General features: G+C 54.5%; 132 protein-coding genes and 6 pseudogenes (1 of these 138 running past the window's edge). 13 read left to right on the top strand and 125 right to left on the bottom strand.

Features of this window, described 5'->3' with window-relative positions; translation table 11 throughout:
- Positions 1 to 370: pseudogene (locus VQ071_RS12675) on the top strand (hypothetical protein); the annotation flags it as partial.
- A 353-nt stretch (positions 371 to 723) separates the two neighbouring features.
- Here the strand turns inward: VQ071_RS12675 and VQ071_RS12670 are convergent.
- The 5 genes from VQ071_RS12670 to VQ071_RS12650 form a co-directional block, all read right to left on the bottom strand.
- Positions 724 to 3756: an alpha-mannosidase gene (locus VQ071_RS12670; protein WP_340514355.1), complete on the bottom strand. Its 3033-nt coding sequence runs from the start codon at positions 3754 to 3756 to the stop codon at positions 724 to 726.
- A 71-nt stretch (positions 3757 to 3827) separates the two neighbouring features.
- Entirely contained in the window at positions 3828 to 6221 is a 2394-nt protein-coding gene (locus VQ071_RS12665; protein WP_340514354.1) for a GxGYxYP domain-containing protein, read from the bottom strand.
- Positions 6222 to 6279: 58 nt separating this feature from the next.
- Positions 6280 to 7161 (bottom strand): carbohydrate ABC transporter permease, encoded by an 882-nt coding sequence (locus tag VQ071_RS12660; RefSeq protein ID WP_340514353.1) that lies wholly within the window; start codon positions 7159 to 7161, stop codon positions 6280 to 6282.
- Positions 7158 to 8060, bottom strand: a complete 903-nt coding sequence (locus VQ071_RS12655) for a carbohydrate ABC transporter permease (protein WP_340514352.1) — start codon at positions 8058 to 8060, stop codon at positions 7158 to 7160. Before VQ071_RS12655 ends, VQ071_RS12660 begins: the two co-directional genes overlap by 4 nt.
- Before the next feature lie 85 nt (positions 8061 to 8145).
- Entirely contained in the window at positions 8146 to 9297 is a 1152-nt protein-coding gene (locus VQ071_RS12650; RefSeq protein WP_340514351.1) for an ABC transporter substrate-binding protein, read from the bottom strand.
- Between the two features lie 76 nt (positions 9298 to 9373).
- Here VQ071_RS12650 and VQ071_RS12645 point away from each other — a divergent pair, with 76 nt between their 5' ends.
- Entirely contained in the window at positions 9374 to 9517 is a 144-nt protein-coding gene (locus VQ071_RS12645) for a hypothetical protein (RefSeq protein WP_340514350.1), read from the top strand.
- 89 nt (positions 9518 to 9606) lie between these two features.
- Here the strand turns inward: VQ071_RS12645 and VQ071_RS12640 are convergent, their stop codons facing one another.
- From VQ071_RS12640 to VQ071_RS12565, 16 genes are all read right to left on the bottom strand, one after another.
- Positions 9607 to 10791 carry a GntR family transcriptional regulator gene (locus VQ071_RS12640; RefSeq protein WP_340514349.1) on the bottom strand — a complete coding sequence of 395 codons (1185 nt, stop codon included), beginning with the start codon at positions 10789 to 10791 and terminating at the stop codon, positions 9607 to 9609.
- A 224-nt stretch (positions 10792 to 11015) separates the two neighbouring features.
- Positions 11016 to 12773, bottom strand: coding sequence for a Rieske (2Fe-2S) protein (locus tag VQ071_RS12635; RefSeq protein ID WP_340514348.1), 1758 nt, complete (start codon positions 12771 to 12773; stop codon positions 11016 to 11018).
- Between the two features lie 194 nt (positions 12774 to 12967).
- The gene (locus VQ071_RS12630) at positions 12968 to 15013 is read right to left on the bottom strand and encodes a catalase (RefSeq protein WP_340514347.1); all 2046 of its coding nucleotides are present in this window, start codon (positions 15011 to 15013) and stop codon (positions 12968 to 12970) included.
- A 136-nt stretch (positions 15014 to 15149) separates the two neighbouring features.
- Positions 15150 to 16262, bottom strand: a complete 1113-nt coding sequence (locus VQ071_RS12625) for an efflux RND transporter periplasmic adaptor subunit (RefSeq protein ID WP_340514371.1) — start codon at positions 16260 to 16262, stop codon at positions 15150 to 15152.
- A 27-nt stretch (positions 16263 to 16289) separates the two neighbouring features.
- Entirely contained in the window at positions 16290 to 17159 is an 870-nt protein-coding gene (locus VQ071_RS12620; RefSeq protein ID WP_340514370.1) for a carbohydrate ABC transporter permease, read from the bottom strand.
- 18 nt (positions 17160 to 17177) lie between these two features.
- Positions 17178 to 18044, bottom strand: coding sequence for a carbohydrate ABC transporter permease (locus VQ071_RS12615; protein ID WP_340514346.1), 867 nt, complete (start codon positions 18042 to 18044; stop codon positions 17178 to 17180).
- Positions 18037 to 19464 (bottom strand): ABC transporter substrate-binding protein, encoded by a 1428-nt coding sequence (locus tag VQ071_RS12610; protein WP_340514345.1) that lies wholly within the window; start codon positions 19462 to 19464, stop codon positions 18037 to 18039. Before VQ071_RS12610 ends, VQ071_RS12615 begins: the two co-directional genes overlap by 8 nt.
- A 187-nt stretch (positions 19465 to 19651) precedes the next feature.
- Positions 19652 to 20398 (bottom strand): hypothetical protein, encoded by a 747-nt coding sequence (locus VQ071_RS12605; RefSeq protein WP_340514344.1) that lies wholly within the window; start codon positions 20396 to 20398, stop codon positions 19652 to 19654.
- Positions 20395 to 21837 carry a sensor histidine kinase gene (locus VQ071_RS12600; RefSeq protein WP_340514343.1) on the bottom strand — a complete coding sequence of 481 codons (1443 nt, stop codon included), beginning with the start codon at positions 21835 to 21837 and terminating at the stop codon, positions 20395 to 20397. Before VQ071_RS12600 ends, VQ071_RS12605 begins: the two co-directional genes overlap by 4 nt.
- A 3-nt stretch (positions 21838 to 21840) precedes the next feature.
- Positions 21841 to 22497: a response regulator transcription factor gene (locus VQ071_RS12595; protein ID WP_340514342.1), complete on the bottom strand. Its 657-nt coding sequence runs from the start codon at positions 22495 to 22497 to the stop codon at positions 21841 to 21843.
- Between the two features lie 89 nt (positions 22498 to 22586).
- Positions 22587 to 23756, bottom strand: a complete 1170-nt coding sequence (locus tag VQ071_RS12590; protein WP_340514341.1) for a response regulator — start codon at positions 23754 to 23756, stop codon at positions 22587 to 22589.
- Entirely contained in the window at positions 23734 to 26835 is a 3102-nt protein-coding gene (locus VQ071_RS12585; protein ID WP_340514340.1) for a hybrid sensor histidine kinase/response regulator, read from the bottom strand. The genes VQ071_RS12590 and VQ071_RS12585 overlap by 23 nt, the downstream gene beginning before the upstream one ends.
- A 257-nt stretch (positions 26836 to 27092) precedes the next feature.
- Positions 27093 to 27599 (bottom strand): hypothetical protein, encoded by a 507-nt coding sequence (locus VQ071_RS12580; RefSeq protein ID WP_340514339.1) that lies wholly within the window; start codon positions 27597 to 27599, stop codon positions 27093 to 27095.
- 224 nt (positions 27600 to 27823) lie between these two features.
- Entirely contained in the window at positions 27824 to 28327 is a 504-nt protein-coding gene (locus VQ071_RS12575; RefSeq protein WP_340514338.1) for a hypothetical protein, read from the bottom strand.
- Positions 28327 to 30486, bottom strand: coding sequence for an ABC transporter transmembrane domain-containing protein (locus tag VQ071_RS12570; protein ID WP_340514337.1), 2160 nt, complete (start codon positions 30484 to 30486; stop codon positions 28327 to 28329). Before VQ071_RS12570 ends, VQ071_RS12575 begins: the two co-directional genes overlap by 1 nt.
- A gap of 1154 nt (positions 30487 to 31640) precedes the next feature.
- Positions 31641 to 32201, bottom strand: coding sequence for a dihydrofolate reductase family protein (locus VQ071_RS12565; RefSeq protein ID WP_340514336.1), 561 nt, complete (start codon positions 32199 to 32201; stop codon positions 31641 to 31643).
- Positions 32202 to 32556: 355 nt separating this feature from the next.
- On the opposite strand from VQ071_RS12565, the gene VQ071_RS12560 reads away from it, so the two are divergent.
- Complete coding sequence (locus tag VQ071_RS12560; protein WP_340514335.1) at positions 32557 to 32862, top strand: hypothetical protein; 306 nt, start codon at positions 32557 to 32559, stop codon at positions 32860 to 32862.
- An 82-nt stretch (positions 32863 to 32944) separates the two neighbouring features.
- Here VQ071_RS12560 and VQ071_RS12555 read toward each other — a convergent pair whose 3' ends face one another.
- The 13 genes from VQ071_RS12555 to VQ071_RS12495 form a co-directional block, all read right to left on the bottom strand.
- On the bottom strand, positions 32945 to 33808 hold the full coding sequence (locus VQ071_RS12555; protein ID WP_340514369.1) for an HD-GYP domain-containing protein: 864 nt from the start codon (positions 33806 to 33808) through the stop codon (positions 32945 to 32947).
- A 164-nt stretch (positions 33809 to 33972) separates the two neighbouring features.
- A complete protein-coding gene (gene opp4C, locus VQ071_RS12550) occupies positions 33973 to 34821 on the bottom strand; it encodes an oligopeptide ABC transporter permease (RefSeq protein WP_340514334.1) in 849 nt (282 codons plus the stop codon).
- Positions 34822 to 34838: 17 nt separating this feature from the next.
- Positions 34839 to 35804, bottom strand: a complete 966-nt coding sequence (opp4B, locus tag VQ071_RS12545; RefSeq protein ID WP_340514333.1) for an oligopeptide ABC transporter permease — start codon at positions 35802 to 35804, stop codon at positions 34839 to 34841.
- A gap of 12 nt (positions 35805 to 35816) precedes the next feature.
- Positions 35817 to 37550, bottom strand: coding sequence for an oligopeptide ABC transporter substrate-binding protein (opp4A, locus tag VQ071_RS12540; protein ID WP_340514332.1), 1734 nt, complete (start codon positions 37548 to 37550; stop codon positions 35817 to 35819).
- A gap of 25 nt (positions 37551 to 37575) precedes the next feature.
- Positions 37576 to 38550 carry an ABC transporter ATP-binding protein gene (locus tag VQ071_RS12535; RefSeq protein ID WP_445293286.1) on the bottom strand — a complete coding sequence of 325 codons (975 nt, stop codon included), beginning with the start codon at positions 38548 to 38550 and terminating at the stop codon, positions 37576 to 37578.
- A complete protein-coding gene (locus tag VQ071_RS12530; protein ID WP_340514330.1) occupies positions 38543 to 39571 on the bottom strand; it encodes an ABC transporter ATP-binding protein in 1029 nt (342 codons plus the stop codon). Before VQ071_RS12530 ends, VQ071_RS12535 begins: the two co-directional genes overlap by 8 nt.
- A gap of 190 nt (positions 39572 to 39761) precedes the next feature.
- The gene (locus VQ071_RS12525) at positions 39762 to 40697 is read right to left on the bottom strand and encodes a nucleoside hydrolase (RefSeq protein WP_340514329.1); all 936 of its coding nucleotides are present in this window, start codon (positions 40695 to 40697) and stop codon (positions 39762 to 39764) included.
- Positions 40698 to 40729: 32 nt separating this feature from the next.
- Positions 40730 to 41608, bottom strand: a complete 879-nt coding sequence (locus tag VQ071_RS12520) for a carbohydrate ABC transporter permease (protein WP_340514328.1) — start codon at positions 41606 to 41608, stop codon at positions 40730 to 40732.
- A 21-nt stretch (positions 41609 to 41629) separates the two neighbouring features.
- A complete protein-coding gene (locus tag VQ071_RS12515) occupies positions 41630 to 42565 on the bottom strand; it encodes an ABC transporter permease (RefSeq protein ID WP_340514327.1) in 936 nt (311 codons plus the stop codon).
- 77 nt (positions 42566 to 42642) lie between these two features.
- On the bottom strand, positions 42643 to 44331 hold the full coding sequence (locus VQ071_RS12510; protein WP_340514326.1) for an extracellular solute-binding protein: 1689 nt from the start codon (positions 44329 to 44331) through the stop codon (positions 42643 to 42645).
- A gap of 204 nt (positions 44332 to 44535) precedes the next feature.
- Complete coding sequence (gene rbsD, locus VQ071_RS12505; RefSeq protein WP_340514325.1) at positions 44536 to 44931, bottom strand: D-ribose pyranase; 396 nt, start codon at positions 44929 to 44931, stop codon at positions 44536 to 44538.
- Positions 44928 to 45839 (bottom strand): ribokinase, encoded by a 912-nt coding sequence (rbsK, locus tag VQ071_RS12500; RefSeq protein WP_340514324.1) that lies wholly within the window; start codon positions 45837 to 45839, stop codon positions 44928 to 44930. Before rbsK ends, rbsD begins: the two co-directional genes overlap by 4 nt.
- Positions 45840 to 45849: 10 nt before the next feature.
- Entirely contained in the window at positions 45850 to 46842 is a 993-nt protein-coding gene (locus tag VQ071_RS12495; RefSeq protein ID WP_340514323.1) for a LacI family DNA-binding transcriptional regulator, read from the bottom strand.
- Positions 46843 to 47051: 209 nt separating this feature from the next.
- On the opposite strand from VQ071_RS12495, the gene VQ071_RS12490 reads away from it, so the two are divergent.
- Positions 47052 to 47909: a helix-turn-helix domain-containing protein gene (locus VQ071_RS12490; RefSeq protein ID WP_340514322.1), complete on the top strand. Its 858-nt coding sequence runs from the start codon at positions 47052 to 47054 to the stop codon at positions 47907 to 47909.
- A gap of 27 nt (positions 47910 to 47936) precedes the next feature.
- Here the strand turns inward: VQ071_RS12490 and VQ071_RS12485 are convergent, their stop codons facing one another.
- From VQ071_RS12485 to VQ071_RS12375, 24 genes and pseudogenes are all read right to left on the bottom strand, one after another.
- A complete protein-coding gene (locus tag VQ071_RS12485) occupies positions 47937 to 48446 on the bottom strand; it encodes a hypothetical protein (RefSeq protein ID WP_340514321.1) in 510 nt (169 codons plus the stop codon).
- Positions 48443 to 48850, bottom strand: a complete 408-nt coding sequence (locus VQ071_RS12480) for a hypothetical protein (RefSeq protein WP_340514320.1) — start codon at positions 48848 to 48850, stop codon at positions 48443 to 48445. The genes VQ071_RS12485 and VQ071_RS12480 overlap by 4 nt, the downstream gene beginning before the upstream one ends.
- A gap of 82 nt (positions 48851 to 48932) precedes the next feature.
- Positions 48933 to 49214, bottom strand: a complete 282-nt coding sequence (locus VQ071_RS12475) for a rhodanese-like domain-containing protein (RefSeq protein WP_340514319.1) — start codon at positions 49212 to 49214, stop codon at positions 48933 to 48935.
- Positions 49215 to 49270: 56 nt separating this feature from the next.
- Complete coding sequence (locus VQ071_RS12470) at positions 49271 to 49603, bottom strand: ArsR/SmtB family transcription factor (protein ID WP_340514318.1); 333 nt, start codon at positions 49601 to 49603, stop codon at positions 49271 to 49273.
- A 65-nt stretch (positions 49604 to 49668) separates the two neighbouring features.
- A pseudogene (gene ytxJ, locus VQ071_RS12465) lies at positions 49669 to 50008 on the bottom strand (bacillithiol system redox-active protein YtxJ).
- 307 nt (positions 50009 to 50315) lie between these two features.
- Positions 50316 to 51443: a peptidylprolyl isomerase gene (locus tag VQ071_RS12460; protein ID WP_340514317.1), complete on the bottom strand. Its 1128-nt coding sequence runs from the start codon at positions 51441 to 51443 to the stop codon at positions 50316 to 50318.
- Between the two features lie 72 nt (positions 51444 to 51515).
- Positions 51516 to 54047 carry a choice-of-anchor Q domain-containing protein gene (locus VQ071_RS12455; RefSeq protein WP_340514316.1) on the bottom strand — a complete coding sequence of 844 codons (2532 nt, stop codon included), beginning with the start codon at positions 54045 to 54047 and terminating at the stop codon, positions 51516 to 51518.
- A gap of 158 nt (positions 54048 to 54205) precedes the next feature.
- Positions 54206 to 57205, bottom strand: a complete 3000-nt coding sequence (locus VQ071_RS12450) for a DUF5107 domain-containing protein (protein ID WP_340514315.1) — start codon at positions 57203 to 57205, stop codon at positions 54206 to 54208.
- Between the two features lie 27 nt (positions 57206 to 57232).
- Positions 57233 to 58567, bottom strand: a complete 1335-nt coding sequence (locus tag VQ071_RS12445) for a carbohydrate ABC transporter permease (protein WP_340514314.1) — start codon at positions 58565 to 58567, stop codon at positions 57233 to 57235.
- Between the two features lie 16 nt (positions 58568 to 58583).
- A complete protein-coding gene (locus VQ071_RS12440; RefSeq protein ID WP_340514313.1) occupies positions 58584 to 59447 on the bottom strand; it encodes a carbohydrate ABC transporter permease in 864 nt (287 codons plus the stop codon).
- Between the two features lie 94 nt (positions 59448 to 59541).
- Positions 59542 to 60921 (bottom strand): extracellular solute-binding protein, encoded by a 1380-nt coding sequence (locus VQ071_RS12435; RefSeq protein ID WP_340514312.1) that lies wholly within the window; start codon positions 60919 to 60921, stop codon positions 59542 to 59544.
- Positions 60922 to 61168: 247 nt separating this feature from the next.
- Positions 61169 to 62698, bottom strand: a complete 1530-nt coding sequence (locus tag VQ071_RS12430; protein WP_340514311.1) for a response regulator — start codon at positions 62696 to 62698, stop codon at positions 61169 to 61171.
- The gene (locus tag VQ071_RS12425; RefSeq protein WP_340514310.1) at positions 62691 to 64487 is read right to left on the bottom strand and encodes a sensor histidine kinase; all 1797 of its coding nucleotides are present in this window, start codon (positions 64485 to 64487) and stop codon (positions 62691 to 62693) included. Before VQ071_RS12425 ends, VQ071_RS12430 begins: the two co-directional genes overlap by 8 nt.
- A gap of 138 nt (positions 64488 to 64625) precedes the next feature.
- The gene (locus VQ071_RS12420) at positions 64626 to 69608 is read right to left on the bottom strand and encodes a glycoside hydrolase domain-containing protein (RefSeq protein WP_340514309.1); all 4983 of its coding nucleotides are present in this window, start codon (positions 69606 to 69608) and stop codon (positions 64626 to 64628) included.
- 243 nt (positions 69609 to 69851) lie between these two features.
- Positions 69852 to 70103, bottom strand: a pseudogene (locus VQ071_RS12415) (diguanylate cyclase); the annotation flags it as partial.
- A gap of 24 nt (positions 70104 to 70127) precedes the next feature.
- Positions 70128 to 70574 (bottom strand): annotated as a pseudogene (locus tag VQ071_RS29310) (S-layer homology domain-containing protein); the annotation flags it as partial.
- 4 nt (positions 70575 to 70578) lie between these two features.
- Entirely contained in the window at positions 70579 to 71883 is a 1305-nt protein-coding gene (locus tag VQ071_RS12410; RefSeq protein ID WP_340514308.1) for an ABC transporter substrate-binding protein, read from the bottom strand.
- A gap of 149 nt (positions 71884 to 72032) precedes the next feature.
- Positions 72033 to 72896 carry a carbohydrate ABC transporter permease gene (locus tag VQ071_RS12405; RefSeq protein ID WP_340514307.1) on the bottom strand — a complete coding sequence of 288 codons (864 nt, stop codon included), beginning with the start codon at positions 72894 to 72896 and terminating at the stop codon, positions 72033 to 72035.
- A 22-nt stretch (positions 72897 to 72918) separates the two neighbouring features.
- Positions 72919 to 73788 carry a carbohydrate ABC transporter permease gene (locus VQ071_RS12400; RefSeq protein WP_445293290.1) on the bottom strand — a complete coding sequence of 290 codons (870 nt, stop codon included), beginning with the start codon at positions 73786 to 73788 and terminating at the stop codon, positions 72919 to 72921.
- A gap of 117 nt (positions 73789 to 73905) precedes the next feature.
- The gene (locus tag VQ071_RS12395) at positions 73906 to 75339 is read right to left on the bottom strand and encodes a HAMP domain-containing sensor histidine kinase (RefSeq protein ID WP_340514305.1); all 1434 of its coding nucleotides are present in this window, start codon (positions 75337 to 75339) and stop codon (positions 73906 to 73908) included.
- Entirely contained in the window at positions 75329 to 76006 is a 678-nt protein-coding gene (locus VQ071_RS12390) for a response regulator transcription factor (RefSeq protein WP_340514304.1), read from the bottom strand. Before VQ071_RS12390 ends, VQ071_RS12395 begins: the two co-directional genes overlap by 11 nt.
- A gap of 209 nt (positions 76007 to 76215) precedes the next feature.
- On the bottom strand, positions 76216 to 77019 hold the full coding sequence (locus VQ071_RS12385) for a carbohydrate ABC transporter permease (protein WP_340514303.1): 804 nt from the start codon (positions 77017 to 77019) through the stop codon (positions 76216 to 76218).
- The gene (locus tag VQ071_RS12380; protein WP_340514302.1) at positions 77019 to 77894 is read right to left on the bottom strand and encodes a carbohydrate ABC transporter permease; all 876 of its coding nucleotides are present in this window, start codon (positions 77892 to 77894) and stop codon (positions 77019 to 77021) included. Before VQ071_RS12380 ends, VQ071_RS12385 begins: the two co-directional genes overlap by 1 nt.
- Positions 77895 to 77948: 54 nt before the next feature.
- A complete protein-coding gene (locus VQ071_RS12375) occupies positions 77949 to 79298 on the bottom strand; it encodes an ABC transporter substrate-binding protein (protein ID WP_340514301.1) in 1350 nt (449 codons plus the stop codon).
- Positions 79299 to 79486: 188 nt separating this feature from the next.
- On the opposite strand from VQ071_RS12375, the gene VQ071_RS12370 reads away from it, so the two are divergent.
- From VQ071_RS12370 to VQ071_RS12360, 3 genes are read left to right on the top strand one after another with little or no spacing between them, the layout of a single operon-like run.
- Positions 79487 to 81352, top strand: coding sequence for a cache domain-containing sensor histidine kinase (locus VQ071_RS12370; protein WP_340514300.1), 1866 nt, complete (start codon positions 79487 to 79489; stop codon positions 81350 to 81352).
- Positions 81349 to 82938 (top strand): response regulator, encoded by a 1590-nt coding sequence (locus VQ071_RS12365; protein WP_340514299.1) that lies wholly within the window; start codon positions 81349 to 81351, stop codon positions 82936 to 82938. The genes VQ071_RS12370 and VQ071_RS12365 overlap by 4 nt, the downstream gene beginning before the upstream one ends.
- Before the next feature lie 35 nt (positions 82939 to 82973).
- Positions 82974 to 83261: a VOC family protein gene (locus VQ071_RS12360; RefSeq protein WP_340514298.1), complete on the top strand. Its 288-nt coding sequence runs from the start codon at positions 82974 to 82976 to the stop codon at positions 83259 to 83261.
- Positions 83262 to 83541: 280 nt separating this feature from the next.
- On the opposite strand, the gene VQ071_RS12355 is transcribed toward VQ071_RS12360, so the two are convergent.
- Both VQ071_RS12355 and VQ071_RS12350 read right to left on the bottom strand, forming a co-directional pair.
- A complete protein-coding gene (locus VQ071_RS12355) occupies positions 83542 to 84885 on the bottom strand; it encodes a M56 family metallopeptidase (protein WP_340514297.1) in 1344 nt (447 codons plus the stop codon).
- Positions 84886 to 84894: 9 nt separating this feature from the next.
- Entirely contained in the window at positions 84895 to 85269 is a 375-nt protein-coding gene (locus VQ071_RS12350) for a BlaI/MecI/CopY family transcriptional regulator (RefSeq protein ID WP_340514296.1), read from the bottom strand.
- A 181-nt stretch (positions 85270 to 85450) separates the two neighbouring features.
- On the opposite strand from VQ071_RS12350, the gene VQ071_RS12345 reads away from it, so the two are divergent.
- Both VQ071_RS12345 and VQ071_RS12340 read left to right on the top strand, forming a co-directional pair.
- Complete coding sequence (locus VQ071_RS12345; RefSeq protein ID WP_340514295.1) at positions 85451 to 86815, top strand: SEC-C metal-binding domain-containing protein; 1365 nt, start codon at positions 85451 to 85453, stop codon at positions 86813 to 86815.
- A 275-nt stretch (positions 86816 to 87090) separates the two neighbouring features.
- Positions 87091 to 87510 (top strand): helix-turn-helix transcriptional regulator, encoded by a 420-nt coding sequence (locus VQ071_RS12340; protein ID WP_340514294.1) that lies wholly within the window; start codon positions 87091 to 87093, stop codon positions 87508 to 87510.
- A gap of 122 nt (positions 87511 to 87632) precedes the next feature.
- On the opposite strand, the gene VQ071_RS12335 is transcribed toward VQ071_RS12340, so the two are convergent.
- The 42 genes from VQ071_RS12335 to VQ071_RS12130 all read right to left on the bottom strand — a co-directional run bounded on the left by VQ071_RS12335 (position 87633) and on the right by VQ071_RS12130 (position 160673).
- Complete coding sequence (locus tag VQ071_RS12335; RefSeq protein ID WP_340514293.1) at positions 87633 to 89210, bottom strand: alpha-L-rhamnosidase-related protein; 1578 nt, start codon at positions 89208 to 89210, stop codon at positions 87633 to 87635.
- A gap of 111 nt (positions 89211 to 89321) precedes the next feature.
- Positions 89322 to 90686, bottom strand: a complete 1365-nt coding sequence (locus VQ071_RS12330; RefSeq protein WP_340514368.1) for an ABC transporter substrate-binding protein — start codon at positions 90684 to 90686, stop codon at positions 89322 to 89324.
- Between the two features lie 5 nt (positions 90687 to 90691).
- Positions 90692 to 92170: a response regulator transcription factor gene (locus tag VQ071_RS12325; protein ID WP_340514292.1), complete on the bottom strand. Its 1479-nt coding sequence runs from the start codon at positions 92168 to 92170 to the stop codon at positions 90692 to 90694.
- Positions 92171 to 92172: 2 nt separating this feature from the next.
- Positions 92173 to 93945 (bottom strand): sensor histidine kinase, encoded by a 1773-nt coding sequence (locus tag VQ071_RS12320; RefSeq protein WP_340514291.1) that lies wholly within the window; start codon positions 93943 to 93945, stop codon positions 92173 to 92175.
- Positions 93946 to 94295: 350 nt separating this feature from the next.
- On the bottom strand, positions 94296 to 94709 hold the full coding sequence (locus tag VQ071_RS12315; RefSeq protein WP_340514290.1) for a hypothetical protein: 414 nt from the start codon (positions 94707 to 94709) through the stop codon (positions 94296 to 94298).
- Positions 94710 to 94787: 78 nt separating this feature from the next.
- On the bottom strand, positions 94788 to 95732 hold the full coding sequence (locus VQ071_RS12310) for an S-layer homology domain-containing protein (RefSeq protein WP_340514289.1): 945 nt from the start codon (positions 95730 to 95732) through the stop codon (positions 94788 to 94790).
- A gap of 209 nt (positions 95733 to 95941) precedes the next feature.
- The gene (locus VQ071_RS12305; RefSeq protein WP_340514288.1) at positions 95942 to 100327 is read right to left on the bottom strand and encodes a glycoside hydrolase family 3 C-terminal domain-containing protein; all 4386 of its coding nucleotides are present in this window, start codon (positions 100325 to 100327) and stop codon (positions 95942 to 95944) included.
- Positions 100328 to 100816: 489 nt separating this feature from the next.
- A complete protein-coding gene (locus tag VQ071_RS12300) occupies positions 100817 to 102139 on the bottom strand; it encodes an ABC transporter substrate-binding protein (protein WP_340514287.1) in 1323 nt (440 codons plus the stop codon).
- A 142-nt stretch (positions 102140 to 102281) separates the two neighbouring features.
- A complete protein-coding gene (locus VQ071_RS12295; RefSeq protein ID WP_340514286.1) occupies positions 102282 to 103118 on the bottom strand; it encodes a carbohydrate ABC transporter permease in 837 nt (278 codons plus the stop codon).
- Positions 103115 to 103996, bottom strand: a complete 882-nt coding sequence (locus tag VQ071_RS12290; RefSeq protein WP_340514285.1) for a carbohydrate ABC transporter permease — start codon at positions 103994 to 103996, stop codon at positions 103115 to 103117. Before VQ071_RS12290 ends, VQ071_RS12295 begins: the two co-directional genes overlap by 4 nt.
- A gap of 69 nt (positions 103997 to 104065) precedes the next feature.
- Complete coding sequence (locus VQ071_RS12285; RefSeq protein WP_340514284.1) at positions 104066 to 105448, bottom strand: ABC transporter substrate-binding protein; 1383 nt, start codon at positions 105446 to 105448, stop codon at positions 104066 to 104068.
- Between the two features lie 552 nt (positions 105449 to 106000).
- The gene (locus VQ071_RS12280; protein ID WP_340514283.1) at positions 106001 to 106348 is read right to left on the bottom strand and encodes a hypothetical protein; all 348 of its coding nucleotides are present in this window, start codon (positions 106346 to 106348) and stop codon (positions 106001 to 106003) included.
- Positions 106345 to 106626, bottom strand: a complete 282-nt coding sequence (locus VQ071_RS29305; RefSeq protein ID WP_445293285.1) for a hypothetical protein — start codon at positions 106624 to 106626, stop codon at positions 106345 to 106347. The genes VQ071_RS12280 and VQ071_RS29305 overlap by 4 nt, the downstream gene beginning before the upstream one ends.
- 203 nt (positions 106627 to 106829) lie before the next feature.
- Positions 106830 to 107876 (bottom strand): LacI family DNA-binding transcriptional regulator, encoded by a 1047-nt coding sequence (locus VQ071_RS12275; protein WP_340514282.1) that lies wholly within the window; start codon positions 107874 to 107876, stop codon positions 106830 to 106832.
- A gap of 93 nt (positions 107877 to 107969) precedes the next feature.
- Positions 107970 to 108950, bottom strand: a complete 981-nt coding sequence (locus tag VQ071_RS12270; RefSeq protein WP_340514281.1) for an aldose 1-epimerase — start codon at positions 108948 to 108950, stop codon at positions 107970 to 107972.
- An 18-nt stretch (positions 108951 to 108968) separates the two neighbouring features.
- Positions 108969 to 109844, bottom strand: coding sequence for an SMP-30/gluconolactonase/LRE family protein (locus VQ071_RS12265; RefSeq protein WP_340514280.1), 876 nt, complete (start codon positions 109842 to 109844; stop codon positions 108969 to 108971).
- Positions 109845 to 109884: 40 nt separating this feature from the next.
- A complete protein-coding gene (locus tag VQ071_RS12260) occupies positions 109885 to 110808 on the bottom strand; it encodes a sugar phosphate isomerase/epimerase family protein (RefSeq protein ID WP_340514279.1) in 924 nt (307 codons plus the stop codon).
- A gap of 28 nt (positions 110809 to 110836) precedes the next feature.
- Complete coding sequence (locus VQ071_RS12255) at positions 110837 to 111988, bottom strand: Gfo/Idh/MocA family protein (protein ID WP_340514278.1); 1152 nt, start codon at positions 111986 to 111988, stop codon at positions 110837 to 110839.
- A 55-nt stretch (positions 111989 to 112043) separates the two neighbouring features.
- Positions 112044 to 112793 carry a sugar phosphate isomerase/epimerase family protein gene (locus VQ071_RS12250; RefSeq protein ID WP_340514277.1) on the bottom strand — a complete coding sequence of 250 codons (750 nt, stop codon included), beginning with the start codon at positions 112791 to 112793 and terminating at the stop codon, positions 112044 to 112046.
- 23 nt (positions 112794 to 112816) lie between these two features.
- The gene (locus VQ071_RS12245; protein ID WP_340514276.1) at positions 112817 to 113587 is read right to left on the bottom strand and encodes an SDR family NAD(P)-dependent oxidoreductase; all 771 of its coding nucleotides are present in this window, start codon (positions 113585 to 113587) and stop codon (positions 112817 to 112819) included.
- 37 nt (positions 113588 to 113624) lie between these two features.
- On the bottom strand, positions 113625 to 114377 hold the full coding sequence (locus VQ071_RS12240; RefSeq protein WP_340514275.1) for an SDR family NAD(P)-dependent oxidoreductase: 753 nt from the start codon (positions 114375 to 114377) through the stop codon (positions 113625 to 113627).
- Between the two features lie 34 nt (positions 114378 to 114411).
- Positions 114412 to 115863, bottom strand: coding sequence for a CoA-acylating methylmalonate-semialdehyde dehydrogenase (locus VQ071_RS12235; RefSeq protein ID WP_340514274.1), 1452 nt, complete (start codon positions 115861 to 115863; stop codon positions 114412 to 114414).
- A gap of 1 nt (position 115864) precedes the next feature.
- Entirely contained in the window at positions 115865 to 116101 is a 237-nt protein-coding gene (locus VQ071_RS12230) for a class II fructose-bisphosphate aldolase (RefSeq protein ID WP_340514367.1), read from the bottom strand.
- Positions 116102 to 116134: 33 nt separating this feature from the next.
- Positions 116135 to 117136 carry a 5-dehydro-2-deoxygluconokinase gene (gene iolC / locus VQ071_RS12225; RefSeq protein ID WP_340514273.1) on the bottom strand — a complete coding sequence of 334 codons (1002 nt, stop codon included), beginning with the start codon at positions 117134 to 117136 and terminating at the stop codon, positions 116135 to 116137.
- Between the two features lie 848 nt (positions 117137 to 117984).
- Positions 117985 to 118725 (bottom strand): ThuA domain-containing protein, encoded by a 741-nt coding sequence (locus tag VQ071_RS12220; RefSeq protein WP_340514272.1) that lies wholly within the window; start codon positions 118723 to 118725, stop codon positions 117985 to 117987.
- Positions 118722 to 119771, bottom strand: coding sequence for a Gfo/Idh/MocA family protein (locus VQ071_RS12215; protein WP_340514271.1), 1050 nt, complete (start codon positions 119769 to 119771; stop codon positions 118722 to 118724). Before VQ071_RS12215 ends, VQ071_RS12220 begins: the two co-directional genes overlap by 4 nt.
- A gap of 18 nt (positions 119772 to 119789) precedes the next feature.
- Positions 119790 to 121259 carry an aldehyde dehydrogenase gene (locus VQ071_RS12210; protein WP_340514270.1) on the bottom strand — a complete coding sequence of 490 codons (1470 nt, stop codon included), beginning with the start codon at positions 121257 to 121259 and terminating at the stop codon, positions 119790 to 119792.
- 109 nt (positions 121260 to 121368) lie between these two features.
- Entirely contained in the window at positions 121369 to 122538 is a 1170-nt protein-coding gene (locus VQ071_RS12205) for a dihydrodipicolinate synthase family protein (protein WP_340514269.1), read from the bottom strand.
- Positions 122539 to 122552: 14 nt separating this feature from the next.
- Positions 122553 to 123704 (bottom strand): Gfo/Idh/MocA family protein, encoded by a 1152-nt coding sequence (locus VQ071_RS12200; RefSeq protein WP_340514268.1) that lies wholly within the window; start codon positions 123702 to 123704, stop codon positions 122553 to 122555.
- Between the two features lie 21 nt (positions 123705 to 123725).
- The gene (locus VQ071_RS12195; protein WP_340514267.1) at positions 123726 to 126983 is read right to left on the bottom strand and encodes a CBM35 domain-containing protein; all 3258 of its coding nucleotides are present in this window, start codon (positions 126981 to 126983) and stop codon (positions 123726 to 123728) included.
- A gap of 53 nt (positions 126984 to 127036) precedes the next feature.
- Positions 127037 to 127885 carry a sugar phosphate isomerase/epimerase family protein gene (locus VQ071_RS12190; protein WP_340514266.1) on the bottom strand — a complete coding sequence of 283 codons (849 nt, stop codon included), beginning with the start codon at positions 127883 to 127885 and terminating at the stop codon, positions 127037 to 127039.
- A 572-nt stretch (positions 127886 to 128457) separates the two neighbouring features.
- Complete coding sequence (locus tag VQ071_RS12185; RefSeq protein WP_340514372.1) at positions 128458 to 128871, bottom strand: hypothetical protein; 414 nt, start codon at positions 128869 to 128871, stop codon at positions 128458 to 128460.
- Positions 128872 to 129690: 819 nt separating this feature from the next.
- Complete coding sequence (locus VQ071_RS12175; protein ID WP_340514265.1) at positions 129691 to 132720, bottom strand: glycoside hydrolase family 2 TIM barrel-domain containing protein; 3030 nt, start codon at positions 132718 to 132720, stop codon at positions 129691 to 129693.
- A gap of 88 nt (positions 132721 to 132808) precedes the next feature.
- Complete coding sequence (locus VQ071_RS12170) at positions 132809 to 133558, bottom strand: hydroxypyruvate isomerase family protein (protein ID WP_340514264.1); 750 nt, start codon at positions 133556 to 133558, stop codon at positions 132809 to 132811.
- Positions 133555 to 134628 (bottom strand): zinc-dependent alcohol dehydrogenase, encoded by a 1074-nt coding sequence (locus VQ071_RS12165; protein ID WP_340514263.1) that lies wholly within the window; start codon positions 134626 to 134628, stop codon positions 133555 to 133557. Before VQ071_RS12165 ends, VQ071_RS12170 begins: the two co-directional genes overlap by 4 nt.
- A 35-nt stretch (positions 134629 to 134663) precedes the next feature.
- Entirely contained in the window at positions 134664 to 135977 is a 1314-nt protein-coding gene (locus VQ071_RS12160; RefSeq protein ID WP_340514262.1) for a carbohydrate ABC transporter permease, read from the bottom strand.
- 5 nt (positions 135978 to 135982) lie between these two features.
- Positions 135983 to 136900: a carbohydrate ABC transporter permease gene (locus VQ071_RS12155; RefSeq protein ID WP_340514261.1), complete on the bottom strand. Its 918-nt coding sequence runs from the start codon at positions 136898 to 136900 to the stop codon at positions 135983 to 135985.
- Positions 136901 to 136971: 71 nt separating this feature from the next.
- Positions 136972 to 138405: an extracellular solute-binding protein gene (locus VQ071_RS12150; RefSeq protein WP_340514260.1), complete on the bottom strand. Its 1434-nt coding sequence runs from the start codon at positions 138403 to 138405 to the stop codon at positions 136972 to 136974.
- A gap of 241 nt (positions 138406 to 138646) precedes the next feature.
- A complete protein-coding gene (locus tag VQ071_RS12145; protein ID WP_340514259.1) occupies positions 138647 to 140290 on the bottom strand; it encodes a response regulator in 1644 nt (547 codons plus the stop codon).
- The gene (locus tag VQ071_RS12140) at positions 140268 to 142127 is read right to left on the bottom strand and encodes a sensor histidine kinase (RefSeq protein ID WP_340514258.1); all 1860 of its coding nucleotides are present in this window, start codon (positions 142125 to 142127) and stop codon (positions 140268 to 140270) included. The genes VQ071_RS12145 and VQ071_RS12140 overlap by 23 nt, the downstream gene beginning before the upstream one ends.
- A gap of 264 nt (positions 142128 to 142391) precedes the next feature.
- On the bottom strand, positions 142392 to 151328 hold the full coding sequence (locus VQ071_RS12135) for a chitobiase/beta-hexosaminidase C-terminal domain-containing protein (RefSeq protein WP_340514257.1): 8937 nt from the start codon (positions 151326 to 151328) through the stop codon (positions 142392 to 142394).
- Positions 151329 to 152054: 726 nt separating this feature from the next.
- Positions 152055 to 160673 carry a chitobiase/beta-hexosaminidase C-terminal domain-containing protein gene (locus VQ071_RS12130; RefSeq protein WP_340514256.1) on the bottom strand — a complete coding sequence of 2873 codons (8619 nt, stop codon included), beginning with the start codon at positions 160671 to 160673 and terminating at the stop codon, positions 152055 to 152057.
- Between the two features lie 1858 nt (positions 160674 to 162531).
- Here VQ071_RS12130 and istA point away from each other — a divergent pair.
- Positions 162532 to 164076, top strand: coding sequence for an IS21 family transposase (gene istA / locus VQ071_RS12125; protein ID WP_340514255.1), 1545 nt, complete (start codon positions 162532 to 162534; stop codon positions 164074 to 164076).
- A 3-nt stretch (positions 164077 to 164079) separates the two neighbouring features.
- Positions 164080 to 164823 carry an IS21-like element helper ATPase IstB gene (gene istB, locus VQ071_RS12120; RefSeq protein ID WP_340514254.1) on the top strand — a complete coding sequence of 248 codons (744 nt, stop codon included), beginning with the start codon at positions 164080 to 164082 and terminating at the stop codon, positions 164821 to 164823.
- Positions 164824 to 165164: 341 nt separating this feature from the next.
- Here istB and VQ071_RS12115 read toward each other — a convergent pair whose 3' ends face one another.
- The 5 genes from VQ071_RS12115 to VQ071_RS12095 all read right to left on the bottom strand — a co-directional run bounded on the left by VQ071_RS12115 (position 165165) and on the right by VQ071_RS12095 (position 177324).
- Positions 165165 to 167093 (bottom strand): Druantia anti-phage system protein DruA, encoded by a 1929-nt coding sequence (locus VQ071_RS12115; RefSeq protein WP_340514253.1) that lies wholly within the window; start codon positions 167091 to 167093, stop codon positions 165165 to 165167.
- A gap of 62 nt (positions 167094 to 167155) precedes the next feature.
- Positions 167156 to 172702 (bottom strand): DEAD/DEAH box helicase, encoded by a 5547-nt coding sequence (locus VQ071_RS12110; protein WP_340514252.1) that lies wholly within the window; start codon positions 172700 to 172702, stop codon positions 167156 to 167158.
- A gap of 7 nt (positions 172703 to 172709) precedes the next feature.
- A complete protein-coding gene (locus VQ071_RS12105) occupies positions 172710 to 173780 on the bottom strand; it encodes a hypothetical protein (protein ID WP_340514251.1) in 1071 nt (356 codons plus the stop codon).
- Positions 173780 to 175621, bottom strand: a complete 1842-nt coding sequence (locus VQ071_RS12100) for a hypothetical protein (RefSeq protein WP_340514250.1) — start codon at positions 175619 to 175621, stop codon at positions 173780 to 173782. Before VQ071_RS12100 ends, VQ071_RS12105 begins: the two co-directional genes overlap by 1 nt.
- 5 nt (positions 175622 to 175626) lie before the next feature.
- The gene (locus tag VQ071_RS12095; protein ID WP_340514366.1) at positions 175627 to 177324 is read right to left on the bottom strand and encodes a competence protein CoiA family protein; all 1698 of its coding nucleotides are present in this window, start codon (positions 177322 to 177324) and stop codon (positions 175627 to 175629) included.
- Between the two features lie 572 nt (positions 177325 to 177896).
- Between VQ071_RS12095 and VQ071_RS29300 the strand changes: the two genes are divergently transcribed.
- Complete coding sequence (locus tag VQ071_RS29300; RefSeq protein ID WP_445293289.1) at positions 177897 to 178292, top strand: DUF6431 domain-containing protein; 396 nt, start codon at positions 177897 to 177899, stop codon at positions 178290 to 178292.
- A gap of 1077 nt (positions 178293 to 179369) precedes the next feature.
- Here the strand turns inward: VQ071_RS29300 and VQ071_RS12090 are convergent.
- The 5 genes and pseudogenes from VQ071_RS12090 to VQ071_RS12070 all read right to left on the bottom strand — a co-directional run bounded on the left by VQ071_RS12090 (position 179370) and on the right by VQ071_RS12070 (position 183755).
- On the bottom strand, positions 179370 to 180851 hold the full coding sequence (locus tag VQ071_RS12090) for a hypothetical protein (RefSeq protein ID WP_340514249.1): 1482 nt from the start codon (positions 180849 to 180851) through the stop codon (positions 179370 to 179372).
- Positions 180852 to 180870: 19 nt separating this feature from the next.
- The gene (locus VQ071_RS12085) at positions 180871 to 181926 is read right to left on the bottom strand and encodes a nucleoid-associated protein (protein ID WP_340514248.1); all 1056 of its coding nucleotides are present in this window, start codon (positions 181924 to 181926) and stop codon (positions 180871 to 180873) included.
- A 96-nt stretch (positions 181927 to 182022) separates the two neighbouring features.
- A complete protein-coding gene (locus VQ071_RS12080; protein ID WP_340514247.1) occupies positions 182023 to 182235 on the bottom strand; it encodes a transposase in 213 nt (70 codons plus the stop codon).
- Positions 182236 to 182942: 707 nt separating this feature from the next.
- A pseudogene (locus tag VQ071_RS12075) lies at positions 182943 to 183397 on the bottom strand (transposase zinc-binding domain-containing protein); the annotation flags it as partial.
- A gap of 100 nt (positions 183398 to 183497) precedes the next feature.
- Positions 183498 to 183755, bottom strand: a complete 258-nt coding sequence (locus VQ071_RS12070; RefSeq protein WP_340514245.1) for a hypothetical protein — start codon at positions 183753 to 183755, stop codon at positions 183498 to 183500.
- A gap of 654 nt (positions 183756 to 184409) precedes the next feature.
- Here VQ071_RS12070 and VQ071_RS29295 point away from each other — a divergent pair.
- A pseudogene (locus VQ071_RS29295) lies at positions 184410 to 184502 on the top strand (winged helix-turn-helix domain-containing protein); the annotation flags it as partial.
- 32 nt (positions 184503 to 184534) lie between these two features.
- Here VQ071_RS29295 and VQ071_RS12065 read toward each other — a convergent pair.
- From VQ071_RS12065 to VQ071_RS12005, 13 genes are all read right to left on the bottom strand, one after another.
- On the bottom strand, positions 184535 to 186484 hold the full coding sequence (locus VQ071_RS12065) for a C40 family peptidase (protein WP_340514244.1): 1950 nt from the start codon (positions 186482 to 186484) through the stop codon (positions 184535 to 184537).
- Between the two features lie 32 nt (positions 186485 to 186516).
- Entirely contained in the window at positions 186517 to 186924 is a 408-nt protein-coding gene (locus VQ071_RS12060; protein ID WP_340514243.1) for a DUF6075 family protein, read from the bottom strand.
- A gap of 72 nt (positions 186925 to 186996) precedes the next feature.
- Entirely contained in the window at positions 186997 to 187461 is a 465-nt protein-coding gene (locus VQ071_RS12055) for an RNA polymerase sigma factor (protein ID WP_340514242.1), read from the bottom strand.
- Between the two features lie 838 nt (positions 187462 to 188299).
- Positions 188300 to 188761, bottom strand: coding sequence for a hypothetical protein (locus tag VQ071_RS12050; protein ID WP_340514241.1), 462 nt, complete (start codon positions 188759 to 188761; stop codon positions 188300 to 188302).
- Positions 188762 to 188861: 100 nt separating this feature from the next.
- The gene (locus VQ071_RS12045) at positions 188862 to 189722 is read right to left on the bottom strand and encodes an IS3 family transposase (RefSeq protein WP_340514365.1); all 861 of its coding nucleotides are present in this window, start codon (positions 189720 to 189722) and stop codon (positions 188862 to 188864) included.
- Positions 189723 to 189745: 23 nt separating this feature from the next.
- Positions 189746 to 190030, bottom strand: coding sequence for a transposase (locus VQ071_RS12040; RefSeq protein ID WP_340514240.1), 285 nt, complete (start codon positions 190028 to 190030; stop codon positions 189746 to 189748).
- Between the two features lie 454 nt (positions 190031 to 190484).
- Positions 190485 to 191177: a response regulator transcription factor gene (locus tag VQ071_RS12035; protein WP_340514239.1), complete on the bottom strand. Its 693-nt coding sequence runs from the start codon at positions 191175 to 191177 to the stop codon at positions 190485 to 190487.
- Positions 191178 to 191351: 174 nt separating this feature from the next.
- Entirely contained in the window at positions 191352 to 192752 is a 1401-nt protein-coding gene (locus tag VQ071_RS12030; protein ID WP_340514238.1) for a glycosyl hydrolase, read from the bottom strand.
- An 81-nt stretch (positions 192753 to 192833) separates the two neighbouring features.
- Positions 192834 to 197945: a glycosyl hydrolase gene (locus tag VQ071_RS12025; RefSeq protein ID WP_340514237.1), complete on the bottom strand. Its 5112-nt coding sequence runs from the start codon at positions 197943 to 197945 to the stop codon at positions 192834 to 192836.
- A gap of 30 nt (positions 197946 to 197975) precedes the next feature.
- Complete coding sequence (locus VQ071_RS12020) at positions 197976 to 200654, bottom strand: glycoside hydrolase family 2 protein (RefSeq protein ID WP_340514236.1); 2679 nt, start codon at positions 200652 to 200654, stop codon at positions 197976 to 197978.
- A 68-nt stretch (positions 200655 to 200722) separates the two neighbouring features.
- Entirely contained in the window at positions 200723 to 201553 is an 831-nt protein-coding gene (locus VQ071_RS12015) for a carbohydrate ABC transporter permease (protein ID WP_340514235.1), read from the bottom strand.
- Complete coding sequence (locus tag VQ071_RS12010) at positions 201550 to 202425, bottom strand: carbohydrate ABC transporter permease (RefSeq protein ID WP_445293288.1); 876 nt, start codon at positions 202423 to 202425, stop codon at positions 201550 to 201552. The genes VQ071_RS12015 and VQ071_RS12010 overlap by 4 nt, the downstream gene beginning before the upstream one ends.
- Before the next feature lie 95 nt (positions 202426 to 202520).
- Positions 202521 to 203507 carry the 3' portion of an ABC transporter substrate-binding protein gene (locus VQ071_RS12005; protein WP_340514233.1) on the bottom strand. 318 nt of this gene lie beyond the right edge of the window, so the window shows 987 of its 1305 coding nt (coding positions 319–1305); its start codon lies beyond the right edge, outside the window; the stop codon is at positions 202521 to 202523.

Genomic DNA, 203507 nt, shown 5'->3' with positions numbered 1-203507 from the left:
GGCGGCGATATTTTCGCAACCATCCGTAGTTTCATTTCTACTCTTCTCAAGCAGAACCTTCCGCTTCACGCCTCTCTCGCAGCTGCCATGCGCGGCCATTTCTCTTTTTGAACACCTAAGTAGTAACCAGCATCTAACATTAATTATTGCAGTAAGAACGGAGCAAGTCATGGCAAATATCGAGCACTTGCAAACTGTACATGTCCCGGCGTCGAAAGTGTACGAAACTTTAACAACCGCTGAAGGACTGGCGGAAATATGGACCAATGAACTCATCGTTAATAATGAGCTTGGTTTTATTAATGAATTTGGCCGCGGTGACACGACCAAAATGAGAATAGAGGAACTGATCCCGAATCCAAAAGTCTGAACTGGAAGGAAGTAACGCCATTTTATCGTTCCTGCAGCTACAATTGGGCGATTTTCCTATATAGTCTCAAATGCTACTGCGAAGACGGCGCCGGCATGCCCTATCATAAACGTAAGTTTTAATAGAGCACGGCGCAGCGATTAAGTGTTGAATCAATCCGGCAGTCGATACTCCTCGGCCCTGACCGGCGCCCAGCGAATCTGTCCGGCGGGAGTCGAGTTGAGTACAAAATCCCTCCGCGCCCGAAGCCAGGACGCGACAGATGTACGCTGTACTAAACGTGTCTCGGAGCGGCTTTTACAAATGGCTCAGTGAGAAGCGCAATTGTCGCGTCAGGGCGGTACTCGTTACGGTCAGTTCAGCTTCAAGGCGATCGTCTTTATCTCGAACGGTCTAAAAAAAAGCGGCACGCTTCCGTCTTCAAACGATAATGAGGCGAGCTTATTTTCCATCAAATCCGATTCCGCGACAGCAACGCACGGCAGCCCGATCCGAAGACGGGTTTGCGCGGGGGACCCTGCGCTTTCATAGAGCCGCAACACGACCATTCGCCCGTCGTCCTCGGCTTTCTTCACCGTCTCGATTATGACTTGCGGGTGCTCCATACTCAACCACGAGATTCCTCCCACGCACGCCTCGTGTTCCCGATTCCATGCGGCCGACGGGCTGGCATCAGACCCGCTCTCGACGAGCGCCAGCGGCACATTGAACTCATAGCCTTTTCTTGCGACACCTGCAAAGACGTGATCGCCGCGATGCGGCAGCAGCGCATATCGGAACAGATGCTCCGCCCTGTCCGCATTCGGATCGGGATAAGACGGGCTTCGCAGCAGGTTCAGGTCCAGTGTCCCTCCGGATGCGCGGTGACCGTATTTGCTATCGTTCAACAACGCGACGCCATAGGTCGTTTCCGACAGATCGATATAGCGATGTGCGCAAATTTCGTCGCGCGCCAGTTCCTGCATCGTATTGCGCGTCGTAGGCCGTCTGAGGTAACCAAATTGTATTTCGCAGCTTGCCGTATCCGTAAGAACCGAGGTGTTGAAGGAGGTCCGGAGCATTTTGCCCGATTCCCGCCAATCCGCCAACGTCTCAAATTCGACCGTGTCTCCATTCGCCAATAGCGACACCGTCTGTTGAAGCGTCGATTCGCCGAAGCGGTACACGAGCTCCGCGACCGCCCGATGCGCCTCCACACGGTATGCTGCGCGTTCGAGCGACAGTCCGGCGACCGGCATGTCTCGGTAGTCGCGCGGGAAATCCCAGGCATCTCCGTCATCGAAATAGACGGCCAGCGCGTTGCCGCGGCCTCCCGCAGCCAAAACTTCACGACCTGCATCCTTGTCGTAGACTGACGACAAGCTGCCGTCCGCGGCGAACACGACGCGAAGCAGGCCGTTCTCCAAAACGCCGTCCGCAGCGATCAGCGTCTCCGCCGGCAGCTCAAGCGTCGCGGCGGACAACTTTTCTGCCCCCATGGCCGGTACTAAGACATGACGTCGCTGCCCCTGCCACTCGATCCAGCTCTTGCGCGGCCATGGCAGCGAGTTAAAGACGATCGGTTCTTCGCCCGTCCCCAGACGAGCGGCCGCGCGAGCGTACGCGGTGCGCTGCATCTCAAGCACCTCTTCGTAAAGCGCCGCGTATCGTTCCAGCGATTCGTCGTATACACGGCCAATCGAGGAGCCGGGCAGAATATCATGAAATTGGTAGAGCAGCACTTCCTTCCAGATCGTCTCAAGCCGTTCTGAAGGATAGCCCTCGTCGCCCAGCGCCAATCCGAGCGAAGCCGCGAACTCGGTCTCGCGCAGCGCCAGTTCCATCCGCCGGTTGTACCACTTGCTGCGCCCCTGCGACGTGAGCGTACCTTGATGCTTTTCCAGATACAGCTCTCCGCGGTACCGCTCAAATGATCCGGACTCCATCTCCAGCCGCTGGAAAAATGACAGCGAAGTCTCCTGCGCAACCGGCGGCAAACCTGACAGATTGCCGACTCGCGCCAGACGCTCCAGATGTTCCTCGCCGGGACCGCCGCCGCCGTCGCCGATACCGAATAGCATGAGCGCATGATCGGATACGCCCTTATCCAGATAATCGCGTTCGATCTTCGCGAGCGAACGTGGCGCCGCCGGACCGTTGTACGTATCCTCAGGCGGCAGGTGGGTTAAGACTCCCGTCCCGTCGATGCCTTCCCAGATGAAGCTGTGGTGCGGATGCTGATTGTATACGTTCCAAGACAGCTTCTGCGTCATCATGTAGCGGACGCCCCCGGCGAAGAGCAACTGCGGCAGGCTGCCTGCGTAGCCGAACACGTCGGGGAGCCAGAGCGTCTCTACGTCCACGCCGAACTCCGTGCGAAAAAAACGCTTGCCGTACAAAATCTGCCGCGCAAGCGCCTCGCCCCCGGACACGTTCGTGTCGGGCTCGACCCACATCGCACCCTGGATCTCCCAACGACCTTCGGCGACCCGCTCCTTGATCTGCGCGTATAGTGCCGGATAATATTCCTTCATCCATTGATAAAGCTGCGGCTGGCTCGCTCCGAACACATAATCCGGGTATTTCTCCATGTTGCGCAGCACGGTCGAGAACGTACGCGCACCCTTGCGGATCGTCTCGCGAATCGGCCACAACCAGGCAAGGTCGATATGGGCGTGCCCGATGGCGCTCACGCGCAGCTCGGCGTCGCCGCCGCGACGGGCGAGCTCGGGCTGAAGCAGCGCCGAGGCGCGCTCCAGCGTCCGCGGCGTCAGCTCCGCCAGCGCGAGCGACGCTTCGTACAGCTTGCGCAGCAGCCGCGCCCGGCGGGAGCTCTGCTCCGGGACCTGATCCGCGAGTTCAAACAGCACCTCGAAGTCATAGTACAGCCGGCGCGCAGCCTCGTCGCAGACTGCAATGTCCGCCTCCTTCAAAGTGCCGCTGCGATAATGGCCGAACAGGTCGTTGCAGCCGGCATCCGCCCATATCGAGATTCGTTCGCCACCTGCAGCCGAGACTGCCACATCCACGACCCTCTTTCCCGGTTTGCCGAGCGAGGCCTCAAATTCCGAGCTGATGTTGGTCAGTCCCTGCCGCGGATTGCCTGCTTCGTCGACCAGACACAGCTCGCCGTTCACGTCGATCAGCACTACCACCTTGGCCCCGACCGCCTCGGCAGGCACCACCCCTTCGAAGCGGAACCAGGCGCAGTCCCACAGCTCCCCCCACCGGTCGCCGGGCGAGAGCCGCATATACCTGCCGGATTGGCGTTCATCGTAGGGCACGGGCTCCTTGGTCGCCCAGGCTTCGACTGCCAGCACACCTACGACCCGGTAGACCGACGCTTCTAGCCGTTCCTTCGTTCGTTTGATTTTTTCCATCATGACCTTTTCCGTTTCGAAAGGCATTGTGAATCACTCCCGCTGCTGACAACCGATACCGCCAACCTGTCAACGATTATTTATGCTTTCCCCGCTTGTCATGAGGCCGTAATATTGAGGTTCCACCAGCTCGGGCCATTGCCGTTGCCCGTCGTTCGATCGCTAAATTTGACATAAATGATCTTGTTCGGATTGTTCGCAAGCTCCCCGGCGATGTTGCAGGTCTCTATATGTCTGGAGGAGACACCGTTGGCGTAGGCATAATTGCTCCAGGTCGTACCGTCCTTCGAAATATCCACACTGAATTCGCCCGCAATATCGAGCACCATCGAGCCTGCCGTCACATTGTCGTTCAGATCGAACTTGTAAATGACGGTGTCGTTGCCGTCGGCGAAGCGATGGTCGTTGTCGATATTGCCGGTGTTCTGAACGATATATTGATTGTCCGCATAGCTTGGCGTAACGAGGTTCACTCCCGCTCCCTCGGTCGAGACCGACAGGCGGTACAGACTCGGTCCATAACCGTTCTGGGGACTTCCGTCCTTGAACCGCACATAGATCGTTTTCGACGGATTGCCCGTCAGCCAGCCGCTGATGTTGCAGTTTTCCGTCGTCCTGTTCAACCCGCCGCTCGCATGCGCGGCATTGGTCCAGCTCGTGCCGTCCCGCGACAGATCGACCACATAATCGCCGCCGATATCGAGCGTCAGCGTCGCCTTGCTAACCTCCGAGTCCAGATTGAATTTATAAATCCAGTTGGCGTTGCCGTCCGCGTAGCGATGGCCGTTATCCATCGCAGAACCGTTGTTTTCATACAGGTACACGGTCTCGGCATCCGTGTTGTCGGCGTTGAAGGCAACCCCTTTGAGTCCCGCATTAAGCTTGGCGATCGTGGCGATCTCGTCGCTCGGCTTCAAGAACACGTACTTGCCGGGAAAATCGGCGTTCAGACGGTCGACCTCGGCCTTGACACGGTCGAAAAACAGCGCATTATCGCTCGCATCCTGCCCGTATCCGGCCAGTATCGGATAGATGTTATGGAAGACGGGACGAGTCGCGTTGCCGCTGACATTTTTTAATACGTTGTATATATCCCCGGCATTTTGGACCATATCGCCTTGCGTCACGGTGTATATGCCGTGATAGGCATCGATCGGCTGCGCATCGTCGCCCCTGAACAAGCCGGCCACACCCGTGCCGATCAGGCTGTCGGCCATTTGGCGGTGACTTGGGCTGTTGATTGAGCTGTGCCATATTTGCGAGGTACGGATGCCCGCGTCGGCCAACCACTGCTTGTTATAATTGAGCCAGGTCGCGTAGCCTGCAGTATAGTCTTCCGGGTAGATGAATTGATAGCCCGTAGGTCCGGCGACAAGCTCGACATTGCTCGTCTTGTTCGCATAAAAATAGTCGAGCATCGGCGAATTGAGCTCCTGTGCGGACGGTGCGATCGTGATGCCCACAGGCACCGCGCCCTTCGCGCTGCTCTGGAATTGCTTGTATAGCGATCCCTGATCGAATTGCAGGTTGTCTCCGTCGCTCGCCAGGATCGATACATACACCTTGCCCGGCCGCGCTTCTACGGCCGTACCGGCCGCCTGCGAATACGTATGATTAGGAAAGCTGGACCAGACGCTGCCGTTCGAATAATAGTCCGATACCACGTAGCCGATGCCGTACGGATTCACCGTCGCATTGAGCTCGTCGCCGTTCGGCGCGTAGCCGAACACGCCTGTACCCGGCGCGTATCCGCCCCGTTGCACAATCTTGACGATCTCGTCCCGCTCGCTCTGCACACGGGGATCCAGATAGAACACGAACGATTTGGACGCTACCGCATAATCGAAAATAAGCCAAGGGTTGCCGGTCCAGTTGTCTTTGGGATTCGGCTCGGTCGTTCGCAGACCGGCGGTGAACAACGCTTTTTTGTTCAAGGAAGGCATCAAGTTATCCAGCGCCCAGTCATAGGCTGCGGTCCGGCCGCTCCAGTTCGATCGGATATCCTCGACCGGCTTCGATCCGAATTCCGAGACGAGGCTATTTTTGATGCCGTCCGTGACAGGCAGCCCGGCCTCCAGGCTTCCTTTCATCAAGGCGATATTAAACGTCCAATCCTTCGCCCCGTCCCATTCGATCAGCTTGGACACCGAGGTTCGATAGTCGCGGTACAACGTCCGCAGACCCGGGTTGCTGCCGCCGAGGAGCGTTACGTTCACATAGCTTTTGCCCGAAGCGTTCAGCCAGTCCGTGTCGGTACTGCCTCTTGTCAGCACATATATTTTTGCTGTGCCCTGATTGACCAGACCTTGCAGCGCCAGCGCCGAGAGCTTCGCCTCGGGCGTATCGCCGCGCAGATCGTAGACGTACAGCGTGGCTGCCGACGTCATCTTCGGATACAAGCCGCCTGCGGCCGCAGCTTGGCGAACGGAAATGCCGGATATGGAAAGCGAAAATACCAATACAAGCAGCATGATTCGTACACCGTTTTTCATTTTTATTCTCCTCTCGAATAAAAACATGCAGTGCTTGCCGTTCCGTTCGCCAGGCGCGTTAACCCTTGATACCCGCGTTGGCGAAGCCCTGGACGATATATTTTTGCATAAACAAAAAGATGATCAGCGGAGGCAGCGTAGCTACCGTCGATGCCGCGAAAATAAGCGGATAGTTGCGATCCCCGAACTTGGAAAGCGCACTGACGAGCAGTCCGACATAGCCGGTAAGCGTCGTGTATTCCAGCTTGTTGACGTACATGAAGGGATTAAGCCAATCGTTCCAAGTACCGATTGCCGTATTAAGCGCGATCGTGGCGATAATCGGCAACTGGATCGGCAGAATGACCGTGAACAGCGTCCGGTAAAAGCCGCTGCCGTCAATCGATGCCGCCTCCTCGAAGTCTCTCGGCAAGGCGCTGATCGACTGGCGGAACAAATAAATCCAGACGATATTGGCCGGGCCGATGAGCACATACAGCACGAGCGGATTGTTAATAAGACCGTGTCCGCCGGTCCCGAGCCAGTCGTTGCCGCCGAGAAACGGAATCTTCGCCATCAAGATGTAAGTCGGAATGAGGGTCAGAACGCCGGGCACCATCTGAATGACAATAATGAAAAAGAAGAAAAAGGATCTGCCGGGGAAACGGAGCCGCTCGAGCACATAGCCGACGAGAAAAGCCATTCCCGTCACGGCCAGCGTATACCACGCCGTTCTGAAAAACGTATTGAAGAAGGGCCGAAGCATCGCCGGCTCGAACAGCCCGACGTACCAATCCGTCACAACCCGCTTCGGAATAGGCAGCATAGAGCCGATGTTGGTGAAATCGTCTTTGGGAAACAAGCCCGCAATAAAGGCAAACACGAAAGGATAAATCATAATCAGTGCGATCGCGATCAACAGCAGCAGCCACAACGTTTTTAAAAACAGGGTCATTTTCATGCGTTTTCCTGCCGCCTTACGAAAAATTGAATATATACGAACGTCAACAGCAGCGTAACCGCGCCCAGAACCATCGAAGACGCGCCGGACATGCCCATATTGAAGCTCTCGAGGCCGTCTCTGTATATCCGGTACATCAGCACGTCGGTATGTCCTACAGGCCCCCCGCGCGACAGGAACATGACAGAATCCCACATCTGCATGGAGCCGATCAGCCCGGTGATCACGATGTAGCTGGCAATCGGCCTAAGACCAGGCAGCGTCACATAGCGGATGAGTTGTAACCGGTTAGCCCCATCGATGCGAGCCGCTTCATAGAGCGTCGGGTCGATGGATTGCAAGCCGGCGAGCCAGACGATAGCGGTCGGACCGACGCTCCTCCACAAATTGTAGGCCGTAATCCAGAACACCATCCAGAACGTCGAATAGCTCCATACGACAGGTTCCATGCCGAGCGACTGAAGCGCGCGGTTGAGCGGTCCGGATTGAGGATTCAGCAAGGCGATGACGACAGCCGTCGTCGTCGCTACGGACGATATGCTCGGCACGAAAAAGGTAGAGCGAAACAAGCCGCGCAGCTTCATTGGAACATTCAGCATGAGCGCCAATACGAGTGCGATGACCGTATTCGCGACGAAGCCCAGTCCTCCGATCCAAATCTGGCGCCAGAGAGAGAGCAAATAATCGGGGCTTGAAAAGAAGGTAGAATAGTTGTGAAGACCGACCCATGTCGGATGGCTCGCCAAACCGTTCCATTCGGTGAAGGAAATAAATATACCGATACCGATCGGCACGATAATGAGCACCAGAAACCATAAGTAGATCGGACCGATAATCGAGTAAGCGAGCAGCGCTTCTTTTTTTCTGACCGCACTCGCTGCGGGTTTGACGCGCGCCATGTTTCTCTGCCTCCTTGATGCCTGATTACCGAGATGAGCGAGGGTAGCTGTACTTAGGCGCCCCCGCTCATTTAATGCCGAGCCTTTATTTCAGCAACTGCTCGGCTTCCGCCTGTCCTTCCTTCAGAATCTTGTCGATCGCATCGCCCGTCATCGTCGCTCTTGCGATCACCTTCGTATCGATGACATCCCAGATTTGCGCATTGTTTTTGTTGAAGACCGGCAGTCCCTTCAGCTCGCCTTTTGTGATCGTCTCGATGCCCGCTTTGAGGATCGGACTGACGGCCAGAAGATCGGCATCGCTTTGAAGTTCGGTCGTCGCAGGAGGCGTGATGTCGTGTTTGGAGGCCGCGCCGAGAATATCCTTCTTCAGCATCGTGCGAATAATGTCGAACGCTTGCTCCTTGTTCTTGGAGCCGTTCGTTACGCCGTAGTAGTCGAAGCCGACCAGCGTATTGGCAACGACGCCGCCTGGAGCGACGGGCAGAGATACGACGCCATAGTTCAGATTGTTCTTGATAGCGTCCCCTGCCTGCCAGGTGCCGTTAACGACAAAACCTAAAGTCTTGTCTTCGTTGAACATCTTGTAGAGCGGACCTTCGTCGGTGCCGTTGCCGATGCCCTTCGGGTAGTTGTGGTCCATATCCCGGACGAACTGGAGCGCTTTGGCCATTTCCGGCGTATCGATCGTCACCTGGTCGCCGCCGCCCCAATCTGCGCCGACGCTTCTGATGAAGGCTGTCAGACGCAGCGCACCGCCGGCATGCGGATGGGACGGAATGCCGCCGCCGAACGATTTGCCGCCGCCGGATGCAGTGACTTTGTCGGACGCGGACTTCCAGTCATCCCAGGTTGCCAGTTGAACCGTCTCCGGATCGATACCGCTTTGCTGCAGGAGATCTTTGTTGTAGAACAGCAGGAATACGTTGCCTTTCGGCGATACGGCGACCGGTTGGCCGCTCTTGTTTTGGATCAGGAAGTTCGGATTAACCGCACTGACGATATCGTCCGGCAGCGGCGTCAGAATATCCTCAGAGGCATAGATCGGCATGAATGTCTCGCCGTGCACGATATCCGGTACGCTGCCGCTCAGAATCGCTGCGCGTTGCTTGCGGTCGAGATCCTCTGCCCATCCCCAGTTTTGAAAATCGACCTTGTAATTGGGATGATCCTTTTCAATCGCACTTCTCGTCAAGTAGCCGAGAGAATCCGGGTTTTCCGTCTTGAGCTTGGACATGCTTGCGTCGTCCCAATCGGAACCGACCACCTGGAGTTTAACGCTTTCATTTTGATTGGCGCCGGAGGCGCTTGCCGTGCTTGCTGCCGTGCCGCTTGGCGAAGCCGAGCTTGACGCATTGCTGTCGTTCGATCCGCACGCCGCCATCGTCAATACGATGCTTGAAGCCAGGACGCTTGCCGAGATTTTTCTGATCATGGATGTTCCCCCAGAGAAATGAATTTGATATTCACCGCAAGGCAATTATATATCAAATAACATTTATAGATCAATATAGATATATTTATATTACTGATATTTTTTGATATATCAGACCTGGTTGTCCATCTCTTTTTTTAGCCTTAGCACCGATTTGTTCTCTACAATCTCGGTTTCCAGCTTTATCGTTTTCAGCGGCGAATCCGGGTTGCTGACACGTTCCATCAACAAACCGATCGCCGCTTCTCCGAACAAGTCCGCCGGCTGCCTCACTGTGGTGAGCGGCAACGGATAAAAGTCAATCACCTTGTTGTCGGTAAACCCCGTAACGGATAGCTGTTGCGGGACCCGGATACCCAGCTTTTCGGCGGCATATACAAGCTTAACGGCCAAAAAGTCTTCCGTGCAGCATACGGCTGTCATATCTCCGCTCGTCTTCAAATATTCCATTAGCACATCGACGATCGGATCCTCCGAGATGTTGGTTCTGTTCATCGGGCCGCCTTTCTCTTCGACGGAATAAATAAGATTGGTGTAAATGCTGACATGCGAATCGACAAGCGCCTGAATATATCCCTGATAGCGTTCTTCGCGGCTCTTCGCGATGTCAATCTGATTGGTTAAAAGACCAATCTTGCGATGGCCGTGTTCGATTAAGTAATTCGTGATCCGGTAGGCTGCCAAATAGTGATCGTGGAGGACGCAGTCAAAATCGATTTCTTTGAACGAGCGGTCCAGGATTACGATCGGGTATTTGGCCAGACGCAGCTTCATCAGTTGCTCCCCGCACACTTTCCGTCCTCTCGGAAACAGCAATATGCCGAGCACGCTGGATGTCTCGGACATTTCCCGCAAAATTTCCGCCTCGTCCTCCAGATCTTCGCTCAGCTTGACGATCAGATGAAACCCGTGAAGCGCGCAGGACTTTTCCATGGACAATAAAATATTGCCTGTAAAATCATCAATCTCCGGCAAAATCAAAGCAATCAGCCTTTTGCCGGCGCCGCCCGGCATGTCCCTGCCCATGCGCTGAGAAGCGGACTGCATCGTGTCCTCGCTCAATTCCCCTACGAAAGTACCCTTCCGTGCCAGCCGATACAGGATTCCTTCGTCTACCAGCGCCTGGATCGCCATTTTGCTGGTCATTTTGCTCACATTAAACAGCTCCGCCAATTGCCCCTCGGAGGGAATCGGGTCATGCTGCGCCAAACTTTTCTCGGCGATGATCTCCAAGATCCCTTCTTTGACCTGTTCGTATAGCTTCTTTCTTTTGCGCGCAAATTGTTCTTCGTTCATATGTGGTATCCCCTTGTTTTTTTGATATAAATATACCACATAAATATTTTTATTTCACCCATCCTCGTCTGATTCGATGCGTGGATGCGCGGGTCACGACCAACAACAGCTTCACCGTCATATCGGCCTTTAATATAGAAAAACACTCGTCATCGACACGATGACGAGTGTACGCTTTAATGTGACAAATATACAGAAAAGGCTGGGTTGGCGTGCGCCTGGCTTCATTCAGCCTCGAACAGCTTCTCTCCGCGCTGCAGCCGCCAGGCGATGCGTGCCGTATGCGGCATCTCGCGCGCCGTCGGGGCATGAGCGGCCAGATAACGAACGCATGCGATCAGCATCGTATCGGCGGCGCGCTCGGCCAGCGCGTCTGTTCCCCGCAGGGCGCGCCAATGGTCGTACTCGGCGATCGCGGCTTCGTACATCTGGAACGAGTGGAACTCCGCGTCTTCGCGCAGCAGGCTGTGGCCCAGCGTATTGAGCAAGGGCGCGTGGTCGCGGCCGGCGTCCAGATAGGCGGCTACCCAGCCTGCCGCTTCCTCTACTTGCTGCCGCCGGTCGAGCATGGACAGCAAGTCGTCTGTCGACGCTTCGGCTGCGCCCGGATATTCGTCCGCCTTCGGCTTCGGAGCGCGCGGCACGTTCAGGAACCGATCGTGATAGATCGCGATTGCCCCGTAGAACAACGCGCGATGCAGCAGCGGCTCCTGCGATCGCAGCAGCCGCTCATGTACGGCATGGGCATATGTGAACGTATGCAGAACGGCGAGCCAATCTCCAAAGTCATTCTGAGTATGAAAACGCAGGATGCGCTCCGCGGCGGCCAAGGCGATCAGTCGGGCCAATCGTGCGGGATCGATGCCGCCCAGCAGCGCCTCGGTCAGCCCCTGGATCGTGGCAAGCGGCTGATCGCCGAGCAGCTGCGCCACGAATGCTTCTTCATCGAACGCGGCAGCCTCGTCATGGACGCGCATCTGCCGCTCGTCGCGCTGCAGCCGCTCGAACGCCTGCTTGAGCGGCGTCACCAGATCGACCGGCGATTGCCAGTGGTGCTGCTCCTCGCTGCGCGACGGGTTACTCAGCAGCGGCGTGAGCGCAGCCACAACATGTTCGGCTGCATCCGGCCCGATCGCTTCGAGCGTCTCGAACGCTTTGTTATGAAAATCGAACGTATGCCCGCCGTCCAGATAGAAATGATCCGTGACTGCGACGAGCATCATGTCTGCGAGCCGATCCGGGGACATGCCGGCGGCGATCGCTGTCAGCAGCACTTTCTCCGCGCCTTGCGAGTCGCGCACTTCCGCGCAGTTGCGATACCACTCCGCCAGCCGCCGGGCCGATGCGTCCGCGGAAGGCAGCGGACCGAGCAGTCGCCGGGGCGCGCGGCCGGCTCCTGCGCGGGCAACATGCACCAGCCCGTGGTACAGCGCCAGTATCCGTCCCGACTTGTCCAGCTTCGGCAGCACATTGCGCATCGCCGCCAGAATGGTCAGACCGCTGCCCCAGCCGCCGCTCTGCGATGTCCCGTAGACGATGCCGGTGCGCACGATCTCGTCCTCGGACACGCCCGCTTCGATCAGGCCGACGACAGCTTTGGCGATGACGATGCCGATGTTCTGCTCCAAGCCTTCCTGCAACCGCCGTTGCAGCTTCTCGATCGTCATCGTCCGCCGCGGTACGGCATTGACCCACACTTCCCCGTCTTCGACCCGGACATCGTGTGCCAACGCATCGTCCGCCCACGGATCGAGCGTGCCGCCGCTGCATACGTCGAAGCGCGCATGATGCCAGTGGCAGGTCAGTATGCCGTTGCACAGACTTCCCAGATGAAGCGGGAATCCCAGATGCGGGCAGCGATTGTCCACCGCCGCCGCCCCGTCCTCATGGGCAAATACGGCGATTCCTCCTTTGATGACTTTAGCCCCGTCCGCTCTCAGTTGCTCCAGCATGCCGGCAGAAACCCATTGTTCTGTACGCATCGTTTCTCCTCCTTCATGATTGCAGCCTTGTCACCAACATAACATAGGAGATGGTTGCCAACATACTTGTTTTAAAAATACCGATAGAGGCGGCAAACGAAAAATCGACACAAAGCAAAACGGCAGCCGTCGGGCTGCCGTTCTGCAATGGGTGGAATACCGGGACATGGCCGCAGCAAATGGCCGCAACCGTATTAAACCAAAGCAGGATAAAGAAAGCTTGGACGGTTCCAAAATCGCTGCTTGGCCATTGCATCGATAAATCTGCCGGCAAAATCCGCATCCGAATCCGTAACGATCCCCTCATCAGGCATGAGGCCCAACGGCTCCAGCACGGCCTCGCCATTTTGCACGATGCCGATCGGCTTGAAGTGATTGTATATATCCGTTGTGAATTTCTGCGCTGTATTCGTAAAATAGGGGGTAATGCTGCCGCTGCCCACGATAACAATACCGTCGTATACAAGCGGGGACCCCGTCAAAAAGCTGTCATGCACTTCATAGGTTACGCCCTTTGTCCCATTGACCATCCCTAATGTATCGTGTACAAACACAACTTTTAATTTTGCCGCCGTTAATTGCTCCACAAGTTTGCTGACACTCGGACCTTCAAAGCCTTGGGCTAAGAACATACCGACACGCAATGTATCCGGCACAAAAATCGTATTTTGAAGACTAAGCGCCGGAGAGGACTTCGTAACCGGAGACTCCTCGACGTCCGGCACGGTCGTGCCTAGTTGATTGGAAACGCTGACTGCCAATTCACGGCTAATATGAGCAATTACATTCACCCATTCTTGCCGCACATACGGCCCGCATTTCCCGAGTTCAAAGCAGTAAGCGCCTATAATTTGCCGCTTCTCCACTTCGCTCATGCTGTTCCAGAACATTCTGGCCTGGGAGTAATGATCCTTGAACGACGGCGCTGTCGATCTTACCTTATGTCCATCTACGGTCGATGGATAAGTGACAAACCCGCCTTGCGTACCCGGTACCGTATACGGCGTATTATTCGCCAGTCCGTTGCGATGATAGGCAACCTTGCCGCGGTCGATCACCATCCTCGAAGCGCCGTCGCGCTGATTGTTGGCAAACGGGCATACCGGGCGGTTGATCGGCAGTTGTTGATGATTCGGGCCAAGTCGGGCCTGCTGCGTGTCCGTATACGAGAACAATCTGCCCTGAAGCAGCGGATCGTTGGAGAAGTCGATGCCTCTGACGATATTGCCGGGGTGGAATGCGCTCTGCTCCGTCTCGGCAAAAGCATTGTCCACATTGCGGTTCAGGACCAGCTTGCCGACTTTGCGCAAAGGAAAGTCTTCTTCCGGCCATAACTTGGTCGGATCGAGCAGATCGAAATCAAAGGCAAACTCGTCTTCCTCTTTGATGACCTGGATCGCCAGCTCGTATTCCGGATAGTTGCCGACCTCTATATTTTCCCACAAGTCCCTGCGGTGAAAATCGGCATCGGAACCGAGCCGCTGCGCTTCGTCCCATATTAACGAATGTACGCCGAGCAACGGCTTGACGTGGAACTTAACAAAGTGGGATACGCCATCCTTGTTCACCAGGCGGAATGTATGTACCCCGAAGCCCTCCATCGTCCTGAAGCTTTTGGGAAATGCGCGATTGGAGGCGATCCATAAAGACATGTGGGCCGTCTCTTTATTGTTCGCCATAAAGTCCCAGAACGTATTGTGGTCGGTCTGACCTTGCGGATATTCATTGTCCGGCTCTGGCTTCACCGCATGAATCAAGTCGGGGAACTTGATCGCATCTTGAATAAAAAACACCGGCATGTTAATGGCAATCAAATCGAAATTGCCGTCGTCGGTATAAAACTTGATGGAGAAGCCCCGCACGTCCCGATTGGTCTCATTGCAGCCTTTGGAGCCGACGACCTGCGAGAACCGGACAAACAACGGCGTTTTTTTGTTGGCGTCCTGCAAAAAATCGGCCATCGTCAAATCCGATAACGATTCGTAGGGCTGGAACTCCCCGTGCGCCCCGTACCCTCTTGCATGCACGACACGTTCAGGGATACGCTCGCGGTCGAAGTGAGCCAGTTTTTCGCGCGACAAAAAATCTTCGATCAGCGTCGGCCCACGCTCGCCGGCCGTCAACGTATTTTCATCGTCGGCAATGGTAACGCCTTCGTTGGAAGTCATTTTCTGTCCTTCCGACTCGTGAACAAACGATTCCAATTGCTCGCGCTTCTTGTTGACATCGTTCTCGTTCAAACGTATCACCTCAAGTATTTTTTAAACAGTCATTGCGGCTCCATTTTAAAACGGCTCCTTTTCTGACAAATATTGTGCCCGATGAGACAAGCAAATATGTAGTTGAATGGTGCGACGCCCCTATCAGCTCACTCGTCTACATACGAATCTTGTCACCCTCCTGCAAGGGTTCACTGCTCTCTATGATGATAGATTCCTGCTCGAACAGCCCGCCGGTGACGGCAGATTGCGAATCATTGGCATCGTCGACCGTAATATAAACTTTACGAGCATAAAAGGCATTGCCGAGCGGCCCGTCCTTTTGCTCGATGCCAAATACATATTGCTTGCCGCCCTCATCATGAATGGCCGCATTAGGTACAAGCACCACATCCTCCAGCGTCTGGGTCAGATCAACCTGGGCCGTATCGCCTGCCTTGGCCGCAGGGTCTTGAATAGAGAGGATAAGCTTCTTCATCGGAACCGCGGAATCACCGGCCGCACTTGCTCCGATATCCGAATTCACAGACTCGCCATCCTGAATGCTCTCGATCTGCCCCTTTATTTGTGCGGCCTCCTCGCCATTCACTTGCACATCCAGCTCAGCGCCCACCTTGAGCAGGGCAACTGCCGGAGCCGGCAATGACAGCTCTAACATCAAGCCCGAATTCTGATTGGAAATGATCACATCCGGTCCGCTGGAAGGAACGCCTGCCATTGCGTTGACTTTGGTTATGATTCCCGCAAAGGGGGCAACCAGCTTCGAATTGTCATTTAGACTGAGCTGCAGCTTCTGAATGCGCCGCTGCTCGGTCTCGATGTCAATCTCATGACTTTTATAGGCGATTGTCGCGTCATGGATCGCTTTTTCATCCTCGCCTTTCAGAGCTTCCTTTAAGTCATATTGCAAGCCGTCCGTGGACAGCTTTAATTTGGCGAGACTTCCCTGTTCATCCTGAATCTGTTGCTCGATGTCCTTGCTGTCATATGTGATCAGCGTCTGCCCTGTCTGCACCGCTTCGCCTTCCTTGACCGCCACCGCCTTCACTTTCCAGCCGGAGGTACTGCTTAGTTCCGTCTCCGCCTTCCATTTCAGAACGCCGGTGCTCGCATATTCGTGACTCAGCGCGCCCCGGCTCACCGTGAGCAGCGCTACCTTGGGCAAGGTCAACGACATCAGTGTATTGCTGAACAAGGTGAGTAAGATCAGCAGTCCGAGAGACACGCCTGCGATTACAGCGATTGTTTTTTTGCGCCCTGCATGCTGCACTTCCAATATGATCACCCCGTGAACGAACTACCCTTTAATGCCCGACAATTGAATGCCTTCAATAAAATACGACTCCGCATATAAAAACAGCAGTACCATCGGAGCCATATACAATGCCGATGCGGCGAACGCCACGCCGCGGGCTTCCTCATTAATTCGTGACAAGTACAGCGACAACGGCTGCCTAAAGGCGTCCTCCAAAAAGACCAGCGGCTGCTCCACCATATTCCAGTTATCCACGAACAGCAGTACCGTCAAGGCCGCCATGCCCGGCTTGATAAGCGGGAGCATGATCGAACAGAAAATCCTCAACTGTCCGGCCCCGTCCATTTTGGCTGCCTCAAGGTAGGAATACGGAATATACAGCATGAACTGCCTCAGCATAAACACACCGAACGCGCTGAATATTCCCGGCAAAATAATCGCCGAGGTGCTATTCATCAGCCCAAGCTTGTTCGCGATAATGTAATTGGGCACAAGCGTCACCTGAAACGGCATCAGCATCGTCATCAAGTATACGAGGAACAGCTTCTCCCTTCCCCGGAAACGGAGCTTGGCGAAGGCATAGGCAGCCAGCGAAGCTGCAACGACCTGTCCGACGATGATCGGCACCACCATAAACACGGAATTCCAGAACATGTGCAGGAAAAGCGGTTTACGCACCAGCACTTCCCCATATTGGCTTAAAGACACCCAGTCGGGAATCAGCTTCAGGTTAATAAAACCGTTCTTCTCCCCTGCCGCAACGTTGACCATTCGACCGATCAGACGATAATTATGGTCAATCTCGCGCTCCGTCATGAAGGAGTTCGCGAATGTGAACAGAATTGGCAACAGCATCGCCAACGCGATCATACTCATCACTGCCGTCCACGCTGCTTTGCGCAACAAAACCATTGTGCCCACGGTCCTTCCTTATTCCATAAAGCTCCGGAAGCGGCGTTCCGTCATCAGCATGACACTTACGAAAAGGAGGATACCGGCTACCATGAGCGCAGCCGCCGCCGTCAGCTTCTGCACATCGAGCGACATGAACATGTTGTTCATATAGTGCTGAAGCATATAAATGCGATCATGCGGATAATCGCCGGCGATCAGGTATGTCTCCCGGAACACTTTGAAGGAGTTGATGATCGACATCAGGACTACAAAAAACATCGTCGGCGTCAAGTAGACCGATGTGATATGCAGCCACTTGTGCAGCCCGCTTGCGCCTTCTATATCCGCCGTCTCATAGTAATCCTTCGGAATGCTTTGCAAGCCGGCGAGAAATAAAATAATGTTGTAGCCGATGTTTTTCCATATATACACCACCGTCAATACCGCCATGGACCCCCCCGACTTCATCCAGTCGATCCGTCCCATATGCCAATGCTGCAGCCACATATTCAGAGTTCCATTCCAGTCGAACAGAACTTGCCACATCATCACGATCGAGGCGACCGGGACGACCAGCGGCAGTACAAATGCCGTCTGAAGCCAGTTGCGAATAAACAAGCGCCGATTGAGCAGATGCGCGAAGCATAGGGACAGCGCAATAATGAGCGGAACGCTTACTCCCGTAAAAAGCAGCGTGTTGGCGGCCGCCTTGCGGAACGAACCGCTGGACAACACCGCCTCATAGTTATCGAAGCCGACAAACGCACCTCCGATGGTACTGTTCCGGAAGGAGTAGAGCAGCCCTGCGGCAAACGGAATGAGATAAAATACGGAAAAGCCGATCAAGCTGGGCGCCAGGAAAAGTACCGCAGCCGTCCAATCTTTGCGTTGCAGCCTACTCATTGAGATAGGTGGTTACTCTGTTCTGAATGAGCTTGGCTACTTCATCGGCCGACTTCTGTCCGGCGAAAAAAGCCTGTGCCTCTGCGGCGATGATCTCGTCAATCTTGGAGGGTTTGAACTGCAGCGGGTACGTCGCCCCGTCCAGGAATTTGTCCAAATCATCAATATCCTGCTGCGTGATTTTGAAGCTTTTGCCTTTCATCGGCCCGATCGGCTGATCGGACTCGATGGACCCTTTTTGAACGAGCGCTTGCGCTTTTTTCGCATAAGAGGTTTTATTCAGCGGAAATCCGGCACCGTCGGGTTTGCCCTGCATCTCATCCGAAAGCAGAAACTTCATAAAGTCCCAAGCCTCGGCTTTTACGGATGAACGCTCATTCAGCCCGATCGTCTGATAGGTTCGGAAGGAACCGCCCGGATGCTGCGGATCGGCATTCGGACTCAAATAAAGCTTCGAGGTATGGGCATTGCCTCCGGACAGGAATTCACTCATCCGCAGCTCCCGGATATAATCCACGGGTGAGTTAACCTGGACGGTTTTGAACAACGGGAAGCGTGCTTCTGTGCTGACTACCTTTTTATCGAACAACGTTTTTACCTGCTGCAGCAGGTCGGTAAAGTCGCCGGATACAAAATTGGCGTTCTTCTGCTCCTGATTGACGAAGGTGGCATATCGTTCATTTACGAATTGCACGGTCATATATTCCGGCATACTTCCGCCCAAAGCGTATTGGTGGTCCTTGTCGGCTCCTTGGGTCATCGCCTGGGCTGTCGCGATGAACTGCTCCCAGCTCCAATGGCTATCATCGAAGGTCACACCGCTCTTTTGAATCGCATCCTCATTGCCCATCAGACCATAAATAAAGAACCCGATCGGCAAGCCATACATGCCGCCGTTAACCTTTATCCCTTCCAAAATGTTGGTGAAATACTGTTCTTTTTTAAAATCAGGGTCCTGATCGATGATTTCGCCAAGATTGGCCAGCAGCTTTTGCTTCACATAGTCGCCGGACGGCAGTTGATCCATTTCAATTAGATCGGGCCCTTGTCCCGAGAGCATCGCCGTGCCCGTTGTTTTTGCGAATTTCTCCAGGTTTTCTTCCAGATGCGCATTGTCCGTCTCAACCGATCTCAGATCGATGGTAATGTTAGGGTGCTTGGCTTCATATTTTTTCTTGGCTTCTTTGAAGTAATCACTCGGGAAAAAGGTAGAGAACACCACGGTTTTCTGCTTCGTCGTGGAGGGTGCGCCCAAGCCTTTCGGCTGATCCGGTTCGGATGCCGAATGCTCCGTCGGCTGCTGACCCGTGTTCACTCCCCCAGTGTCAGCAACATGATTCAGATTTCCATTGCCCGCCTTGCAAGCGGATATCGTGAATACGAACACCGTGGCCAATATCGTCAGCATGATTTTTTTCATAACGAATACTTCCTTTCGATTGTTTTATCATGTTTAACAGTATAAAGAGCGGATATATCATAAGTGAGATAGAGTTATATAGAAGTTGTAAAGTTTGAAGCGCGGGTGGCAGCACGCAAAAAAGGCCGATTCCAAGCCATATTCATGACCTTGAATCAACCTTCTTTATAAATGAAGTCGAATCCCTCTACCGTTTGGAATTATAGCTTAGCAGCGCCATGACATCCTTGCTGAAGCCTACGACTGCATTGCTGCCGCTATTAACCACGACACAGTACTTCAGGGTCTTGTTATCCTTGCTTGTAAAATACAGCTCCACATTGGCCCCCCGACGGATCAAATCAAGCTGCGGGGTTAACTCAGCCAGAGGATCGCTTCCATGCTGTTCGATAAACCGATTGGCAAGATCGAATATCTGTTGTTCCGAGCTGCTCGGCATAGCTCTGCTCTCCCGATAGGAACGCAGAACCTTCAACACGTCGCCATCCTTGGCATTTAATACAATGTCATAAGACTCCCCGGGAACGTCCGATGACGTCAATGTCACATAATACAGCCCGCCGGTAATCGCCTGGATGTCGGAGGTGAACGACCTGCTTTGCCGGGACATGCCTTCCGCGGCCGCCCGCCTGTCAACCTGGACGGTTTCCTTCAGCAGCTCCTTGAGCTTGTTCTGATCGACAGCCATGATCTCGAACTGCACATGATCAGGAGCCAGCTTGATGTTCAGAAATTTGTATACCGCCTGTACGCTTAATGTCTTCACCGCATTCTGAGACAGGACACCTTCGTACTCGATCTCGCTGCTCTGATGCTCCTGCACGATTTTTTTGACCATCACGGTATCCTTGGGAATACTGTTGAACCAGCTTTGGCATCCTGTGACCGGCAGCAGCAGCGCCGAGTACAGCAAAAGCATCATATATTTTCTCATGGATGCAGCTCGCTTTCCGCGGCAGGACTCGGCGCAAACACAACTTCCACCGTTGTCCCCTGCCGCACCACACTGTTGACCCGTATGACCGCACCGTGAATATCGGCAACATTTTGACAGATCGCCAGACCGAGACCTGCGCCGTTGCTGCTTCTTGTTCGTGATTTATCGGCCATAAAGAAAGGCTCGAATATTTTATCCTGATCCGCCTCGCCAATTCCGATCCCCTGATCGATGACGGCAACCATGTAATTCCCGCCCCGCCAATACGAATGCACGGCAATCGTCTGTGCCGGCGCAGAGGCTTTGAGCGCATTATCCACGAGATTAAACATCAGCACTTTGATCAGATCGCGCTCCAGGGGCAGTTCCCCTTGTTCACAATCCAGCACAATCGCCACATTCTTCTCCTTCGCCATAAGCTCCAGCGACGGCTTTATCTCCGCCATGATCTCGCCGAAGTGCTGCAGCTCCATCTGAAACTGTTCCTTCTGCAGCAAAATCAAATCCATCAGCTTCAGCGACAGCGACTCCAGCCGCTTCGCTTCGGAGTAAATGACATTGAGACCGTCCACGAACAGCTCTTCGTTGTATTTGGTCGTCCGCAAAAAATTGGCATACCCGATAATCGAGGTCAGCGGCGTTTTTAGCTCATGCGTAAAATTATTGATAAACCGCTGCTTTTCCTCGTTGTTGCGCTCCAGCTCGTTGATTTTATCTTCGACAACCTCCGCCATCTCATTAAAATTGGACCCCAGAATACCGATCTCATCCCTTGATTGCAACGTGACGCGCTCCGAGAAATTCCCTTGGGCAATGACCTTCGCCGTGCGGTTCAGGCGGTCGATCGATCTGGTCAGCCCTCTGCTCACGAAAAACATAATTACCATAAACAAAAGACAGGCCGCCAGATCGACTTTGGCAAAAAAGCTGATCTGGTCCAGCCGGTCCTGATAAACCGCAGTGACATCCTTCATATAGGTGAATACATATTTTTTGTGATTAATATCGGTAATGTTCGTGGTGAACAGAATCGTCCTGGCATCCATATCCCGCAAAATATAATGAATGCTGCCCTCATCCAGATCAGCCAGCTCGCTCCGTGCCGCGGGCATCGGGAAATCGGCGTTATTAAACACCGTGCGCTGCGAATCGTCCGTAATGTCCATATAAATGCCCTGATCGCTGTTCTTGTCCACAAATTCATGGGCAATACGCGTCAGGACCGTCTGCTCGTAATCGATTGAATCATAGATTCTCAGAATCGGCACGATGGCATTCACGCTGGAATGAATGCTGATGTTCTGGCTCAAAGCCGTGTTAATGGCCTGTCTCAGCATCTTGTTGTGGCTGCGTTCAATGACCATGATGGAAGCGATGTTAAAAATAATGACAAAAACAAGAATCGAAAACAAATATATTTTCTGCCAAAACTTCATCCATCAATCCTCCAGCCGGTAGCCGATTTTGTAGATCGTCTTGATCTGCTCCTGCAAACCCAGCTTCTTGCGCAGCGACTTGATGTGCATGTCTACCGTCCGCGTCTCGCCGTAATAATCGCCGCCCCATACTTTATCCAGGAATTGCTCCCGCGTCAGGGCGATATTTTTGTTCTTGAGCAGCACCACCAGCAGATCGTACTCCTTGGGCGTCAGCTCTACCGGCGTGCCTTCGATTACGACTTCTCTTTTATCAAGATCCACTTGAATATGCTGAAATTCCACCACTCTGTCTTCATGACCGTATCTGCGCAGCACAGTCTCTACGCGGGCCAGCAGCTCGATCGCTTCAAAGGGCTTGACCATATAATCGTCAGCGCCCAGCTTCAGACCGTTCACCTTATCGTAGACCGAGTTTTTTGCCGTCAAAAAGATGACCGGGATGCCGTAAGGCTTGATCTTCTCCATCAGCTCAAACCCGTCCAGATGAGGAATCATCACATCCAGCAAAATAAGATCGAACTTCTCCCGCTTGAGCATCTCGAATGCCGTCAGACCGTCGTACACCTCGGTGGTGGCATAATTCATGAGGTTCAGATTCATCTTGATGATCTTGGATATGTGAATATCGTCTTCAACGATCAGTATCTTCTTGTTCATCCGCTTCATTCTCCCGAACAATCATATGGCCGTACTTCTACATGATTATATAGAACCGCGCATAGTGCAGCCAGCCTCTGTGCTTTCCTCTAGCTGAAGCAGCGCAGCGGATCGGCGGCGATCGCCGCGTAGTCGAGGCGCTCCGCGACGCCGGAGTCGGCGAGCAATTCGCGCGCAAGAGCGCTGTACTCGCGCGCATCTTCCTCCCGGCCCATCAGCAGCAATAGCGCCGTCATCATCGTGTGCAATCGGCCGCTGAGCGGGCTCAGCTCCGCCAGCTTGCGGAGCGAATTGAGCGCCATATCGTACTTGTGCTGCTTGACGTACAGCCCCGCCACCGCTTCGAGCAGCTCCGCATAACCGAGCTCCAGCTCGGCCTGCCGCGGCGCCGCCCATACGTATCCGCTTCCCGGCAAATAACCTTCGCCGTACAGCCGAATTGCCTTGAGCGCATGCGACAGCGAGCCGGTCCGCTTGAACTGCCGTTGCTCCTCCTCGTAAGCCTCGACGTCGCTGTACGAGACCGGCAGCAGCGCGGCGTAGCTTCCTCCGTCCGTCTTCGACTGGACGAGCGGATCGGCCAAGCCGGCGGCTTCAAGATCCTTGCGCAGCTGATACACCGTCGTGTGCAGCGTAACCTGTGCCCGCTCGGGATTTCGGCCGTACCAGATATCTTCCAGCAGCCGGGATTTGCCGACCGGCTTGCCGCGGAATTGGTGCAAATACGCCAGCAGCTCCCTGGACTTGGAATTGCGGAACCGGACCGGCTCCCGGCCGGGAGTCAGCACCGTAAACGGACCGAAGCTGTGAACCGCGACACCGCGGCCGCCTGGGCCTTCGCTTGCATCATCGCGGCCGCCATCGTCCTCTTGCTTGCCGCCGGCGGAACGTCCGCTGCGCTTGCTCCACCGCTCGAGAATCCGGGCCAGATCGCCGACGGCGAACGGCTTGAGCAAATAATCCAGCGCCTCGACTTCGAACGCGTCCTTGGCGAACTGCTCATGGGCAGTCAGGAAGGCGATCTGGATCTCCGGGCGGCATTCGCGGAGTCGGCGGCCGAGCTCCAGACCGTGTATTTTCGGCATTTCCATATCCAGCAGCGCGAGGTCGATCCGCCCTTCCTCGGCAAGCGCGAAATCCAGGCACGCCGACGCGCGATCGAACAACCCGGCAACCTCCACGTTCCCGAACGATTCCAGCAGCTTGCCGAGCCGGTGTAGGGCAGGCTGCTCGTCGTCAACGGCGATCACTCGAATCATCGTCTTCCCTCCGTTCCCCGACTTTGGCCGCGTCCGGTATTCGCAGCGTGATTTTGGTCCCGCCGGCGCTGCCCGTCCCGATCTCCGGCTCGGTTCCGAACAGGCGCAGCATCCGCTCGCGAATGTTGCGCAGCCCGACGCCCGCCCCGCCTTCCGACGGTCCGGCCAGCCGCGCCGCAACCGAATCGGGCATCCCCGGCCCGTCATCCTCGACGCTGACGATCGTCATCCCGGCAGCCGCGGCCACCGACAGCACAACCGTGCCCCCGTCTTCGCTGCCGGTGATCCCGTGCCGCACCGCATTCTCGACAAGCGGCTGCAGCGTCAGCGGAGGAAGCAAGCATTCCGTCCCCTCTTCCACCTCGTACCGGACGCGCAGGCGATCGCCGAACCGGGCCTGCTCCAACTGCAAATAAGCCTCGGCCAGCTCCAGCTCCTTGCGCAGCGGCACCAGTCTGTCCTTGTTGCGGAAGTCGAAGCTGCCCCGCAAATAGCGGCTCAAGTGCAGCAGCAAGTCATGTGTCGTCTGCGGCCGCTCAAGCGAAAAGGACAAAATGGTGTTCAGCGCATTGTACAAAAAATGCGGCTTGATCTGCGCCTGCAAGAACGCGAGCTCGGAGCGCACCGCCTCCTCGGCGGACCGTCTCATCTCCAGCAGCGTGCGCGTCCGGGCCCGCAATTCGTAGGCTTCGAACGGCTTGGTCAAATAATCGTTCGCTCCGGCCTCGAAGCCGAGCATGACGTCCGCCTGATCGCCGCGCACCGTCGTGAGCAGAACAGGCAGCTCGCTGAGCGGGTATGCGCGGCGTATTTGGCGGCATGTCTCGTATCCCGACCGGCCGGGCATCATCACATCCAGAATGACAAGCCCGATCGCGCGGCCTTCTCTCTCCAGCGTCTGCAGCGCCTCGTCCCCGCTGGCGGCGGTCACGATGCCGTACGGCTCGTCCGCGAGCACCGCCTCCAGCACGCGCAGGTTCACCGGATCGTCGTCGACGGCCAGAATGAGCGGCTGACGCGGCTCGCGATGCGAACCGCTCCGTCCGGGTCCGGTCGCCGTGCCCGGGCGGTCTGCGGCAGCTTCCGCGCGATAGGCGGCCAGCGACGCCGCGGCGCGGGCGTCGCCCTCTTCGTCGTAGAGCTGCGGCTTGCCGGCGGCAATCGGCAGGCTGACGGTGAAGGCGGAGCCTTGACCGGGAGCCGACGCGACCGCGATCCGTCCGCCGTGCAGCTCGGCCAGCTTCCTGGCGATGCCGAGGCCAAGCCCCGCTCCGCCGTATTCGCGCGCGACGGACGTCCCGACCTGCTCGAACGATTGGAAGATCGTCTCCAGCTTATTTTCCTCGATGCCGATGCCGGTGTCGGCCACCGTCAGATGAACCATGCCGCCGTCCGCCCGCGCGGATACCGTCACTTCGCCCTGCTGCGTGAACTTGATCGCGTTGCCGATCAGGTTGTAGGCGATCTGGAGCAGCCGGCTTTCGTCGGCATATACCGGCGGCAGCCGCTCGGGCCATTGCAGGCGCAAGGCGACCGGCTTGGTCCCGATATAGTGGCGGAACACTTCCTCCTGCGCCGCGATAACAGAACGAAGATCGACGGACGAGCGCTCGAGCTGGATGGCGTTGTTCTTCAAGCGCGACCAGTCGAGAATATCGTTGATGAGGTTGGACATGCGCCGCGCCACGGAGACGACCAGCTCGAGCCGTTCCCGCTGACGGTCGCTGACCGGTTCTTCCTTGCCTTCCGCCAGCGATTGCACCAGATTCAGCATGCCGTGCAGCGGCGTCTTGAGCTCGTGCGAGGTGTTCGCGAGAAATTCGTCCTTCATCCGATTCGAGGCGATCAGCTGCTCCGACATCGTGCCGATGACGCGGTAAGCGCTCGTGAATCTGCGGGCCAGCTCCATCGCTTCGATGAAGACGAGCAGGATGAGGCCGTACGGCACCAGTTGAATGTCGCCCCCCGCCGTCCACCCGTTGCTGTATAAAATATCATGCAGCGCCGCGCCCCCGAACAGCAGCCATCCCGTCAGTTGCGGCAGCGCCCCGTCCCTTCCGCGAACGAGCGCTTTGCAGAAGCCGAAGACGATGTACGCGAGGCTCGCCAGCGAGACGAGCTTGTACGAGTCGATCAGCCGCGTGTATGTATCCGCCGGCAGCAGCAGCACGCTGGCCATATAGGCGCCGCCGATCAAGGCCAGCGGCAGGATGACGGCGGAGCGATATTCCCGCGGATACAGCTCCCGCACGAACAGCAGCGCCGCCGTAATGCCCCCGTAATAAGTCAAATATTCCAGCATGATCAGCAGCCGGATATCCGCATGCGGAAATAGCTGCACGATATACATGTCGCCGACCGCGCCGAAGCGGACCGCCCCGAGCATGCAGCATACGCCAAAATAGAGGTTGGACCGCTCGGAGCGCCGCATGACGTATAATGCCAGTTGGTACAGGCCGAGCAGCGCGCAGCCGCCGAACACGGCCAGCTCCGCAATCTCCGTCCGCAGCCGGCTCGCCGCCATATCGCGCTCCGTGCCGAGCGTCATGCTGTACCAGATGCCGCCGTGCGGGTACAGCTCGTTCGCGATCTGGACGACGATCTCGAACGAGGCGCCGGACGGCTCGAACGTCGCCGTCTGCGGCTTGTAAGCGGCCCGGACGGCGGTGCGGTCGGCGGCGACGAAGCCGGTCTCGGCGATAACCCGGCCGTCAACGAGAATGCGATAAGCCGGGGCGATCGCCGGTATGCGCAGCGCCAGCGTTCCCGGATTGCCCTGCATCTCGACGGTGAGGCGGTAGGCGGCATACCCTTTGCCGGGCAATCCCGCCTCCCGCCACTCGCCGGGCACTTTGACGTCAAGCGGGCGCAGCTTCGCCCGTTCCGCGTCCGCGCCGGTTGCCGGCAGCCCGTTCCAGTAGAGCGTCCATCGGCCGTTCAGGGGAACGGAGCCGTCTTGCGCGAGGCTCCACTGCCGCAGGTCGAGCACGCCGTCCACGGCGCGGGGCTTGCCGTCCAAATGGAAAGCCCAGACAGCCGCCTCGCCAAGCAGAATAACCAGCGTCGCCACAGCGGCCATAAGCGGCAGCCGCCGGCGCAGGCGCTTCGAGAGTGGGGTCATGAATGCTTCAGCACGCCTTCCGGTAAGATGGTGACTCTCATTCTAGCATATTTCGCCCCAGCACAGTCCGCCGCCCGTCGGACCGCAATCAGCCAGGCCATGTTATGCTATTTCGCCGCGACGAACAGCCGGACGGGCGCAAACAGCACGCACAGCGATTGAAATGCAATCGGCAGCCACCGCGTTTTTTCGCCGGCTCATCCGTCGCTCTCCAGTCATGAATATCGGCGGCAAAAAGCGGCAAAGTCGGCATAGGGCAGCGAATAGACGTTCACCGTGCCATAGTCGGTCTCCCGAGATCCGGAGAGCTTCGCCAGCTTGCCGTACAGCCGGTTCGTATAAGCGTTGTCCGCCGCCGTCGGAATCCGTACTTCCGCCGCATCCGGATTCGCCTCCGCAATCTGCACGGAGAGCGCCTGCAGGCCGCGGAAGAACGTCCGGCTCCCCCGGTAACGCTCCGTGAAGAAGCTGTTGCCGAGCACCGCGATCTCCTTGCGTCCGAACCCTTCCTCCGCAAGTCCGAGCACGAAGCTGCCGATGCCGATCGCCTCGTCCGCTTCGTTCGTCAGCAGACCGCCGCGCCCTTGCCTCATCGTATCGCGGACATCCTTCAAGGCGAGCGCGACCGGGTAACCGGGTACGATGCTCGTTCGATGCCCGATATAGAACTCGGTGTACCGGCTCCACTGGCTTGTCGTCGCGCACACCTCGATCCGCACCATTTGTTCATCCTCCCTCTATTTTTATTTTAGAAATATTTTCATTTTATTCTTGTAATTAACAGTAATTTCGTTTATATTTATCGTAAATTCGACAAAGGAGATGAATCCACATGGGACAATCCGGTGTCAACGCGCCTCCGCTGACCTCCCCGCGCGAGTCGGGCGGCAACGACAATGACAAGCAATAAGCCTGGATCGGGGACCGGCAGCGATGCCGGTCTTCGTCATTTCGCGCGGCCGACGAAGGCTCTCAAGCGGGCCGGGGTCGTCCAGTAAAAGTCCAGCGGGCCGCAGCGATGCTCTCTCGTATGGTCGAGGTCGGCGAGTTTGCCGAACAGCTTCCTCAGACGTTCCTCGGGCGCGGCGTAAAAGCCGATCGCCTCCAGCGGCCGGGGCCATTCGAGCTCGCGCTCGACGAGCGCCGCGATCGCCCCGACCGGCTCCCTGCCGCTTCGCGCGCGCTCGTCGAGATAGAGCAGATGAACCTCCATCCGCCCGCGGTCGGCATAATTATCCTCGCCCGTGCCGAGCGCGCAGGCGATCGCTCCGCGCATGTTCCCATCTCCGTCCATCGCCAGCAGCAAGCCGTCATCGCGTATCGCCGCATAAAGCGAGTGGACGATCGTACTCCAGTTGTACGGGACGCCGAGCTTGTCGGCATGCCGGCACAGAAATCGTACGCCTTCCTCCTGCAGCGGCTGCGTATCGGCGACTCTCCAGCTCAGCATCACGATTCCCTCCCCCGCATTCTGGATTCAAGCGAGCTTTCCAGCGTTTTCCGAATAGCCGGATACTGCTCGAGCAGCGGATGAAAATGATCGTACGACAGCGACAAAAGCAGACAAGGGGTCGCTGTCACGACGGTTGCCGTTCTCGGGATATGCGCCATCAGCGCGATCTCCCCGAAATGATCGCCATCCTCAAGCGCGGCGACCTTGCGCCGGGAATCGCCGGCAGCGGCGACGAAGACGTCCACCTTGCCTCTGGCGATCAAATAAAACTTGTCCCCGCTGTCCCCCTGCTCGACCACGGTTGCGCCCGGAGCGAACGGCTCGGCGACGAACAGCGTAGCCAATCGCTCCAGCGCAGTCCGCTCGATGCCGCGGAAAAAAGGCAGCCTGCCGAGCCGCGCCGGCTCCACTTGCGCGCCGGCGCCTCCCGGCGTCAGCACGAAGCCTTGCTGCTTATCCCACATCCGGCGATACAAGCCGTCCTGCGCGAGCAGCTGCTCGTGCGTTCCTTGCTCGGCCAGCGTCCCCCGATCGAGCACAAGGATATAATCGGACTGCGCCGCATAAGCAAGCCGATGCGTCACCGAGACGATCGGCCGCGACCTGCCGAGCGCCAGGATGGTCTCGCTCACGGCGCGTTCCGTATCCGGATCGAGCGCCGACGTCGCTTCGTCGAGGAACAGCACGCCCGGCTCGCGCACGAGCGCCCGGGCCAGCGCGATCCGCTGTCGCTGCCCGCCGGAGAGGTTGTCCCCGTAGTTGCGAACGACCGTAGCGTAGCCGTCGCGGAAGCCAGCGATCGTCTCGTGTACGCCCGCCGCCCGCGCCGCCACTTCGATCTCCGCGTCCGTTGCGTCCGGCTTGCCGACGGCGATATTGTCGCGGATCGTGCCGTGCAGCAGCACCGAATCCTGAAAGACGACCGCCGTCTGCCGCAGCAGCGAATCGTAGCGCACTTCACGAATATTTTGCCCGTCGTAGGCCACGCAGCCGTCTTGCGGATCGGCGAAGCGCAGCAGCAACTGCAGCACCGTGCTCTTGCCCGATCCGCTCGGTCCGACGATGGACGTGCAGCCCCGCAGCGGAATATCGACGGTGATCGACTTCAGCGCCGGCGCGCCCGGCTCGTAGGCGAACGTCACGGCGCGCAAGGACAGCAGCGAACGGATCGGCGGCAGCTCGCGCTCCCCCCGTTCATCGACTTCGGGCTGCCAGTCGAGCGCCTGCCCCAGCCGCTCCAGACTTGTGCGCGCCGTCAAATAATAGGGCAGTGCCGCGGTGATCCCGAAGATCGATTGACCCGCCGTCGCGAATACCGAGTTGAACGCGATGAACTCGCCGATCGTCAGTCGTCCGTCGAACGTCAGCCAGCCGCCGTAAGCGAGAATAACCGCCGTCAGGATCGACATCGCCAAATACGGCAGACGCGTCATATTCGCGGCGACGAAATTCCGGCTCGCGCCGATGCGCGCCATCGTGCCGAGCACCTCCTCCACCCTCGCGAGCATACGGCCGCGCAAATTAAAGGCACGGATTACCGGGAACGCTTTGATATTTTCGTCCAGCATGCCGTTGAATCGTTCGAGCTCCTGCAAATAGGAACTGTTTAAGGCGATCGAGCGACTTTTGAGCAGCCGGTAAGGCAGAAACAGGACAAGCGCCCCGACCAGTGCCGCGAGCGTCAGTCTCCATTCCATCGTCAGCAGAATCGCCAGACCGATCAGCGCGCCGACCGTCGATAAAAACAAGCCTCTGAACGTTTGCAGGACGGCGGCCTGAACCGCGGGAATATCGTCGGAATAGCGGGCAAGCAGATCGCCGATGCCGAATCGGTCATAGAAGCGCTTCGATTGGAGCTGCATATGCTTGAACAAGCGCAGCCGATGCTCGACCAGCAGGCTCGTGCCGAGCCGGGCGCCCGCGTAGTCGCCGGTCAGGCCGGCCGCGACGTTGAGCACCCCGAGCAGGATGAGCGCGCCGACGATCATGGCGAGCGCTTCGCCGCTTCGCGGCAGCAGCGCCCGGTCGAGCAAATATTGAAAGCTGAGAGAGGTCAGGTAGCGGAACAGGAGATCGCACAAGCCGGCGGCCATCATAAGCGAGACGAACAGCGGAGACGAGCGCGCCGCGGCGGCGATGATTTTCCATAGCCCCATACTCCGGACTCCTCTTCTTCTGCGATTTTGTGACGCCGCATTTGGGCGGTTTGACACTCATTGTACCGCTTCGAGCTATGTAGAAAACTGAAAAGAAAGCGCTTCATGTCAGGTTTGAGCGGGCAATTGCGGAAAAATGTAGGTATTCGGGGGATGATCCTTGATGACGGGGACGATGTTGGCGTTGCAGTTCTTACTATATCAACGACTATAGTGCCAAAAAGCTCCTGAACCGTCACAAGGACCGATTCAAGAGCTTATTCATTGTTAGGGTGTGCGGTCGAGAGGACTCGAACCTCCACGGGGGGTTAGCCCACTGGAACCTGAAACTAGCGTGCTAAAGGGAACCAAGCGGAAACGATGTCCCTTTAGGGGAACCAAAAAACCGCCAAAAACCTACAAAATCAAGGGGTTTCGGCGTTTTATGCCCCACTTTCTTAGTGCCACAAGGCGTCTCGGGAAATCATCAAAGGTAATTTTTATCTATTTACTTCCAACCATTTACATATGGGAAAATATACTTTCCGTAAGATACGAGAGCTTTATTTTGAGTACTATTTGGGTTATTTCGTACCTACGTGGAGGAGGCTCAAATTATATGGGGGGCATGAGTGACTATCGCAGAAGAATGTACTCAAAATACTTTTGCTCAGGTTCAAGCACAAATTAAAAACCCACCCTAACATCGAGGCTTGGCTTTATACTACATCCCGCAAGCAAGTCAACAGTTCGTACCGAAGGTTATACAGAAAACGCAAACACGAAATTATTCTAAATGAAACATTGTCGAACAAGCTTGTAGCAAGTAATCATGAGTTGGACCAGGTATTATTGTCCGCAAGCAACGTCAATACAATCGTAAATGAAATCCTTACTCCACCCTTTATCTAGTTGAATTTGATTTGATTAACTGCCTGAAAATCGGACGTTTCATTGCATGATTAAAATAAATCTATGATTGTACAGAAAAACTTCTGCTCTCTCTGAGCAGAAGTTTTTTCTGTACAATACAACTGCATCGTATCAAACTAATGAGGATGGTGCCGTCACGTTAGTTCAAAAATGGAAGCCGCTCATAACTTCCAGCTTCGTAATTTGACTTGATTACAGTAAGTCCGAAAGCATATCTCCTGAATTTCACTCTATCGTCGCGGTCAGACGATCACGCGGTAGTGAAGATGAACCACGCCGCCTTGGAAGCGGTGCTCATCGAGCAGCTCAAGCCGCATGCCGAGGTTGTTCGGCAATGCTCGCTTTCCTCCACCCAAGACAATCGGATTCAGAAGCAGATGACACTCGTCGATCAGTCCCGCGCTCATCGCCTGCCCGGCAAGCTCGGGTCCGCCAATTGAAATGTCGGCTACAGAAGACTCCTTAAGCCTTCGGATCGCCTCAGCATCGAATTCGCGCTCTATCCTGGTGCTAGCGCTTGACACTGCCTGAAGCGTCCGGGAATATACAATCTTCTCTGCCGCTCTCCAGGTTCGCGCGAATTCCTGCTTGATCTCCGGTTGATCACTGCCTGCGTCAGCCGTCTCCCAGTATACCATGTTCTCGTAGAGTCGACGCCCGTATAGGAAGGTGCCGATCGGCCGCTGGAAGCCAGTCCAGAACGCATACGTCTCGTCATTGGATATCCCCCAATCGAAATTGCCGCGCTCGTCCTCAATGTATCCGTCCAAAGATATGTTATTAGCGTAGATCAGTTTTGCCATTTTAATAACGCCCTCCTATAATTAAATTGTTCCATTCGACTTTCTCCAAATCAGCTTAGCATATTTCAGCTTGGGTTGTTTCTTATGGATTGCGAATTTAAACTGCCCGTTAGCCATGTATGGCGCTCACGCAACACCTTACACTTCCCAATCAAACAAAAAGCTCCTGAATCGTTAGCATTTCCTCTCTCGTTATCTATTGACTCGCCCAGGTGCGCATGGTAGAATTATCCCATATTTTTCATGCAAAAAAGCTCGAAACTAGGCACCAAGCACCAGGATGGCACCATGAATAGCTATCCTGCCATGAACTTCGTCCTTCACCCTTCCAATAATATCAATGCAGGAGGCTATCATGAAAAAGAAATTAACGGCGCTGGTCGCCGCAGGCCTTTTGGGCCAAACGCTGTGGGTCGGAGGCGCCTTTGCCGCTTACAATCCGAGCAACAATCTTGTCGTCGGACTCAACTTGCTCCCGAAAGTCATCCAGCCGTCCAGCGCTTTGGGCGACGCTACATTCAACCTGCAAGAGTCTGTTCACCAGACGGTAACCGATCTGACGGGACTGTCGATCGATCATTCCTATGCCATGGTTGAACTGAATGGCGTCTCCTTGCTCGCGATCGATCCGCCTGTGGCGCTGATCAACAAAAAGAAATAAAGACTGCATACAAAAAAACCTGTTTGTCTTCCCGCCGCTTCTTCTAACAGGAGCGCCGGCAGACAAACAGGTTTTTCTTTTTTTATAGCTGCTCGGCCAGTTTAAAAAAAGCGGCCATCACGTCGGGGTGATATTTGTCCCGGGATCGCTCCAGTTCGGCAAGCGCATCCTCCTTGGGCACGGCTTCCTTGTAGACGCGCTTGGCCGTGATCGCATCATAGGAATCGACGACCGCTACAATCGACGAGCAAATATGAGTGTCGCCGCCCTTCAGGCGGAAAGGATAACCGCTGCCGTCAAAGCGTTCATGGTGCTGCTCGACAATAATGCCCGCCGTCTCCAAATTGGACAACCCCGTAGCGCGAAGAATCTCCCGGCCTTCGGTCGTGTGCATTTTCATAATCTCGTATTCTTCGTTCGTCAGCTTGCCCGGCTTGCCCAAGATGCTCTCCGGCACCTTGGTCTTGCCGATATCGTGGAAAAACGAGCCGTAATTCAAATCCATGAGCTGCGTGGGAGACAATCCCATGCTCTCTCCGACCATCATCGACAGCTTCATAATGTTGTAGCAGTGATCGGCGGTATAGCCGTCTTTCTGTTCGATATCGACTGCGAGCCGCATCAGCTCTTTGGCATTCTCGCTGTAATGGTAAAATACAGGCTGGGATGCGACATACAGAAATTCGCACTCGGTTTGCGCCACGAAAATCGCTTCGCGCTTGACCGGCTGCGCCGATATCGAATCTCCGCGCTGCAGAACGCGGTTGCCGAGGGGGGACTGCCACATGAGCGAACCGGATAGAACGTAAACAAACTCCAGCGCTTCCCAGCCGTCCGCAGGAGACAGCGCCCAGCGGCTGCCGGCCGTCAGGCGATGATGAATCACTTCGGTGCCGTCCCCGGAAGAGATCAGCATCAGCTCGAGACCGCTGTTGGTCAACGTCACCTTCTCCAAAGGTTGGTTGTGGCGTCGAATCACTAACCCGGATGCCCGGTCTTCCATGCGCTTCCCTCCAGAAGGCAACCGCCGCAATGCCGCGTTAAAGCGTATCGCCTTGATTGTATGCTATTCTATCGTATCCGCCATTCGATAGCAACGAGATCGCGCCTTCATTTGCGAGGCTCGAATGCCCCCTTGACACCCTCTCCGATAAAGTTGAGCGCCAAAATCGTCAGCGTGATGAGCAAGCCGGCCGGCAGCCAAATCCACCATTGATGCGCGAGCACTTCGGGCCGAATGGCATCCGACACCATACTCCCCCAACTCGGGACGTTGGCAGGGACGCCGAAGCCCAAAAAGCTGAGCGAGGTCTCGACGGTAATCATGGAGGCCGCCACCACAATCGCCTGGACCACAATCGTCGACACGATATTCGGCAGCAGGTGTTTCCAAATGACCTTATACGGAGGGCAGCCGATCGACACGGCCGCCACAATGTACTCGTGCTCCTTCTCCGCCAGCACTTTGCCTCGCACAAGCCTCGCGCATACGCCCCAGCCGAGCAAGCCGATCGTCAGGATCAATACCGTGACGCTCGCTTCCTTCACCAGCGTCTTCAGCACAATGACGCCAATCAACAGCGGAAAAACGAGCATAAAATCGGTAAAGCGCATGAGCGCGCCACCCAGCCATCCGCCATAATACCCGGCCGCCATGCCGATGCAAGTACCGATCAGCGTGATGATCAGCGTGATGGAAAATGAGATCTTCAGCGTCACGGCGCCGCCGTACAGCAGACGCGCGGCAATATCCCTCCCGCCCTTGTCCGTGCCGAGCCAATGGTGGACGGAGGGCGGCCGGTTGATCGCATCCAGGTTGATCCGGATCGGATCGAACGGCGTCAGATAAGGCGCGCACCAGCAGCAAGCCGCCACCGCCACGAGAAAAATTAAAGAGACGATAGCCGGCTTGCGGGCGGCAAAATCGCGAACAAGCTGCTGCATACCCGTCACTTTCACCTGCATCTGCCCTCCGTTTATTGAATTCGAATACGCGGGTCGACGAGGCTGTAGATCAGATCCGCTGCCAGATTGCCGACAAGCGTCATACACGACAGCAGCATCGTGAGCGCCATCAGCACCGAATAATCGCGGCTGTTCACAGATTGCACGACCAACTGGCCAATGCCCGGATAGGTAAAAATCGTCTCGATGACGACCGCTCCGCCGAGCAGCGCGCCGATGTCGAAGCCGAGGAAGGTAATCAGCGGAAGGAGCGAGTTCCGGAAAATATGAACGCGATCGATACGCGACGGCTTCGTTCCTTTCGCCCTGGCCGTGCGGACATAATCCTTGCGGCCGTTATCGATCATTTCATTGCGCAAAAACTGCGTATAGGCGGCCGTGCTGAACAGGCCGAGCACCAACGCGGGCAAAATCGCATATTTGATTTTGCTGACATAATAAGACAGCGAGCCGTCGTCCAGCCCGATGCCGACGGAGCCGCTGGCCGGCACCCAGCCCAGCTTGAACGAAAACAAATAGATGGCCGCGATCGACGCTACAAAGCCGGGGACGGCATAGCCGATATAGTTTAACACTGTAATGGCGTAATCTGCCGGCGACCCCGGACGTTTGCCCGCATAGACGCCCATCACGATGGCCGCCGCATATGTAATGAATAGCGAGAGCCCCATCAACAGCAGCGTGTTGGGAAGGCGCTCGGCGATGATCTCGCCTACGGGCTTCTTATGAACGACGGACTGCCCCAAATCGCCTCGCGCGACCCCTTTGATCCAGTGCCCGTATTGCCAGACAAGCGGTTTGTTGTAGCCGAGCTTCTCCCGCATCTCCGCAATGTATTGCGGGGATGCGTTTTTCGGATCGATTCTGCCCGTCAGCGCATCGCCCGGCATCAGCTTCGCCAGCGCGAAGACGACGATGGAGATCAGCATCAGCAGAGGAATCATGCCGAGCATACGCCGGATCGTGTAAACAAGCATGAACGCAGCTCCTTAAGAAGGAATCACCCACCATTTGTCCATATCGACCTGATTGGTGAAGGCATTCGTATGAACGCCTTGCAGGCGTTTGCTCTTCGCCGTCACGTCGACGGGCGTGTACAGGAAAATCATCGGCAGTTCGTCGTTGACCAGCTTCTGCCAATCGTAGTAAATCTGCTTGCGGTACTGCTCGTCCATCGCCTTGGCGCTTGTACCTTCTGCGATCAAGCGGTCCGATTCGGGGTTGACCCAGCGCGGATAGTTCCATTCGTCGTTCGAGCGCCACAGGCCGGTCGGGTCCGGATCGCTGCCGAGCCCCCACGCAGCCGAGAACAATTCGACGGAAGGATCGTCCGCTTCGACCGCCGTGTAGAAGGCGTCGAATTCCTTCAGCGCGCCGCCGTTCAGCTTGACGTTTAATCCGATGTCCTGCCAAAATTGCAGCATCGCCTGCGCCATCGGCTCGTCGATCTCGCTGCCGGACATGGCGTCGTAGCCGATCGTCAGCTTCCGGCCGCTCGCATCTTCGCGGAAGCCGTCTCCGTCGACATCCTTGTAGCCCGCCTCGTCGAGCAGCTGCCTGGCCTTGTCCGGATTGTAGCCGTACATGTCGATCTGCTCGTCCGGTATTTTGGCCCAACTGACCTCCGGCATCGGCACGGCGATCGGCGTCCCCAGCCCGTTGTAGAAGGCATCGATCAGCTTGACGCGGTCGATGGCGTACGCCATCGCCTGGCGAAGCCGCTTGTCCGCGAACTTCGGGTTGTTCATGACGTTCTGTTCGCCGGCCGCATCCCACTTGCCCATTTTGAAGCCGATATAATTGTAGGACAAGCTGTTCTGCTCGATCAGCTCGACGTTGCCCAGCTTCTGCGCATCCTTGTACTGGCTGTTCGGCAGCGTCATCACGTCCACTTCGCCGTTGCCCAGCAGGCTTGTCGCCAGACTGCCGTCAATCGTCTTGAACACGACGCCGTCCAGATAAGGCTTGCCCTTCCAGTAATCGTCGTTCCTCGTCAGCTCTACATATTCGCCCGTCTGCACCTTCTTCACCTTGAAGGGGCCGAGCCCGATCGGGCTCGTGCGGACTTGAGCGGCGGCCGCCAGTTGTCCCGGCTCGATGCCCGCATAATACTTTTGCGGCATCGGGTAGGCCCACAGCGTGCCGAGTATGTTGGGCGCGGCTTCGGTCACCGTGATGGCGATCGTATGCGGATCGATAATCCGGATGCCCGAGATGTCGGCCGCCTCTTTGTTGCGATACGATTCGGCGCCGGCGATCATGCTGACATTGTCCCAGCGCGGGCTGTCCGAATCCTTGTTCGCGATCGTCTCCAGCGCGAACTTCCAGTCCTCGGCCGTCAATTCGTCGCCGTTGTGCCACTTCACGCCCTCCTTGATCTTGAAGGTGAAGGTGAGATGGTCGTCCGACTCCGTCCAGGTGGCCAGATCGGGGTATGTCTTGAGATCGTCTCCCGTGGCGAACATCGGCTCCGAGATCATATTCAGAATGAGATTGTCTCCGTTATCCGAAAAAAGCGCAGGCTCGAGCACGCCCTGGAACGGTTGATCGTACGCGTAGGTGACGGTTCCCCCGTAGACGGGCTCGCCCGCCGCAGCCGCAGGCGAGGCGGCGGCAGCCGACGCGGTTCCGGACGCGGCCGGCGTCTTCTCTTCCTGGCACCCTGTCAGCACCCAGGTCATTGCAAGTACAATAGTCAGCAATCCGATTCGCAATTTGTTCAACCGATATCTCCCTCTCAGACACTTGTTAATCGTATAAATGGCACGCTACCTGGTGGTCCGCCGCAGCGGGCTTCAGCGAAGGCACGATCTCGGCGCAAGCCGGCTTGGCGAACCCGCAGCGTGCCCGGAAGGCGCAGCCGGACATGCGCGGCGCCGGACCGGGCGGCTCGTCCTGCGGCACGATCCGGTTCGCTCGCAGACGCGGGTCGGGCACCGGTATCGCCGCGATCAATTGCTGCGTATACGGATGAAGCGGCGTCCGATACAGGCTCCGCTTGTCCGCCCACTCGATCAGCCGGCCGGCGTACATGACCCCGATCCGGTCGCTGATCGCGTGCACAATGCTCAGATCGTGGCTAATAAACAGGTAGGACAAACCGCTCTCCTGCTGAAGATCCCGCATCAGGTTCAGCACCTGGGCCTGCACGGACATGTCCAGCGCAGACACCGGCTCGTCCGCCACAATAAGCTTGGGGTTCAGCGCCAGCGCCCGGGCAATGCCGATCCGCTGCTTCTGGCCGCCCGAAAATTCATGCGGGTATTTGGCGCATGCATCGGCGGACAAGCCGACCCGAAGCAGCAGCTCCGCCGCCAGCGTCTGCGCCTGCCGCCCGGACAGCCTCGTGTAGTTGCGGACAGGCTCCGACACGATATCGCCGACCCTCAGCTTCGGGTTCAGCGACGTATCGGGGTCCTGGAAGATCATCTGCAAGTCCCGGCGCCAGCCCCGCAGCTTCGCGCCCGTTGCATTCGTAATGTCCCGATTCTGAAATACGATCGACCCGGAAGTCGCCTCGACGAGCCGTGCGATGACGCGACCGGCCGTCGACTTGCCGCTGCCCGATTCGCCCACCAATCCGACCGTCTCACCCTGGCGGACCGCCAGCGAGAAGTCGTCAAGCGCGCGGATCGTTCCCATTCGCTTGCGGAACGCGCCGATCAGCGGGTATTCCTTGGTCAGCGACCGGACTTCCAGCAGCGGCGGCTCGCGCTCAGTCATCGTCATCCCCTCCGTCTGTCCCGCCGGACGCACCGCCGCCCGAATACAGCAGACAGCGAACGAGGTGGTTCGCGCCCGTATCCGTCATCTGCGGCTTCTCCGCGAAGCATCGCTCCATCGCCTCCGGACAGCGCGGGGCGAACCGGCAGCCGCCCTGCGGCATATGCAGCAGCGACGGGACGTTCCCGCCGATGGATGCGAAGCGCTCGTATTCGCGGTCGAGGCGCGGTATCAATTGCAGCAACTGCTGCAAGTAAGGATGCTTCGGTTCGTGGAAAATACGGTCCACGTCGCCCTGCTCCACAATCTCCCCGGCGTACATCACGATTACCTCGTCCGCCATCTCGGCCACGACGCCTAAGTTGTGCGTGATGAGGAGCAGCGCCATGCCGCGCTGCTGCTGCAAAGACTTGAACAGCGCCAGAATCTGCGCCTGAACGGATACGTCCAGCGCCGTCGTCGGTTCATCCGCGATCAGCAGCTGCGGCTCGCAGGCGATCGCCATGGCGATCATGACACGCTGCCGCATGCCGCCCGACAGCTGATGCGGGTATTCATGGAACACCGCCTCCGGCCGCAAGATGCCGACTTGACGCAGCAGATCGATCGTCAGTGCGCGCGACTCCCGTCTGGAGAGTGGCTTATGATTGCGCAGCGCCTCCTGAATCTGCGAACCTACGGTCACAATCGGATTCAGCGCCGTCAACGGCTCCTGGAACACGAACCCGACTTCCCTGCCCCGCACGCGGTTCATTTCCGCCTCCGACCATTCCATCAGATTGCGGCCGTTTAGCCGAATCTCGCCTTGGGTTCGTCTGCCGTTGTCCTTGGGCAGCAGATCCATGATGGAGAGCGCCAGGACGCTTTTGCCGCTGCCGGATTCGCCGACGATACAAGTTACCTTCCCCGGCTCGACCTGCAGCGATATATGATCGATAGCCGGATAATAACGTCCGCCAATCGCAAAGCCCGCTTGCAGATCGATGACCTCAAGCAAATGCCGGTTACCCGCAGCCGTCATCGTTATCGCACACCTCGAGATTCCCTATATATCTTTCTATTTCGACAAATATTGCGCCGGTCGTAATAGTAAAAGCAATAAAAGACGAACCTGCCGTTCGCCTTTTGTCTCGGCACGCCAAAAAGGCAGACCTCCTGTGTCTGCCTCCCTGGCCACTGGCGCGGCAATAGCTGCACGTACCAAGCGATACTTATGCTTCGTTGTTCCGATTATAGGCGGCCAATTTGCCGAAGAAGTCCCGGAAGACCGCATTGCGGTCCGCGAACTGCGCGACCTTGACGAAGTGCCGGTACGGGTCGGCCGACCAGCGGAAGTCCTCGCTGATCCAGGGACTCGGCGCAAGCGTGCTGGGCAGCCAATTCTCGTTCACGAGCCATGCGATCGCCGCGATGTCCCAGACGACTCTGGAGTAACCGAAGTGGTCGGCCGAGCAGTTGCGGAACGTCTCGTACAGGTACTCGCCGATCTCCCCGCACGGCTTCACATAATCCCGAAGCTCCGACAGCGTCGTGACGAGATGAGACGACACGCCGGCGACCGGGAGCAGGACGAGCGGCACGCCGCTGTCCATCATAATGCGGGAGGCGTGCAGATCCTGGAACAGATTGAACTCCTTCGTGTCCGGCCAATGAAGCGCATGGCCGCCCAGCCAGACGACAACGATCTTGCGGGCGATGGACGGCTCCAGCAGCAGCGCGGACGCCACGTTCGTGATCGCGCCGATCGCGACCACATACAGCGGATCGTCGTCCGGCGACGCCAGCGCCCGCTTGACCAGGTCCTCGGCCGCTTCGCTGACGACCGGCGTGCCCGCGTCCGGCAGATAAGTCGTCGACCCCCGGTACACCGGGATTCGCTCCTCCGTCCCCATCAGCCGCGATATTTTGCGCAGCTCCTGATAGCTTTTCTCCATGCCGTCGGCCGGCCCGTCGGACAGCTCGTTGTGGAATGGCGCCGCGTAGAACGCCTCGACGTCCACCGCCTCGGGCGACAACAGCGCGTAGACGATGGCGAACTGGTCGTCGATCTCGTTGAACGTATCCGTATCCATCGCGATACGCACGCGGCGCTTCGGATGCTGCAGGCGGCTCAATCTTAGCTCCTGGCTCAATTCATAATATGTCATCTGGTTCTCTCCCTCTCCCTTTCCCTCTCTAATTAACCCTTCAAGGAACCGACCATAATGCCGGTTACGAAGTAGCGCTGCATGAACGGATAGACGAACAGAATCGGTATCGTGCTGATGATGATCGCGGCCATCCGCACCGTCGTCACGCTGAATGCCCGCCGGGCTTGCGGCGGGATGAACTGGCTGTTCGCCGAGATCATATCCGATTCTTTGATGAGCTTCATCATATAGAGCTGAAGCGTCATCAGCTTGTCGTTGTTGGTGAAGAGCATGGCATCGTAAAATTCGTTCCAGTGCCAGACGCCGTTCCACATCGCGACGGTCGCCAGGACGGGCATGGACAGCGGGAGCGCGAGTCTCGCGAACATGCCGAAGTCGCCGGCCCCGTCGAGCGACGCCGATTCGAGCATCTCCTCCGGCAGCTCGCGGAAGAAGCTCTGCATAATAATCATGTTGAACACGGAGAACATCGTCGGAATGACGAATACCCAGAACGTGTTCAGCAGATGCAGAAACTTCAGGACGAGAAAATACGGGATGAGCCCCCCGCCGAAAAACATCGTAAACAGAAAAATCCACGAGTAGACGCTCCGGCCGACCAGCTTCTGCCTGGACATCGCATAGGCGACCATCGCCGTGAACAGCACGGAGGCGATCGTGCCGAGCACGGTCCGCAGCAGGGTGATCGTAAAGCCCGTATACAGCCGTTCGTCTCCGAACACGATCTTGTAGCTGGCCAGACTGAACTGACGAGGAAAGAAATAGACGCCGCCGCGCATATAGTCGTTGCCGTCGTTCAGCGATCCGGCGAGCACGTAGATCATCGGATAGATGGCAAGCAGACAAAACAAACTCAAAAATACGTAATTGACAATGGAAAACGCATCCCACTTTTTTATGCCGACCACGCGCGATAACCTCCTTTGCCATTAGAAAATGCCGCGTCCCGCTACTCGCTTGCTGATGAGGTGGCTGGTGACGAGCAGCGCGAGCGCGATGACGGATTTGAACACCCCAACGGCGGTCGTATACGAGTAGCGCATCTGCGTGAGTCCCATCTTGAACACATACGTATCGATCACCTCGCTGCCGTCCAGGTTCATATTGTTCTGGAACACCCAGATCTGATCGAAGGACGAATTCAGCAGCCCGCTGATCGTGAGCAGCAAAAAGACGATTATCGTGCCCGAGATGGACGGGATGGTGATGTGGCGGATTTTATGGAAACGGCCGGCGCCGTCGATCGTCGCGGCTTCGTACAGCGAGGTGTCGATGCTCGTGATCGCCGCCAAATAAATGATCGATCCCCAGCCCAGACCTTTCAGTAGTGACGAGACGACGATGATCGCCCAGAACTTGTGCGGATCGCCCAGGTAGTCGACGTTGTCGTGAATGAGCCCGAGCGTCTTCAGCGCCGGGTTCAAGACGCCGCTGTCCTGCGAGAGCAGGTTGAGCACGATGCCGCCGAACACGATCCACGACAGGAAATGCGGAAAATAGCTGAGCGACTGCACGATCTTTTTGAAGCGCGTATGGAACACTTCGTTGATCAGTATCGCAAATACGATCGGTGCGGGAAAATTGATCAGTAGCTGGATCAAATTCAGAAACAGCGTGTTCCACAAGATGTCCTTGAACTGATAATCGTTGAAAAAATTCATGAAATTATCGAAGCCTGCCCACGGCGCGGTAAAAATATCTTTTGTCAGATTGTACGAGTAATCCATCTTTTTGAAAGCCATCGTAATGCCTGCCATCGGCAAGTAGGCAAAAATCACGATGAACACGACGCCGCCGAGCGCCATCAATTGCAGTTGCCACTGCGATAGCATCCTCCGCGCTATGCCGGGTTTCGAGGCGTTCATCTGCCATCATCCTTTCGGAGCGGGCATGGGGCGAGGCAAGCCGCCGCTTGGTCGGCGGCTTGCCCTGCTTGCCGTCCTTATTCGTTCGTGCCGCCTGTCGGATAGCCGTTTTTCATGCCGAGAATTTCTTTCGTTTTTTGATAGCCTTCGTTTTGGAAGTCGTACCACTTCTCCCAGCCCATCTTCTTCAACTGGGCCAGCGATTCGTCGTAATTTTTTTTCAGATCCGCCTCGGACTTGGCCGTAATCATGCGGACCAACTGCTTGTTCCAGTAGTTCGAGAACTCCATTTCCTTTTGCCTCATCTCGTTCCAGCGCGGATCGCCCGAATCGATGCGGTTGGTATTCGCCATCAGATTGTAGCTGTACTGCTCAAGCGGCTTTTTCAACTCCTGGAGATACTTTTCCTCCGGGTCCGTCTGCGGCGGGATCAGATCCTTGACCGTCAGCCAGTTGGCCAGCAGGTTAAAGCCCATGCCCCATTTCGGAGCTGCCTTGCCGGTTTTGTTGAGATCCAGATATTCCTGCGTTGGCGCATAGAGGCCGTCGGACGTCTTCGTATACGTCTCGCCTTCCCAGCCGAACTGAATCATATATTGGCCTTCGTCGCTGTTCAGGAACTGCAGCAGCTTCGTGATCCGGTCCGCGTACTTCGTATTTTTGCCGACCATCGTGAGCAGCCAGCCCATGCCGCGAATGTCCTGGAGCACCGGATCTTCGCCTTCGTAGTTTTTCAGGACAAACGTCTCGTACTGCGCTTTATTATCCGCCTGGAACAGCGTTCTCATCGGTCCGTTCGCGTTCGAGAAGTCCTGCGGCGCCGTCATCATGGAAAATACGCGGCCGCTCGCCACCTTCTCGTTGATGGCGTCGCGGGTGTCCGTGAAGTTGTCCTTCGAGATCAGCCCGCGGTTGTTGGCCTCGTTCAGGAACTTCAGCGCCTCATAATAATGCGGCTGGAAGCGGACATCGACCCAGTTCCCGTCCTTGTCCTCGTACGACGTGTTGAAGTATTGGATCAGCCAGTTGACCGACGAGCCGATGCCGTCGTACAGCTGCAGCGGGATCAGCGGCTTGCCGTCGTACGTTTTCACTTCGTTTTTGACGCGCTCGAGCACGGACAGGAACTGATCCGGCGAAGAGACGTCCGGACGGCCCAACTGGTCGTAAATATCTTTGCGAAGCGTGAACCCGCCGTTCGGCTCAAGCTTCTGTCCCGGCTTCAACTGCTCGCTGGAGTAGGCGTAGTTCGGGAGTCCGTAGTTTTTGCCGTCCGGGGCTTTGTACCAGTTCCAGACGTCGTTGTAGATCTCGTCCCGGAACGTCGGCGCGTACTTCGGGATCAGATCGTCGAGCGGCTGCACGAGACCGGCCTGAATGAGCGGCTTCTGCGAGTTGTTCCAGGCTTCGACCGTAATCAGGTCGGGCACGTCCGCCGAAGCGATCATCGAAGCGAGCTTCTGGCCGTCGTCCGCAGCCGGCGTCTGGAATTCGATATTGAGGCCGAACTTGTCGCGGACGAACTGCGAGAACTTGTCCGTGCCCCACTCGCCCGGATACTTCCACCACGAGAGGTTGACGTACCACTTGATCGTCACCGGGTCCAGCTTGACGTCTGCGCCCGAGCTTGCGGGCGCGCTTGCGGACGGAGCGGCGGACCCGCTCGCCGATGCGTTCGTATTATTGGCATTGCCGGAGCATGCGGACAGGGACACCGTGGCCAGTGCGGCGCTTAAGGTGAGGCTCAGCCATTTTTTCGTTTTCATTTGTTTGACCTCCCGGATGAGATGCGATAGGCTGCTGCTTGTTGCTTGAACCCCGATGTTGGTGTACGATGAAAAAGATCTGGATTTCAAAGGCGACTGACTTGTGCGGGCGCTCCTTCGATTCGCTACAATCGGGGGGCGTCATCTACGCATACAGTGAGTTGCTTTTTTTGTCGTACATCACTCCTCTCGCTGCGCATCGTCTCAGAACGCGACGCCGGCATGCAAAATGACGTTGGCGTACGGAATACATTCGCCGGTCCGCACGATCGCGACAGCGCGCGCAGCCAGCGCCTTGAATGCGTCATGGCCGATTCCTTCGTGCCCGGCGCCGGGGAACAGCGCCTGGACCTCGCGGATCAACCCGGCACAGTGCTGCCCGGATTCCAGCGCGAAGGTGATCTTCTCCACCTCAAGCTCGCGCGCCATCTCCGCGACCGTCTCGACGATGCCGGGGCTTCCTCTGCGCAGCGCCAGATCGATGCGAAGCGTCCCCTTCGGAATCGGGTATCCGCTGTCGCAGACGACGATGAGATCCGTATGCCCCACGGCGGCAATGACGCTGGACAGTTCGCTGTTCAAGATTCCCGTCTTCTTCACAGGCTCGTCACCTCGTCCCCGTACGGCATCGCCTGCTGCGCCCCGAAGCGGGTGACGGACAGGGACGCGGCCTTGACCGCGAACCGCGCGCTGTCCGCGATCGACCATCCGCTCGCGATGCCATAGCCTAACGCGGCGTTCAGCGCATCCCCCGCCCCAGTCGTATCGACGACCTTGACGCTCGGAGCCGCGATCGTCTGCGCCCCGTCACCGTCCACGACCGCCATCCCCTTCTCGCCCCGGGTCACGATCAACGTATGACCATACCGGCGCTGCCAATCGCTCATCGCCTGCAGGAGCCGCTCCTCAGATCCGCTATCCGCGCCGCTGAGCGCTTCGAACTCCGTCTCGTTCGGCGTCACATAGTCCGCCAACCGGAGCACATGCTCCGGGAGCGTGCGCGCGGGCGCCGGATTGAGCACGACCTTCACCCCGGCCGCACGCGCGATCTCCATCGCCCGGACGACCGACTCCAGCGGTATTTCCAGCTGCACGAGCAGCAGGTCCGCCTGCCGGATGCGCTCGGCATGCTCGTCGATCCGCTCCGGCGTACAGCGCTCGTTCGCCCCCGGCACGACGACGATGCAGTTGTCCTCCTGCGTGCGCAATATCGTGGCGATCCCGGTCGGCACACCCTCCACGCAGGCGACGCCGCCCATATCGATATTTTCCTGCTTGAGCGATGCCGCGATCTCCGTCCCGAACCGATCGTCGCCGAGCGCGCCGATCATGACCGTATTCGCTCCGAGCCGCGCACAGCCGACCGCTTGATTCGCCCCTTTGCCGCCGGGCAAGTACCGGATTTGTTCACCCGCTACCGTCTCTCCGAGCCGGGGCAGCCGGTCCAGCGACACGACCAGATCCATATTGAAGCTTCCTGCGACAGCGATGACCGGTTGCTTGCTCATATGCTTGCTCCTATCTTAGCTTTCTTGTCGTTTCTCTAATCAATAACTTGGCGTCCAGCTCGTACACTTTGCGCTCGGCCGACTCTCCGCGAATAAGCCGCAGCAGCAGCTCCATCGCCAGCGCCCCGATCGAATAGATCGGCTGCGCAACCGTCGTCAGCGCCGGCACGCTCATGTTCAACGCGACGCCGTCGAATCCGATCACCTTCACCTGCTCCGGCACTTGTATGCCGAGCTTGTAGAGCGCCTGCAGGGCGCCGATCGCCATCAGATCGTTGCCGGCGAACACGCCGTCCAGGTCGGGATGACGCTCGATCAATTCGAGCATTGCCCGCTGACCGTCCTCGATGTGGAAGTTCCCCTGCGCGATCAGGCTCGGCACGAACCACGGGGCGCTCCCGCACGCCTCCTCGTAGCCCAGGCTGCGCTCATGCGCCGCAGTCACCTGCAGCGGCCCCCGGATATGCCCGATTTTGACGCAGCCCTCCTCGAGCAGATGTCTGACCGCCAGAGCCGCGCCGTCCCGATTGTTGCAGGCAATCGAGATCAACGGATAATCCGGAAGAGGATTGTCGATCAGCACGACCGGAATGTCGTCCATGAAGTCGAGCAGCCGCTCCGGCTGGATCGTGTACGAGGCGATGATGATTCCGTCTACCCGCTTGCTCGCGAGCATATCCAGGTAGCGCCGTTCCTTGTCCATGCTGCCCACCGTATTGCACAGCATGACGTTGAACCCGCTGGCGCTGGCGACATCCTCGATCGCTCTGGCGACCTCCGGGAAGAACGGATTCAGGATGTCCGGGATCATGAGTCCTACAGTCGACGAGCCCTTGCCCGCCAGGCTTCTGGCCGTATGATCCGGCCGGAACTTCAGAGCCTTCATCGCCGCCAGGACGTTCTGCTCCGTTTTTTCGCCCACGTATCCCTTACGGTTAAGCACACGCGATACGGTGGCAACCGATACGCCCGCCAGCTTGCTTACGTCTCTGATCGTTGCCAATGCCATTCAACCTTCTCGTCTTTAATGTGCATTCTCATACCGGTTACACATTTCGTTTTCCCTTCAGTTGGAAACGGATTCTCTTGCACTCGGATTGGGATATTGCTTGCGAGCTGTTTTTAGCATATCATCTGATATGAAACCGCTTTTATAACGATTTGGCCGACCTATTATACGAAATGGCTAACATATGAGGAGGAGCGCCGCGGATGAAATTCGAATTCCTGTACAGATCGGTGAGGGCCAAGCAGTTTTATGTGGCGCACCATTCTCATAATTGCTACGAATTGGTCTACTATGTCAACGGAGAAGGTCAGACGGAGATCGGCGAAAATACGTATCTGTTCGGCTCAGGCGCATACAGCCTTATCCGCCCGGGCACGATGCACGACGAGCGAAGGACGGAGGATACCGATGTTTTGTTCATCGGATTCACTTGCGACGACGACAGGCTGATGCTGCCGGAAGGCATGTTCCAGGATAAGGATGCCAGAATATGGTCGATTCTATCGTCCCTGGATGACGAATTCACGGCCAAGCGCACGCATTACTCCATCATGCTCGATCAGATGATCGGCCAGCTTGCCGTCGAGCTGTCCCGCCAGATGCACGAGACGCTATCGCTGCAGACGAATGGCAAAAAGCTGCTCTCCTTCCGCCGGTTTCTGGACGAACACTTCGGTCAGAAGCTGAACCTTAACGCGCTGGCCGTCGAGTCCGGCTACAGCTATGACCGGTTCCGCCATTTGTTCAAGGAAGAGACCGGCGTATCCCCTCAGCAATATTTGCTGTCCAAGCGGGTGGAGCGCGCTTCCGATCTGCTCGGCAACACCGACTTGTCCGTATCGGAGGTCGCGATCCGCTCCGGTTTTTCCACGGACGCGCAGTTTTGCAAGCTGTTCAAACGAGAGACCGGCCTCACGCCGGGGAGGTTCCGGGAGGGTCAACGCATCGGCATCGACGAGCGGCATCAGACGGAACGGCTCGCGCCGCCCCATCGGGTCCCGCGAAGCCCGAACGGCCGTCACGATGCGATGCGCGCGACCTTCGGCGAGGCGCTGCTATGAACAGCGCTTTCGTTTTTTTGTGCCGCATCAGATAGCACTGCTCGGCTCGACCAGCTCCCCGACAATGCCGCATATCCGAAAAGACCAAATATAGCTCTGTTCGCCCGACGACAAGGACATCTCGAGCCGATCCGGGTGGCGGATACGACCGTAAGGATCGCGAACGACGGCCGGATTGTGGTTGCCGTAGCGGCCGGTGACTCCGCTGTCCAGCACGGCAAGTGTCGTCCACTCGGCCTCCCCGCGCTCGAGAGCATCCGCGCTTGCGACCGCGACGACAGTCTCCCGGCAGCAGCGGACGACGCCGTCCCATTCCTTCTCCGCCATCAAGTAATAAACCTTCCTGACCGGATCGTAGGCGACAGGGGATGCGCACAGATCGCCGGGCGGCATGCCGTCCAGCGTCAGGTCGACGGGCTCTCCTACCCGATATTCGCCCATATCGGAGAAATCGCAGGCGGCAATCCGGAACCGATCGCCCGTCTCATCGCTGTCCCGATAAATCAGCCTGAACTTTCCTTTGCCGTCGATTGTCACTTCCGAACATTGTCCCGTTCCCCAATACAGCTCCGCTCCCGGCACGACCGTATTGCCGTCGCCGCTCCGGCGTATCGTCCGCCGAACACATTCGCTTCGCCGGGCGGATAGTTGTAGCAGACGATCGCCAGCTTCCTGGCTCCGGCAGCGTCCCGCAGCCGCCGTATTTTATGTACCACATGATACAGATGCTGCTGGCTGCCCGCATACGCCTCGCCGACGCAATCCCAGCCTTCGCCGCTAGGAGCCAGCGCATGTTTTTCTTCGCTCCACTGCCAGCCTGTGTCCGTCAGCGTCCCCTTCCTCCAGCCGATGCGGGCAAGTGGGTGTTCGATCGTCTCGAGGAGGTATACGTGCGGAACGAGGATCGCCTTCGGTCCGGCGGAAGGGCAATACGGGACCACGGTCGGCCAGCGGTGCAGTCAAGCATTCTTTTTAGAAAAAGAGAGGAACGGGTTCAGGCGATCCGCTCCCATTGTCGTTCACTCAATGCTTGAGCTGAAAATGCTCCTGCCATTCATTAATGCCTTCGTCCATGCGATAAGCCGTGATGCCGTTGGCCTGCAATTTCTCTGCGGCTATCGCCGAGTACAGACATAGGGGACCTCTGGAATAGGCGATGACCTCGGCATGATTGGACAGGTCGCGCATAAACGAGTCCCGCTCCGACATGGGAACGGAGATCGCTTCGGCGATGTGCCCGGCCTCGTATTCTTCCTTGGATCGCAAATCCAACAGAAGGATCGATTCGTCATCGATTTTTTTCATAACCTCGTCCATCGTGAGCGTCTGGATACCGTCCAGGTCATGAAGGGAATCGTCCTTCAGCTTGCGATATCGGGCAATTGCTTCTCACTGAGCCGCCAGAGCGACGACATAAAGTCGATAATGGCCGGGTCCGCGAGCGAGTAGATGACATAGGTTTGGTTTTTGACGAACTTGACAAGCTTCGCCTCCAACAAAACTTGAAGATGCCTGGACACATTCGCCACCGTCATATGCGTGGACAAAGCCAGCCTCTCGACGGTTTTGGACCCTTGAGAGAGCAAATTCAATATTTCCAAGCGCTTATCGCTGGACAGGCTTTTTCCGATCCCTGCCAGTTGCCTATATAATTCATAATTTAATTGTCTGGCCAAACTAAGCTTATCTTCCATCGCATATCCCTCATTTCCGTTCCACAATAAAAACGGCAATAGCCTCAGCTATCACCGAATTCAGGTCAGTCCAACACGGCCGTCATATGCGCTTTTGTAACAGCCCACTGCGTAGCGCTCCAATATTTAGCCTTATCCTTTATATAAATAATTTGCGGCGATTCATGCTTGACCTTCAAATCCTCCGCAATCTGATTCGATACGACGCGAGATTCGATGACCTTGACCAGCGTATAATCCACATCGGGATTCGGCGAGCCGCCTTAAGTATTGCTCATATTCTTGAAGCGCATTGGAGATGACGGGACAGGTCGTACTGTGCTTTAAAATAACCTGTCCGCGTTCAGCGGATTTAACTACAAGCGAATTCCACTCATCGGCAGTTGTGATCTCTCTCCAGGTCATAAGTCGTACCTTCTTTCTTTGATTGAAAATCAAGTAATTGCTTGAATTGAATCCTAATATTTTCGTTAGTAAACAATCGTACGTTCTCGCACGCATTGCCTCTATTGACGCAGAAGGGCGTTACCGATACGCGGCGCCCATTCGCAGACTATCATAGCTGGAGCAACGTCCTTTATTTTGCCGGCACCGAGACGGCCCGCGTCCAGGGCGGCCATCTGGAAGGGGCGCTGCAATCGGCCGCTACGATAGCCGCTCAAGTCATCACAGAGCTTCGCGTTAAATGAACTGAACCAAGCTGTGCCGACTATCAGTCGATCCGCTCCCACTGTTGCTCGTCGATCTGCACCTGTGCGCGGGCGGCTTCGGCATCCAGCCACGCGGCGAATTTGGCTTCGAGCAGCCGGCTTCGCGCGTCCGCCTTTACTTCCTCGTAGGCGTTCACGCCGCCTGCGGTCCTATCGAGGCATTGCAGCAAATAGAAGGCGTTGTTGAACGCCAGCACGCCGCTGGTTTGGCCGGGCTGCAGCTTCTGGGCTGCGTCCCATAGCTCGGCGCGATATCGCTGGTCGGTCCGCGCCGACTCGCTGTCGAAAAGCTGCACGGCGCCTTCGGCAGCCTCGGGGCCGGCGGAATACTGCCCGGCCAGCTCGGCGATATCCTCACCCTGCGCCAGTCGCCCGGCCGCTTCCTCGATTTGCCGCGCCGCCGCTTCCTTCAGTTCGTCGCTGACCCGGCCGTCCGCATCGACATAGGAAATGACGATTTTTCCGAGCCTGATCCGATCCTCCTGCCGGTACAGCTCGGCCTTCCGCGCCTCGTAGTAGGCGCGCACCTCCCGCTCCGAAACCGCCAGGCTGCCGCTCGCCAGCTTCTCCTTCAGCCGCTCATCGGCATTGGTGAGCACATAGTCGAAGTACGTATCCTCGGTAAAGGACGTCGGCCCGTACACGACCTTGCCATGAGCGAACGCTGCCGCTCGCTCGCGATTTTCCGCCGCGAGCCGGTCCAAAAAAACGGAATAGCCGGCAGCGTCCAGCACGCCCTCCCGAACGGCAGCCAGTTGCTCGACCTTGGCCCGGACCAGCGCCTTCAGCGCCGCCTGCTTCCACACCTCCAGCGGTTGCTCGCCGCCGACTTCGCGCCGGCTGAACACATCGCCGTCGGCGCCCGCTTGCTCCTGAAAACGGGCAGCCAATGCGCTGCGCGTGCGGCTCATCATCAGCCGCAGCTCGCCGACCTGAAGCGGCTCCCCGTTCACGGTGGCGAACACCGCCTCGCGCTCGCGAGCCTGACCGGTCCGCTCCGCCGTCGCCGCGCAGCCCGTCAGCGCCAGCAAAATCAACAGCGCCCCAATCGAAGCGGCGATGGCGGTCACGGTCGCGGCAGCAGCGGCAGTCGTTCGCGATCCGCCTGCAATTGTTGCTTTATCGTTCATCCCGCAGCCTCCCGGCAGGAAGCGCGCGGGCCGGCCCGCGCGCTTCCCCTCTGTTGTATGCGATACGATTCATTATTGATAGGCGATGACCGGGTCCCAATTCGTATTGTCGTAATAATCGCTGGCCGTATTTTGATAGACATAAAATCCGATCGTATCGCCCGCCGCGACCGTGGTTGTGACATCGTGGCTGTAGCCGATAAAATCGTTGTAGGCGATCGTGTGAATATCCCAGATTACCGTGCCGTTTTTCCAGATGGAAGCGACCACGCCGTCGCCGCCCCCGGTATTATCCTTGCGGACCTGGCCGGTAATTTTGACCGTGCCCGCCTTGGGAGCGGTCCACACCCGCACGGCGTCCTTGCCCGTCTCCGGATGCTGGGTCAAGCCGGTGATCACCGCATAGGACTGGGTGCCCTGCCATACGCCCCGGGCATTGTCCCAGCTCATATTGGACAGCGCCGAGCCGTTCCACTGCTTGTACGACCACTGATCCTGCCCCTGCTTGGAGCCGAAGCCCTCCGACGCCCGCCATGTCGTCCGGTCGCCCCAGGTGATGATCGGGTCCCAATAGACGAGATCGTACCAATCGTTGGCCGCGCCGCGATTGACCTGGAAGTAGATCGTATCCCCCGCGGCCACCGTCGTCGTCAAATAGGTGGAATAGCCGTTCGCGTTGTCGTAGGCGATCGCCTGGCCGCCCCACAGCAGCGTGCCGTTGCGGCGGATCGAGGCGATCACGCCGTCGCCGCCCCCCACGCTCTGCTTGGCGACCAGCCCGCCGATCGTGATCGTGCCCGCCGCAGGCGCGACCCACGCCCGCACCGTGTCATGGCCGGCATCCGGATGCTGCGCGATCGGCGTGACGATCGCATAGGGCTGACTGCCGACCCATACTTTGCCGGCCGCATCCCAGGTCATATTCGTGTAGGCGCTGCCGTCCCACTGCTTGTAATACCAGCCGTCCTGCCCCTGCGTGCCGCTGAAGCCGAGCGAAGCGCGCCATTGCGTGCCCGCGGCCGGCGCCGCCGCAGGACTCGGAGCGCCCTGATACTCGAAGGCTCCGCGATCCGCCGTGCCGCCGCTATAGGGCACCGTCTGTCCGCCGTAATCGCGGCCGCCGTTGCCTGCGATCGTTTTGCCCGAATTGATCGCGGGCGAGGAGGCTTGCAGCTTGTAGCCGTTCACGGTGTTCACGCCGATGCCGCCGGTGCCGGGCGCGACCAGCTTCGGGTCGGACGTCAGCTTGTGCGGATCGCTCGGCTCGGACGGATCGTGATTTCCGTAAAACAGATTGTAATCGAAGCCGATACTCGTGATCGGAGACGAGTAGGTCAGGCTCGAGCCGCGATTGTAGACGATATTGTTGTAAAATTGTGCGCTGCTGTCGCCGGTGCTGGTGTCGCCCCAGTCCTTGACGAACGCCGTGTCCAGCCCGCTTCCGACGTACAGCGTATTATTGTAGATTTGGAAATTGCGGTTGCGCCCCACGAGCTGGAACAGAACCGTGCGGTCGTTCTGGCTGATATTGTAGCGGATAATGCCGTCGTCGTTAAACGAATCCGCTCCCGTATAGTTGCAGATCAGCATAAACCCGCCCTCATTGTCGTGGCTGTAGTTGTACTGATAGACCGTGCGCTTGGACAGCCCGTCCGCATCGAAGCCCTGCCCGTCGTTCTGCGTGCGGGTCTGATACGATTCATTGAACTGGAACACCGCGTCGTCCGTATTGATATTCCAGTTGGCGGCATGGGCGCCCTCGGCGCGCCGGTTGGCATTGGAGACGACATTGGACTCGATCAGCGGCCCTGCGCTGTCGCAGACGACGATCCCGTCGGCGCCGATGCCCTGCAGGCTGTTGCCGCGAATGACGATGTTCGTCATGCCGTACCAGGGGCCGGTGCCGTCCGTGCGCACGCCGCGATTATGCCAGTCGCTCTGGATGAAGATGCCGGTGTGATCGACGGCGCGGAAGCTGTTGCCCTGAAGGAGCACATCGTCGAACTTCGTCTGCACGGCACCCCCGGTCACCCGCACAATGATGCCTCCGCCCACATAATCCCATTTGCCGAGCGTGCTGTTGACGTCGTGGATGTCCAGATTAAGCAGGTGGATATGGTGAATGACGCCCGCATCGTGCGCCTCCAGCCATACCGCCCGGCGCAGCTCGCGGCTGGCACCCAGGTTCGTAATATCGAGATTGCTGATCTCCCAATATTCCTGGTTGTACAGGCGGATCGTCTCCTGCACGAGCCCCTGCCCGTTGATCTGCGGCTTGGCGCCGGTGCCGTAGCGATCGACTGCGATCGGACTGCCGGCCGTGCCCGACCCCTTCGGCCACAGTTGACCGTTCCAGACGGAGCCCGACTTGAACAGGATGCGGTCGCCCGGATTGAAGACGGTGCCGTTAACCTTGGTCAGCGTCCGCCACGGCTGGCTCGTGCTGGTGCCCGAATTCGCATCGTTGCCTGCGGCGGAGTCGACATAATAGGTCGTCCCGCTGGCGTATGCCCGCGGCGCGGGCCCCCAGCTCCCTACAAGCGCGCACAGCATCATTACCGCCGCCACCCATACCGCGATATATCGTTGCTTGCTTTTTCCCAAATTCCTGCACCTCCATCAGATGATCGCTAAAAAACACCCTCATTTGTAAGCGATTACAAAAATGCGGTCAAGCTAACGGGCCGCCTCTCGGTCAGCCCGCTGTCAATCGTACCTGACTCAATGTCTGCTAAAATCTGCCGATCCGCTCGTACTGCGCATTAGAGAAATCGTGCCGCGAGCTGCGCCAGACAAGCGCGGGCGGCCTGCCGATCCGCCTCGCTCATCACGAGGGTGCCCGTCTCCAGCTCTGCAGCCCCCAGCCTAAATTGCTCGACCGCCGCCGTTTCCTCCCCGATCGCCGCATAGATCACCCCCCGCCGGTACCGCACCGCTGCGAACGAGAAACGTACGGAATCACCGTAGTTGAGCTTGGCCGGGTATTGTTCCACCCGATCCGCCCATTGCTTGGCCATCGCCCGGTCTCCGGCGTCCAGCGCCTGACGGGCCAGGCCGAGCGTCGCCTCCCGCCAGCAGGGGCCGCTGAATTCGGTGCCCTCGCCGTTCTCGAATTCCTCGGCAGACAGAATTTCATAGGCAACCTCGTACCGCCCGAGCGCCAGATAAATTTCCGTGAGCTGCACCAGCACCTTGGCGCGGTTGTCCGCCGCCTCCAGCAACGGGATCAGCGCCTCCCGCTTGTCCAGCTCCCCCGTTTCCTTATAAATCTGGTCGAGCAGCAGCAGCGTATCCGTGTTGCCGCCTCCGTTCGTGCGCACATCCTCTTCCAAATACGTGACGGCGACGGCCGGCTCCCGGCGATTTTTAAAGTACATATAGCCGAGATTGCGCAGCAGCACCGTATAACGCAAGCCTTTGCCGTAGGCCGACAGCGAGCGGGCCAGCGCATCCTCCTGGCGCTCGATGGCGTAATAGTAGACGCCCAGCACATAGTCCAGGCGCCCGCTCGCATCCAGCTCACGAATCCGCTCCACAAACGCAGCGACTGGCGCCTCGTTCAGAAACGCATAGTCGAGCGAATGCCGCAGCGCCTCCGCGATCCGCTGCGCGGCATCTGCGGGCGGCTGGCCGCCGGAGCCGGACGGCCACGTCAGCATCAGCCGCGCGAGCGCGCTTCGCAGGCCGGCGTCGCGGGCCTGCTCCAGCACGCGCAATGCGTCGTCCCGCAGGCCCAGCTCCGCGTAGAACAGCGCGACCGGGAGCAGCACCCGCTCGTCGCCGCCGGTGTAGTCCGCGAGCCTGGCCCGGTCCGCCTCCAGGCCGGAGGCCAGCCAGCGCTCCGCATAGCCGTACTCGCTCAGCAGCGTCCAGGCCGGGGTGCTGTCCGTCGCCGCTTGATCCGCCGCAGCCGCGGCCGAACCCGGAGCCGCGGTCGCAGTCGCTGCCGCGGCCAAGTCCGCCGCCGGCGCGGGCACGCCCAGCCGCCGCTCGCAAACTCGCCGCAGCAGGTCCAGATAAGGGCCGGCGAAGCCCGCGCCATCGATATGCACAAGCGCCTCATGCCAATGGCCGAGCGCCATGTCCGTCTTGATCCATTCGATCAGCGAGCAAGCGTAATAATCGGCGTCCGCCGCGATGTCCTCGAACAGCTTCCTGGCGAGGGGCGCCCGGCCCGCCATCTGTTCGGCGACGCCGAGCAGGAAGCGGGCCTTGGCGTCGCGATTGTCGCAGCGCAGCGCCTCCTGCAGCAGGCGGATCGCCGCGGCGGGCTGCTGCTGCTTCAGCCGAATCTGGCCCAGCCGGACGAGCGACACCGTGCAGCGCGGATCATCCCGCAGATGCGCCTCGTAGAGGTCCGCCGCCTCGGCCAAGAGACCGAACGACTCCTGGTACTGCGCGCGGTCCAGCGCCGAGCTGCCCTCGCTCTCGGGCCGGCGCACGACGCGCGCGTCCTCGAACAGATGAATATCCGGCGGCTCGGACATCCGCTCATCCCGCCCGCCCATCGCGAGCAGCGTCCGCCCGCGCTGCCGAATCTCCAGGCGGAACCGGAACCGCTCCGCCTGATCCGCCAGCTCCTGCGGCTCCGGCAGCGCGAAGCTCGCCGCCGCCGTGCGCTCCGGCGCCAGGTCCAGCCGCTGCCGGTACGTCTGCCCGCCGACGGTGAGCGTCAACTCGCAGTCGTCCAGCCGCCGGACCGCGGAGCAGTGGAATACAAGCGCGCGCTCCGCGGACTCGCAGCGGACCGCAATCTCCCGCTCGGCATAGTGCAGGTCGCCAAGCCCCGGAATCGCATACCAATATTCGCTCCAGGCGACGGTCTGATGCGGCTTCAGAAACTTGTAGACCATCTGGCTCTCGAACGGGCCGCTCTGAATCTCGATATAGGCGGAGCCGTCCTCCGTAAGCGAGCGGTTCCAGGCTTCGGCGTAATCATCGGTGCCCCAGGTGAAAAACTTGGCGCCCTTCAGCTTTTTGCGATCGGCATAATGCACGACGCCGTAGCTCGCCGACTCGTCATAGACGCCGAAAAAATTATGCATAGGCAGCTTGCCGAACGTTTCGAACGCATACGGCATCTGCCCCGCGACCGAGCAGTCGTGCCCGTCGAACTGCGGCCAATTTTCATAGCTCGCCGAGATGTTGTTGATGCCCCACTCGAACGGATAGACGAGGCGCAGACGCGGGTGATAATCGACCGCCGCATTTGTCCAGAAGTAATAGCGCTGCTCCAGCCGGGTCGGATTGTACAGCTTCACATTTTGCTCGATGCTCGCCACGCCGGGATACAGCCGCAGCTCGACCTTCCAGTTCATCGTCGAGAGCTGCTCGATGCCGCCAAAGATGACGGACGCGCTGCCGTCCTCGTATTGCCTCGTATCGACATTAACCCGATCCGACGTATGCGGAGCGTGCGAGATCGGAAAGTTGAACTCGATGCCGCCGGAAATCCAGGCGCCGCGCGTCCCGACCATCCGCGGCCGCACGACGTCATTGCGGTAGAACATCTCGCGCTGCGCCCGCTTGTCATAGGCGCTGTAGAGCCTGCCGCCGAACGCCGGAAGCACCGTCAGCTTGAAATATTCATTTTCCACCACAACGGCGTCATACGTCCGATCGACTTTTTCCTGCGAAAAATGATTTTGCTGCGTATACGGGTAAGGGTCCAAATATTTGTCGAAAAACGGATTGATATCCTCCTTCAACATCTCATACGCAGGAAGCGTGAGCCGCTCCCGATAAACCTGAACCTGTGTCAACCGCCGTCACCTCTCGCCAAGTTGTCGTTATCCTTTAATACCGGAGAATACCATGCCTTTGCGCAGATTGTCGCTGAACACCGTAACCACGATCAGCAGCGGGATAAGCGAGAGCGCCGCCATGCCCATCAGGAAATTTTGCTTGATGTTCGCATTGAGCGACAGATTGTACAGCGCAACATTAAGCGGCCACAGCTCGGCCTTTTTGACGATCAGGAACGGCCAGAAAAAATCGTTCCAGACGCCGAGCATCGTCGTGATCGCCACGACCGCGGTTACCGGCTGCGACAGCCGCATCAGAATGCTGAAGTAGACGCGCATCTCCGAGGCGCCGTCGACGCGCGCGGCCTCGAACAATTCGCCGGGCAGCTTGTCGAAAAAGCCCTTGTACAAGTAAACGAAAAATCCGGCCGCGGTCAGATGCGGCACCAGCATGCCCCAATAGGAATCGCTCAGCCCCCAGCGCTGGAACATCACGTACATCGGGATCATATAAGCGACAAACGGAATCATCGTCGCAGCCAGAATGTAGAGCAGCAGCAGCTTCGCCATCCGCCTGCCGAACAGCCTGGACAGCGCGAACGCCGCCAGCGAATCGATCGTCACCTGGGCCGCGATCGCAAAGGCGATCACGAGCAGGGTGTTCGCCCCGAACCACAGGAAGCTGAAACGGGCGATCATCTCATCCTTGGCGAACAGCACCTTGGGCAGCTTCCAGTAGCCCGCAAAGTTTTTCAACGCGAACCAGTAGCTCTCGCGAACGATACTGCCCTTGTAGACGCCCTCGACCTTGTATTTATCAGTGAGATAGTCGCCGATCTGGCCGCTGAGCTCGTTGTCACCGAGGCGCGAGCGATCGAAGGACGCGGACAGCCCTTGCGGGTCGAACCGATACCCGACCTGGTCCACCGACTGCTTGTATTTCTCCAGCAGGTTCGCCCGGTTCACCTGGGCCTTGTCGTAGATCAGGTACGTCATGTTCATCTGCAGGTCGCTTTTGCCGGAGGACGATTTGTAAATAACGCGATCTCCGACCGTGCCGTAAAAATCGACCTGGAACACGCCGCTTTTGTTGATCTCGTACACCGTGGAGTAAAGCGCCAGCGTAGAGTCCTGCCACAGCGCCTCCTTCAGCGCCGCCTCGCCCTGCGCTGCGACCTGCGTATAATCGAGCACGATGCCGATCGACTTGGGCGGCGAAGGCAGGAACTTCGGCGGAGCCTCGTAAATTTGCAGATCGTCCTTCATCGACGAGGAAAATAAAAACAGCAGCGGCACGAGGAGCAGCGCGCACCAGACGGCGGTCAGCACATAGGCGACGGCCGTAAACATTTTGTTGCCGGACACGATACGTTTGAACACAGCTCTCATCCTCTCCTCAATTGGTGTCCTCTTTGCTCAGCAGGAGTTGCACGACTGTGATGAGCAAGATGACGAACATGAGCATAAAGGATGACGCCGTCGCCGCTCCGTAATCCATGTTTTTTTCCGCATATTCATAAATTCCCAGCGCCACCGACGAGGTCGAATTGACCGGCCCGCCGTGCGTCATCTGGAACGGAAGATCGAGAATTTGCAGGACGCCGATCACTGTGAAGATCAGTTGAATGGCGATCACAAACGAAATATTCGGCAGCGTAATGCGCAGCAATTGCCGCCATTTGCCCGCCCCGTCCAGCGTAGCCGCCTCGAAAATTTCCTCCGGTATGCCCTGAATGGCGGCCAAATAAATGAAGACGGCGATCCCTCCGCCGAGGAAGCCGGGGAAGATCAGCGCGAACTTCGCCAGATGCAGATCGTTCAGCCAGCTATGCGTGCCCAGTCCCACATAGCGGGTAATCATGTTCGCCAGGCCGTAGTCCGGGTGCCAGATCCATTTCCACAAAATAACGGTTACCGACAGCGGGATCACGACCGGCAAAATATAAATCGAGCGGAACAGTCGGCCGAAGCGTTTGATCTCATTCAAAAACACAGCCTGGATAATCGGAGGAATAAACGCCAGCACCAGGGTCAAAACGAGGTAAACGAACGTATTGCGCCAAGAGGTCCAGAAAAAGCCGATATCGAGCAGCGACTTGTAATTGCCGAAGCCGACGAAGCGGCCGGGCGGGTGGACGAGATCGTATTCATGCAGCGACATGAAAAACGCTTGCGCGATCGGATAATATTTAAGCAGTGTAATGGACAGCAGCGCGGGTGCGATAAACAGCCACGGGCGAATCCATCTTTTCATTTGCATCTGCGCTCCACTCCTTTAGCCGGGGTGAAAATATAAGGGGAAGCGCGCAGCTTCCCGCCTATATTTCCTCCGTTTTTCTATAGGTTCCGGCTGCTTACTTGCCTGCGAGAACGTCCGCGTTGTACTTGTCGACCGCTTCCTTTTGCGCCAGGTCCTGCTGCTTTTGCAGCTCGGCCTTGATATCGGCGTTTTTGTCGACCAGCACCTTCTGGACGGCGGCGACGACATACTTGGTCAGCACGGCCTTGCCCTCGTACTCGTCGCGTCCCGTGGAGACGCCCTCGTTCAGCGCTTCCTCCCAGGCCGGGTCAAGCGTAACGATATCGCTCTGCTTCATATCCTTGTAAATCATGATCTGCGGCGGCACGATGCCCTTCTTCTCCTGGTCCTGCAGCTTCTTGGTGATCGCGTCGCGGCCGTAGCGATACGCGATCCACTCCCAGGCCGCCTGCTGCTTTTCCTTGCTGATGTTGCCCGTAATCGCGGTCAGCGCCACGCCCGTCGACGTCACCGGCTGGCCGCTCGGGCCTACCGGCATCGGGATGATGCCCAGATCCTCGACCTTCATGCCCAGCGAGGCGACCATCGGCACCCAGTCTGGCGCAAAAATCATCATCGCGGACTTGCCGGTAGCGAACTCCTGCACCATGCCGTTGAAGTCGAGCGTAATATCGCTCTGCACGACCTGATCCTTCCACTTCAGGTCTTTGTACAGCTCCAGTGCCTTGACGACGGCGGGCGAGGTGAATTGCAGCTCGATCGTGCCGTCATCCTTCACGGTCGTCAGATCGCCGCCCGCCTGCCAGACGTAAAATTGGAAAAACCAGTCGAGCCAGTCGTTGGCGAGCATCGAGTAGCCGTACTGATTTTTGCTGCGGTCCGTCAGCTTCACGGCATCGGCGATCATCTCGTCCCACGTTTTCGGCGGCTGCAGGTTGGCCTGGCTGAACAGCGCCTTGTTGTAGCCGAACATCATCGGGCCGAGGAAGGTGACGAGCCCGTAGGTGGTGCCGTCCTTGATGCCGATCTCCTTGAACACGTCGGTGTGCTTGTCCTTCTCCGGCCAGGATGCAATGAAGTCGTCGAGCGGCGCGAAATATCCCTTCTGGATATACTTTTTGAACATCGGTCCGGAAATGTCGATCACATCGGGCGCGACACCGGCAGCATACGCGATGGCGTATTCCGTATTCGTATCTCCGCTCTTGTCGATGACGTTCAGCTTGATGTTCGGATGCAACGCCATAAATTCGTTGCGCAGGCTTTTGTCGAACTCGCTCTCGTCCTTCGTATTCGCCCACAGCGTCAGCTCGACCGACGACGCAGGCGCGCTTGCCTTGGCGCTGGGGGATGCCGCCGCAGACCCGCTCTCCGAAGGCGATGCCGCGCCCGAATTGCTATTGTTGCCGCCGCATGCGGCCAGCATCGAGGCGGCCGTCGCCAGCACAAGTGTCGAACCCAACCATTTTTTCATCTGTTCGTCCTCCCTTTATATGAAAGCGTGAAAGCGCTTCCTGATGCTTCTTCATTATAAAACGCCGCCGTCTCCCCCCGATATTGAGAAAACGGCAGTGGATATTGGATAATATTCGTCATTTTTTCAGATGTCCGCGTCTCCGCCTTGGCAGCGGCGGGCGCAGCCGGGCGCGACTTGGATTATTTTCAGATCGACCGTTATTATCGTCAGAAAACGAAAGCGGCCGGCGGGGGGCCGGCACGCTTCAGCTTTTGCGGGCGACAGAGCCCGGGCTTACGCCGTAGTGCTTTTTGAACAGCCGGCTGAAGTACGACAGATCGTCGTAGCCGAGATCGTGCGACACCTCGCTGACGCTCATCTGCCCGGACCTCAGCAGCTCTCTCGCCTTTTCCATCTTGTATTGAATGATATATTCGACCGGAGACAGGTCGGTCTCTTGCTTGAAGAGCGTGGAGAAGTAGTTTTTGTTCAGGCTCACATGGCTCGCGAGGTCCTCCAGCGCGATTTTGCTGCGATAGTTTTGCTTGATAAAAGCGATCGCCTTGCGAATCTCGTCGCGCTTGCGGCCGGAACGAAGCTGGGCCAGAGCGGCTTGGACGCGCTCGAACAATTGCATGAGCCGGCTGCTGTACGCCGCAAAATCGGGGGCGCTGTCGAGCCCGTCTGCCGCTTCGGGCCCGCCGGTCGCGTCCAGCTCGCCGCCGGCGCTGCGCACGGCCTCCTCGGCCAATATGTACAGGTTGCGGCCGATCTGTCTGACCGCCTTGAGACCGTAGCGCTTGTCCGCGATATGCTCGAACAGCTCGTCCAGCAGCGGCGCAACGTCCTCGCCCAGCTCCAGCCGGTCCCGCAGCCGCTGCTTCAGCCGCCAGAACGTCTCCTCCAGCTCGAGCGTCGCCGCGATCTCGTCGATCCGCCGCACGCCCGGGCGCAGCTCGTAAAATTCGGCGTCGAGGCCGACCGCGAGCCGCCGCACCTCCTCCCCCATCCGCTCCCGCGCCACCGGCTGGGGCTGGTAGAGCAACTGCATATCCAGATTCAAATAGCGCCCGATCAGCAGGCGAATATCCTCGCCAAGCTCCCGCAATGCCGACTCCGGCTCGTCCCCGGTCCCGGCTCCGGCCGGAAACACGAGCAGGCAGCGGCCGGGGCCCAGCGTCAATACCTCCGCCGCGGTCTTGCGGTTGACCACCTCGAGCAGCATGTTGCGCAGCGTCTCGTCGTCCGGCGCCGCCCGCTCCCCGCGCAGCACGGACGCGGCGAGCAGCCGGTTGCGCTCGCCGATCCGCAGCCGCAACCGCTCGATGCGGGCGCCCAGCTCCGCCGCGTCGATATCGCCGTGCAGCCACTCCAGCGCCAGACCCGCCTTGCGCTGCTGCTCCCCGCCGCCCGCCGCCCGCTCCGACACGCCGGCCAGCGAGCGCACGAGCTGCACCAGCTCGTCTCCGTTCAGCGTCACCTTCAGCACATAATCCGCAGCGCCCGCCTTGATCGCTTCCTTGACCATCTGCAATTCGTTGTAATTGCTCAGGACGATGATCTGGCCCTGATAGCCGGTCTGCTTCAGCCGTCTGATCAGCTCGATGCCGTCCATGACCGGCATATTCAGATCGGTAATCACGATATCGGGCGCCGTCTCCATAATGAGGCTCAGCGCCGACCTGCCGTCCTGCGCTTCCCCGACGATCTCGATGCCCGCGGCTTCCCAGTCGGCGACGACGCGCATCCCCATCAGCACCAGCAGCTCATCGTCTGCGATAAACAGCTTAATCATCGTCTGCTCCCCCTTGCTGTGAACGATCCGGCAGCTCGAGCGCGACCGCGGTCCCCTGCCCCGGCGTGCTGTCGATGGTCAGCCGGAAGCCGCTGCCGTAATGCAGCCGCAGCCGCTCGCGAACGTTGGGCAGCCCGATCCCGCCCATCCTCGTCCGCTGTTCTTCCGGCTTCGGCGTGAAGATCGACGCGAGCTGCTCCGGCGTCATCCCTTGGCCGTTGTCGACGATCCGGAGCTGCAGCATGCCTTCCTCCGTCCAGGCCTCGACCTCGATGCGCCCTCTGCGGTTCAGGCCGTCGAAGCCGTGAATCAGGCTGTTCTCGATGATCGGCTGCAGGATCAGATTGATGACCGGACATGCCGCCGCCTCCTCGGATATGCGGTATTCGACCTCGAACAGCCCGCCGTAGCGGATCGCCTGAATGTTGCAATAATGCTTCAGATTGTCGATCTCCTCGGCCAGCGGCACAAATTCCTTGTTGCCCAGGATGCCGCTCTTCAGCAGCGTGGCGAGCGAGACGATCAGATCGCTGACGGGCTTCGCCTTGTTGATATCGGCCACCCAGCGGATCGAATTCAGCGTGTTGAACAGAAAATGCGGCTTGATCTGCGACCGCAGCATCTTCAGCTCCGCCTCGCGCTTGTCCCGCTCCTCCTCGTTGATCCGGCGGATCAGCTCGTCCATACGCAGCACCATCGTGTTGAACACCTTGGAGAGCTGCCCGACCTCGTCGCGGCCGTTGATTTTCACCGATACGCTCAGATTGCCCCCTTGAACCTCCTTCATCGCCTCCGTCAGTTGAATGATTGGCCGCGTGATGCGCCCGACCAGCAGCGCCGAGAGCGCGGCGAACAGCACCAGGAACCCGCCCCCGATCGAAATGAACAGCGTGCGAATCCGCTCGATATCGCGGTAGATCACCTCGCGCGGGATCGTCTCGACCAGCCGCCAGCCGTTGCTCAGCGCATAGGCGTTGACGAACGCGCCGTGCGCCCGAATGTACGCCTCACTGGCAGCGCCCGCCTCGGCCGCTTCCAGTGAGGCCGCATCCGGGTACGGGAGGGCGAGCTCGGCACGGTCGGTGGACGTGACGATACGCCCCTCCGCATCCACGATGCGGATCGTGATCGCCGGGTCGACCTTGGCAGACTGCATGATCCGGTACAAATTCATCTCGTTGACGCTGATCAGCATCGTGCCCTTGCTATGTCCGATCGACTCGTAGGGCAGCATCATCAGCAGACCGACGCCGTACGGATTCTCATTGCTGGAGTTCAGACCCTCGACGGACAGCCATTTGGTGTCGGCGCCCTCCGGCCAGCTCGCATGGCGGTCGATGAAATCCTCGATCTTGTCCTTGATATCGCCGAGCGGCACATTCTGGCTCATATGCAGGTTGCCGTAGCTGTCCTTGATCGCGACGAAGCTGTTCGGATAGTTCAGCACCGAATACATGATCTCGGTGAACAGATTGTTGAGCATTTTGATATTGCCGAAAATATTGACGGGATCGTCGTAAATGTTTTTTGACAATACTTCGCCCATATCGTTGTTCGCGAGCACGACATGCGAGGTTGTGACCATATCCTTGAACACGACGTTCAGGTTTTGCCCGATCTGCTTGGTAATCTCCGTGTGCGTGACGACGATCTTTTCCTTCAGCACGGTTTGCGTGTAGTAGACATAGGCAAGCGACAGGAGCAGAAAAGGGATCAGAACGAAGAAAATAAAGATCGCGATCAGCTTGTACTTGATGCTGGTCTGCCTCAGTAGGCCGGGAAAGATCATGGGGTTCAGGTAGCTCCCTTCAAGCAAGCAGCAGCGGCAGTTGTAATTGGTATGATAGCAGGAACGCGGCCGCTTGAAAATAAAAGAAAGGACCTCGTCTCCGCACCGGGGCGGAGACGGAGATCCTCTATGCCCGCGCTAGTCGCGCTTCAGCATATTGTAGAGCACGGTCGCGGCGGCCGCGCGCGTCAAGCTGCCCTGCGGGTTCAGCCTGCCGCCGCCCTCTCCGCGGACAAGTCCGCTGCCGAGCAGCGCCGTCGCGCTGGCGCGGGCATAGCCCGCCACGAACGAAGCGTCGGCGAAGCCGTCCAGGCTCGTCTCCTCGCCCTGGCCGAGGCTGGCGCCCGCGAGCCGCAGCGCCTTGACCGCGAGCACCATCATGTCCTGCCTCGTGATCGGCAGGTCCGGCCCGAATCGGCCGTTGCCGATGCCGGTCGTAATGCCGAGCGCCTGGGCGATCGCGATCTCCCGGGCATTGGCGTCCGTCGCGGCGACATCGGCGAAGCTCGTCTGCGCCGTGGCGGTCAATCCCAGCAGCCGCACGAGGCCGCCCAGAAACTCCGCCCGCGTAATGTCCGCTCCGGGTCCGAAGCTTCGGTCCGACAGCCCGTCCAGCACGCCCTTCGATGCGAGCGCCTCGATCGCCGGTCTCGCCCAGTCGATTCGTTCCAGATCGTCGAACGTGCGAGGGTTGTAGGCTGCGGTATAGAAGCCGAGCTGCGCGGCGGAGAAAATCAGCTCCCCAGTCGTCGGGTCGTACTTGGCGTTCGGTACTTGCACCGCGCCGCCGTCCCGATCCACACGCCAGACCGTCATAAAGTCGGGGTTAAAGGAAGCGTCGCCCGCTTCGGCCGCCGCGTTTTTCAGCACGATGACAACCGGAGCGTCCGGATCGCTCCATGCGAGCGGCCGGCCGTCTGCCGTCAGGCTCAGCTCGATCGCGGGCCGGGTCCCGAGCTGATCCTTCAGCCGCTGTCCGGCAGGCTCCGGCACGGCGACGGACGCGACCGACAGTCCGAGCATCGCCGCCCGGGCGAGCTGTCCGCCGCCGAGCATGGCGCGCGGCAGCTCGAGTCTGGCGGCCGGCGTATCGACGATCAGCAGGCCGACATCGCTGCGGGCTGCGAGCGCATCTGCGGGCAGCAGCACTTCATAAGATTGCGCGCCTGCGATCGGCTTCACGACAAGCGTAAGCGTCTTGGCGCCTGCGGCGTCGGCCGCGGCGCTGCGGGCGAGCGCGTCCAGCAGCGCGGGAGCGACCGCGGCTTGGGCGCCGCCGTTCGCGCCCAGCGTCGGCTCGAGCGTTGCTGTGCCGTTCACGGGCGCCGGTGTCGGCGTAGGCGTCGGAATCGAAACGACCGGAGCCGGCGTCGGGCTGGGCTCCGGGCTTGCGCTCGGTTCCGGGCTTGTGCTTGTGTCCGGGCTGGGGCTAGGCTCCGAGCTTGGACTCGTACTTGGTTCCGGACTCGTACTCGGCTCCGGACTTACACTCGGTTCCGGACTCGCACTCGGCTCCGGACTCGTACTTGGTTCCGGACTCGCACTCGGCTCCGGACTTGTACTTGGCTCCGGACTTGCGCTCGGCTCCGGGCCGGAGCCCGGCGCCGGTTCGCCCGACAGCGTCAGCTCGCTCCAATCCGCGCTTGTCGTCACATCGTTCAGGCCGGATATCGTATGCGCGACTACGCCGTAGGAGCGAATCCCGTCCGTCACGTCCTCGTCATTGATATGCGCCGTGATGCCGATCGCCTGGCCCGCCTGCGGCTGAATGCCGATCAGCGTCCAGGGGATCGCCAGTTCGACCGCATACCCGTCCGCCGTCGGCCGGGAGCGCTGGATGACCCCACTTGTCGCCGCGCTCAAAGCACCGTTCAAAAACACCTGCTCGTCCGCATACCGGATCGTGAGCTGCGGCGCATGCTCGCCGCGCGGACCTTTTGCCAGGTTGCCGTCGATAAACAGCTCTACGCCGTCATCCTCCCACGGCTGCGTCGGATGAGCGTATGTCCGCGGGTCCTGATCCTGCACCTCAAAAGCGGCGTACAGATAGCGGTCGTTCCACAATACGCCGAATCTCCCCGTGTTGTCGGTCTCGCCGAAGATCGGGTAGGCAATGTCGTGGCGCAAATCCCATGCCGCCTCGTCAAGCTCGCCGTCGACGGTCAGCCCGTCCTCGTCAATTTTGTACGCGAACAGCCCTTCGTCCGGCAGCTCGCCCGGGTCCTGCGACGGCAGTTGCTCATCCGCGATAAAGTGGAAATGATCGTAGTACAGCGTATACGGATGATCCTCGCCGAACTTCCAAATCTCGAGCCCGACCATCCGGGCAACGTCAATGTCCGTCAGACTCGAGATCGGGATGCGCACATGCTTCCATTCCTTCGGTCCGATCGTCACCGGGTTCTGATCGTTATGCTTCCAATCCTGATCGAAGAATTTGACATGGATCGTCGCCTCCGCATCCTGGGGATTGTACACATCGAAGCCGAGCGCGCTATACTTCGACCAGTCGGCCGAACGGAAGCCGGTTCCTTCGTAGAAAAGCGAGATGCCCGGCCAATGATTTTGCGGGTCCGCGCTTGGAGTATAATCGACCTTCATCGCCTGCCGCCCTTGCGTCACATAATCCGGGGACAGGCTTAAATCTACCTCCGTCTTTTCCCAGCGGGTCAGATCGTCCGCCGTCTCCGCATTGTTCAGGGCAACCGTATACTCGGGGGCCGCCTCGCTCAGATCCTGCGAAGGGAGCGCCTCGTGTGCGATAAAATGGAAATGATCGTAGTACAGCGTAAACGACTGGGCACGTCCGAAGGTCCAAATTTCAAATCCGATCATCTTCGAACGGTCGACCCCTCCAAACGCGTCCGCAGGAATAAACACCCGCTTCGATTCCTTGGCCGCGATCGTGACCGAATTGCCGTCGTAGCTCGTCCACTTCTGGTCGAAAAACTTGATATAAATCGTCGCCTCCGCATCCGACGGATTATAGACGTCGAACCCGATTCCCGCGTACTTCGACCAGTCGCCCGAGCGGAAGCCGGTTCCTTCATAGAACAGTTGGAAGCCCGGATAATCGCCGCCGCCCGGATAGTCTACCTTGAGCGAGCTGGCGCCCGAGGTGGACCATCCCGTCGACAGGCTCATCGTCACCCCGTTTTTCAGAAAACGGGATAGATCGTCCGCGGTCTCCGCATCGTTCAGGCCGATCGCATACTCGGGCAGCGCCGCTCCCTTGCCGACCAGCACCAGCGTCTGCTGCTGCGTCCCGGCCTCATATGTCACCGCGAGCGGCAGGCTGTTCAAGCCTGGACTAAGCTCGGCCAGCTCGGTGAAGGTGTCGTAGCTCGTCCCTTGCGTCTCCGCCTGCAGCGTCTGGCCGGCGAGCTGCACGGACGCTCCTTTTTTCGCATAAATCGTAATCCGCTGCTGCAAATCCGATACCCGCTCCACGTTCCAGACGTACAGCGGGTCTTGCCCCAGCTCGACGATGCGAGCGGCGATCTCCCGCCGGACCTCGAGCAGTTGCTGCGGATCGTCGTCGTACTTGTTGACCTTTTCGAACAAACGCTCGTAGTAGGGCTGCAATGCCGCATCGACGTCAAAATCCGCCAGCCCAAGCTGTGCCGCCGCCGCAGTCAACCGCTGCTGCAGCAAACGCAAATATTCGTAATCCTCCATGCCTTCGCGAAGCGCCTCCAGACGAATCGTCGGCACGGGACCGTCGATCCCCAGGTCATAGCCCGGATACATCAAGAAGCCGTCGCCGTTCGCGCCGCCCGAGAACGCCAGCGGATCGCTCCACACGTCCCGATCGACATAACGCGCCCCGTTATACTTTTGAAAAATCGTCGTGCTCCAGTACAAATTGCCCTCGACATGATTTTGCATCTGCATCCACGAGAGCAGGCGCGCGCCCAGCAGATCGTCGTCGATATGATAGGACGGGTACGGGTGCTGGGGAGCGAGCGCGGTGTACCACCACATCCGATCGCCCGCAGCCTCGCGCTGGCCGGCCTTGTCCGGATCGAACAGTTGGAGCGGAACCGCCCATGTATTCACATAACCGGTCAGGTCGGCCACAACCTCCTTTGTGACGACATGCCTGATATCGGGCGCGATCGCCTTGAGCTGCTCCGATACCTGCTGCACGAGCGGATAACGGTCCGGGGCAGGCTCGTCCAGAAAACTTAAATAGAAGTAGCCTTTGGAGAGCCAGCCTTTGGCCCGCAGCTTGTCTACCATTTCCTGCATTTTGTCCAGGTCGAGCGTCTGGGTCTCGTCGCAAATCCCCTGGCAGTAATAAGGGATGCGGAAGCTCGTCACCTTCGGATCGTCCAAAAACCGGCCCGCCGCAGCGATATATGCGTCGATATCGTCGCTCGGAATCGGAAGATCGTCGGGCGGCAGCAGGTATTCGGTCTGGAACCAGTAATAATTTTCGAGGAGCTGCCAATATTCCGGCGTATTCATCGTCACATGATGGGCCTTGGCAATCTGATCTCCCCACAGGGCGAACGCCGTCGGCGTGCCGGAGCCGTCTTCAAGCTGAAAATCCCATACGGTAAACGAAATCGGCACCGCGAGCGGCTCGGCATCCTGCATCTGCACGGTGGCTTGGCCGTAATACACGCCCGGCGGCTGATCCTTCGGCACATGGACGGTGAGCCAGATGCCCTGATTGCGTCCGGCCTTCACCTCGAAGCGATCGGATGGGCCGAGCGGCAGCAGGGCGTCCGGGTACCAGCCCTTGGGATTAGCCTGCGTCGTCTGCTTGGTCACCTCGATATAATGCTGCTTGTACACGCTGATCCGATCGGCGGCGATCCGCTGACCGGACTCGCCGACCAGTTCGGACACGCTGACGCCGACCGCAGGCAGATCCGCCCCCGCCGCCCGGACGATGAGCTGTCCGCTCTCGTATTCATTGCGCGCCGCCTCCATGACGAGCGACTGCGACAAGGCGCCGCCAGGCGGCGCCTCGTCGCGCATCACCTTCTCGCTGTTGGCAGGCACCCATATTTGCGCGCTTTCCGGCTGTTCCGGACTGTTCGCGCGGACGGTCGCCAGCCCCGTCTGAAGCGCCAGAGCAGCGGCCAGCACGATCGACAACCACTTTTTCATATAATCCCCCTCCAGAATGTCGTTCAACGCCCCGATTTGAAAGCGTTTTCTGATTCAATTATAAAAGGAGGATTTCCCGGACCGATATTGAGAAACGAAAGAGATTGTTGGACAATCGTTGTAAGTTTTCATCTCAATATAAGAAAAATAATGCCGTTTGCGGGCACGGGGCCGCGCAGCTGGCATTATTGTTTGAAATCGTATAACGATTGTAGCGAATTGGCGCAGGTTATATGCGCACGCTCATCCAGCATTCGCGTGTAAGGCGACATTGTTTTTGCCGCTCCGCTTGGCGGTGTAGAGCAGCGCATCGGCGGCTTCGAACAGCCGCTCCTTGTTCGTGCCGCTGCTATAGCTCTGGATGCCTACGCTGACGGTGACGGCCTGGCCCCGCAGCTCGACGTGCGCCGTCGCCACCAGCTCGGCGCGTATACGTTCGACCAAGGCATAGGCTTCGTCGAACGACTGCTCGAACAGCAGCAAGGCGAACTCCTGGCCGCCATAGCGGGGCGAACGCCGTCAGATGACTGAGCAGGGACTGCCGCGCGTAGGTGAGCAGACGGCCTTTTTCTCCGCCGTGCGTTTCCCGAACCCAACTGTCGAGCTGCTCTGCCTCGCGATACTCGAGCAGCAGCGTATCGAGGCCGAGCCACTCTCCGTCCAGCTCCGCTTCCTCGAAGGGCGGCGCTGGACGGCGCGATCGAGACCTATCCTGTCGGGGCGCTGCGTCGCGACGGCCGGCCGGCGTTGGCTCTGCCGTCGGTGATGCCTGTATCGGCCGCTCAGCCTCTTCAGCGCTTCGAACGTGCGTTGAACGATTACCGCCATATCCTGCCGCGAGATGGCTCCGCTCGCTCCGAAGCTGCCGCTGCCGCCCGCAGTTTCGGACAGCCCGAACATTCTCGCCAGCATCGACACTAACTCGGCTCTGGAAACCGGGCGTTGCGGAGCAAAACTGCCGTCATCAAGTTTATTCGTTCAAATAGGTCGTAACCTTGTTTTGAATGAGCTTGCTGACCTCTGCCGCCGTTTTCTGGCCACTCATATACGTTTCGAACTCCGCGATTGCGATCGACTGCACTTTAAAGTCCGTACTGAGTTTTACGTCTGTTTGCTTCAGCAGCTGCTTCAGCTCGTCCGCTTTTGCCTGGGCAGCCGCAGGATCTCCCTTTATTTTGGAGGCCGCTTCATCGATCCGTTTCTCCGCTGCTTTCTTGTTCACCGGGAAGCCGCTCAGTTCCGGCGATTGCTGCATTTCCTCGGACAGCAGGAACTTGATAAACTGCCATGCTTCCTGCTGGACCTTCGATTTGCTGTTCATGCCCAGATTCAACCAGGAGCTGTACGGAATACCTTTGGATTCCCCTTTTGCAGTAGGGCTTTTGAATATCTCTTTTCCCGGCATCGTCATCAGACGCAGCCCTTCCTCCGGCCCCGGGAGAACTGCTTGGGAGAACAACGCTTTGTCATAATCGTACGTAAATTCGGCTTGGAGCACATGCTCATCGTACATGGACTTGATCTGCCGCATCATGTCCCGGAAGCTATCGGAGTCGAAATTCGCTTGGCCGTCGCGCTGCACAAGATCTGCGTAATTATCCTCGATATAGCTGAGCAGCAAATTAGCAGGGAATAAATTGACGAATGCGTAGTAATCCTGTCCTTCCTGCGCATTCAACTTCCGAGCGATTGCTTTGAACTGGTCCCATGTCCAACTGCCGTCATCGATCTTGATGTTCGCTTTGTTCAACAGCTTCAAGTTGCCTTGGATGACTTCGAGATTGACGCCAACCGGCAATGCATACAACCCGGCTCCGTCCTGTGCCGCTTTGAACACATTTTCATAGTAATCGTCTTTGTCAAAAGCCGAATCCTTCTCCATCCAATCGTATAAATTGACAAGGACCTTTTTCTCAACCAGCTTGTTCTGCGGCAGATTGTCCAGCAGGATCAGGTCCGAGCCTTTGCCTGCCATAATCTGCGTCGTTACCGTCTGTATATATTTCTCAATATCCGCTTGGGACATGCTGGAAGTCATCCCGCTCCCGTCCGCTTCCGGCATGGCCATGTAGGATTTGATCTCGATATCAATATCCGGGTGCTCCCGTTCGAACTTGCCGGCAGCTGCCTCCAGAAACGGGTTCGTTCCCTGGACGGCAATCACGACCGTCTTTTTATCGCCACTTTGCGATTGCGTTTGCGTTTGCGTACAAGCAGCCAAAAACATCATCATCGCCAGCAAGACGAGCCATCCTTTAACCTTCATCTCCATCATCCTTTTCCTCATATCGTTATTAAGTTAGCCGCACGCGATTATTTTCCTGAATCGGTTCGCTGGATTATTAACCAATGTCAACAGCGCTTGCCGCTGATGCTGTGGCTTAACCCGATGTCTACGTTGCTTCATGGATTCCTCTCCTTCTGCTATCCCTTGATACCGGAGAGCTGAATGCCTTCAATGAAATGCTTCTCGGCCGATAAAAACAACAGCAGCATCGGTATCATATAGATGACGGATGCGGCGAAGGAGACGCCGAACGCTTCCTTCTGCAGCCGGGACAGGAAGACCGACAACGGCTGCATGTCCGCATTTTGCAGAAATATAAGCGGCTGCTCCACCATGTTCCAATAATCGGCGAACAGCAGGACGACCAATGCGGCGATGCCCGGCTTGACCATCGGCAGCACGATCGAAGCAAAAATCCGGACGTACCCCGCCCCGTCGATTTTCGCCGCTTCCACATAACCGCCCGGAATTTGCAGCATGAACTGCCGGAGCAGAAACACGCCGAAAGCGCCGAATATGCCAGGCAAGATGATCGAGCCCGGTTGGTTCAACATGCCCAAGCGGTCCGCCATCAGGTAGTTCGGTACGAGCGTCACCTGAAACGGCATCAGCATCGTGATTAAATAGACCAAAAACAGCGGTTCTCTGCCCGGAAAACGCAGCTTGCCGAATGCGAAGGCGGCCAGCGCGGCTACGGCGACCTGTCCGACGACGGTCGGCACCACCAGCTTGACCGAATTCCAGAACAGGAACAGAAACTGCGGCGTCGCAATCAGCAAGTTGTAATATTGGCTGAAAGAAACCCAATCCGGAATCCATTTCAAATGGACTACGTCGCTCACATCCGTCCTGGCGAGCATCCCGTAGTCGGCCAAAATTTCCCGCTCCGTCATGAGCGAATTGACAAAGGTCAGCACAATCGGCATCAGCATGAGCGCGGCGATCAGCACCAGCAGCAATGTGCGCGCCAGCGGTGCGGCTTGTCTCTTTTTCGTTTGCAATTCGAATCGCTCCTTACTCCGCTTACTCCATATAGGAGCGGTACATCCGCTCTGTCCTGAACATGGTGACGACGAGGACGAGGATCGCTGCCGCCATAAGCATTGCAGCCGCCGACAGCTTCTCTATATCCAGCGACAGAAACATATTGTTCATATAGTGCTGCATCGTATAAATGCTGTCATGCGGATAATCCCCGGCTACCAGATACGTCTCCCGAAACACCTTGAACGAATTCAAAACCGACATCAGCACGACCAGAAAAATGGCGGGCGTTAAATAGGTCAGCGTAATTTCGAATTTCCGCAAACGGCCTGCCCCTTCCAACTCGGCGATCTCATAGTATTGCTCCGGAATATTTTGCAGACCGGCCAGGAACAGTACGACGTTGTAGCCGATATTTTTCCACACATAAATCAGCATAATGACCGAGGGGGCCGCACCCGAGTTCATCCAGTCCATCCGGCTCCGGCCAAGCTGCTCCATCCAGGCATTCAACACGCCGTTCCAGTCGAATAGGATCTGCCAGACGAGCACGATGGATGCCACCGGAACGACAAGCGGAAGCACGTATGCCGTGCGCAGCCAATTGCGGAAATAGATCCGCCGGTTCAGCAGCAGCGCGAGGCCAAGCGAGAGAATGAGGATGACCGGTACGCTGACTGCCATAAATCGAAAGGTGTTCGCCGCCGCCTTGCGAAACGACGAGCTGGCAAACAAGCTCTCGTAGTTGGCAAACGTCCAGCTCCCGCTCCCGCCTATCCCATCCTGAAAGGAAGCAATCATGCTCTGGCCGAACGGAATCAAATAAAAAAGGGCAAATCCGGCGAGACTCGGGAGCAGGAAGCAGAAGGCGGCAACCCGTTCCTTGCCAGCCGCACGGTAAAATCTCATCATGTCAGGCCTCCACCGGGTGTATGTGATGCTTGTATGATACGCGCCGTATGTGACAGCAGAATGACGGCAAAACAAAAAAAGACGCCGGTTATCGGCGCCTGAGCTGTCGGCTCGTTATTGGACGGGCAGCGTTATGCGAAAAACCGTTCCGGACGGCGATGTTTGCAGCAATCGCACGTTGCCGCCATTCGCTTGGGCCAACAGTTGGCAGAGGGGCAGCCCAAGCCCAAGCCCATGCTTCTTCTTGCGCCTGTTGTCCCCGCGATAATATCGCTCGAAGATGAAAGGCTCTTCTTCAGCGGGAATGCCTCTGCCGTCGTCCGCTACGTCAATCCGAACGAACGCGTCGTCATGCTGAATCTCGATGGCAATGCGGCCGGCGCCCGCTGCGGCGCCATTGTTCATTAGATTCAGCAGCATCTGCTTGAGGTGCATACGGTCCCCTGCCCAGACGATGCGGGGACGATCAGCCACGAGCAGCTCGATTCCTTCATAGAGCGGCAGCGTTCGAAGCTGCGCGACCACTTCGCCGATCAATTCGTCCAGCTCGAACGCTTCCTTTGTCGGACGTATCGTATCTGTCTCCATCGCGGAGAAATCGAGCAGTTCGTTAACCATTGTCTGCAGCCGCTTCGCCTCGATCATGCACAGCTCCATAAATTCATCGGCGCCGGCGCCGGTAACGACACCATCCTTCACAGCTTGAATCATGCCGCGAATCGAAGTCACCGGGGTACGCAGCTCATGGGAGACGCTGGCCAGCAGGTCGATCCGCATCCGCTCCAGCTGCTCCAGCCGGTCCGACATCACGACGAACGAATGAACAAGCTGAGCGATCTCCGCTTCTTTGATTCGTGTCGCATCCGGCAGCTCGGGCTGATAATCGCCATCCGAGATTCGGCCGGCCGCCAATGCCAGACCGCGCAGCGGCCGCGTCAGAGATCGAGATAACATGTAGACGATCATCCAGCCGAGCAGAGCGATCAAGCCGATAGCAGCCAAGATCAGAATATATGTGCGCTCGAAACCGTTGTCGAGACGCATGCTGGCATAGTACTTGCCCGCATATTGACCTTCGTGCATATACGGAATGCCTACCCGCAGCCACTTCCCCCGTTTCGTAGATATAACTTCTCTGGTTCGCTCGGCAGTATCCGTCGCGGACGACGGCGGAACGCGCTCCAACTCCGGCGGCCCCGGCCGACCTTCAGGCCGCAAGACGCCTTTTTCAAATTCATATACGAGCACATAGAGTTGCTCCGGAATGGCCGGCATCATCGGCATGGATCGGATCGTTTTTCCCGGACTTATGTCTTCGGCAAGCTGCTCGTCGATCGACTTGGCATAGTAGGACGCCAGCAGCTCCGCTCTCGCGTTAAGCACTTCGAACTGCTGCTTGATCGCGTTGTCCCTTATCCAACCGATCCCGATGATGCCGATGCCGATCAACAAAATGAGCAACAGCAGCGTATAGCGCCATGTCCAATGCCGCAGGAGGGGGACGGTAGAGACAGAGACGGCACGACCGGGCCCCCGTTTAACAGACACGAAGACTGTACCCCGTCCCTTTCACCGTCGTAATTTCCCCTTCATGGGCGGGCCACGCCTGCAGGCTTTTGCGTATACGTTTGATGGCCGCATCGACTGAACGATCTCCGCCGTCAAAATCTCGTCCCCACACCTGGTCAAGCAATTGCTCGCGGCTAAAGCATTGATTGGGATGCCTGGCCAAAAAGGCAAGCAGCTGCCAATCGCGCGGGATAAGCGCGATTGGCGTCCGCCCTCTTGATGCCGTGCGGGCCGTAAAGTCGACGATCAGGCTGCCCAGCCTCACAATATCCGCATCTGCATTGTAGGCAGAACGCCGAAGCACGGTTTTGACGCGGGCGACGACCTCCTCCGGATCGAAAGGCTTGGCGATATAATCGTCCGCTCCGAGCTGCAATCCTGCCAGCCGATCGGGGACCGCGCCCCTGGCCGTGACGATAATGACCGGGCAGCTCCCTTCCTGTCGGATATGCTGCAAAATATGCAGCCCCTCTGTCTCTTCCAGCGTGAGATCCAGCAGCACCAGATCCGGCTTCCAGGACTGAAAAGCTTGAAGGACATCCTTCTCCCCGCGGTGACAGCTGACCGCAAAGCCATCTCGCTCCAAATAAACTTGCAGCACGCGGGCTATCGCATGTTCATCTTCGACTACGAACACTTTCTTCAAAGGGAACTCACTCCGTCACTCGTTGAATGGTTATCGGTCTGTCTTCAGTATCGCTGCCCGTCGGCAGACTCACTCCTATTATACGATGGCCATATGCGAATTTCCCGGCTTGCTTCCTAGGCACGGGGTGCAATTAAAAAACCCTTCCGAGGAAGGGTTGCATGGAACGACGATGCGCTTGGGAGCGCTCGAACCGCGCAGCTGGTTCGCTATCCCTTCACCGCACCCGACATCATGCCCGATACCAGGTACTTCTGACCGATGAAGTAGACGACGATGATCGGCAGCGTCGTGAGGATGATCGCGGCGCATACGAGGTTCCAGCTGGACACGTACATGCCGTAGAAGCCGTATACGGCGAGCGTCATCGGATTGAACGCCGTCTTGTTGAACACATACAGCGGCAGGATGAAGTCGTTCCACGCCGACATGAAGTTGACGAGCAGCGACGTGATCATGACCGGCAGCAGCAGCGGGAACACGATGCGGAAGAAAAGCATCAGGCTGCCGCAGCCGTCCAGTACGGCGGATTCGTCCAGCTCCTTGGGCACGGAGGAGATGAACCCGTAGTACAGGAAAATCGTGAACGGTATCATCAGGGCGGCGTAGAGCAGGATGATGCCCTGGAAAGTGTTCATGACGTCCAGCATCTGCATGACCTTGATCGTCGGAATCATGTTGATCGGCGCGATCAGCCCGATGATGAAGTAGTAGTAGACGCCGCGCGACAGGCTCGTTCTTCTCCGGGACAGCACGTAGGCGGCCAGCGACGAGGTCAGATTGGTCAGCAGCACGGAGCCTGCTGCGATAATCATGCTGTTGCGGAATGCGCGCAGCAGCTTCCCCTTCTCGATCACGGTCGCATAGTTGTGCAGTTGAAACTTCCCCGGCCAGCTCAAGTTCATCAGATCGGCCTGGGCCTGCGTCTTGAACGAATTGATGACGATGAGCAGCAGCGGCACGACGATCAGCAGCGCGAGCAGCCAGCCGGCCGCCTCCTTGATCAGCTTCATCACTCTACCTCCGTCCGGCTGGACAGCAGCCGCAGCGCGGATAACGCGATGACCGTCGTCAGCAGGAACAGGACGACCCCGATGGCGGTGGCGGACCCGTACCGGCCGGCGGAGAACTCGCGGAATACGGCCGTGTTCATGACCTCCGTCACGTTGCCGGGACCTCCGCGGGTCAGGACGAAGATGAGATCAAATACTTTGAAGCCGTTAATGAGATTGAGCACGAGATTGATCGTGATGGCAGGCATGATGAGCGGCAGCGTGATGTGCGAGAACTTGGCCCACCGGCTCGCCCCGTCGATCGAAGCGGCCTCGTAGTACGCCTTGTCGATCATCTGCAATCCCGCCAGGTAAATAATCATGTTGAACCCGACGAACTTCCACGTCTCGACGGAGATGACCGACGGCATCGCGAACCGGGTGTCGATCAGCCAGCCCTGCGTCCACGACTCCAGTCCGACCGCCGTGAGCGCTCCGTTCAGCAGTCCATGGTTCGCATCGAATATGGACGAGAAGATGAGTCCGATAATGAGCGGCGACAACGAGTAGGGTACGAAAAAGATCGTTCTCAGCGCGTTGCGGGACCGCAGCCCTTCGTTCAGCAGCAGGGCGAGCGCCAGCCCGATGCCGTTCTTGAGCACCGTCGTCGCCAGACCGAAGACGACGGTGTTTTTGAGATCGTGCATGAACCCGGAAGTATCCTCCAGCAGCTGCCGATAATTCGCCAGACCGATGAAGTTCATACGGTCGTTGAACCCGTTCCAATCCGTCATCGAGTAGTAGAAGCTGAACAGGCTGGGGAAAAAGAACAGCAGCGTGTAGATGGCGACGGAAGGAATGAGGAATGCCAACGGATACACTTTTTTTGCATTCATAAAATTCCCTGCTCTCTTGCGCTAATAGGCTGTATGATCGGGCGACCGGGGCGACTATTGGGCGACGGCCATCGACTTGGCGCGATTGTCGTCGAGCTGCTTCAGGAGCTTATCCGGCGTCGTGGAGCCGAGCAGCAGATCCTGCATGCCTTTGCCCCAGATGCTGCCGTCGAAAAACGTCGTCGCGACCTCGAACGACATCGGCATGTTGCCGCCCGATTCCTGCTGAATGCTTTTCATGCCTTCGGTTTGCGGCTTCACTTCCACGCCCTTGAGCGAAGTCTCGCCCAGATTGTCGTGCCCGTTGTAGTAGCTGTGGACGTTGTCGTCGCGCATCAGGAACTCCCAGTACTTGCGAATCTCGTCCATATGCTTCGTCGTCTTCGAGACGACCTGCACTTCTCCGCCTGCGGACACACCGAACCCGGTGTTGTCGGCCAGCGGGATCGGGAACATTTTCCACGTATCCGCCTTGGAGTCCGGGAACTTCTTCGCCACCTCTTGCTGGTAGGAGGTGTAGACGAGGATCATGCCGTACTTGCCGGTCGCGATCGCCTCGTAGCCGTGATCCCAGTCGTTGGAGAGCACGTTTTTGCCGAAGAAGCCCTTCTTGTTCATATCGGCCACTTGCTCCAGCGCGGTCTTGAACTCGGGTACGTCCGCATACTTCAGCTCACCGCTGTTAAGCTGGTCGAACAGCTTCGGATTCGTCTCGAGCGCCTTCGGCGTCACCTCGGTAACCCAGATCGGAGAGTGCCAGCCGTCCTTGCCGTTCTCGTACACCGGCGTGATGCCGTTGTCGAGCAGCGTCTGGGACACCTTGGCGAAGTCGGCGTACGTCTTCGGGACCTGGAGTCCGTACTTGGCGAACAGCTCCGGGTTGTACAGCATGCCCCAGCCGTCGACGGAGAACAGATTGAAGCCGTATACTTTGCCGTCGACGGTCGCACCGTTAACCGCCCAATCCTTCATTTTGCCGACCCAGCTCTCGCCCGAGAGATCCATCAGATATTTGTCCGGCTGGTAGTTGTTCATGATGATGCCCGCGTCCATCAGCATGATGTCCGGCGCTTCCTGCGTCGCGAGCTTCGTCTTCAGAATATCTCTGTATTGATCGTCGGGGTAAGCCTGGATATCGACCTTGATGCCTGTCTCCTGCTCGAACTTGGCCGCCAGCTCCTTGTCGACGTCCTTGATCTGCGTCTGCATGGCCGCGTACGTAATCGTGACGTCGCTCTTGACCGGAGACGGCTTCGCCGACGCGCTGGCGCTCGGGGACGAGGCGCTCGTACCGGCTGCCGGCTGCGAGCTGGCCGCGCCGTTATTGCCGTTGTTGCCGCATCCGCTGACGATCATGGTCAACGCCGCTGCGCATACGGCCGCGGCATATCCGAATTTCTTCATTCCAACTTCCCCCTAGGCTATTGAGTGGAGCGTGATCTCGCTCGCCCTAACTATAAAGCGTTTACATTGGGCGAACGATGCACAAAACGCGCCTGTTAAGCTGGACATTCTTGATCTTCGCCTATCTCATTTGTTGCCATGCTATAATCATAGCAAATGACTGCCGCAATTAGAGAAAGGATGGTTTTGTGTTTAGAGAACGCTTTCAATTTCAAACCATCCGCACCAAGCTTTTCCTGGCCTACTCCTCGCTGATCGTCGGCATTGTCGCTGTTCTGTCGTTGGCTTATTATGTTTATACTTCGAAAATATTGACGGAACGGGCCTCGGAGAGCCTGTTTCAATCCGCGGCCTATACGACCGACCGGCTGGATGCCGAGTTCAGCTTCATGGACAGCACGGCCGTCAAAATGATCTTCTCCAAAAAAACGAAGGAGCTGTTCTTCGCCGACCTGAACCCGGACGATCAGGACGCGATCTTCCAGAACGAGCGACAGCTTAACGATATCGTCTATTCGATTATGGGACCGTCCGCATCCGGATGGCAGATCAATTTGTTCGACAGCAGCGGCAGATTTTACGGAACCGGCAATTACACCAAGAGCGTTTTTTATCCGAGCGAGAAAATGAAAGGGCTTGCATGGGTGGACGAGACGATCGCGCTCGCCGGCGGCAAGCACTTCTCCGTCCCGCACGCGGACGACTGGTCGAAGGACGGCGGGATCGTCGTGTCGTTGAGCCGGCTGTTCATGCTCGACCTGGGCTCCAGACAACAGGGCATCGTCGAGATCCAGATGAAGTACGACAAGCTCGCGGGGCTTGTCTCATCGTTCATGGCGGACTCGTCCGGCAATCGCTCCCCCGGCATGCGTATTTACATTATGAACGAGCGGGGCGAATTAATATATCCCTATTCGTCAGCAGGCTCCGCCACCGCACAGGCTTATTGGAACGCCGCCGGCAAGCTCCGGACGCCGACCGGGACGCTCGCCTGCCGCGATCCGGCCGCCGGCGGCACGGACATCTGCGGCTACGCCCGCTCGGAGACAACCGGCTGGACCGTGATCGCTTCCCAGTCCAAGGCGATGCTGCTTCAGCCGGTCATCACTTTTCGCAATACGATGCTCGTCGGCGTGTTCGGACTGCTGCTGCTGACGCTGCTCGTTTCCTTTTTCGTAGCCAAAGGCCTGACCAACCCGATCAAGGCGATTCACTCGTCCATCCGCGCGCTCAGCATCGAGAACCTGCTGCCCACCTCCGAGCGCGAGACGAACAAGCGGCTCAACGAGCTGCAATTGCTCGACATTTCCTTTCGCCGCATGTGTGTGCGGTTGAAGGATTCCATCGAGGAAGCGCTCGAGTCGCGCTCCAAGGAGATGCAGGCGCGTATGCTCGCGCTGCAGGCCCAGATCAATCCGCATTTCCTGTACAATACGATTACCAATATCAGCGTGATGGCCGAGGAGAGAGGTCAGGACGACATCGTCAAAATATGCAAAAACCTGTCGCGGATGTTCCGTTACATTTTGTCGGGGAGCGGCGAACAAGCCACGCTGGGAGACGAGCTCGTCTATGCGGAAAACTACTTGTCGCTGATGCAGATTCGCTACGCGAGCCTCCTCTCCTATGCGATCGAAGTCGACGAGGAGCTAAGCGGCATCCCGGTCCCGAAGCTCATCGTGCAGCCGATCATCGAGAACTGCATCAAGCACGGCATCCACGTCCGGCCGCCTTGGTCGATCCGCATCAAGGGATACCGGAGCGGCCGGCGGTGGGTGCTCGAGATCGTCGACAACGGCACAGGCTTTGAGCCGGAGGTGCTGGCGCAGCTGGGCGGCGATCCGTCTCGTTCTGTCGGCGACCGGTCTTCCGGCGACGGATTCGGCATGGGACTTGCCAACATCGCCGAGCGGCTGCGGCTGCTGTATGGCGGCGAAGCCGTATTCGAGCTGTCCAATCCGCCGGGCGGAGGCGCCTGCGTGACCATCGGCGGAATCATTGATCCGGCGTCTTCGGAATCCGTTCCCATCTATTCGGAGGTGCGAGAGGCATGAGCAAACAACCCGTTTTCAGAGTTGTCGTGGCGGAGGACGAACCGATGATTCTGAACAATATTTGCGCCAAAATCGAGCGGGTCGGCGCCCGCTTCGAGATCGTCGGCAGGGCGATGAACGGCCTCGAAGCCTGGGAGATGGTCGAGCGGCTGCAGCCGGACGTCCTGTTCACCGACATCCGCATGCCGATCATGGACGGCATCGAGGTCATCCGCCGCGCAGCGGAGCGGTTCCCCGATCTGCAGTCCGTCGTCGTCAGCGGCTACGACGACTTCTCCTACGCCAGGCTGGCGATCCGCTACGGCGCGAAGGACTACCTGCTCAAGCCCGTCGAGGCGGAAGACATGGAGACAACGCTGCACAAGCTGCTCGAAGGCAAGCCTGCGGGCAGCAGCGAGCGGGAGCTGCTGGCCGCCTCCCTCCTGTCGGGGCGTCCCGCGGAGGACTGCCCGCCCCTGTTCGCGAACCGAACGTTTTGGCTTGCGCTTGTTCAATTGGGGAACTACGCCGGCTCTTCCGCGTCTGCGGAGCTTGCCTCCTTTTACGACGAGCTGTGGACAAGAGGGGGTTCGGCCGCGCTCGATGCCGCCCCGTGGCCGTCCGGCCCCACGCGCACGCTCGTCCGGCAGCCGCGCTCCTCCGCCAGATTCGTCGTCGGGATGTGCGAGACGCACGGCGGGACGGCGGATACCGGGGCGAACGAGGCCAAGGCGACGGACGAAGCCGGATACGAGCGATGGCTCCGTGCGCTGTGTCAATCGGTCTCCCCCTATCCGGTCACGGTAGTCGCCGGTACGGATACGGTCGCTTATCGCGAGCTGTTCGAGCGCTCGCAGCAGCTATCTCTCGCGCTGGAGAGGGAGGCCGTCCCGGGACACGCCCAAGTGCTGCGCCTCGCCGGCGCCGGGCAGGCGCATGGGAGCGGCCCGTCTCCCTGGCTCGAGACCAACGAGCAGCACAAGATCGGCACGATCGTGCAGAGCGGGAAAAAAGCGAGCCTGCGCACGGAAATTCTCGGTCTGATCGGACGTTGGGAAGAACGCCGCGATCCGCAGCGCATCGTCGAGAAGCGGCTGCTCCAGTTGCTCCAGCTCGTCCATCAGCGCACCCTGCTGCTGAGCGAGGACGAGATCGGCCATTTGGAGCTCGAATTGCTCGACAAGCTGTACATGGCGCCGAGCTTGACCGGCGTTGCGGCCGAGCTGTACGAATTGCTGGAGAGCGCAGCCTTCGTCGACGACGAGCGGGAGCATCGGGACACGCATGAGCTGGCGGACCATATCGCGCATTACTTGTCGGCCAACTTTGCCAGCCCCGTCACATTATCCGAGCTTTCCGACAAATTCTCGTTCAGCCCGTCCTACGTGACCAAAGTTTTCAAGCAGCACCGAGGCATCGGCCCGCTCAAGTACTTGATCTCCCTGCGGATGGAGGAGGCCAAGCGGCTGATCGCACGCCATCCCGAGCTCAGCTTCAAGGAGATCGGCGCCTCCGTCGGCTACGAGGACCCGAATTACTTCAGCCGCATCTTCAAGAGCACCACGGGAACGAGCCTGTCGGATTACAGCCGGTGTCCAGCGAAATAAAGTTCTAGACGCCCATGCCGCGTTGGACATGCCCGGTGATCAATGACAACACCTACGTTCAGCTGTTGACCGGGTCGTACTTCCAGTCATTCGTCAACAAGCCGCTGGCTGATGCCGCCAGTGCCGCTACTGGGATTATCGCGCTCTCCGCCGACAGCAGGGCGCAGATGAACGAACTGGCAGACAAGGCTCTGGCTGCAGGAGGCAAACAATCCAAAGACCCGGTGGACCACGGCTTCAAGTACGTGAGAAGCTTCGAAGACCTGGACGGGCATCTGCGGGAAATTGCCTATATGGACACGGGCGCTTTCTCTCAGGAGTAAATAAATCATTTTTGACAAAAAGGCTAAGCGTAAATTCGCTTAGCCTTTTTGTATACGAACCCCCTGTTCAACTGGGGGATTCCAAGGTTGGACTCAACTTGCTGTCTTTTTACGCCAACAGGTCGCCGGTTAATTCCGACGGGCTGCAACGCCTTTAGCATCATTCATTTTTAAACTGAACTGCTCAGCAACCTCATCGTCCTGAGTGTGATTGAACGATCGTCTCTCATTCGCTTATTAACTCGTGCATGATCGGTGAGCACGAGGCTGTTAGCACAAGTCACTTTTCAGAAGGAACCGCCTCTGGTTCAGCAGCTGCGGCAACCCCCGGCGCGGATGTCACCTTCGGTATCGCGTGCGCTTCGCCAGAGGGAGCGCCTGCCTCCGCCGCCTCTGGTTCAGCGACAGCAGCTGCGGCAGCCCCCGGCGCGGACGTCACCTTCGGTATGGCGTGCACTTCGCCAGCAGAAGCCTCCACCGCCTCCGCTGTCGGCGCTGCCGTTGCTCTTGGCGCGTCGGCGGGACCCGCTTCCCCTTCTGCTGCCGCTATCGGGTAAGGCGCCGTCTCCGCAACAGGAGCCGCAGTCGCAGAAGGTTCCGCTCCGGAGAGCGAGGCTTCTTCATGAGCGGCCACGGTCGGCGTATTGTCCGAAGCCCATACTGCAGCGGTGGTGCTAACTCCCGCAATTAAGAACACAGCGGCGACCGTTACAAACATCGTTTTCTTTTTCATCTTCTTCACGTTCAGCATGAGCGTTAGTCTCCTTTTGAGTTGAATCCCCTCGCCGGACAAGGAGGCGCAAAACCGCGCCGGGAAATTCTCCGGGCCGGCCATCACGTTAAGCAGCGTGTTACCGTACCTTTTCCGCTCGGTATGGGACATCCCGCTCACGACTTCTTCATCGCAGGACAGCTCGCTCCAGATCTGAATCTCCTTGCGGAGCAGATGAACGAGCGGGTTGTACCAATGCAAGGCGCCCGCAGCAAGCGCCAATGCTTTGACCCACAAGTCCTTCCGTTTCAGATGGATCAGCTCGTGACGGAGCACCATATCCAAGTCTGCGTTCGCCGCAATCGCTAGAGGCAGATAAATGGTCGGACGGCGCAAACCAACCAGAATAGGACTTCGAAGCATAGCGCTGCCTGCGAGCGCGACTTCGTTTTTTAATCCGAGCTCTTCCTTGATAAACGAGAGCCGTGCCTCGGCTTCGGCGCGATCCGGGAGAGCGGTACGCGTAAGTGCCAGCACCATGCGGAACTGGCGATAACCGTACAGCTGCCGCGCCGCAAAACCGATAGCTCCGACCGCCCATATACTGAGTAAAAGAAAAGCTGCATGGGCAGGAATAGTCCGCACGGGCAGAAAAGGCTCCGACTTCAAACCTGTAATCGGGATGGACGGCGAATCATACACGGTCGTCGATGGGGCATCCATCAGCGACAAGATCCAGGAAATCCCAACGGCAATGGGCAGCAGGTAGAGCAATACCGCTATCTTTTGAAGCCGGTAACGCCAATTTGCAGAGAACCTGTCGGCGGAAACGATTCGCAACGATAAACTGCATGCGGCGACGACGCTCCCGGCTACGGCCAGCGTAAACAGCATTTCAAGCATCGCGTTCATCGGCAGCACCTACTTTTCCGAAAACCATTTCTTCAGATCGGAGATGTCCTGATCCGACAGCTTGTCGCCGTCATACATGGCCGCAATCAGGTTTTTGACGGAGCCCTGGTACAACCCGTCCAGGACATGCTGCGTCTCCAGCAGCTTGTAATCCTCGGGCGAAATGCGAGGCACATACTTGTTGGTCCGGCCATCTCTGGTAGCCGCAAGCGCGCCTTTATCCACCAAACGCGATAGAAAGGTGGAGATCGTCTGCGCTTTCCAGGCTCTTCCCTTTTGCGCAAACATGTGCAGCAGTTCCGTGGATGTGACCGGGGGCGTGCACGCCCAGATCGCTTCCATTAATTCCATTTCTGTCTCCGATAGCTTTTGAACCAGGTTCACCGGGGAAACACCTCTTTGCTCCGCCATGCGTCCATGACGGCATCGATTACTACGTCACGTAGTAATATCAATTTACTACACCGCGTAGTAGATAGTCAAGCGAAGCTGAATGCAACACGGCTCCTCTGCCTATATGGTATACTAAACGGAAATAACGCAGGGCTGGAGGGTTAAAAAACGAATGTCCAAGCCGGGAAGAAACGATCCGTGCCACTGCGGCAGCGGAAAAAAATATAAAAAGTGCTGTCTTGAAATAGATGAGTCGCAAAAGGTCGTACCCTTGAAGACCGCGTTCGCGGAGTCCTCGCCCGAGGAACGGATCGAAAGAGAATTGACTTGGTCCACCGAAGCGGTCAAGATGGTCGCGCGGCATTTTGCGAATCGGACAAACGGCCTCTATAAGCCTAAGGAAGTAAATACAGTGCTGGCGATGTGGAGTGATTATGCAAATGTGAACGATCCGCTGATCAAAAAAGCGGGCGTATTCACGGCGGCGCTGGAATACGTTCTGTGTCAGACATACGGCTATGAAACGACTCAAACCGAGTTGGCTCTGAAGTATAACGTGTCCGCCGGCAGCATCTCGCAGCGCGTCGGACGACTCCATGCGTTTTTAGCGGACGATTCGCCCGCGCGATCGAACAAAGCGGGCCAATCGTCTTCGACGGTGCCGAATTCGCGGATGGTGATGGAAAAAGAAATGCAGCACGTCTTCGACTTGCTTGCCAACCAGGATTTTAGCTCGACCGAAGAGGCGAACGCCTTTATTCAGCAGCATTTGCAGCAACGTACAGGACAAGCCGGCCGAAGGAAGCAGTCACCCGAAGAACGAGCCCGGGAGCTTGTCTACGAAGCTTGGGAACAGCAAGATCCTGAAAGGCGGGGCAAGCTTGCGCAGGACGCACTGCTGCTCGATCCGGATTGCGTAGATGCCTATAACGTGCTTGCGGAGACGATCGCTTCATCTCCCAAGGAAATGGCCTATTACTACCAAAAAGGAATGCTGGCCGGGGAACGGGCTTTCGGAGAACCGTTTTTTGAAGAGTACAAGGGACATTTCTGGGGATATCTCCCGACGCGCCCTTATATGCGAGCCAAGAAAGGTTATGCGGAAGCTTGCGCCGAAATGCATAACATGACGGAAGCGATCAAGCATTACGAGGAGATGTTGACGCTTAACCCGAACGATAATCAGGGCGTTCGCGAATTGCTGGCGCTAGCCTACCTGGAGGTCGAAAATTGGGAAAACGCGCACGAGCTCCTGGAGCGCTACGAAGATGGGTCCGCTGCCGCCAACTATAACCGCATTCTCGTTGCATTCGGGCTAGATCGCCGATCGCCCGAATTGCCACAACTCGTGAAGACGGCCATCGCTCAAAATCACCATGTCGTCCCTTATCTGCTCGAAAAAAAGCGCCTCCCTCGCGAAATGCCGGATTATTACGGCTTCGGCGACGAGAGCGAAGCCAAGATCTATGCCATGACGCACGCGCACCTTTGGAAAGTCCGCCCCGAGCTGCTGCAGTTGTTGGAGAAAAGCCGTTAAGCGAGCGTCTTCTTGGACGGTTCGTTGCTCGCTTGCGAATAACCGGCGCTGCCTGAATCGGATTCCTTACTTGGCGAGCAAGACCCGCTACGCGGCCCCGGCCTCGTCAACGAGTCTTGCTCGCCATATCGATATTTCCACGCCGCGCTAGACAGAAAAAGACCGCGTCCCTGCCATTATCAGATATAGAGTGTTGAACACAGACTCAATATGACTATTCTTTTAGATTCGTTATCTCCTGTTTAGAAAATTCACCAAAAGCTTATCTTGTTTATTTGAAAGGATCTTCTCTGCGCGAAGACTTGCAATACGATCCTGAGCAGACGCCGGCGGACGGGGAGCTCGCGGGCGTGCTCGCCTATATGAGCGGGCATTACCGCGACTGTACGCCCGGCGAGCTTGCAGGGCGGTTCGGCTGCTCACCCGATTACCTGGGACGCCTGCTGAAGCGCTATACCGGCTGCACGTTCGGCGAGCTCGCGCAGACGTATCGCCTCAATCGGGCCGCCGAGCTCCTGCGGACGACCGCGCTCGATGCCGCAGAGATCGCGAGACAATGCGGCTGCGAGAGCCACGGCTTCTTTTATTGCAAGCTCGAATCTCGGTTCGGGTTGACACCGACCGCGTACAGGCGGTATCAGACGTACAACAAGAATAGCGGCGATACCGGTCGGTATCGCCGCTTCTTCTCGTGATTGCACTCGCTTCGCCACATTTGAACGATATCCCCTTCGAACAGGAAGGCACATATGCCGTAGCTTCGAGGACGATCCTGACCGAAAGGGATACTGTTAAAAGTGAAAATGAGTTCCTATGCCTACAGCCCGAACTTGCGTATCAGATAAGTCGGCGTGCAGCTCCACGCGTGGCAATAGCTGTTGATCAGGTGGCTGCCGTATGGCGAGAAGCCCTTATCCTGCGGATCGTACAACTCCCAGAACGTGTCCGCTCCGTCCTCGAGCATGCCGCCCCAGTACTGCTTGAGCATCGCGACCGCCTCGTCCCGGCAGCCCGTCAAGAGCAGCGCCTCGACGATGTGGTGGTACATGTACGGCGTAGTCGGGCCGATGTCCGGTGACTCGGCGAGCAGCCGGAGCATCAGCGCCCGATTCTGCTCCGGCGGCAGCACTTCCGCCAGCGCCATCCAAGCCTGCGACGCCCAGGACACCTGCCGGTATGCGCCGCTGACGAAAAAGCCGAGCTCCGCGTCCCACAACTGCGCCAGCGTCGCCGCTTCGACCTCGACCAATCTCGCCGCCAGCCCGACCGCCGAATCGCAGCCCACCCGCTCGGCCATGGCGATCGCGCGTTTCAACGTATAGATCAGTACGCCCTGCGCCGGCGCCTGCTTGTTGAGCGACTGGTGCCAGTCGATGAACGCCCACCACGTCTCTTCGTCCCGCAGCACGCCCGACTCGTCCAGCCGCTCGAGCCCCAGCTCGACCTGCCGGCGCGCGAGCGGCCACAGCTCCCGCAGCGTCACTTCGTCCCCCGTTGCCTCCACATAGTCGTGCAAGGTGGCGGCGAAAAACAGCGAATAGTCGTACAGATACGTATCGTCCGCGATCAAGGACGGCTCAATGAACAAATTCGCCGTCACCCGTCCCAGATCGTCGGGCACGGCCGCGAACAGGTAGAGGCAGCGTTTAACCAGATCGTCGCCGTGGAACGTCTCATAATTTGCCAGCGCCTGGAGCCTCAGATCGCCCAACCACAGCCTGCGGTCCCGCTTCGGACCGTCCTCGAACACGTCCTGCATGCAATCCTGCAGCGTCTTGACGCTCACGCGGTCGATCTCCCGAATGACGGGATCCGGATGCACCAGCTGGACCACCGCGGACATGTCGCCGGAAGTGACGGTTCGGACCGCAGCATCGCTGAATACGACTCGGTATTTCGGAGACGTATCGAGCACCTCCAGCTTCAAATAGCGGAAGCTATATCTTCTCGGCATCGAGATCCGCGCAGGCAGCACGTCGACGAGCAGAATCTCCTCTTGCAGCCAGGATCCGCTGATCCATCCGTCGTACGAGGAGAACGGTTCCGCCATCTCCACCGGCATTTCGCCGAACGTTAGCTTCAACTTCAGCGGCGCGTCCGGCGGACTGCCGACTGGGCGGACGTCGAACGAGACGTAGCCGACCCGATGGTCGCCAAAATCCAGCACGACGGCGTCTCCCTTTTTGAATTCCCGTTCTACCAGCGCTTCGACGGGCGCCTCCTCTCGCGCCCGCCAGCCATGCATGGCCTCGGCGTCCGCGACGACCTCGACGATGCGCGCCGCCATAACCGCCTCTTCGAGCAAAACCGGTTTCAGCGCCTCCGCCTTCCCGACGAACGCTTCGTTGCGCACGATCGCGACCTGCGCGGCTTGCATCTTTATCGTATCTGCCATCCTGCTGCACTCTCCCTTGGCGCATTTGACTCTTAATCTAGCAGACCGTTCCCGTCCGGCAATAGAACCGAATCCCGGATAAAATAATCCGATTCCGTCAGGATCGGCGACTTACCGCCCTTCGGCCGTCCGATCGGCGTCCAACTGCCGCTGCAGCTCGCCCAGGTAGTCCTTCGGCGAGTATGCTGCGCTCGTGACGAGCAGCTGCGCGTTGTCCCAGGCCAGCAGCTGCGCTTTGGTGCTGAAGCGGGCCTCGAACCACAGCGCTCCCTTTTTTACCTCGCCGATCTTGGTCTGGACCATTCTCGTGAGCGGCGGCGCGTCCTCGGGCACTTCCTTCACATTAAATCCGGTCACCATGCCGAGCTCGGACATGGCGCGATCCCCGTAACGCTCGAACACGTACTTCATCCAATCGCCGACTTCGGCCGTATACGCGGATTTGGAAAAAGACGTGGTCAGTCCGGCGTTGACCGGATATTCGTCAAGCTGGCCCAGGCCGTCCCGGACAAGCGGGATGCTGAAAAAGCCTACATTGTCCGCGCCGATCTTGTTTTGCGCCGGATCGTTAAAGGCACGCAGCTGCCAGCTGCCCATGTAGAACATGGCCGCCTTGCCCTCCAGGAACAGGTTGACCGACGTGCCCATGTCGATCGTGTTTACACGAGATCCGAAGTATCCCTGGAGTCCCATTTGCTGCACGGCATCCGCCGCTTCGACGAAGCCGGGATCCGCGAGGGACAACTCTCCTTTATCCACTTTTTCCATCGCGTCGACGCCAAGCTTGCGGATTGCATACGCGTTGATCAGACGAGTGATGGGCCACTTCTCCTTGCCGGCTACGGCGAACGGCTGAGCGCCCTCGCGCTTCAGCGTTTCCGCCGCCTCCAGCATCTCGTCCCAGGTTCGCGGCTCGTGCAGGCCGTATTTGGCGAAAAGAGTCTTGTTGTACCAGAAGCCTTCGATGTTCATCTCCAGCGGCAGCGCGTACAGCCCTTTCCCTTCGGCGTACGCCTCGAGCAGCTCGACGGCGGCGGGATTGAGGCTGTCCGCCATGCCGAGCTCCGCGAATGTCCGCTTCAGGTCGAGCGCGGCGTTGCTGTCGATCAGATCGAGCAGCGGCTTGCCCGATTGGTAGCTGAACAACACGGGCAGGTCGTTGCTCGCGGCGAGCAGCTGCACGCGCGGACTCAGGTCGCTCTCAGACACGTTCTCGAACTTGTACCGGACCGACGGATGCGCGTACTGATATTCGAGGGCGAGCTCGCTGATGATTCGGGAACTGCCCTCGTCTTCCTTGTTGGAGGAAAGGTATAAAATCGTCGTCGCATGATCCGCCGGAGCCAGCACAGCCGCCGGCGCGCCGCCGCAGGACGCCAGCAGGAGCGCGGAAAACCAGGGCAGGGCCAGACGAAAAACCGGCAGCGCCAAGCGAGCGGGCAGCCGGAACAAGCGTCTGCGTCCCGTATGCCGCATGCCGCTCACCGTCCTCTCCCGGTCGAGCGGAATTGTCCGGGCGTCATGCCGGTCTGTTTTTTGAACACTTCGGCAAAGTGCCGAGCATGGTAGTACCCCACCCGTTCGCTGATCTCTTGCGTCGGAATGCCTTCCTCGAGCAGTCCCTTCGCCTTTTCCATGCGCAGCTTGGTCAAGTATTTGATATAGGAGAGATTCATCTGTTCCTTGAAAAGCAGGCTGAAATAAGCGGTGTTCATCTCGACATGGGCCGCGACCTCCTGCTGTGTCAGATCCCTGCCATAGTTAAGCTCCATATAAGCCAGCGCCTTCTCCACCGCCGAATGCTTCGTACGCTGCCGCACGCCGCGGATCCAGTCCGCAATCCGTCCGATCTCCTCCCGCAGCCAGGCAGCCTGCGCCGACCTCGTCTCGAGCTTGCGCAGCGCGAGCTGCAGCGGCTCGCCGGCGCGGTCGAGCTCGGACGCGTCGCCTCCCGTCTCCTTGGCGGCTTCGCCGGCGTGAAGCAGCAGCTTCAGCTGCTCGAGCTCGGCGACCTCCGGATCGACCTTCCCCTGCTTGAACGAAGCTAGATAGTCGTCCAGCTTCAGCATCAGGCTATCCTTGTCCCCGAGCCGCAGGTCGAACAGGATGCCTTCCTCCAGATCGGACAGCTCGGGTGCGGGCGAATGTCCGTCGCCGAGATCCTCGTACCGGGTCCAGCCGGTACCCTCCAGATATTTGCCGTAGCGGAGCGCCCGGAGCGCCTCGCGGTAGCTGGCGGCAGCTGCGCCGGGTTCGGCGTGCGTCGCGCCCGAACCGACGGCCGTCCGATCCCATGCCTGCAGGACGGCGGTCCAATCGCTGCCGACTGCCTCCAGATGGAAGACGGCGTGCAAATATTCGGTGCCGTATCGCATCGACACTACGCGGCAGCCTGGAATGTCCGTCAGCTCGAACGCCGAATCCGCGCTGGCGACGACGGTGACGCCCCGTACGTCCTCCGCTCCCGGTCCGAACTGCGTTCTCCATGCCTCCTCGGCGTCGCGTCCGTACAGAAGCAGATCGAGCGTCGCTTTTTCCAGCAGCCCCTCCTGCCATCTCTGCCTGAGGCTCGACATCTCGCTGCGCTCGCCGATGCGCGCGACCGCCTTCTCGATGCCTTCGCGAATCTTCGAGATCGTGATCGGCTTCTCCAGATAGTCCACGACGCCGAGCTTGATCGCGCGCTTGACGTAGTCGAACTCGTTGTACCCGCTGAACACGATGCACATCGTATCCGGCGCCTCCTCGCGGATGCGCGCGATCAGTTGAAGTCCGTCCATGCCCGGCATGCGGATATCGGTCATGACGATATCCGGCTGCACCGCCCGGAACACCTCCAGCGCGGACAGCCCGTCCTTGGCCGTCCCCGCCAGCTCGACGCCGTGCTCGCGCCAATCGATGAGCCGCTCCAGCCCTTTCAGCACGATGAATTCATCGTCGAACACGACCGCCTTCAGCATGTCTACTCCTCCTTATATAGCTTGTGCGGAAAGCGTAGCTCGATCGATGTGCCATTGCCGGGCCGGCTGCGGATCGTAAACGAGCTCGTCGGACCATAGTAGATTTCCAGCCGCTCCCGCACATTGCGCAAGCCGTACCCTTCCTCCGTTTTCCGGATATCCGCCATGCCGACCCCGTCATCGGTTACCGTGAAGGAAAGGAACTCCCCGTCCTTACGCCCGGTCAGCCGCACCGTGCCCTCGCCGACCTTGGGCTCGAGTCCGTGGTAGATGGCGTTCTCGACGAGCGGCTGGAGCATGAGCTTCATAATCTCGTAGCTCATGATGTCCGACTCGACGTCTTCCTCGTACCTGAACCGGTTGTCGTAGCGGAGATTCTGGATGATCATATAGTGCTCGATATGCTTGAGCTCCTTGTAGACAGGAATCGTCTCCCTGCCCTTGTTAAGGCTCAGCTTGAAGCTCTCGGACAGCGACAGCGCCATCTGGGCGATATCGTGCTTCTCCTCGAGCATCGACATCCAATAGATCGAATCGAGCGTGTTATATAAAAAATGCGGCTTGATCTGTGCCTGTAGCGAGCGCAGCTCGGCCTCCCGCTCCTTGAGCTGCGCCTGCAGCAGCCGCTCGCTGAGCACCTGGTACTCCGCCGTCACCCGCTGGAACGTCTGTCCGATGACGCCGACCTCATCCGCCAGGAACGCCTCGCCCGCTTCGGCCGACGAATGGCCCTTGGCCCAGTCGCCGATCATTTTTTTCAGCTGCAGCAGCGGCTTCGTGATCGTCCCCGACACGAAATAAGACACCGCGAGCGCGATGCCGGCCATGAGGGCGGCGAGCAGTCCTGTCGTCAGGGTGATGCGCTGCGATTGCTGAAGCAGCGTCCTGGCCTCGACGAAGTGAACGAACATCCAGCCGCTTGACGCGTTCCGGTACTGGCTGTACAGGTAGCCAGCCTTGCGCATGTTCGCGAACGTCGCGTCCAGGCTGCCGCCGATGCCGATACCGGACGTAAGCTCCGGACGGAGGTCGAATACGACGAGCGGGTTGGTCTCCTGCGTATCCAGCACGAGGAACCCGCTCTCGTCGCTCTCGTTAACCGTCTGCTCGAAGATCGACTTGCGGATGTTGATGACGAGCAGGCCGATCTTGTCTCCGCTCAGCCGGTTCGGGTCGCGCAGCAGCTTGACGCTCGAGAACGCGTTGCCGTAGGGCGATTCCTCGAGCACATTGTAGCCGAAAAACACTTCCTTGCCCTTCGCCTGCTCAGCCTGCGTATACCAGTCCGTACGCGGGATCAGGCCGCGCGCATCTTCGGAACCGTACTTCCCGGCCTGCTCGGAGCGTCCGTAGCAGACGGACCGGAAGTTGCGGTCGAACAGGCAGATCGAGTCGATGTTCTGAATATCGAACAGATTCGACACGACGATATTTTGCAGCAGGTTGGCCGTACGGACGTCGATGACGCCCTGCCCGTCCGCTCTCGCCTCGCCGCTCTGGTACAGCTCCTGCCGGAGCTGGTCGTTGGACAGGATGATGCGGTTCATGTTGATAATGTTGCGCATGAGCAGATCGGCGACCTCGCTGGACGTCTTGAGGTGGTCCGCGTTGGCTTGTATATGGTTTTGCACGAGCATGTCCTTGGAAATGTTGAGAGAGACGTATCCCAGCACGAACAGCGGCGGCAGGGAAACCAGAATCATGGCGGCCAGAAAGCGGCTGCGGATCCGGGGCGGCCTGAGCTTGAAAAGGAACCGGCGGAGTCTCGTTATCATGGCAAGCATCCTTTACGGGTGTCGCAGGCTAATGGATTGTAAGCGGAAACACACATGCTGTCCGCCCGGCTTGCCGCACCTCGCGCGCAGCGGATAACCGCATGGGGAAAAACCCGTTTACTTTCATTTTAACGCAAACTGTCCGCAATCATAAGGTACGGATTTTTTGGGAGTGCTCCGCGTTTTTTAGAAGGCGGCGGATTGGCTGACCTGGCGCCATCTCGATCCGCGGCATCGCGATCCGCACTCGACCAATCCTCCCGGTTCGAAGCCAACGACGGGACCGTCTCTCAGTTCGCTTTATGCACCTTGGAGACAGCCCCATCGATAAACCTGTACGATTGCGAGCTTCAGGGCGTCGCTTCCTCCGCCAGCAGAAGATCAGCAAGCCTGACTGTATCCTGGAAATCGACGACTTCATCGCTGTTCAGATCGGCTTGCTTGTACAAGTCCCAATCCGCTTCTTCGGCAGTTTTTCCGAACGCAGCCACGACGAGCGCCAGATCCGCCAAAGTCGATTTCCCGTCCCCGTTGAGATCGCCCGGCGTCAGCGCCTCTTCCTCCATCGTCTCAGACTCCGCGTCCAGGCTCTCCGCCGGCGGGGCCGGCTCCTCCTGCAGCTGCGTCTCCTCAAGCTCGTCGATCGTACCTGCATCTTCCGGATTATCGGACTGTCTAGCGTCGACTTGAGGGAGCTGGGCATTCTCCTCTACAACCGGGGCCGAATCCGGCTCGGCGTAGGCTGTTAATGTTCCACTTACCATGATTACTCCTAATGCTGCCATTATCGCCAGGCGTCTCACCTGTCTGCGTGCCGTTTGTCTCATCGCCAGATGCCCTCCTTAACGGTTGCCAACATAATCGAAGACGCGCAGCAACACAACGACTGCCTCTGCTCGTGTCGTCGCGTCCGCGGGCGCAAATGTGTTATTCTCCCGCCCCTGTATAAGACCTGCCTTGACGGCTTCCGCAACAGACGCTTTTGCCCAGGTCGGTACACGGTTCGCGTCGCCAAACGCCAGCGTTGCCGTTTCACTCGTTTCCAGCTTCAATGCGCGTACAGCAATTACGGTCATCTCTGCTCGGGTGATCGGCGCATTCGGCTTAAACGTGCCGTCATCGAAGCCCTTGACCCAGCCTGCGGCTAACGCCTTCGCCACCGACGGCTTCGCCCACTCGCCGATTAGCGCGGCATCCTTGAACGCGGACACGGCCCCTTCTTCTCCCCCAGGCACGGTCAGCGCCCGCGCCAGCATCGTCACGAACTCTGCGCGCGTGACGACCTTCTTCGGCTTAAACGTCCCGTCCGGGAATCCGTTCACCAGTTCCAGCGCTGCCGCCCGTTCTATGGCGCCCTTTGCCCAATAACCTTCAGGCACATCCGTAAACGTGATTATCGCCGCTTGCGGAACAATAATGGACACGGTCGTCCCGGGAGATACTTCGTTCGCTTTCAGACTTTTCGACACCGTCTTCACGCGGACTAACTGGATAGCGGAGCTGCCCCCTGCAATCGCCTTGAATCGCAGGGTTGCCAAATCCGTCGAGCCGCTCACGCCAGCAGTCGCCGCTCCAACCTTCGTATACGCATAGGTGACGACGCCATCCTTGACGATCGGCGCCACCGCGAAGCCTCCTTCCAGCGAGCTGGCAGCATCGACAAATTGCCACTTGTCCGCCGAATAAGAGACATTGAGCTCATAGCCGAACAAATCCTGTACGCCGTCGCCATGAACGACAACGGATATTACGCTGCCTACCTTCGGGGAAGCAGAGCCGGCAGTCAAGGTGAAGCCTGGCTCGTCCGCAGCAGCAGCTTGGCCGTGCGGCAAGCAGACAAGGAGCAGCAGAGCCGCCAGCAGTGCGCAAATTGTTTTCAATATCGCCGAACGTACGAATAAGGGTTGTATTTGCATTCGGTCACACGCATCCTTTCGTCAACGACAGGAAGAAGACAGCAAGCTGTCTTCTTCCCGTTCGCTGCATGAGTTCGGGGTTACCAGTTGAAAATCTGTATGGCCAGCCAGACCAGATCTTCGATATCGATCTTGCCGTCGTTGTTGAAGTCGGATGCCTTCACAGCATTCCATCCGGCATCGGTCGACTTCATTCCATAAGCCTTGGCCACAAGCGCCAGGTCGCCGACAGTCAGCTTGCTGTCGCCATTCACGTCGCCGCCGACTGCAGTGACAGCCAGGCTGCGGAACGTTTGCAGCGCCGTACTCAGCGCATTCGCAGCATTTTGAATATCTGCAGCTTCGGCATCGTTGTTGTTCAGGACGCTCTTCGCCTGATCGATCGCCGCTTGCAGCACGGCCTTGGAGCCGGCCGGGAACTGACCGACCTTGTTGCCCTCGACAGCTGCATTGTAAGCCGATTGCGCTTCATTGACGATGCTTTGGAGCGCACTGCGGTCAAGCACGTTGATTTGTACGTCGATCGACGAGCCATCAATCGCCGTCTCATTGGCTTGCTCGTCCGCGATCACCACATTCGTGACGCCGATACTGGTTAAGCCCGCGCCATTCTTCGCCTTGAACGCCAGCTTCGCTACATCGCCGTTCGGGCTCGTCTGCGCAGTGTTCAGACGAATCGCGAGGAACCGGAACTTGCCATGCTCGGCGTCGGGCTTCTCGCCGACGATCAGATACGTCTTGTCGTCAAGCGAACTTACCGAGGTGAAGTCAACCTTGGCCGGATCGTACGTGACGGTAATGTCTTCCGCAAGCACATTTTGGCCTGTTACGCCTGTGAGACCGTACTTCACGTCGAACGATTTGCCCGAGTTAACCTGGCTCGGGCCGTTCAGCGCACCGGATCCCGGCGTCGTGCGGATCGCCAGCTTTACGGATACAGCAGTCGTCTTGCTGTCGGCGTCCGTTGCTGTAACCGTCAGTGTATACGGACTGCCGGCCGCTGCGCTTGCATCTACGGTTCCCGTAATCTTCCTGGTGGCAGGGTCGAAGCTCAGCCCCGTCGGGAGACCGGTCACCGACCACGTATAAGGCGCGGTGCCACCGACAGCTTGCAGGTCGAGCGTCTGCTCGTAAGCTTCGCCCGGTTGTACCGACGGAAGCGTCGAGTTGTCGACCGGCTTCGCAATGCCGAACGCCGTCTCCGTTACAGCCAGCGAGTCGATTCGCAGGTCCGGAGCGTTGAACACGACATATACCATGTGCTCGCCTGCAGGCGCATGGAGGACATCGGCTGTAACAGCTGTGTAGCCCAGTTCATTGACCGTTTGATCGGCTGCATTTGGCATGACGTACGTCGTCTTGCCTGTCGTCGGTACGTCGATTGTCGCAAACGGCTCTGCCGTCGGAGAGTCCGCGCGGAGCGTAATGCTGCCGCCTCCACCAGCCGTGCCGACGAGCGCCGTAATCTTCTTCGCGTTCGCGAAGTTTGCCTTAGGCAGCGCTACCCAAGAACCGTTGCCCTTGGACATGACCGTGTAGTATTCGCCTGCAATTTTCTCTGCGCTCAGGCTTTCTACCGTACGAGCCTTCGAAGCTTCGCGGTAGACGACTGCATGGGAGTCGAACGCGTGGTCGAACACGTTAAATGCATCCGTCGCGTTCAGCGATGCAACCTCTTGGCCCGAAATCGTAATGTTCTTGGTCGCGCGGATATCTTCCGAGGAGCGGCCGACCATCAACGTATACGATCCGTCTTCAACAATGTAATCGCCGCGGTTGACGTCCCAGATCGCCAGATCCTTGGGATCGACCGACAGCGTCACGATTTTGTGCTCGCCTTGCGTCATCTCTACCTTGTCGTACGCGATCAGCTTCTTGGTCGGCACTTCGCTGCCGTATGCCGAGTCGTTTTTCACTGCGTACAATTGTACGACTTCGGACGTCGTGATCGAGCCCTCGTTGGTCAGCTCGACCGAGACGTTGAACTTGCTGCTGTCCGATGCCGTGGCCGGCGCGGAGAAATCCTTGTACGTAAATTCGCCATAGGACAGGCCGTAACCGAACGGATAGGTGACCGGCGCCTTCGTGTACATGTATGTCAGCTTCGCCTCTACCGGGTCGGCATTCGACATGTCGATGGTGAAGCGCGGGTCAAGCTGGCTCAGGCTGGTAACCGTCGTCGTGCCTTCCGGGATCGAATACTTGTCGATCGCGGGGAGCGCGCTCATGTCGGCATACCACGTAGCTGTCAAGCGTCCTGTCGGCGCATAGTCGCCGAAGAGTACGTCCGACAAGCCTTGTGCTTCGAATTCGCCGGAATACGGCTGCGTGACGATAGCGGATACGTTCGGGTCTTTCTGAATTTGTTCCAGGATGACCGGCGAGCTTGCGAGTGCGACTACGATTGTTTTCTTGTTCTTGGCAGCGAATGCTGCCGCAACGTTCTTGACGAGCGTGTAGTCGTCATCGCCCAGGTACAGGTCGGCGCGGTCGCTGCCTTCGCCGCCGCTGTTGCTCGGGTGCGCGCCGACGAATACGAGCGCATAGTCCTGTGTGTCAGCCATGGCAGCGATGTCTGCGCCCTTGCCGGCTTCCGTCACGACCGTCTTCTCAAACTTCGTGCTGTCGGTACGCGCGTCGAAGTTGGCGATGTTGCCGATCGCAGCGGAGTCGGTCGCCAACGCACCGTCGGCGCCCGTCTTCAGCAGACGTCCGTTGAACAGACCCGTCTGAATCGCGAGGCCGCCGGAGACGATCGATGCCTTGCCTTGCGCGTCTTGTTCGAAGCGCAGCTTGGGAGGAATCGTGCTGTTGGTCGCTACAGACGACAGCGTGCTCCAGTTCGGGTTGGTCAGAAGAAGAGTCGCGGTTGCACTATTGGCTACCGCCGAGCTGTTCGCCGTCGGCGCGGTCACCCAACGATCGTTCGCCTTCGATTTCAAGCTGGCCGCATTTTGACCCCAATCGTAGTATTCGAACAACTGGTTGTTCGTGAACGTGTTGTCCGCGGTGGTGTAACTGGCATTCAATTGTCCGCCATTGCCGTCGGCAGCTGTCAGATATTTGCCATTGGCAACCGACTTCAGTGCCACGACAGCGCTCCCTGTCGAGAAGGTCACTTGCGATGCGCCGATCGTATTCAGAATCGAATATAGCGGTGTCTTGCCGGAATTGGCAATGTTCGGTGTGCTGGCCGCATATCCGGGCCGCATCCGCATATCCGCGTAGACGCCGGCGACAGCGGCTTTTTTGTTCTTGGCAAGCGGCAGCGCCTCGTCCGTGTTTTTAAGCAAGACGACCGATTCGCGCGCAGCCTGCAGTGCAACTTGTTGATGCGCTGCCGTGTTGTAGTCGGTCAAAGACGCCGATACGTCCTTCGCCTGGGAAGCGAACGGGTAGTTTTTCGGAATGCCGTTGGTGTCCGGCTCGTTAAATACGCCCAGACGAACCAGCTGGTTTACGATCGGACGGCCTGCGTCCTCTACGTCATCGAGCGTGATGCCGTACAGTCCGGCTTTGACTGCGGATGCAAGCGTAGTGACGTCCGTCTTGTCCGTGCCGCTCGCGCGTACGGATTCCGAATGAGCGAGCACCATCAGCGCCAGCGCATGTTTGCGATCCAGCGTGTATTGTGAATCGTAGCCGTTATTGAAGCTCGTATTAAACAGGTGATTCTCGCCGTTGAAGTCCGGCGAAGAGTACATGCCGTATTTCGCAATCTGGCTGCCCAGGATCATATACGGCGAGATAAGATTCGGCAAGCCGTTCGTCCGTCCGAACGAGGTCATGACGCCCGCGACCGAACCCGACTCCAGTCCCTTGAACGCCGACGGAATCTGATACTCGTAAATTGCGCGCGCGCCAGCCGCCGTGCTGGAGGTTTGCCGGAACCATTCCGCGTTATACAGGGAAAAGTGCTTTGTGCCGACGACGGCCCGTTGCCAGAATCCGCCGTCGCTTGCCTCCTGATTCGTGCCGGCAAGCCCTGAAGCCATCTTGTCGATCAACGTCGCCGACAGATATGGATCTTCGCCATAGCCTTCAGGCGTCCGTCCGTTGAGCGGATTGACGCGGACGTCGGACAGCGCCGTAAAGGCAATCGAAGCTGATTTTGAGGCCCCGCTGCCGTTATGATTATTCGCTGTCCCTTGCTTAACGTTCAACTGGCTGATCTTCTCGCTGCCCATCACTTGTCCGACCTGGGTCGCGAGCTCCTTGTCCCAGGATTGCCCCAGGCCGACCAGCGCCGGGAAGTCCGTCGATACGCCGTAGACGTTGTCCGCTGCGGCAAGTCCGCCAGGGACTGTTTTCCCTTTGTGCCCGTTGTTGTCCGCGCCATCCATGACGAATGTATAGTTATCACGGATGCCTGTGGCATACAGCGAGGCGCCTTCCAAGCCAATGTAATCGTAATATTGATCGACGAATGCGTCCAAGTGGCTTGGCACACCGTCGAACAGTGGCATGCCGTCGTATACGCCTCCCACTTGCGTCTTGAATGTAATCGTTCCGTCCGCGGCTGAAGCCGATTGCGGGTGAACCTGAATCAAAAAGCCCGTTGATAACACACTGGCCATCAGAACTGATATTGCTTTCCGTCCTGTTCCGGTTACTTTTTTCCCCATTCTCGCACCTACCATTCTTAAGATTTGAACTTTGATCGTCATCCGGCTCGCTGTTCAGTTCGTTCACTTTATCTATTTGAAGAAGCCCCTCCTCCCCCTCTCTCGGCTATTAAGCAGCTTGGCCTTGTGACAATTCAATTGTAAGCGGTTGCTGTTCGGCCTATAAGCGCTTCACTTTTTGGGTTCAATCCGAATTTTTATGATCTTGTCCAAAGAAGGGGACGATTCGTCTGAATCCGACAAAAAGAAGCTCTCTGCCACAGATCTGCAGAGAGCTTCTATCGCAGAAAGCTTCTATCGCGGAAATTCATAACGTGTTGCATACGATCATTAATGTACGTCCAACAATTGTTGAATCTGGCTCATGAATACCTGAGGTGTTATCATGCCAGCGACGAGCAGTTGAGCATCGTTCCATGCAGCGAGCTGCGCTGCAGTATTAAAGCGCGCCTCAAACCACAGGGAGGTCCGCGAGATGCCGTCCAGCTTGTCCTGGACCATCCGGGTGAGCGGCGGCACTTCCGGGCCGGCTCTGTCGGACTTGAAGCCTGTGATCATGCCGAGCTCGCTCATCGCCCGATCGCCGTACCGCGCGAACGCATACTGGATAAATCCGCCCAGTTCGGCATCGAACGAGTCGCTGGCAAAGGAAGTCGTCACACCCGCGTTAACCGGATATTCATCCAGAGCGCCCCGGCCGCCCGACACAAGCGGAATGCTGAAAAATCCGACGTCTTCGGGGCGGATCTGTCCGTCTGCGGCAAAGTTCAATGCTCTGATCGACCAACTGCCCGTGTAGATCATCGCGGCCTTGCCCTGTCTGAACGAGCCTAAGGCCTCGCCGAAATCGACCTTGTTCGCATCCTGTCCGAAGTAACCCACCTGCGCCATCCGCTGCACGGCGTCCGCCGCTTCGATGAAGCCGGGGTCCGTCAGCTCTAGTTCGCCGCGGTATACCCGCTCCATCGCGTCCGCGCCCAGCTTGCGGATGGCGTAAGCATTAATCAGACGCGTGATCGGCCATTTGCCTTTGCCGGCGACGGCGAACGGCTGAAGACCCGCGTTCTTCAGTACGCTCGCCGCCCGCAGCATCTCGTCCCAGGTGCGCGGCTCCTCCAGATGATAGCGGGCGAATAGGGATTTGTTGTACCAGAAGCCCTCGATGTTCAGTTCAAGCGGCAGCGCATACAGACCCGTGCCGTCCGCCATCTGCTTCAGCATGTCGACGGCGACAGGATTGAGCCGGTCCGCGATGCCCAGCCGGTCGAGCGTCCCCTCCAGCTCGAGGACGGCGCCGCTGCGGATCATATCCAGGAGCGGCTCGCCGGATTGAAAGGAGAACATCGCCGGAAGGTCGTTGCTCGCCGCGAGCAGCTGCACCTTCTGCGTCAGATCGTTGCTCTGCAAGCTCTCGATCCTGAAACGGAAGTCCGGGTGCGTCTGCGCGTATTCCTGCGCAAGCTCGCTGATGATGCGTGTGCTGCCCGTATCCTCGGGTCCCGCCGTCAAATAGAGAACCGGCTCTTTGTCTTCCGCAGGCAGGCTGTCATTCGCATCCCTTGCCGAGCAAGCGGACAGCAGCGCCGCGAGCAAAGCCGGGACAAGCGCGATCCGTGCACGATGCCGGGCAGCGCCGCCCAGTCTGTTTTTCATCGGTCAGCCCTTCATTCTGCGAGAGTATTGACGGACGGCAAAAAGACTCCGTCCGGAGTCTTCTCATCATATCCGATATTCAAGGGCAGGCAAAGCGGAGCCAATGGTCCCCAGCCCCCTGTCGCAGTGGATCCAGAAGCCCTCACCCCTTGACCGCGCCGACGGTCATGCCGCCGACGAAGTACTTTTGCAGCGCGAGGAACGCGAGCAGCAGCGGCAGCGCGCACAGGATGCAGGCGGCGAACAGCACGTTCCACTGCGCAGGATTCTGCTGATCTCCGAGGAAGCCGAGCATGGCGACCGGGAGCGGCGAGTCGAGCGTTTTCGTAATGAATACCATATTGAAAAAGTAGTCGTTCCAAATCCAGACGCCCTGGGTGATAACGACCGAGACGGTCACCGGGAGCAGCAGCGGGAACACGATCTGCCAGTATCTGCGGAGCATGCCGGCACCGTCGATATGCGCCGCCTCCTCGAGCTCCTCCGGCACGCCGCTGCGGATGAAGCCGGTATACAGAAACGTGGAAAACGGCAGGCTGCACGTGATGAACATGAGGATCGGCGTGTACTGGTTCATGGGGATGCCGAATGACTTGATCATCTGGATGATCGGGATGAGCACCATCTGGCCGGGCACGACGAGGCCCGACAGGAAGAAGATATACAGGAACCTGCTCGTCCGGCTGCGGATGCGCGCCATCGGGTAGGCGGCCATCGCGGCCAGCAGCACGACGAAGACGACCGAGACCCCGGTCAGCACGATGCTGTTCCACAGCGCGGTCGGGAAGTGCATGCGCGTGAAGGCGGAGCGGAAGCTCGCGAAGGTGAATTCGTTGAACCAGTGCAGCGGATCGGTCATATTTTTGGGCGACCGGAGCGAGCTGGACAGCACGATAAACAGCGGCACCAGGTTGAGAAAGACGAGCGCAAGCAGCGCGATATGGGTCAGCGAGCGCTTGGCGGCGGATGCAGAAGTCATGCGGAGATCTCCCTTCTGTTCAGCGTGAAGACGAACGCGGCGGTGATGACGATGATCAGCGCGAACGAGATGATGCCCAGTGCCGACGCCTTGCCGAACAACTGGTCGGTGAACGCCATCTTGTACATGGCGTAGATCAGCGTGTTGGTGGACGTGCCGGGTCCGCCGTTCGTCATGACGAACGGATAGTCGAACGCCTTCAGACCGTTGATGACGCTGAGCGTGACGTTGATCGTGACGGACGTCGCGAGCAGCGGAATCTTAATGTAGCGGACGAGCTTCCAGCGTCCGGCACCGTCGATTTTGCCCGCCTCGATCAAGTCCGTCGGCACCGTCTGCAGGCCTGCCAGAAAGATGATCGTGCTCGTGCCGATGTTTTTCCAGATATCGACCGCGATGATGGAGTATAGCGCCTTGTCGTAGCTGCCGAGGAAGTTCGTATCGATCCCGTTCAGTCCGATCTTATGGAGAAAAGAGGCAATCAGTCCTTCTTCCGGCATGTACACGTAGCTCCAGATGAAGCCGACGACAATGGCGCTGAACAGCGTCGGAATGTAAAATGCCGAACGATACAGACCTTTGGCTCGAATATTCGCATTTAGCAGGAAAGCGATCGCAAGGGCGACGATATTGCCCAGGACGACGGTGACGAACGTGTAAATGAGCGTATTGCGGACGGACAAGCCGAGTATTTCCTCATGGAACAGCTTCTTGAAGTTGTCGAAGCCGACATAGTCGAACTTTTGGACGTAGCCGTTGTAGTCGGTGATGCTGTACTGGAACAGCTTGAGAATGGGAAAAATCCAGAACAAACAGTAAAAAAGAAGAGCCGGGAGCACAAACCAATACATCGTTTTTTTCATCACGGCACTGTTCATGATGCTTCTTTCCTTTCGGCGTAAAATACTTCAAGGGGGAACCGTGCTCCCCCTTGATTCCGCTGGCGATCAGCCCTTATAAAGTTCCTTGTACTTGTCCCGCATCGCTTTTGTGACTTCCTCGGCCGTCGTCTTCTTGCCGCCGATGATCTCCCCGAACTTGGCTTGCATGACATCGCTGACGCCGGCCGGCCACATTTGATTCGAGAAGTAGAAAGCATGGCCCGTGCTCTGGATCTCGGTCAACACGTCTTTGAAGATGTCGTTCTTGAGCGTGACGCCGTTAAATACGCTGATGGACGGGTTCGACTCGATCCACGCCTGGAACAGCGGAGATTGGCCGTCGTACAGGTACTCGAAGATCTGCTTGGCTACGTCGAGGTTTTTGGACTTAGCGTTCAGCGCATAACCCGCTGCTGTCGCTGCCGAAGCGTACACCGGCTCGCCAGCCTTGTTGCCCGGGAGGGAGAAGAAGCCGCGCTCGAAGTCGACTGCGCCTTTGGCGGTGAGGCCCGGCAGATCCCACGTACCCGTGAAGATCATGGCTGCCTTGCCGTCTACGAACTGCTGCATCGCCTGCGCGCTGGCCATGCCGAGCGAGTTTTTGGCGACGTAGCCCTTGTCGTACAGCGTCTTGTACTGGTTCACCGTATCGACCCACTTGGCGTCGGTCAGCTGCGTCTCGCCGGTCTGCAGCTTCTTGTCGAAGTCGGGATCGGACGGATAGACCGTGTTGGCGGCGAGCTGGTACATGCCGAACTGCACGACCCACGGGTCTTTGTCGCCCATGACGATCGGCGTGACGCCCGACGCCTTCAGCTTCTCGGACGCGGCCAGGAAGCTGTCCCAATCCTTCGGCACCTCCGTGATGCCGGCCTTCGCGAACAGATCCTTGTTGTAGTAGGTGCCGAGGATGTCCATCCCCTTGGCTACCGCATACGGCTTGCCTTCGTAGCTCATGTCGTTCATGGCGGCCTTGCTCACGTTGTTCCAGAAGCCGAGATCCGACAAGTCTGCCGCATAGCCGGCCTTCGCCACCTCGATCGCGCCCATGTTCGCCATGTTCGGGAATACGAGGAAGATGTCCGGGCCTTCGCCCGCGGCCAGCTTCGTCTTGACCGACGTGTAATACTGCTCGTCGGGCAGCTTCTGCACTTCGAGCGTGACGTTCGGGAACTTCTCCTTGACGAGCTTCGGCAGCGTGTCGAGCTCGAAGTCCGCGCCGTCGGCAGCCTTGGAGCCGGAGACGAGCATGCTGAGCGTGACCGGTTCGGTGCTGGCGGCACTGGCCGACGGACTGGCCGACGCGGATGCCGACGGGCTGGCGACAGGCGAACTCGCGGCGGACGGCGACGCATTGTTATTATTGTTATTGCTGCCGCACGCGGCGAGCGCGACGGTGAACAACGACGCCACGGCGACGCCGGCGACTTGGGATTTCAATGATTTCATGCTTGACTCCCCCTCATGATCTTGCAGCTTGTTAGCCGCTTACACTTCTCATTGTAAGGGCCGCGAGCCGCCGCCATAAGCGCGTCATTTTTTAGTTTGATTCCTTATTTTTAAGAGCATCCTCGCTCCGCATGCTGTGCTTGATCTCGTCGGCTGCTTACCTTTCAAGTGATATACGAGTCGATGATTGAAGTTGAGGTGTTTTCAACGATCACGGTCGGCGGTGGTATGCACGATCTCCGTGCTTGAGCGGACTTTAACCTTGCACCGATGGTATCCACAGAATGTTTTAGCTTACGATAAGGCCAGCTTGACAATAGAATAATATGGATAATTAAAACGCAAAAGCGAGGTGTTTTGGAGCCTCCATAAAAGATTGGGACGATTTTAAGCGCGCTACCACCCAAGTTATTGTCATCGCACCATTCCCGTATCGATGTTTATTTGATCAAGCTATGGCTAGTATTTTGCTAGGTGCAGCCTTCATGGCAGCTTTACTCTTTATGGTACGCTTAAATTTGTTCGAAGCAGTTCCTTTCTCAAAGAATGGAATTAGTTAATGCCTCCTCCTACTCCCTCTCTGCTCCTTAATAACTGACAAAAGAATGGTCTGGAATCTGCCGATTCCAGACCATTCTTCAAAGATGCAGCTTCTGACCTAACTTCAACTGAAGTGAGGTTTTTATACACCGCCACACACCGAAAATAAAGGATGGGCGGCACCAGATCGTGAGCAATAAAAAACGCTTTGAGGGTATACAACTCCCCGAGCTCGCCTTGCCCGATCATTTGTTTCGCGAACTGCGCTTCCTCGCTGAATCGGTTGTTGCGCATCGTCATCAACAGCTTGCCTGAAGATTTGGCGACATCCGCCATCTTCTGGGCTTCGACCGGATTCACCGCATCCGGTTTCTCGCAAAAGACATATTTGCCCTTCTACAACGCTGCGATAGCAATTTCCGAATGATAAAGGTTCGGAGTGCTGATCCCCACGGTATCAATGGAGGATCGGCAATAAGCTCCCGATAGTCATCGTATACCTTCGCATCGGGAAAGTCCTTTGCCGCCGCTTCCGCCGAAACGCGGAACGAGTCGCAGAGGGCGACGATTTCAACTTCCTTGTGAGACAGCCAACCTGGAAGATGCGCCCACTTAAATATTCCGCCTGTGCCAATCACGCCTACTTTTAGCTTCGTTATGATTTCCCTCTACTAGGGCGTGTCTGAAAACCCGCTCAGGGGCATCTATCACCGCCTTTTCGCCCCCTGCTGCGTCACTTTTGCTTGACGTACCCCCGGTACGCCTTCACAAAAGTTCCTTGCATGGAACGAAAATTCGGCCATATCTGCTGCCCTCGGAGTATTCAGACACACCCTAGTCTCTAGTGGTAGAGCATTACATGATCGTTAGGACGCTGCAAATACGCCCCGCAGGTTCTCCGTACGATCAGTTCAACCGGCAGAACGGCATCCAGCTTCTGCAAACCTTCCGTCTTATTCATTCGTTCCAGCAGCCTCTCGGCCGCTCGCCTGCCGAGCTCGTACCGCGAGATACGAATCGTCGTAAGCTGAATGTTCCGAGTGGAGGAGAAAAACAGATCGTCGAAGCCCATTACCGCCAAGTCCTCTGGTACCCGCAACTGAACGTCGGCAGCAGCGTCCAGCGCACTGAGCGCGCCCAGATCGCTTAGGTTAATGATTGCCGTAGGGCGTAGCTCCTTCGGCAAACGAAGCAGGGCCGCCGCGGCATCGTACCCTGGTTCATATCTGGCTTCTCCAGATATAAGCCACTCGGGCAGAACGGTAATACCCGCTTCGGCCATCGCCCGCTCGTAGCCGGCCATCCTAGAGAGATTGACGGAGGATCCGTTCACTCCGGTCACGAAAGCGATCCGGCGATGTCCGAGTTTAATAAAATGTTTCGCGGCCATATATCCGCCGGCCTCGTTATCGGATACGATTGTATCGATCGGGAGATCCTCGATCTTACGATGAGCAAGTACGATGGGATAACCTTGCTCCGACAGCTTTAGCAATACTTCGCGGTCGAACTCAAGCGCGGTCGTTACGATAAGACCGTCTACCTTCCCTTCGCGAAGCTGCTTGGCCGCTTGTTCGATCGCGCCCGGCTGGTCGTTAGTGTTAATCATATTCAGCGTATACCCTTGGCTTCGGGCCACTTCCTCGCAGGCTCTCGCCATATCCGGATAGAAGGGATTCGTAATGTCGGAGAGCACTAAACAAATCGTTTTGCTTTCTCTGACGCGCAATCCCCTGGCTACCGCATTCGGCACATAATTAAGCTCCTCGATGGCCCGCAGCACCCGCTCCTTCTTCTCGGGAGACACATAACGCGTATCGTTCAGCACATAGGATACCGTTGCAACGGAAACCTTCGCCCGCTCCGCTATATCTTTAATGGTTGCCATAAGCTGTAACCTCGTATAGTTAATCGATTAGATTCCGCTCTCAGCATACCATAGACTAGCCGTGCGCGGAATAGCGTGTAGTTTAAGCAATCCTTAACCGGTTGTTCGGACTCTAAGCAAACTTCGGAACTGCAAATCCGCAGCCGGCGAGAGGCTGAGTGCGCCGCGTTCCGCTTCCGGCAGACTCGAATTGAAGGCATCCGCAATGCACGAATACGGCTCAATCGACACGGCGTTCATCCAGGCCGGCTTGAACAGCGCCGCGTAAGGAAATGTCTGATCGGTTTTATAATGAATTGCAATTCCCGCATCCGGTCGGCCGATGACAGCCTGCAAACAGCGATCCCGCAAACCGAACAGACGGAATCCGGGCGGAGGCAGGGAGATATCTTCAACGAGCGTTCCTTGCGACAATTGCTCGCAGCAGGATGTCTGAGCCGGGGACCCTTGCACATATGGCTCCTCTTCGAGCGGGTACTCCTTCTCCGCGTTGAATTGTACGGTTACGCGTTCGCCTGTTTCATAGGCGAAATACGGATGGAAACCTAATCCGAAAGGAGCGGCTTCGGCGCCTTTATTCCGAACGATCCCCGTATAACGCAACTCGCCCCGATGGATATGATAGGAAAGCTCGAACTCCAAGCGATGAGGATAGTAGCTGTATATGCCCGGAATATTCTCCAGCCGAAGCCTGGTTGTAACGGAAGCCGACTCCTCTCCTTCATACGAATCGATCACCTCCCAAACCTGATTGCGCAGTTCGCCGTGCAGATGATCGCCATCATGATTAAGCGGGAATTGATACACCTTCTCATCGAAGCGGAAGGTTCCTGCTTTCATATAATTGGGAGGACACAGAACAGCGTTCCCAAATTCCGAAGAGCGGCTTACATAATCGCTCAGTTGAGGGGCCTGTTTGATCACATCGACGCCTCCGGAGCGGTAGCGCACGATGTTGAATCCAGCCTCGGGAATCAGCACCAGGCTGTCCCCCGATTGCTCGTCCTTCAAGGTATAGATGTTCATTCCATCGGTGATCTTCGTCGTTATCCTGAACCGGTGCGAGTTGCCCATGGCTCCCCCCCCCTTCTATCAGATGCCGACCGATTTCAAGGATACCTTCGAGATATGCCAGCGCCCCAGGTTGCTGATGTATAAGCTGTCTCCCGATAAAGCGCAATTGGTCGGATGGCACAACTCATGAGCGGTTCGATCCTCTACCAGCAGCTCCAGCGGAGCCGAAGGTTTTGTAGTGTCGAGTCTGTAGATCCGGCTTGGTTCATAACAAGTAATGTATAAGCGGCCGTTCTCCGCCAGCGCCAAGCCGTCCAGAATAACGCCGGGGATCGTCGCCAGCGTCTCCACCTCGCCCGCCTCCCCGCTCTCCATTATGGGAATGCGGTACACGCTCGGACCGCCCCGACTCTCGGCGAGATACAAGGTGTTCCGATCCTCGGATAAGGCCATCCCGTTGGCGAAGCTGAAGGCATGCCTGCACCACAGTTCCGTTGTCCCGCTCCGGATATCGATGCGCCATATGCCTGGGCCCGGACCTCCGAAGTCGTAGCTGTCGGAAACGTACATCACCCCGCGCTTGCGGTCGTATACAGGATAATTCGGAATTCTCATTTTTTCGTCAGCCGATCCGTCGCTGAAGCGCAGCATCGAGCCGGTAGACGGCTCGTATCGGTAGACAGCCTTATGCTTGGAATCGCAAATATAAAGAAATCCATCGTCATCGAAGTTCATGCCTAATGCAAAACCGTCCGTAGAACTCACTTGCTCAAAAGTACGCTTATGCGGATCGACTCGATAGATTTCTCCCCGCTCGCCTCCGCACCATACATATCCGTCGGGAGCGACGCAGATTCCCTCGGGATGGTTGAGCTGCGGATCGGTCGTTGCCCCTTCAACCACGATCTCAATCGCCTCGTGAGGCAATAAGGGGATGCTGCCTATTTCGTTCATCGTCGTTCCCCTCTCCTCTCAGATAAAAAGTTCTACTCCGTCAACGTCCGCCAATGAAGGGCAACACATAGTCGCGGGATTGGCAAAGGGCATATTGGCGAGATTCAAGTGTAGCCTCATACGCCTTGTCCTCCACCTCGATGATCGCATGGCCATCGTATCTTATATCCGTAAGCGCGGAGATAAACTTGCCCCAATCGATATCTCCAAGACCAGGCAGCTTCGGGGAATGATATTCCAACGGCGATGCCAGAATCCCCACGCGGTCCAGCTTGTCCCGGTACAACTTGGCATCCTTGATATGAATATGAATAATGCGGTCCTTAAACTCATAGATCGGTTTAATGTAATCCATCTGCTGCCATACCAGGTGCGACGGATCGTAGTTCAAGCCAAGATGGGACGATGGGATGATACGGAACATCTCCTCCCAGACAGCCGGGGATACGGCTGCATTTTTGCCGCTCGGCCACTCGTCCATCGAGAAGTACATCGGACAGTTTTCTATGCCGATTCTCACTTGTTTCTCCTCGGCGAGCCTGACAATAGGCGTCCACACCTTCTCGTACTCGAGAAGATTCTCCTGCAGAGTCTTCGACTGCATACGGCCGATAAACGTATTGACGATGCCTATGCCCAAGGCGGATGCTCCTTCGATCACCTTCTCCAGGTGTGAAATATACACCTTGCGCTGCTCCAGATCTTCGTCGAGCGGGTTCGGATAATACCCAAGCGCCGAAATCTCTATTCCTCTGTCCTCGACATATTGGCGAATGTAGGAGATTTTCTCCACAGTGAGGGCAGACACATCGATATGCGTCACTCCTGCGTAGCGCCGCTCCGCCTTGCCCACAGGCCAGCAGGCCAGCTCTACACTCCGGAAGCCTTGCTCCGCCGCGTAGTTAATAACTTCCTCAAAGCTCAGATCCGGTACAATCGCACTCAGAAAACCCAGCTTCATCATTGTGACATGCCTCCCTCGTATACTTGAATTATATGGAGATCCACTTGCCTTCCCGATGGCTTCTGACGATACCCTCGCACAAGAGCTGCTCGCGCAGGCCATCTCTGAAGTCAGGATGATTTGCTGCACGGTTCGTTGCTTTTGAGGAGATGGCTTCATAAATGTCCTTGAACAACTGCTTGAAGGTATCGGGATAGCCTTCGTTGTGACCGCCCGGATAATCTGCATATCGCCTTGCATCGGGATGCAACAGAGACGGATCCTTCATCATGACGAGATTGCTTCCATCCCGTTTGCCGACCCACAAATAGCTGGGATGCTCCGAATCAAAACTTACCGTTTGCCTGGTGCCTGCAATCTCAATATACGCGCGATTTTTGCGTCCGGCGTGCACCTGGCTTGCGGTGAAGGAGCCCCTTGCTCCATTCGAGAGACGAAGCAGCACATTGGCATAATCCTCGGTATGAATCGCAACCTCTTCATATTGGGACGGGTCGTTCTCTTCCACCTTCCCGGTATAGGTCTCCAGCGCCTTCAGCGGTTTCTTGCGCGTATTGTGAACGGTAACAAAGTCGGCCATCACTTCAGTGACGCTCAGGCCTGTAGCGCTCTCCAGCAGATCCATCCAGTGAGAGCCAATGTCCGCAATGGCGCGCGATTGCCCGGAAAGCTCAGGCTCCACCCGCCAGTTGTAATCTGTATCGAGACAGAGCCAATCCTGCATATAGGAGCCGTTGACGGCGAATATTTCGCCCAGCTCGCCCTGCTGCACCATCGCCTTCAGCTGCTGCAACAGCGGGTAATAGCGAATATTGAAGCAGATCGCGTGGACAAGCCCGCTCCTCTCTGCGAGCAAATTCAATTCTTCAGCCTCCGCAATGCTCACAGTAAGCGGCTTCTCGCAGACAACATGTTTGCCGGCGAGCAAAGCTTGCTTGGCCATCTCGTAATGCATGTTGTTCGGGGTGCAGATGTGTACGCTTTCAATTTCGGAATCCGCGAGCAGCTCCTCGTAATTCGAATAGTGGCGAGGAATACCAAGCTGTTCGGCTTTCCGCCTGGACTTCTCCGGTGAAGAGTGCATGAGGCCTGCCACTTCGATGCCGTTCAGACGCCTCAATGCTTCAATGTGTACAGCGCCAATAAACCCGACTCCTACTACGGCTGCTTTTATAGCCATTGCGAAACATCTCCTTACATTTAAATTGCCTTTCGGCATTCTCGCCCCGCTTCCATCAAAGAAGCAAATCATGTTGACGTAGATAATCCAGGCTCATCTTCGCGCTTGTCAAAGACGGACGCTCGAACTCCTCCTGCTCCACAATCAGCCACTGGACATCGGATTGCCTTGCTGCCGCTACAATGCCCGGGATATCTAGAACGCCATAGCCTACCTCGATCGTTCCGTTGGTCTTGCCCGGAACCCAGTCTTTCAAATGCAGGAGCCGACAACGGCCTGCGTACTTTAACAGATAGGCAATCGGATCAAGACCGACCATCTGTACGAAACATGTATCGATCTCGGCCTGTACATGCTCCGGACTTGCAAGCTCGTACAATAGATCCAAAGCGTATTTGCCATCGAACATGACAAACTCGTGAGCATGATTATGGTATCCGAAGCCAATCCCCGCCGTTCGGCACGCCTCTCCCGCCCGCTGCAGTTGATCTACAATCGCAAGCCAATCTTCTTTGGAAGAGAACGTCGTCATAGGACATATGATAGCCTGGCTGCCAATTGCGAGATTATACCGGATCGATTCGTCCAGATTGTTGTTAATTTGCTCCAGGCTGGTATGACTGGCGATCGCACGAAGCCCCAGACGGTCAAGATGTCCCTTCAGTTCCTCGGCCTCCAACCCGCCGTAGCCGGCAAATTCAACTCCCTGATACCCCATTGCCGCTATTGCCTCCAAAGTGCCAATAAAATCCTTCTCTGTCTCATCCCTAACGGAATACAGTTGTATGCCTACCTGCAGCGCCACAGCGCTTCCCTCCCCGCATGATGTTATATATTGAAACCTCCGCTAATATGAAGATCCGTCCCCGTCACCTGTGAAGACTCATCCGCAAGAAAATAGATGGCGCCATAGGCCATATCTTCCGCCGTCTGCAATCGACCGCTGGGGACAAGCTCCCTGCCCTCCTGCTCCATATCCGCCAGCGTCTGACCGTCCTTTGCTATACGAGTCGCTTCTCCTTCGGTTGCCACCCAGCCGACCGTCACCCAGTTCGAGCGAATCCCGAATCTCGCGTAATTGCGGGCAATATGTTTGCTGAGTGTATGCATCGCCCCCTTGGCACAGCTGTAAGCCGCAAGATCTTCTATGCCCCCGAAGCCATGTGTCGAGCCCATATGCACGATCGATCCGCCGCCACTCTTCTTCATTTGCTCTATCGCGTACTTCGAGCAGAAGAAGGCGCTCTTCGCATTGACATCGAATACCTGATCGAACAAAGCTTCATCCGTATCCAGTATCGTAGCCCGGGGAAAGGCCCCGGCATTGTTCACAAGGCCGTCAATTCGGCCGAACCGCTCTATCGTCTTCGCAATGAGCTCCTTGCAAGCAATCTCCGTGCCAATATCTCCTTGGACGAACAACGCCTCTGCCTGAAGCCGGGATTTCACCTCTTCCTGCAAGGCCAGTCCTCCCTCGGCATCGCGCCCGCCGAACACAACCCGGGCCCCTTCCCTGGCTGTCATCAACACAACGCCTTTCCCGATTCCTTTCGTTCCGCCGGTGACAACCACCACTTTATCCTTCAATCGATCGGCCACTTCGCTTCCTCCTTCTCCATAACTCGACTCTATGCAATCATCGAACCAGATAGCCGCCATCCACAGGAATAATGGCGCCCGTAATATAGCTGGATGCTTCCGAAGCCAGGAACACCGCAATGCCCTGCAAATCTTCCGGAGTTCCCCAGCGTCCGGCAGGAATTCGCGCCGTGACCTGCGGGTAACGAACAGCGTCGGCATGGAGATCCTTGTTCATGCTGGTGTCCATATATCCGGGGGCGATCGCATTAACTTGAATTCCTTTACCCGCCCATTCGTTGGAGAGCGACTTCGTCAATTGGGCAATAGCTCCCTTGCTGGCCGCATAGGCTGTCGCATTGAATCCGCCTATGAAGCTGAGCATCGAGGCCATATTGATAATTTTGCCCCTGCGCTGTTCCAGCATCACTTCGCCGGTCAGCTTACATAGATGGTAGGCGGCATTGATGTTGATCTCCATAACCAGTTCCCAGGCTTCGAGCGGCAGATCCATACAGGCTCTTCGGTCATGCACGCCGGCGTTGTTGATGAGTATATCCACTCTCCCGCCCAGCCGCTCCAACGCTTCCTGGAATGCCCGCTCCCGCTCGGTCTTGTCCCCCAGATTTCCTTTCACCGCATAGACGGAAGGACCGCTCGCGCCAAGCTCGCTGGCAGTCGCCTCCGCTTCATCGCTAATATCGAGAATGACCACCTCGGCCCCCGCCTGATGCAGGCCGGCTGCCATTCCTCTCCCCAAACCGCGGCTGGCTCCGGTTACAATTGCTTTTTTCCCGGTTAGATCAAACATGTCATATCCCCTCGCAAGCTTCATATTATGACTTCTAGTATCTCGCTACGATCATCTTCTTGCGGGTGTAGAACTCCACTCCGTCCCGACCATTGGCATGAAGATCGCCATAGAACGATTTCTTGTAGCCCGAGAATGGGAAAAATGCCATCGGCGCGGGCACGCCTACGTTCACGCCCAACATCCCCGCATCGATCGTTTCGCGGAATTGGCGAATCGCTTTGGCGCTGTCCGTATAGAGGCAAGCGCCGTTCGCGAATTCCGAACGATTCGTCAGGGCAATAGCTTCCTCCAGCGATTCCACTCGAGTTACCGACAGCACCGGCGCAAAAATCTCATCGCGCCATATCGCCATATCCGTGTTCACTTGATCGAAAATGGTCGGGCCTACAAAGTATCCTTCGCCGCTTGTTTGATCCGCCTGACGCCCGTCGAGCAACAGCCGCGCCCCTTCCGCCTCTCCCTTCTGAATATAGGACAAGGTGCGTTCCTTGTGCGATTGACGAATGACCGGTCCCAGGAACACATTTTCTTCCATTCCATTGCCGATTACGATGCGCTCCGCCGCCGCTTTCAACTGATCTGTCAATTCATCTGCAATATCTCCGACAGCGACCACAACCGAAGCGGCCATGCAGCGCTCCCCGGCAGAACCGAAAGCTGCGCTTGTAATCTCCTTGACAGCGAGCTTGAGGTTCGCATCGGGCATTACAATGGAATGATTTTTGGCCCCGCCGAGCGCCTGTACCCGCTTACCGTGAGCAGCCGCCTTCTGATAGACATATTCGGCTATGGGCTGGGAACCGACGAACGAGATCGCTTGCACCTTGTCATTCTCCAGCAGCTCATTGACCACATCCTTGCCTCCATGCACCACATTGAACACGCCGTCCGGCAGACCCGCTTCCGAGAACAATTCGGCTAGTCGGTTCGCCAGCAGCGGCGTTCGTTCGGACGGCTTCAATACAAACGTATTGCCGCATGCAATCGCCAGCGGGAACATCCAGCACGGAACCATCATCGGAAAATTAAAGGGAGTGATCCCGCCCACAACACCGATCGGATAACGGTACATGCCCGATTCGATGCCCGTAGCGATATCCGGTAGCATGTTCCCCATCATCAAAGTAGGCGCGCCGGCGGCAAACTCTACACACTCAATGCCGCGCTGTACTTCACCGTAAGCCTCCGCGTAGCTCTTGCCGTTCTCCAGAGTAATCATGCGCGCGAGTTCTTCCCAATGCTCGACCAGAAGCTGCTGGAAGCGGAACAGAATTCGCGCGCGCTTCGGCACAGGCACCGCGCTCCATTCCTTGAACGCCTCCGCGGCGGTATTCACGGCAAGCCGCACATCTTCGGCGGAAGAGAGCGGCACCTCTGCCAGCATCTCCCCTGTTGCAGGATTAGGTACGGTCTCGGTAACATTGGCCGAAGAGGACGTCCATCTCCCGCCTATATAGTTCGACAACACTTGTTGACTTGCCATCTTAAACCCTCCCCTGGTTCCCCAGAATCAATATTTTGTTGGATGCGGCGGCTTGCACCGCCGGCATTGAAGCGGCGAACCACTTCAACCGGTCGAACTCGGTTGGCGCCGACGCGACCGCCTCCCTCAAGCCGCGGCCGAATGCCATTCGCAAGGCGGTTCCGATATTGGTCTTGCCTGCACGATACTGAACGAGCCGCTTCAGTCCGGCATCCGGCACGCCGGTCGCACCGTGAATAACAAGCCGACCAACATAACAATAAGCATCCTCTCATTGGGCGTTCGTATGTCTTCCGATCACGTCCTGAATTTGTTCTAATCTTGGCATAGCGTCCGAGCAACTGTGGCTGGAGACTACGATCGAGGCCGATGCGCTGCCCAGCTTCAGACATTCGGATAACGGCAACTGTCGCAGCAAGCCATAGATGAAGGCGCCGGCGAAGGAATCGCCCGCTCCGAAGGTCTTCACGACTTTGGCGGGAAACACTCCCGCACGAGCGACTTCGCCGGATCGGGTGAATGCAACGGAACCGTCGCCCCCGTGCTTCACGACAACGAGCTTGGCTCCATGCGCAAGCCATCTGTGGGCTGTTGCTGCATCGTCCCGGACATCTCCTTCGACGCAATGAGGCTCGATCAGATCAAGCTCCTCCCGACCGCCCAAGATCACATCGCTTTGCTCAGCGACCAAGCGGCAATAAGTATACACCTCCGACTTCGATGCCCAGGAATAGGGACGATAGTCAATGTCGAAGAAAACAAAGGTGCCATGCTTGCGAGCCATCTCCAATACTTTGAGCACCGCTTCACGCGAAGGACTTTGGGCGAGTGCGGTGCCGGAGATCATGACGGCCTTGGCATCAGCCACATAATGCTCGCGCACGTCATCCGGTTCCAGCTTTAGATCAGCAACGTTGTCCCGGTACATTAGTATGCTGCATTCAGTTGGAGATTTGATTTCGGTAAATGCCAATCCGGTCACGCTTCCCGATTTATCCGTAATAACCGATGAAGTGTCAATGCCTTCCTTCTCCAAGTAACGGACGATAAATCGGCCGAAAGCATCATCCGACACCCGACCAATGAAGCCGGTCTTCAAGCCTAGACGCGCGGCAGCGATTGTAATATTGGCAGGCGACCCGCCCACATATTTGGTAAAACTGATCGTATCTTCCATAGATCGGTTGAGCTGATTTGCATTCAAGTCTATGCAGAGTCGACCGACCCCGATCAGATCCATGGATCGATCGCTTTGCAATTCCAGCAATGACATGCCGCCATCCCCCCTCCATCTAATCGATTAGATTTTATTGCATAATATATCTAATCGATTAGATATATATTATCTTAATTCGCCTTTAATGTCCATGGCACATACGGATTCTGAACAAGAATTTTGGGCATTAGTTCACCTTTCGGCGCCTGGTTCGTATATCTTAGCTGAGAAAATTCAAGTTATGCGGGGACAAAGCGACAAAAACGAAGTGGGGAAAGTGGAAAAAGCCTTGCGGGGCAAGGGATTTGGGCATTTTTGAAGGGGCAGAAATGATTCGCATAATACATTGTTAAGCGAAGTTCTCAACTTCTCTGATCTACTAAAATAATCCTTAAATCGATTCCTTATTTTATGGCTCTTTAAAGTCTTCTATTGTTACTTTTGTTTACTATTCTTCTTGTTAAAATAAAGGCTGTTCCTATCGATAACAATAAAGTAGTCAAGCTCTCTAAGTATGTATTAGTTATTATCGATGAAACGATTGCATCCATAATTACTCGGATCATAATCAACAGAACAATAAAAACAGCAATTCCATATAAGGTTTTCTTCACTTGATTTCCTCCATAATTATTAATTAGTGCTACAACGCAAGACTTAAACACAGTGGTTAGCACAAGTGGTTTTGAAAATTTCACTTAACGTCTTTTTTTGCGAACTTCGTAAATTCGTCATGATTTAAATGGTTCGCGAAATCATTAAACTATCCTGCCATTTAGCTTAATGCCGGCTGCCGGACTACAACTTTATTTTCAAAATACAGCCTGCATGCCGAGACATAGCAAAATAGGGCTGCTCAACCGTTCGAATTGAACGGTTGGGCAGCCCTTCGTTGCGCCCTTGCCTTAGGCCTGCTTCTGCGGCAGCGGCTCCAGCGGCTGCGCGTTGCCGAATGCCGGGGCAGGCGTGCCCGCGACCGGGGCGGCCCAGCCGACGGAGTTGGCGATGATGCGCTGCACATGAGGGTTGTAGTAGGTCGGCAGCGACTCATGCCCCGGGCGGAACACGAATATTTTGCCTTTGCCCCGGGTGTAGGTGATGCCGCTGCGGAATACTTCCCCGCCCTGGAACCAGCTCATGAGCACGAGCTCCTCCGGAGGCGGCACGTCGAAGAACTCCCCGTACATCTCTTCCTCCGGCAGCTCGAAGTACTCGGGCACGCCCGCCACGATCGGATGGTTCGGCGCCAGTACCCAGATCCGCTCCTTCTCGTCCGCTTCCCGCCACTTGATGGCGCAGGACGTTCCCATCAGCTTCTTGAACAGCTTGGACTGCGTGCCCGAATGAAGCACGATCAGGCCCATGCCGTCCAGAATGCGGCGATGAATCCGCTCCACGACTTCGTCGCTGAATTCGTCGACGAGAATGTGGCTCCACCAGACGAGCACATCCGTCCCGTTCAGCACGTCTTCGGTCAGTCCATGCTCCGGCTGATCCTGCGTCGCCGTCTGCACCTCGTAGCTGTGCTCTTTGAGACTTGCCGCGATTACCGCGTGGATGCCGTCCGGGTATATCCGCCGAGCCGGTTCGTAATGGTTCTCGTGATGGAACTCGTTAAATACGGTGACGCGAATCGGATTGCTCAATTGGATGACCCCTTTTGGTTATAAATTTGAAAGCTCGCGCCGACGGTATCGATCCGCACGGCCGCCCCGAGCCGGTCCGACTCCGCAGCCGCGCATATCGTCAGCCAGCTCAGCAGATTGTCCGACGCATTCGTCACCGGCTCGCGCGCCTCACGGATCGCCTGCGTCAGCTCATACAGCGAATACGCCAATTCCGTGTATTTCATCGGCTCCACCGGCAACTGCTCCCGTCTCTCGTCTTCCCATACGATCGACGGGACGCCGTCCGTCAGCTCGATCGCGCCCAGGCTGCCGATCAGACGAACGTCGCCGGTCCAAGACGTGTCCTGGCCCCGGTTGACCCAGCTTCCCGCATAGGAGACGGATATGCCTCCGTCGAACCTTAACAGCGCATTCGCCGTTCCTCCGCCCGGAATCCAGCTCCACGTCGGATTTGCATTTTCCGCATAGACGGACACCGGCGAGGTGCCGAGCCAATGCCGCATCAGGTCGATGTGGTGAATGCCCATCTCGCGCAAGAAGATGTCGCCGAACTGGCTGCGCCAGCCGGTCGCGAAGTTCACGCTGCGGTGATTGCGCGCGAACCGCCACTCGACCTGCTCGATCGGGCCGACGACTCCGGCGGACACCGCCGCCCGGATCGCCTCGTTCTCCGGCTTCCAGCGGTAATTCTGGTTGACCATGATGCGCCTGTTCGCAGTTTTCGCGAACTCGGCGATCTTCACCGCGTCCGCCAGACTGCCGGCGATCGGCTTCTCCATGAGCACATGCAGACCGCTCGCGACCGCCGCGACCGTCAGGTCCAGATGCGTATGCGGCGGCGTCACCAGCAGCGCGATATCCGCGCCCGATGCCCTCATCGCCTCCACCGGGTCCAGGTAGAAGCCGACGCCGCTGCCTTGCAGCCGCTGCCGCGCCTCCTCCAGGTTGGACTCCATCACATCCGCCACCGCTACCAGCTCGACTTCCTCGACCTGCTGCACGTAATCCAGCCATATTTGCCCGAAGTTGCCCGCTCCGATCTGAACGACTTTAAGTTTTGTCATGAACGGCAGTCCACTCCCTTAGTACTTCATGCATATCGTCGAGATGTCGCTGTAAAAGTCCAGGCTGTACATGCCGCCCTGCCTGCCGATCCCGCTGTCCTTGACGCCGCCGTACGGCGTCCGCGGGTCGCGGAGGAACCAGGTATTCACCCACGTCAGTCCCGCCTCGATCCGCTCGGCCACCCGGAACGCCCGGCTCATATCCCGCGTCCAGATCGAAGCGCTCAGGCCGTAGCGCGTATCGTTGGCCTGCTCGATGACCTCCTCCTCCGACTCGAAGGCGTGGACCGTCACGACCGGACCGAACACTTCCTCGCGGACGATGCGGCATGATGCGGTCAGCCCGGCGATGATCGTCGGCTCGACATAATAGCCGGTGTCGATTCCCTGCGGCCGTCCGCCGCCCGCGACGATCGATCCGCCCTCCTCCGCGGCGAGCCGGATGTAGTCCAGCACTCTCTCGTAATGCTCCTTGCTGATGAGCGCGCCCATACGGGTGTCCGGTTGAAAAGGATCGCCGACCGTCATTTCCTTCGTCCTGGCCGCGAAGCGCTCCAGAAATTCCGCGTAGATGCTGCTTTGCACGTAAATGCGCGAGCCGCACAGGCAAACCTCGCCCTGGTTGATGAAGCTGGAGCGGACGGTCGTATCGACGACCGCGTCGAGATCGGCGTCGGCGAATACGATGTTCGGGTTTTTGCCGCCCAGCTCGAAGGACAGCCGCTTGAGATGGCCTGCCGCCGAACGCATAATATGCCGCCCGGTGCCGCTCTCCCCCGTGAACGCGATGAGCCGCACGTCCGGATGCTCGGCCAGCGCCTCGCCCGCCGAACCGCCGCCGTAGCCGTGCACGATGTTGAGCACGCCGTCCGGCAGTCCCGCTTCCTTCCCGATCTCCGCCAGCAGCGTCGCCGTCAGCGGCGTCCACTCCGCCGGCTTGACGACGACGGTGTTGCCCATCGCCAGGCACGGCGCGAGCTTGGCGCTCAGCAGCAGTAGCGGCAAGTTCCAGGGGCAGATCAGCCCCGCGACGCCGACCGGCTTGCGGATCACATAGTTCAGCGCGCCCGCCTCCATCGGATACGCCTCCGTCCCCATCGTGGAGATCAGGTTCGCGAAGTAATGGTAGCTGCCCGCCGCCCTTGGAATGTCCACGGAGGCGGACAGCGACAGCGGCTTGCCCGTATCCAGACTCTCCAGACGCGCCAGCTCGTCTTGACGGGCCAGGATCAAGTCCCCCATCCGCCGCAGAATCGCGGCGCGCTCGCTGAACTTGCTCGTCTTCCAGCCGCCGTCGTAGGCTTTGCGGGCCGCTTCGACCGCTTTGTCTATTTCCGCCTTGCCGCCCTCGGCCACCGTGCCGATGACCCGCTCCGTCGCCGGATTGACATTGTCGAAGACGCGTCCGCTCTCCGATCCGACATACTGGCCGCCGATAAAATGCAAACAATGGATCGCTTCCGTCTCTCTCTCTGCGCCTGCCGGCATAGGTTCCCTCCGTTCTGCATCCTCGCTACAGCTTGCTTGAAGCCCGAACGACATCCGCCCGCCCACCTGCCTGCCTGCCTGCTTGCCCGCCAGCCAGCCTGCCTGCCTGTTACGAATCGATGCCCGCCACCGCGAGCACCCGGCGCATCCGCACGGCCGCCAATTCCGGATCGTCCAGCAGCCCGGCCTGATCCGCGAGCACGAACAGCCGCGACAGATGCGGCACCGACCGCATCCCCTCCGCCCCCGCGATCATCCGGAAGTGACGCTGATGACCGTTCAAGTACGCCATGAACACGATGCCGGTTTTGTAGGCGAATGTCGGCCTCTTGAAAATGTGGCGCGACAGCGGCACCGTCTTTTCCAATATCGATCGATACGTCGCCTTGTCGCCCGCATCCAGCGCCTGAACGGCGGCGGCGGCGGCCGGAGCGATAGCGTCGAAGATGCCGAGCAGCGCATGGCTGTAGCCTTGCTCGTCGCCCTCGATCAGCGCCGGGTAGTTGAAGTCGTCTCCCGTATACATGCGGACATGGGCCGGCAGCCGTCTGCGCATGGCGATTTCCTTGTCCGCGTCGAGCAGCGATATTTTAATCCCGTCGATCTTGTCGGCATGCGCGCGGATGACGCGCAGACAGGTCTCCATCGCCGTATCGGCGTCATCGCTGCCCCAGTAGCCGTGCAGGGCCGGGTCGAACATATCACCGAGCCAGTGCAGGATGACCGGCCGGGCGACCTGCCGCAGTATTCGGCCGTACACGCGCTCGTAGTCGTCCGGCCCCCGGGCGCATTGGGCCAGCGCTCTGCTGGCCATCAGAATGATCTGTCCCCCATGCGCTTCGACATAGGCGCATTGCTCCTCATAAGCCCGCTCCACATCGTCGAGCGTCAGCCCCGGGCGCAGCGGCAGATGATCCGTCCCCGCACCGCAGGCGATCCCGCCTCCTCCGACTGCGCGGGCTTCGGCGAGGGAGCGGCCGATCAGCGCCTTCGCCGCCTCCCAGTCCAGCCCCATCCCGCGCTGGGCGGTGTCCATCGCCTCCGCGACGGACAGCCCGAGCGACCAGAGTCGATGCCGGTACGCCATCGTCGCGTCCCAGTCCACCGCGGACGAGAACCCCTGGTCCCCGTCGGCCAGCGGATCGCACACCACATGTGCGGCGGAGAAAATGATGCGGCTCTTGAGCGGCTCGCCCTGTATACGCGCATACGGGCCCGGCCCGCCGGTCGTGAAGTCATACAGCGATCCGTCTTCGTGAGGCAATCTCAGCGTCGTCAAATTCGCGCCCCTCCTTATATGGACAATGCCGGCACGTCGATCCAGCGCCGTTCGCTCCACGACCGGAGGGCAAGCTCGGACAGCTGCGTTCCCTTCGCGCCTTCGAGCAGGTCCCACGGGAACGGCGAATCGTCGTGCACATGCTTCAGGAACGCCTCCCACTGGATTTTGAACGCATTGTCGAAGACGCCGTTGTCCGGCACCGTCATCCATTCCTGCTCGAACGCGACCGGATTCGGGATGTCCGGATTCCATACGGACTTGCTCGTATTCGAACGATGCTGAGTCTTGCAGCCCCGCAGTCCCGCGACCGCGCTGCCTTCGGTTCCGTCCACCTGGATCGTCAGCAGATCGTCACGGCCGACCCGCACCGCCCACGACGAATTGGCTTGAACGACGATGCCTCCCTCCAGCTCGAAGGTCGCATAGGCCGCATCGTCGGCCGTGCAGGCGTAGGCGGCGCCCTGCTCGTCCCAGCGCCGGTCGATATGCGTAGCGCCCAGGCACGACACGCTGCGCACCTCTCCGAACAGATGATCGAGCACGTACCGCCAGTGCGCGAACATATCCGAGATGATGCCGCCGCCGTCCTCCTTGCGATAGTTCCAGGATGGCCGCTGGCCCGGCTGCAGATCGCCCTCGAACACCCAGTAGCCGAACTCCATCCGCACGGACAATATTTTCCCGAAGAAGCCGCTGTCCACGAGCCGCTTGAGCTTCAGCAGCCCCGGCAGGAACAGCTTATCCTGCACGACGCCGTTTTTGACGCCTGCCTCCCGGGCCAGGCGCGCCAGCTCCAGCGACTCCGCGAGCGTACCCGCCGTCGGCTTTTCGCAATAAATATGTTTGCCCGCCGCGATCGCCTTGCGGATGCCGTCCGGACGCAGCGACGTCACCTGGGAGTCGAAGTAAATCCGATTGTGCGCATCGGCCAGACAGGCGGCGACGTCCGTGCTCCACCGCTCGATGCCGTTGGCGCGGGCGAGCTGCTGCAGCTTCTGCTCCTGCCGCCCGACGAGAATCGGGTCCGGCATGAGCGTGTCTCCGTTCGCCAGCTTGACGCCGCCCTGATTGCGGATCGCGACGATCGAACGGATCAGATGCTGGTTCGTCCCCATCCGGCCCGTCACGCCGTTCATAATGATGCCGATATGATGCTGTGTCATGGCTATCCCCTTTGCCAACGTTTAACTGATGATGATGCTGTCCAAGTTCGGCGCGCTGCCTGTGTCGTTGTAAAATTTGATCGTGTTGACGCCCGCATTAAGCGTGACGGGAATCGTCGTGTTGTACGTCGTCGACCAGACGGTGCCCGTGAGCGGCAGCGCCGTCCCGGCCGCGCCGTTGACGCTGATGTAGTACGTCTTGGTCGAATTCGTCAAGTAATTGATCTTCATCGAATACGTGCCCGCCACGGCGACCGAGACGTTGGCGAACGTGACATAGTTGGTCGTGCCTCCGCCGATGTTGTTCACCGCGTTGCCCGCCGAGCAATAGGCGCAGGCGGCGATGCCCACCGTTCCGTTCAAGGTCGCCGATTCGGCCTCGTACGTCGTCGAGGCGGGAGCGATCGGCGCGATGACGATGCTGTCCAGATTCGGCGCGCTAGCCGTATCGTTGTAAAATTTGATCGTGTTGTTCCCCGCGTTCAGCGAGACGGTGACGGTCGAATTGTAGGTCACGCTCCAGTTCGTGCCGGCGAGCGAATAGGTCGACGGCGCGCCGCCGTTCACGCTGACGTAGTAAGACCTTGTCGCATTCGTCAAATAGTTGATTTTCATCGTATAGGTACCGGCAGTCGGCACGTTCACATTGGTGAAGGTTACGTAGTTCGCCGTACCGTTCCCGATGCCGTTCACGGCGTTGCCCGCCGAGCAGTACGAACAGCTCGCGATGCCCGCCGTACCGCTGCGTGTAGCCAATTCCGCCTCGTACGTCGTCGAGGAGGACGAATCGGCCGTGATGCGGTATTTCTGGTTGTACGCCGCAGTGAATGTGATGACGCCGCCGCTGACGGTCGGAGCGAACGCGGCTCCGGTCGGCGCGCCGCTGTCGTCGAGCGGCTGGACGAGCGCCCCGGTCGCGCTCCACGGACTTTTGATCTTGACCGGCAATGCGACGCCCTGCTTGTTGACGTTTCTGATCTGCACGCTGCTCACGGCGCCGCCCGCGATCGCGCTCGATACCTCGAACCCGCCTTTGGCCACGAGCCGCTTGAAGCTGGCGTCCCGGCTCGTCGGCCAGCTCGGGAACAGCTTGATGACCTCGTTTTCCGTCTGCATCAGCATCGAGTTGACGCCTTCGATCGCGCCCGAAGTCTCAATCCCGCCGCCGCCTTCGTAGGCCGTCGCATTGCTCGCCCGCCACAGCTTGGTGGACGTTGTATTCGTCAGGGAAGCCTTGAAGCGGTTGAAAAGATCCGCCGCCGGCCAGCCCAGCCTTGCCGCGATCGGCCATACTTTGGGAAACCCGTTATGATTGCTGTAGCCGGTCTGTGCCCAAGGGTGCATGTAGGAGAGCGTATCCAGCGCCGTCTGCGTATAGGCGGTATCCGTGCTCACATAGGATTCGCCGGGGAACACGGAGCCCTCGAGCTGGACGGGCTGTCCGTCCACATAGATGTATGCGGGAGCCGCATCGTTCGGTCCCATCACTTCCATCAGCACATACACGGGCGTATTGGCCGTGCCGTTCACCGTGAAGTTCTGGGTCGGATACGCGGCGATATGGTCGTAGAGGTCCTGCCACTTGGGAACCAGCGTCGCATCTACGCCAAGCGTCTGGCTGGCGTCGATCAGGAACTTGGAGTAGCGCTTGATAAAGCCGATATCGATCGCCGGATTCAGATCGTCTCCGCCCTCGTGCGCGGAGCTGTGTTCCATATTGTATCTGTAGCCGCCGCCGCTCAAGTTTTCCTTCGTGACGTAGTCGAGGAAAAATGCCTCGATGTTTTTGACCATCGGGTACAAAGTATTGGCCAGGTAAGTTTTGTCGCCCGTATATTCGTAGTACCAGATGAGCGGCATGAGGGCGAAGCTGCCGTTCGACTTCTGATCCTGCAGATCGGTCCAATCCTTCGTAGCTGCCGGCGAATTCACGGTCGGCGCCGTGCGCACGAGGTTGTACGGCGTCAGGCTGCGCTGGTACAGCATGCCTTTGTAGCCCGCGGCCGCCGTCTTGTTCTGCTGGTACGGCGCTTCGTTCGCGATCACTGCCATATAGGGCAGTGCGGCATCGGCCCGATTGCTGGAGTAAGCGCCGTAATATAACGCCTCTTCGTTGTAATTAAGGAAGTATCTGCCTCCGAACGAAGGCGTATCGTTGGTGATCCAGTTGCCCCACATCGACGGCGCCACTACGTTCGTGGAGCGGCTGGAGGCGCCAAGCACATAGAGCGCTCCGAGATAGAAGCTGTTCATTACGCTGTCGTTCAGGTTCACATAGGACTTCATCCAGTAATTTTTCCACCAGGTTTGATGCTCGGTTTTTAACGTGGAAATATTCGTCGCTGTCAGCGCGTTGGCGGCATTGATGGCGTTCGTCTTCACTGTCGCGAGCGTTGGCGCCGCGCTGCCGATCCCCGTCCCGCTCTTCAGCACCGTCACCAGTTGCACCGTCGTCCCCGGATTAAGCGTGAACGTGCCTTTGGCATCGGCCGAGCCGTCCGTCGTGCTGCTGAACGAAGCGCCGATCAGCCTGGACGCCATCGCGAGCCGTGCCTTATAGTCGTTCGTACCGTTCAGATTGTTCTCCCGCGTCACCCAGAGCGTGCCCGAGGAGATGCCGCTGTCGTACGGGTACGTCGTTATTGCATCCTGATTGACGTTGGATATCTTGATCTTGTCGGGCACCCACAGGTCCGCATTGATCGTGACGGCAGCGCTGCCGCTAGGACTTGCGAATTCCGTGACGAACACATCGTCCGAGTCCGCCGTCCAGGAGGTCATCGTCACCGTCGTGCTGCCGAACTGCATGTTGGTCGTCACTTGCGCCTTCTCGATATCCTGCTTCATGCTGTACACCGATGCCGGATTCGTACCCGCCGTCGGCGAGTTGATCGTGAGTCCGCCGCCGGACAGAATCGACGACTGCCACGAAGGCGCGTTCACCGTGTCCGTCGGATTTTTGATGGCGTTGCCCCAGAAGTCCGACTTGCTCAGGTAAAATTTCTGGCTGCTGACCGTGTCGCCGGCCACCGCGCCGATATTGCCGTTGCCGAGCAGTTGGCCGGGCGTGTACCCGTTCGTCTGAACCCCGCTGATCGGCGACGTCACGGTCGGAGACACGCCGGACAACAGGCTCTGAATGGCCGCCCAGTCGTCCGTATCCTCCGACGCGTACGCTGTGGAGGAACCGCCGGGTATGACGGATGAGAATGCGGACAATACGAGCGCCGACGTTAATCCCCACAAGCAAACTTTGCGGCGCAATCCTAACTTGGACATGATTCGAGCCTCCCATTTGGCTTCGATTCGACGGCAGGTTCTACCGGCCGGCGTCAGACATGTTCTGCGTAGCGCTGCTTGATTCGGGCGAGCACCTCGTCCCCTGGCTGATCCCATATCGCTTGATTAAAAATCTCGACCTCGATCGGGCCGCTGTAGCCGGCAGCCTCGACCGCCTCCCTCATCCGGCGCAGTTCGATCCTGCCGTCGCCCATCATGCCGCGTCCCATCAGCATGTGAGGTAAGGGCACGAGCCAATCTGACACATGGAATCCGACGATGCGTCCGGCGGACTCCCTGATCCGTGCCTCAAGTTCGGGTTCCCACCACACGTGAAAAGCATCGATGACGACGCCGACCTGCTCCGCGGGAAAACGGCGGGCCAGCTCGTTGGCCTGCGCCAGCGTGACGACGACCGACCGCTCCGCCGCATACATCGGATGCAGCGGCTCGATGCCCAGCTTCACGCCGTGCGATGCGGCGTACGGCACCAGCTCCGCGATGCCCTCCTCGACCTGGGCCCGGGCGCTGTCGATGTCCCGGTCCGCGGCCGCGCCGCATACGAGCACGAGCACCTCCGCCCCCAGCTCGGCCGCCTCTTCGACCGCCCGGCGATTGTCGTCGCGCTTGCGCAGCGCTGCCTGCCGGCTCGCCGCCGGGAACATGCCTCCCCGGCACAAGCTCGACACCTTCAAGCCGGAATCTCTGATCAGCCTGGCGATGCCGGGCAGCCCCGCCTCCTGCACCTTGTGACGCCACAGGCCGATCCACGGAATGCCCGCTCTCACGCAACCGTCGATCGCTTCCTCCAGGCTCCATCGATCCGTCGTAATCTGATTCAGACTGATGCGTTCCAGACAGCTCTCCCCTTTCCCCTCAACTCGGTAGACGAACCGCCGCAAGACAGGCAGGCCACTAGCTTTATATTAAGCGTTTTCATTTTTTGTTCGATGCACAGAATACGCTTGCTGTGCTGGACATTTTTGACCGGCCAAAAAAAGGCTAAGCAGCCTGCGTCGGCTGCCTGACCTTTATTGGCTGTCGAATATGTATACACTGCGATATCGGAGACGCCTGCTAACTCACTTGAGCCCGGTCATGGACACGCCTTCGACGAACCTGCGCTTGGCCTATGGGCGAATATCGCCCTGCTCGCTGGTAGGCGTATCGAATGAGCAGACGGACCGGCTTCCTTCCATGTCCAGACCCTATCTGCCGATCAAGGAAGCCGGCTATCGGGCAGCCGACCGCATGCTGTGGCGACTGCAAATTCGACCGCTCCCTTCGAGCATATCCGCATTCGAGGGCAGTTTTCCGCAGGCAGTACGACGAGGACGGTGTGAGCATTCGTGCGATGTCGTTCTGTCCGAATTACGGCTGCGGCTTCAAGCTGCGGGGCCACCGGGGAGCCGCAGTCCCCGACTCGACGATGCCGCTGCACGGCATACGAGACGAACTGCGGCGGCCCGACGGATCAAGTGCTTAGCTGAACAATCGTTAAAATACGATTCATATAACCCAGAACGGGGAAAGAGGAAGCGATGCTTGCGCCTACCGCATCACCTGCCGTCAAGGCGGCTTGCGCCACAAACGTCGAGCTGCTTCTGTTCGCTATCCTAAAAAAGGTCGTCGTCTCCCCGAAAAGCGGTGTGCCGTTGGCGGTAATAATCGCATTTAAATAGGGCTGGTCCGTGTCCGGCTCCGTCGTAGCTTCGGCATTGATCGAGATTGTGATCTGATAGATTCCGCTCGTACCCACTACCAATTCATTGCCCGTCCCGCTGACAGCAACCGTAGACGATAAAGGTCCGACTATACTAAAAGGTACGGGCGTGAAGGTTGCTCCGGGCACTTCCACACTGAACCCACGGAGCGACCCGTAGGCCAAAACGACCTCTCCGGTAGGTCCGGTTGGGCCTGTTGGACCTGTTGGACCTGTTGCCCCTGTTGCGCCTGTGGCGCCGGTCGGCCCCGGCAAGCCTGCAGCTCCTGCAGCTCCTGCAGCTCCCGTGGCGCCTGTTGGTCCCGGCAAGCCTGTGGCTCCCGCAGCACCGGCAGCCCCGGCGAGGCCCGGAAGGCCTGTGGCTCCCGTCGGACCGACGGGACCGGGCAGACCGATGGCTCCGGCAGCCCCGGCGGGCCCCATCGGTCCTGTAGGTCCGATCGGACCTACAGGACCTACAGGACCTACAGGGCCGACATGGGACACATGCGCTTTGCGCCTGATGCGCTTGCGCGTTTTTTTTAAGCATACAGGGCAGTAATAAATCTTTGCCTTCCCGGCACACTTCAGCTTATGTCCACTTTTTCGACAATGATGGTTGTTGCCGGAGGTCATTTGACCATCTCCTTCCGCCCTATATGTATATCCCGCAACCCCAGTAACGGCTGTGCTGTTACCTATCCCCCGTTTAAAATGGGCGACAGCTTGCAATGAAATAGGGGCCCTGCCCTGACGGGCCTATACGCAAAAAAATAACCCTTCGATTGAATTCGAAGGGACTCGTTATAAGTATGGTGCGGTCGAGAGGATTCGAACCGCCACGGAGAGTCAGCCCACCGGAACCTGAAATCGGCGGCTGTGTTCGGTCGGTCGGCGGACTTGCGGTACGTCGAGCTACTGACGAGTGATATATCCTGGAATATGCTCGAATTTGAAAATGCCGCTCTTGCAGAAGCTTCGCCAAGCCGCAGCATGGAAAAACCTTTAATCCTCTTTGAAAACCGGGAGGATCGACACTTCAAAACGGAAGCGCTTCTCGCTAAAACGGTACTGCTCCGCCAACTCGGGACCGCAGGAGCTTGAGCCCACACCGCTCATGCGATAATCGAGATGTACAATCGTTTTCTTTCTCGGAGCCAACTCCGGCACATGGGACGCGATCGCCAGATCCTCCGGCGTGAAATGGGAGGCGTTGAACGAGAACGGTTCTGCGGAGGTAAACCGCAGCCCCATGCCCTGCTCGTTTGACACAATTGCCCATTCGGTTCCGTACCGCGAGCCGTGCTCCTGCGGCATAATATAGGGCACATACATGTCGTTGACCGTGAGGAGATAACGACCGCGTTTGACGCTTTGGCGCTTGTCGACATAGCTCTCGTGCGGACCGAAGCCGAAATATTCGATTTCCTCGCTGCCTTCCGGCATTGTCCACTGTAAGCCGAATCTCGGTAAATACGGCAGCTCCTCGCGAACCTCGACGTCCGTGCCGAGGGATATTTGCCCATTGCCGTCCACGGTCCACAATGCGCTTCCATGCAGGATCGGCACTTTGGAATGCCCGCCTAATGCGTATGATACGCGAATTTCCACGCGCCCTGGCGACGGTTGATCCCACTCGCAGGCATAGATTTTCGACTCCGCCCGATCGTAGCCCTCTTCCTGCCAATCCTTCTTGATATGCCTGTCATTGTCCGTCGGCGCGCGCCAGATGGCGAAGCGCGCCGGTACCGCCAGCAGCGATACGCCATGCTTGATAGCGCGCTGAAAGGTGCCGGACAGCAGATCGAACGCGTATTCGAAGTCGAAGCCTTCAATAAGCAATTGTCCGTTCTTTTCAATCGTCGATAATTTTCCGCGAATGGCAGCCTGATCCGCTTCAGTGGCTGCGTTCGCGGCCGCCATCCGGAATTGGCCGAAGGCCAATTCATAGCCCGGCTCGGCCCAGTCGGTTTCTTCCCGAAGACGGCACGAGAGGGTCAGCATGCGCTCGCCTTCCGCTCCGGACGGTAAATCCAAGGGCAGTGGGATGGATGCGTCGCTTCGCGGACCGACGTTCAGCTCTGTAATGGAGCCCTGCGCCAGCAATTCACCCTCATCCTCGACCTTCCAGAAGAGCGAAACATGCGATAGATCCCGGAAATCGTAAAGATTCGAAAGCTTGAATCGTCCTGCGGCCAAATCCTCCGCCTCGAAACGAACTGGCGCGAGCACCTGCTTCAGCTCCAGCAATCCGGCGTGCGGCTTCCGATCCGGGCTGACCAGACCGTCGATGCAAAAGTTGCCGTCGTTAGGCTTATCCCCGAAATCTCCGCCATAAGCGTAATACGGCCGCCCATCGGCTGTCTGTGTCGCGATGCCGTGATCGCACCACTCCCACACACAGGCTCCCATCAGTTTCGGATACTGGTAAATAACGTCCCAGTAATCCTTCAAGTCGCCGGGCCCATTGCCCATGGCGTGGCTGTATTCGCACAAGAACAGCGGCTTCTTGTATTCGGGGCTGCGAGCGTATTCCTCGATATAATCGACTGTCGCATACATCCGGCTTTCAACATCCAGGCAATCGATAGCGGGATTCCCCTTGTAGCCTGGCGCTGCACTTTCGTAGTGGATCGGACGGGACGGATCCCGATTTCTGATCCACTCCGCCATCGCAATGTGATTGGTGCCATAGCCGGATTCGTTGCCAAGCGACCACATGACGACGCAGGCACGGTTTTTATCGCGTTCCACCATCCGCTCGGCGCGATCAAGATAAGCGCTTTGCCATGCCGGGTCATCGGTCAGTCGGTGAAGAAGCCCGGACTCCGGCGGTCCCGCGCTGCCCATGCCATGGCTCTCCAGGTCCGCTTCGTCGACCACGTAAAATCCATATCGATCGCACAGCTCAAGAAATCGCGGATCGTTCGGGTAATGCGAGGTGCGGATCGCGTTTATGTTATGCCGCTTCATCAGACGCAAATCCTCAATCATATGATTCAGGGGAATCGTCTGGCCGAGCACGGGATGAGAATCATGGCGATTAACGCCCTTCAGCTTGACTGCTGCCCCGTTAATCCGAAACACGCCGTCGACAATCTCAATGCGCCGGAAGCCGATGGGAACCCGAATCGCTTCCTCCCCGGCCAGGAGGTAAAGCTGATACAAATAGGGGGTTTCGGCGCTCCATAGATGCGGTTGTCTCACTTCGAGCAGGATACTGCCTTTGCCGTCGGTTACGATTCCGTTGCCATTGGACACCGCTTTGCCGTCCGCGTCGAACAGCTGCGCTTGAACCGCAAGAGAACCGGTCGCCTCCAGCACGATCTCCGCTGTCGCATGGTCCAGACCGGCAGAGAGCTGCTGTCGCACCTCCGCATCGCGGATATGCGCGCGGTCTCTCGCCAGCAAATATACGTCGCGAAAAATGCCGGAGTATCTCCATTGGTCCTGATCCTCCAGATAGGAACCGTCGCACCACTTGAGCACAAGAACCGCCATGCGGTTTTGACCGGCGCGAAGATAGGGCGACAGGTCAAACTCCGCAGGAATGCGGCTGCCTTGGCTGTAGCCGACGAAGGTACCGTTCACCCACAGATAAAAGCAGGCGTTGACGCCTTCGAATACGACGTACTTGGACTTGCCCTCCCACGCGTCCGCGATGTTAAAATCCCGAATATACAAGCCCGCCGGGTTCTGGTCCGGCACGTATGGCGGATCGACCGGAAACGGATAGTTTACATTCGTATAATGCATTTGATCGTAGCCGTTCGTCTGCCAGCATGAAGGTACGATGAGATCGTCCCAAGCGCTGGCTTCATAGCCTTCTTCGTAGAACGGCTCCCTCACCAGGCTAACGCTGTCGCGATATTGGAACTTCCAGGAGCCATTCAGCGTCTGATAGAACGGAGAAGCGTCCCGCTTGCCTTTTTTCGCCTGCGCTGCGCTCGCAAACGGAATATAATGCGCCCGAGCGCCTACGCGATTGATTTGAATAATGCCGGGATTTTGCCAAATCGGTTCGATCGGAATCATGGGGACCTTCACTCCATTTGTCGTAATTGGTGCGGGTGCCGGAAGCGGTCAAGCGCGCATTGCAGTCAAGCGTAATTAGACCGTCAATTTATCCAACCCACCGTCGAAGACCCGCTTCAGGATCGAGTGTCGGGAAATACTCAAAACCTACCCCTCCTTCAAAACCCGTTTCCCGAATAGCAGCAAAAATCGCTTCGAAATTCAATTCGCCGTTGTCCAATTCATGGCGTCCTGGATTGCCCGCAGCGTGGAAATGTCCGATCAGCTCTATATTTTCTTGTATGGTGGAAATAATATGCCCTTCCGTGACCTGCTGATGGTAAATATCGTATAATACCTTCACTCTGTCGCTGCCCGCCGCGCTAACTGCATCGAATGCTTCGGAGGAGGATGCCAAAAAGTATCCTTGGTGATCGACCGCAGTATTCAAGGGCTCCACAAGAAGCGTTATATTTTCGGCCTCCAGCAGCTTGGCCGCAGCCTTTAATCCATCGATTAAGGACTGCTGCTGGGATGCTCTCGATCCCCCGATCCGTTCATTTCCCACTTGCGTAATAAGCTTGCTGCAGTTCAACCTTTTGGCCACGTTGATTGATTCGGCCAGACCGGATAGATAAAAATCCCGCATCGCCGGGTCGACCAGACTGATGAACTTCGTACAGAAGCACGCAATCTTCATCTCCGTTTCCTCTACGACACGTTTAACCAAATCCAAATCTTTGTCCCACCACGTCCAGAACTCAATGGTATCCATACCGAGCCTCTTAACAGAACGAACGCTATCCTCGAAGGGATAGCCTTGATAAACCGCATCCACGCAAACCGAAAACTTCATCATTCTGCTCCTTCTACGCGGTCATAAGTAATAGCCACCTGGATAATCTCCGACGGGTCCTGGTCGATTTGTTCGTAAGCCGATTGAATATCCTCCAGATCGTAGCGATGCGTGACCAGGTTCTCCAGCTTCAATTTCTCCAGCAATTGCAAGCAATGTCGAACCTTCCTTTCGTCCGAGTACATATGCCGGATGGAAGGATTGATTCCTCCCGTCTGCGAGCTCCGGATCGTAACCCGGTTGTGATGGAATTCCTCGGACAGATCCAGCGCCGTACACGCGCCTTGGTACCAACCGAGCGCCGTGATCGTAGTGTCCGGCGCGGCGATCCGGATCGCTTCCTTCAGCGATTTCTGATTTCCTGTCGCTTCGATCACAAGATCCGCGCCTTTGCCGTTGGTCAGCTTGCGCACTTCCTTGGCGATGTCGGCGGTTGTTTGCGGATTGAAGACGTAATCCGCTCCGTTCGCTTTAGCGGTTTTCAGCCGCCTCTCGAACAGATCGACGCCGATGACCTGGAACGCCCCTGACAGCTTCGCCATCTGCGCCAGCATTTGGCCCAGAACGCCCAATCCCATTACGACGACGGTATCGCCAAGCTTGATCGAGGAATCCAGGATACCGTTATAAGTCGTCATCAAATTCGTGAAGAAGATCGCTTGCTCCGGTTTAATCTGATCCGGCAGCTTCACCACTTCATCCGCCGGCTTGATAATGTGCGATTGATGGGGCGCGTGGGCATAGATGATGTCGCCGACTTGGATCGACGTCACTTCTTGTCCAACTTCGATGACTCGACCGACATTCGAATAGCCCATATACCAGACGCCCGGATCGCAGCTGCGGATAGGATATTGCCATGTCTCTTCCTCGCCTGCGTCTTCAAAGAGACGAAACTCCGGGTCTTGCTTGCGCCTGAAAAATGGGGCGATGCCGCGATATACGTTCATTTCAGATCCATGACTGACCGCCGACAAAATGCTTTGCGCGCGCACTTCATTCGGCTTCAGAAGAGCACTGTCTACGTCTTCCACAATCAATGTCCGCGGAGCCATATACTTTGTAATTTTCATTGAATTTCCTCCTGATAGTCGGATACAGATCAAAATCAGCCTTTGACACCGCTAAAGCTGATGCCCTTCTCGATCGCTCCCTGGGTGCTTACAAAAACGATCATCAACGGAATCATGGAGATGACGCCGCTGGCGCTAATCCAGTTGGGCCGCGGATTTTTGCTGTTTTGCAGATCGTTCAGCGCGACCGTAAACGTCCAGTAATGCTGATCCTTGGTGACAACGTAAGGCCACAGAAAATCGTTCCAGACCGGAATGAAGGTTAGAACGGCTACAATCGTGAATACAGGAATCGACATCGGAATGACGATTCGGACGAACGTCCAGAACTCGTTGGCCCCGTCGACCCGAGCCGCCTGCAACAGCTCCTTCGGAAGCTGGTCGAAAAAGCCTTTGAACAAATACATGACAAAGCCCCAGGCAAAGTGCGGCAGCATGATCGCCCATAGGCTGTCGATCAGATTCAGCTTCTGCATGAGCAAATATTGCGGAATCAGAATAGATACCCCAGGGATCATAATCGTGGCCAGGAAGTACATCAGAAGCGAAAAGCGAATTTTTTTGCTCGCCACAAGCTGCGACATCGCGTAGCTTCCCATTCCGCCCAAGACAAGCTGCCAGGCGATTACGCCGACGCAAACAATGAAGCTGTTAATAAAATATTGATAAAATCCGAAGTGGCCGGCCGACTGAGTAGCCAGAAAATTAAGGCTCCGGTAGCTGTCGAAAAGACGCCGCCAATTGTGCGATTGCTGCAGTTCGACGATTTTTCCGTCCAGTATCTTTTTCTCGCCAAAGAAAGCCGTCAGTTGTTGACTTAGCGGTTCGTTCGAGATTTTCGCGCCGCCGATCGCAATCGTATCTCCCTGCCCGTACCACGTAAATTTCGACAGCTTGCGTTCTTCGATTTGCGGAAGCCTGTGGCTCATAATGCTGTCGTTGAACACCTGAGTAGGAACGATGAACGGCTGTCCGACATAAAACTGGGCGGCGGTCGTCTTGGCCCGGTACAATTCATGCCCATCCTTTACACCCGTTACCGTGATCTCTCCGATATTTTCCCGCATATTGGCCATCCATGGAAACCAGGTCGCCTTCATCGCGTCCTTCTCATAGAACTTTGCATCATTATTGTTCATACCCGAATAGTCGAGCGTAATGGAGATGGAATGGGGCACTTTGGGAACAAACTTGGGCGTAAAGGAGTCGATGGATTCATTATCCATGATTGACGTAATAAACAGCCACACCAAAGGCAGAAGCCCCAAAATAAGAAATACAATTGTAACGACATAAGAAGTGACTGACAGTTTGCGTTGGCCTTGTTCGACAATCCGGTTTCTCTCCATCCTGTTCAGTCCTCCTCTCTCTGCAGCCGAAATTGTATGACCGTAAGTATGGCGATGACAATAAACATAAAGAAGGACAGAGCCGCCGATATGCCAAACCTCGATTGCACAAAGGCCGTCTTCTGAATCATCAGCGCGACTACGAGAGAAGCGTCAGCCGGCCCCCCTTGCGTCATAACAAAGATATTATCAAACGATAGCAGAACGCCGGACATAAATCCGATGAACTGAATCAGAATGACGAACGAAATGTTCGGCAATATAATCATTCCGATTCGGCGCCAAGGTCCGCAGCCGTCAATCTTCGCAGCTTCAAATATTTCCGATGAAATCGATTGGATCGCCGCATAATAGAGCAGCACCCCGACCCCTCCGCTGGCAAAAAAACCAGGCAGTACGATGGCCAGCTTGGTCATGTGCAAATCGTTAAGCCAGCCGTATGGACCAAGTCCGATTTTCCCGAGTAAATAGTTAAACAAGCCGCGGTCAGGATTGTACATCCATTTCCAGAGCAATACGCCGGCCACTACCGGCAATACGCTCGGAATCTGATACAAAACGCGATAAAAGCCGTTGAAGCGACGAATATTGCTCAAAAAAACAGCTTGCACGATGGGTACCCAGAATACAAGGGCCAAGGAAAGGATGAAAAATATGAACGTATTTTTCATGGCCAGCCAGAACGTATGCGAGCTCAAAAACTCTTCATAGTTTCCGAAGCCTATAAATTTGCCCGGCGGATTAATGATATCGTAATTGAACAAGCTGATATAAATCGCATCGAAAATGGGATAATACTTGAATACGAAAAAAACAATGATCGATGGCAGCAAGAATAGGATGGGCGTCCAGCGTATTTTTTTCCTTATGCGCGAGCGCTTCTGATTTGTCTCGGGCAGCTGCAGCTTCAGTTGGTTCTCCATTTTCACACCGCCTTATGCATAAATGTCGGGATTTCCGAAATGGAAATCCCGACGTCTTCTTTACGGAAAACTTATTGAGCTGATCCGGACAGGACGTCTTGATTATATTTGTCGATGACTTCTTTTTGCGCAAGCACCTGTGCCTTCTGAAGCTCTGAAGCCGGATCCGCATTGGGGTCCAGCAATATCTTTTGAATCGGCTTGACGAGATACGAGCTCAGGCTGCTTTTCAGATAGTACTCAAGATGAGGATCTGCAGCCGCTTTTTGAACCGCTGCCACAAAGTCGGCCGGCACATCCTTGATGTATTTGGTTACATCGAGATCTTTGACAACCGTAAGCGGATTGAGGCCGAGACCGTTATCCTGATAGAACTGGGCGAAATATTCTTGCTGCTCTTTCGACATGAAGAACATCGCGTAGATGAAGGCCGCTTTTTGTTTTTCAGGCGACGACTTCGCATTGACCATATAGAAGGCTCCGCCGACTTGCGAGGGGGCTTTTCCGGAAGGACCGACAGGGAACGGAGCGAAGCCGATATCGTTCGGATCCATGCCTTTGCCGGTAAAATCCGAAATGCTCGAACCGCCCAAAATCATAGCGGAATGGCCGGTGTAGAAGTCCTTTTGATTTTCCGGGTAGTCCTGAACAACGTTCTTCTGCGTTACTTTATATTTCCACTTCAGGTCTTTGTAGTATTGAAGCGCTTTAACCGACGCTTCAGACGTGAATTGCAGCTTCACCGTTCCATCCGGCTGAAGCTCTGTCAGGTCTCCGCCCGCTTGCCACACATAATACTCGAAGTGCCAGTCGGCCCAGTCCATGCCGAGAATATCGAAGCCGACGGTTCCCGGATTTTTCTCTTGCAGCGTCTGCGCGGTTGTCGCGAATTCTTCCCATGTTGCAGGAGGATGGTCGATGCCGGCGTTTTTAAACAGCTTCTTGTTATAGAGAAGGCCGGTCGAATACATGTAATCCGGAATACCGTAAATTTTGCCGTTCTTGGTAGCCAGATCGAAGGAGCCGTCGATAAATCTGTCCTTTTCAGGCGAACTGTTGATCAGATCCGTTATGTCGGCGGCAATTCCCTTTTGAATATAGACCTGCATATCCGGGAATGCAGGCTCGGAGATGTCAGGACCTTCGCCGCCGGCTACCGCCGTCAGAAACTTCTCGCGTCCGTTCGATTGGCTGTTATCGATGTGCGTCACTTTAATGTTCGGGTGAAGCTTCTCGAATGCCTCGAATTGAGCGTCCTTCAGCGCCTTGATCGGAGAATCCGCAGGCTGCAAATCCCAAGCCGTGATCTCGACGACCGGATCTTCCGACGGGCTAGCCGACTCGCTGCTTGGCGCACTTTGGGATGAGCTTGTCGAAGACTCGCTCGGCGTTGCCGAAGCATCCGATTTTTTGGTGTCCCCTGAGTTGCAAGCAGTCAGAGCGACCAGCGATGCGGCAACCACAATTGCAGTAACTGATTTGTAAAAACCCCCACGTTCTTCCATGTGATACCTCCTGAATAATTGAATAAGTTTTTGTTACAATTCAATCTTAAAAGAATCAAGAATAATTGATAATGGAAAATACGCACTTGTACAATATGAATATCTTTACCTTTGCGTCGTCTATTGGTTTTGATAGCTTTCTGCAGCTTCAGTCCAAAGTAAAAACGACTTCGATGTCCCAAAAGGACTGAAGTCGTTTCGACAGGCGCAACAAATACGACGAAAAGCCGACGAAAACAGATCATGCCTCATCCTGTCCGGATGATGAGGATGCTTTGCTGCGGTACTGATTCGGAGTCATTCCGGTTGATTTGCGAAAGACGCTGCTGAAATAGGCGGCATCCTGAAAACCGACCAATTCGGCTACTTGCTGGATTTGCAAATTTGGCTCATGCAAAAGCTGCTCGGATTTGCGAATCCGTGCCGCCGTCAAGTAGTTGACGAAGCTTTCGCCAAACCGCTCTTTAAACCGTCTGGAAAAGTAGCTCGGATGGAAAAAAAATCGTTCGGCGATCGTCTGGAGGCTGATCTGCTCGTTCAGATTGGCATCGATATATCGCTTGACTTCGTCAATAACGGTGTACTCCGACGAATGACGCAGCTTGAACAAGTGTCCAATAATATTTTGAAGCATTTCCTTGAGCTGTTCCGGGATGTCCCGCCAATCGTTCAGCTCATGCAACCACTTCAGCAAATCGTCCAGCTCTCCAATTACCCATTCCGGAATACTCGTCTGCGTAAGCAAATATTTGCGCAGCAGCAGGTGGAATTCGAGGCAAAAGCTTTCCAGATGGGTAAACGAAACCTGTTCGCCAGCGGCAATCGCCTCTACCTTCCGGTCGATCCATTTGTTCAGCACTCCTGAGTTGCATTCGCTCAAGCAGCGGAGCAGCAGCGCTTCGTCTTCCTCCGTGATGACGGAATGAAGCTCGGCTTTGCCGTGCTCGGATGCAGCCATGTAAATCCGGTTCCAGCCATAAAGGATTCTATTGCGCAGCGCTTGCCTGGCTTGCTGGTACGATTGTTGAATCCCATCCATCCGATGAACAGCGGCCCCGCATCCGATCGACACCTTAAGCTTCAGATGACGAACGATTCCATCCATGATTTCGTTAAGCTCCTGATTGAGAACTTCGCTTTTAACAGGAATCTGGCTTCCAAACACGTACACCAACTCGTTCTCGTGCATGACGTGTCTGAACAGAACCCCTTCTTGGTCCGTCGATTCCAGCGCTGTCGAAATTATATTTTTGACGGCAAACCAGAGAAGTTTTTCGTCTTCCTGACGAAAGGATAAATGCGGCAGCTTCAAAGGCGCCAACTCGAAAACTACGGCGATAAAATGACTACAATTTAATTTCATGACTGATAATTTTTCGTCCCGTGCGGCCGCGCTTTCTGTTCCTTCCGCGCCGTATTGGATGAATTTGCTGAGCATTTGTTGACGAAGTGTCTCTTGGTTATTATTTTGCAAATGCTTGAGCTGCTCTCCGAGCGAGGACTGTTGGCGTCTTTTTTCAATTTTGTCGATGATGCGCGCCAAACTTTCCTTCAGTTCCTCCCTCTCCACCGGCTTGAGCAAATAATCCGTGACGCCGTAACGAATCGCTTTCTGGGCATGTTCGAACTCCCCGTAGCCGCTGATGACGATAAACTGAAGTCCAGGATTCGTCAACAAGGCTTCACTTATGAAGACCAACCCGTCCATTACGGGCATTCTGATGTCGGTAATGACGATATCCGGTTTCGCTTCGTCCAATTTATGAAGCGCCGCAGCCCCGTCCCCGGCTTCTGCGACGATTGTCAAAGGAAGTCCTGACATTTGAACTTTTTTTATGATTCCTTGCCGCATCAATTGCTCGTCATCCACGATCATCAGCTTCATCAGGCGATTCCTCCACGCATATTTTTTTCACGCGAATCGTAATTGTTGTTCCCTGCTCCTCGTCGCTTTGAATCGTTATACCGTAATCGCTTCCGAACACCAGTTTGATCCGATACTGAACGTTAAACAAACCAATCGACGAAGCCGTGTTATTGACGTAATTCTGCTGATGGCATTGCCACAGCATTTCCTGAAGCGCCTTAAGTCTGTGGGGTTCGATGACTGGCCCATTGTTCCATACCGTAATGACTGCATCGGTATCCGATACACTTGATGCCCGAATGCGAATTTCGCCGCCGGAGGCCATATGGTCGATCGCATGCACAAAACTGTTCTCCACCATGGGTTGCAAGAGCAGCTTTGGAATAAGAATGGCGTGCAACCCTTCCTCTACGGCGACCGAATATCGCAACCGATCCGTGAACCGGATCTGCTGGATGTACAAATAGATTTCCAGTTGACGAATTTCTGCTTGCAGTGTGGACATATGGCCGGCGCTTATATTGTAGCGGAACATCTTGGCCAACGAGGAGCTGATCAGACTGATCCGGTCATCTTCGTGCAAAGCGGCGAGGCTATCGATCATACCGAGCGCGTTGTATAGAAAATGAGGGTTGATTTGGGATTGCAGCGATTTGATTTCCGCATCTTTTTTGACCAAATCCGCCTCGTAAACTTTGACGATAAGCATGTTGATTTCATGGGCCATCTGATTGAATCGACGGATGAAAAAACCGATCTCATCCTTCGAGCGAACGGGAACGGCAATTTGATAATCCCCATTTTCGATCGAGACGATGCCCTTTTTGAGCAGCTTGAGCGGCGTAATGATTTTGGAGGCGAGCAGACTGGCAATCATCATCGCCCCCAACAGACAGGCGACGCCGATCAGGATCGTTCGTTTTGCAAGATCATTTACTTGTCTAAGCAGTGTTCGCAGAGGAACTTTTCCGACAAGCACCCATGACGTTTTGTCCAATTTGTGGGACACAAACAACGTCTGAACGCCCTGATCATCTCCGAAACGATATCTGGACGACACGTTGTAGCCAAGTTTATAAAGATCTGTCATTCCTTCTAATCGGGTTCCTATTCTTTGCTCGTCGGACGAAAGCATAATTGTACCGTCCTCGGAATCGACCAGCGCGTATTGTCCCTGCTCTTCGCTGCCGATATCACTCAGCCATCGTTTTAAATAATTGGGGGACAGCTCGATACATAGAATTCCGACAATGGGAAAATTCGAGTTTAAGCTTATGAGCTTGATCGCTTGAGTAAAAACAAGCGTATTGGTGTACTGCTTGGATTTAGAATCGTAGTTCTGAACAGGAACCCAAGCGCCTTTACCGTCGTTGGCAATTGCTACGGCTTTTAATCGATTGAAATCAAGATTGTCTATTTTAATAAGGTTGCCATTGCTCAAACTATTTCCGTCCAGTTGGCTGATCATAATAAAATCAGCGGCGGGATTATCGAGAATGAACTGACTGAATTTTCCGGAATACATGCTGTATGTTTCGGGATCGGAGCCCAAGCTTCTGGTGAACTTCTGAAAATCCACGTCACCAAAATATTCCCAGGAAAAGTTTTTAATATTTGACATATAGGATTCCAGCGTTGACGCGGATTGATTGCTGAGCTGTTCCATATTCCCTATGGCTCTTTGTTTTATGTCCGCGGAGGTATTGACGTAATAATCGAAACCGAGCGCCATTACCGTAATCGTTATCGTGATGAAAAAGCAAAACCATATTTTGCGATACAGCGATTTGACAATGAAGTCGTAAGGAATCAATAAATAGCGAACTATCGTCTGGAACATGCTTTTCGTCCGCATGCGCTGTTTACCTCACCTCTCGCAGTATGATCCTCCGTATATTCATAATAATATATCAATTAATAGGGGATTAGCATTTGTAACTCTGAATTATAGTATAGGTGGCCTATTCCATCTATTTTATGAAATTCTTTACCTGGTTTGTATCAATATTATGAGAAGTCGCAATACAGAGAAACAACCCTCCCGCGACTCGGCACGGGGAGGGTTGCACAAGTATTGCCGATTCCAGACTTGCTGACAGACTAATCGTTACTGCGCAGTTTAATAGTCCACGTTCAATTCTGCGATACAAGCATTGACCGCGGCCGATGTCAGCGCCTCGAGCCGGACATAACTGGCGCTCGTCGCGGCGAACGTCGCGCTCTTCTCGGTCTCGTCGTTCGCCCAGGTGCCGTTGCTTACGACCTTGGTGAAGTTGACGCCGTCGGAGCTGACGTAGACGTTGTAGGTCAGAATTCGTCCGTTCGCGTTCCCCGACCTCGGCAAGTATCTTACCTGATTGACGTTGTAGGTGCCGCCCAGATCAAGCGTAACATACTGCGGCAGCGGCAACATCGTCGAGTATTGGCTGTCCCAGAACGTGTCGCTGTCGCCGTCGATGACGTAGGATGCCGGTTTGTAAGCATCCGTTGACTCAAAGCTGCTTGCCGTTGCCGTCATTTGCGATTGCTGCACAGTGCCGTGGATCGTATAAGCAGCCGTCGCGACCGCCGAGTCGGTCATGCCCGACTTGATCGCGATCGCCTTGATCGTCTGCGTCGACGCGACGTTGATCGCTCCCGTGTACAGTGTCGAAGCGCTCGTCGGCGTGCTGCCATCTGTCGTGTAGCGAATCGAAGCGCCGGATGTCGCCGTGCTGATCGTCACCGACTGAACGGATGTGTATGTGCCGGCCGCTGGGCTAAACGTCGGCGTCGCCACCTGCTGTTGTCCGCCGCCGCTACCGACATAGTCCACGTTCAGTTCCGCAATACAAGCATTGATTGCAGCCGACGTCAATGCCTCGAGCCGGATGTAGCTGGCGCTCGTCGCGGCGAACGTCGCACTCTTCTCGGTCTCGTCATTCGCCCAGGTACCGTTATTCACGACCTTGGTGAAGTTAACGCCGTCGGAGCTGACGTAGACGTTGTAGGTCAAGATCCGTCCGTTCGCGTTCCCCGACCTCGGCAAGTATCTTACCTGATTGACGTTGTAGGTGCCGCCCAGATTCAGCGTGATCGATTGCGGCAGCGGCAGTTCAGGCCAATATTGGCTGTCCCAGATCGTGTTGCTGTCTCCGTCGATAGCGTTAGCTGCCTCCGCGTAGACGCCCGGCTGGGCGCTGCTCGCCGTCGCCGACATTTGCGCTTGCGGCACAGTGCCTCCAGTTGAGGCGCTGTTGATCGTGTATGCAGCCGTCGCGACAGCCGAGTCGGTCATGCCCGACTTGAGCGCGATCGCCTTGATCGTCTGCGTCGATGCGACATTGATCGCGCCTGTGTACAGCGTCGAAGCGCTTGTCGGTGTGCTTCCGTCCGTCGTGTAGCGGATCGAAGCGCCGGATGTCGCCGTGCTGATCGTCACCGACTGTGCGGACGTGTACGTTCCCGCAGCAGGGCTGAAGGTCGGCGTCACTACCTGCTGTTGTTCGTTGATCGTATACGCAGCCGTCGCGACAGCCGAGTCGGTCATGCCCGACTTGAGCGCGATCGCCTTGATCGTCTGCGTCGACGCTACGTTAATCGCGCCTGTGTACAGTGTCGAGGCGCTTGTCGGCGTGCTACCGTCCGTCGTGTAGCGGATCGTAGCGCCGGATGTCGTCGTGCTGATCGTCACCGACTGTGCGGACGTGTACGTTCCCGCAGCAGGGCTGAAGGTCGGCGTCACTACCTGCTGTTGCCCGCCGCCGCTTCCTGCATAGTCCACGTTCAATTCTGCGATACAAGCATTGACCGCGGCCGACGTCAGCGCCTCGAGCCGGACATAACTGGCGCTCGTCGCGGCGAACGTCGCGCTCTTCTCGGTCTCGTCGTTCGCCCAGGTGCCGTTGCTCACGACCTTGGTGAAGTTGACGCCGTCGGAGCTGACGTAGACGTTGTAGGTCAGAATTCGTCCGTTCGCGTTCCCCGACCTCGGCAAGTATCTTACCTGATTGACGTTGTAGGTGCCGCCCAGATCAAGCGTAACATACTGCGGCAGCGGCAACATCGTCGAGTATTGGCTGTCCCAGAACGTGTCGCTGTCGCCGTCGATGACGTAAGACGCCGGTTTGTAGGCATCCGTCGATTCGAAGCTGCTCGCCGTCGCCGTCATTTGCGATTGCTGCACGGTACCTCCGGTTGTCACGCTGTTGATCGTATACGCAGCCGTCGCGACCGCCGAGTCGGTCATGCCCGACTTCAGCGCGATTGCTTTAATGGTCTGCGTCGACGCGACGTTGATCGCTCCCGTGTACAGCGTCGACGAGCTTGTCGGCGTGCTGCCGTCCGTCGTGTAGCGGATCGCAGCGCCGGACGTTGCCGTGCCGATCGTTACCGACTGCGCGGACGTGTACGTTCCCGCAGCAGGGCTGAACGTCGGCGTTGCTACTTGCTGTTGTCCGCCGATCGTATACGCAGCCGTCGCGACAGCCGAGTCGGTCATGCCCGACTTCAGCGCGATTGCTTTAATGGTCTGCGTCGACGCGACGTTGATCGCGCCTGTGTACAGCGTCGACGAGCTTGTCGGCGTGCTGCCGTCCGTCGTGTAGCGGATCGCAGCGCCGGACGTTGCCGTGCTGATCGTTACCGACTGCGCGGACGTGTACGTTCCCGCAGCAGGGCTGAACGTCGGCGTCGCCACGATCTGAGCCGTCAACTCGAGCTTGACGGTTACCGACTTAACGTTCTCCACATTGCCAGCTTTATCTGTCGAACGATACTGGAAGGTGTACTCGCCGTTCTGATTAATCGTGACAGGTGTGGAATACGTCGCCCATGTTGAACCGCCGTTCAGGCTGTATTCCGTCTTCTTCACCCCTGACGCATCGTCCGTCGCAGTCAAAGTGATCGTTACCGGATGTACGTACCCTCCGTTCTGACCGTCCGGCTGTTCCGGGGATAGATGAGCCGTCGTCACAGGCGCCACGGCATCAGGCGAAGACGGGAGCGACGTAAGATCCGTCAGAATCAGATCGCCGAACTGATACGGATTTTTGCCTGTGGCAATCCCATACATGTAGCTCAGCCAGCCGGTGCGGCCAAAGCCGTTGTTATTGTTCACCAGCAGCGTGAAGCCCAGGTCGGTACCGTCAGCAGACGGATTCGTGATCCCGAAGTTGCTCCAAGGGAAGGCCATCAGGTAGTACGTCGTCTTCGTGTCCGCATCCCGGTAGAAATTGTACTTGATGTTCGGGTTCATTCCGCCGGTTTCGTTGCCCAGAGCCGAACCGGTCGGCAGCAAGCCTCCCGTGTAGCGCAGGTGTTCCTTACCGGAGCTGAAACCGCCGGCTCTGGTCGGGTCGAAGGAGAGCTGGATGCTGTCGAAGCCCCACGCATCAAGACCGCTATTGGCCGTGTTGACATGAGCGCTGTCCTTGACTGCCGCGGCGATGTACAGGTAGTTGCTATCCCACTTGACATACTGATTCAGCGAGAAATTGTCCTCACCGGGATAAGCGGCGCCTGCATTGGTATACTGCTCCTCTCCCAGATGAACCTTCGACGCGTTGTCCCACTGGCTGGCGTCGAAAGGCTGGCTGACATTAATAGCTCCGTCGGTCTTCGGAATCGTCAGCCCGCTCATTGGCCGATCGACGTCCTTGATATAGCCGTCTTCGCGGGTGATCTCGAAGACCAGGCTCGTCAGCGTCATCGTGCTGATCGGCACGTTCGGGATGACTACTTTTTGGGTAGCGCCCGGCAACAGTTGGCCAAAGGAGGCCGTGCCAATGACCGTGCCGCCGCTATCCTTGACCGTCACTTGACCGGGAGCGAACGTAGCGCTCGCTTTCTTGTTGGTGAAGGATACATCGGCATCCCAACTCAGAGTTGCGGCATTGTACACCGGATAGATGGACACGCCGAAGCTGTCATCGGTATTTTTTACCGGAACGACGAGCGGGGCCTGATTCTGCACCGGATGACCCGCGCCGTCCGCAGGCTGAATGCTGACACTGTCGGAGGTGCGCACGTAGCTGTCGGGCACATGCAGCACGAGGGTATCCGTGGAAGCGCCTGCGGCGAAGGTGCCGCCGGAGACGACCGTCCAGCCGTCCGGCATGCTGACCTGATACTGACCGGCCATGTTCACTGCCGCGTTATTGTCGCGGTCGATCTTGATCGACACATTTTGGCCTGGAGCTACTGATGCGGTGCCCAGATTGTCATAGTTCAGATTAAACAGCGGATCGGTCTGAATCGGACCTTCCAGCACGCGCACATAGTCCACATACATATCCGACTTGTTGCCGTAACGCTCGAAGCCATACCCTTCCGGATAAGCGCCGGAATTGGTGATCGCGTTGTTAATCATGAAGAAATTGCCGTCCCGATAGGACAGTGGCAAGGTTTTCTCCCGACCCACTTGCTCGCCGTCGAAGTAATAGTAAGTGAAATCCTTGGCGATATAGACACCGTACGTATGGAAGCCCATCATGACGTTGCCTACGCCGGGAGCGGTGATCGCCTCGGTGTCGATGGTGCCCAAGGTGCCGCCCAGACCGGTCTCGTAGTTCCACTGATGCGTATTCACCTGGTAACCGACGGAAGGCAGCCAAGTTTCATTGATATCCAACTCGTCGGCGCCGGCATGACCGGCATGGTTATTGAAGTTGGACATTGTCCAGAATGCAGGCCACTGAGACGGGTTGGCCGGGAAGAACATCCGAACTTCAAAATACTGATCGCGATTGCCGTTTGTCCAGAAACCGCTGCCATCGTCATGGGCGCTGGAGAGGAATCCCGTAGAGAAATTCCGCTCGTAGTAGTCCACCGATTTCGGCAGTTTCTGATCGTACTTCGTGGTCGTAATCCTTAAATAGCTCTCCGCCTGGCTGAATGGATTATAGGCCGAGTTCGGGTTGGCGAACAGCGCTTCGCCATAATCCTGGTAGTCCGGCTTGTGAGCAGCGTAGGTCGTGCCGCTGCCGGTGTAGCTGATAGAAGGCATGGTGTTGAAGTCGTCCGCAAAGACGGTATGCAAGCCTTTGCCCTGAGCCACAGCGGGCAGAATGCTGTCGGCAGGCAGACCGACGTTCCAATCCTGACCGCCGCTGTTCCAGAAGTTGAAGTAGCCATCGGCCGTCTTGCCGGCTGGCGTGGAGGCTACGACTCTGACGCTGACCGGACCATGCGGCATCTGATCGGCGTTGATGGTGACGGAGCCGATCCCGTTCTGATTCAGGCTGACCGGCCCCACCTCTACGAGATAGCCGTGGGTATCGGGGTGAGCAGCGTCCGGCGCATGGATCACTTGCGCTTTAGCCGATGTGTAGCCGCCCAGCGCTACAAACTGCAGCGTCGTATTGCCGCTGATAGTCGAGCGGTACAACGACGGATCCGTCAAGGAGACGATGTTGCTCGGCGGCAACAGTGGCGTATTGACCGCGATCGTCATGACCGGATAGTTAAGACCGTTCGATACTGGCGTGACCTTAATGACGCCCTTGGTGCTGCTATAGTCCGCAGGCACCGTTACTGTAATGTGATCTTCAGAGCTATCAGCCGCGAAGTTCACATTGGCGAGGGCAGCGAAGCCATCAGGCAAGGTGACTTTATAGTAGCCGGACAGTTCCTGAGCCGAGTCATTGCGTGTGATCGGAATGGCCAAATCCTGCCCCTGCGTACCGTTGACAGAAGCTGGCGCGGTGAACTGAGCCGTCACAGGAACATACATATAAGCGAACTCATCCAGTTTCAAATAGCTGCGGTCCTCTCCGGCAGGCAATTGCGACGGGCTGAGCGCGAAATATTTGACTGTGACAATATGCGGTCCGGCTTGCAGACCGGCCTGTCGGAACAGCAAGGTGTGCTCGGCGCCTGGCCAGGATGCGTTAGGACTGTTGACATTGACGGTGGAGGCCAGCGTGCCGTCAACGAAAAACTGGACCGTGCCGGACGTGTTCATCTTGCTGCCGTAAATCGATACTTCCGTTCCCGTGAATTTGAAGTCCAGCGAAGCGTCGCCGGCCGTGTACATCCAGGTGCCGTCTCGCCACCAACCGCCGTTCAGGTTCGTGAAGTAGGTGCCCGTTTGCACTTGAGACCAATGACCTTGGCCGTTGCCCGGATAGGTATCGGCATTGACCTTGGTCAACGTGCCTTGAACGGTGGACGCCGTCTCGTTAAAATCGACCCCGGCGATCTTCAAGACGCCTGTCCCGGTCGCTTCTACACGCAGCGTATGCTCCGATGTCGTCAGACCGCTGGCGCTGAACACACGCAGGTTAGGCGTATTTCCTTTGGAGTCATAGTTGCCCTGAGGCGCGCCGTCCAAATAGACGGTAAACGGAGCGCCCTCGCTCTGATAATCGACGGACAGCGCTACCGCGTCGCCGGTAAATTTGAAGTCCACGTGCTGGCCGGCCTGGGCGTTTGTATACATCCAGGCGAAATTATCCGACCACCAGCCGCCAGCGAAGGTGAAGTATGAGGGCTGCGTGCTCGTATCAAAGCCCGGATTGTTCGGCCAGTCATTGGCCCACGGACCGTTGTTCCCCCCGCTCGTATTCACATAAGGGTAGGTGGCGCTATTGATATGCTTCACCTGGTCCCCGGTAATGGCCGGCGCCTCTGCAGGATCAGGCGACTTCACCGTAACCTTGAGCGGCTTCGTCACGCCCGAACCCTGCGGAGGCGTGATCGTGATCGTATCCGTCACGCCCCGCCAGGACGAATCGGACGGGACCTGAATCTGAATGTCGTCCACGGGCCGCATAACCGGAGAAGAACTGGCGATAACCTGGTACCCATTCGGATAGCTGGGCAAGGAGATGCCATAGTCGCCGTAAGTGGAGCCGGAAGCGGCATTGCGATCCACCAGAATATGAATGATATCGCCCGGCTTGATCGGACCGTCCGGAGATACCTGGTAATAATTATTTTCCAAGGTATACTTCGGAACCGAGTTGTCTTCGTGGTACCAATACTTGAAATTGCTCAGTCGGGTGTAGCGGCCGGTGGACGCGCCCCCCGCTTCTTGGATAGTTACCACGTGATCCTGATCCTGCCCCGTCGGGTCCGACCAGGTATAGGCAACGGCGTTGGCCGTGGCAGCGGCGTGGGTGTCATAGGTTTGCGTGTTTGCGCCGTCTACCGAAACGGTGACCGGCCAGCCCTCGGGGCCGTTCGTGACGTCCAGCTCGAAGCTGTTGCCGTGGAAGTTGAACTTCACCGTGCCGGCATTGGTCGCATCGTCATACATCCAGGACCAACCGTCGTTCCACCAATTGCCCTTGACGAAGGTGAAATAGTTCTTCTCGTTGGCGGACGCATCATAGCTGTTCCAACTGCCTGCACCGGCGCCGCCGGTGGCGCGGAAAGGATAGGTGGCGCGGTTGACATCAACCAGGGTGCCCCGATCGCTCTCAGTGATCAGCTTGATCGTAATAGCCGGCTGATAGACCGTATGATTGTCGCCATAGGTCACGCCAATCACGACCTGGCTGTCAGTCGGGATACTATCGGGAGCCAGGAAGGTCAATTGATCCTGCGCGCTTCCTGCCTGGAACGGGATGTTCACAGTTGTGCCGGTTACCGCAGCCAACTCGTTGGTGGCCCGATCCAGCACCTTCCAGCCATTGTTAGGGAAGGTTACGTTGTAAGTGCCGGCAACAGCCTGCGCGGCAGCGTTGCGATTGATGTTCGCCTTGACATAGTCGCCGGGGAAGGCGCTGACCGATGTGAGAGGCGTCTCGAACCGCGGCGTGTTGTCGGTATCCTCATAGACGCGCACCCAATCGATATAATCGTAGGCGGAATTGCCGTAGCGGGTGAAGCCCATCGGCTGTTGATCCGAACCGAAGGTGTCCGCGCCTTCTTGCGGAATACCGAAATGGTCGGACAAGCCGCCGTTAAAAATGAAGTAGCTGCCTTTTTCCCAGCTCACTTCTGTTGTAGGCGTAGTGAACACAGGAATGTTGTCAAAATAGTACGTCGTCGTCTGCTCCGTGACCAGCAAGCCGAAGGTGTGGAAGCCCATGGCAATGTTGATGTTGGACCAGGCGGGCGTGTCGATGTTATTCCATGTGCCCGCGTTCTTGCCGGTACTGTAGTTCCACTGATGAGTAGTGGTTTGATAGCCGTCAGGCGTACCCAGGTAGCTTTCGTTGATATCAAGCTCATCGGTTGGCGTGCCGAAAACCGGGGACAGCGAGCCGTCGGAGCCCACCGCACCGTTGGAGGTCAGCAGCCAAAAAGCAGGCCAGTGAGCCGGGTTAGGACCGACGAACATACGAGCCTCGAAATACTGGTTGTGACCGCCGGAGGTGTGGAAGCCCGAACCATCCTGCCCCAAGCTGGACAGATAGCCTGTCGTGGACTTCTGGCCCCAATAATTGGATGCGCCAGGGACGTTGCCCTCCGGCCAGTACGTGGTGGTGAGCTTCATATACTCATTATCGACCAGAGAAAATGGATCGTACTTGCTGCCGTCATGGTCGGCAAAATAGGACCAGCCAAACATTCCGCCTCTGGCCTCATCTACCTTGCGGGTCGCATAGGAGTGAGCCGCGTCGGCAGCGATGGCGGTGTTTTGCGCGCTGGAACCCCTACCGTTGCCGGCAACGGACAGGGCGGGCATGGATTTGAAATCATCCGCATAGGTGATGCTCATGCCCTGGGTCACGGGGTTGACCGGAGCTTCATTGAGCCCTGTCTTCCACGCCACGCCTACCGTGTTATAGTACTGGGCGTAGGCTGTGTCTACAAGGTTGTTTTGTGCGTTGTAGACATCGATGCGAATGGCGATTGGGCCCTTGGGGAACTGGCTGGCCGGGAATACGAAGCTGCCGGCGCCGTTCGCCAAGGTCACGTCCGCCACCAGATCCTTGGTGCCATTCGTATTGATCTGGCTAGGATCCGAAGGCTGCTTCTGGCTCCAGACTTTGGCCGTCGCGCCCGTCGCGTTGGTGAAAGTAACGGTCACATTATCAGTGGTCAGATTACTCCTCAACGCCGGAGACAGAACATCGGTGCGGTTAGCCGGTACCGCTGCATGAGCGGTCTGCATGTTGAAGTTCAAGCTTGCAAAGCTCGCAAATACCATAATAAACACCAATAAAATGGTTGTAGAGCGATGTATTCGCCTAAGTTTACGTATCACTGTCACTCTGTTATGCCTCCCGATTATGTTTTGGATATCATTCCAATCTTCAGTTTGCTTCTCCACGATCGTCATCTCCGGAAGAAGCCGTCCCAAGCCGGGCGACAGTTCTGCCGCCGCGCCCTCTTAATCTCTGGATATGATTCCGATAAAATCTACCTAATTCCCTCCTCTTGTTAGCGATGATTTGCTCCACGCCTTGTCCTGTCCAGTTTCTCTCTACTGTAGGCCCTTCGATGGTTCAGATGAAGGTCGAACTGCCTGGATGTGTCCGTCCATCGGATAAAACGCTTTCATTCCAATCTGCACATCGCCTCCTTTGTGTGCTCTATTATAGCTGCAGCCCAAATTACCACCTATGAAAATTCGAGCTGCCTGTCTATCAATAATTTGATATTCGATCCCGGCGCCTCGATCAGCCACGACCAACTGCCGAAGAACTCAACGCGGTCTTACAGGACAGAGTCAGGCAATCAAAAACGACAACTGGTATCACTGCTGCAGTCAGAACAAAGAGGCTGCCTCAATAGGTTCTAAAACGAACTGTGAGAGACAGCCTCTATTGTTAAATGGAACTTTGTTTAACGCTTACCGCACATCAGTTATGATGCCAGTTTGGTAGCACCGTCGTGTCGACATTGCGGGTTACGGAATCAATTCGAACAAGCGCCAGATGATGACCGCAGACTGGGCCCTAGTCGCCAAACTTCGTGGCGCGAAATTGCCGTCGCCCATCCCGGTAATGATGCCTGCACTCTGAATCGCTTGAACCGCATCTGCCGCATATGCCGATATTTGCGCATAGTCGCCAAACGTTGCGCTCGCGCTACTGCCAAGATCGGCTTGAACCGCTTGCGCCGCTCTGTAGATGAGAACCGCCATCTCCTGTCTTGTAATCGGCGAGTCCCCCTTAAAGCTGCCGTCAGTAAGGCCGGTTACAATACCCATTCTTGCTGCCGATGCCACAGCGTTGTAGTACCAAACGCCTGTTTTGACGTCGCTGAACGTACTGACGGCGCTATCGTCGACAAGATCGAGCATGTTCATCAGCATCGTTGTGAATTCGGCTCTCGTTACCTGAGTGTTCGGCGCGAATTTCTCTCCGCCAATGCCCGTCACCATCGATCTTGCTGCGAGTCCCTCAATATCGGATTTCGCCCATGGCACCGACGCCAGGTCGGCAAACGTTACGTTATTGCTGGCGGCGGCATATTTGCTGAAATGCGATGCTTTAAACGTAACCGTACCCGTCGCGGTATCGTACTTCGCATTTTGTACAATGTTCAGTTTGCCGTCATCGCCGATGTAATAAATCACGACCTGATTCGGGGTTTCCCCTGGCTTTAACGTATAGTTCAGTTTGACCGTCACAGCTTGCCCTTCGAATTTGGTAATCTTGTTCCCGTCAACGCTAAGATTGAAATCGTAAACGGGATTGTCGCCGATGGCCGCCTTCACATTATCCGAAAGCAACGACGCATCGACAAGACGAACCGATAATTTAACCTTACCGGACGAATCCGAAATTTCCTTCAGCTTATCCGGCGACAGTGTAACTACAACCAGGCCTGCATCGATTTCCAGCTGACCTTTGCCCGCCGCTTTCAACGAGGATGCCGGAAGGTTCAAATCAAATCCTTGAGCCGAAGGATCGATGTCCAGCTTGATCTTCACAGTCGAATTGCCTGCACTTGACAATGCGGCATTCAAATTGTCCGCATTGACATCCGCATGGGCGATCTTATCGCCGTCCAGCGTTAAACTGACTTTTAGCGTTCCCGAATTCGGGGACGGAGTTGTCGTTACAGGCGCCGTGGAAGCGGACGAGGAAGATCCTCCGCCGATCGTATACGCCGCCGTCGCGACGGCCGAGTCGGTCATACCCGACTTGATCGCGATCGCCTTGATCGTCTGCGTCGACGCGACGTTGATCGCGCCTGTGTACAGCGTCGAGGCGCTTGTCGGCGTGCTGCCGTCCGTCGTGTAGCGGATCGCAGCGCCCGACGTCGCCGTGCCGATCGTCACCGACTGCGCGGACGTGTACGTTCCCGCAGCGGGGCTGAAGGTCGGCGTCGCCGCCCGCTGGTCTCCGCTGTTGATCGTATACGCCGCCGTCGCGACGGCCGAGTCGGTCATGCCCGACTTGATCGCGATCGCCTTGATCGTCTGCGTCGACGTGACGTTGATCGCTCCCGTGTACAGCGTCGAGGCGCTTGTCGGCGTGCTGCCGTCTGTCGTGTAGCGGATCGCAGCGCCCGACGTCGCCGTGCCGATCGTTACCGACTGTGCGGATGTGTACGTTCCCGCAGCGGGGCTGAAGGTCGGCGTCGCCGCCAGCTGGTCTCCGCTGTTGATCGTATACGCTGCCGTCGCGACGGCCGAGTCGGTCATGCCCGACTTGATCGCGATCGCCTTGATCGTCTGTGTCGACGCGACGTTGATCGCTCCCGTGTACAGCGTCGAGGCGCTTGTCGGCGTGCTGCCGTCCGTCGTGTAGCGGATCGCAGCGCCCGACGTCGCCGTGCCGATCGTCACCGACTGTGCGGATGTGTACGTTCCCGCAGCGGGGCTGAAGGTCGGCGTCGCGACAGTCTGTACCGCCAATTCAAGCTTGACGGTTACCGACTTAATGTTCTCCACATTGCCCGCATTATCTGTCGAACGATACTGAATCGTGTATTCGCCGTTCTGATTGATTGTGACAGGAGCGGAATACGTCACCCATGTGGAACCGCCGTCCAGGCTGTATTCCGTCTTCTTCACCCCTGACGCGTCGTCCGTCGCAGTCAACGTGATCGTTACCGGATGGGCGTACCCTCCGTTCTGACCGTCCGGCTGTTCCGGAGACAGTTGCGCCGTCGTCACAGGCGCCGTGGAGTCGGGCGAGGACGAGAGCGACGTCAGATTCGTCAGGATCAGATCGCCGAACTGATACGGGTTCTTGCCTGTCGCGATCCCGTACATGTAGCTCAGCCAGCCGGTGCGGCCAAAGCCGTCGTTGTTGTTCACCAGCAGCGTGAAGCCCAGGTCGGTGCCGTCAGCGGACGGATTCGTGATGCCGAAGTTGCTCCAAGGGAAGGCCATCAGATAATACGTCGTCTGGGTTGCCGCATCCCGGTAGAAATTGTACTTGATGTTCGGGTTCATCCCGCCGGTTTCATTGCCCAGCGCCGCGCCGGTTGTCAGCAAACCGCCCGTGTAGCGCTGGTGTTCCTTACCGGAGCTAAATCCGCCTGCCCGGGTCGGATCGAAGGAGAGCTGGATGCTGTCGAAGCCCCACGCATCAAGACCGCTCGTAGCCGTGTTGACATGGGCGCTGTCCTTGACCGCCGCGGCGATGTACAGGTAGCTGTTATCCCACTTGACATACTGGTTCAGCGAGAATTTGTCCTCTCCGGGATAAGCGGTGCCATTATTGGTGTACTGCGCCTCGCCCAGATGAACCTTCGACGCGCTGTTCCACTGGCTGGCGTCAAATGGCTGGCTAACGTCAATCGCGCCGCTCGTCTTTGGAACCGTCAGATTGCTCATTGGCCGGTCGACGTCCTTGATATAGCCGTCTTCGCGGGTGATCTCGAAGACCAGGCTCGTCAGCGTCATCGTGTTGATCGGCACGTTCGGGATGACTACTTTTTGGGTAGCGCCCGGCAGCAACTGACCAAAGGAAGCCGTGCCGATGACCGTGCCACCGCTATCCTTGACCGTCACTTGACCAGGAGCGAAGGTCGCGCCCGCTTTTTTGTTGGTGAATGATACCACGGCATCCCAACCCGAGGTTGCGGCATTGTACGCCGGATAGATGGACACGCCGAAGCTGTCGTCGGTATTCTTCACAGGAACGATCAACGGTTCCTGATTCGGCACCGATTGGCCGGCGCTGTCCGCAGGCTGAATGCTGACGCTGTCGGAAGTGCGCACATAGCTGTCAGGCACATGCAGCACGAGGGTATCCGTGGAAGCGCCTGCGGCGAAGGTGCCGCCGGAGACGACCGTCCAACCGTCCGGCAGGCTCACTTGATACTGACCGGCCATGCTCGTTGCCGCGCTATTGGCGCGGTCGATCTTGATCGACACATTTTGTCCCGGAGCTACCGATACGGCGCCCAGATTGTCATAGTCCAGATAAAACAGCGGATCGGCAGGCGGCGGGCCTTCCAACACGCGCACATAATCCACATACATCTCCGACTGGTTGCCGTAACGCTCGAAGCCATACCCTTCCGGATATGCGCTCGAATTGGTGATTGCGTTGTTAATCATGAAGAAGTTGCCGTCCCGATAGGACAGTGGCAAGGTTTTCTCCCGACCCACTTGCTCGCCGTCGAAGTAATAGTAAGTGAAATCCTTGGCGATATAGACACCGTACGTATGGAAGCCCATCATGACGTTGCCTACGCCGGGAGCGGTGATCGCCTCGGTGTCGATGGTGCCCAAGGTGCCGCCCAGACCGGTCTCGTAACTCCACTGATGCGTATTGACCTGATAACCGACGGAAGGCAGCCACGTTTCATTGATATCCAGTTCGTCGGTACCGACATGACCGGCATGGTTATTGAAGTTGGACAGCGTCCAGAATGCCGGCCACTGCGACGGGTTGGCCGGCAAGAACATCCGCACTTCAAAATACTGGTCGCGGTTGCCGTGCGTCCAGAAGCCGGTGCCGTCGTCATGCGCGCTGGAGAGGAATCCCGTCGAGAAGTTCCGCTCGTAGTAATCCACCGACTTGGGCAGCTTCTGGTCATACTTGGTGGTTGTAATTCTCAAATAGTCCTCTGCCTGGCTGAATGGATTATAGGTCGAGTTCGGGTTGGCGAACAGCGCTTCGCCATAATCCTGATAGTCCGGCTTGTGCGCGGCATAGGTCGCGCCGCTGCCGGTGTAGCTGATGGAAGGCATCGTATTGAAGTCGTCCGCGAAGACGGTGCTTAAGCCCTTGCCCTGAGCTGCAGCAGGCAGAACGTTGTCGGCAGGCAGACCGACGTTCCAATCCTGACCGCCGCTGTTCCAGAAGTTGAAGTAGCCATCGGCCGTCTTGCCGGCTGGCGTGGAGGCTACGACTCTGACGCTGACCGGACCATGCGGCATCTGATCGGCGTTGATGGTGACGGAGCCGATCCCGTTCTGATTCAGGCTGACCGGCCCCACCTCTACGAGATAGCCGTGGGTATCGGGGTGAGCAGCGTCCGGCGCATGGATCACTTGCGCTTTAGCCGATGTGTAGCCGCCCAGCGCTACAAACTGCAGCGTCGTATTGCCGCTGATAGTCGAGCGGTACAACGACGGATCCGTCAAGGAGACGATGTTGCTCGGCGGCAACAGTGGCGTATTGACCGCGATCGTCATGACCGGATAGTTAAGACCGTTCGATACTGGCGTGACCTTAATGACGCCCTTGGTGCTGCTATAGTCCGCAGGCACCGGCACCGTGATATTGTCTTGGGCGCTGCCGGCCGCGAAGCTCACATTGGCGATGGCGGCAAAGCCGTCGGGCAAGGCGACTTTATAGGAGCCGGACAGTTCTTGGGCCGAGTCATTGCGGGTAATCGGAATGACCAGCTCCTGCCCCTGCGTGCCGTTGACCGAGGCCGGCGCGGTGAACTGGGCCGTTACGGGCACATACCTATAATCGAACTCGTCCAGCTTCAAATAGCTGCGGGTCTCGCCGGCAGGCATCTGCGACGAATCGAGCGCGAAATATTTGACCGTAACAATATGCGGTCCGGCCTGCAGGCCGGCTTTACGGAATAGCAAGGTGTGTTCCGCTCCCGGCCAAGGAGCGCTCGGATCGTTGACGCTGACGGTGGAGGCCAGAACGCCGTCCACGAAGAACTGGGCCGTGCCGGACGTGTTCATCTTGCTGCCGTAAATCGATACTTCCGTTCCCGTGAAGTTGAAGTCCAGCGAAGCGTCGCCGGCCGTGTACATCCAGGTGCCGTCTCGCCACCAACCGCCGTTCAGGTTCGTGAAGTAGGTGCCCGTTTGCACTTGAGACCAATGACCTTGGCCGTTGCCCGGATAGGTATCGGCATTGACCTTGGTCAGCGTGCCTTGAACGGTGGACGCCGTCTCGTTAAAATCGACCCCGGCGATCTTCAAGACGCCTGTCCCGGTCGCTTCTACACGCAGCGTATGCTCCGATGTCGTCAGACCGCTGGCGCTGAACACACGCAGGTTAGGCGTATTTCCTTTGGAGTCATAGTTGCCTTGAGGCGCGCCGTCCAAATAGACGGTAAACGGAGCTCCCTCGCTCTGATAATCGACGGACAGCGCTACCGCGTCGCCGGTAAATTTGAAGTCCACGTGCTGGCCGGCCTGGGCGTTTGTATACATCCAGGCGAAATTATCCGACCACCAGCCGCCAGCGAAGGTGAAGTATGAGGGCTGCGTGCTCGTATCAAAGCCCGGATTGTTCGGCCAATCATTGGCCCACGGACCGTTGTTCCCCCCGCTCGTATTCACATAAGGGTAGGTGGCGCTATTGATATGCTTCACCTGGTCCCCGGTAATGGCCGGCGCCTCTGCAGGATCAGGCGACTTCACCGTAACCTTGAGCGGCTTTGTCACGCCCGAACCCTGCGGAGGCGTGATCGTGATCGTATCCGTCACGCCCCGCCAGGACGAATCGGACGGGACCTGAATCTGAATGTCGTCCACAGGCCGCATAACTGGAGAATATTGGGCGATAATTTTGTAGCCGTTATTGTCATATTCGGGATGACTGGGCAAGGAGATGCCATAGTCGCCGTAAGTGGAGCCGGAAGCGGCATTGCGATCCACCAGAATATGAATGATATCGCCCGGCTTGATCGGACCGTCCGGAGATACCTGGTAATAATTATTTTCCAAGGTATACTTCGCAACCGAGTTGTCTTCGTGGTACCAATACTTGAAATTGCTCAGTCGGGTGTAGCGGCCGGTGGACGCGCCCCCCGCTTCTTGGATAGTTACCACGTGATCCTGATCCTGCCCCGTCGGGTCCGACCAGGTATAGGCAACGGCGTTGGCCGTGGCAGCGGCGTGGGTGTCATAGGTTTGCGTGTTTGCGCCGTCTACCGAAACGGTGACCGGCCAGCCCTCGGGGCCGTTCGTGACGTCCAGCTCGAAGCTGTTGCCGTGGAAGTTGAACTTCACCGTGCCGGCATTGGTCGCGTCGTCATACATCCAGGACCAACCGTCGTTCCACCAATTGCCCTTGACGAAGGTGAAATAGTTCTTCTCGTTGACGGACGCATCATAGCTGTTCCAACTGCCTGCACCGGCGCCGCCGGTGGCGCGGAAAGGATAGGTGGCGCGGTTGACATCAACCAGGGTGCCCCGATCGCTCTCAGTGATCAGCTTGATCGTAATAGCCGGCTGATACACCGTATGATTGTCGCCATAGGTCACGCCAATCACGACCTGGCTGTCAGTCGGGATACTATCGGGAGCCAGGAAGGTCAATTGATCCTGCGCGCTTCCTGCCTCGAACGAGATGTCCGCCGTGGTGCCGGTTACCGCCACCAACTCGTTGGTGGACCGATCCAGCACCTTCCAGCCATTGTTAGGGAAGGTTACGTTGTAAGTGCCGGCAACAGCCTGCGCGGCAGCGTTGCGATTGATGTTCGCCTTGACATAGTCGCCGGGGAAGGCGCTGACCGATGTGAGAGGCGTCTCGAACCGCGGCGTGTTGTCGGTATCCTCATAGACGCGCACCCAATCGATATAATCGTCGGCGGAATTCCCATAACGGGTGAAGCCCATCGGCTGGTGATCCGGGCCGAAGGTGTCCGCGCCGTCCTGCGGAATGCCGAAGTGGTCGGACAAGCCGCCGTTCAGAATGAAGTAGTTGCCCTTTTCCCAGCTCACTTCGGTTGTAGGCGTACTGAACACAGGAATGTTGTCGATATAGTATGTGGTCGTCTGCTCTCTGATCATCACGCCGAAGGTGTGGAAACCCATGGCGATGTTGATGTTGGACCAGTCAGGTTTATCGATGTCGTTCCATTGGCCGGCGCCTTTGCCGGTACTGTAGTTCCACTGATGAGAGGTCGTCTGATAGCCGCCAGGCGTACCCAGGTAGCTTTCGTTGATATCAAGCTCATCGGTGGGTGTGCCGAAAACCGGGGCCAGCGAGCCGTTGGAGCTCACCGCGCCGTTGGAGGTCAGCAGCCAGAAAGCAGGCCAGTGAGCCGGGTTGGGACCGACGAACATGCGAGCCTCGAAATACTGGTTGTGGCCGCCGCTCGAATGGAAGCCCGAACCGTCTTGCCCCAGGCTGGACAGGTAGCCGGTGGTGGACTTCTGCCCCCAATAATTGGATGCGCCAGGGACGTTGCCCTCCGGCCAGTACGTGGTGGTCAGCTTCATATACTCGTTATCGGCGATCGCAAACGGATCGTACTTGCTGCCGTCATGGTCGGCAAAATAAGACCAGCCAAACATGCCGCCTCTGGTCTCATCCACCTTGCGGGTGGCATAGGCGTGCGCCGCATCGGCAGCGATGGCGGTGTTGTGCGCGCTGGAGCCCATGCCGTTGCCGGCAACGGACAGACCGGGCATCGTTTTGAAATCGTCCGCAAAGGTGACGTTCATGCCCTGCGTCGCGGGGTTGGCCGGCGCTTCATCAAGCCCGGTCTTCCACGCCACGCCAACCTTGTTGTAATACTGGGCATAGGCAGTGTCTACAAGCTTGCTTTGTGTGTCGTAGACATCGATGCGAATGGCGATAGGCCCTTTGGGGTACTGGTTGGCCGGAAATACGAAGCTGCCGGCGCCGTTCGCCAAGGTTACGTTCGCCACCAGGTCCTTGGTGCCGTTCGTATTGATCTGGCTCGGATCGGAAGGCTGCTTCTGGCTCCAGACTTTGGCCGTCGCTCCCGACGCATTGGTGAAAGTAACGGTCACATCATTGGTTGTCAGGTCGCTCCGCAAGGCCGGAGATTGAACATCGGTGCGGTTGGCCGGCGCGGAACCTGATGGATTGGAGCCGTCATCTCCCGGAGACGTGTTGCCGTTGCTCGCAGTCACTGTAATACCGGCTATAGGAAGATAGGAAAAATCGCCGGTCAGACCGAACAAACGTTCTTCAGTAGGAATCGGGTTTATCGTGAAGGTCTGCGTTTTCCATTTCCCGTCATGAGCAAGCTGGAACTTGGCTGCATCCTGATCGGCTTGCGGCCAATTCCAAGGCCAGTCATAGCTTTGCTTCTTGTACTCCAGGCTAACCGGATGATTGTTCGGATTATCCTGTGCGTCAAAGTACTTTATGGAGACATTCAGATCCATACCTGCGGTATAGCCTTGCGGGGATGACTTAAAGCCGAAATTGATGGCATGATTGCCGTGTATGGAGCCGTACACGAGAGCGCCATGTTTCTCCCCTGTAATGTTGTCTGTAAACACGCCCAAGGTATTCTTCCAATTATGATATAACACACGACCGTCGCCGGCTTCTGCGAAGTCTTCATTAGTGTCGTGGTTGTAATACCTGTCAGTAGGGTTCAACAATTGGACATATTCAGGTTGCCAGGAATATCCCGCCCACATATTCACGGCTGCAGGTTTAATATACGGGTCATTCGGGTTGCTGGTATTATAGGGTTCTACTTGCGATAGAGGACCACTGACTGCCTCGCCGTGCTCATAATCGAAGTTCAAGCTGCCCAAGACCGTGATGCCGTCTGAGCTGCCGTCTGCATGAGCCGTTTGAATACGGACATTCAAGCCCGCGAAGCTCGCAAACACCATCGCGAATGCCAAGAAAATGGTTGTAGAACGATGAATTCGCTTAAGTCCTCGTGTCAATACCACGTTGTTATACCTCCCCGTTTCGATTTGGAAATCATTCTGATCTTTAATTCACTTCGCTAATTAGCAATGATTTGCTCCACATCTTGTCCTGTCCAACTTCTCTCTACTGCGGACCCTCTGATGACTCAGATTGAGGTCAGACTGCCTGGATGTGCCCGTTCAACAGGTAAAACGCTTTCATCCCGATTTGCAATATCGCCCCCTTTGCGAGTCTCATTATAGCTACATCCCAAATTAACGCCTATAAAAATTAGAATTATCTGTCTATCAAAAATTTGATATTCGAACAGACTCAACTTGCTTTTCGTAAATTCCTGAAGAATCGCCAGAAAAGGATTTTCCACAATCCTCTACGAGATAAAGATAAACGTATTCTTTCCTCTGGCACGATTTTGCGTAATCCGATGGGCAAATCGGACCCTTCTCTCAAAAAAATTGTGAAGATAAATAGCGGCAGCATCAAGCTCTTTAATAGAGCCTGGTGCTGCCGCTATTTATTGTTTACCTGCATCCATTCCATACGCTTGAAAGATTCCTTAATAGAAGATATATTCTTATATTTTAGGAAATTGAATCAGAGCAAAGTCTTTATTTTAGGATCAGGCTCATGCCGAGCCTATCCCGACGTGCTTTGCGGGAATACATGGCCCTTGGCAAACCACGCCACGTTGTTGAAGCTGACGCTTACTATCTTCTTTTTTCAGACCATGCCCGATGTCGTAACGGTCGAACAAATGGTGTAAGCCTGAAAGAAATTCAGGAATGGTTCGGGCACAGCCATTACTCCACGACGGCGAACATTTATGCTCACCTGGATTATAGCTCCAAGGTTTCGTCGGCACAGGTCATGAGCAATACGTTGCAGATCCCAAGCAAACAAAAAAGCTCCTGAACCGTCCTAAGGACCGATTCAAGAGCTATTCATTGTAAGAGTGGTGCGGTCGAGAGGACTCGAACCTCCACGGTATTGCTACCACTGGAACCTGAAACTTGCGTGCTAAAGGGAACCGAGCGGAAACTATATCCCTGTACGAGAATCATTTTACCGGGAAACTCCTATGAAATCAAGGGGTTTCGGCGTTTCGCATCGCCCTTCCTTAGTGCCACAAGGCGTCTCGGGAAATCATCAAAAAGTAACCAAAATTGCACGTTTGAGAGAACTCGGTGAATATTCCGCAGTGAATTGAGCCATCGTTCCGGTGAGTGAGAGCCACGTCTCCGGCATTTTTGAGCCACCTGTCCGGATGCTGTGAGCCACCCCCGAAAGCCTCCTGCTAGAATGATTCGTATGCGTTGTTGCATGACAACGCAAATTATTCTCGAGGAGGTCACTATGACCAAATATCGTGAAATCCTGCGGCTGCATAGCCAAGGAATCAGCCAACGTAACATCGCCCTCAGTTGCGCCTGCTCGCGCAACACCGTAGCCAAAATCACTCAACGAGCAGATGAATTAGGCATCGCCTGGCCGTTAGAAAAAGATCTAACGGATGGCGAACTTCGACAACGCCTCTTTGCTGAATCGACTCCAGTCTCGCGGCGGAAACAGCCGGATTACGACTACATCCACAAAGAGATGGCCAAGAGCGGCGTCACGTTAAGCTTGCTTTGGAACGAGTACTGTGAGCAGTGTCGACTAAATCAAGAACTCCCACTTATGTATTCGCAATTCTGCTACCATTACCAGCAATACACGCTGAAATCCAATGCCACAATGCGAATCCAGCGAAAGCCTGGCGAGCAGATCGAGGTGGATTGGGCGGGTCAAACGGCTTCCATCATTGACCGCGACACCGGCGAAATCGTCACCATGTATGTTTTTGTCGGCGTACTCTCCTATAGCCAGTACGCCTACGTAGAGGCCTTCCCCTCGCAAGATCAGGAAAGCTGGATTACCGCCCATAACCACATGTATCGAGCCTTTGGCGGCTCCACGCGTGTGCTCATTCCAGACAACCTGAAGACGGGAGTCGACAAAGCGACGGGGCACGAGCCTGTCATAAACAAGATCTATCACGAGATGGCTGAGCACTACGATACCGCCGTCATCCCGGCTCGCGTGCGTAAACCCAAAGATAAGCCGAATGTAGAAGGATCAGTCGGCGTCGTCTCCACCTGGATTCTGGCTGCGCTACGAAAGCAGCAATGCTTTAGCGCCGCTGAGTTAAATCGAGCGATTCATGAAAAACTTGAAGTCTTGAATGCTAAGCCGTTCCAGAAAAAAGAAGGGAGCAGGCTCAGCGTGTTTACAACAGAAGAAAAACCGTTTCTGCATGCCTTGCCTGCTACCCCCTATGAGATGGCGGTTTGGAAGACCGCCACGGTCCAGTTCAATTATCATATAAGCATAGAGAAAATGCACTACTCCATTCCCTACGAGTACATCAAGCATCGCGTCGATGTTCGAATGACACGAGCTGCTGTCGAGGTGTTCTACCAGAATCATCGGATCTGCTCGCATCCTCGGCTATACGGAAAACCCGGGCAGTACAGTACGGTAGAAGCTCATATGCCGGAAAATCATAAACAATTTATCCAATGGAATGCTCAGCGATTCATCTCCTGGGCAGGGCAAATTGGCCCCTATACAAGCGCTGCTGTACAAGCCATCCTCAGTAGCCATAAAGTGGAGCAGCAGGGTTATAGGAGTTGTATGGGGCTTCTAAAACTGGCCGACAAACACGGCGTTAGCCGACTTGAAGCTGCGTGCGCCAGGGCGCTATCGTATACGCCAAGACCTAGTTTTCAAAGCATCAAGACGATTTTGACGACCGGACAGGATCGCCTCGAGGTGCCAACGCTAGTCGAGAGCCAGACGGCCGCTTCCTCCGAAACCCACAGCTTTATCCGCGGCGCGGATTACTACGGGAGGGGCTAAGTCGTGGTGAATGAACCAACTGTCCGTAAGCTACAAGAAATGCGCCTCGCCACCATGGCGGAGTCCTTCCAAAAGCAATTGCTGGACACCAGCTATCAGGAGCTTTCATTTGAAGAGCGTTTCGGCATGCTGGTGGATCTGGAGTGGTCGCGGCGTAAAAATAATCGTCTGACTTCTTTGATCCGCAAGGCAGACTTTCAGCAATCGGATGCTTGTATCGAGAACATCGAATATCACGCTGACCGCAAGCTGGATCGTACGCAGATCCTCCGTTTGGCAAGCGGCGCCTACATTCACGACAAGCTCAATATGATCATCATGGGCGCTTCAGGTGCAGGGAAGACCTATCTGGCCTGTGCTTTCGGGATCTCCGCCTGCCGCAACTTCCTCCCCGTGAAATACATTCGCTTGCCGGAATTACTCAATGATTTGGCGGTAGCACGCGGGGAAGGCATCTTTGGACGGATGATGAAAGCGTACAAAAAAGTACCGCTGCTTATCCTGGATGAGTGGTTACTCGTATCGCTTAAGGAAAGTGAAGCACGGGACTTACTAGAAATCGTAGAGGCACGTCATCAAACCGGTTCCACCATCTTCTGTTCCCAGTTCGCTCCGGGCGGCTGGCACAGTAAGATTGGCGAAAACACATTGGCGGATGCTATTCTCGACCGTATCGTGCACTCTTCTTACACCATAACGATTGAAGGCACGGACTCCATGCGTAAACGCAAAGGCCTCATCCAATAATCGTTCGGGAGCCGCCGCCACCATACGGGGTGGCTCCCTTTTCCGGAGAGGTGGCTCAATTTTTCTGGAGCACTGGCTCACTCATTACCGGAATGATGGCTCTATTTCATCGTAATATTCACTCGGAGAGAACGACACTTAAATCAGCCCTGCTCCACTACCATCGACAAATTTTAGCGGAGCAAATTTTTGTGAAAATTTAAAAGGACCTGCCCCATAAAGTAAGTTTGGCCCACTTTGCGAGAATTTTTCACGATTTGACACTGTAAAGATCTAGATTTCACTAACGTTAAGATTTTGATTATATCTGTTATGTATCCTACAATCCAAAACAAATCGCATTAATAATCCCGAGTATCTTCTCTCCCCAACAAAAATTTTTCAACATCGAAATCTTGAATCTGTTCAATAATTTTGGGATTTTGTATTCTCATTGACAACCAGCGCTCTCTCCAAAATGCAGTAATTTTTTCTGTCATGAGATGAGGATCTCTTTGATTTAAGTAATAGCTTGGTGTATCCTCTTCCCCTCGCAAGTATTCATAGGCGTTTTCAGCTAATTTTATCCCGTATACTATTCGCTTAAAATTATGATTTAACAAGTGATCAGATGGAAGTCCAAGTACATCCAATCCAGCTCGGATTAACCGCATTCGAGGACTTGTGCCTTCACCGAAAGTATTGTTTACGATACGTCTGCCGTACACCTTAGTGGTTAACTCTGAAAATGCATCCACGGTTTCGTCCGATATGTAAACAGTTCCAAAGCCCTTAGTTACACCTAGCGATTCAAAGCCGATTTTACAAATAGGAGTCTTTTCTCCAAGTGCATTCACTGGGATATGTAGTCGGTTATATTGACTACTCCCCGTTTCATATAGGCTGGTTGTTCCAAGAAAAACCAGATGTGATTGCTTTACTACAGGCTCTCCTTTCATAGCTGAAGCAATAACCGAAACCTGCCGTTTATATTTTTCTTCATACGCTTTTAATATTTGAGGACTCATCATTAACAATGAAGTAAGCTTCCCACCAAGCAAAAAATTGTATGGTGGAACTGCTCCACATACAATAATGTCCATCATATTAGCGCCAATTTTTTCTCTCTTATTGGACTGAAGTGCGGTAGAAATCACTGAACGTCCGCTAGAACTCATTACAAGTTGCTGTAGTGCAGCCAATGGTTCATCTATGTTTAGGTTATTAAAGAATGCTTGTGCCTTAAAAAGCTTTAAAAGTGTTTTAGCTCTTTTTTTTCGGTAAAATGGACTAAAACATACCTCCTTCCACATAGTAGCATCTGCGTTTGATGTAACTCTGGGCGGTGAATAAGATGTGCTTTTTTCCCTCTCTAAAAACCCCTCCAATAAATGCAAGTAATCCTTAACATTTAATAAATCAATGTTTTCATGAAGTAAATCTTGATATTCAATTTCAGATATCGAATTTATAATGGACTGGGTTAGGGAGTTGATCGTTTTTCGAGCTGCATTTTCACTCATAGTATCTACTCGTTCTCTCAAACCCTCTATTGTCCAACCTATTTCATTATCTCGACAAGTTATTTGTACGATACTGCTTCCCAAAGCCGCTATACCTATCACCGGATGATGCTCTTGCGCTAAATCTCTTACCAAAATAAACATGTTTCTTCCGGGAGTCGGCTTATGTGGTAATGTCCATGTCAATCGAAAATATCTCCAAATATCAAGCAGTCTTAACCCAGTCTTTTCATCTCTATCTAAACTGGACTGAATGATTTGAAGATAAGGTTGTACCGCATTAGCCCCATTTTCCTGAATTCGTCCAAGAAGCTCTTCTACGGGCGATATCAAATTTTTTATTGAGACAGTTCTCCCTTTATACTTCCGTTCTTTCTCCATCTTTGATATAAATTTATTCAATGACTCGCTCTCTAATTGTTTATTTCTTTCGTGTAAAAGCGCCCTTCTATACCATTGTTTTGTTTCAACATTTTCTGGTGTAACCGGATGTTGAATACTTGTAACCCCATTATTTATTGTTGGTTCCCAGCCTTGTAAAAACAAATCCCTAAATAACAATAATAAGCTACGATACCTCATCATATCTATTACTTCATTGTTCGGAACGGGAATATTGTCAGATATCCATGCAGCCCTTTCTCGACTAACCGGAATATTCTGTGCAATCTCCAGTATATTATTTAATCGATTTAAGTATTCCTGCGATAATAATGGATGAACTGCAGGCTTCCCATCTATCATATTTCTATTCACCCTGGTTTTCATAATGAAAATGGCACCTCCCACCTTTCGGAGGTGCCCAATTATTTTGATAATCAAACTTTTGTTCAAAATTTTTCTTTAAACTGTTTGTAAACTAAAGACAAATTACGGCTTATTAAAAATTCATTAGCCAGAAACAATTCCTCTTCTGAAACTTGTTTAGCTAGGGGATGGAGCTTCACGGCATCTGTTTCATCAATTAAACTCGGGAACGTCCCGATTATGATATGGCGTCCGTTCCTACTAACTACCCAAGGTACCCGTACACCATTATAACTCATATTGGCTTCACAAGTGTAACTTTCCAATTCCAACAGCCGGATAAGTGGTTCGAGAGATTCACTTTGATTCTCTATATTTGAAATGTCCGGTATTCCCGAGCCTACCATATAACGTAATAATTGAGCTCCTAAATGACGATCCAAATGTGAGTGCCAATACCGATTTTGATAATGGCGAATACAATCCGTGCAAGAACGATCACATCCTTGCGTGCAATTTTCCAACAACTCAAGTGCCTTGTTCAAAACAACGCTCAGGTTCTGACCTGTCTGCTCTGCATACCCAGCACCACCTGCCAGTGAATCAAACATATAAATATCCGTCCTCAGCGTTTCGCTGGGGTCAAGCTTTACAAGTCTGTAGCCAGACTTAAACTCAGCAGGATCAATATCTAATTCTCGACTTGCTGCCAATGAAAGAGCCTCTGATACAGTCCTTAGTGCATCATTTAATATATGATTTGAAATGTTTTGATTCACAGTTCGAACGAATGGTTCTTCAATGTTTAACCGTAAAAGTAATAAATCACTCTTAAAATGGTGTCCGAGAAATACCCTTTTAAACGTACCTTGACATCTCGGTGGTACAGTCACCCCAAATACCGGCTCAACGTAATAGGGGCGATCATGTGATCCAGTGGGCGGTTTCTCTTCCGGATCTACAACCTTAGCGTCTCCACATTTCTCACATACATAAAAGCCTGCATTACTTTCATCATTACCTTTATTTATTGTGACAAGTCGTCGATCCTTTGCTTGAACCGTTAATAGTCTATTACTAATTTTCCTCCAACCTCCCAGATCATCTTCAGATAATGGGAGAGGAAATTGCGCTGTTGTTGCATAGGTTAATTCCTGTTCATCATCACCTTCTATAATAGGGGCTCCCTTTTCTGGAAGGAATACCTCTGGAATTAACAATTCTCCTCTATCAAGTTGACCTTGACATACAGGACATTCATCGCCTTCTGTTTTAAGCGTTTCATCTATATCCCGAACGAAAGTACAGCGCCTACAAGATACATATTTACGGAGATTATGCTGAAAGAGCTTCGCTGCACGGTCAGCTTCAGTCACTTTAGCAGCATTCGCAGTAATTCCTCCTGAACGATAAGTTTTTTTGTCAATGACTACAAGTCGGCCTGGAGCATATTCACTCAGGGCTTGATCAATTGACTGTTGCGGTAACTCTTTAGTAACCACCTTGTAACTATTATTTCCTTTTTCTCGCTTCTCTTCAATCGGGAAACTACATAGACTTGTAGGGAAAGCATAGCTAGGTAAAAAACCTTCATCAAATAAAAACGTTAGCAATTCGTCTCTGCTTGAACTAAGGTCAACCTCCCCTTCATCGTCGTCGGTCTCTTCATCAACTTCATTTTCTTTAGATGATGTATTAAGAATAACTGAATTAAGCTTTTCTATTAGTTCATCTATAAAACCGAGTACACACGCGATTTTGTCGGTAGCAATATCTTCTGGAAGCCACTCAATTATCCTTTTCACTAGAGGAGCAGATGGCTGATAGATCCCTTGCCTAATCCACTCGATGAATCTCGATTTTCTAAACTCACTATCGGTCTCCTCATCAAAAAACTCTGTAACTGATCCCAGAGCGGCCAATAGACTTTTGTTTTTATCAATTTTTAACTCGTCTCTATCAATCATCTCGTGAAAAAACGTTTGAAACAAAAACGCAAACACATGTCTTTTGGCAATTTTGATATTGTTAATCTTGATCATAGGAAGCCGTGGCGCACCAGACACAATTTTTACAGGGTTCTGAAAATAAAAACTATCATGAGGCGCACCTTCAGCGTATGTAATTACTGTAGACAGTGAAGAACCTCGGCGTCCAGCTCTACCCGCCCTTTGCTGATAGTTTTCACGTTGAGGCGGAACATTTCGCAAGCCAACGGCAACTAATGATCCAATATCAATTCCAACCTCCATCGTTGTGGTGCAACTCAAAATGTCAACAGAACTGTCTTCTAGTTCATCTTCCTGATCTAACTTTACATCCTGAAAACGAAGCTCATACATTTCGGTCGAAGCAAAAATTTCACCAGCGTCTTTGTGTGAGAGCTGCGCTGTATGTTCTTCAGCAGTTACGTACTTCGGACGATTTTCTTCTCTAACAGACATCACGACGGGCATTCGTAAGAACCCTTTTCGCGCCTGTATATATTCGTCGGTTTCGGGATTCAGGGTTACGATATCATGGCTTCCGCAATTTATGCAATACCCTCCTAATTTCACAGGCGAAAGAAATGTACAACTATTACATTTGTACCATTCCTCATCAGTGTTAATACTCAAAACCACGTCATTACTGTCAATAACATATGCATCTCCAATTTTGTGACAAAGCCTTTTTCGTAATATTTCTTGAATGTTCGTAATTTCGTCACTGGTACAATTGAAATGAGTCTCTAAAATGTACCGCTGATTATCTCCTATTTTCCCTGAGCTAGTCCAAGAACTTTGTGGATATCCTGCAGCTTTACGCCTTACCGAAGCAGATATAACACTCTCTAACTCGAATGCATAATCGTCTAATATTTCTTCGATAAAATAATTAACCAGTGCTTCGATATTAGACGGAGTAATCTTGTCTGTAATCGCCATTATTTCTTTCTGCAACTTTTCATACGCTAAACTTGAAGGTTTAAGATAACCGACGGTGGCCGCTCGTAAAGAGTATTCTTTGTTACATAGTTGTCGTAAAATGGCTTTATAATAGCTTGACGATGGCCGTCCTCCCCATTGCTCTTCAATAGCAACTCTTAATGAATTCGCATACTCCTCTTTAAAGTCGCGAACATCATGCAGCAATGTTTTTCTATCATCTCCATCAAAAAATTGGAGATTAAACTCGGAAACAACAGAAACAAAAGCACTGTACAATGCATTATTTATTTTAGGATCTCTATTACAAATATCTTTGTATCGAACTGCAGCCAGAACAATCGCCTGCCTGAATGTATCCCATTCTACCTCTCTTGGAATGTCTCTTGCTAAACGAGCTGCTTTTTGTCGACCATCAGAAAATAATAATACCTTTCTACCGCCGTTTGGATACTCACTACTCTCTACACGCTGTGGCGGTTGGTTAAACAACTGAGCCTTTACGAGATTTGCAAAAGGGGCCTCACCTTTTGTTGCGAGATCCATGATTTTACTTCTATTTTTCTTCCACTTTTTTAGACATACTGGACAATGATGAAAAACCCGATCTCCACCGCCAGAACTGCTTAGCGGTTTGAACACTTTAAGAAATCCATCCTGTTTAGGCGGCTCCGAATTCAATAATTTACCAGTAGTGATGTCCAGGAAAACAGGAATACAATTTTGAACATCCCGCTCGTTTGGATTCCCATCAACTAGCAATTGGATTTTGTATAATCGATCCTGCACCTCATCATTCGTGCCTATCACATTTGTAGGTTCATGTAATAAAAAATCGCCCTCATCACCGTAAGTATATCCTTCTATAAAAGCTGTTCCACAGTCTCTGTGAGTCAATAACTTATACACCCTTGCTTTTTTCTCACAAGTACAATTGAGCATAGGCACTGTATGTAACCGACCAAGTATGGTGTCTTCAGCATCTTTATTTAAGCGGTTCTCACAATTCAGATTTGTGCACGCATAAAGTCCTGGAACTCCCCTGAAAAACAAATGCAGCCTAGTCGGCAAAAACACTCTACCATCCGATTCTCTTCTAGCCAAAGCGCCTAATGCTAACATTGCTTCCGTAGCTTTACGAGCTACACTATCTTCAGTACTTGGAAAAAGTGACTGGGACAATTGCCGCAGCGGAATAGCATTTCCGCTTAAGACCTTAATCATTTGTTCGGCCGATCCCCAACCAGTAAGTTGATTAAAAATATGGTTCGAAAACTTATCTAACTCCCCACCTTGAAAAGCTGGCCAATTCAGTCTTTTAGCCACTAAATTAAATGAATCAATTGCTGATTCAAGTTCAACCATTACATTTTGAATTACTGATAAATTCAAACTTGAAAGCGCCTCTGCTTCTTCCGCTGTCCCTTCGGCAGCTCCGAAGCGCGATTCAAGATCGCCAGTAATTAGTTCAAACTGTCTTTGAGTCTTAGCAGTCACCCCAGTTAGTTCGCTTGCAAAATTAATTATTGATCTTTTATCCTCCTCACTCTTCCCCAAACTTGCACTTGTTAATATACATTGAAGCCGATCTCGCTCAATTCCCAAACGAGCCATTAGTCGTCTTATGAGAAAAGCTACCTCTGCCCCGCCAGTTCCGCGATACATATGTGCCTCATCTAGAATTAAAATCAATTTATTGTTTACATCAGCTTCTAGCCAGGTTGTTGTCTGTTGAAAAATTTTTCGTTCGATAGGACGCATCAACATGTATTCCAGCATCGAATAGTTAGTAATCAATATGTCCGGGCAAGATTCTTGCATTTCGTGCCGGGTTAACAATTCCCTATCGTTAGGTTGTGTTTTAAGTCGTTGGCTCCAATTCCTTATGACTCTCGGTTTCCCTTGCCGTTTGCCTGTTTTATATATCTCTTGTTGCTCCTTCTCCTTGGCGTAGAACTTGATAAGATCTTTGCTAGGCCATTTCCCCTTTGCTTTCAATTCTTTAACCTTCTCCATATTTCCAGCATACTTCAAATAAAATTTTTCAAACATTGGTTTAATATGTGCCGTTGTCTTCCCAGCTTTAGGTTCTCCGGGATATGGAGTTTTCGAAGTATAAGAGCCAAACATGACATTTCTATTACGCCCTTGTTTCAAATAATCAGCAACTCGTTCATCACCAAATAATTTTCTAATTCGGCCAAGTTGATCATTAACCAAAGCATTCATTGGATAAAGTAAGATTGCACGGCACCCTGACATTGATGCCACATTTGTCCGTTCGGTTGCCTCTATTGCTAAAGAACCCAGGATTGGCATTAAAAAACTTTCTGTTTTCCCAGAACCCGTTCCTGTAGCAACAATAAGATCTTTCCCCTTTTTTAGAAAGAACTCCAACGCGTTTGCTTGGTGCGTATATGGTCTTGAAAAAACGCTTACACCAGGATGATCTAACTTAGAAACTTGTGTTAAAATATCCTTTGCTGGTTCAGGGATATCAAGAGACTCATATGATGACCCTAGCTCATAACTAGGTGTTGCTTCTATGTACGGTTCTTGGCTTATTTGTCCTAATTCGTTTAATAAATACGATCGTTCTTTGATTAAGCTGTTGTTTTTAATGTGATATGCCGACTCAAGGTATGACAGTAAAGTTTCATGAAGAACTTTTGAAACACGGAATGCTCCGTATGTATCATTCATAATTTAGTCACTCCTTCTGATCAGGAAATCTATAGCCGTACGATTTCATTAATTGTTCAATATGATTTTGAAATTGTTCCGGGACGTAATATTCAAAAGCATTTTTCTTAAAAGAAAAGATCAAAACATGATTTTCAATTGCCCTCGGAAGAGGAGGAGCGACTTTCAAATAAAACTTATTCCATTGTGCCTTTGGAGATGAACCATGATATACGAGTAGGCCAAGCATCAACCAACGAACAGTTTCTTTATCTGTGATTGTTCGTTCTTTTGCTAACCGCCCACGTTTGAATTCACCCAGAAAGTAACTGGTTGAGCCAGTTGTCTTGCAAAGCCAAGTCCCCGATTCTTCTTGTGCAAGAATCAAATTAGGGTTTATCCAAGAATAACGGTTACGATTTCCGAGTTGTCGAGAGCTATTGTATACTTCGAACTCCTCGAAATCTTGAACGCTTTGGCTACCCGATGAGGAAACAAGTTGAACTTGCTTGATTATCCATTCCTCTAAATTCTCAGGAATCCACCCCGTCCAATTAGAATAGTCCTGCCACCACGTACCATCTTCCTTTATAGAAACAGATATTTTTTGATTTTCAATTATCCTACCATATCCAGCAATTCTAACATCGGCTAAAAAATGCTGGATTTCTTCAGTTGCAAGCCCTCCGATAATTGCTGTATACTGACTTCCCAATAGTTTCACTAGTCGCAATGGAGCAGGAAAATAATATCCATTAGGCAACCGAATGGTATCACCAAGTTGTATCAGACAATTTCGAACGGGGCTTATAACGTCATTGACGTTTTGCGGGCTGTCAACATCATTATTTTGCTTTAACTCAGGCCATATTGAGTCAAGATATTTATTCAAAGCATTTTTAAGTCTGCGAAAATGAACTGGTTTTACGCGCTCTTCTTCACCATCTATAGCCAGTTCGTACAAGAGACTCCTCCAATACTCTGCTAAAAAAAGCTCCCTTTGAAACTCAACATTTTCAGGAACTATGACAATCTTATTTGAAAAGATCAGATCAATAATATCCTTTTGGTTTAACAATCGTGGGATGTTCAAGTTCATTACACTTCCGCTGTCATATTTTTTATGATTGCTTTACTTCGCTCATCTAGTTCGACTTCATCAAATAACTGTTCCACATGATCTGGTAATTGCAGCATCATCATTGGTATTAACCACCCAAAATTAACGGATGTAAAGTCGAAAGAGGGGTTCAATTGGATCATTGTTTTGTATGTGACAGCTAAGGTTTTACGCCATAGTACACTACCATGTTCAATTATTCCACTTGGTAATAAATCTTCTAGTTCAAGGTAGTCGTTTATTTCCATCTCATTTCTTGTTAATATATCTGGGTCAATAACTCCAGGGATGTACGGAGTTGTACTCCTATAGCTCCATCCGAGATAATCAGTATTAAATACAGGACCGATATCGAGAAGTTCCTTACTCAGCCCTAAAACTGAAGATCCTTCTAACAGAGTAGCCAAGAGAATTATCGGCACATATTCTTTTCGCAGTCCTAATATGCGTTCAGAAATAAACTTTTTCAAATTTGAACCATAGATTTCGAATGCAGAGCGATTAATACCATCAAAAATAATAACAAGAGGAAGACCACTTGCTCTGGTCTCATTAAGCCAAAATTCAATTCGTTCTTCAGAAACAAGCTCTCCTGTTTTACCGATCGGAACTTTTATTATTTTGATAGCATGACTACTTAAACTGGCGGCACAATATTCAGCAACCATCATGCTCATCGAACCACTGAACATAATAAATTGATTTGACAAGACTGCACAAAGTACTTCAAAAGAAACTGACTTCGCATCAGCTAATTTGATTCCTAGCCTGTTTAAGTTATTTTTCAAATGTGATACTATACTCTCTATAGTTGTGAGTTTGGTCGGCTCTTCTTCGAAAACGATGTTTCTTTCAATAAACGATTCTACGTTCTCTGTTGCCGTGGCATGTTGAATATCTCTCAATCCCCATGCTTTATTCGTTATACTTCCATTCGAATTAATTTCGTTTAGAGAAATTTCAAGTCGAGAATAATTTGAACTTAAATCATTGAAATATCGTTCGTGTTCGTTGGTTCTTTCAACTAAAGACTCTAAACGCTCCGTTAAATGTTCATTATTAGATACTAAACTGGGTAATAATTTCGAAAGTGCATCCATTTCATCGTTTAAAGTTGTTGTCCTACCTTTAACAGCTTTGAATTTATTGGAAATTCGAGTGATCTCATTTTGTACTAATGTGACCTCCTTGATCTCCTGCCGAATTTCATCAATACTGCTATTTAGCATCGATAGATTTCCTTGAGTTGTTTCGAAAAGCATCTTATACAATTCTTCTTGATTTTTAAAGTTTGTTCCCATCCGCTCTTCCAGAGCGTCTAATCTATTCTGTAGTTTTCTGTAATGTTGTGTGGGAGCCAAAGTAACCAGCCATAATGTTTCCATATCTATATAGAAAGGGCTAAACTTCAACCAGGATCTTATAAGTTCTTGAGTTATCTCGCCGGATACAATGCTTTTTAAAACACGTGAATTTTCTTCTGGATCCTTCATCATTTTTCCAATTACATGCTCAAGTTCCTCACCAGTTCGAAAACTCAACAATTTTCTGAATTGATCGTTTGAAGCTGTCCATGACAACCATATTTTTGCAAAAATGCCCCACTCCGCTTCGTTCCACCGATTCATTCTTCTAAAAAACAAATTTAGTCGATAATCCGTGTCCTTTCCTTCACGAAAGCCATTTTGTTTCGGCAGGCTTTTTATTGCATTTAATCGAATCGCCGATGGCATTTGATAAAAAAATTCTTTGAGTTCCTCATGCGAGTAACCTACGATCACTTTCCGTCTATCTTCCGGGTATTGAATGATCTTCATCATTTTAATCAGTCCCAACTTAAATCGTAATGTTTATCAGTTATTGCTCTTAAATATTCGTTTATACTCGCTCTAACATAAGGAAGCATCGAAATTGGAATTAATTGAACTCTCAAAAGTTTTTGTAAAAGCACTTGATCTTGATAATCCAAGTTATGAGTTTTAAATTCATATGCTTTTTTATAAATTTCCAATTGAACCAAGACTTCTTCATGTTTATTTTGTGACTGCAACACTGAGATGATCCACTTCATTTGTTTGCGCCATTTGGGACTCATAGAGAATCTTTTTTCATCAGTCAAATCAATGGGTGAAATGTCCAATTTTCCAAAACCACCTGCATCGATATGAACACACTGGCTGTCCTGTCTTAATAACTCATTTAGAAATGAAGCTTTTTCCTCAAAAAACTCCATACTATCTGACTTTACTATCCACTCAACTGATTGATTGCCGCTAACCTTTATTTTTAAATCTATGCCTTCCGGCAAGTCTATGTCAGTTAATCTAAGTTTGTTTAGTTGTATTTTTCTGAAGAAATTTTTAGCGTCTGCACTATGTAAGCTACACGATTCTTCATAACCAACTTTGTTAATTCCTCGAAATACAACACCCTTGATTTTCTGGATATTCTTTGTACTATCTATGCATATTAACCTCAAAGCTCTATCTACATCGTCATCTAGCCAAATATCAGTTTTCCCCAGGGGTAGTTTTCCGATTGATAGTAATATTGGATTTTCACCATCTCCTAGATGACGTATCCTTTTTTTCTCTTCCAAACTCCCTATGGAAATCTCTGACCATTTTTTTGAGCCCTCTTGACCTACGATAGCAATTACCACATCTGTAGTCGGGGATATTACATTTGCTTCTTGGTCGTTCAGACGTTCTGGAATTGGTGCCACTAATTTTATTTCTGGTAAGGAGTATACAGTGCTTCTATTTAAATATTTTTCAACCCACAGTTCCCCATGTTTATCATAAACATCTGGAAGTTTCAATAATACTCCCGACCAATTTCCTTGATCTTGCAGTCTTGAAAAAGCTAAGTTCACTGGAAAGTTCTGAAGAAGTCTCACCGTATTATTATTCCATATCAGAACATAGGACATCCCCCATTGTAACGGTTGATTATCTGTCACCCTCCGACCACTTAATCGAGAATAGTGAAATACCGTAGGGATTATATCGTCTAGTCCTCTCACAGACTGCCCAAGTTGTCTCTTCCATTCGGCATCAATTTGTCCATTAATCAATATCCTGTAATCATGCGATTGTAATCGGATACGAATTCGCTTTCCATTTGTTTGTATTGAATTGAGCGGTATTATTCTCTCACCTTCCCAAGCAAAAGGAATTTTAAGAGAGACGTTTCCATTATTCTGTCCTAATGTAAAGGGAATCTTTATATCTAGCGTCCAACGTTTCTCTATTACATTTATGTAAAGTTCTAAAAATCTTTTAATTGGAATGTCTTCTGGCTTACTTTCCTCAACCTGGCTTGCATAAATTACTGGGGGGGTGTACAACTCACAATTTATATTGGTCTGCCCCGAAACATGTGCAAAATGAGGAATCCGTTTCTTACCTTTCCTTAAAAAAGCGTCTTTCTTGCATCGAGGACAAAGATAACTTTTTCCTTTATTTGCATTTGGTGACGAGGCATGGACATGTTGTTTATTAGCGTCTAAAGCCCATTCCATCACATCACACCTCACTCCAAAAATAAGTCTTCGTACCTAAATAATTAATTCGACAGCAATTGGTGCATTCCTCCAAAATTAGAAAAATCACTCCTTACAATTGCAAGAGATCCTCTACTGTCACTTAAATATTTTGGTCCAGTAACAAAGTCCTTGTAACATAGATCGACAAAAAATTTCAGCCTCAGTGAATGATTTTTCAAGCGAATTCTGAAGACGAAAGACAACGGTAGCAGCGGTTTTTGCCTTACATTCGTAGGATATCGATATAACATGCGATGTTTGCGGAAATACCGCGTATCCATTTGGGAGCGAACGAAAATATTTTGATTGTTGATTGGGGGGATGACTGTTCGCAGTATCGTGAAGGGAATGAACGTTCTATATGGAGGCGCCTTTTATATCGAACGAAACAACAACGCGCCTAAAGTTCTGCTATCATGAAATTGTCGTGCTAACAGCCAAGCCAATTCGATCCAAACGTTATCGAGTGTTACATTAAATTTTCATTTCCCTGCGCCCTCTAGAATCGTCTTTATGAAAGGGTCTGCCACCTGCTTTCCTTCATTTTGATGTATTCCAACATAGCTTGCAATAATTGCATTGAATGTCTCCATACGTGTTTTGTGAAGACGTTCATCCTTGGTGACATATTTTATTTGTACGGAACTCAATCCCCTGCCGTAAAGCTTAGCTGCGAGGATTGCGGATGCTGTCTGCATAAGTATGGACGATATATACGGGCGATTGCGACCAAATCGGAAATCGTACAGAATCCGATTTATCGCCAGCTTTGCCCTGTTTGCGGGAGGACGATCTCCATACTACCTGACTTTCTGGTGCCATGGGCTCGATATACCACATGGATCCGAGAATCTGCTATACTCGACGGCAGAACGGCTTCGCTTGGCGCCAAACGGCAGAGCGCGCCTTCGCCACATCCGTCCGTTGCAGCCGACGGACTTTGAATCGCTGGTGACAACGGTATTTGTTAAGAGCCTCTTCAGTAGCTCTTTGGATTGCAGGGCAGATCGCCTATTCGGGTTTCGATGGTGATCTGGTCCGCAGTTATCCTTCCAAGATTGCTCCCAGCCAATAGATACGCTTATATGGCTAAAGCAACTTCTATCCGTTCATACTCCCACAGCCTCATGGAGGCGGGGGTATTGGGCGTCGTTGAATACCCGGTTGCCACAGCCGGGCCGGTTATAAGATGACGGCCTTCCCGCCGTCAAACTGTGTTTAATCATTTGAAATTACCCCAAAAAATCGTGGTGCTCTGACGTGGAAAATTTCCAGCACAGTAGACATGGTTTACATGGAGGGGCAGGCATGATAGGCTAGCTTGCCTCTGCGAAGCCCATGGCTTCGCCCTTTCGCAGTGAATCATGCCCGTAGAGGCTCCATGTCAACCGTGTCGCCATTTCCAGCTACAGACGATTTTTATGGGTAACCTAACATGATTTTTTGGGGTAATTTTGCTTGATAAAATACACGTCAAACAGCCAGACAAACGCAACTCGCCGCCTGAACGCCTGTCGAAAGGCTTCAATAATCGGTGAACTGACCCGAATCCCACAAGATATGCCTCCTCCTCAAGTCACAGGCTGGTATGAGATACTCCCGTAAGACTGACTGGAGAGGAGTTTTGTCATTGGGTGCGCTAACAAGGCAGCAAGTGGCCAACTTTCGCTATGGCCTGATCGCGCCGCTGGTCAGCCAAAAGCTTACTGGCGCAGCATGTTATCTTTCGGCACAATGAGGTCATACAGCGCCGTATAAGGGCTGAATGCAAAAGAAATTTGAGGCTGGAACATGATATTCGTCCCTTCAGCGTGTTACTTTGATTATACAAGAAAAAAGGTACAGTTCCTCGAATTTCAGGGAGTTGTACCTTTTCAACTAAAGGGACTTTTTCAGTGGCCCCTTAATCCCAACACGATATTTTTGTCGCAAATTATAAAATAAGGTGCTGGTTCGCTGTGAATACATAGATTAGTACCTCCCAGCACTCAATATACACAGGCTTTTCTTAAAACTCTAATTTATGGCGTTTGAATGTATGTACTCTGGGATACACTTGTGTTGCTTACAGTTCCAGGTTTAACAGTGGCAAAATATCTATCAGGTATGAATAATCCTGCTGCAATTAACACAATCATAAGGCTAACAAGCCATATTGTTAAGTTTCGGTATCTCTTCGAATAGTGTTTAACACCTTCCATGGAAGGCTCTATGTACGTCTTTTTAATGTCCGCTACTTCCTTATCATCCAAAACCACAAATTCTGATGTGTAATCATCATATAATTTTATAATATCATCGGATTTTTTCCGAATATAATTACTGTTTATGAAATAAGAAATCGCAAAATAGATACAATGAAACGCGAAAGCAACAAGCAAAAACCATCTCTCGCCTCTTGATAATCCAAGTGCCCCGGAAAATACAGCTGTGATAATGCCGATTAAGGATGTATTAATATATGTTTGAAGCTTATCCGCTTCTCCCCTTAAATCAGAGGCAAACTTATGAGCTTCTTTGATTACATCTTTACGCTCGCTGAAGAACTTTTTAATACTGTCCTTTATATAAGCAGAAAAGTGGCTTGTTATCGTTTTAGATATCTTTGGCAACAATTCATCGATTTTTTTTACGGTTTCATCGCTATTTAAATACAACGTAAGTATATTTCTTGATATCTCAATTTTGTCGGAGTAATGCTTTTCTTCATGTGAAAATCTATAAATGTTATAGAGAATAGAAGCGTTTGTTGGTGCAAAATTATTTTCGAGTTCAATCTCAGTATTCTTATGACCTCTGATTGTAATTTTCCGATCGACAATCTTATTGGACAAATGAAGAAGCGAAGAATAAAATAAATTTGATTCGTGCCATAATTTCAGTTTTTCATCAATGTTCTGAAAATAAAAAAAGTGTGGGACGGGTAATCCTACGGGCAATCTTGAAGTTTCTTCTCTGATTTTAATCTGACGAGCACACTCTACCTTAGTTTGATCAGCCAAGTCACTTGCACTATGAATCACACAGCCATTGAGCGGTTTGAGAAATAGATACTCATTTTGCGATTCAGCATCAACTGGAAGATGAACAACAACAGACTTTTGCCCGTTTACCTTTGTGAAAAAATTAAAGTTTGTCGTATCAAATGCCTTCGCGAAGGCATTCATGGTGAAAAAAATAAACACATTTTCATCGGGTTTAAATTGTAGTTTTTTATTGATACTAATCTTGAACTTAACACTTTTGGTTAAATCCAATATTCCCTTTTCCCGATAATCATATGCCTGCGTAAAATCAAAAAGTTCATCCTCGTATCCAACTTCTAGACTTGCGGTTAAATTTTCAAGGAGCCTCTTAAAGGGTTTCGATAACTCAAAGAATTTCTCTAAAGTGGAGGAGAACGTAAAAGCGGCTAAGTCAACATCCTCTGTGCTGCTTACTGTAGCAGCATTTTCCGAATATTGAGTTGTCATTGCTAAAATGTCCTTTAGCAACTGATTCATAACCGCCGCGCTCCTTTATTTATTTGAATTTTTGTTTCAACTCGACACCTTTAATTCTAATCACTGTAGTTTTACTTCCGTCTTCTTCATCTTCATAATCGACAAATACGCTGTGATCTTGATAGCTTACCGGGAACTGAATTTTAATTTTATTGTTGTTATCAGCAAAAAAAGCAACGGTTTGCTTTTTATCCGCTGTAAATTGATAATAAGCATTCTCCTTTTCGATAAACAGTTTTTGCTTGAATGATTCAATTTTTTGTAACCGATCTGCTTCGCCGGGGATGTATGTTCTGAACAAACTTTCCAGGTCGGCTTCTAAGTCAACTTCCCGTCCATCCTGGAGGATGTTATCAATCTTGTAGTTGAACTCCAAGATTTGCTTAGGTTCGGTAACAATATTTTCAGCCACGCCAAACTCGCTAAGCTTTTTTCCGACCAGTTCTGTCATAGCTTTATCGTTAATAGATACTTCTGCGCCTAAGAAAGTCTTTAAGAAGAATTTAGACACTTCTCCTGTAAGCTGTTGCTTGTCCAACACGCGAAGATGCATCTCTTCTTCATAAAGGTTTTCATCCAACTTAATAAAAGCACATTTATGAAGCTTCTCATTAACGCTCGGCAAGATATCTTCTTGTACTTTAAATTGATAATTGGTCAGGTCCAACTGTATAGCTTTATTCGGGTCCATTTTTAAAATTGCTAAATATTCAGTTGAAGTTCTGGTATCAAGATATTGTATGAAAATTATTGTCCCTGAACTTGTTGTCGAAGCCGCATCCATTGCATTGAACAACAACTGTGTCATGTTTTTGCTGTTATCGATGAATAATTTATCGTTGGTTAAGTCAGAAGCGATTTCGATACAGTCAACCAATACGGAAGCATGTTCTTCGGTAAAAGTGCATGTCTTTATTTGTTTCGCAACCAAAGCATTTTCGATGTGGGAGATAAAAAAATCCCTTACTTCCTGTGGGATTGTTTGAAGAGGCATTAATCTATCGAAAGTTGTTGGTGCTGTTTTAGTTAAATCGATTCCATGTGTGATGAGGCGTTCCAATGTTAGGTACGACAAATGAAAATCCCCTTTTGGCTGAAAATAGGAAAAATATACTTCAAATTTACCATAGGGGGAGAGAATAATATACAAAAACTTGATTATCTAACTAGCTCAGGATAGGTTGTCGTTTCGACAGTGCGCTTGGAGGTGTTTGGCATCGAGAACGGGGTAGGTTCCGCCGATGAACACCTTAACATTGGAAATGACAGTGTGGAGCCATTTCAGATGAACCGGATTCGCAGCTAAATCGCATTTTTTCGCGACGTGTTCAAAGCCTTCTTTGGCCAGAACTCGGTAGGACTTGTAGCCATCGCTTGCGATCATCGCTCCTTCTTAAATATACTTTTTGCAAAGTCAACAAGCATCGTCCCTTTCACGTCAGGGATGACTTGCATTTTTAGGTATTTAAGGAAGCCCTTCTTGTCGAACGAAAGAGCCACCAAAACGGGAGTTTGTTCCGTGCCGCTCTCGCGCTTCCCCCCCTTCCATGGGCGCTCTAAAAAAAACTTAGTCAAGCTATACAATGCAGGCAAGCGTATAGGAGGCATCACGATCGCTCATCGCCTACGGATCATATGCTCCATGGTCCAAACAGTCTGATAAGCGACTTCCAGTTCCGTAACAAGCTGGGTTGCCGAAACGCCGCGTTTATCGCGGCCGATCAAGTAAATGGCCCAAAACCATTTGAGTAAATCAGTCCGTGTTTTCTCAAAGATTGTGTCGGTGATCACCGTCGTTTGATGTCCGTAACTTACGCATTCGTAAAGCGGGAGCTTCCGTGTCTTTGATTTCGTAAGCTCACGTGCGCTGGCATTTTGGACAGCAAAATCCTCCGGGCCGTTTCATCTTGAACAAATGCTGATGGCAGTCCGATTCAGTCTTAAATGTCCTTTGAAATTACATCATGCTAATCATTTCTTGCTGTGCCATGCTCGTTCGAAATCGAACGTATGTTTGCATTTAGTATACCAAACATCAGTTCGCATGTAAAGAGAAACCTAAGCTAACTTAACTAAATAATCAAATGCAATAGAACCAAACGTATGTAATCCGGCAATGATACCGGGTGTCACCCGATGCTTCTTCTCGAAAAACTCATTTACAATTCGTACAGCTTCGTCCATGAATTCATTTAACAAATAACGATGCTTAAGAAACACATCCCGCAGTCCCTCGTCTATGGTCATCACGACATGACGATGATTAACTTGAAATACCTCTTCCTCTAACAACCGGCTCCATTCTTCCGTTTCACCACAAGAACAAGTCGTACAGAATCGGCCTTTACAGCGATAAGGAACAAGCCGCAGGTCATGGCACCCTTCGCAGACCAGCAACTTAAATCCGTTTTTCGGATTTCCGCAATCACGAAATTTAGCTACTTCTTTCAGTACGTTTGCACGTACCTTCCCTTCATGCTTTCGCACAAATTGATCCCAGTGGCCTCTTTCGTCGAACAAATACGCTTCAGAATATTCGGCTCCATGTTCCAACTGTACCAAACAACAAAAAGAGCGTGAAGACCTACTGCACACCCGAAAAGTTATAAATTCTATAATGTAAATAAAGCGGGTAGAGTACCCGCCTTAAATGGCTTCGTCGCTGAGTCGGATATTGGATAGTCGACCTTTAAACTCGCAAACCATGTCCCAGGACCCTTCGGCTTGCACTAATTCTTCGTTGTTAGGCAATCTGGGATTCAAATAAGCATAAAGAAGTTGTTTTGCAAGTTCTTCATCGTTCCCGGCAGAGGAATATTGCTCTGTCGCTTTCTTTTTCATCTCTTCGTCAATAAGCACATCGCAACTAATTACTAGCTGGGCTTGTACCTTTCGTTTTTCCATAGAAACACCTCATATGTTTGCTTTTACTGATATGTATTCCGGCGGTTGTGCTTTTAACCCTGACGCTTTACTGTTTATAACTCCATTACAAGCCGGAATGTTCCTTGAAGAAATTCTCCAAATAAGAATGAGTCCTGTATAAATGCTGTTCTCCAAAATTACATTCAGTGGCGAGTTTATTCAGCCGTCATCTGCCATTTTAAATAGTGGAGTGCTCGTGTGAATTATCATCAATAATAAAGCGAATTCGATAATGATGCTCGGCTATTTGTCCAGGGTTAATAACCTATCGAAATCATAACGTAAAAAAAGACCGGCTGTAAGCAGTTCTCTGGCGAATATATTTGTTATGTTCGAGACTGAAATCTGCAATTCGAAGGTCACCGCCTAAATGTTGAATTGCGAGCATTACAACAGTCTGTTTGTCCTTGTCACCATCCGAGATGATTTTGATTTTAAAATAAATGGTCACGTAACAAAGAACTTTGTTTGACTCTATGAACTGAAAATTGGCCAGTTCAATATTATGTTCAATTTTTCCTCTTGTCTATCTGCAGTAATAAAATTTCTCATATCTTCATTTTGGACAAGAATTAATATCCCAAAACTCAAAAGGAAAATAAAGCACCGCGGGACACCAGGACTCCCTCGCTCGTATCGGAATGGATTAAGCGGGAGTTAAATGTTGCGATGAACGTTAGAGGCATTAGTGCGATGCTCAAACGAATGAATTTCAGCTCGATATAGGATCACAATTATTGATTCTTGATTTATTCTCCTCATTTGGCCGCTGCTCTTCCAAACATCACCTGCTTATCCGAATCGAACAGATTGCGATACACCACCTGCCCTCGACTTGAGGAAGCGTCTACAACCTTGCCATTCCCCGCATAAATGCCAACGTGGGTAATATCCATAAACCTGCCATTACGCTCGTAGCTCCAGAATATAAGGTCACCCGGAACTAAATCCGCCGCGCTTACTGTCAGGCCATTTTCTACGCTAAATCGGGCCTGTTCCGCAGCGGTGCGTGGTAAGTTGATACCAAGTTGCCGATAAACCCACTGAACGAGATAGCTGCAATCTGTAAAGCCGTCCTGTCCAGCCTTCGGCTGACTGTATGGGTCACCTAAACGAGTCAGCGCCAATTTGACAACTTCGCTGCCGAGTTCTCCCTCGGGCAAATGCTGTCCAATATCCGCAAGCTGCCCAGGCGTCAAGCTAACATCCGTTTCCTTGCCCAGTATCGCAAACATGAGTGGTCGAAACTCTCCGGACATCATTTCTCTCATAATGTCCATCTGTTCATCCGTAAAGTGGTAGGAAGCAGCCTGCTGCTCCGCAGTTTTGCTCGTAACGGTAATATGCAATATATGTTCATAGCTGGTGATTGTCTCTTCGCCGGTGGTCCCGTCTTCATGCTCTACTGAAACGGTTTCCGTATGTTCGATCGTTTCAATATGGGATTCCAGTTGATTCATGTCCCAAAATACCGATTGAATGATTCCAATCCTTGTTGCATCAAGTGTGGCTACATCCATTCCGTTTTCTGAATCCATGACGGTTTTCACAGCAAAAACTGCTACAATATCCATCCAGTTATCAATTCGCGTGTTGTCCGCGCTGCCAGGGTAATCAAACTCTACCCGATCTACATCATCTGCAGACTGCTGTATTTCTGCCAATCGGTTGGAAAACTCAGTCTCCACATCTTGAACAATTCGGGAAAGCGGCTTTACTTCAGCATCCGTATTTTCGCCAGAAACAAAGATACTGAAAGGAGAGGAAATGATAGCAGCTATCGCCATAACAATGCACAGCAGTACAATAACGGTACTGCTGATTCCCAGAAGCGCAGCGACGCCTTTGACAAGTAAAGCGACTGCTTTTACGACCATTTTTATAATCCGAAGATTTAATCGGGCAACAGCTTGTGCCCTTTGGAGAGAGCGGCGACCAGTAACCGCCATCTGTACAGCCCGCTGCGCTGTCCTTGCATTATTCATTTCACTTTCTGCTTGATGACCAGAACGGCCTTTAATCTGCCCTAGCCGTTGCCCCGTTTTTATAAATGGAGATAGTGTTTTGAATTTCCAGTCCTTACGCTTGATTGTAAAGTCTGCTCGCTTGTACCTAGCGGAAGGAATTTGGGATGACGGTTGCCTGGAATACCGCTTCCTCAAGGGTTCGGACGTTGATGCTTTTAGACGATCTATGCGTATGGGTACAGAACGAGGTGCTGCAGCGGCAGATGCTCTCTTTTTCTCGGCTGGTTCTTGATGCAAAAGCCGGGCATTAGCCCGGCTTCGTATAAAACGTTGTTGTCCTGATGGATAATTAGATAAGAATGAATATCTTCCATCTTCAGTCTTACGGACATGCAACTTTTGAACAAGTCGTAATTGACGTGCCGTGGGTTTAGCAGCAATGACAACCGGATTTTGCCCCGCTGCTCCATTATCCTCTGATACTGCTCTCTTTTTTTGAACAAGCTTTATCGCATTTTTGCCCGCAATCGCGCTTATTCCGATTTGTGCGCGTACCGTCTTTTGCGCAGCCGATGCAGAATGGTGCTGCGCATATTCATTTGGAGATTGAGAATCCGTCTTGTCCTTGTCTCTGTGCTGTTTTTTGCGTTCATTCATCTGATTGACACGATCCATCAAGTTCGGTAGCCTATTCAAATGTTTAATGTCTTTCATAACCGTTCTTTTTTTAATATCCTTCATCGTCTTATCCCACCCCCGTAGCTGGTCGCCATTCAGCGAATTTTTTCGTTCAAGCGCTTGATACTGCTCTCCTTGCTTCGGCAATAATCCGGATAACGAAGGCGAATCGCTTCAAAAAAATAAGGAGCGTAACTGCAATCGAATAATTCGTGAGGCGTGGAGCAGCGTTCTCCATCTTTTTCTGTCCAACCATTCCATAAATTAAAAGCAAGCCTGCACACACGAATAGAACTGCCAGTCTGCCACGGGGCATTTATACCACTTGGTTTAATGCCTCCATTAGAGAAGTCAAATAAGTCCCGGATATGACTCCGAGCATCCCGGGAAATGCCCAACGTGTAAAAAAGCGCCCGATGATAGCCATCGTTGCAGTTCCTTTCATCCAGCATTCGATAATAGAAGTTTTCATGTTCCGTATCTCGGAAATGGATCGGATTCATGATTATCAGCCCCTCTCATGGAACATAGGCGGCTGGCTATTGCCAGCCGCCGCCCTACATAGCTCCTATCAATCAGTTCATTTGGGCAAACAAATCGGACCCTTTGGGCTTGACACCATCACTTTTTTTAAGAAAATGCGCCATTTGTTTCAAGCCTCTTTGGATAGACTTACGAACGGCCCGTTCATCGACATGCTCCGCTTTGGCAATCGAGACTTTGTTCATGCCTAGAAAAAAGTGAGCATAAATTCGTCTGGCGGATTTCTCTGGCAACTGGCACATAGCCTCATAAAGTTGCTGTTGGGAAAGTCTGTGCTCGTAAACTTCCTCCGATGAAAGCGAAAGAAAGAGAATATCCTGCTCAATACCGTCATTTCGATCAAGCGAATAATATGCCTTATGGCGATACGTGCGCAGTTTGTATGCACTTTCATCCAGGTCGAATTGACGCATTTCTTGCGCAACTTCGTCGTCCACCTCAACCCATACATCCGTTTTAATAAAGGGATACATATCCCGTAAGTTAATTCTTTTCATATTCGTCCCTCCGTTTTGGTTTGTTTGGCAAACCAAAACGGAGGGAGGTGAACGACAGCCTAAGCTCCCTTTGCCTTTATTGATTTTGTATGAAAAATAAAAAAGACCTTGCTGCTCAGCATTCCAATGCTGATTTGCAGCCAAGTCTAAAAGTATCGTTCGTTGAGGTACTGTAGGACTATCAGGGTTCGAAATTTTATGCCGCAGGGGCACATAATATCAACCTCCTTCCTCACGTAGCAACACCATTGCGAGTAAGAGGCCTATCTATTATGTATTGGTGTTGCCCGACGAATTAAGATGACTTGTCTCAAAGGCCGTTAACAGTAATCCCTGCAATAGATAGCACTTTAGTTCGTTCAGAAAATAAAGAGAGCGCCATTTTTCATTTCGCTGATCACAGCAAAAAATGAAATGGCGCTTGATAGGCAACAATGGAATTAGGAACATCAAGTAGCGAGTAATTGTAAATCAAATTGAAACTAAGAAATCATTTTCCTCCCTTCGTATAAAGTCGTCATTAGCAGAAACATAAAAGGAAAACGACAAGTATTCCATAGTCTTAAAACAATAACAGAGTATCATGAAATAAGTGCAAGTCGGGTGCACTTGTTGTGCAAAACGAGGGCAAATCAAATGCAAAGTTCGGTACATGCTTGGTGCAAAAATAGTGCAAACTTCTTCGCCTTGATAAAGTGTGACGGTCGGGTTATGAAGAAAAGGAAGAACGAGCAACGAATATCGGGGATTAAAGCAATTCCGGAGTTATATGGAGGATACACGTACTAGGTGCGCAAAAAATAGAAGATGCGATAGCATCTTCTTATACCGGGGATATTTAATCTTCTCCAAAAGAATCAAGTTCCATCAGGGCCTCCCGATCTTTAATCTGCTGATAGACTTTATGCAAGATTCGTTTCCGATGATAAAAAAATGCACGACGTGAAAATGCTAGGCGATCCATGATAGCTGGAAGCGTCAGTTTATCCAAGTATCGTAATCGAACGAATAATTTTTCCTCTACCGTCAGCACAGAAAGAGCATAATCCATTAATCCAATTCGCGATAATAGCAACGGGATTTCATACTCTGTAATCTCTATTCGATGAATAATCGTTCGCAACAATGGCTCTTTATTCCTACTATTGCTATGGTTTACCCACTCATGTAATGCCCTTGTTAATCCCGGGATATGTTTAAGCTCAGATTGTGTATACTCCAGCTTAGCTTTCAAATCTTTATAGGACACCAGCCATGCTTCGACTTTCTCGTAGGGAATAGGCTTCTGTGCAAGATTCATAAGCTACCCTCTCCAACTCCAAAAGCAACTCCCCTTTCACATGGCACTGGAGTTGTCAAAAAAAGTGCAGTTTGAAAACACCCTCATACAGAAATCCTTGCTAAGCTGCTTGTGACAGCATTCTTTCGCGATAAATAGCTGGGGGCCAGCCCCCTGGATTAGAGGTGTAGATCCGCCGTCTGTTGTAGTAGACCATGATGTATCTGAAGATGATCGATTGAATATAGGTCATCGGATAGCGTTCCGTGTTGATCTTGTACAGCTTCTCTTTCTTTAGCGTAGCAAAAAAGCTTTCCATCCTTGCGTTGTCATAGCAACGCCCTGTGCCGCTCATGCTTTGAATGGCATCTCGTTTAGCCAGGCTCTTCCGGAATGCATGGCTCGTGAATTGGCTGCCCCGATCGCTGTGATAAATCATTCCGCGAGCATTTCTCGCTCTACAGGCGTTCTCAAAAGCTTTGATGCAGAGTTCTTTACGCATATTGTCGTCCATGGCGAAACCTACGATCTCTCCGTTAAAACAATCCAGCACGGCGGACAGATATAGCTTGCCATCTGAACAAGGGACTTCGGTGATATCCGATAACCACTTTTGGTTAGGTGCTGAGGATTTGAAGTCTCTCTGAATCAGGTTCTCGCTCTTTTGAGCTGCGGCATCCTCGCGCGTAATGCCGTTTGGATGACGCTTCGCTTTCTTCAGCAGCCCATGCTTCTTCATGATGCGATAGACGGTGCTGTAGCTGGTCGTAATCTCTATCTGTGACAGCGCCAGCAGGATACGTTGGACGCCGTAATTACGGTTGTCTTCATGTTCTCCAATGATGTCTTTGATTTTGACCAGAAGGCGTTGTTGCCGCTCCTGTTTGGGCGTGGGCTTCAAGCTACGGTAATAGCCCGATTCGCTGACAGCAAGTACCTCGCACATCATCATGACGGGCCATCGATCCCGTCGTTCACGGATGTACGCATAGAGCTGACGCGCTTTTACCGCTTCCGGTCTTTTGCGAAAAAACCGAGTGCGTCCTTGAGAATGTCATTGGCACGGCGCAACTCGCCTATTTCTTTTTCTAATTCGATTTCACGCGCAGTCTTATCGGCAGAAGTGAGTCCGCTCCCGGTATGCGCCCCGTCGCCGTGCAGGATTCTTTGCTTTCTCCATCCCTGCAAAGTGTAGTAGGCTACGCCTAACTGCTCGGCGGCTTTCCTGGGGCCTATCTCATCGCTCAATCTGACTGCTTCTTCTTTAAATGCCTTGTCGTATCTGTTCATTGTCACTCGTCCCCTCGTTTGCTTTCATTTTATTTCATACGAGGGTGTATTTCGACTGCATTTTTATCGTAGCACTCCACACCTGAATGAATTTCATATCAATACCTACCAATAGACATAATTCACGCTCCGTTTCCAATTGATCCATGACGATCATCCCTTCATTGTTAAAGTGGGGACAGACACATCATTTAGTAAGTTTAAGCCATCATCCTTTACACGGAATGTGCCTGTCCCATTATTGGTTTACTTCAGACATGATTCTCCGACAACATTCCCCAAAGTTCACTTTTTTGTCCACCACCTTTGAAACGGGACATTTTCCCTAATTTCCCGGGATTACCCTCCATTTTACCTACTATTGATTCGACTGTGGAGGGTGATTTTTTTGTCACCCTTTGCCGACATTGATATGTCGAAATTCATCGAAATAACCGAGAAAAAATCCCTTACTTTAATGTAAATCGTAAAGCCCTCTTCGTTTCGCCTTCTCAGCCGCTTCTCGAACTGATCGCGTACCAAATTTCCCTGTAATATGCCGCACATGAGATTTCATTGTATTTGGGGCAACCCCAAGTAGCTCTCGAATAATCGACTGACGATAGCCCAGACCCACAAGTTGCAGAATCTCTTTTTCTGTAGGTGTAAGCATCCAGTCCAATTCTTTTCGCTTTATACGCCCTATTTCATCGCGAATTATTGCTGCGACATCCGCATGAAGGGAGGACTGTCCGTAATGTGCCTCTCTGATTGCAGTAGGTAGACTTGGGTAATTCGTTTTTGAAATATAATTGACTGCACCGGCTACAATTACCTCAACCATAACTTCCGGGTCATGATTTGAAGAACAGACAATAATCGGCACTGCTCTCTTTCTATAAATCTCAGCCAAAATATCTATTCCGCCCCTTTTGGATGAGTTCAAAATAACATCCATAACGATTACGTCAACGTCCAATTGTATACTTGCACGAATCGCTTCTTCTTCTGTGGATACGATATGGAATAAATTAATATCCGGTTCAGCATTGATTATCATGCTAAGTCGTTGTTGCCATTCAGAGTCACCATCTGCCAGTAATACTTTTATGTTCTCATTCTTCCAACGACACGAACCTTCTATGGGAATAATATTTTGAACATTCAAAAAATCACCTCTTGTATATCAAAAAAGGCACAGCCTCTTAATGGCTATGCCTCATTTCGTCCTAGAGTGTTCTAAAAAGAAAGGCTAGCCTCTCTCCTATTCTAATGGTTGTAGTTCCATTATCTACAAATCATTTCGAGATAGAGAGTTGTCATTTAATCTAGACCGGAATGCTCAATAGACCTCAAATTCGTATAAAGAATAGCCGTATGTCGTTGCCCGTTCATAAGCATATAGTTTGACATAACGTGCTGAAGTTGAAGGGAACGTCACGTACTGGACGCCTCCTGTGCCATTTTCATCCGTATATACAGTCCACCAACTGATATTGTCATTCGATAACTGTATCTGGAACTTTTTCGCATATGCCGCTTCCCACTGCAACTTAACCATAGACATTGGCTGAACCGAACCAAGATCTACGTAAAACCAATCTTGGTTCTGCCATGCGGAAGCCCAACGGGTCGAACCATTTCCATCTACAGCTAGAGAAGGTGGATATGAAGCGCTTTCAACAGTGCCTGAATATGCACTCTTGTTGTATGCCTTATTGGCAGCCCCTGCCACAGGAACTGCAACTTCATTCTGAGTGATTACACGACTCGCCCAGTAGGTCGACTGAATCTGTGTGTTCGTATTCGATCCTGTCAAATGCTCTGTCCAAGCCATGAAGTACGCCCAATTCGGTTGCGCGTCTAGGATGGACGGGGTCGGTAGATTGCCAACTTCTCCGAGCGCGATCGGTTTGCCAGCCGCTAGCGACACCATTGTATTGTAATAAGAACTATTGAAATCATTATCATAAATATCCATGCTCAATATATCGACATAGCCTGCACCGGGATAATAGTTAGACGGAGCACCACTACTTGGCCGGTCTACATTCCATACCCAAATCAGATTATTCAGTCCATACACGTTCGTATAACGATCATACATGATCTGATACAACTTTTTGGAATTCGTCGTGTTCCCTCCCCACCAGAACCAGGAGCCATTCATTTCGTGGAATGGACGCCATAGAACTGGGACACCTGCATCTCGCAGTTGCTGCAGATACGGTACTGCTTCATCGATACGGCTGATGAATTGATTGTACAGCGTCGTACCCGGCGTCACGATCTGCGTCCATTGGGTGCTTGTCAGCGGTGAATTGTATACGTTTCCGTCCCAACTACACGGTGCCGTCGTACCAGGCTTGCACATATGCCATGTAAGTGTAACAACTGAATTCGCTGCCCATTTGCTTTTCGCCTCGTTTACAACACCTTGGCGATTGTTCATCGTGTCAAGCCCCGAAGAAGTGAAGCCCATGTCACTTCCCCACAAAGCAGGATACTGGCCGGTGATTGTTTTCGCTTGATTGAAGGCCGCCGTCGTCGAACCAGGCTTATCGTGCTGACCAGCAAGCGTATACTTTCCGGATAGACCAGCAATATAGTTTAGTAAACTCTTCGTAATTGCTGATGCATTCGGATTGACCGGCGTGGCCGCCTCTGCCTTTGAGGGTCCTGATAGTCCCACTGCTGACCAAAAGCAACATACCATGAGAATTGCAACTAACCATTTTTTCATCTTACTCATCCTCCCAACATTTATTTATTTAAAAGAAAGCCCGGTCTGCATACAGACCGGGCTATTCTCTTAAAACTCAACTCACTGCTGCTTTGCCAGCATTCTCAATATAATCGTTGCAGCTTCAGCACGCGTGGCCGTCGCATTTGGTGCAAGGCGTTGACCACCCTGTCCTTCAATCAGACCCGCGGATACGGCTGCCGCGAATTTGATCTCTGCCCAAGCCGGGACCTCTTCACGATCTACATACGAGGACAGCAACTCGCCCCTCGCAGTTTCTAGCTTCATAGCACGTATGAGCATGACGGCCATCTGAGCACGGGTCAACCGCTCACTCGGCGCGAAGCGTATTTCGCTCACTCCCTGCACAAGCCCCGCGTCTACGGCTGCCTGTACACTGGATGCGTACCAGTCTGTGGAGCGTACGTCATTGAAACCTCCCGCGTAATCCGCAGCCCCGAGCCCCAGCGCGCGTACAAGCATCGCAACAAATTCCGCACGCGTTATGGCAGCCCCCGGTGCAAACGCCGATTCGCTCACCCCATATAGTACATGCTTGGCTGTCAGCGTCTGCACAGCGTCAAACGCCCAGTGCGTGCTAGGTACGTCCTCAAAATTCTTACTATACTCGAGCACCGCATATTTGCTCAGATGCGTAAGATCTGTGGTCACCGTTTTAGATGTGGTATCAGGCTTCCCACCGATATATTCCCACTTACCTACAGTTTCATTCAAATAATAAATACCAAGCAGTTGCGGCTTAACTTGTGCGTCACCATAAGAAAGCGACAGTTGAATGTCTCCATCTATCTGATTGATCGAGTATGACTTGCCGTCCTTGGACAGCAACATCAGTTCAAGCTCATACACATTGCCAGCCAACTTCAGGGTATCGTTCGCTGATGAAGGGAGGGTATTGGCATCCACTGTGATTGGCTGCAAGCGGACTTCTAATTTCACTCCCTCGTCGCCGCCTGCAAGTGTGATCAAGCGTTTAATCAGCGATGACTGCACAGTGAGATTGACAGCGCCAGCATGTACCAACAGCGGCAAGCCCTTCAAATCTGCTACCGGAATAATCGCCTTCGTCGCTTCATTAGTCAGCGTAACGCGAGCCTGCTCTCCATTGATGACGACCTGAACGTTATCTGTCGTCGTACTTGGGACATCGCCACCGCCCGTTATCGGACCGGGATTTACGACGGATGTATCGGTCACCGTGATCGTCACATCCTCGAAAGCAGTCTCTTTACCATCGCTCACCATGAAGCGAACCGTATAGCTGCCCGCCTGGTCGTAGCCTGGCGTCCAGACCAGCCTGTGTGTAACTGCGTCAAACGTTGCGCCGCTCGGTAGTCCAGATGCGGTGTAGACAAGCGCGTCGCCGTTCGCATCAGTGGCATGCGCTACAATCGTGAGTGTCTGACCTTCGGCGATAGACTTTGCCCCGATTGGCTCGAGCACAGGCGCTATATTGGGGATTACTGCCCGAATCTCGTCGATAATGATCGTGCTATCGGTAATTTTCGCGTTGGCAACGGCATTGATGTACAAGGCAAACGAACGGATCGTCGACAGATCCAGCGGACTACCCGATTTGACGCCAAACTGGCTGAATGGCACCTCCAAATACTGCGGCTCGGTTGAATTCGGATCGAAGCCTGTGAACTGGTTCAGATGCGCTTCGGTGGAGTTGCCGCCAGACGACAGTTGAAGAATGATGTCCTGACCCTTGCCGTCGCCGACAATCCATAATCCGAGCGCAGTTGCTTTCGACCAATCGGCGTTAAGTGTCTTTGCTACGCCCGTATACCCGGAGGAGCCGAGATTGTAGACGAACTTCATCGCGTAACCAGTCTTGTCTGGCACCGGCGTAGGTACGAGCGAGATCGTGTTCATGTCGCCATTGCTGTTTTTGACGAAAGTCGAGCGAAGCTCTGCATTATCACCCGCATAGCTCTCGAAATCATCGACCAGCGCCGCATCTCCCGTACCGCCTTCATCGCTATTGGATACAACGACATTCATCTTTGCATCTTCAAGCACCGTACCGTCGCCCAGTGTGACCATCGTCCTGATCGCGAATTTGCCATCAGCAACAGTGGTCGAATCCCAGGCGGCAGAATAGTAACCGTCCACGCCAAGACTTGCGACGATTGCGTCCCCGTCACCAATCGTGAAATTGACTTTTTGGACGCCCTTGCCATAGTCGAATACCTTTGTTTTCAGCGTATACTCACCTTTGATCTTCTCCTTGTCTCCCGGTGCCATTATATATGCGTAAGGAGACTTCGCGAGCGTACTTACGGCCTGACTGTAGTTCCCGGTGACGCGATCAGCGAACAGGATGTCATTTTGATTGTAGAAGCGTACGAATTCGTCCAACATTTCGTGATTGCCCAAGGTTGGATGATTACGGTATGGAACCCAGAAGTGCGAAGGCGTCTCATCGTGTTGATTTCTCCATACCATCATATAAGCGAGCTTCTTCGCTGTCGGATCGCTCATGAGCGTATCGTGCAGCACCATGTACCAATCGGGCATCGTATTGCCTTCAAGCGCTAGCCCGTTACTGCCATCCCAGCGCAGTCCCGTCTCCGTCAATGCAGGTACCTTTGCATGCTCTGCTGCCGCACCGACGACGTATTGCGCATCCTTCAGTATCGCTTCCATCCAACCACTGTCATATTTAGGGCTGTCATTGTACATATCGAAACCCATAATATCGACATAATCATCACCCGGATAGCGGCTCAGATAGTCGCTCTCGTCCGCGAAGTGACCGTTAGGCGAGTATGCGTATAAGAAGTTGTGTACACCCTTCGTATCTCGCAGATACTCAACCGTGTACCGCCATAGATGGATGAATTCGTCTTTCGTCGTATTCGTCGTCCCCCACCAGAACCACATGCCGGAATTTTCATGGAATGGTCGGAAAATAATTGGTATCGGTTGGCCGTTGTCGTCGACGGCTAATTTTGCGAACGCGGCGAGTTGATCAAGCCAAGCCGTAAATTTCGCATTGTCTTCGCCACCCGGCAAAATACGCTGAGCGGTGGGAGTCATGTCTCCGAACCCGCCCCCGGATGTAAAGTTCGGCATATGATCGCTCAAGGTACTGATGCCATTCATACGGTAGGCGTCCTTGACCTTCTGAACAATTGTATCCATATCCGTCCTTAGATTCTCGGCTTCCCAGCCGAAGACGGCAGGATAAGCACCAACTGAGTTGTACGTATCGGATGTGACATTTGGCACGACCATCTCATAGGTGTCGTTCTGATGACCAAAGAGCGTATAGTCTTCTCGGATATTATCCAGATAGGCAAATAAAGATCTTGTGGCTGCCGTAGCATCAGGATCGACTAGCCCGACATCTTTAAGGTTAAAGCCCTCCGTACTGGCAGCCTGTCTGCCATTATCAGGCACAATCGTATCCTTAGCTAGATCGAAGTCATCCAAGTATCCTCCTGTCGCCGAACCGGACAGCTTCAAGACGATCTGTTGACTGCTGTTTGTATTAAAGCTTAGGGAATAAGCAACCCATTCGTTGGAAATGTCCGATACCGAGATATGAGCTAATGTTCTTGCCTCGTCCTCAGACAGCACAGAAGCCTCCAAGCCTCCAGCGGTCGTCTTTCCATAGAATGTAAGCTTATAATTCGTACCATTGCGAACAGGAATACGTTGAATGAGGTTATCTTCCGTGCTGCCTCCTGCAATATCCAGCGCATATCCCCCCGTCCGATAGACTGCATCCGTGACACTAAACGCAGAACTGTCTCCAGCGTTCCATGCTGTTAAGTCTCCGCTCTCGAAACCCCCGTTTTGCATTGCTCCAACCTCCCTCGATACTTTGGAGATTGCGAAGCTGTCTACATAGGCGTCGCTAGCTGTGTCTGACAGATAAACGACAACTTGATTGTTCGAGCCGCTATTAAACTTAATCTCGTTCAGTGTCCAGTCGGAGGCGCTCGTCTGGGTATTGCCCTCCTTGATTGAAGCCGACCAATCCTTTTTCAAAACCTTGTAGTAGGCACTGTTCGCTCCCTTCATGTAGAATGTCAAGACATAGTCTGTATCCGGCTGAACGTCAACATTCTGCGTCATTGAGTCCCACGCTTGCGTCGTACTTGTGATTTTCATAGCATATACTCCGTCGTAAGCTATTTCGTCCGAGACCCCAAACTTCCCGGGACTTGTTGACCAGCCGACAGTGTCGCCCGATTCGAAACCACCGTTCAACATGAGTGGAGAAGAAGGCTGCTCAGTCAGTTTAAACTCATCGAAGTATGCATCCGCGCCAGAATCTGAAAGATAAATCGCGAGCTGTGATACATCGCTGCCCGTTGTAACGGTCGCCTCATAAGCAGTCCAACTACCAGCTTGATTTGTCGTCGTCTTATCAAGGATAGCATTGGCGTACGCACCGTTTTTCACATTGATCAGCTTGTAGACAACATTACCTGTACCTTTGCCATAAAAACTGAATTTGTACGTCGTGTCCGGCTTGACATCAACAGTTTGTGCAAAGCTCTGCCACTCCTGCAATCCGCTTGTTACTTTAAGCGCATACGTACCATCATGCTTCTCGTCTGCAGTAACAGTGAACTTAGCACTTTCCGTGCTCCAACCGCTCGTATCTCCGTTTTCGAAACCGCCGTTGGCAACAACGCTTCCCGGTAGTCGCTCCAATACGAAGTCATCGAAATAGGCATCGGCGCCAGAATCGGATAGGTAGAGAACAATGTTTGATTGTCCACCGCTGTTGAATGTGATCTCATTTCTTGTCCAATCTTCACCGTTGTTCGTGTTTCCCTCGTATAGCGCAGAGGACCAGTCTTCTGCAAGTACCTTTAAGTAAGCGTTTGCACCTTTGCCATAATACGTGAGCTTGTAATCGGCTCCCGGTTGTACAGCAACATTCTGTGTCATGCTATCCCAATCTTGGGCCGTACTCGCAATTTTAAGTGCATAGCCGCCCGCATGTTTAAAATCTGAGACGATTTGAAACTTTGTACTAGAAGTACTCCATGCTCCAAGGTTCCCCGATTCGAATCCGCCGTCAACGATCGACTGAATGGAGGCGGCGCTCACGCGCTTCATCCCGGGATGCAGTAACCCCCCGAATATCAGTGTTATAGCCAGCGAAACACAGAGCAGTCTTTTGACTATCAAGCCAGATCTACTCATTTACATTCACTCCTCGATTGGTTTTTTTGATTAGTTAATCGTGCTTATGTGTGTTAATGCTTGATTAACTTGCGGAACTCTTGCCTTAGCACCGAAACATGAAAATACGATCTCAGGCTCAAGTTCAATCGGCGCAGATGTTCGAGCTGCCGTAAATACCTCATGACAACGCGGCGTACAGAGCACTATTATTTTTCTGCTCTCTCCCGGAAGCAACGTAAAATACGCATCATTTGCAAGCATCCAGTAATTGTCGCTCGTCTCGATCGGATAGATATGCATTGCTGCTCTCTCTCCCCGATTCACAACCCTATAGGTTCGCGAGCAGACGGTAAGCCCATCGCCGGACATAAACGAATCCCTCTCCCACTCTACCTCCGGCTCCACACATAAATCGGCATCATGATAAGCGAAAGCAGACCGATAGATCTTTTGCACTGCAGTCGAGAAGAAATAGTCGCACTCGGGCTCCTCCTGCCCCTCAACATGTAACCGTACGATGAAAAGCCCATCCTCCGTAACCGGCGCTTCCAACTCTACATCGCCCCGTACAATACAATCCCCAGGCTCCGCTCGAATGTCGATTGTACGCTCGCTGAGCAGATACCCGCGACCGTCCAACAACCTTAGTTGCACTGGTTTCTCTAAAACATTTCCTCCCGTCCTGCGATGCCAATAAACGGACATGTGCATCGTTTCACCCGGACGATAATCAAGTCGGCGGTAATCAAGAGATATCCGGTCAGGACGATAGGCTTCTCGCACCCAATAGTAAGCCATCTTTGGCTCCATGTAATAATCAACTAAGTTCGTGCAGGAAGCATTCGGCCATGGCTCGTTTAGTTGCCACACAAGGCTGCCGCTATTGAAGGGAATTCGTCTGCGGTTGGCTTCCAAGATAAAGCGCAGACCTTCCGCCTGCATCCACTGGCTCGCATCTGCAAAATCCGCTAAGTCATTGAAACTACCGAATAGCGCAGTGTCGCGATCGTACGTATCCCACCACTCACCATGATGTCGCCATACAAGATCGTTGCGCATAGAGGTCGGTTTTAGATGCGGTTCAGACAGAAATTTTCTCAGGCTCCTCACGGCACTTACTCCATCGACGCCGAATTCGCTGTGAAATAAGTAGTCGGCCTCCCCATACAAAGTGTAATGTTCCGGATTGCCCTCGTACTTCCAATGCCCGTGCACATCATGGCTAACACCTTTTTCACGTGTGACATACTGTACGGGTCCAGATGCCGACGTAGGCAAAAACAGCCGCATTGGGTCGTGTATAGCCACGAGTTCACGAAGCATCGCAAGATTCATATCTTCGTACGTAGAGGGACGATCAAACTCGCTCATTAATTCGTTGCCACCGCTCCATACGGCCAGTGATACGTGGTTGCGCCGCATTTTTAGCGCATGCGTCGCGCTACTCGCTAATAGTGTGAGAAACTCTGGCTTCTTGGACGGCTCATTGTCTATTCCAGAACTCGATTGAATAAATTCCTGCCAAATTAAGATGCCATGACGGTCACACAATTCATAAAGCCAATCTTTCTCAATCAGCCCTCCCCCCCAAATACGCAGCATGTTCATATTCGCGTGCTTCGCTAACCGAATCGTCCATTCATAGTGTGAACGGCGGATATTTCCATATAAATGATCAAGTGGCGTAAGATTGGCACCTTGAATGTAGATACGTTCACCGTTAATGACGAATGTATACGGTAGAGCATCAGCCGGCCCACCCGGATTTTTTTCATAGCAGAGGCTGCGAATTCCTACCTCGCGGCAGTGCTCATCAGACACCACTTCATCCTCCAGCAACCGCAGATGCAATCGATACAGTGGTTGCTCGCCATACCCGTTTGGATACCACAGACGCGGCTTTTCGACTGTAAATGCCAACTCCGATTGACCAGTACCAAGCAAGGCTTTGTCTGATGCTAATACGACCGGCGCTGAAACTGACGCGACATTCTCACCATTCGGGTCAATCAGAGTCGCCTCAACAAACATTGTTGTACCTACCGAGGCACTGCCAGTCGCGCTGTATTTTCTTACGTCCGCTGTGATTGCGACTTGTCCCGTTACTCCGTCAAAATTAGTAGAGATGGAAATATCCGATAAGGAAGAAGTGCCGTGAATACGAAGTAAGACATCGTCCCAAATACCTATATTGACAAGACGCGTGGAAAAATCCCATTTATAGTTAAACCTGCTCTTTTGCGTGAACGTTTGTGAAGTCAGCCCGATCTGTCCCATTTCGTCCGGAGGATGTTTCAGAACGACCTGCAACTCAGCAGTCTTGGCATTACGCAGGAGCTCGGTCACATCGTACACCGCATGCTCGTACATACCGACATGTTCTCCGAGTCGAACCTGGTTTAACGTGATAATCGCCTCATAATCAAGACCCTTGAATACGAGTTCTACCCGTTCTCCCTTCAACTCCGGCAACTCGAAGGTGGTACGATATACCCACCATCGGTTTTCAACCCATTCGCACTTCACACTGTTGTCGTCCATGTATGGATCGTCAATTAGTCCCGCCGCATAAAGATCCTGATGAACACCTCCGGGTACAGTCGCCGGCAACCACTCGGTTACACCCATCAATTCATTTCCAATCTCCATACTCGTTCCTTTGCATGGAACCCATGGCCAGAACCCCTTCATTTCCCAGCGTTTATCGCTTATCTTGTGTTCAATCATGAAGTCCTGACCTTCCTTTCTACACGACTACCCCATTGACAAGTACACTTAACAAATATCTTCTTTCGTTACCCTTTGACCGAACCGCTTGTAATGCCCGAGAAAATATAGCGCTGTAGGAACAAGTAGAGCACAACCGTGGGGATCATAATAAGTAATATGGTTGCACTGATATAACTCCACTGTGCCTGGTTGTTACTGGCGAAGCGGAAAATCGACGTTGAAACTGTTACCAACTCACTTTTAGGCATATAAAGAACGGGAATATAAAGCTCATTGTAAATGTTAATTGTTTTAAGAATAACCAGCGTCACTGTAGCTGGGGCAAGCAGAGGGAAAATGATTGAACGGTAAATGCGGAACAAACTCGCTCCGTCCATCATCGCACTCTCGTCAAGCTCGTCCGGGATATTGCGAATAAACTGAAGGTAGATATAGATCTGAATAACGTCAGCCCCAACGAACAGTAGTACCGGCGCGAACATTGTGTTAAATAAGCCAAACGTCTTCATTATGGAAAAGACGACGACCTGCGTCGTAATCGTTGGTATGACCGTCGCGAACAAAAAAGCGCCCATGATAAAGGACCGAAAGCGGAAACGGAATTTACCTAGCACGTAGGCGACCATTGTCCCGAGAAGCACGTTCCCGACAAGGGATAATGCGATAATGATGACGGTGTTTAGGAAGCCTCGGCCCAAATCAGCCCGTTCAAAAGCAACGTGGAAATTTTCCAAATAAGTGAATGAATGCGGTAGGGCGAAGGGGCTCGTATTTTCATCCGTGCGCTTAAATGCATTCACAACGATGACATATGGAGGAAATACGATTAGAAACGACCAAAATATGAGAATAACGTATTTCAGCCAATGGACGGGATCTACTTTTCTCTTTATCATGCTCTCTCCCCCCGAATGACCAAACGTTGCAAGCCGAGTAGCCCAATTGTCAGAAGCAATAACACAACACTCATTGCCGATGCCAAACCCGAATTGTTAAACTCAAACGCCGTTTCAGTTGTCTTAAGCAGGAAGGTTTCGCTCGCGCCAATTGGACCACCTTTGGTCAGAATGTAAGGAAGGTCAAATACGGATAGGGCACCGCTGAGCGTTAAAAATAGATTAAGCTGTATAATTGTCGTAAGGCTAGGTAGCGTTAGATGCCACAACGACTGGAACCGACCGGCTCCGTCAATGCGAGCCGCCTCGTACATATCATTCGGCAGAGACTGCAATGCACCAAGATAGATGATCATTGTGTATCCCATATACCGCCACAGGCTGATACCGGCGAGCGAATAATTGACAAGCGCTGCATTGCCCAACCAACTCTGTTTAAGCCCGTCCAGACCGACCAAATCAAGCAAGATATTCAACGATCCGTTTGTTGTATCGAACACGTACTGAAACATAAACGCGATTGCTACGCCATTTATAATGTAAGGAAGAAAGAGCAACAACCTAAATCCGTTTCTTCCGCGCAATCTCGAGTTCAGAACAATAGCGAATAAAAGCGCGATCACATTTTGTAAAATGCCTCCGAAAAAGTACGGAAGCTGATTGACGAACACGCCAAAGAAGTCCCGATTCGTGAATACTTCCCTATAATTATCCAGTCCAAGCCAATTAAACTTCGCGGACAGACCGTTCCAATCGGTGAAGCTATAGTACAGCAACTTAAAAGCCGGATAATAGGTCAACAATGCTAGTAAAAAAAGCGGAATAGCCAGAAATGTGACGATTAGCAACTTACGTTGTCTTGCGTATGGCAACACGAATCACACCTTCACATCATAGTCGGACGAGGGAAAGACGCCGGTCGAACCATTAATTTGGGTCCGAGCCGGCGTCGTACGGCTGGTTTTTGTTATTTCTTGACTTTCGCCCATGTCTTGTTGTAACTGGCGAAGACGGACGCCGGGTCTTTGGCAAGGATAAATTCTTGCACAATCGCTTCTTTCGTGATCTGTGCCTTATTTGTAAGGTCAACCGCTTGAGCCGTATCCGTCACAAGTTCAATATAGTTCGGCTTATAGGATTCGAACTCGACGAGCTGCGGCAGAGTTGGTTGCTTATCTTTCAAGATGGGCAATACATCGGAATCTGCGCCGGACTCTTCGATCATCCATTTTACAAATGCCTTGGCGACTTCGAGGTTTTTGCTATTTTTGTTGATACCGTATACACCTGCACCTGGAGACAGCACGACATTTTTACCACCAGCATTGTCATAAGGGAACGGGAAGAATCCGACGTTTTCGGACGGAGTACCCGTGTCAATTACTTGCGGAATAACCCATTGACCAAGGAAATACATCGCAACTTTTCCGCTCGCAATATCCTTTTTGGATTGCTCCCAGTTGGTCGAGTTGACGTCCGGTTCAAGATAGCCCTTTTCATACATCGTGCGGATAATGCTCATCGACTGGCCGAACGGACCGTCCATCGTATATGGCGTGTCGGAATCGACGCGTTCGTTGTAGAAGTTGCCGTCATTCGCGATGGCGATCGGCACTTCTTTCGAAAATGGATATAACGGCCATTGATCTTTGAAGTTGGAAGCAAGCGGCACGACACCTTTAGCCTTCAGTTTTTCAGCCGCCGCGTAGAAAGCATCAAGCGTCGTCGGGATCTCTGTGATACCGGCATCCGCAAATGCTTTCTTGTTATACACGATGCCAACGATATCGACACCGGAGGCGATACCATATACCTTGCCATCCAGGGAGCGATTGTCCTTAAAGCGGAGCCGATCGTTAAGCCCGAGGTCATCAAGCGGCGCGTAGTAGGTGGCTAGGTCTGAGTTGGAAACATTGCCCGGAATGTTCATAACATCAGGATATTCGCCTGAAGT

The organism is Cohnella sp. 56, assembly GCF_037963805.1.
Classification (GTDB): domain Bacteria; phylum Bacillota; class Bacilli; order Paenibacillales; family Paenibacillaceae; genus Cohnella.
Note: the sequence above shows the minus strand (reverse complement) of the source record. Positions and strands in the feature narration are given on the sequence as shown.

Excerpts from the sequence above, each read along its gene's own strand:
- VQ071_RS12670 (WP_340514355.1), bottom strand. The coding sequence starts at position 3,756 with ATGCCTTTCGAAACGGAAAAGGTCATGATGGAAAAAATCAAACGAACG.
- VQ071_RS12665 (WP_340514354.1), bottom strand. The coding sequence starts at position 6,221 with ATGAAAAACGGTGTACGAATCATGCTGCTTGTATTGGTATTTTCGCTT.
- VQ071_RS12660 (WP_340514353.1), bottom strand. The coding sequence starts at position 7,161 with ATGAAAATGACCCTGTTTTTAAAAACGTTGTGGCTGCTGCTGTTGATC.
- VQ071_RS12655 (WP_340514352.1), bottom strand. The coding sequence starts at position 8,060 with ATGGCGCGCGTCAAACCCGCAGCGAGTGCGGTCAGAAAAAAAGAAGCG.
- VQ071_RS12650 (WP_340514351.1), bottom strand. The coding sequence starts at position 9,297 with ATGTCCAAGCTCAAGACGGAAAACCCGGATTCTCTCGGCTACTTGACG.
- VQ071_RS12640 (WP_340514349.1), bottom strand. The coding sequence starts at position 10,791 with ATGAACGAAGAACAATTTGCGCGCAAAAGAAAGAAGCTATACGAACAG.
- VQ071_RS12635 (WP_340514348.1), bottom strand. The coding sequence starts at position 12,773 with ATGCGTACAGAACAATGGGTTTCTGCCGGCATGCTGGAGCAACTGAGA.
- VQ071_RS12620 (WP_340514370.1), bottom strand. The coding sequence starts at position 17,159 with ATGGTTTTGTTGCGCAAAGCAGCGTGGACGGCAGTGATGAGTATGATC.
- VQ071_RS12615 (WP_340514346.1), bottom strand. The coding sequence starts at position 18,044 with ATGAGTAGGCTGCAACGCAAAGATTGGACGGCTGCGGTACTTTTCCTG.
- VQ071_RS12610 (WP_340514345.1), bottom strand. The coding sequence starts at position 19,464 with ATGAAAAAAATCATGCTGACGATATTGGCCACGGTGTTCGTATTCACG.
- VQ071_RS12605 (WP_340514344.1), bottom strand. The coding sequence starts at position 20,398 with ATGAGAAAATATATGATGCTTTTGCTGTACTCGGCGCTGCTGCTGCCG.
- VQ071_RS12600 (WP_340514343.1), bottom strand. The coding sequence starts at position 21,837 with ATGAAGTTTTGGCAGAAAATATATTTGTTTTCGATTCTTGTTTTTGTC.
- VQ071_RS12595 (WP_340514342.1), bottom strand. The coding sequence starts at position 22,497 with ATGAACAAGAAGATACTGATCGTTGAAGACGATATTCACATATCCAAG.
- VQ071_RS12590 (WP_340514341.1), bottom strand. The coding sequence starts at position 23,756 with ATGATTCGAGTGATCGCCGTTGACGACGAGCAGCCTGCCCTACACCGG.
- VQ071_RS12585 (WP_340514340.1), bottom strand. The coding sequence starts at position 26,835 with ATGGCCGCTGTGGCGACGCTGGTTATTCTGCTTGGCGAGGCGGCTGTC.
- VQ071_RS12580 (WP_340514339.1), bottom strand. The coding sequence starts at position 27,599 with ATGGTGCGGATCGAGGTGTGCGCGACGACAAGCCAGTGGAGCCGGTAC.
- VQ071_RS12575 (WP_340514338.1), bottom strand. The coding sequence starts at position 28,327 with ATGCTGAGCTGGAGAGTCGCCGATACGCAGCCGCTGCAGGAGGAAGGC.
- VQ071_RS12570 (WP_340514337.1), bottom strand. The coding sequence starts at position 30,486 with ATGGGGCTATGGAAAATCATCGCCGCCGCGGCGCGCTCGTCTCCGCTG.
- VQ071_RS12565 (WP_340514336.1), bottom strand. The coding sequence starts at position 32,201 with ATGGCAAAACTGATCTACGCTAATAACATATCTTTGGACGGATACATT.
- VQ071_RS12560 (WP_340514335.1), top strand. The coding sequence starts at position 32,557 with ATGAAAAAGAAATTAACGGCGCTGGTCGCCGCAGGCCTTTTGGGCCAA.
- opp4B (WP_340514333.1), bottom strand. The coding sequence starts at position 35,804 with ATGCTTGTTTACACGATCCGGCGTATGCTCGGCATGATTCCTCTGCTG.
- VQ071_RS12535 (WP_445293286.1), bottom strand. The coding sequence starts at position 38,550 with ATGACTGAGCGCGAGCCGCCGCTGCTGGAAGTCCGGTCGCTGACCAAG.
- VQ071_RS12530 (WP_340514330.1), bottom strand. The coding sequence starts at position 39,571 with ATGACGGCTGCGGGTAACCGGCATTTGCTTGAGGTCATCGATCTGCAA.
- VQ071_RS12525 (WP_340514329.1), bottom strand. The coding sequence starts at position 40,697 with ATGACATATTATGAATTGAGCCAGGAGCTAAGATTGAGCCGCCTGCAG.
- VQ071_RS12515 (WP_340514327.1), bottom strand. The coding sequence starts at position 42,565 with ATGAACGCCTCGAAACCCGGCATAGCGCGGAGGATGCTATCGCAGTGG.
- VQ071_RS12510 (WP_340514326.1), bottom strand. The coding sequence starts at position 44,331 with ATGAAAACGAAAAAATGGCTGAGCCTCACCTTAAGCGCCGCACTGGCC.
- rbsK (WP_340514324.1), bottom strand. The coding sequence starts at position 45,839 with ATGAGCAAGCAACCGGTCATCGCTGTCGCAGGAAGCTTCAATATGGAT.
- VQ071_RS12490 (WP_340514322.1), top strand. The coding sequence starts at position 47,052 with ATGAAATTCGAATTCCTGTACAGATCGGTGAGGGCCAAGCAGTTTTAT.
- VQ071_RS12475 (WP_340514319.1), bottom strand. The coding sequence starts at position 49,214 with ATGAAAAAAATCGATGACGAATCGATCCTTCTGTTGGATTTGCGATCC.
- VQ071_RS12470 (WP_340514318.1), bottom strand. The coding sequence starts at position 49,603 with ATGGAAGATAAGCTTAGTTTGGCCAGACAATTAAATTATGAATTATAT.
- VQ071_RS12460 (WP_340514317.1), bottom strand. The coding sequence starts at position 51,443 with ATGAACGATAAAGCAACAATTGCAGGCGGATCGCGAACGACTGCCGCT.
- VQ071_RS12440 (WP_340514313.1), bottom strand. The coding sequence starts at position 59,447 with ATGCAAATGAAAAGATGGATTCGCCCGTGGCTGTTTATCGCACCCGCG.
- VQ071_RS12435 (WP_340514312.1), bottom strand. The coding sequence starts at position 60,921 with ATGAAAAAATGGTTGGGTTCGACACTTGTGCTGGCGACGGCCGCCTCG.
- VQ071_RS12430 (WP_340514311.1), bottom strand. The coding sequence starts at position 62,698 with ATGATTAAGCTGTTTATCGCAGACGATGAGCTGCTGGTGCTGATGGGG.
- VQ071_RS12425 (WP_340514310.1), bottom strand. The coding sequence starts at position 64,487 with ATGATCTTTCCCGGCCTACTGAGGCAGACCAGCATCAAGTACAAGCTG.
- VQ071_RS12420 (WP_340514309.1), bottom strand. The coding sequence starts at position 69,608 with ATGAAAAAGTGGTTGTCGATCGTGCTGGCCGCTGCTCTGGCGCTTCAG.
- VQ071_RS12410 (WP_340514308.1), bottom strand. The coding sequence starts at position 71,883 with ATGATGGAGATGAAGGTTAAAGGATGGCTCGTCTTGCTGGCGATGATG.
- VQ071_RS12400 (WP_445293290.1), bottom strand. The coding sequence starts at position 73,788 with ATGAGATTTTACCGTGCGGCTGGCAAGGAACGGGTTGCCGCCTTCTGC.
- VQ071_RS12385 (WP_340514303.1), bottom strand. The coding sequence starts at position 77,019 with ATGAAGCTGATCAAGGAGGCGGCCGGCTGGCTGCTCGCGCTGCTGATC.
- VQ071_RS12380 (WP_340514302.1), bottom strand. The coding sequence starts at position 77,894 with ATGAATGCAAAAAAAGTGTATCCGTTGGCATTCCTCATTCCTTCCGTC.
- VQ071_RS12375 (WP_340514301.1), bottom strand. The coding sequence starts at position 79,298 with ATGAAGAAATTCGGATATGCCGCGGCCGTATGCGCAGCGGCGTTGACC.
- VQ071_RS12365 (WP_340514299.1), top strand. The coding sequence starts at position 81,349 with ATGAGCAAACAACCCGTTTTCAGAGTTGTCGTGGCGGAGGACGAACCG.
- VQ071_RS12355 (WP_340514297.1), bottom strand. The coding sequence starts at position 84,885 with ATGAACGCGATGCTTGAAATGCTGTTTACGCTGGCCGTAGCCGGGAGC.
- VQ071_RS12345 (WP_340514295.1), top strand. The coding sequence starts at position 85,451 with ATGTCCAAGCCGGGAAGAAACGATCCGTGCCACTGCGGCAGCGGAAAA.
- VQ071_RS12335 (WP_340514293.1), bottom strand. The coding sequence starts at position 89,210 with ATGGCAGATACGATAAAGATGCAAGCCGCGCAGGTCGCGATCGTGCGC.
- VQ071_RS12330 (WP_340514368.1), bottom strand. The coding sequence starts at position 90,686 with ATGCGGCATACGGGACGCAGACGCTTGTTCCGGCTGCCCGCTCGCTTG.
- VQ071_RS12325 (WP_340514292.1), bottom strand. The coding sequence starts at position 92,170 with ATGCTGAAGGCGGTCGTGTTCGACGATGAATTCATCGTGCTGAAAGGG.
- VQ071_RS12320 (WP_340514291.1), bottom strand. The coding sequence starts at position 93,945 with ATGATAACGAGACTCCGCCGGTTCCTTTTCAAGCTCAGGCCGCCCCGG.
- VQ071_RS12315 (WP_340514290.1), bottom strand. The coding sequence starts at position 94,709 with ATGGTAAGTGGAACATTAACAGCCTACGCCGAGCCGGATTCGGCCCCG.
- VQ071_RS12305 (WP_340514288.1), bottom strand. The coding sequence starts at position 100,327 with ATGCCACTGTTCGACGGTGTGCCAAGCCACTTGGACGCATTCGTCGAT.
- VQ071_RS12300 (WP_340514287.1), bottom strand. The coding sequence starts at position 102,139 with ATGAAAAACAGACTGGGCGGCGCTGCCCGGCATCGTGCACGGATCGCG.
- VQ071_RS12295 (WP_340514286.1), bottom strand. The coding sequence starts at position 103,118 with ATGACTTCTGCATCCGCCGCCAAGCGCTCGCTGACCCATATCGCGCTG.
- VQ071_RS12290 (WP_340514285.1), bottom strand. The coding sequence starts at position 103,996 with ATGAACAGTGCCGTGATGAAAAAAACGATGTATTGGTTTGTGCTCCCG.
- VQ071_RS12285 (WP_340514284.1), bottom strand. The coding sequence starts at position 105,448 with ATGAAATCATTGAAATCCCAAGTCGCCGGCGTCGCCGTGGCGTCGTTG.
- VQ071_RS12275 (WP_340514282.1), bottom strand. The coding sequence starts at position 107,876 with ATGGCAACCATTAAAGATATAGCGGAGCGGGCGAAGGTTTCCGTTGCA.
- VQ071_RS12270 (WP_340514281.1), bottom strand. The coding sequence starts at position 108,950 with ATGGGCAACTCGCACCGGTTCAGGATAACGACGAAGATCACCGATGGA.
- VQ071_RS12265 (WP_340514280.1), bottom strand. The coding sequence starts at position 109,844 with ATGAACGAAATAGGCAGCATCCCCTTATTGCCTCACGAGGCGATTGAG.
- VQ071_RS12260 (WP_340514279.1), bottom strand. The coding sequence starts at position 110,808 with ATGATGAAGCTGGGTTTTCTGAGTGCGATTGTACCGGATCTGAGCTTT.
- VQ071_RS12255 (WP_340514278.1), bottom strand. The coding sequence starts at position 111,988 with ATGGCTATAAAAGCAGCCGTAGTAGGAGTCGGGTTTATTGGCGCTGTA.
- VQ071_RS12240 (WP_340514275.1), bottom strand. The coding sequence starts at position 114,377 with ATGTTTGATCTAACCGGGAAAAAAGCAATTGTAACCGGAGCCAGCCGC.
- VQ071_RS12235 (WP_340514274.1), bottom strand. The coding sequence starts at position 115,863 with ATGGCAAGTCAACAAGTGTTGTCGAACTATATAGGCGGGAGATGGACG.
- iolC (WP_340514273.1), bottom strand. The coding sequence starts at position 117,136 with ATGTCATTGCTGGAATTGCAAAGCGATCGATCCATGGATCTGATCGGG.
- VQ071_RS12215 (WP_340514271.1), bottom strand. The coding sequence starts at position 119,771 with ATGACAAAACTTAAAGTCGTTCAGATCGGAGCGGGCAACTTCGGGCAA.
- VQ071_RS12210 (WP_340514270.1), bottom strand. The coding sequence starts at position 121,259 with ATGCCGGCAGGCGCAGAGAGAGAGACGGAAGCGATCCATTGTTTGCAT.
- VQ071_RS12200 (WP_340514268.1), bottom strand. The coding sequence starts at position 123,704 with ATGACACAGCATCATATCGGCATCATTATGAACGGCGTGACGGGCCGG.
- VQ071_RS12195 (WP_340514267.1), bottom strand. The coding sequence starts at position 126,983 with ATGTCCAAGTTAGGATTGCGCCGCAAAGTTTGCTTGTGGGGATTAACG.
- VQ071_RS12175 (WP_340514265.1), bottom strand. The coding sequence starts at position 132,720 with ATGATTCCGATCGAACCGATTTGGCAAAATCCCGGCATTATTCAAATC.
- VQ071_RS12170 (WP_340514264.1), bottom strand. The coding sequence starts at position 133,558 with ATGATGAAGTTTTCGGTTTGCGTGGATGCGGTTTATCAAGGCTATCCC.
- VQ071_RS12165 (WP_340514263.1), bottom strand. The coding sequence starts at position 134,628 with ATGAAAATTACAAAGTATATGGCTCCGCGGACATTGATTGTGGAAGAC.
- VQ071_RS12160 (WP_340514262.1), bottom strand. The coding sequence starts at position 135,977 with ATGGAGAGAAACCGGATTGTCGAACAAGGCCAACGCAAACTGTCAGTC.
- VQ071_RS12155 (WP_340514261.1), bottom strand. The coding sequence starts at position 136,900 with ATGGAGAACCAACTGAAGCTGCAGCTGCCCGAGACAAATCAGAAGCGC.
- VQ071_RS12150 (WP_340514260.1), bottom strand. The coding sequence starts at position 138,405 with ATGGAAGAACGTGGGGGTTTTTACAAATCAGTTACTGCAATTGTGGTT.
- VQ071_RS12145 (WP_340514259.1), bottom strand. The coding sequence starts at position 140,290 with ATGAAGCTGATGATCGTGGATGACGAGCAATTGATGCGGCAAGGAATC.
- VQ071_RS12140 (WP_340514258.1), bottom strand. The coding sequence starts at position 142,127 with ATGCGGACGAAAAGCATGTTCCAGACGATAGTTCGCTATTTATTGATT.
- VQ071_RS12130 (WP_340514256.1), bottom strand. The coding sequence starts at position 160,673 with ATGGATCTGAATGTCTCCATAAAGTACTTTGACGCACAGGATAATCCG.
- istA (WP_340514255.1), top strand. The coding sequence starts at position 162,532 with ATGACCAAATATCGTGAAATCCTGCGGCTGCATAGCCAAGGAATCAGC.
- VQ071_RS12115 (WP_340514253.1), bottom strand. The coding sequence starts at position 167,093 with ATGAAAACCAGGGTGAATAGAAATATGATAGATGGGAAGCCTGCAGTT.
- VQ071_RS12110 (WP_340514252.1), bottom strand. The coding sequence starts at position 172,702 with ATGAATGATACATACGGAGCATTCCGTGTTTCAAAAGTTCTTCATGAA.
- VQ071_RS12105 (WP_340514251.1), bottom strand. The coding sequence starts at position 173,780 with ATGAACTTGAACATCCCACGATTGTTAAACCAAAAGGATATTATTGAT.
- VQ071_RS12100 (WP_340514250.1), bottom strand. The coding sequence starts at position 175,621 with ATGATGAAGATCATTCAATACCCGGAAGATAGACGGAAAGTGATCGTA.
- VQ071_RS12095 (WP_340514366.1), bottom strand. The coding sequence starts at position 177,324 with ATGGAATGGGCTTTAGACGCTAATAAACAACATGTCCATGCCTCGTCA.
- VQ071_RS29300 (WP_445293289.1), top strand. The coding sequence starts at position 177,897 with ATGTATTCCAACATAGCTTGCAATAATTGCATTGAATGTCTCCATACG.
- VQ071_RS12090 (WP_340514249.1), bottom strand. The coding sequence starts at position 180,851 with ATGAATCAGTTGCTAAAGGACATTTTAGCAATGACAACTCAATATTCG.
- VQ071_RS12080 (WP_340514247.1), bottom strand. The coding sequence starts at position 182,235 with ATGATCGCAAGCGATGGCTACAAGTCCTACCGAGTTCTGGCCAAAGAA.
- VQ071_RS12070 (WP_340514245.1), bottom strand. The coding sequence starts at position 183,755 with ATGGAAAAACGAAAGGTACAAGCCCAGCTAGTAATTAGTTGCGATGTG.
- VQ071_RS12065 (WP_340514244.1), bottom strand. The coding sequence starts at position 186,484 with ATGAAGGATATTAAAAAAAGAACGGTTATGAAAGACATTAAACATTTG.
- VQ071_RS12060 (WP_340514243.1), bottom strand. The coding sequence starts at position 186,924 with ATGAATCCGATCCATTTCCGAGATACGGAACATGAAAACTTCTATTAT.
- VQ071_RS12055 (WP_340514242.1), bottom strand. The coding sequence starts at position 187,461 with ATGAAAAGAATTAACTTACGGGATATGTATCCCTTTATTAAAACGGAT.
- VQ071_RS12050 (WP_340514241.1), bottom strand. The coding sequence starts at position 188,761 with ATGAATCTTGCACAGAAGCCTATTCCCTACGAGAAAGTCGAAGCATGG.
- VQ071_RS12040 (WP_340514240.1), bottom strand. The coding sequence starts at position 190,030 with ATGAACAGATACGACAAGGCATTTAAAGAAGAAGCAGTCAGATTGAGC.
- VQ071_RS12030 (WP_340514238.1), bottom strand. The coding sequence starts at position 192,752 with ATGAAAAAATGGTTAGTTGCAATTCTCATGGTATGTTGCTTTTGGTCA.
- VQ071_RS12025 (WP_340514237.1), bottom strand. The coding sequence starts at position 197,945 with ATGAGTAGATCTGGCTTGATAGTCAAAAGACTGCTCTGTGTTTCGCTG.
- VQ071_RS12020 (WP_340514236.1), bottom strand. The coding sequence starts at position 200,654 with ATGATTGAACACAAGATAAGCGATAAACGCTGGGAAATGAAGGGGTTC.
- VQ071_RS12015 (WP_340514235.1), bottom strand. The coding sequence starts at position 201,553 with ATGATAAAGAGAAAAGTAGATCCCGTCCATTGGCTGAAATACGTTATT.